This is a genomic window from Aeromonas rivipollensis (assembly GCF_010974825.1).
Taxonomy (GTDB): domain Bacteria; phylum Pseudomonadota; class Gammaproteobacteria; order Enterobacterales; family Aeromonadaceae; genus Aeromonas; species Aeromonas rivipollensis.
The window spans coordinates 1-174,730 of record NZ_JAAILA010000015.1 but is presented as its reverse complement, the minus strand read 5'-3'; the positions used below and the strand labels follow the sequence as shown (position 1 = coordinate 174,730).

Genomic DNA, 174,730 nt, shown 5'->3' with positions numbered 1-174,730 from the left:
TATTCGGAACAGCTATTTAGTGCATGAATATTTTCAGATGTGTAGCTATCACACACCTGCGACAATAATTTTAAAGTATTAGTTATAATTTCATGGGCGAGGTTGTTGTAAACTATGGAATGAGGCATCGATGATGTTACGGTGCCACACCTCCTTACATCTTTTCTGTTTCTTGGTTCTTTCTCTTCGGCTATGTTAGTGAAGCATCTGCTGCCTATGAAATACGCCCCCCCCCCAGTCCTCTCCAGATACTTTCAGATACAAATATCAAAAGTATCTGTGAATTCCTCTAATAGCGCCTCATTGAATTGGAATCATGGTCCTCACATGAGGCACAACAGCATCAATCTATGTAAATATACTTTTTGATAATCAAACATTCTTACTGCTGCTGTTAAAGTCAGCCTAAGATATAGGCTTCATCTACACATCAATCACCACCAGTAAGCCCCCTTAGAGCCTCAATAATATCTTGCATCCACAATAATTCTTGAATGTTTTATTTAAAACCGTAGAAATCGTTCATTGCACCAAGCACCTTCATGTTTCATTTTATTTTCTCCTTCTATATACTCACCACGCCAGTGACAGCAAAGTGTTCCGATACCCAATCCACCTAGCGTTAATAATCATCGTCTAACGTGGTATAACACTATGAGGTACAACTCTTTTATAAAGATCCAGCGAAAAACAATACTTTGCGTTGGACATAGAGGACAGCCCAAAGATGGTCGCCATCGTTGAGAACAAGCACGTGTTGATCAAATGCTTAAAATCCTAGTCGTGGATTTTGTGAAATATAATTTACTGTTGACCACCGTACTGTAAATTGCTTGATGACTACGAGGGCAGTGTTAAATTGGTGGATCTGTGATGTATTGACATCAATGTCATAGCTGCGCTTCAATTAACGAACCACATCAGAATGAAATGCCAACAACAAGTAGTTCGCTATGCGACTAAATGCCATGAATTTTACGCGAACAGCCCCTCTCCGATACGCCGTTAGGAATAACTCACATATAGTTAAATTGACCAGTTAACATGGTCATGGGCAAGCAAAAAATACTGGGTAAAGTTTTTCCCATTGATATAGATAAATGGGTGAGGCTTCCAAGTACCGTCTCGTTAGATCACAGTTATTTCCTTGTCTGTCCGATTGAAAAGTTTCTCAGATAGATATCATAAGGGGAGAGCAAACACATATCGCTGTGAGTATGCTTGGAAGCGTCATTGCGGCCTTCCAAGTTATCGGCCTGGGCATCGGGTGCCATTGAGTGACTGATGCTCACTGAGAGGGATTAATGAGCCAGTCGTACTACCAGCTTATCAACCACCTCCAACTATCTGTAAGCTGTATTTAGTTTGGCCAACTGCTGGCTGAGTACAATGCTTTGTTCTGTAGGGCGGTTGCTGGTCTCACGCAGGAGGTCTGCAAGCTCACAGCCAAACAGCTGGGCCAACTGTGCCAGGCGCACTACGGTCGGCACCACTTTTCCCCGCTCCATCCGGGAGACCGCTTCCATCCCGATATCCAGGTGCTCTGCGACTTGCTCCTGGGTCAGCCCCACTTGTTGGCGTTGCCGTCCAATCGCTTTACCTACGCTCTTGGCCAGTTCTTCAAAGTTGACGTCTGTCATAAGTCCTCCAGTCCGCACGTATGCTTGACCATGGACTCGTTGACATTAAGGGCGAAAATGGTTGATGCTCAACCAATTGGGTTGATGTTGTTTGAATATATAGATTGATATTTGAAAGGAGTGCTTTCTACACGACGTAAATTCCAGCCCACTTTCTTCAGTTGCGCTTGGCTAACTGCCAGCACGTTCGCTGACGTTACCTGTATTACCCCGCTTATCCGAGAGGCTTGCCTTGTCGGTCAGGCATCCTTTTGCCATTTTTATTAAGGAGAGATCATGAATCGCGCACTGCTTTATCCCTTACTGCTCGCCTGTGGCCTATTATTGAGCGCCTGTAATGCAGAGTCTGCCGATGGCCCAGAATTCACTCTGGAAGTGGAATACACTGCTATTGGGCGGCCTCAGATCGTCGTCACTTCGCTCAACGATCAAGTCACCATTCAGAAAGTACTGATCAATGGCGGCAAGAGTAAATGCCGAGTGATGCTGCGCAGTGACTTGATGGGGTCGGTGGGAGGAACCTATTTCCCACTCAAGCTCAATTACACCGAAAGCTGGCGGCTGGTCATGACCGAGCCGTGCCGATTGAGGGAGGTCACCCTTTTCACCAATCTGGGCAATGCCTCTTACACCATTGAATAATTCCTCTGGAGAGTGACATGACAGAAAAAATCAAGCTGGCACTGTGGTGCATATGGTTATCACTGCTTGCCTTACCGAGCTGGGCTGCGCCTGAATTCACTGTGCCAACGGTCACTAAACGGGTACCGGCCAATGTTGAGGGGACCCTCAATTTCGCCAGCATGCAGTTTTGGATAGAGACTTCGAAAGGGGATCGCATCATGCTGATGCCGCTGGATGAAGATGAGCCAACGCTCATCCCCAGAGTCAGCCAGCCGGTTGCACTGAACGGTTTTATGCTGACCTATTCAGATGGCAGTCGTTACTTCGAACCCTCCTTTGCACCTGCGACCGCTGCATCAAGTACCACGTCATTTACCATCGTGAAAAATGACGATTACAGTATCGCTATCCGGTATGGGGATGACGTGCTGCTGCGCACCGATGAATATGACGCTATCAAGCTCACACACCGATTGCCGCTGGCCAACGGGCAGGCGGTCTTGTTTGAGCTGCACAGTGGCGGGGTGGCATGCCCGGTGCTCTATCAGCTGGCGGTCGCCCAGACGGGTGCGTTGACCATGCTTTCACAACCCTTTGGTACCTGTAGCGATGAAGGCAAGCTGACCCCCGAACCCAACGGTTTCACCCTCGATCTGCCCGGCAATCCTCGTCAGCGCTGGGTATGGGATGCCAGCAGCTTGACGCTGCGCAAGCAATCCTGACCACCAGCCGCCACACATTCACCACCATCAGGGCACCTTCGGGTGCCCTCTTTTTTATGTCGCATTTTATTTAAGGAACGGTTCATGCCATTACCACAATCAGGGGACCACCTCGTTTCCCCCCGCACCGGTTACCAGCACCACGGTCTCTATCTGGAGGACCATCTGGTCATCCATTACCAAGGGGTCAGTGCAGGAATACATTCCGGTCAGATAGCTATCACCACGCTTGCCGAGTTTAGCCAAGGGCGGGGCTATCGCATCCAGCACCATAGCGCACGCGTCTATAACCGGGAGGAGAGCATGAACCGTGCCTATTCTCGCCTCGGGGAAGCGCACTACAGCACGCTCTTTAACAACTGCGAGCACTTTGTGCTCTGGTGCATCGAGGGCTTTCACTACAGCAAGCAGATTAACCAGCTCATTGCCACGGGGTGTATTGCACATCAGGCACTTCGCAGTGTGGCTCGGCAGCCTACCCTAGCGGCCCTGCCTAGCATGGCCACCAGCACGGTACTGAACCCGTCAGCGACAACCGCTGTGACCGCAGCAGTCAGTGCGTTGCTGGGGAGCTCGGCCACCTCGCTGGCGGCTCCCTTGGCTGCCACCTACGGCCTCTACCGCGCCTGGCGCTGGCTCAGGGATTGATGCGCCTCACTCTCAATACCAAAAGGACACACCATGATGACCATGCCATTTCACCAGGCAGGGATGGCCCTGCCTATTTCACCCGAGCTACCAGACTTGCTGCGCCAAATCGTGCGAGAACAACAGCTCGACCTCACCCACCTCTCGACCCTGACCTTCAACTTTCGCAGCCCCGGCTACAATGCCGAAACGGGTGGCATCCATCCGGTCGAGCTGCGGCTTATTCGGGGATTGCACGGCTGGGTCTTTGATTACATCACCGACTTCAGCTACCAGGGGCTGGGCCAAGATGCTGAGCTCTGCAAGGAGCTCGATTTTAACCTCTCCTGCGACGAGCACTATCTGCAGGGCTGGGGACCACTGCCCGGTGTGGAAGCGCGGGAACTGTTTGCCCTGTGGCAGAGCAATTTCATTAGCTACACCCGGTTGGGGTATTTCACCGTCACCGTCAACGGGGAGTAGAAGGTGTGTGATGACTAACGAACTGCTGCTCTCCCTCACCAATGCCGAGGACTGGCGCACCATGAGCCAGCCCGTGGATGAAATCTGTGTGGACTCCAAACGCCGCTGTTTCTGGCGCTGCCAAGCAGGACCTGTCCCGCTCTCTGAGCAGCCCCGTGTGCTGGGGCGCTTTCTGAGTGAACTGCAGCGTACCTGCATCCATCACGGCTATTGCGTGGAGAGTGACCCCTTACCGCAAGAGGAGGCGCAAGATGCCCAAACAACCGATAGCCGTTGAGCTTGAAGCGATTAACCGAGAGGGAGAAACGCAGGTGGTGCGTGACAGTGGCCTGACCGTACAGGGCTACAGCGTTTATCTGCGGGCCGTGGAGGCCAGCGGGCTGGCCCTGGCCACTTGGGTAGCTGACTACGACACCTTAGGTCCGTCCTACCAACTGGCAGAACGGCTGAGTGTGGCACTCGCTATCCCACTCGCTTTACTGGTCCCCGAATCGCTGATGCCGGTGAAGAGAGACCCACAGCTACAGCAGGCCCCACCACGACCAACTGAACTACCCTCAAATTGAACCAACAACCTCTCTGCATTTAGCCCCGACATGCCTCGCGCTGCCGGGGTCTTTCTTTTTCAGGAGACCCAACATGCGTTACCACAAACTCAAAGCCGGAGAATGCCCCGGCACTTATGTCGTCACCGAGCCGGTGACCGAGCAAGACCTGCTGCGCATCGCCAACCAGATTGCCCGCAAACGCCTGGCTAAAGGATCCGCCATCACCAGTACCACGGAGGCCGCCCAGCGACTACAAACCCTGCTGCAGGACCGGGAGCACGAAGTGTTTGGCGCCCTGTTCCTTGACTCCCAACACAGGGTGATTGCCTTTGAGGAGCTGTTTCGCGGCACTCTCGATAGCGCCAACATCTACCCACGGGAAGTGGTCAAGCGGGCCCTGATACTCAACTGTGGGGCCATCATCGCCGTACACAATCACCCAAGTGGTGACCCGGAACCCAGCTACTCAGACCGGGTCTTTACCCAGGCTCTCAAAGAGGCATTGGCGCTGGTGGATGTGCGACTGCTCGACCATCTGGTAGTTGGCGCTGAGGGTTTAGTCTCGCTGGCCGAGCGAGGCCTACTATGAACCAGACCCCAGGCAAAACCCACCTCACTGCCCTCGATATCCTCCTCGAGCTGCGCTGCTGGCTTGCAGACAACGTCGAGATGCAGGCAGAGCCCGCTATCGTCGCTAACCTGCCTAACGGTTATCAGCTCACCCAAGCCGACTGTGTCGAGGCCATTCATGCACTGTTGCATCAGTTGCGGCACTAATCAGGCCAAGAAGAGACAAGCACCATGCGATTACCTAACCCCTATACCCTTGAGGAAACGCTGGGCAAGTTGCGCCATGGCCTGGCAGCTACCTGCAACGAGGATGCGCTGGCGTTATTGGAGCAGGCCGTCACCAAGGCTCGTGATGACGGCCTTTATACCAAGCAGTTTGAAGAAACCTTGCTGCATGGCTCCACCATCGAGATACGCGAATGTCTTAGCTGCTTTGGTGACTACTTCGAGCGTTCCCGAGACGTACCGCCCTATTACCCGCATCACGATGCCGTCAACGGTATTGATTGTGCCCTCTACACCATCCTGTTCGAGACGGCTTATCCCAACGTGCAGCCAGAGGGGGATCGCTCACAACCACCGTGGCTGAGCCCTGTACAGACACGGGACCCCTCTGTGCCTAAACCCGGATCATCTGCCGTCGGGCGATCATGATGCTGCCCTCGTACACCGTGATCTCGAATGACATCTTCGCCGATCACCGAATGACCATAGATGATCGATCACGCCAGCCTCCCCGGATCATCGCACACGGATCATCACCACCAACACCATGATCCGGATATCCCGATACAACCCACAGGGCCACCTCACTGCAGGTGGCCTTTTTCATTTCAAGGAGTCATCCCCATGTCTGCTTTCATGATTGACCGCCAGGATTACCAGGCCTTTGCCGTGCAGTTGCACCGCTTTTGCAATGCCCCCATGCCACCGCACTACACCCTTGAGTTACTGCGATCCCTCTGGTGGCTGCCGCCTGCAGACACGACCAGCACCTGGACGTGGCGGGTAGACCGGCTGGTACGGCTGATGATGCTCGCCAATCGACGGGCGGTCTGGCATCGCTATCAGCTGAGACGTCAGGAACCACGCCAGCGTAGCTCTACCAAGCTGGGACCGTTTAAACCAGCGCACCGTTGCCATCAGGCGCCACTCACCGATGCCGAACTGGTAGCCCTCTACAAATTCACCTGCTGCGCCCTGTACCAATCGAGTGAATGGAGTGGGAGCCCTGAGCAGGCTCCTCGGCTTGTGAAGGTACTACAGCAGTTGCAACAGGCTCTCGCACAAGACGTGCTGACCCGGCTGTCACTGTGGGAGCAAGCACCCTGGGGAGAGATGTGATGGCCAGAACCGTCACTAACTCTCTTCTTCATCAGGAGCAATACCATGATCGAATTTACCGACAGCTTTAGCCAGGCCGCCGTGGCGGAGGCCATGTGCGCCCATTCAGGGCTTGCCAAGCTCATCAGTCAACAGTTGATGCTACCGGGCTTTGCCTATGCCCACGATGTGGAAGGGCGGCGTATTGGTGGCCCGCTGGTAGCGTCCAACCCGGTGCTGCACAAGACCACGCTATTTGTCAGTCCACGAGATATGCGTGAGCACCTGCCACGAGAGATTAACTTCGCCCGCTTTCGCTGTCCCTGTAATGCAGCTGGTCAGCCGGTAGGCGAGTGGCAACGGGGGATTGTCGGGGCCTACGTCAACCATGGCAGCAACGACGCGCCTGATTGGAGCAGCCATACATGACCACAACAACGTCCAGGGCATCTCCCATGGCGCCAGAGGACGCTATCGCCAGGCTCCGATCCCATATAGAGGAGTTCATCGCACTGGAGCTGACCGGCAAACTCTATGCACAACTAGCCAGCCTAGCGCGTACCGGCGTGCTGGAGCTGGATAAGTGGGACAGGGCAAATCTGGTTCTGCCCCGTACCGTGACCACCGCGCTGCTGGAGGCTGCTGCTGAGCGGGTGATTTGGCGCAGCCACCGCCGTCGCTATCAGCGAGATATCAACCGTCTCAAGCAATCGCTGTAGACAATCCCCCACAACTGCCCCCTAAACAGCCCCTCACTCCGAGGGGCTGTTTGCATTTTAAGGAATCCACCATGCATGACCTGCGTGATTACAAAACCCTGTCCGCTCGGCAGATAACAGCGGCGATAGGCCAGCTCAACCACAACACTGCGCCGAGGATAATGACCCATCTCACATTGCGAGCCGCCCAGCCGCATCCGCAAGGCAATAGCCGTAGCAGAGCCAAGGCCCTCAAGCTGTTGCGTCGGGTCAAGAAGGCTCACAAGGCAGGACGAATCCCGCTTGAGCTCACCGTGACCGGCTGCCGCATAGACCGGGGTAGCCATCAGGCAGACCGCTACTATTACGACCGGACACTGCTGGCTCAGGGCTGGCAGCAATACGACACCGAGGAGGATGCCTGGTATTTCGGCATCTGGATTAACACCGAGAAGCTGGAGACCTTTACCTATGCCGAGGGGGATACCCACCATGTGATTGCGCCGAACATCGAAGCCTTTCGCTCTGAATTGGCGCGACTCTACCAGCACCACCCGCAAGCCCCGGCGTTTATCAGCATTGACCCGGAAGCGGGCATTGTGACCCACCATTTTGAAACCAAGCCGGAGGTGTGAGATGGCCAAGCACATCACCATCAGAGTCCCCGGCAAACACCCGCAAACCGGTGAGCTCACCACCTTCGAGCAGAAGGGCCAGCGCATGGATATCGACATCGGCGGACAGGCCGTGCCTTTCCTCATTCACGGGAGGGGCATAGGAACGTCACTCACCCACATTCCGAGTGGCTACCGCATCGCGCTGCTCGGTGGTTGGCTCACTGCGCGTTACGCAATACCTGAGAATAAGCCCAGCAGAACAGCCTGTGCCCAGATGGCCATAGACCGACTGGTGGCCCAGTACGGCTCGCTGCATCTATTGGACCGGCTCAATTGCAAGCCGGTTATCAATCCGCTGTAACGTGACGCCCAGACAACAAGGAACGGCTCAATGACTAACCCCCTACCTGCAACAACGAACCCACTGGCAGGCCATCCGGTGATGCAAATGCTGGATGTCGCCATGAGCGCCATAGTTGGCGATTACGATGACGCAGACTTGGTGCCCGAATGGCAATGGGTCAAGCGTATGGCCTCCCATGAACATGTCGGCATGAAGGATGGCTCCGCCTACGAATATATGTTGAACCTGGCCTTGGAGCTCGATGCCTACCCGCCAACGCTACAGCCCTTGCTCGCAGCAGCAACGCAAGCCGGGGTGAACTACATCCTGTTTTACAACGACTAGCCACTGCGCCTGTCACTGCGGCCCGGCAGCTTTCTGCAGCCTCGGCACCAACAGACACAACCACCCAGCCCCACTCATCCACAAACAGCATAAAGGGCCAGCCCTCACAGGCTGGCTCTTTGCATCATTACTGGAGTCACCGAACATGACCCGTCTTATTACTAGGCTCGAGGTGCATCGCTATGCCCCCGAGCTTAACAAACTGCATCTGCGCAACCGCCAGACGTTACCAGCACCCGGCATCACCACCATTAGGCAAGCCAAAGCCCGCCTCTTTGGCCGCTGGCAGCCAGGGCATCAGGTGACCATCACCGTGAGCCATCCCGACTACATCAATCTATCCAGGCTCTACCGGGGACGACTGACCAACCTGACCGACCTCCCAGAGCATCTGACCAGATTGCGACAGCGCCACAACGTGCCTGGCACTATCATCGACATTCAAATGAGGTATCGCTAATCATGACCATGACAGCCACCCACACCCATGACCAACAACCTGCCGATCCAGACCAACCTACCCGCATTTTTGCGCAATGGGGCTTGCCCCATACCGTGACGCCCCGCTTTGGGGCTCGCCTTATCCAGGAGCACCACCGGCTGCACTTTCTGTCAGATCGAGCCTCATTGATTGGCGAATGGGCAGAAGAGGCAATAGACCGACTGGAAGCAGCCTTCCCGAGCATCATCAAGGAACTGGAGGCCAAATTGCTGACAGGCGAACTGGACGCCCGCCGTCAGCAACGCATCACCCTACAGCACGGCGGTTTCACCTGTGAAGCCGATACCCTGGGTAGCCATGGCTATGTCTATGTAGCGCTTTACCCAACCATCACTCTTTAGGCGGAAGGGGGAAGACTGGGCAAGCAGCCTTCCCACCAATTTTCGATGTTAATCAGACGGCGTCAGTTACCTGAATGTGGGTCATTTTTCCGGTATGATGCACATCATTTTCATTAGAAGTTCCGCCTCCTGGCTTGCGGGGCGACACACAGGAATCACAGTATGACAAGCATTCAACAACGCGCCGCCCTGCAACGTCAGATCTGGGCCATTGCCAACGAGGTTCGCGGTGCTGTCGATGGGTGGGATTTTAAGCAATATGTACTGGGAGCCCTGTTCTACCGCTTTATCAGCGAGAACTTTGCCAGCTACATCGAAGGCGGTGACGACAGCGTCAACTACGCAGAAATACCCGATAGCGTGATCACCCCGGAAATCAAAGAGGATGCCATCAAGACCAAGGGCTACTTTATCCGCCCCAGCGATCTCTTCGCCAACGTGGCCAAAAATGCCAATAGCAATGAAAGCCTCAATACCGATCTTGCGCATATCTTTGCCGACATTGAAGCGTCGGCTAGCGGTTACCCGTCAGAGCGAGACATCAAAGGGCTGTTCGCCGATTTCGATACGACCAGTAACCGCTTGGGTAACACGGTAAAAGATAAAAACGCCCGTTTGGCAGCAGTGCTTAATGGCGTAGCCAAGCTGGATCTCGGTGATTTTGAAGATAGTGATATCGATCTCTTCGGCGACGCCTACGAGTTCCTTATCTCTAACTATGCCGCCAACGCCGGTAAATCCGGTGGCGAGTTTTTCACCCCCCAGCATGTATCCAAGCTGATCGCCCAGCTCGCCATGCATGGCCAGAGTCGCGTCAACAAAATTTACGACCCGGCTTGCGGCTCCGGCTCGCTGCTCCTGCAAGCCAAGAAGCATTTCGACGCCCACATCATCGACGACGGCTTCTTCGGGCAAGAGCTCAACCACACCACTTACAACCTGGCGCGGATGAACATGTTCTTGCACAACATCAACTACGACAAGTTCAACATCCAGCTCGGCGATACGCTGCGCGAACCCCACTTTGGCGACGACAAGCCGTTCGATGCCATCGTCTCCAACCCACCCTATTCGGTAAAGTGGATAGGTTCGGACGACCCCACGCTGATCAACGATGACCGCTTTGCCCCGGCTGGCGTACTCGCCCCCAAATCCAAAGCCGATTTTGCCTTCGTGCTGCATGCGCTCAGCTACCTCTCCGCCAAAGGCCGCGCCGCCATCGTCTGCTTCCCCGGCATCTTCTACCGTGGCGGGGCCGAGCAAAAGATCCGGCAATATCTGGTGGACAACAACTATGTGGAAACGGTGGTCTCGCTGGCACCCAATCTGTTTTACGGCACCACCATCGCCGTGAACATTCTGGTATTGGCCAAAAACAAAAAAGAGACAACCATCCAGTTTATCGATGCTAGTGGTCCTGACTATTTCAAAAAAGAGACTAATAACAACGTGCTGCTGGACAGGCACATCGAGCAAATCATGGCGGTGTTCGACAGCAAGGCCAATGTCGATCACTTCGCCAAATCGGTGCCCCTCAAGCAGGTTGCCACCAACGATTACAACCTCTCCGTCAGCAGCTATGTCGAAGCGAAAGACAACCGTGAAGTGCTGGATATCAGCCAGCTCAATATCGAGCTGAAAACCACGGTTGCCAACATTGATAAACTGCGCAAAGAAATTGATACCATTGTTGCCAAAATCGAAGGGACGACGATTGAAGAAATACCGACCGAGGGCATGGAAAGCGAAGGAGAGGTAGCATGATGTTAGAGAATAAATTAAACATCACCAATCAGGTTGAACTTGCCAAAGCTGAGGAGAAAATCAGTAAGCAAAAAGCTAAGCAACTTTTCGACTCTGGCGACATTAACAAGGCTGGCGTAGGGACGTTTTCCGGGCTTAGCTTTATTCATGGCTATCTCTTCGGTGACATCTATCACTTCGCCGGGAATATTCGCGATGTCAACATTGCCAAGGGGAATTTTCGTTTTGCACCACTGATGTATTTGGACGTATCGCTAAAGCATATCGATGGCATGCCACAACGCACCTTTGATGAAGTCATCGAAAAATATGTCGAGATGAACATCGCCCACCCATTTCGCGAAGGCAATGGCCGTGCTACGCGTATCTGGCTAGACCTGATGCTCAAAGCAGCGCTTAAACAAGTCGTGGATTGGAACCTGGTAGATAAAGAAGAATACCTCTCTGCGATGCAGCGCAGCGTAGTGAAAGACCTGGAAATAAAGGCGCTGCTTAAACAAGCGCTCACCAGCCAGATTGATGACCGCGCCTTGTTCATGAAGGGTATTGATGTCAGCTATTACTACGAAGGTTATAGCGAATTCAAGACAGAGGAGCTGTAATCATGAGCCATGTTGACTTTATCGAAAAGTTGCTAAATGGTGTTAATGTTGAATGGCTTCCATTAGGGGATGTGACGAAATATGAGCAACCGACCAAATACCTAGTGGCGGCCAAAAATTACAATGCTCAATTTAAAACTCCCGTTCTGACAGCTGGGAAAACTTTTGTTCTTGGCTATACGGATGAAGTCGATGGAATTTATAAGGCTTCCGAAAATCCCGTAATCATCTTCGATGACTTCACGACCGCCCATAAATGGGTAGACTTTGATTTTAAGGCCAAGTCATCTGCGATGAAGATGATCACGTCAAGCAATGAAAGCAAAACGCTACTTAAATATATTTATTATTGGCTGAACACACTACCAAGTGAATTGGTTGATGGCGACCACAAACGCCAGTGGATCGGCAATTATGCATCAAAAATAATCCCTATCCCTTGCCCAGATAACCCCAAAAAATCGCTGAAAATACAAGCCGAAATCGTTCGTATACTGGACACCTTCACCGAGCTTACCAACGAGCTTACCAACGAGCTTACTGCACGTAAAAAGCAATACAACCACTATCGCGACCAGTTGTTGAGTTTTGAAGACGGAGAAGTGGAGTGGAAGACGTTGCCGGAAATGGCAATTGATTTTGGGCGCGGAAAATCCAAGCATCGTCCTAGAAATGATGAGCGGCTGTATGGAGGCGATGTTCCATTTATACAAACGGGCGATATTAGAAACGCGGCTCACATCATTATGGCGCATAGCCAAACGTATAGCGACTTTGGATTGCAGCAAAGCAAACTGTGGCCAAAGGGCACACTGTGCATTACAATTGCAGCAAATATCGCGGAAACATCCATATTGGGTTTTGATGCTTGCTTTCCCGACAGCGTAATCGGCTTTGTTGCTGACCCTGAAAAAACAACCTCTGCTTATGTTGAATACCTTCTTCAATCAACCAAACGCAAGCTTGAAGAAAAGGGGAGGGAAAAAAGCAGTGCGCAGAGTAATATAAATCTTGGCACCTTTGAAGCATTGAAGCTCCCCTTTCCACCACTTGCCGAGCAAGCCCGCATCGTCGCCATCCTCGACAAATTCGATGCCTTGACCACCTCCCTCACCGAGGGTCTGCCCCGCGAAATCGAACTGCGTCAAAAACAATACGCGTATTACCGCGATCTGTTGCTGAGCTTTCCCAAGCAGGAAGGGGTAGAGGTGTAACATGGGTAAGAGGCTGACCGACATCGCCCAGCAGTTAAAAGATACCAACAAGAAAGTGCAACTGATCTACGCCTTCAACGGTACGGGCAAAACGCGCCTGTCGCGAGAGTTCAAGCAACTGATTGCGCCGAAGGAGGAAGATGATAGTGCGCCATCGTCGGAGTTGGCCGACAAGAAGATTCTTTATTACAGCGCCTTCACTGAAGACTTGTTTTACTGGGACAACGACCTGGGGCAGGATGCAGAGCCGAAACTGAAAATCCAACCAAATGCTTTCACCAAATGGGTGCTCGAAGAGCAAGGCCAGGACCAGAGCATTATCACCACCTTTCAGCGTTACACGAGCGAGAAGTTGACGCCGCAGTTCAGTGCGGATTTTTCATCGGTTAGTTTTTCATTCGAGCGCGGAAATACTCGACAAGAACCCCATATCAAAATTTCCAAAGGTGAGGAAAGTAACTTTATCTGGAGTGTTTTCAATACCCTGCTGGAGCAGGTTATTTCCGAGCTAAACATCCCAGAGGTCACTGACCGCTCCACCCATGTTTTCAATAATTTGACCTACGTCTTTGTTGATGACCCCGTGAGCTCACTGGATGAGAACCACTTGATCGAGTTAGCAGTTAACGTGGCAGGGTTGATCAAATCAAGCCGGTCCGATCTTAAGTTCATCATCACCACACACAGCCCGCTGTTCTACAACGTCCTTCACAACGAACTAGAACTCAGCAAAAAAGGCAAAAATGAGGGCTGTTATCTCCTAGATCGCCATGAAGACGGCACATTCGACTTGACAGTGAAGCACGGTGACTCCAACAAGAGCTTTTCCTACCATCTGCACCTGAAGCAGGTCATTGAGCAGGCGATTGCGGACAACAGGGTTGAACGGTTTCATTTCACCTTGCTGCGAAACCTCTATGAGAAAACAGCCAGCTTTTTGGGTTACCCCAAATGGTCAGAACTCTTGCCGGATGATAAGCAACTTTATCTAAGCAGAATAATTAATTTCACAAGCCACAACACGCTATCGAACGAAGCCGTTGCAGAGCCAACGCAAGCTGAGAAAGCGATTGTCAAATTTTTGCTCGAGCATTTGAAGAGCAACTATGGCTACTGGCAGCAGGAGCACCAAAATGGCTGATTATAAAACCATCGCAGAATCCAACAAATTTATCGTGCTGGATAAATACACTAAGGAATGGTCGGTTGCTGAAAGCTATCAGAGCGAAAGTGATCTGGAGCACGAGCTAATTGAGGATCTTGCCAATCAAGGTTATGAGTTCCTGCCCACCCTGAATAACCCCACAAAAATGCTCGCCAATGTACGGGAACAGCTGCAAGCACTCAATAACGTAGCGTTTCTTGATGGCGAATGGCAGCGTTTTGTTGAGACCTTCCTCGATAAGCCCAGCGACAGCATCGTCGATAAAACCCGCAAGATCCACGATGACTATATCCATGACTTCGTTTTTGATGATGGTCGAATTAAAAACATATACCTGCTGGATAAGAAGAACATCGTCCGCAACAAGGTACAGGTGATCAAGCAGTTTGAACAAACCGGCAGCCTTGCCAATCGCTATGATGTGACGATCCTGGTGAACGGTCTGCCACTGGTACAGATCGAGCTTAAAAAACGTGGTGTGGCGATCCGCGAAGCCTTTAATCAGGTCCACCGCTACAGCAAAGAAAGCTTTAACAGTAAGCACTCTTTGTTCAAATATTTACAGCTGTTTGTCATCTCCAACGGCACCGATAGTCGCTATTTTGCCAATACCACAGCACGCAATAAAAATAGCTTCGACTTCACCATGAATTGGGCGAAGTCGGACAACGCGCTTATCAAGGATCTGAAGGACTTTACTGCAACCTTCTTTCAGAAACACACATTGCTCAATGTGCTGCTGCATTACTCGGTGTTCGACATCAGCAACACCTTGCTGGTGATGCGCCCTTACCAGATTGCCGCCACCGAGCGCATTCTGTGGAAGATCAACAGTGCATATCAGACAAAGAACTGGAGTAATACCGAAAGCGGCGGCTATATCTGGCACACTACAGGTTCAGGCAAAACCTTGACCAGTTTTAAGGCGGCGCGACTGGCCACCGAACTGGAGTTTATCGACAAGGTATTTTTCGTGGTGGACCGTAAAGATCTGGATTACCAGACCATGAGGGAGTACCAGCGCTTTTCACCCGATAGCGTCAATGGCTCAGACAGCACAGCGGGCCTGAAGCGCAATCTGGACAAGGATGACAACAAGATCGTCGTCACGACCATCCAGAAGCTCAACAACTTGATGAAGAGCGAGGCCGACTTGCCGATTTACGGCAAGCAGGTGGTCTTTATTTTCGATGAGTGCCATCGCAGCCAATTTGGTGAGGCACAGAAGAACATTAAGAAGAAATTCAAACGCTTCTATCAGTTTGGCTTCACCGGCACGCCCATCTTCCCGCAGAACGCGCTAGGCGCAGACACCACCGCCAGTGTGTTTGGCCGCGAGTTGCACTCTTATGTCATCACCGATGCCATTCGCGATGAAAAAGTACTCAAGTTCAAGGTGGACTACAACGATGTTCGCCCGCAGTTCAAAGCCATCGAAACAGAGAAGGATGAGAAGAAGCTGAGCGCAGCGGAAAACAAGCAGGCTTTGCTACATCCGGATCGCATTCGTGAGATCACCCAGTACATCCTGAACAACTTCCGGCAAAAGACCCATCGCCTGCAAGCGAACGCCAAAGGCTTTAATGCCATGTTTGCGGTGAGCAGCGTGGAGGCGGCCAAGCTCTACTACGAATCGTTTAAGGCGTTGCAGCAAAAGAGCAATAAGCCCCTTAAAGTTGCCACTATTTTCTCGTTTTCCGCCAATGAAGAGCAGGATGCAGTGGGTGACATTGAGGATGAGAGCTTTGATGTCTCTGCCATGAATAGCAGTGCCAAGGAGTTTTTAAACGCGGCCATCGCAGACTATAACGCGCTGTTTAAAACCAATTTCAGCGTGGACAGCAATGGTTTTCAGAACTATTACCGTGACTTGGCCAAACAGGTTAAGGCCAAGGAGATCGATCTGCTGATCGTGGTGGGCATGTTCCTGACCGGCTTTGATGCCCCCACGCTGAACACTCTGTTTGTAGACAAGAACCTGCGCTACCACGGACTGATGCAGGCTTACTCGCGCACCAATCGCATTTTTGACGCTACCAAAACCTTCGGCAATATCGTCACCTTCCGCGATCTGGAGCAGGCGACCATCGACGCCATCACCCTGTTCGGTGACAAGAACACCAAGAATGTGGTGTTGGAAAAGAGCTACAAGGAGTACATGGAAGGCTTTACCGATCTCGTAACCGGTCAAGCACGGCGCGGCTTTATGGATGTGGTCAGCGAGCTGGAGCAGCGCTTTCCTGATCCTGCGGCCATTGAGAAAGAGGCCGACAAAAAAGCGTTCGCGAAACTCTTTGGCGAGTATCTGCGCGTTGAGAACCTGCTACAAAACTATGACGAGTTTGCTAGCCTGAAGGCCCTGCAAAGCGTAGATATGAGCGATCCTGAAGCGGTCGAGGCGTTCAAAGCCGAACACTATCTGGATGATGCAAAGCTTGCCGAGTTGCAGACCATTCGCCTGCCAGCCGAACGCACGATCCAGGACTACCGTTCTACTTACAATGACATCCGAGATTGGCAGCGTCGGCAAAAATCAGCAGAGGAAAAAGACAAATCGACCATCGATTGGGATGACATCGTCTTTGAGGTGGATCTGCTCAAATCCCAGGAGATCAACCTCGATTACATACTTGAGCTGATCTATGAGCACAACAAGAAAACCAGAAGCAAAGCAGAGCTGGTAGACGAAGTGCGCCGACTGATCCGTGCAAGCCTTGGCAATCGAGCCAAGGAGAGCCTGCTGGTCGATTTTATCAATCAAACCGACTTGGACCAGATTGGTGATGCCGCAAGTGTCATCGAAGCTTTCTATGCGTTTGCTCAAGCTGAGCAACGACGAGAAGCCGATGAGCTGATCAGCTCTGAAAATCTGAATGTGGAAGCGGCAAAGCGCTATATCAGTACTTCGCTCAAGCGCGAATTCGCCAGCGAAAACGGCACCGAACTCAATTCACTGTTGCCCAAGATGAGCCCGCTAAACCCGCAATATCTGACCAAGAAACAGATCGTTTTCCAGAAGATCGCGGCGTTTATTGAGAAATTCAAAGGGGTGGGTGGTGACATTTAGTCAACAATATTCTACTCCATGCCCAAACAGATGGATTAGTGGAGTTGGTAAAAATGCAATCGTTTGAAATTTTGAGTGATGAAGAGTTCGATGAGTTGGAGGCGCTGCTTGAGCGCTACGGCAGTGAAAACAGCATTGCCTCAATGTCGATGCTCGATGGCTTTTTAACGGCGGTGGTCTCTGGCCCCCACCTCATTATGCCGAGCACCTGGCTCCACGCGATCTGGGGTGGTGAGCAGGATCAACCCGAGTGGCAAAGCGAAGCCGAACTGGAACGCTTTATCGACCTGGTGATGCGCCACAGCAACGACATTGCGACCACTCTGACCTATGCGGCAGAAGACTATTTCCCGGTGGCACCGGAGTTTGAACGACACGGTGAGTGGGTTCCGCTGATCCACGACTGGTGTGGTGGTTACCTGGGAGGTCTTGAACTGGAGCCATGGCCCACGCTACCGGCCCCGGAAGCTGCTGCACTATCGATGATCAGTGAACCGCTGGAGAAAATGCCTACATCGCTCGAAGCGATCAGCAATGAACATCTGCAAGAGCAAGCCAGCAAGGCTCGCTTTGCCGCTCGTATCCTGCATGCCCACTTTCTGGCACAACGTAGTGAACGCCCGGCACGACCTCAGCCGGTGGTGGCCCCCATCAAGATTGGCCGCAACGAGCCGTGTCCCTGTGGCAGCGGCAAGAAGTACAAACAGTGCTGTTTGCACTGACCAATAAAATAGATAGCAAGAGAGGGCCAATGGCCCTCTCTTGCTTTGGGTAACTTGAGGAAGTCGTGGCAATGACCTGTCCAATGGGGTGCTATCAAGGGGTAGGACAGCCAACACCTAATGGCATACTCACTGGCATACCAAAAATCATAGATACAAAAAAGCCCAACCGAATCAATCAGTTGGGCTATATAGATGGCGGAGGAGGTGGGATTTGAACCCACGGATGGTCGCCCATCGCCGGTTTTCAAGACCGGTGCATTCAGCCGCTCTGCCACCCCTCCGCAGCAGTGCGACGCATATTACCCATGACGATCCCCCTTGTAAATCCCCGCTCTGTTCGTTTGCCGATTTATTGGGCTAAATGGCCAACAAAACCCGCAGACTCGGCCCAAACCGTGCTTTTTCAACCGGATGGCTTGACTTGAAAACAGACTCACCCACTATAGTGGCCTCCACGATATTCCCAGCAAGATGGACATATGAGAATCAAACATGCCCTGTTCGCCGCCCTGACCGGCGCGACCCTGCTTGCGGCGCCGGTGCAGGCGAGCGAGCTGACCAAGAGCGACGTCGAGCAGATCGTGCGCGACTATCTGGTCAAGAATCCGGAAATACTGGTCGAGATGTCCAATGCCCTGCGCGCCAAGCAGGAGAGCCAGCAGGCCGAGAACGACAAGACGCTGATCGAGGCCCATGCCAAGCAGCTCTTCGCCAACCAGGATCCCGAGACCGGCAACCCCAAGGGCAGCCTGACCGTGGTGGAGTTCTTCGACTACAACTGCGGCTACTGCAAGCGGGCCCACCCCCTCATCCAGCAACTGCTCGCTGAAGACAAGGACATCCGCTACATCTACAAGCAGTTCCCCATACTGAGCGAGACCTCCTACTATGCCGCCCGCGCGGCGCTGGCGGTGAAGCTTGGCCAGCCCGACAAGTACCAGGCCTTCCACGACAAGCTCTATGCCCATCAGGGCCCGCTCTCCGACGAGGCCCAGGTGAAGCAGCTTGCGGAGGCGGCTGGCGTCAACTGGAGCAAGGTCGAGGCGAAGATCAAGGACGGCAGCATAGATCAGAACCTGGGTACCAACCGTGCCCTGGCCGAGGCCATGAGCATCTCCGGCACCCCGGCCTTCATCATCGGCGATCAGATCCTGCGCGGTGCCCCCCGCGATCTGGCGAGCCTGAAAGGCTTCATCAAGGACGTGCGAGCCGGCAAGAGCATTCAGTAACCCGCTCTTCGCTCGTAAAAAAAAACGCCCCGGCATCGAGATGCCGGGGCGTTTTGCCATTCAGGCTCCAGTCCCTCAGGCCTGATAGCCGTTGGGGTTGTTGCTTTGCCAGCGCCAGGTGTCCACCATCATCTGCTCGAGCCCGCGCTCCGCCTGCCAGCCCAGCTCGTCCCGGGCCAGAGTAGGCTCGGCCCAGCATTCGGCGATGTCGCCGGGGCGACGGGGCTTGATCTGGTAGGGAATGGGGCGACCACTTGCGGTTTCGAACGCCTTGACCATCTCCAGCACGGAGTAACCCTGACCTGTGCCCAGGTTGTAGGTGAAGACCCCGGTGTCGCTCCCGATGCGGGCCAGCGCCTTGAGGTGACCTATGGCGAGATCCACCACGTGGATGTAGTCGCGCACCCCGGTGCCGTCCGGCGTCGGGTAGTCGTTGCCAAAGACCCCCAGCTCCTTGAGCTTGCCGACACCGACCTGGCTGATGTAAGGCAGCAGATTGTTGGGAATGCCGTTGGGATCTTCGCCGATGAGGCCGCTCTCGTGGGCACCGACCGGGTTGAAGTAGCGCAGCAGCACTATGGCCCAGCGGGGATCGGATTGGGAGAGATCCCGCAGTATCTCCTCCACCATCAGCTTGGAGCGGCCGTAGGGGTTGGTGGCGCTGGTGGGGAAATCCTCCCGCAGGGGCACAGAGGCGGGATCGCCATAGACGGTGGCCGAGGAGCTGAACACCAGGCGGAACACGCCGGCCTTGGCCATCTCCTCGCACAGCACCAGGGTGCCGGTCACGTTGTTCTGGTAGTAGGTGAGCGGGATCTGGCTGGACTCCCCCACCGCCTTGAGGCCGGCGAAGTGGATCACAGACTCGATCTTGTGGGCGGCGAACAGCCGTTGCAGGCAGTCCCTGTCCAGGATGTCGCCCTCGACGAAGGTGACCGCCTTGCCGGTGATCCGCTCGACCCGCCTGAGGGATTCGGGGGAGGAGTTGGAGAGATTGTCCAGTACCACCACCTGCTGGCCGGCGCCCAGCAGCTCAACCAAGGTGTGGGAGCCGATATAACCGGCACCACCCGTGACCAGAATTGTCATTTTTTATCCCGTGCTTTGAGGAAACTGGAGCTGAGTCTACCCGCCCTGCCCGCGCGGGAAAAGCTCGGGATACCTATGACGCCCTCAGTAGTCGAGGCCGACATCCCCCCTGGCGGTGCAGGAGCAGGCCAGTGCGACGCCGCTCTCCAGATCCTGCGGGCTGAGAGTCACCACGCTCTGGCGCTCGATCTCGCCGGTCGTGGTGCAGCGGCAGGCCCCGCACACCCCGGCGCGGCAGGCGGCCATCATGGTCTCCCCCGCTCCCTCCAGCGCGGCCAGCAGGGTCTGACCCGGCAGTATCTTCACCTTCTTGCCGCTCTTTTTGAGGGTCAGCCAGAAATGGTCACCCCCGGCGGCAACTGGCGCTGCCTCAGGCAGACCGAACGACTCCTGATGCAGCTGCGCCGCCGGTAGCCCCAGCTCTGCCAGCATGGTGCTCACCGCCGCCATATAGGGGGCGGGCCCGCACAGGTAGACGTGGCGGCCGAGCAAGTCCGGCGCCAGTTCCTTCAGCATGGAGGGTGTGAGACGCCCCACCCAGGGATGAGCCGCCGGGGCCTCTTCCAGCACTCTCTCCGGCACTCTCTCCACTACTAGGGCATGGCGCAGCCCGGCATGAGCCTCGGCCAGCGCGGCCAATTCATCCGCGAAGATCACGTCCTGGGGCGAGCGGGCGCTGTGGATAAAGCGGATATCCGCATCGGGCCGTTTGGCCAGCTCGTCGCGCAGCATGGCCCACATGGGGGTGATGCCGGAGCCGGCGCTCAGCAGCAGCGGCCGCTCGCAAGGCAACGCGGTCAGATTGAAGTCGCCGAAGGGGCCGTCGGCCCGGATCTCGTCCCCCACCTGCAGGCTCTGGTGCAGATGGTGGGAGACAAGTCCCACGTCCTTGATGGTGACCTGCCAGCAGTCATCCTGCGGGCTGGAGGAGAGGGTGTAGGCGCGGCACAGGGGCTGGCCGTCTATCTCTGTGTGCAGGGTCATGCACTGGCCGGCCAGCACGGGGGGCAGCGTGCCCTCGGTGGCGACAAACTGCCAGCTGGTCACGTCGTGGGTATCCGCACGACGGCCAATGCAGCGCAGGGAAAGAGAGGTGGAGGTCATCGCAAGGCTCCTCTTTTATAAAAGGCATCTCAGTGAAAAAAGGCGAGCCGGGGGCTCGCCAAAGGCTTACAACATGGTGGGCCGCGCCCGGATCAGGCCGCCAGTATCTCGGCCAGATCCGCTTCGGCCGTAGTGGTTCCCTTGAGACCGGACTATGTCTCCAGCACCTTGATCAGGCCGCCAGTATCTCGGCCAGATCTGCTTCGGCCGTGGTGGTTCCCTTGAGACCGAACTGCTCCTCCAGCACCTTGAGCAGGGCCGGGGTGAGGAAGGCCGGGGCGGTCGGGCCGGTGCGAATGTCTTTCACCCCGAGTGCCAGCAGGGTGAGCAAAATGACGATGGCTTTTTGCTCGAACCAGGAGAGCACCAGGGTCAGCGGCAGATCGTTGACGCCGCACTCGAACGCCTCGGAGAGCGCCAGGGCGAGCTGGATGGCGGAGTAGGCGTCGTTGCACTGACCCACGTCCAGCAGACGGGGAATGCCGCCGATGTCGCCGAAATCGAGCTTGTTGAACTTGTACTTGCCGCAGCCCAGGGTGAGCAGCAGGCTGTCTTGGGGGGCGGCCTTGGCAAACTCGGTAAAGTAGGCGCGCTCGGCCTTGTCGCCGTCACAACCGCCCACCAGGAAGAAGTGGCTGATCTCGCCGGCCTTGACCTTGTCGATCACCGCGGGGGCGGCCTGCATCAGGGCGTTGCGGGCAAAGCCTATGGTGATGAAGTGCTCGAGCTCGGTGTGCTTGAAACCTTCCAGCGCCAGTGCCTTGGCCACCACGGCGGAGAAGTCCTCCCCTTCCAGATGGGTCACGCCCGGCCAGCCGACGATGGAGCGGGTGAAGATGCGATCGCTGTAGTCGCCCACGCTGGGATCTATGATGCAGTTGGAGGTCATCACCACGGCGCCGGGGAAGTTGGCAAACTCCTTCTGCTGGTTCTGCCAGGCGGAACCGTAGTTGCCCACCAGATGGGGGTACTGCTTGAAGAAGGGATAGGCCAGCGCCGGCAGCATCTCGCCGTGGGTGTAGACATTGATGCCGGTGCCCATGGTCTGCTCCAGGATCAGCTTGAGATCCACCATGTCGTGGCCTGAGACCAGGATGCACTTGCCCGGCACCGGGGTGACGCGAACCTGGGTCGGTTCCGGGTGGCCGAAGGCGCTGGTCTCGCCCAGATCCAGCATCTCCATGATTTTGAAGTTGAGCAGGCCGATCTCCATGGCACATTTGAACAGGGGATCCAGCTCGCTCGGATCGGTGCTGAGCCAGCTCATGATGCGATGGAATTCGGCCGCCACGGCGCTGTCTTGCTGACCCAGCACCCGGGCGTGCTCCATGTAGGCGGCGGCGCCCTTGAGGCCATAGAGGCAGAGCAGACGCAGCCCCATGATGTCTTCGTGCACCTCGCTCTTGCCGCGGTTGACCGCGGTCTGGGGCGCATGGGCCAGCTGTTCCAGCAGCTCAGCACCCGGCTCGAAGCCGGCGGCCTCGGGCAAACCGGTAACCTGCACCGCCAGCGCGGCCAGACGGCCGGCCAGTTGCTGACGATGAGCCAGCGCCTGGTTCACATAGCCGACGATGCGGGCGGAGTCGAAGTTGACGTTGGTGAGGGTGGCGAAGAAGGCCTTGGGCACGAAGGCATCGATCTCGTTGTCGATGACGCCGTGCTCGCGGGCGGCCAGCGCCCAGGCGCTGAGGCCCTGCAGCGCATAGATCAGCACATCCTGCAGATCCGAGGTCTCGGCCGTCTTGCCGCACATGCCCTGTGCGTAAGCGCAGCCGTTGCCTGCGGGGGTACGAATTGTCTGTTCACATTGCACACAAAACATCATGCCTCTCCTAATTGGACATTTCAGTTACTTGTTTTGTGGCGATTCTATTCCCCTCGCGAAAAACTTAATAGGCATTCAATTTGCCAATTAAGCTTTCATTGATGCAGATCAAAAACAAAAAAGCCGCCCAGACAGGGCGGCAAGCGGGTGGATAACATCAAAGACAATTCAGGATTGCAGCAACAAGGGATAAGGGAGCGGTCGGGCCGGCGCCACTCGTGGCATCCGGCCCTGCATGTCATCAGTCCAGGTAGGCCCGCAACATCCAGACCAGCTTTTCCTGCTGCTGCACATAGTCGGAAAGGATGGAGGCGGTGCCCTCGTCACCGGCTTCGGCAGCCTGCGCCAGGATGCGGCGCTGGGCTACCAGCAACTCGCGGAAGCTCTCCAGCAGGGATTCGACACAGGCGCGGCCGTCGTGCAACCCCTTCTGCTCCGGGATGGCGGAGACCTTGATGTAGTCGCTGAAGCTGTGCAGGGGCACCCCATCCAGGGTGAGGATGCGCTCGGCCAGGGCATCGACTTTCAGCAGCAGATCGTTGTAGATCTCTTCGAATTTCAGGTGCAGCTCGAAGAACTGGTTGCCGCGGATGTTCCAGTGGAAACCACGGACGTTCATGTAGAGGATCTGGTAGCTGGCCAGCAAGTTGTTCAGCTCGGCGGCCAGGGCTTGTGATTGAACGGTATCAAGACCAATGGGGCTCTTCATCATTCACCTCCAGGTGGTAAACATTATTGGGAACTGAGTCAGCATATCCCCGCACAGACTCAAAGGACAATTGCTTATACCTTGCCCATTGATAGCGACTGGCTATCGTCAGCGGGAAAAATACCAGCTTTCATCGCTCAATCCGCTCTATATAGAGGATCACCTCCCCCAGATGAATGCCGAACTTGCTGATCTCGGCGCGATTGATCAGGCGATCTTGATCCAGCAGATACATCCAGTCATCGAAGCTCACCCGCACCACCTCCCCGTCCGGCAGGGCCAGATCGAGTTGATAGCGCCAGTTCAGGGCAAAGCCTGCCGTCTTGCCCACCGCTTCCCCCACCACGTCCGAGGCGGTGCCACGCCAGTGCCCATCCGCCCCCTTGCTCAAAAACCAGGTGCGGGTCTGCTTTCGACCATCATCGAAATAGAACTGCTCGAACAGCTCCCCCTTACCCTCTCGCCAGCGCCCCTGCATCTCGACCCGAAAGCGACTGGTCACTTCGCCGCTACGGTCTATCACCAGGCCATGGGCCACCAGCTTGCCATTGAAGAAATGGGCGAGATCCCAGTTCGGGCCCTGCCCTCTGTAGTCATCGAGGCTGGTGCCACAACCAGCCAGCAGCAGAAGTGGCCACAGCAGCAACATGCGCCATGTGCGGTAGAGAGGCATGAGGGACTCCAGTGTCAGGGTTGGCCGCGCAGGCGGCGGGTAAGGGCGGGATCGCGACTGTTGTCGGCGAGCCAGATGGCCAGAAAGGCAGCGGAAAACTGCGGATCGGCAAGGGAACCCAGGGGCTTGTCCTGCCACCAGAAGTGACCTGCTCCCGCGCTGTCCACATAGAAGGTGAGTCTGTCCCCCGCCCCGACATCGGGCCAGAGGGCGGCGAGCCGGCCGAGCCAGCGCTGGCGATCCGTCTCGCTGCCGAGCCCGAGTCGCTGCCATTCGGCGGCGGTGGCGCTCAGCAGATCTTCCCGTTCTATGGCTCTGGCATAGGTCAGGGTGAGGGCCTGCGGATAGCGGCCAAGCTCGTAGCGGCCGCTCTCGCTGTAGAGGGTGGCGTCATAGAGCTTGAACCAGAGCCAATTCATCTCCCCCTGCCCGACCGGGCGCAGCTGTTGCCAGGGGGCGGCAGAGCCCTGCACGGCAGTGGCCACAAGCAGCGTCAGCGCCGCCAGCAAGGTGCTAGTTCCACCCCATGTGCCAATGGGCGGGATCTTCCAGTTCATGCCAGTCCATCTCCTGTTCCTGCAGGGTATTGATATCCTGCATCACCACGCTCGCCAGTTGACCTCGCGCATCCCGCTGGCACGCCACCACCAGGTAGAAGCGGTCGGCCAGCTCGTACTGGCTCTCCTTGGTCCATTTGGAAAACAACAAGGCGTCGGTCGAAAAGGTGTTCATCTCGGCTCACCCTCCAGCGTCACCGTTACCCACAGCAGTACGGGTAACCACCACATCCAGATCACCGCCAGCAGCGCCGTGCTGATCCAGATGCCCCAGGGTAAGTGTACGGCCCCCATGGCAGCCCCCGCCACATAGGAGCTGGCGCCCCCCACCATGCCAAAGAGCGCCTGCTGCCAGCGGGGCAAGGGCCTAAGCCAGCGCAGACCGTGGGAGAGGGTCAGGGCAAAACCGCACCAGAGCAGCAACAGCCAGAGGGGGAAGCCGGACGGAAACTGGAACAGACCGAGCCCCCAGAGCAGGATGTCGAGCAGACAACCTGCCAGGGCAACGGGAATGAGCCGCCAGTCTTGCCGGCGACGAGGAGAGAAGAGGAAGTGGAGCAACAACATCAGCAGCAGCGGGCCTGGTTGCTGCCATTTCACCGCCAGCAACCAGTAGAGGTTGAACCCCAGCAGGTGGGCCCACTGCCACATGGTCAGTGACTGCTCACTGGCAGATCACCGGACCAGCCGAGCGGGCCCGGCTTGGCCGCCTCCAGCTGCACCAGGCTGATGGCCCGCTCCCAGAAGCCCCCCTCGCAGTAGGCGAAATAGAAGTGCCACAGCCGGATGAAGTCCTGGCTGTAGCCGAGCCTTGGCAACTCCGGGGCCAGCGCCAGAAAGCGCTCGCACCAGTGGGCCAGGGTGCGGGCGTAGTGGTGGCCGTGATCGTGCAGCCGCACCAGCTGCATGTCGGTCTCCCGGGCGAGCAGCCCCGCCATCTGGGAGACGCTCGGCAGACAGCCGCCGGGGAAGATGTAGCGCTGGATGAAGTCGACACCGCGCACATACTGGGCGTGGCGCTGATCGGCTATGGTGATGGCCTGAATGAGCAGGCGGCCGCCGGGTCTGAGCAGGCGCGACAGCTGGCGGAAGTAGTCCGGCAGGAAGGCGTGCCCCACCGCCTCTATCATCTCGATGGAGACCAGCTTGTCGAAGCTCCCCTCCAGCTTGCGATAATCCTCCAGCAGCAGGGTGATGCGATCCTCCAGCCCCTCCCGGGCAATCCACTCTTTTGCGTAGTCATGCTGGGCCTGGGAGATGGTGGTGGTGGTCACCCGGCAGCCGTAGTGGCGGGCGGCATAGACAGCCAGGCCACCCCAGCCGGTGCCTATCTCCAGCAGGTGATCCTCAGGTCCCAGCTCGAGCCGCTCGCAGATGGTGCGCAGCTTGGCCTGCTGCCCCTGCTCCAGGGTGGCCTCGGCGCTCGGGTAGATGGCGCTCGAATACTGCATGTGGCTGTCGAGAAAACCCTGATAGAGGGTATTGCCGAGATCATAGTGAGCGGCGATGTTGGAGCGCGAGCCGGTCAGGGTATTGCGATTGAGCCAGTGGCGCACCTTGTTGAAGGGGAAGCTGAGCCAGCCGAGGCGCCGCTCCAGGGTGTCGAGCAGGGTCAGGTTGCGGGCCAGCAGCCGCACCAGGGCCACCGGATCCGGGCTGGTCCAGAGTCCCTCCACCCAGGTCTCACCGGCGGCAATGCTGCCCCCCAGCAACAGGCGGCGATAGAAGGCCGGATCCTGCACTATCACCTCGGCATGGAGATCTGTGCCCGCCACCCCGAAGCTGTGGCGCTCGTTGCCGTCCCGCAGCAGCAGTTGCCCCTGTTCGAGGCGTCCCAGCAGACTGAGCAGCAGTTGCCTGGCCCCCTTGTCGATGAAGGAGGCAGAGAGGGTTGATTGAGCAAGTTCCATTAGCGGCTCTCCGGATGGGTGAATATAGGTGTTCGTTTGATAAAAAGACGCAGGGCCTGCCAGTAGATACCGAGCAGCACCTTGAGGGTCATCCAGGGCCAGCGGGCCAGCAGGGCCGCCAGCCCCTGGCGCGACAGCGGCTCGCGGCGCAGCGCCAGGGTGGCGTCGAACAGCTTGGCCTCGCCTGATCTGGGATGACTCTCGATATGGATCAGCGTCTCCTGCGCCGGCGCCCGGATGCGCCAGTGGTAGCGCATGGCCAGCCCCATGAAGGGGGAGACGTGAAAGTCCTTGTCATGGGGCGCCAGGGCCGCCAGATCCAGCAGGTAGTAGTGGCGCTCGTTCCAGGGGGTGTTCGACACCTCCGCCAGCAGATAGCGCGCCTCCCCCTGCCGGTAGCAGAAGTAGAAGTTGACCGGGCTGAAGTAGAAGCCCAGGCAGCGCACGTTGCCGAGCAGCAGCACCCGACCGCCCGGCTCGGCACTGCCGCCAAGGGCGGTCACCTTGTCCCACACCGCCTGCTTGAGGGGCCCTTCGCTGCCACTCAGATAGTCGCTTCGACGAAAGGAGAGCAGCCCCACCCGCTCCACACCAAACCAGCGCCCCTGGCTGAGCCCAGGCAGTTCGTCCAGATCCAGCCCCAGCATGAAGAGGCCGTAAGAGAAGGCGTGGCTACGCGGCGCGAAGCGACGGTGGCGCACCGAGCCCTGCCAGATGGCGCTGATGGTGTCCATGGTGTCGCCGGCGGCCTTCACAGGCTGGCTCCGAAGCGACTGGCCACGTCCAGGGCGCTGCGCACCCCGTCCTCGTGAAAGCCGTTGTACCAGTAAGCGCCGCAGAAATGGGTGTGCTGCCGGCCGCAGATCTCGGCCCGCCGCTGCTGGGCGGCGATGGAGGCCTGATTGAAGACCGGATGATGATAGACGAAGCGGCGCAGCACCTTGCTCTCGTCCACCCGGCCCTTGGGATTGAGGCTGACGCAGAAGGGTTGCGGCGAGCTTATCCCCTGCAGGATGTTCATGTTGTAGCTCACCAGGGGGCGCGCCTCGTCGTCATCCCCAAGCAGATAGTTCCAGCTGGCCCAGGCCTTTGGCCGCGCAGGCAGGCAGCTCACATCGGTGTGCAACCAGACGTCGTTGGCCTGATAGGCCATGTCCCCGAGAATGGCCTGCTCCCCTTCGCTCGCATCCGTCAGCAGGGCCAGTGCCTGATCGCTGTGACAGGCGAGGATCACCTCGTCAAACTGCTCCTCCCCGTAGCCGCTTAGGACCTGTACCCCCTCGGCCGTGCGCCTTATCCCCTGCACCGGGCAGGCCAGCCGGATCCGCGGCAGCCAGCCTGCGGTGAGCGGGCCTATGTATTCCCGCGAGCCTCCCGGAATGACGTACCACTGGGGGCGGTTGGCCACATCGAGCAGGCCGTGGTTGGCAAAGAAACGCAGGAAGAAGCCCAGCGGAAAGGCGCGCATGTCCGCCAGGGTGGAGGACCAGATGGCCGCCCCCATGGGCAGTATGTAGTGACGGGCGAAGTAGTCGCTGAACTCCCCCAGTTGCAGGAAATCCCCCAGGGTAGGTTCGCTGCCACCGCCGTGGCGCCCAAGCTCCGCCAGCCAGGCGCGGGCCTCCCGGTTGAAGCGCAGTATCTCCGCGACGAAGCGGTAAAAGCGCGGGCTCAACAGGTTGCTGCGCTGGGCAAACAGGGTATCCAGGTTGTGGCCGTTGTACTCCAGCCCCTGGGGGCTCTTGACCGAGAAGCTCATTTCGGTGGGCTGACGCGCCACCCCGATCCGCTCCAGCAATTTCAGGAAATTCGGGTAGGTGCGATCGTTGAAGACGATAAAGCCGGTGTCGATGGCATAGCTGCGACCGGCCAGGCTGACATCCACTGTGGCGGTATGACCGCCGAGCAGGGGGGCCGCCTCGAACAAGGTGATGTCGTGCAGCTTGTGGAGCAGAAAACCTGCGCTGAGACCCGAGATCCCGGAACCTATGATGGCAATCTTTTTCTTCATGAAGGGGATCCTTTCGAGATGAGAGTGCGCCCCAGCCGCAGCCAGAGCCCGGTCGGCAATGCCCCCAGCAGGCGCAGCAGCCAGATGAAGCGACGGGGGAAGTGGATCTGGTGACGACCGGCGGCCAGCCCGCCCATGATGGCGCGGGAAGCCTCCTCCACCGTCACCAGACAGGGCATGGGAAAATCATTCTTCGCGGTGAGTGGCGTCTGCACGAAGCCCGGGCGGATCAGGGTTACCCCTATGCCCAGAGCCGCGAGATCCAGACGCAGGGTGGCGGCCAGATAGTCGAGGGCGGCCTTGGAGGCGCCATAGGCCTCGGCCCTTGGCAGGGGTAGCCAACTGACAGAGGAACTGACGATGGCGAGCCGTGACCCGGACGCCAACCGCGGCAGGAAGGCGGCCAGGGTGTGACCGGTGGCGACCAGGTTGGTCTCTATCACCCGGGCAAACAGCGCGCTATCAAATCCCTCGGCTACATCCATGTACTCGCAGTTGCCGGCGTTGAGGATCAGCAGATCCAGCGTGGGCAGGCCGGCGGCAACCTCTGCCATGGCGGCGCTGTCCCGTGCATCGAACTGCAGTGGGGTGATCCCCTCATGCGCCAATGCCTGCAACCGCTCGCCGTCGCGGCCACAGCCCCACACCTGCCAGCCAGCGCGCAGATAATCGAGTGCCAGCTGGCGACCTATGCCGGAGGTGGCCCCGGTGATCAGCACACGTCCGCTCATGCTCCCAGCCTCCCCTTGATGGCGCGCACCACGGGCCCGAGCAGCGGCAACTGCTCGTAGAGCATGGCGCCGAGATCGAAGTAGTCCCGGTGCAGGCAGACCTTGCCCCAGGCATCGAACTGCAGCCGGGTAGCCCCTTCCACCCGCACGGGTCGCCCGCCAGCGATCCTGGGATGGGCGAAGATCATGACCCAGCTGAGCCAGGCCTCATTGCCCTGCTGCTGCCGGCTGGTGATCTCGAAACGGCACTCCTTGAGCCGCCCGTAGAGGGAGGAGAAATAGCGGGTAAGCGCGGCCAGCCCCTCGATGCGGTGGGCCGGATCGATAAACACCACCTGATCGGCATAGATCTCCGGCAGGCGGTGCAACTGATGCTTGTCCAGTTGCAGATAGAGGACGATGAAATGGGCCAGCGCGTCGTTCATGTTATTTCTTCTCCAGGTCACGGAACATCTCGATGGCCCTCACCCGTGCAACGGCATGATCCACCATGGGCGCCGGGTAACACTGCCGCCCCTTGAGCCGCAACCAGTCGTGGGGCTGGTGCACATAGGTGGCAGGCAGATCGGCAAGCTCAGATACCCAGGTACGGATAAAGTCCCCTTGTGGATCAAATCGTTGCCCCTGAGTCGTGGGGTTGAACACCCGAAAATAGGGGGCCGCATCGGCGCCTGTGCCCGCCGCCCACTGCCAGCCGCCATTGTTGGCCGCCAGATCCCCGTCAATCAGCCGGCTCATGAAGTAATCCTCCCCGAGCCGCCAGTGGATATGCAGATCCTTGGTGAGGAAGCTCGCCACTATCATCCTCAGCCGGTTGTGCATCCAGCCGGTGGCGTTGAGGCAGCGCATGGCGGCGTCGACTATGGGGTAACCGGTACGCCCCTCGCACCAGGCGGCGAAGGCATCCGGATCCCAGCTCCAGGGCAGGGCCGCCGTCTCGGGCTTGAAGGGCCGGTTCATGGAGAGGCTTGGCACCAGCACCAGCAGGTGGCGATAGAACTCGCGCCAGATGAGCTCGTTCAGCCAGACGAAACCGGGCTGCGCCTTGGACTGGGGCCGGCCGCCGAGCCGCTGCTGCAAGGCCGCCACACACTGACGGGGGCTTATGATGCCCGCCGCCAGATAGGGAGAGAGAACGGAAGTGCCCGCCATAGCCGGAAAATCCCGGGTCTCGCCGTAGTCCAGCACCCCCTGATCCAGGAAGGCGTGCAGCCGCCGCAGGGCCTCGGCCTCCCCCACGGGCCAACGGGGATCCGGGGTCGTCTCCCCAAGCGCCTCATCGACAAAGCCCCGCTCGGCCAGCGGCTGCCAGGGCAACGGCTGGCCACGGGGCGCAGGGGCGCGGTGGATGACAAAACCATCCTCATCAAGGGCCTTGAGCCAGGCGCGACTGAAGGGGGTGAAGACCTTGAACATCTCCCTGGAACCGGTCAGCACCCGCCCCGGTGGCAGCACGCAACAGCCGTTGAACCAGTGGCAACTCACCTCCTGCTCTGCCAGCGCTGCGGTGACGGCACCATCCCGGCGCTGTTCGTCAAGCTCGATGGCCTGATTGGCGTAGAGCCGGGTGACGCCGAGCTCGCGGCAGAGGCTCGCAAGCGCGGCAGGCACCTCGGCAAAGGTCTCGACCCGCAGCAGATGAAGCTCTATGCCGAGGGCCGCCAGTTCGATGCCCAACGCATCCACCTGGGCCAGGATGAAGCGCTGACGTATGGGGGCCATCTTGTGCTGGCGCCACTGGGTCGGCGAGATGACAAAGAGGGCTGCTACCGGTTCCTCATCGGCGCCGGCATTGCCGCAGCAAGAGCGCAGCGCCGGGTTGTCGGCCAGGCGCAAGTCATTGCGAAACCAGACCAGCCTCATGATTTCTTGCTCCCGCGCCCGCTCAAGCCGCGCGCGGCAGGCTTGTCCGCCATCACCTCGGCCAGGGTCGCCCGCCAGCCGTGGGCGGCCAGCCACTCAGCGTCATAGAGTCGCCCCAGCTCGCCAAAGAGCCGGGTACCGGCAGGCCAGTCGGCGGCCAGCGCTGGCTTGCCAAGCCCGGCCCCCAGCAGCACCCGCCAGGGGGTGGCGGCCCGCCCCTCCAGCAGGGCGACGTGGCGCGGCTCCACCGCCCCCAGCAGTTGCACCTCATAGCCCTGACCTATCAGCTCGTAGGCCGCCCAGACCAGATCGAGCGAGCCAACCTGGCCCCAGCTCGCCAGGGTGACCGGCACGCCCTTCTCCTGCTCGATGAGGTGGCGGGCGAAGCGGGTGTGAAGCCAGCCCAGCCACACCTGTTGCAGCAGTTCGCCGTCCGGTCGCTCGCGCCACAGGCCCAGCAACCGCTCCACCAGCGGCTGCAGCACCCGGCTGCGCACCAGCTCGAAGGGGTAGCTCGCCAGCAGATCGTTAAGCTCAGCTTCTACCTTGCGCTGGTTGAAGGCGAGCAGGGCCTGACTGAACTGATCCAGGGTCTGTTGCCAGTGATCGCTCACCGGCTGGGACTGGGGCTCGCTCAGCAGCCCCTTGACCTGGCCTATGCTCACTCCCCGCTCCAGCCAGCTCAGGATCTCGCCTATCTGGCGGATATCCTGCTCGCTGTAGAGGCGGTGCCCCTTGTCGGTGCGAGCCGGTTGCACCAGCCCGTAGCGGCGCTGCCAGGCACGCAGGGTGACGGCATTGACCCCGGTGAGGCGGGAGACCTCGCGGATGGGGTAGATCCCCTCGTCAGGCAGAGGAGCAACTTCTTGCGGTAAATCAGACATGACAACGTCCATCAAACAGAGGTGTGAAGCACCCCGACGCAGGGCCTGCGCCGGGGCAACAAGCGAATTCAAAGCCCGTAACGCAGCTTGAGCGTATCGGGATGGGGTCTGGGTAGACCTGATCTGGCCATTCTCAAAGCCCGTAACGCAGCTTGAGCGTATCGGGATGGGGTTTGGGTAGACCTGAACCCACGTAATCAGCCCAATATTCAAAGCCCGTAGCGCAGCTTGAGCGTATCGGGATGGGGATTGAGATAGACCTGCTCCGCGAGATAGGTATTGGGGTATTCCCGCAGGTAGTGGCGGATCAGGGTGAGCGGTACCAGCAGCGGGAAGATGCCGGTGCGGTACTTGTCTATGGTGTCGGCAAGCTCCTGCTTCTGGGCCGGGGTCAGCACCCGCTTGAAATAGCCCTGCAGGTGCATCAGCACATTGGTGTGGCTGCGGCGGTTTGCCCGCAGGGTCAGCGCCGCCATCAGGCCCTTGATGTAGCTGTCGGCCACCTCCTGCAGGTTGGCCTTGCCGAGGTTGCCCAGCAGCTTGCCGAGGGTGCGGTAGTGGGTGGTGGCGTGTGAGAGCACCAGATACTTGTAGCGCGAATGAAAGCGAATGAGGGCGGCGGCGGTGATCCCGCTGGCACAGAGCTGCTGCCAGTCGTGATAGGCAAAGACCCGCAGCACGAAGTTCTCCCGCAGTATGGGGTCGCACAGGCGGCCATCCTCCTCTACCGGCAGCAAGGGGTTGGCCTCCATCAAGGCCTTGGCAAAGAGACCAATTCCCTCCTTGGCGCTCCCCTCGTTGTTGGCGCCATAGATGCGCACCCGCTCCATGCCGCAGCTGGGTGACTTGGCGCAGAGGATGTAGCCGGAGAGGAAGTCGAGCTGGCGGGCTTTTTGCTCACTGAAGGCGATCAGCTTGTCGGTGACGTCGAAGCTGCCGTTGCTCGCCTCGGCCCGCACCTCCCCATGGCGCTTGACCAGGCGGATGGCGGCGCGGGGGGCGCCGAGGCCGATGGCCATCTCGGGGCAGACGGGGTGATACTCGAAGTGAGCGCCAAGATCCCGTTCGCAGAAACTGGAGCGCTTGTGGCCCCCGTCGAACCGCACTTCCTGCCCCAGCAGACAGGCACTGATACCGACCTTGATCTTGTACATGATGACGCCCCTTGTATAAGCATTGAACCAGTTATAGCAGTTATACAAAGAAATGAAAGTTGTATAACTATTACGGACCGATACGACACTAGGGGGAAAACAGGATCACCGGAAAATAAAAAAGCCCATGACCGGGGTCATGGGCAAGATGGAGGTCACGACAGACAGGGAAATCAGAAGCTGTATTTCACACCCAGGCTGGTGATGGATCCTTTCTGCAGATCCCAGTTGCGATAGGTGTAATCGGCGGTGAGTGCCAGGTTCTGGCTCACCTTGTAGGCGGCACCCGCCTTGAAGTCGTGCATGTCGTCGGTCATGTTGGCGTAGCGATAGCCGGTGGAGAGCTCGACGGCGCCGATGTCGTAGCGCAGACCCACTTCACCGTAGAGGCTGCCGCTGCTCTTGCGGGTGATGTTGTCCCAGCCGCTGTCGTTCACGTTGGAGGCGAGCTCGCGCTCCATGCTGTAGCCCATCAGACCCGCTTCACCATACAGGTTCAGGCCGGTGCTGAGGGGAGTGAAGACCCCCATCCCCAGATTGGAGATGGCCATGCTGTCATTGCCGCTGTTGCGGGAGCTGTATTCGGAACCGAAACGGCCGTAGAAGTTGGAGCCGAAGCTCTTGGAGAGATCCAGGCTCAGACCACCGAAATCGCGGTTGTTGCTGTCCTTGCCACCGACGTAGTCGGACTTGGTGTGTGCCCAGGTGGCAGCACCCTTGGCGTAGCTGAACGCATCTTGCGCCAGGACAGAGGTGGAAGAGAGGCCGGCCAGAACCAGAACAGACAGTGCGAGCTTTTGCATTTTGTTGACTCCGATTGTTGAGTTAGGCGGAACCTAACTGGAATGGAGTCATTGTGACGGGCAAGGGGGGAGGTGCCGAGCGGCAAGCTGTTGCCAAACCATGTCAGATGTAAGCAGATATTGCTGGCGGTTACCGGAGCAACACTCCATGGGGGACGGGCCTGCCCGTCCCCGCCGCCATCCTAGCGGAATTCCACTTCGTCGATCTGCACCCGCACCAGCGGCTTGCCGGTCAGATTGGCCGGACGGGCCAGCTCGATGGCCCGGGACGGACGCTGCTCGCCCTTGCGCAGATAGGATTCCGGCAGACGGTTCTCCCCGACCCAGAAGCGCACCGGCTGGGTCGAGAGCTGCACGCCCTCGGCGCTGAACAGGGTCAGGCTGCCGTTGACCCGCACCACGTTGCGGCTGCCGGTGTTGCTCACCATGAATTGCAGGCGCAGCGGATCCTCGCCCTCCACCTGGTTCAGGGTCACAGTGATGCCGTCCCGGGTCGCCTGGGCGAGCAGGTCGGGATTGGCCAGGGCCTGCTCGGTCAGCACCGGCGCCGCCACGCTCGCCGTCACCGTCTTGCCGGGGCTCGCCTCGGCGGGCTTGACCAGCAGGTATTCCCAGGTGAAATCATCGTTGAGCTGCACCTGACGGCCATCGGCCAGGGTGACCTGGGTCAGGGGCGCGGCCTGGGCCAGCATGGGGGAGAGGCAGAGGGCAAGCAGCAGTCTGGACAAGGGTTTCATGGGCAGATGACTCGATAGGGATGCAGAGGGAGCAGTATAAAGAGTCGGGCTGCCCTTGCCTATGACCCGACTCACGTTACGGGCCAGGCCGGGATCAGATGACCAGCAGCTGGGGATCTTCCCCCGATACCATGTCCAGGGTCACCAGATCGAACTGGGCGCTCTGCAGCGCCTTCTGAATGCTCGGCTGCATGTCGAACACCAGGGCCCGCATGCGCTGGGGCACCCTGACCCTGGCCAGGGTGGTGACCCTGTCCGCCAGGGTATGGAAGAAGACCTGGGCTCCGTCCAGTCCCATGTCGAACAGCATCTGCTCGGCCATGTCGACCATGCGCAGGTGACGCCGGTCCAGGGATTCGATATCGGAGAAGCGCTGGCTCAGGCAAGCCTCTCCCCCCGCCCCCCACAGGGCCAGCTGGCGCTTGTGGAAGCCATAGCGAAAGTCCCGGTTGGTCATGCCCTGCTCGGCAAAGATCCAGAGGGTATTGGCCGGCACGCTGTCAAAACGCCGCAGATACTCCCGCATCTCCTCCGCCGAGGCCGACATCAGGATAGGGGGGCCGTCATCGTGTTCGAGCTGCTGACAGAGGTAGCGCACCGGATCCGTCACCTCGGCGAGGTGGCCGAGGTGCACGCTGAAGATCATCTCGTCGGTCTTGATCACCTGATGGTCGATGCCGTAGTGCTTGCAATAGCGCTTGGCCCGGGCCACCGCCTTGCGGCTGAGGGTCGGGTTGTCCAGGGTGATGGCCCGAAAGCGGACCCCGCTGGCCCGGCACAGATCCATGCTGTAGCAGGACTCCAGTCGGCCGGAGAAGGAGACAAGCAGTTCGCCGTAACCGGCCAGGGTATTGATGAGCCTCTGTTCCCTGGCCTGAAAAAGCTGATCGTATCCCCGATTCAGCGCGACTACATTGGCATCCATAACAACGGCTCCGGATGATGAATAGGATGTTATTTTGCGATGACAAAGCTGAATAGACACTTAAAGAATGGGGACAAAGTTGTTCTTTATTCGCTCAAGATGCAAATCAGATCCCTTTTATCCGGGCCCGGCGAAGGGCCCCATCCCCCTCAGGCGGGCAAGTATCCTTGCTCGACCAGCTGCCGACGGCATCCGGGGGCGTCGGTGAACACCATGCCCTGCAGGCCGAGCGCCCGGGCCGCCGCCACATTGGCCGGGCTGTCGTCGATGAAGAAGCACTCCCCAGCCTTGAGGTCGAATGACACCAGCAGATAGCGGTAGATGTCGGGCTCGGGCTTGAGCATCCGCACCCGGGCCGACACCACCTTGCCGCTGAAGAAGCGCCAGAACTCCTGCTGCTCCAGCCAGTCTATGCTGGCATGGCCCATGTTGGAGAGGGCGTAGAGCCGGTGACCGGCACTGTGCAGCGCCTCGATAAGCGCCACCATGGCGGGATCCGGCAATAAAGAAGCGGGCACCGCCTGCAAGATGGCGAGGTTCTGTGCCGCCGGCAAACCGGTGCGATCCTCTGCCTGGCGGGCCATGGCGTGCAGGGAGAGGGTGCCCCTGTCCACCTCCAGCCAGTCGGGGTGGTTGAACAGCAGCTCCGCCAGGGCCTCGGCGCCATCCGGTCCCCGCACCGAGCGCACTATGCCAACCGGGTCCCAGCTCACCACCACCCGTCCCAGATCGAAGATAATCGCCATCCTCTCGCCTCCCCTCTCATTGACCAGAAAAACGGGACCGGTGTGGCACTCATTTGGCCATGGATCCCGACCACCTACCCTGCCCCGTTCAACGCCCCCGGGCAAGTTTTACTTGCATCGGCGTGCCAAATCCCTTAATGGTTATGACGTTACCTTCAGGACAACATCATGCACACACCATTCTTCTTTGCTTTCTCGTTTATCCGGCCCTCATAAGGGAAGGCCCTGTCGTCGCATCAACAGAAAGCAAAGACGAATCGAGCCTCCCCCAGCGGAGGCTTTTTTTTGCAGCAACCACCACAGAAGATTTGGATAGGGAACCACAATGGCTACGCTCGACGAGATCAGACAAGACATCACCCAGTTGGATCAGGAGCTGCTCGCCCTACTGGCCAAGCGCAAGACCCTCAGCATCGAGGTTGCCCGCGCCAAGCAGGCCAATCCCCGTCCCATCCGCGACACCCAGCGGGAACAGGACCTGCTGGTTGCCCTGATCCAGAAGGGGCGTGCCCTCGGGCTGGATGCCCAGTACATCACCCGCATCTACCACACCATCATCGAAGATTCCGTGCTCTCCCAGCAGGCCTATCTGCAGAGCCTGCTCAACCCCCAGCAGCAGGAGCCCATGACCAGCGTCGCCTACCTGGGCCCGCGCGGCTCTTACTCCAGCCTGGCCGCCCGCAAGTACCTGGCGCGCTACAAGGATCAGGTGATAGAGGTGAACTGCCAGAACTTCCGCGAGGTGCTGGATACCGTGGAGTCGGGGCGCGCCGCCTTCGGGGTGCTGCCCATAGAGAACACCAGCTCGGGCTCCATCAACGAGGTGTATGACGTGATGCAGCACACCACCCTCTCCATCGTCGGTGAGCTGACCTACCCCATAGAGCACTGCATCCTCACCGCAGTGCCCACCGAGCTTGGCCGCATCAAGACCTTCTACGCCCACCCCCAGGTGTTCCAGCAGTGCTCCCACTATCTGAGCAAGCTGGAAGGGGCGCGCCACGAGATCTGCGACTCCTCCTCCAGCGCCATGATGAAGGTCAAAGAGCTGGGGAGCCCGGATGCGGCCGCCATCGGCAGCGCCGCCGGCGGTGAACTCTACGGCCTGGACGTGCTGGCCGAGCAGCTCGCCAACCAGAAGGAGAACTACAGCCGCTTCATCGTAGTGGCGCGCAAGCCCATAGACGTGGCGCCCCAGATCCCGGCCAAGACCACCCTCATCATGTCCACCTCCCAGAAGCCGGGTTCCCTGGTGGAGGCGCTGCTGGTGCTGCGCAGCCACGAGATCAACATGACCAAGCTGGAATCCCGTCCGGTGCAGGGCAACCCCTGGGAGGAGATGTTCTATCTGGATGTCTCCGCCAACCTGCAGACCCCGGCCATGCAGGCCGCCCTGCTGGAGCTGACCAAGATCACCCGCTACGTCAAGGTGCTGGGCTGCTACCCGAGCGAAGACGTCAAGCCGACCGCAGTGCCGCCGGTACTGATGGGCAGCTAAGCCACCCCGAACGGCAAGAGGCGAGCATCAGGCTCGCCTCTCTCTTTTCTGCCTCCCAACCCCCGCGGGAGGCGCCACAGCCACATTTACCGCCATCGGCCACCCCAGTCCCCCCGACTAATCGTTTGATAAAACTGAACGATATACTTCCATCATTCACTCTAATTATACGACTTAGGCCGCCAACCGGGCCCCAGACTCACGCTGACGGGGCGCCACCCCTGGTCTTGCCCCCAGCCGAGCCGGCCCCCGGACAACAAAAAGGCGAGCCCATGGCTCGCCTTTGTCTGTGCTGTGATGACCGCCGGGCTCATGCCGGCGTCCGCTCGGACCCGCCCTAGAACTGACCCGCCATCAGCTGGTTCAGGTGATAGAGGATGGAGTCCTGCTTCTGGCGCTAGAACTGACCTGCCATCAGCTGGTTCAGGTGATAGAGGTTGCGGGTATCGAGCTCCAGCTCGGTGGCATAGGTGTTGCCACGGGGATAGGTCGCCACCACACGAGCACCGCGCACCATGCCGGCCACAGACACATCCAGGGAGTTGGAGGTCTGGGTCAGGTCCTTGTAGCTGCTCTGGCCGCGCACCTGCTGGCCGTTGAGCTGCTCCGCCAGCTCTCGGTAGGCATCCATCTTGGACGCCCGGATCGCCTGCAGCATCTTCTCGGACTGGGAGGGGCCGGGCTGGATGTCGATCACCGCGTAGCCCACCGCCTTGAGCACAGGGAAGTCATCTGGCTTCTCGGCCACGTCATAGTTCACCACCCGGTTGCCGCTGCACGCCGTCAGCAAGAGGGCCATCATCAGGCCAAACACGATTCTCATGGCTGTCTACTCCTCAGGGGGTCAGGTTGACCAGATGGCCGGATGCGCTCTGGCCGCCCCGCATCAGATAACCCCGGTTGACCGATGCCCGGCCAAACGAGTTGCTGGCGCCGGACAGATATTGTTGCGGGATCAGGCTCTGGGCCGTGGTCTCCACCATCTTGGTACGCAGATCGATGATCCGGGCATTGACCAGGATCCCCTGCTGATTGCGGCTGAAGGTGCCGGTCAGGATCCGGGAGATGGGCAGGCGGGCGGAGAGATCCCGGTAGTTCCGGCTCATCACGAAGTCGCCACTGGGGGTCACTTGAATGCTGCCCGTGGTCTTGAAGTCCACCACTACCTCACCGCGCCGGTTCAGCTCGTAGATGAAGCTCTCCTCGATCTGCAGACCCATCCAGTTGGTGTCTTTCAGGGTGTCGAGATCGACGAAGGAGGCGACGGCGATGGGCTCGCTCAGGGTAGTGAGCGACTTGCGCTCCATCAGCTGATCCGTCATGCGGGCCACCAGCCAGTTGAGCTCCATCCCCTTGGCCGCCTGCCGGGGATCCCCTTGATCCCGGTTGATGGGGTCGGCCGAGCCGCAGCCGGCCAGCGCCAGCGCAACCGCCAGCGCCGTGATAATTCTGTTCATGGATACCTGTTCCTGTATCTACACCTGACTTGTTATCGGTCGCAGCGGCCAACACTTGAGACGGGAATGCGCGAAGGATCACCCGATGATCCGCCAGAGGGCCTTGGGCGGCGCCAATAAAGAGGCTGGGACCGGGAAATGCGGCGAGCCACGCACTCTTTCGCCGGAACAAGGCATGGATCTTGCTTTTATTTGCGCACCCGGTGCAAACCAGGCCAGTGTCCATGAAGCCGCTCACCCGTCCCCTGGGGCGCAAGAGGGGTTCATCTATTCAAGGTGTACGTTATGAAAGTTGTGCTGCTGTCAACCCTGTTGCTGGCCAGTCTGTCGGCCCGCGCCGAGCTCATAGAGGCCCAGGGCAGTGCCGCCATTCTGGGAGGCGACGAGGTCTATGCCCGCGAGCAGGCGACCCGGGATGCGCTGCGTCAGGCCCTGCTGGCCAGCGGCGCGTCCGTCTCCAGCATCCAGCGCCTGGAGAACGGCAGCCTGCGCTCGGAGCAGATCCAGATCCGCTCCGGCGGCGACATTCGCCAGTACCGCCTCAAGCGCGAGGAGGTGCGCAACGGCCGCATGTACATCACGCTGGTGGCCGACATCCAGGCCGAGCGCCAGATCTGCCAGACCCAGCACTACGCCAAGGATTTGACGCTGGTACGGTTGCGCATGCGCTACCCGGATCAGGCGAGCACGGGCGCCCTCGACGACATGCCGGCGGACCTCTCCCGCCGCCTGTTCGAGACCCTGGCGGCGGCACCCCAGGGGGTGGTCGCCCGCCAGTGGCTGGACGAGAACCTGCGCATAGACCCGCTCCACCTGCAGCAGGGGGATCGCAGCGCCCTCGAGGAGATCAAGGCCCTGAGCCTGCGCACCGACAGCCAGTATCTGGTGCTCGGCAGCATCGACGATCTCTCCCTCGAGCCCCAGGGCAACCAGCTGACCAGCTGGTATAAGGATCCGATCCGCAACTTCCGCATGCAGCTCTACCTGTTCGACGGCATCAACGGCAGCCTGCTCGGGCGCAAGGAGTATCAGGGCCGGGCCAACTGGACCTTCTCCAGGCGGGAGCTGGTGGGCAGCAACAGCGGCCAATTCTGGCAGTCCAGCTACGGCCAGGAGGTGAGCTACCAGTTGAAGGAAGCGGCCCAGGACATCATCGCCGAGCTCGCCTGCGCCCCCGTCACCGCCCGCATCGTCGCCCAGCACGAACGGGGCCCCCACATCAGCCTGGGCCGTCGCAACGGGGTCAAGCTCGGGGATCAGTTCCGGGTCCAGCACAGCGCCGACTTTATCGATCCCTACGGCAAGTCCAGGGTGATGCGCAACCCCGCCGACGGCCTGTTCGAGGTGGTGCAGGTGTTCGAGGATGGCGCCATCATCAGCAGTCAGAACAAATATTCGCCGTTTAATGTCCAAATCGGCGATCTGGCCGTATTGGAATAGGAATCAAGGGTTTAAAAGCACAATGCTTCTTGTATAATGCCCGCCACAAGGTTCCCGTAGCTCAGCAGGATAGAGCGGTCCCCTCCTAAGGGACAGGCCACTGGTTCGACTCCAGTCGGGAACGCCATACAAAACAAGGGGTTGGTATCGCAAGATGCCAACCCCTTGATCCTTTCTGGCCTTCTCCCGACCTTCGCCACCTGCATCCATGGCGGCTGCGTCACGCCCCCTCTTCAATATTTCCCTGCCACCAACAGTCCCAGTGAGCCCCACCAACCATGATCCCGATCATCCCTGGTGCTTGCCGTGTCCGGTGGCGGCGCGCCGTCATCTACGCTTGAAGTGCGCCGTTCAGGATGACGGCCACTCCTCATCCGTTTGAGAAACAAGAAGGACATCATGGCTAGCAAAAAAAAATCCAAAGCAGAACAGCCGGTACCGGTCGCCGAGCCCAAGCCCCTTGGCAACAAGGCATACGAGAAGGAGCTGCGTCGCCTGCACGTGGAGCTGGTGAAGCTGCAGCAATGGGTGGTGCACAAGGGGCTCAAGGTCTGCATCGTCTTCGAGGGGCGCGACGGTGCCGGCAAGGGGGGCACCATCAAGGCGATCACCGAGCGGGTCAGCCCCCGGGTATTCAGGGTCATAGCGCTGCCGGCCCCCACAGAGCGGGAGAAGAGCCAGCTCTACTTCCAGCGCTATATCCCCCACCTGCCGGCGGCGGGCGAGATCATCATCTTCGATCGCAGCTGGTACAACAGGGCCGGGGTGGAGCGCGTCATGGGCTTTTGCAGCCAGGAGGCGAGCGACAAATTCCTGGCAGGGGCCCCCATGGTGGAACAGGCCATGGTCGACTCTGGCATCATATTGCTGAAGTACTGGCTGGAGGTGACGCCGGAGGAGCAGGAGCGACGGCTGCGGGATCGCATCGACGATGGGCGCAAGATCTGGAAGCTCTCCCCCATGGACATCAAGTCCTTCGATCGCTGGGATGACTACACCCGGGCGCGGGATGCCATGTTCACCGCCACCGATACCGCCTGGGCCCCCTGGTTCCTGGCCCGCTCCGAGGACAAGAAGCGGGTGCGGCTCAACATCATCTCTCACCTGCTGAGCCACATCCCTTACGAGGAGCTGCCGGCCGAGCCGGTCAAACTGCCCAAGCGCAAGATTGGCAAGGTCAAGGCCTCGGAGCACCCGTTCAGGGTGATCCCGGAACTCTTCTGATCACCGTCAAGGGGGGGCCTCTGGCTCGCCCCTTGCCCTGCTCCCTCACTCCCTGCTCTGTTGATAGTGGCAAATCGCCGCCCTGGAATTGAACAGGGCGTTGGGGAACCTCTGGCTCGCCCCTTGCTCTGCTCTCTCATTCCCTGCTCTGCTGATACTGGCGGATGGCCGCCCTGACATTGAACAGGACATTGGGGAACCTCTGGCTCGCCCCTTGCTCTGCTCCCTCACACCTTGCTCTGCTGATACTGGCGGATCGCCGCCCTGGCATTGGGGGCCTCTGGCTCGTCCCCTTGCCCTGCTCCCTCACGCCTTGCTCTGCTGATACTGGCGGATGGCAGCCCTGGCATTGAACAGCATGCGGCTCTCCCCCAGCTGGTCGGCCAGCCCGCTGCGGCGCACATTCTCGAGCACCCCGGGATTGAGCCCGGCCAGCCAGAGGCTGACGCCCCGGGCGCGCGCCTGCTGCTCCCCCTCCATCAGCATCATCAGCGCCGAGTACTCCACGTCCTGCACCCGACTCATATCCAGCACCACCACCTCGGGCTGGTGAGTCTCGATCAGTTCGCGGATCCGGGCCGCCACATGCTGCACATTGATGAAGAACAGACGCCCCTCAGGCCGCAGAATAAGCAGGCCCGGGATCGTCTCGTCATCGGGATGGCGGGCGGCCAGCGGCCTCAGAACATCCTCCCCGGGCTTGCGGCCAATTACATAGACGGGCGGCTGCGCCGTCTGGCTGGCGAGTCCCAGCAGGGAGGCCAGGATGGCGACCACTATCCCCTCCAGGGTGCCAAACAGCAGCACCCCCAGACAGGCGATGGCGGCCCAGCGAAACTCCATCATGCGAATTTGCCCTATCTTGCGAAACTCCCCCGGCTGGATGAGCCCCACCGAATAGACGATGACCACCACCGCCAGGGTGGCGCTCGGCAGCCAGGAGAGCAGCGGGGCGAGGAAGATCATGGTGGCCAGCGCCATAGCGGCGGTGACGGCGGAGGCCCACTGACTCAGGCCCCCGACGGAGCGCACCACGGCGGTCTGGGAGGTGCCGCCTCCCGCTGGCATGCTGCCACAGAAGGCGCCCCCCAGGTTGGCCAGCCCGGTGGCTACCAGCTCGCGGTTCGGATTGATCTCGGGCTCTCCCTTGCCCACGAAGGCCCGCCCTGCGGCTATGGTCTCGGTGAAGCTCATCAGCGCTATGCCCGCCGCCCCCGGCAGCAGCTGCAACACCAGAGTCAGGTCCGGCATCGTCAGGGCGGGCAAGCCGGTGGGGATGCTGCCGACTATGGCGACACCCGCCTCGTTCAGGCCAAAACCCCACACCAGGGCTATGCCTATGCCCACCCCCAGCAAGGGGGCGGGGGAATGGGGGAAGCGCCACTCCATGAACACCAGCACCACCAGGGTGACGAGGGCGACCACCAGGGTCAGCCAGGAGCTCTGGGGCAGGGCCTGACCCAGGTGGTAGAGATCCAGGAAGAAGTTCTCCTTCTGGATGTGCACCCCGAACAGCTTGGGCAGCTGATCGAGGATGATCACCAGCCCTATGCCGCTCTTGAATCCCACCAGCACCGGCAGGGAGATGAAGTTGGCCACGAAGCCGAGCCGCAGCACCGCCGCCAGCATCAGCATGGCCCCCACCAGCAGGGTCAGGGTGGCGGTCACGGTGAGCAACCGACCGGGATCCCCATCCGGCACCACCAGCCCGAGCTGGGTCGCGGTCAGGATAGCCAGCGTGCTGGTGGAGCTGACGCTGAGCACTCGGGAGGAGCCCAGCAGGGCGTAGAGCAACATGGGCACCAAGGCGGTGTAGAGACCGACGGCCACCGGCAGACCGGCCACGCTGGCATAGGCCATGGCCTTGGGCAGCACGACGGCCGCGGCAGTGACACCGGCCAGCAGATCGGACAGGGAGCGCCTTGGCGCCAGCGCGGGTGATGACATCTTATCCTCCATGAACACAGGCCCCATGGGCCCTGATGCTGCACCGGCGCTCAGGAGACCGCTGCCAACCTATGACCATGGCCGCTCGCCTGGGCGTGCGGACCATGTCTCATCACACCATCAAGTGTACGCGCACCGCCTTGCGTCGGGCTGAATGCCTTGAGCGTCGCGACAGGGAAGGCCCGCAGACAGGGCCATCTCTCTTGGCCTGTTGGCAACCCCCTATACTTCAGCGACGTTGCGCCGCCGGCCTTCCCCATTTCCAAGAGGAGATCCCCCTTGTTGCGACTGCTCGTACTGCTGCTGATCTGCCTGGTGAGCCCGCTCCGGGCGCTGACACTGACCCCCCTGGTGGAGGGGCTCAACCATCCCTGGGGGCTGGCCCTGCTGCCGGGGGGCGGCTATCTGATTGGCGAGCGCCCGGGCCGCCTGCTGCGCATCGACGCCGGGGGCGAGCGCCATCTCATCTCGGGTCTGCCCCCCATCGCCAATCAGGGTCAGGGGGGCCTGCTCGATCTCGCATTGGACCACGAGGGCTGGCTCTACCTGAGCTACAGCGAACCCGGCGACGGCGGGGCCGGCACTGCCGTGGCCCGGGCTAGGCTGCAAAAGGACGCCCTCGTCGACTGGCAACTGCTGTTTCGCCAGCAGCCCAAGGTGGCCGGCGGCGCCCACTTCGGCTCCCGTCTGGTGCTGACCGAGGACGGCTATCTCTTCATCACCCTGGGGGATCGTTACAGCGAGCGGGCGCGGGCCCAGACGCTGGACAACCACCTCGGCAAGACGGTGCGCCTGCACAAGGATGGCCGGGTGCCCGCCGACAACCCCTTCGTCAAGACGGCGGGGGCCCTGCCGGAGATCTGGAGCCTGGGCCATCGCAACATGCAGGGCGCCGCCCTGCGCCCGGTTAGCCAGCAATTCTGGGCTCACGAGCACGGCCCCCAGGGCGGGGACGAGGTCAACCTCATACTGCCAGGGCACAACTACGGCTGGCCGGTCGTGACCTTCGGCGAGGAGTACGGGGGCGGCAAGATTGGCGTGGGCCAGAGCGCACCCGGCATGACGCCGCCGCTCTGGGTCTGGGTGCCCTCCATAGCTCCCTCGGGCATGACGTTTTATCAGGGCGCCCTGTTCAAGGAGTGGCAGGGAGATCTGCTGGTCGGTGCCCTGCGCGGTCAGGCCTTGCTGCGTCTTCGCCTCGCGGGGGACAAGATCATCTCGGAGGAGCGGCTGCTGACCGATCTGGGGGAGCGGATCCGTACCATACGGGAAGGCATGGATGGCGCCCTCTATCTGCTGACGGACTCAGGCAAGGGGCGCCTGCTCAAACTGACCCCATGACATTGAGGCCGGCCCTGGACCAGGCGCCGGCGAGGAGGAAGCATGAACATGAATCGAACCCTGCTGGTGCTCTGTGCCAGCCTCTGGTTGCTGGGCTGCAACACCATACACGGGGTGGGACGGGACATAGAGAAGGCGGGCGAGGTGATCCAGGGATCCGCCAACCTGACGAGCGAGCCTCAGGCCGGCAAAGAGTGACAACCGCAGGCTGGCACAGTCACTCGACGCCGGACGCCAGGCTGGCCAGCGGTGCCATGGTCACCCTGACCCCGTGCTGGGCCAGCGCCTCACGGGCGCTCTGTGGCAACTGCTCGTCGGTGATCACCTGATCGATCGCATCCCAGCCCACCACGTTGAAGGTGCCGACCTTGCCATATTTGGACGAGTCGCAGATGAGGATGCGGCTCGCCGCCGACTCCACCACGGCCCGCTTCACCGGCACCTTCTGCTCGCTCGGGGTCGAGATCCCCTGCCCGTCCCAGGAAGAGGCGGACAGGAAGGCAACGTCCAGGTGCAGGTTGCGCAGGAAGTGGGCTGTGGCCTCCCCGGCACAGGACTGGTTCTCGCGAATGACCTGACCCCCGGTGTGATAGAGGCGGCAGCGGCCGTGCTCGATGAGGTAGGCGCAGACCATGAAGTCGTTGGTCACTATCATCAGATCTTCCCGCAGCGCCAGCTCGCGGGCCAGCTCCAGGGAGGTGGTGCCGGCGTCCAGGTAGACTGTGCTGCCCTCGGCCACCTGGTCGGCGGCCAGCCGGGCTATGGCCAGCTTGGCCCCCTGCATCAGGCTGCGCTTGGTGGCGTGGGAGGGCTCGCTCTTGATCCGCTGGGAGAGACTGACCCCGCCCGAGACGGATAGCACCCGCCCCTGCTCCTCCAGTTTCTGGATGTCGCGTCTGATGGTCATGTGGGAGACCTGCAACCACTCGGTCAGCTCCACTATGCTGACCACGCCGCGCTCTGCCAGCAGTTGCAGGATACGTTGCTGTCGCTCTACGGGAATCATCTTGGCTCGCCCCTCGGGGAAAAGAGGCGCCATTCTACCCCAGTGATCTGGTAAAAAATGATAAATAACCTCGAAGGGGCTCACAAATCACATTTATTCACATGAAAGGCATCGAAAATTGATTCAAAAGAATCTCAACCTGCTTGAATAACAAAAATTAACACCACTTAAGTTATTTTTTGTGACACCTGCCTGATATTTCACCGCCACAAGCCTCTACTATCGGCTCATCAGTCGTTATCGAGGAATCACGAGATGAGCACTTCCTATCATGTCGCCGTCATCGGCCTTGGCGCCATGGGCATGGGCGCCGCCCGCTCCTGCCTGCGAGCCGGACTCACCACCTACGGCATAGATCTCAGCGAGCAGGCCCGCAACCAGCTGCAACAGGCCGGTGCCGCCGCCGTCATGGCCGATGCCCGCCCCCTGGCCGAGACCCTGGATGCCGTGCTGCTGCTGGTGGTCAACGCCACCCAGGTGCGCCGCATCCTGCTCGGCGAAGAGGGGTTGGCCCGCCACCTGAAACCGGGCACCGCCATCATGGTCTCCTCCACCATAGCGGCCGAGGAGGCGAGCGCCCTGGCCGCCGAGCTGGCACAGCTGGGGCTGCCGATGCTGGATGCCCCTGTCTCCGGTGGCGCCATCAAGGCCGACGCGGGGGAGATGACTGTGATGGCCGCAGGCGCAGACGCCGCCTTCGACAAGCTGGCCCCTGTGCTGGATGCGGTCGCTGGCAAGGTCTACCGCGTCGGCAACGAGCCGGGCCAGGGCAGCACGGTCAAGATCATCCACCAGCTGCTGGCCGGGGTGCACATAGCGGTCGCGGCCGAGGCCATGGCGCTCGCCAGCAAGGCCGGCGTGCCGCTGGATCTCATGTATGACGTGGTCACCCATGCCGCCGGCAACTCCTGGATGTTTGAAAACCGCATGCCCCGGGTACTGACCGGCGACTACCAGGCCCGCTCCGCGGTGGACATCTTCGTCAAGGATCTCACCCTGGTGGCGGACACCGCCAAGGCGCTGCGCTTCCCGCTGCCGCTCGCGAGCACCGCCCTCAACATGTTCCTCAGCGCCAGCAACGCGGGGCACGGCCAGGAAGATGACAGCGCCGTCATCAAGACGTTCTCCGGCATCACCCTACCGGGTCAGGAGGAGCGACTATGAAACTCGGTGTCATCGCAGACGACTTCACCGGCGCCACCGACATCGCCGGCTTCCTGGTGGAGAACGGTCTCTCCACCCTGCAACTCTCCGGTGTGCCGGAGCATGACGGCGATCTGCCCCAGGTCGACGCCGTGGTGATCAGCCTCAAGAGCCGCTCCTGCCCGGCGGGCGAAGCGGTGCGCGACTCCCTGGCGGCCCTGGCCTGGCTCCAGGCCCGCGGCTGCCCGCGCATCTACCAGAAGTACTGCTCCACCTTCGACAGCACGGCGGCAGGCAACATAGGCCCTGTCACCGACGCCCTGCTGGCGGCGCTTGGCCAGGACTTCACCCTGATCTGCCCGGCCCTGCCGGTCAACGGTCGCACCGTCTATCAGGGCAACCTCTTCGTGGGGGCCCTGCCGCTCGCCGAGTCCGGCATGCGACACCACCCCATCACCCCCATGCAGGACAGCAACCTGCTCAGGCTGATGGAGGGGCAGGGTTCGGGCCGCGCCGGTCTGGTGCCGTTTGCCACCATAGACAAGGGGGCCGCCGCCATTGCAGGGGCCTTTGAGCAGCTGGCAGAGGACGGCGTGCGCTACGCCGTGGTCGACACCCTGACCGAGCAGCACCTGCTTGACATCGCCACCGCCGCCCTCCACCTGCCCCTGGTGACCGGCGGCTCCGGCCTCGCCATCGGTCTGGCCCGCCAGCTTGGGAGCGGCGATCTGCAGGGTGCCCGCGAGGCGGGTTGGCCCAGAGGCTCGCGCGCCGTGGTGCTGTCGGGCTCCTGCTCCGAGATGACCAACCGCCAGGTGACCCGCTATCGCCAGCATGCCCCTGCCCTTGCGCTGGACGTGGCACGCTGCCTCGAGGATGCCGACTACCCGGCCGAGCTGGCCCAGTGGGTACTGGACCAGCCCCTCACCCCGGCGCCGCTGGTGTACGCCACCACCAGCCCGGGGGAGCTGGCCCGCATTCAGGAGAGCCACGGCCAGCAGGCGGCCAGCGACGCCGTGGAGCACTGCTTTGCCCGCCTCGCCCAGCGGCTGCAGGGCGCCGGGGTGGACGGCTTCATCATCGCCGGCGGCGAGACCTCCAGCCGGATCACCCAGGCCCTCGGGGTCAAGGCGTTCCACATAGGCCCGCAAATCGCCCCCGGTGTGCCCTGGGTGCGGGCCATAGACGCCCCCCTCTCCCTGGCGCTCAAGTCGGGGAACTTCGGGGATGAGGATTTCTTCGACAAGGCTCAGGAGTACTTCCATGACTGAACAGGCATTGCGCGACACCATGGTGATGCTGGGGGCCTCCCTCTTCCAGCGTGGCTATGCCACCGGGGGCGCCGGCAACCTCTCTGCCCTGCTGCCGGATGGCACCCTGATCGCCACCCCCACCGGCTCCTGCCTGGGGCGTCTGAGCGCCGACAGGCTCTCTCATGTCAACCTGCAGGGGGAGCACCTGGGGGGTGATCGCCCCTCCAAGGAGGTGGCCTTCCACCTCGCCATCTACCACAACAATCCAAACTGCCGGGCCGTGGTGCACCTGCACTGCACCCACCTGACCGCCCTCTCCTGCCTGGAGGGGCTGGATCCGGCCAACGTCATCCGCCCCTTCACCCCCTACTACGTGATGCGAGTCGGCCAGTTGCCGCTCATCCCCTACTACAAGCCGGGGGATGCCCGCATCGCCGAGGAGCTGGGGCGCCGCGCCCCCGAGGGCAACGCCTTCCTGCTGGCCAACCACGGCCCCGTGGTGACGGGCAAGGATCTGGTGGATGCGGTCAACAACATGGAGGAGCTGGAGGAGACGGCGCGCCTGGTGCTGATGCTCCATGGCCAGTCCATCCGCTACCTGAGCGAACCCGAAATTGATGAATTGAGGAGGATGAAACCATGAGCAAGTTTGCCGCCAATCTCACCATGCTGTTTACCGAGCTGCCGTTCCTGGAGCGCTTCGCCGCCGCCCGCGAGGCAGGCTTCGAGGCGGTGGAGTTCCTCTTCCCCTACGAGTGGCCGGCCGCCGAGCTGGGCCGCCGCTTGCGCGAGCACGGCCTCTCTCAGGCCCTGTTCAACATGCCGCCGGGCAACTGGGGGACGGGGGAGCGCGGCATGGCCGCCATCCCGGGGCGGGAAGCAGAGTTTCGCGCCCACTTGCCAAGCGTGCGTGACTACGCCCTGGCGCTCGGCTGCACCAAGGTGCACGCCATGAGCGGCATAGTCGACCCCGCTCATAGCCTGGCGACCCACCGCCAGACCCTGGTGGACAACATCCGCTTCGCCGCCGATTTTCTCGCCGCAGATGGCATCCGGGTATTGCTCGAGCCCCTCAACGATAGAGATGTGCCCGGCTACTTCCTGGCCCACCAGCTCGACGCCCTGGCCCTGGTACAGGAGATAGACAGGCCCAACGTGGGGGTGCAGCTCGACCTCTACCACGCCCAGATCATGGACGGGGATCTCACCCGCCTCATCGGCAAGCTGGGCCAGTCCATAGGCCACGTCCAGATAGCCTCGGTGCCGGATCGCCACGAGCCGGACGAGGGGGAGCTTGCCTATCCCCACCTGTTCAAGGTGCTGGCGCAGGCTGGCTACCACGACTGGATAGGCTGCGAATACAACCCCAGAGCCGGCACCCGGGAAGGGCTGGGCTGGCTCACACAACAATAACAACGACGACACCCTACACACATGAACGAGTCTGAGGATAACGAGATGCAGATCATCATCACCGGCGGCGGTGGCTTCCTGGGCCAGAAACTGGCCCGGGCCCTGCTGCAGAGCACACAACCCTTCACCGAGCTGCTGCTGGTGGACATACAACAGCCACAGGCCCCCATGGCGGACCCCAGGGTACGTTGCCTCCAGGCCGACCTCACCGAGGCCGGGGTCGCCGAGTCCCTGATCACAGAGCGGACCGCCGTGGTCTACCACCTGGCGGCCATCGTCAGCAGCCATGCGGAGCAGGACTTCGATCTCGGCTGGAAGGTCAACCTGGACACCACCCGCACCCTGCTGGAGGCCTGCCGCCACACCAGACCCGGCATCCGTTTCATCTTCACCAGCTCGCTGGCGGTCTACGGCGGCTCCCTGCCCGCCCTGGTAGACGACGGCACGGCGCTGACCCCGACCTCCTCCTATGGCGCCCAGAAGGCCATGGGGGAGCTCTTGGTCAACGACTACAGCCGCAAGGGCTATGTGGATGGTCTGGTGCTGCGCCTGCCCACCATCTGCGTGCGGCCGGGCAAACCGAACCGCGCCGCCTCGTCGTTCGTCAGCAGTATCATCCGCGAGCCGCTGCAGGGTGAGAACGCCATCTGCCCGGTGAGCCCGGATCTGCGCCTCTGGCTCTCGAGCCCCGCCACAGTAGTAGCGAACTTCCTGCTGGCCGCCAGGCTCCCCGCCACCGGCGACTGGCGCAGCGTCAACCTGCCCGGCATCAGCGTCACCGTCGGCGAGATGCTGGAGACCCTCGCCAAGGTCGGTGGTCAGGAGGCCCGGGATCGGGTGCAGTTTGCCGCCGATCCGGCCGTCGAGCGCATAGTCGCAAGCTGGCCGGGGCGCATCGACAACCAGCGCGCCAGCGCCCTCGGCTTCGTGGCAGACAGGACGTTTGCCGACATCATCGACAGTTTCATCACCCATGACATGCAGGAGGCATCATGAGCGACATCCCTACCCCCATCATCGGCCTTGTCATCGCCGTCTTCGTACTGGTATTCCTGGTGGTCCGCACCCGGGTGCACGCCCTGATCGCCATGCTGGCGGCGGCCTGCATCGCCGGCATCACTGGCGGCATGACCATAGACAAGACCCTCACCGTCATCACCCAGGGCTTTGGCTCCACCCTCGGCAGCATCGGCATCGTCATCGGCCTCGGGGTCATGATGGGCCGCCTGCTGGAGGTGTCGGGGGCCGCAGAGCAGATCGCCTACAGCTTCATCAAGTGGCTCGGCAAGCGCCGTGAAGAGTGGGCCCTGGCCATCACCGGCTACATCGTCAGCATCCCCATCTTCGTGGATTCCGCCTTCGTCATCCTCTATCCGGTGGCCAAGGCGCTGGCAAAAAGCGGCAAGCGCTCCATCCTGACACTGGGGGTCGCCCTGGCGGGAGGCCTGGTGGTGACCCACCACACGGTGCCGCCGACCCCGGGGCCCCTCGGCGTCGCCGGTCTGTTTGGCGTGGACATAGGCGCCATGCTGCTGATGGGTATGGCCCTGGCCATCCCCTGCGTGCTCGGCATCGTCTTCTACGCCCAGTGGCTCGACAAGAAGTACCCCGAGTTCGGCGCCAAGGCAGCCCAGACCCCGGATGAGCTGCAGTCCACCTACGAGCAGTACATCAAGGAGAAGGAGGGCAAGAGCCTGCCGAGCCTGACCCTGTCGCTGCTGCCGATCCTGGTGCCCATAGTGCTGATCTTCGTCAAGGCCATTTTCACCACTCTCGCCACCCTGGAGGGGATGGGCGGCCTGATGGAGAACCCCCTGGTGCAGGGCGTCAACTTCATCGGCACCCCCATCATAGCGCTCGCCATCAGCGTGCTGCTGGCGGTCTATACGCTAGTGCCGCACATGGACAGACAGGCCACTGCCGCCCGCCTCGAAGAGGGGCTGCAATCGGCCGGCATCATACTGCTGGTGACAGGGGCTGGCGGCGCTCTGGGTGCAGTGCTCCGTGACAGCGGCGCGGGCCAGCAGCTCGCCGAGCAGATAGCCCAGCTGCCCATCTCCCCCATACTGATCCCCTTCATCGTGGCGACCCTGGTGCGCCTCATCCAGGGCTCAGGCACTGTGGCCATGGTGACGGCGGCCTCCATCTCCGCCCCCATACTGGCGCAGATCCCCGGGGTCAACATGTTGCTGGCCGCCCAGGCTGCCACCATGGGGTCGCTCTTCTTCGGCTATTTCAACGACAGCCTGTTCTGGGTGGTCAACCGCATGATGGGGATCTCGGACGTCAAGCAGCAGATGATCGTCTGGTCCATCCCCACCACCATAGCCTGGGCCATCGGCGGCACCGGTGTCGCCCTGCTGAACCTGGTGTTCGGCTCCGGCGGCACCTGGTTCGACCCAGTGCTGCCGCTGCTGGTGCTGGCGCTCATCGTCTGGTACGTCAGGGGCCAGTCCCTGACCCCGGCGGCCAGCGTAGTGCCGAGCAGGGAGTCATAACGGCGGCACGGCAACGCTGTGTGACCAGGGCCAGTCTGCTAGACTGGCCCTCTTTTTTTATTCATCTTGCAAAGGAGTGTTGGATGTCTGCTTCTTCCTGGTGGGACAAGTCCACCGGTTTTGCGCTGCTCACCATCTTGCTGTGGGCCTCGCTCGCGGCCCTCACCTCCCGGATCACCAGCGTCTCGCCCCTGGTGCTGGTAGGGCTGGTGCTCTTCTTCTGCGGCGCGGGCACACTGCCGTTCTGGCGCCAGTGGCGGGCGAGGCCCGTCACCTGGCTGGTGACCATCACAGCCCTCTTGCTCTATCACCTGCTGCTGTTCATGAGCTTTCGCCATGCCCCCGTGCTGGAGGCGAACCTCATCAACTACCTCTGGCCCCTGTGCATCATCTTGTTCACCCCATTGCTGCTGCCGGGCCACCCCTTGCGCCTGCACCATCTGCTGGCCGGGGCCCTGGGCCTCGCCGGTTCAGTGCTGGTGATGGTGGACGGCAAGCTACAACTGCAGCAGGCCCATCTGCCGGGCTACCTGCTGGCGCTCGGCGCCGCCATCGTCTGGGGCGCCTATTCAGTGCTCTCCCGCCGCCTGCCCCCCGCCCCCGCCGTGGTCACGGCGGCCGCCTGCCTGCCCGCGGGGCTCCTGGCCCTGCTGCTCGCCTGGGGGCTGGAGGGGCCGCTGCCCCTCGCCCATATCCCCCAGGGGGACTGGCTGCTCATCGCCGGGCTGGCCCTCGGTCCCATGGGGGCCGCCTTCGTCACCTGGTATCTGGCGCTGCGGGACGGGGATCCGCGCCGCATCGGGGCCCTGGCCTACCTCACCCCCTTGCTGAGCACCCTGCTGCTGGTCTGGCTCAACGGTGAGCAGCTCACCCCGCGCCACCTGCTGGCGGGAGCACTCATCATGGGCGGTGCCCTGCTCGGTTTGCTGGTGAAGACGCCCGGGAGCCGCAAAGCGGCGCAACCGCTGTCATAAAAACGCCATCTCCCCTGCTTAAGCTCACGCCCATTGCGTGCTTCAAGCAGGACTCAGATGTGAAAATTGCCCATTATGCCTCCCTCTCCTCCCTGGTACTGCTGCTGGTGGCCGGCGTTCAGGCCGCCGCCCTGTTTCACGGCTGGCAGCAGTTCAATCGAGCCGAACAGGCCCAGCGCCAGCAGGAGCGCCTGCAACAACAACTGAGCGGCCCCCTGCAGGGGGCCCTTCGCGACTACCTTGGCAGCGGCGATCCCCTGCGCCTGGCCGAGGCCCAGGGTGTGCGTCAGCAGGCGCTCGCGCTGCTGGCGCAGCTGGACGGGCAGCAAGCCGGTCCGCTGCACGCCCGGCTCGAGCAGATGGGAGCGCGCATCGAGGGGGACTACCTGGCGGCGGGCAAGCTCTCCGGCAACAGCCAGTGGCTGCTGCAAAACGCCGAGAACGAGCTGACCACCCAGGCCCGGGCGCTGCTGCGTTACGGCCAGCAGGGGGCAGATCAGGATCCGGCCAGCGCCGAAGCCTATCGCCAGGGGGCAGCCGACATACTGGCGACCCTGCCCGCCCTCGCCCACCAGCGTCAGAACTACATGGAGCAGGCCAGCGCCAAGCGCCTCGAAGGATTGCAGTTCGAGCTCGCCGCCCTGCAAAAACAGGCGGACGCGCTGGCGGCCCTGCCGAGCCTGAATCTCTTCGAGGAGGCCGCCGCCGATGAGTTCACCCTGGGAGAGCCGGTGCGCAAGGAGCTGGGGGAGCAGCCCAAAGCCGAGCTGGTCTCACTGCTCAAACGCTATCCCCAGGAGCTGGAGAGCAGCCGCAAGGCGCTGCAACAGCAGCAGTTGGCACGCCAGATGGTGCAGCAGGACATCACGCAACTGCTGCAGGCCGGTGAGCAGCTGGGGGAGCGGCTCGCCGCCGCTCGCCAGACCATGAACCGGGAGCTCGCCACCATACTCGGCTCCCTGGCGCTCTGCCTGGTGGTGGTCGCCCTGCTGTTTGCCCTGGTGCAGCGGCGCTGGCTGGTCAGGCCCCTGCTGCGACTGCGGGCGGCCTTCCTGCAGCTCGATGCCACAGGGCAGGCGCAGTTGCTGGCAACGGGGCGCGAGCGCAACGAGCTGGCCGACATAGTCGCGAGCTACAACCGCCTGATCCAGCGCCTGCAGCAGGATCAGCAGCAGAAGGCGGGCCAGCTCTCCAGCGTCTCCTCCAGCCTGCAGGAGATGGTGGAGCAGGTGCAGGAGATCCATCACAGCACCCGCACCACAGAGCAGGCGGTGGATGAGAGCGACACCATGATGCAGGAGCTCAATCAGCTCGCCAGCGAGGTGCACCAGGTCGCCGCCGAGATAGCGGAGCACGCCCAGCACAACGAGCACTCCATGAGCCAGAGCGAGCTGCTGGTGGGGGGCATGCTGGCGGCCACCGCCCAGACCGGCCTCGCCATCGACGAGAGCAGCGGCGCCCTGGCCCAGCTGACCCGCTCGGTGGAGGATGTGACCGCCATCGTCGATGTCATCGGCCACATCTCCCAGCAGACCAACCTGCTGGCGCTCAACGCCGCCATCGAGGCGGCCCGCGCCGGTGAGCAGGGACGCGGCTTCGCAGTCGTGGCCGACGAGGTGCGCCACCTCTCCGCCGACACCCAGCGCTCCCTCGGCCAGATCACCGAGATCCTGGCCAGCCTCACCCAGGCGGGGGATCAGCTCGCCACAGTGCTGACCCGCATCACGACAGAAGCCGCCGGGCAGCGCCAGCAGGCCGAGCAGTTGCGCCAGACCACCCAGACGGTGCGGGAGATGGCGCGCAGCACCGCCGTCATCGCCCTGCAGGGGGCCGACAACGCCAGGAGCCAGGAGCACAGGCTGGCCAGCTTCGCCGCCCTCATCGGCCGCATCAGCCAGCACGCCCGCCAGGGCAGCCGCCTCTCGGTACAAGTGTCGGAGCACATCCACCACCAGGCCCAGCAGATCCCCCGGATCCTGAGCCAGGCCTGAGTCACCCGCCCCTCATCAGGCCCAGCGCCCTGTACACGCCGGGCCAACCCCTTCATATGCCCTCATTCAAGTCCGCCCCCGCGCTGCCCTGCCGGATGCGGTGACCCCCTGCCATGGAGTCGGCTCGACGCCGCTCGGCCAGAGGGCGCCGCCCCGGCAGGGCGGATATCTTTTTTTGTGACACAAAATTATATGTTGCCGTCGGGTTAACAAAGAAAGTTCTGCTTCCGCGCCAAGATCCCCCCAGCTAAACGGAAAAAACCACCTGAAAACGCTCTCATTACCGACATGAGCGGGCTGAGAGTGCCCACACCAAGAATCATGATTCTTTGCACTCGGTCATATTTTTGAAACTTGGCGGGAACTTCCGGTTGATATTTCGCACCGCGAACGTACTCTTGGTGGTGTCAGATCGCCAAGGATCGAGACCTAAAAAATAATGACTGTAAAGATGCAGATTGCCCTTCAGTGATGCGCCAAGGCGTCCGGGCAGACGGGCACAACACAGAACAGTTTCTTTTTGCCCTGCGGGGTGTTGATTGCAATGCCAATACCGAGCGGCGGGCCTCTGCCTGACTGCCGGAAAAAAAAGCTAAGTCCATAAAATCAGGAGCAATAACAAATGGAAAAAGTGATCTTCAAGCGCGCCTCTTTGAGTGCCGCCGTGGTTGCGGCGCTGCTCGCCCCCGGCATGGCATCCGCGGCTCAAGACATGATGAGCCCGGAATATGGCAAGTCCTATGAAGCCTTCATCGACGAAGGCAAGCTGACAGGCGGCCTGTTCTACTTCCAGCGTGAACGTGATCGCGTCCAGGCCGGTCCGGGTCAGGATGGCAAATACCACTCCAACCTGAGCCATGCCACCACCCAGGCAGCCCTGAACTACAACTCCGGTTATGCCTGGGGCATGGTCGGGCTGGATGTCGGCGGCTTTGGCGCCTATGACCTGGCCGTTGACGAGAGCAATGGGGTCAACGAAGAGAACGAATTCTCCTTCTGGGGCGACCAGTGGGGTTCAGGTGGTGACGGTGTTCCCGAGAATGGCTTCAGCCTCTCCACCGCAGCCCTGAAGCTCAAGTTCGGTGACTCTGTCACCGCCAAGGGTGGTTACACCCAGCTGTATGTACCCGGCATCATAGGCGTCAACTGGTCCTATCAACCCGGTACCTACCGTGGTGGCCAGATCGAGGGCAACTTCGGTGGCCTCTACCTGACCTACGCCATCGCCGATGAGTACAAGGCGCCCTGGTTCAAGAACACCGCCGGCTTCTCCAAGAGCAGCCCCTATGCCAGCGATCCCTTCACCGATGCGAACAAGATCGACTACATCCACGGTCTGGCAGCCCGTTACACCTTCGAGGACGGCACCGCCATCACAGGTGGCTTCGGTCAGGCCGAAGGCTACATGGACAGCTACCACTTCAAGCTGGCTCACAAGTTTGACGTGCTGGGTGGCCTGAACACCAGCTACCAGTTCTACGGTTCCGACACCGAGAACGAAGACTATGACGGTCTGGCATGGCAACAAGCCCTGACCGCAAGCTGGGCAGCCGGTCCCTACTCCTTCCGCCTGGAAGGTATGTACACCAAGGCCGAAGGGGATCTGGGCAACTACCTGCCCCGTCTGACCCGTGGCTACGGCAACTCCCAGGGTGCGAACGAGATCTGGTGGGATTCCCGCTCAGACTGGAACCACAACGAAGAGAAGGCCGTCTTCTTCGGTACCACTCGTACCCTGGATGATCTGGTCGGTGCTCCGGGCTGGGCCGCGGGTGTCTCCGGTGCCTACGGTTGGGATGCCAACAATGGCGACGGCACCCTGGAGCCGGGCAAAGAGTGGGCCGTCAACTTCGACGTCATGTACACGGTGCAGGATGGCAAGCTGAAGGGCACTCTGTTCAAGCTGCACTACACCGATTACAACAACGAGCAGGACGACAAGGGCAGCTGGTACTACCCGAACATGTTCAGCTCCGAGCATGACGTCAAGTTCCACATCATCATGCCGTTCACCATCATGTAATCAGGCATCTGTTCTGACCGAAAACCGGGCCACGTGGCCCGGTTTTGTTTTTGGTGGCGCTCGGGCTACCATGCCTACTTCGGCCCTGTGCTGGCCGCCAATCAGGATGATCTTCATGCCCCACCCCTTCGTGCTTATCACCGGCTGCTCCAGCGGCATCGGCCTCGCCGCCGCCAAGGCGCTCGGTGCCCACGGTTTCACCGTGATCGCCTCCGCCCGCAAGACCGAGGATGTCGCCCAGTTGCAACAGCAGGGCCTCTTGGCGGTGCAGCTGGATCTGGCGGACACCGCCAGCATAGAGCGGGGGGCGGCAGAGGCGCTGGCGCTGGCCGGGGGACGTCTGTACGGGCTCTTCAACAACGGCGCCTACGGCCAACCCGGCGCGCTGGAAGACTTGCCGACGGAGGCGCTCAAGGCGCAATTCAACACCAATCTGTTTGGCTGGCACCATCTCATTCGTCAGGTGCTGCCGGCCATGCTGGCCGTGGGCGAGGGGCGGATAGTGCAGAACAGCTCTGTGCTTGGCCTGGTGGCCATGAAGTATCGCGGCGCCTACAACGCCAGCAAGTTCGCACTGGAAGGCTACACCGACACCCTGCGCCTCGAGCTCGAGGGCAGCGGTGTGCACATCAGCCTGATAGAGCCAGGCCCCATCGACACCCGGTTTCGCGCCAATGCCCGTGACGCCTTCGTGCGCCACATAGATCCGGCCCAGAGCCGCCATCAGGGAGCCTATCGCCAGACCCTGACCCGGCTGGAGAAAGAGGGCTCCACCAGCGGCTTCACCCTGCCGAGCGAGGCCTGCATACCGCCGCTGCTGCACGCGCTGCAGAGCAAGCGTCCCAAGCACCGCTACCCAGTCACCCTGCCCACCAGGCTGTTCAGCATATTGCGCCGCCTGTTGCCGAGCCGCTGGCTTGACCGGATCCTCGGCAAGTCGGTGTGATCCACGGCGGTGACTGATCCCCGCCCGAGCGCCAGCATCTGATCAATAGTGCTGGCCCTTGCTGTCGTACCTGGAATTGACCGTCTGTACAGCAACTGTTTCAGCAAGGCTCTCCACTCACGCTCAATAGTGCTGGCCGTTGCTGTAGTAGGCGCTCTTGACGATGGGCAACACCTGCACCACCACATAGGTCTGCTCCCCCAACACCGCCTTGAGGTGGCGGGTGATGAGGGCAGCGGCGGCATCCTGCACCTCCTGCGGGCGCTCGAACCAGACCAGCTCCACGAAGGGGAAACCGGCCTCTCGCTCGCCGTTCCTCACCTGGATGCTGTCGACGCACTCCAGGGTGACGAACTCCGGCTTGCCGCCAGTCAGGGCGCAGAGATCCGCCAGCAGGGGCGTGCTTATCTGCTGCAGGGTGTCGACAGAAACTGCCCGAAAGCGAAGGTGGGGCATGGGAAACCTCTTGGCTGTGACAAATGAGGACTTATCATAGAGCACTCATCCCGCTCACATAAGGTGCCTCATGAGATTCCATCGCACGCTGCTTTCCTTACTGCTTTGGCTGCTGCTGCCGCTGAACGCCTTTGCCGATCCGGCCTTCTATCGCATCAGCAAGGGCAATGAGCAGCACTGGTTGCTGGGGTCCATCCATGCGGGCAAGCCCTCGCTCTACCCCCTGCCCGAACCCGTCGAGCGCGCCTGGCAGCAGAGTCGCGCCCTGGTGATGGAGGTCGACATGACCCACATCAGCCAGGCGCAGTGGCAGGAGATGGGGGCCATCACCCGGCTGGTGGATGGCAAGACCCTCAAGGATCACCTGCCCATGGATCTCTACCGACGCACCCTGATCGCCGCCGGCCAGAACGGCCTGACCGAGGCCATGCTGGCGCCGCTGCGCCCCTGGTTTGCCGCCATCACCCTGACCCAGGCGGCGCTGGAGCGTACCGGCTATCGCGGTGAATTCGGGGTGGATCAGCACTTCGCCAAGCGGGCAAACGACGGCGGCAAACCCATAGTCGGGCTGGAGACCCTGCTGGAGCAGCTCGGCTATCTGGCGAGCGTCGGTGACAACCAGACCCTGATGCTGGAGAGCACCCTGGATGAGCTGCCTGAGCTCGAGAAGGGGTTCGCCGAGGTCATGGCGGCCTGGCAGAACGGGGATCAGGCCACCCTGATCAATCTGCTCAAAGAGGAGATGGCGCCGCCCAAGCTGCAAGCCTGGCTGGAGCAGACCCTGCTGGCGGAACGCAACCGCAACTGGGTCAAGAAGTGGCCCGGCCTGCCAAACGAGAGCTTTATCGTGGTAGGGGCTCTGCACCTTTACGGCGAACAGGGCCTGCTCGCCCTGCTGGAGCAGCAGGGCTGGCGCATCACGTCGCTCACCGAACCCGCAGCGGCAGACTAAGTCCGCAGAGCGGTGCCCTGCCGCCAAGCGGGGCGCCGGGTGCGAGGCCGCTCACAGAATGGGTTGCCGATTAAATAACCACGAAGGGACTTGATCGAGATCATCTCATCCCACCCAAAGAGGTATCTATCATGCCTGTCATCGCGCAATGACAGGAGTGAACGAGATGGAATTCTGGATGAACCTGATGTTCGGCAACAGCGTGGGGCTGATGTCCATGCTGGTGATTATCGGCACCTTCCTGCTGATCAGCGCCTATGCGGTCTATTTCATCTACAAGGTGATGCACGCCGAGCCGCCGAAAGAGGGTCAATAACCCGACGGCGACACCAGGTGCGGGCCCCTGAGCCCGCCGCGCCCCCGCCATTCTAAGCACAGGCCAGGCCCGCTATAATGCCCCCTCATTCTCATGCGGGGAGCCTGCCGTGTCTCATAACGACGAACTCTCACTGTTCCTGCAGGAAGTGGCCGACGTGCGGCCGCTGCGCAGCGACCACATAACCCCTAGCGCGGGCAACAGCCTGCCGACCGAGGCGCAACTCGCGCGCCGGGAGGCCGCCACCGCCGAACGGCTCACCCTGGATCACCTCAGCATGGAGGCTGTCCCCATGCTGGATCCCCACGACATCGTCGGCTTCAAGCGCGACGGCGTGCAGGAGGGGGTCTACAAGAAGCTGCGGCTCGGCAAGTACGAGCTGCAAGGCTCCCTCGACCTGCACCACAAGACCATCAAGGAGGCGCGAACCGCCCTGGTGCAGTTCATTGGGGAGTGCGAGGTGCGGGACATCCGCTGCCTGCTGATCCTGCACGGCAAGGGGGAGCGCAGCACCCCGCGCGCCCTGCTCAAGAGCCATGTCAGCGCCTGGCTGCCGCAACTGCCTGCGGTGATGGCCATCCACAGCGCCGAGCGTCGCCACGGCGGCAGCGGCGCCCTCTATGTGCTGCTGCGAAAGAGCGAGCGCAAGAAGGCCGAGAACCGCGAACGTCACCAGAAGCGCCTCGGCTGACCGCCTGAGGGTGGCCCTAGCCCGCGGCACAGTGCTAGCATCGGGCTGCCCCGATCATGCCAGGTACGGGGTGCATACCATCAGGGACGATAACAAGGACAATCCCATGTCATACCAGAAACTCGAACAACATCAGCAACAACTGCACCGCCTCTCCCACCTGTCCGCCATCTGCGGCTGGGATCAGGCCGCCATGATGCCGGAGGGGGGCAACAAGGCCCGCGCCGAGGCGATGGCGGAGCTCGGCGTGCTGATCCACGGCAAGCGCACCGCCCCCGAGCTGGGCGACTGGATTGCCAAGGCCGAGAGCGAACCGCTGGACGCGATCCAGCGCGCCAACCTCGCGGAGATCAAGCGCCACTGGCAGGATGCGAGCCTGCTGCCAAGCGAGCTGGTGGAGGCGCTCTCCTTGGCCGGCAGCAAGTGCGAGCACGCCTGGCGCCGCCAGCGCAAGGAGAACGACTGGGCAGGCTTTGCCCCTAACCTCGAGGAGGTGGTGCGCCTTTCGCGGGAGGTGGCTAGCTTGCGCGCCGAGGCGCTCGGGGTGCGCCCCTATGACGCCATGCTGGCGCTGTACGAGCCCGGCATGACGAGCGAGAAACTGGATCAGATCTTCGGCGATCTGACGAGCTGGCTGCCCGGCCTCATCCAGCAGGTGAGCGAGCAGCAAAAACGCGACACCATTTTGATCCCGCAGGGTCCCTTCCCGGTCGCGACCCAGCAGGCGCTCGGCCAGGAGGTGATGGGGCTGCTCGGCTTTGATTTTGCCCACGGCCGGCTCGATGTGAGCAGCCACCCGTTCTGCGGCGGCGTGCCGACGGACGTGCGCATCACCACGCGCTACAACGAGGACGAATTCGTCTCCAGCCTGATGGGCATAGTCCACGAGACGGGCCACGCACGCTACGAGCAGGGCTTGCCGCGCCATCTGCTCGGTCAGCCGGTCGCCGAGGCGCGCTCCATGGGCATTCACGAGAGCCAGAGCCTGTTCTGCGAGATGCAGCTAGGCCATGCACCCGCGTTCCTTTCGCTGCTAGCGCCGCGCATCCGCGCGCACTTCGGCGAGCAGGCCGCACTCGCACCGGCGAACCTCGAGAAGCTGTACAACAGGGTCGAGCCCGGCTTTATCCGCGTCGATGCGGACGAGGTGACCTACCCGGCACACGTCATACTGCGCTACGAGCTGGAGCGCGATCTCATCGAGGGGCGCATCGAGGTCGCTGACATACCGGCGCAGTGGGACGCGAAGATGCAGCAGTGGCTCGGGCTGTCCACCAAGGGCAACTACCAGAATGGCTGCATGCAGGACATTCACTGGACGGACGGCTCGTTTGGCTACTTCCCGAGTTACACGCTCGGCGCCATGTACGCGGCGCAGCTGCGCTTCGCGCTCGAGCGAGAGCTCGGCGACATGGGCCAGCTCATCGAAGCGGGCCGCTTGCCGGAGATCTTTGACTGGCTCGGCCGCCACATCTGGTCCCAGGGCAGCCTGCACGGCACGGACGAGCTCATTCGCCGCGCGACCGGCGAGGCGCTCAATCCGCAGTGGCTGCGCAAGCACCTGGAACAACGCTACCTGAAATAGGCGCCTTCCCCGGGGCGCGGCCCAGCGCTGCGCCCTCTCATCCCCTCCCCAAGCGCCCGACTTTTTTTGCTATCCCTGTCCGTTTTTGGCTAGTCACTCCCCTCGCACCCGCTTAGTCTCTGGGTCATGCACACCCTCAGCCGAGTCATGTCATGAACACAGCGTCCCCCGTCTCATCGCCCCAGGACGAGATCATCCCCGGCCTCACCCGCGAGCAATGCCATGCCGCCCGGCTCGCACGAGACGCGCGTTTCGACGGCCGCTTCTTCACCGGCGTGCTGTCCACCGGCATCTATTGCCGCCCCATCTGCCCTGCGCGGGCGCCGCACGAGCACAACGTGCAATATTTTCGCTTCGCGGCGGCGGCGGAGCAGCACGGGCTGCGTCCCTGCCTGCGCTGTCGCCCCGAGCTGGCGCCGTCCCAGAGCGGGGATCTGCCGCCCCTGGTCGCCCAGGTGCTGGCGCGCATAGAGCGCGGTGAACTCGGGGAAAGCACCCTGGGCGCGCTCGCGGCGCAGGCCGGGATCACTGAGCGCACGTTGCGGCGCCAGTTCGAGCAACACCTCGGTGCCTCGCCAAAGCAGGTGGAGCAGACGCGCCGCCTGCTGCTTGCGAAGCGGCTGCTGACGGAGACGCATCTGCCCATCACGGATGTCGCGTTCGCGTCTGGCTTCGCGAGCATTCGCCGCTTCAACGACGCCTGGCAACAGGCCTACGGGCTGACGCCGGGCGCCTTGCGCAAACGGGAGGGCGCTGCGCCAGCCGAGACGCCGCAGACGAGCCTGCAATTGCACCTGCAATATCGCCCGCCATTCGATGCCCAGGCCATGCTCGCGTTCTACCGGCTGCGCGCCATTCCTGGGCTGGAACGGGTGGATGAGTACGGTTACGAGCGCCGCCACAGGGTAGGCGAGCAGGAGGGGCTAGTTCGCATCGAGCCCCTCGAGGGGGAGAGGCTCAGGCTGACGGTGCAGGATCTGCCGCCGAGTGCGCTGCCGGACATACTGTATCGCGTGCGCCGCATGTGGGATCTGGACGCGGACATGGGGCGCATCGGCGAGCTGCTCGGGCAGGATCCGCTGCTGGCGCGGATACAGGGGCGCTGGCCCGGGGTGCGGCTGCCTGGGGGCTGGGACGAATACGAGGTGATGTTGCGCGCCATCGTCGGCCAGCAAGTGTCGGTCAAGGGCGCCATCACCATCATGGGGCGCCTGGTGTCGCGCACCCTGGCGCAGTTCGGGGTAGCGCAGCTGCCCACGCCTGCCCAGCTGTGCGAGCTCGATCTGGACGGCATCGGCATGCCGGGCAGCCGCATCCGCACGCTGCAGGGGCTGGCCGCGGCGCTCGCGAGCGGCGCCCTCACCCTGGGCAGCGCGAGTGACGAGCAACTGCTCGCGCTGCCGGGCATAGGCCCCTGGACGGTTGCGTACTGGCGGCTGCGCTGCGGGCTGGACACGGACGCCTTTCCCGCCTCGGATCTCGTGCTGCAAAAGGCGCTCGGGGGCGGCGCCAAGCTGCCGGTGAAGGAGGTGGAGGCGCGAAGCGCCTCCTGGCAGCCGTGGCGCGCCTACGCCGCGAGCTGGCTGTGGCACGCCATGAGCGAGCAGCCCGCGCTGCTGACAGACCCGGCCCGGGAGCACCCAGACAACGAACCCAAGGAGACAACCCCATGATCCGCTACGATATTATGCCCACCCGCTGCGGCGATCTGCTGGTCGCCATCGATGAGCGCGGTCTGGTGCACGTGGACTTTGTGGCAGGGCTGCGGCCACTGCCCGACATGAGCGACTGGCGGCAGGACGGCGAGGCGCTCGCCCCCTTCCTCGCCGAGTTTCGAGACTATTTCGCGGGGCGGTTGCAACGATTCACCCTGCCGCTCGCGGCGCGGGGCACGGCGTTTCAGCAAGCGGTATGGCAGGCGCTGTGCGACATCCCCTATGGCGAGACCCGCAGCTACGGTGACATAGCCCGCGCCATCGGCAAGCCGAGTGCGAGCCGCGCCGTCGGGGCCGCGAACGGCCGCAACCCGCTGTCGATCATAGTGCCCTGCCATAGGGTGATCGGCCAAAGCGGCAGCCTGACCGGCTATGCGGGGGGCCTGCCCATCAAGCAGGCATTGCTGCACCTAGAGGGCGTCACCACCTAAAGCGCCACATCGGCCAGGCACCGCGGGCAGGCTGCCCACACCCTATGCTTGGAGAGGCGAGACCCTGACGGCCTCGCCCCATTGAACGGGTTGTTCAACTCGCAAAGGAGAGAGCAGATGAAATTCATGTATGCCGTCGTCCTCTCGCTATCGGCTCTGCTGCTGGTCACCGTCCCCGCCCGGGCCGAGTCGACCCTGGTGATGACCAAGGCCGATCTCAAGTGGAAGGACATGGGCAACGGCATCGCCGCCGCACCGGTCTCCGGTGACATGGCCAAGGGGGAGAGCAGGTTCTTCCTGAAATACCCGGCGGGGCTGGTGACGCCGAATCATCATCACGACGCGGATCACTATGTGACCCTGGTGTCGGGTGCCGTCACCCTGACGGTCGCAGGCAAGGAGTACCCCCTCGGCCCCGGCGATTACTTCGCCCTGACCGACAAGCAGCCCCATGTGGCCAAGGTGGAAGGCAGCGAGGAGGCGGTCTTCTTTATCCAGGCCGATGGCCCCTGGAATGTGGTGATGGAGAAATAAGCAGTGTGATCCCGGGCGGGGCCCCGTGGCCCCGCTTCAGGAGAAAGGACGACCCAGCCGGCTCAAACCTGGCCCCCTGGCCAGCATGGCCGCCGGGAGAAGGTCAAGGGCCAGAGGGGACGCGGTTGGTAGACGCGGCCCCAGAGGGGACGCGGTTGGTAGACGCGGCCCCAGAGGGGGCTGGCAGCCCTAGCGCCCCTTGCTCAGGGCCGTTTTCAGGGCAGGATTGAAGACCCGCTTGATGGAGCCGGGATTGGCCGCCAGCTTGGCCGCCGGACGGCGCGGGCGCCTGACCAGCTCGCCACCGCAGTTGGGGCAGGTCAGGTGCAGGTACTGATCGTTGCACTGGGCGCAGAAGGTGCACTCGAAGGAGCAGATATAGGCGACCGCAGTGTCGGCGGGCAGATCCTGGTCACAACATTCACAGTTGGGTCTGAGCTCAAGCATGGGCAAGATCCTGGAAGATAAGGGGAAATAGGAAAGGGCGCGGCTCAGTCGACGATAAAGAGCCGGGCGCCCTGTTCTGTGTAGGATCTATGGGGCTCGGCGTTGTCCGCCACCTGATAGCTCATGCCCGCGGTCAGGGTGAAGACGCGGCCATCCTGCAACTCGGTGTGCAGCTCCCCCTCGAGGCAGAGCAGCACGTGGCCCTTGCTGCACCAGTGATCCGCCAGATAGCCGGGGGAGTACTCCACCATCCGTACCCGCAGATCCCCAAACAGCTGGGTGTGCCAGCGGGCGACGCCGCGTTCCCCCTTGTGCTCGGTGGGCGCTATCTCGGCCCAGTTCGTGGTGCAAAACGGTAAGTCCTTGATTTCCATCGTAACTCCATTTGTCAAAACAAGAGGCATCACCGCAGCAGGGGCAATCAGCATCCGTCGCCCCCCCGCCATGCCGGCTGTAGGCTGGGATGCCCGGACAAGCTAGTCTCCCCATAGTGCCTCCCTGATACTGCCATCGAACCAAGCGCCATAACATACCTATCAAGCTGGTGTTACTAAGGCGGGAAGGAATTGGTTATTAGATAAGTGCTGGCTTGCGATTAATCAGGGCAGGTTTTCGAACATCCGAACAGGCTTCGCTATTCTAACTTTGAATTTTGTAAGTGGTGATGGAGACCTAAAACTTTTGACCTTACCGTTAACGGTAGCCCCTACAGTCCTTGTTCTAGAGGCAATATGGAAAATGCACCGCCCTCAATGCATTACCCGCACCGACAGACTGCTGGCTATATTTTACAATCCATCGATTGGCGTTGGCGCAATTACTCTTCCCCCTTAATCCCAACACTGTTATGTCTGCATCCATCGCACAAGATAGATAAAGAGTGACTGGGCCATCGAAATTAATTTTGATATGGAATAAAAACGTTGATATCGTTTAGTAAACCTTAGTCTTTATAAATTTAAACAATCTACGAAACTACTCCCTCCGACACCTCAATCGTCTAACGCATAAATAGATGATGTAGATGGGGGGTGTCCAAAGCAGGAGGGCTATAGGGAAAAAGAATGGGGAGGATAGCGAGGCTGCCGACAACTGCACAATCAATAGCACGAAGTTAAGAACAGCAGAAGCTACCCACGCACCATTAAAACCTTGGCAACGAGCACCGTAGAGAAGCGCATCGTAGAAATTGCAACCAGGGATACTGTAACCTCCGTATTCACTCGTCGTCGCAACCAAGATGCCTCCAAGTGCCCCTGTGAACAGAAATCCCGTATAACCGATAGCAACCCAGTATCTTACGGTTGTGAAAATCGATGAAGTGATGGACTGACTTTGAGGTGCGTACTCTGCCTCTGTGAGCTTGACGGTAGCCAGCAGGATGACGGCCGGAGTGACGATAGCCAACACAAGAATAAACAGTACTATCATTGCATACCTCCGCTACAGGTAAGGATTCTGGCTACCCCCCCCTTTGGATATAGAAATGGCCACATTTTTCATCTGACTTTATCGCCAAACAGGATCACTCGCAGAGAATGCAGCCACGAGGTCCTACACCGCACAGGATAGATAATGACTGGACCATTGAAGCCAATTTGGATATGTAATAACAAATTTAATCTCGCTTGGTAAATATTGGATTTCATAAACTCAGAGCCGCTGGTTTGATAAGCGAGGCGTAATCAGACGTTCGGAAAGAGAATTTTCAGACAGTTCAGTCGAAAACACTCTTCCCTGGAACACTGCACATTTACGCCCCCTCATCCCCAGCCCCTCCCCCATTTTTCAAAAGTAAGTGGGAAAAGGGAGTAGATACCACCGCTGGTAATGGATGGCACTATACAGATTGATCTCCTCTCCCCTAGTAAGGGAGCTAGGGTGAGAGGCCGCAAACGGATTACTTTTTCAAACTCCCCATCACCTGCATCTCGCAGCGCTTGCAGTCAAAGCGCAGGCGGAAACTGTCTTTACCCATCTTCAATTCCAGCGGTTCGGCCTTGAGGCCGGGCACCTCTTTCGGGCAGAGGTGCTGGCTGTAGCGAATACAGTGTTTGGTGATCATCAGCACCACCTCCCCCTGCTCCTTGTTCGCCTCATAGGCGGGGGCTATGCGCCCCACCCCGTGCTCGCGGAAGAACTGCTCGGCCGCACTGTTCAGCACGTTGCCGAGGTAGGAGAGCCGGTGCTGGGGATAGGTGGCGTCACGCAGAGGGATGCGCCGCTCGGGTCGCCGGTAGGCGGCCAGACGGGCCGCCTCCAGGGCGGCTATGCCGTCCCGGCGCAGGCCGTTGAGCATGGATGCGGCAATGAACAGGGGAGAAGTGAATACCAACTCAATCTGGCGTGCCACAAACAGGGTGTTACCCAGTTTGCCAAGCTGGTCCCGCGCCTGTTGCAGCGCCCGCGCCGGGTTGTCGGCCGGCTGCTTGTCGCAGGGGAGCGTGACGGAGGCGCCGATGCCCTGCTCGTCGGTGAGCACGAGCCGGACGCCTTGGTCGCATTCAGAGAGCCGCATATCGACCCGGATGCGGCGCTCCGCGCTCGGCTTCTCCAGCAACTTGCTGAATGCCTGATCGTGGTTGCGGAAGATCTCGGTGCCCACCTTGAGGCCAGGCATGCGCTCCGACAGCAGTAACTGCTTACCTTCCACCTTGTTGAGGCGCATCCCCACCAGTTCGCCCCCCGGCTTGAAGAAGCCGAGGCCATCGCCGTTGTTGAGGCTCACGGGTTTGCCGTCTATCTCTATGCCATCGCGGGTCACCTTGCTGACGCGGCCCAGGGGTTCACCCACATATTTCGGGCTCCTGGTGGAGTCTATCCCCGGCTGGCGGCCATGGAGGAAGTAGTCGGTGCTTCCCCGGTTGAAGCTCTTTTTGGGATCCGGTGTGAAACCGTAGCTGCAGCGACCGGCCGACGCCGCCACCAGATCGGGGCGGCGCTCCAGGATGGCGTCCAGCTTCTGGCGATACCAGGCGGTGACATTCTTGACGTAGTCCACCCCCTTGAGGCGCCCCTCAATCTTGAAGGAGCGGATGCCCGCGGCGATCAGCGCCTCCAGGTTCGTGCTCTGATCCATGTCCTTGAGGGACAACAGGTGGCTGTTCTCCACCAGCACCTCACCCCCTGGGGTCTGTAGGGAGCAGGGCAGCCGGCAGAGCTGGGCACACTCGCCACGGTTCGCGCTGCGCCCGGTGCGGGCGTGGCTGATGTTGCACTGGCCGCTGTAGGAGACGCACAGGGCACCGTGGATAAAGAATTCCAGCTGCACCTGGGTCTGGGCGCTGATGGCACGGATCTGCTCAAGGGACAATTCCCGGGCCAGCACCACCTGGGAGAAACCCACGTCCTGCAGAAACTTCACCTTTTCCGGCGTGCGGTTGTCGGTCTGGGTGCTGGCGTGCAACGCGATGGGGGGGAGGTCGAGCGCCAGCAGCCCCATATCCTGCACGATCAGCGCATCGGCCCCGGCCTCGTAGATCTGGTGGGTCAGGCGCCGGGCCTGCTCCAGCTCCTGGTCGTGCAGCAGGGTGTTGAAGGCGACGAACACCTGGGCGCCGAAGCGGTGGGCGTGGCGCGCCAGCGCTTCGATATCTTCGAGGGAGTTGCCTGCCGCACTGCGGGCACCGAAGGCGGGGCCGCCCATGTAGACGGCATCGGCACCGTGGTTGATGGCTTCGATGCCGTAGGCGAGGTTCTTGGCCGGAGCCAGCAGCTCGAGGCGGTTAGTCTGGGTGTGATCCTGCATGGGTCTGGTCTGAAGGCGGACGAGAAATGCCCGTCACTCTAGCGAGACCAGGCGCCCGCCGCCTTGATCCCGCTTAAGATCACCGCAGAATGCAGGATTGGATAGGCCGACATTCCTAAGCAGGAGATGCGGCTTTCGCCGGGCCGAGACAAGCCTATGTGGTCGCCCCTCATCCCCAACCCTTCTCCCGCAAGGGGAGAAGGGAGATTGCGCTGGCGACACTGGCACCAGACGCTGGTCTAGATCACCACTTTGAGCGCCAATCCCAGCAGCACCAGGCCGCTTATCTTGTCGATCACGAAGGACTTGGCCTTGAGCCAGGCCAGCCATGAACAGACCGCGGGAGAGCTCAGATCACCACCTTGAGCGCCAATCCCAGCAACACCAGGCCGCTTATCTTGTCGATCACGAAGGACTTGGCCTTGAGCCAGGCGAGCCATGGACAGACCGCGGGAGAGCTCAGATCACCACCTTGAGCGCCAATCCCAGCAACACCAGGCCGCTTATCTTGTCGATCACGAAGGACTTGGCCTTGAGCCAGGCCAGCACGGGCCCGCGGGAGAGCACCAGGGCCACCAGCACGTACCAGAGCGCGTCTATGCCGCCGGCGGTCAGCATCATGATGCTCCCCTCGCGCCAGCCGGTATCGGCGTGCACGAACTGGCTGAACAGGGCGATGAAGAAGATGGCGAGCTGGGGGTTCAAGAAGGCCACCATGAAGCCCTCGAACGCCCCCTGACGGCCACGGGCGCCGTGCACCGTCTCGTCGGCAGAGTCGCCACTGGCGGGCTTGGCCAAGAGCGCCTTGATCCCGAGCCAGGCGAGGAAGGCGGCACCGCCGTAGCGGATCAGATCAAACAGCAGCGGGGTCTGGGTGATCAGCACAGAGAGACCCAGCGCCGTGATGAGGGCGTAGATCCCCACCCCCAGGCCGTGGCCGAGCGCCGTGGCCACCCCGTGGCCCTGCCCCCCCTGCACCGTATTGCGGATGATCAGCGCCAGGCTGGGCCCCGGACTGATGGCCCCCATCACGCAAATGGCGGCGAGCGCCAGCCAACTCGTCATTTCCATACCCTTTCCTTCTCCCAAGCCGAATGTATCTCACTGTGATCAGGGTAGGAGGTGGCCAGCTATGCCAGAAATGAAAGTTATGAATAGAGCCCATAGCCAACGGCTATAGGCTGGCATAACCGACTACCCCTGGCTGAGGTGATCCGCCTTCAGATCCAGCTGTTTGCGGCTCTCCCCCAGGGTGCGCTGCAGGTGATCCCGCAGGAAGGGGTAGGCCAGCTCACGAAACCAGCGGTGGGCCGGATCCAGGTGGTGGCGCTGGTGCCACAGCAGATGATACTGCTGCACCCGGGTGGCGAAGGGCAGATCGCAAAAACTCAGGGCGTGCTCCCGGGAGAGCTGCCAGGCGATGTGGGCCGGGGTGGTCATCAGGCAGTCGGTGCGCAGCAGCACCTCCACCGCCGCCTGGAAGAAGGGCACCCGGGCAAACCAGCGGCGGGAGAGCCCCCGAGGGGCCAGCACCTGCTCCACCGGGCTGTCCTTGTCGCCGCCACCGCTCACCTGCAGATGGGGCCAGGCGAGATAGTCATCCAGGCTGGGCACCGTGCCCGAAAGCGGGTGGTGGCGCCCCATCAGCATCACCAGCCTGTCCTCCCCCTGGTGCAGCCCCCGGATCTGATCCGGCACCAGATCCGTGATGGTTGAGACCAGATCCAGCTCGGACTGCCACAGCTGCGGCAGCTGGCGCTTGTCCCACAGGCTGTACTCCAGCGCCGCCAGAGGGGCGGCTCTGGCCAGGGCCGCACAGATGTCGGGCAGTATGTGCTGGGCCACGTAGTCGGAGGAGGCGAGCCGGAACACCCGCTCGCAGCGCTCTGGGGCAAACTCGGGCGCCGCATAGAGCCGCTCCAGGGCACCGAGGGAGTCGGCAAGCGCCGCCGCCAGGCTCTCGGCCCGCGGGGTCAGCAGCCAGCGCTGCCCCTCCCGCACCAGCAGCTCGTCACCAAACTCGCTGCGAAGCTGGCCGAGCTGCTTGCTGATGGAGGGCTGGCTCAGGTGCAGCAGCTCCGCCGCCCGGCTGATGTTGCGGGTCTCCAGCAACACCTTGAGGGTGGGCAACAGGTTGAGATTCGCTTTGTGCACTGACAACACCTCGGGAAGGGAGAGCCTGGGTCGGGCTCTCATCTTAAGACATGGAGAAGCGGGAATTTAAGCAAAATCACCACCTTGTTCTCCCTGCGCCCCCTTGCGCTCCCCTCCCCGCGGGATGACACTGGAAAGCCTGTACGACATAATTGCGCACTTTTCCGCCCGCGGGCGATCTACAACAAGAAGCGATAACAAGATGAAATACGCCAATATCACCGGCTGGGGCAAATGCCTCCCCCCCGCAGTGCTGACCAACGATGACCTCAGCACCATCATGGATACCTCGGATGAGTGGATCTATCCGCGTACCGGCATCAAGGCCCGTCGGGTCTCCCACGTCAGCACCCAGGCGCTCGCCACCCTGGCCGCCCGCCGCGCCCTGGCCTGCGCCGGTCTGGAGGCCGGTGAACTCGATGGCATCATACTGGCCACCGCCACCCCGGGCACGCTAGTTCCCAATGGAGCCTCTGCCGTGCAGCAGGCCCTGGGCGCCCACAAGGCGGCGGTGTTCGACCTCAATGCCGCCTGTACCGGCTTCGTCTATGCGCTCTCGGTCGCCACCTCCCTGGTGCAGACCGGCATGATGCAGAAGGTGCTGGTGATAGGCGCCGAGCGTCTCATCCAGCTGCTGGACTGGGCCAAGCGCGACACTGCTGTGCTGTTTGGCGACGGCGCGGGCGCCGTGGTGATAGAGGCGAGCGAGCAGAAGAGCGGCCTGATTGCCAGCAAGCTCGGCTGTGACAGCGAGGCACGGGAGATACTGCACGTGCCGAACTTCGGGACGGATAGGGTGCGTTTCGCCGACATCGACGGCCTCTTCACCTTCAACTTCGAGGGGCAGGAGATCTTCAAGCGCGCCGTGCGCGGCATGGGCGAGGCCACAGGTGCCGTACTGGCCCAGGCCGGCATAGCCCCCGAGCAAGTCGACCTCATAGTCCCCCACCAGGCCAATGTGCGCATCATAGAGACCCTGGCCAAGCGCATGAACGCCCCCATGGAGAAGGTGATGGTCAACATAGAGCAGTACGGCAACACCTCGGCTGCGACTGTGCCCATCGCCCTGTGCGAGGCGCTGGAGCAGGGCCGGGTCAAGCCGGGCAGCTATCTGCTGACCGCCGCCTTCGGGGCCGGTCTGACCTGGGGCGCCGCCCTCATCAAATGGGGCCCTCGCGTCACCCCGCTCGGCCAATGCGACGAGGAGTTGCCCCCCTGCGAGCAGAGCGCCCTCGAGCTCATCGCCCACGCGGTTCAGGGCTGCCAGCAGGCACGCACCTCAGACGCCTGAGCCTCGCCACTGCCACCCTTTCCCGCATAAAAAAGAGGAGCCCATCGTGGCTCCTCTGTCCATGCCCTCCCTGCCGGCCCTCCAGGACATCGACATAAAAGTCATTGAAAAGCGTGAATTTTGAGCGAAACATATCAAAAAATAACCAGTTGACACTTTTTTGTCGTCAGAATGCGGCCAAGGGGTTCACAACCTTGCCGGATCTGGTAGTATGCGGCCTCGCACTTGGGGAGGGGTTCCCGAGCGGCCAAAGGGATCAGACTGTAAATCTGACGGCTCTGCCTTCGAAGGTTCGAATCCTTCTCCCTCCACCATTCAAGTGCGAACAATCAGGAAAATACCCCGTGGAGGGGTTCCCGAGCGGCCAAAGGGATCAGACTGTAAATCTGACGGCTCTGCCTTCGAAGGTTCGAATCCTTCTCCCTCCACCATCTTCCTGCATTGCGTGAAAGGCCTGTAAAAAGTAGTACCCCTGTGGAGGGGTTCCCGAGCGGCCAAAGGGATCAGACTGTAAATCTGACGGCTCTGCCTTCGAAGGTTCGAATCCTTCTCCCTCCACCATCATTCAGAAAACCCGGCCTGGCGCCGGGTTTTCGCATTTATGGCCAGTGGTCATTTGACACTGTCAGATCTGACAATTGCCCTGCCCCCGCTTTTTCGAAACAGTGAATGCCTCGAATCGCAAGGAGCGCCCTCACATGTTTGAAATCTGGGATGAAAGGGGCCGGGAGCAAGGGTTGACGCTGCCCGAGCTGCAACAACGGCTGCGCCATTATCAGGGTGACGTCATGGTGCGCTATCTCAACCGCCTCGGCCTGCCGACGACCCTGTTCCTGACCATCCATCAGGGCCAGGCCTACCAGCGCTTCAAGGCGGGCACACCGCCACTGGACTGGGAGTGGCTGGCCCAGGCCATGCACGCCGTTCCGAGCCAGCACACCCAGCAGGCCATGGCGGCCCGCTGAGGCAGCCTCAGGCACGAGGGAGAAGCCCCCTCAGCTCCTCGACTATACGTCCAAGCAGTGCCCTGAATTCCCTCAATTCGGCTTCGCACGCCCTCGCCCCCTGCTGGCGGATCTTCTCCTCCAGATGCCAGGCCTGCTGCGCCAGATCCTCGACCATCATCATGGAGATGGTGCCCGCCTGGCGATGCACCCAGTCTGCCAGCGCCTTGTCGTTCTCCTGCACCTGTGCCAGGGATTGCGCCAGCTCCTCGCAAAACTGGCCCAGCATCTGCGCTAAGGGCTCACCCGTCCCGAACAGGCGCTGCAACGCGGCCACATCAAGCAGGCCTGGGGACGGCAGCAGGTGCCATTTCATCAGCATGCCGCGCAGCCCCTCCAGCAGCACCGGCTTGCCCAGCACATCGTTCATCCCGGCGGCCAGACAGCGTTGCCCCTGCTCCGGCATCACATTGGCGGTCATGGCGATGATGGGAAGGGAGGCCAGGTCCCGGGTAGCGCGCACCCTGCGGGTAAAGTCGTAGCCGTCCATCACCGGCATCTGGCAGTCGCACAGGATGAGCTCATATGGCCGCTGCTCCAGCATGAGGAGCGCCTGCCCGCCATGCTCAGCCAGATCGCACCCCAGATCCAGCTGCCTGAGCTGACGCCGGATCAGGGTCTGGTTGAGGGGATTGTCTTCCACCACCAGCACCCGAGCCGGCAGCGGCAGGGAGGCCTCTGTCAGGGGCGAAGCCGCAGGCAAGGGTGCCACCTCGCCCAGGCCGAGCTGACGATGACAGACCTCCCGCACCGCCTGCCAGGTCAGGGGATTGCTGTTGAGCCAGTAGACTCCGTCTCGCCGCTGATAGCCCAGCACATTGCCAAGGGGGGCGATGCAGATGCCGTTGTGTGGCAGATCACGCGCCTCGCCGAAGATGAGATCGGCCCCTCCCAGTTCATTCCACGTCTGCACCCCCAGTGACAACAGGTGCTGGCGCAGGGTATGACGCAACCTGTCATCGTCCACGGCCAGGAAGGCCCGCAATCCGGCCAGGAGAGGATCACACTCCTTCTGCCGCTCGAGCCCCAGAGTGACGGAGAGGCCGATGAAGGTCCCCACCCCGGGGGCACTCTCCAGCCTGAGCGTCCCTTCCATCAACTCCGCCAGGGTGTGGCTGATGCTGAGCCCAAGCCCGGTGCCGCCATGGTTGCGGGTGGTGGCGCCGTCGGCCTGTTCAAACGCATTGAAGATACGGGCCTGCACCTCGGCGCTCATGCCGATGCCGGTGTCCTGCACCCCGAACAGCAGCCGCTGTTCACCGGCACTCTGCCACTCCTGGCTTATCGACAGCTCGATAAAACCACGCTCGGTGAACTTGACCGCATTGCTCACCAGATTGAACAAGACTTGCTTGAGCCTGAGAACATCCCCGTTGAAGCGCGCTCCCACCTCATCGTCCACCCGCAGATAGATCTGCAACCCCTTGCGCTCCACCTCGCTGCTGATCATGGTGAGCACATTGTCGGCCAGCTCCCGCAGCAGGAAGGAGGTGGGCGCCAGCTGCATCTTGCCTGCATCCAGCTTGGCGTAATCCAGCACATTGCCGATGAGCTGCAGCAGCCCCTCAGCCCCCTGGTTGATGATGGCGACCATCTGGCGCTGCTCGAGATCCAGCGGGGTAAAACTCAACTGCTCCGCCATGCCGAGGATGCCGTTCATGGGGGTGCGGATCTCGTGGCTCATGGTCGCCAGAAACTCGGCCTTCTTGCTGGCGGCCCGCTCCGCCAGCTCCTTGGCATGGGCGAGTGCCGCCTCCACCTCGCGGCGGCGCCTTATCTCCCGGTGCAGGCGCCAGTAGGCGATGCTGAGGATGAGGATGAAGAGCAGGACTCCGGCCCCTAGGGGGATCAGGGTGCGCAGCAGCTTCTGCCACGGGATACCTTCGCTGTAGTTCAAGGCCAGCCAGGTATTGCGGATCTGCTGTTTCTCCTTGTCGCTCATGCTCACCAGCACCCGGTTGATCAGCGGCAGCAGGGGGGCATAGGACTCCCGCACCGCCACCACCAGCTCGTCCCGAAACGGGGTGGGTGCGACTATGTGCAGGTTGTCGCCGAAGCGCTCATCAATCACCCGGGAGAGCACGGCCAGGTTGCCCACATAGGCATCCCCACGACCGGCGGCCACCATGGCCAACCCCTCCTCAGGGCCGGACACCACGGTGACGATGACATGGGGGATACGTGCCTTCAGCTCGCTCACCAGCATGCGATCGGTCACGATCAGCTGCTTGCCCGCCAGTTCGGCAAAGCCCCCTATGCTGTTGCTGCCACGGGCAGTGGCGATGACCACGGGGAAGGACGCAATAGGCCGGCTCACCTGCCAACCGGCGAGCCGCTGGCTGACGCGAAGGGGCAGCACTATCAGATCCACCTCCTGATGGATCTGCGCCTGCAACAGGGCCGAGCGGCTTGGGTCCGTTCGATGGCGATAGGCCAGACCCAGCTTCTCCTTGAACAGGCCGAGGTAGTCGTCGATGAGCCCGCTCACCCGCCCCTGACTGTCCAAAAATGAGAAAGGTGCCCAGCCCTCGAGCAGGCCGACTCTGAGCGGGGGCAGCTGAGCGAGCCACTCCCGCTCATCCGGTCGCAGCAAGAAGCCGCTATGGCCTTGAAAGCTCAGGCGGCTATCCCCCAGCCAGCGCCGTTCAAGCTCGGTGCGCTCCTCCACCGTCAGGGCCTGGATGGCGGTGTCGAGCCGCACCCCCAGACTGGGTTTATGCCTGCTGACTCCCAGATGGAGGCTCTCCATCAAGAGGGGGGACTGGGCCACCACGGCCAGCTCAGGGTGCTGCCCGATGAACTCGTTGGTGACATGCAGGTTGCCAATGTAGGCATCGGCCTTCCCCTCCAGCACGGCGCGCAGGGCCGAGCTCGAATCGGAAAACAGGATGCGGGAGACCGACGGATAGTGCAGCCGGATCAGCTTGTCCGTCAGAAACCCGATCTCGACGGCGATCCTGGCCTGACTCAGGCCGCTGACATCCCGAAACAGGGGGCTGTCGTGGCGCACCACCACCACGGTCGGGGATGAATAATAGGGTCGGCTGTAGGAGATACACTTGCGCTCGTCGGCGCGAAAGGCATCCAGCAAAATATCGACGTCACCGCGACAGCTCGCCTTATATAGATGACGCCAGTCCGTATAGGCTTTCCATTCGATGCGATAGTCAAGATTCTTGGCCAATAAGGCCATCAGCTCCACACTGAAGCCGCTGCCATTATTTCCATCCCATTGCTGAAATGGCCCCCAGCCACCTTTCAGCACACCCACTTTTATCACTTGCAAAGGGGGCTTGCTGGCGGCGATAGCAGAGTGGCAATATAGGACTAAATTAAATAGCAGTACTAAGGTGGCAAGTCTAAATAATATCGATGGGTAACACCTCACCCTGTCAGCAAGCTGGGGAACATGTTTCATTTTATTGCTCGGAAAAAATCGGCGCATAAAGTATTATATAATCCACATGTTTAACACCATGAATATTATTCATTGATTTATATGAGGCTCAATCATGTCTTTCAAAATCATTCTCGCCGATGATCATCCGTTGATACTGGCCGGGATCCGCAGCCTCATTACCCAGAGTCACATCGGTTGCGATATTGTTGCCGAGGCCCATCAGGTTTCTGAATTATTGAAAACATTGCAGCAACATAGCTGCGACCTGCTGATCACCGATTTCAGCATGCCGGGGGATGAACGCTGCGATGGTCTGGCCATGATCCAGCAATTGCGACGGGAATATCCCGAGCTGCCCATCATAGTGCTGACCCAGATACACAACGCCGGTATCTTGCAATCACTTGCCCAGTCGGGGGTGCGCGGCATCATTCTCAAGAAGGCCGTGCTCAATGAATTGACGGAGGCCATTCGCCAGATAAAGACAGGCCAGCACTATATAGGCAACTCGGTTAACGCCGTGCTGGCAGAGGCCGGGTTGCTGCACCAGCCCCCCGCGGTGCAGCTCACCCCCAGGGAGAACGAGGTAGTACGCCTGCTGGCCAGCGGCATGTCGGTCACCCAGGTGGCGGAGTACCTCAATCGCAGCGTCAAGACCATCAGCACCCAGAAAAAGAGCGCCATGCTGCGGCTCGGCCTGCAAAGCGACAGCGCCCTGTTTCACTATGCAAAAGAGATGGGACTGTAATAAGGGTTAATTGATGGCCACATCGATGATGATGGTGATATCACCTTTATAAGTGCTGCCAAAATATTTCATCATCTCTTGCACGGATTTCTTTTCCACGACGAATCTGAATGGCCTATTACTATCAGCCAATATTTTATGATATGCATACAGGTCTTTCTTTCCTGCATAGATAGGCCATTCCTGATTTCGGATGCCGGTGCCATATACCTTGACTGGTACTTTATGGCCATTCTTGTCGTTCTTTATCTGACAACCATCCCCCTGTGCATTCAGATATTGGCAGCTCAGGCTGGCATGATAAGGCACTGCGACCCAGAAGCGCGCCGGCAACACCGCATCCAGATAATCCGGGGTACGATAAATCCAGTGAAGCCATCCCCCCGGGGGCTGCAAGACGACGCGATTCCCGCCGGCCGGAAAATCAATCTTGATTTGATGGCGAACCTTGATGGTGAAATTCACGGTCAGCTGAGTGTCCGTATAAGTGCCAGCGCCGAAATCGAAGTCCAGGTTATGCCCCATGGATAATGTCAGCTTGCCGGTATAGGTGCCATTTTCCATCGCCAGTGGATTGGGGGCTTTCAATTTATACCCCAGGTAAATCGAACTGATATTGAGATCCTTGCCCACCGAGCCCATGTTTTGTCCATGGCAGCGGCCACCGGATGCGCTGGCGGACTCTTTGACGTTGCGATAGACGAACAGAGACGAGCTGTTCTTCCATGCACTGGCGTAAGCACAATCCCCTTTTTCCGAGATAGTGGTGTCTGCGGGCACCGAGCCCACATTCATCTCGGAGCCGACCGACGTCACGATAAATTTGAGGGTGTAGGAGGCTCCCCCGCCCTGCTTGACCAGGGTCACGTCACGGGCGCCCGGAAAACCGAGATAGTGCACTCCCTCCCGGCTGTCGCTGCTCTCCTTCACCTTTCGCTTGATATTGGCATCGAACCGAACGGCCTGGGGCGTCTCCACTGTGGCCGTGGTGCTGCACCAGAAGCCGGTCGCGTCCGGAAACTGGGTGCAGGGGGTGGTGTTGATGAACTTGGCTCCCCCCGCCTCATAGGTCGCCGGGTTATATTCCGCCGTCACATTCAGGGTGGCGCCCTGGGCGGCCCCCCCGATCAACAGGGCCAGCCACCAACCACAACGCCTCATCTCCATTCTCATCTTCGACTCCTGTTCGAGGGCCTATTGGCTGGCCCAAATTTCGGGGCTGCACACTAGATCACCCAGCAACAACAGATCCTGCTGACGCTCGGTACGGGCCGTATCCAGCGCCAGATCGCACTGCTGTGCACCATGGAATTCCACCTGCAAGCTGGGGTTTCGCTCGCTCATCTCCACCGCAAAGAAGCCATCGGCCTCGCTGACGGTACGTCCCGCGTGGTTGACCACCATGGCCCCCTTGAGCGGTGTCCCCTGCCCATTGAGCAGGCGACCTATCACTGTCACTGTCTTCATCACCCGCACCCTGTGATAGGCCACCCCCCCCTTGTTGAGGTGATAGGGCAGCAGGTTGGGGCGAATGGTCACCGACGGCGACTCGGCGCCCGCCATGTCCAGCTGTACTGCACCGCCGCGATAGGCGGTGACGGGCACCAGGTTGCGGCCGGGGCGCAGCACCACATTCCCTCCCTGATCGTCATAGGCGCGCAGGGCCAGCTCGGGAAGGTCGGACTCCAGATCCACTATCATGCCCGCCTCATACCCCTGGGGTTGACCGGTCAGGGTCAGACTGCCCTCATCGCCAAAGGCCAGGGTGCTGTCGAGGTTGAGTCCGCCACTCAAGGCCCGGTTGTAGGAAGAAGAGAGCAGGTGGGCGTCGCCACTGGCGAGTGCCCCCTGAAAGCGGGCATGGCCCGCCATCCCGACCCCATAGCTGTCTGTGGTCAGGTTGGCCCCGACGCTCTGCAAGGCGCCCCACTCCAGCCACTGCTGGTAACCGAGGGAGGCGTTGCGTTCCTGCCCGCCGGAGCGGGAGGTCCGGCTGCCAATGCCGATGGCAAGCTGGCTGCGCTCTCCCCCCAGGTTCATGCTCAGGGAGAGCATGCTTCCCCTGTCCCGCGCATTGTCGGTGCTGATACTGCCCGGGCGGTCGAACACCGTCAGGTTCCAGCTCACCCCCTGGCCGAGCAGCTCGCCGTTGTAACGCCAGCCCAGGTCGGCCCCCAGCCCCTGCCCCTCCCGGTGCGCCAGATAGAGGTTGGCGGAGTGATGCTCATCGAGTCGCTGCTGCAACGACAGGTTGCTCTGGGCAAGGTCACGCGCCTCCCCCTCCCGCAGCTCCTGATAGCGCTGCTGCTGATGACTGAGCACCAGGCTGCCATCCCCATAGTGATGCAGCGCCTGCAGATCGAAGCCGGTGCCCACCCCCTGGGTCGCCATCAGGTTGCCAAACAGCCGCCACTGGTTGCCCGGGCTCCAGTCCGCCGAGAGACCATGCTGCCAGCGCTGGTCAATGTACTGGCTGGACGCCCCCAGGATCACCGAGGGGGTGAGCAGGTGGTTGAGCATGACGCCGCCGCTCGTGCTCTCGGGGCGCTTCTCTTCCCGGTCGCTGAGCAGCCGGGTTTGCTGGCCCAGAAACAGGTTGAAGCGCCAGGCCTCCTCCGGGTTTTGCCAGTTGCCCGGCTTGTAGATCATCTCCCGCCGCCGCTCGGTCACCTGGCCATCTTCCAGCACCCGCAGCTCCACCTCGTAGATGCCGGTGGGCAGCACCCGGGTATCCAGGGCCTGCAGCCCAGAGCCCACCTGCTGGGAGTTGATGAGCAAGCCATCCTTGTAGATCTCGACCATGCCGGGCCGACTCGGGGTGACATAGAGCGGGACAGTGCTGGCCTTGCCCTGCTCCACCAGCAGGGTGTCCGAATCCCCCAGCATGACCCCGAGCACGGTCGGCGTGCCGCCGCCAAACTGGGCAGGCTGGCGCACCAGCCCCTGGGCATAGGGGGAGAAATAGCCCAGCCGGTAGAAGCGCCCCTCTCCCTCATGCTCGGCATAGAGCTGCTGCACATGGTGCTGGGCAGGCTGGCCGGAAAACTGGCTCAGCTCCCCTTCCAGCAAGGGGGTCCACTGGCCGAGGCTGCCCTGGGCCGTCAGGTTGTAGCGGCCGCTGCGCTGCTCTTCCTCCCCCAGGGTCAGGTTCAGTTGATGGCGCATCAGGGCGCCATAGCTGCCCGCGGCAGGCAACTGGTGGTAGCGGGCCTGCTGTGATCCGCTCTCCACCCGGGTGGTCAGCACCGAGAGCTGGGAATTCTCCAGGCTGTACTCCAGGGCCAGCACGCCATTGGCGCACTCGCCCTGGCACGGGCCCAGACGGTGAGGCACGGCCAGCACCTCGACCCAGCGCTGGCGTGTGCGCTCGTCCAGCTCACTCTCGTGGCCGTCGGTCAGGGTCAGCAGTTGTACGCTGGTGTCTTTGCCCAGCACTATCTCGCCCTCCCCCAGCAGTTGCCCATCCACCAGGATGCGCACCGCCAGCGGGACGTCGAAGAAGTGATCGGCAAAGCCATCAGGCAAGTCTTGGGCTTGTTGCAACACATCGAGGGGCTGGGTGGCACGACCCTCAGTCGCCCAGACAGGCTGGCCCAGCAGGGCCAGCGCCAGCAGGAAAGAGAAATAGGGCACGGGTCATCTCACTCTTGGCATCAGCGCAAACAAAAAAGGCTCCCCCGATACAGGGAGCCGAACTTAATCGCCGTCATTTGCTTAGGGCTTTTTGGGCGCTTCCGATTCAAACATCATGTTCACCACGCCCTGATAGTTGCCGGGCTGATAGCCGGCCACAGGGGCGTCGGCGGGGATCACTTCCAGTCCCAGCAACTTGCCGGTCTTGGCATCCTCTGCCTTCATCACCTCGACTGAGGTGGTCGACAGGGCGACACCACCCACCTTGATGGTCAGGGGAATGTTGTCGTTGCCGCTGGCCATCACGGCCGGGTTGGTCAGGTAGCCGGTGATGGCGCCTATGGTGCTCTTGGCATCCAGCTGCTTGCTCAGCGTGTCCAGCTTCTTGGTGTAGGGGTTGTAGGCCAGCTTCTGCGGCGTGCTCATCCAGTTATCGCCACCGGTCGGCTGCACATAGAAGGCCTCGCTCGGGATCTGGGCGGTCACTGTGACCTGATGTTCAATGCGTTCTGCCGCCATCAGATGGGCCGATACCAGCATCGCCAGGGGCGCAACAATCCATACTTTCATTACTCTCTCCTCGGTCATAAACAAGAAACATCAGTGTCCAATCACCATGTTTCTACTCTGGTCACCCTCAATCAGCGCAAAGCGATAGAGGTGATCTTTCTGTTTCACAAGTTGCTTCTTCATGCTCGGCAACAGATGAATTTTTCCTGGTGTTGAACAGTTTTTTGCACGTCCATCACACTCCTCGAAAAAGTCCAGCACTATGGTGGCATTGCCGTTATTAACGACTGTGGTCATGGTGTCGGTCTCTATCAATTTCGTATCAAAGCGGGTCTCTTTTGGCATGACGAAAATAATGGCGCCGAATCCGGTCAATATATTTACGCCGGCAGAGACTTGTTGCTGAGCATCAATACTCTGGTCATCCATATCGAATCCATCCTCTTTCCTGGGCAGCACGGGAATAAAGCGAACCCTGAAATAGCGCTCCTTGTCCCGCGCCCCCATATAGAGCAAGCGGGTAGCCTGCACCCCTTTGGCCGGGATGATCAGGCGCGACGGGCTGGCGATCAGGGCCCGGTTGCCTTCGGTCAGCTCCGCCGACTCACGGGGCTGGCCGGCGCCGTCATAGGTTATTTCGTGAATGGCTACCTTGACGAAGGCGGTGGTATCGCCCTGATTTCGGATCCGCTTCAAATAAGTTCCCTGCTGACCTGCCATATAGTCAAAAAGGGTGCCTATGCTGATTTCGGCCGATGCCGATACGTTGCCGCTGAGCATCAGCAACAAAATAAAAAATATGTTTCTCATATTTATTCCAGACTGAATTTATTCTTAAACAAGCTATTAATGAGCCGTTCGAATATCACTGGGGCCAGTTTATGCAGCATGCCGGGGGATGTTAATCGGAATAATCCTATATTGAATTTCAGGCGGCAGGCTCATTATCAGATAATTCCTACAGCTGCCGGGTGGCGGCACCCTGTATTATGCGCAGCCATCCATCGCCATCAGGTGAGAGCCATGTTTGCGTTCAAAGAAGAGTATCCGATGAGTGCCATGGCCACGATGGCCATGGCGGATGTCGCCGTTCCCTTTTACCAGCCGATCATAGGTCGGGACCGTCAGGTCAAGGGCTATGAGGCGCTGGCCAGGCGCTGGGATCCGGTGGCCCAGTGTTACAAAGGCATCGATTTTGCCTCCCTCAGCCAGGACGAATCCCTGCATCTGGATATCGTCATGCTCAGGGCCATCATGAGGGATCTGCCTGTCCTGGCGAAGGGGGGGCCCTATACGCTCTCCATCAACCTCAACCCGGCGCTCTCCAGCCCGACCTATCAGAACCTGTTGCTGCGGGTGCTGGTGCAGGCACGCAAGGTGGGGATCGACATCTGGTTCGAGGTGCTGGAATACGCCCGGCTGGAGAGCCAATACAGGGAACTGATAGAGGTGCTGCGCGCCCATGGCGCCCACATCGCCTGCGATGACTTCGGCTCCCGGGAGTGCAACTTTCAGCGCCTGATGGCCCTGCCCTACGAGGTAGTCAAGCTGGACCGCTCCCTGCTGCTGCAGGCGGCACGCACCTCACACGCCTTCAAGATGCTGGTGGGCCTGGTGGCCTACCTGCAGCGCCTCGGCATGGCCGTGGTGTGCGAGGGGGTGGAGACCCAGCTCCATGTCGAGATAGCGAACCGCCTCGGCTGCGACTATCAGCAGGGCTACGCCTACGCCATGCCCTCCCCCCTCTCCCGCTGGTCCTAGGCACCCGGGACCAGAGGGTCAGCCGGGGCTCCTCTTGCCCTCGCGCTTATTCAGAACGGCCAGGCCCCTACCACCACAGGGCCTGGCTGCACCTTCCTCTTCTTCAGGCTGTGAATGGACTCACACTTTGGCTCATTCAGAGCCCGTTTCAGATCAGCATCTCTATAATGGGCCCGCCTGGGCCTCTTCGGTGTCCTGGCATAACCTGTTGATGCTACGGAATATTACAATGAAAAATAGCCACAAGACCCTGCTCGCCGCTGCCATTTCCCTCGGATTGATGGCAGGCTGTCACAGCAACAATGACTCCAAGGCCCCAGATCCCATGGTTCGCTTCGCTACCTTCAACCTCTCCTTCGATCGCACCGCCCCCGGCATGCTCTCCGGCGAACTGGCCCTGGACCGCGCCGCCCAGGACGCCCTGCTGGCACGCTACCAGGAGGGCGACACCAGCCTCGGCAAGGCCGAGATAACCCAGGCCAAAAACGTGCAGCAGATCCGCAATATCGCCGAGATAGTGCAGCGCACCCGGCCGGATGTGTTCCTGCTGAACGAATTCGACAACGACGGCAAGGGCGAGAGCACAACGGATCTCAAGGCGTTCAACAACAACTACCTGGCCCATGCCCAGCACGACGAGGTGCAGGCCATCAGCTACCCGGTGCTGCAGAATTTTGCCACCAACACAGGGCTGATGAGCGGTCATGACCTCAACCTGGACGGCAAAGTGAGCCGCGGGCCGGACGACGCCTGGGGCTTTGGCAACTACCACGGCCAGTACGCCTTCGCGGTGATGTCGAAATATCCCATCGACACCAAACAGATCCGCACCTTCCAGCACTTCAAGTGGAAGGATATGCCGGGCGAAACCAACCCCGTCATCGACGACTGCAACAACCCCAGGGCCCCGATCCCGGCCGGCCGCCAGTGCGGCGAGCCCTGGTATGACGCCGCGGCCTGGGCGCAGTTCCCGCTCTCCTCCAAGAACCACGCGGACGTGCCGGTGCGCATCAAGCAGGGCAACAAGGAGCAGGTGATCCACTTCCTCATCTCCCACCCGACGCCCCCCATCTTCGGCAATGCGGCGCGCCACAACGTCAAGCACAACAGGGCCGAGGTCGCCTTCTGGCAGGACTATGTGGAGGCCGCCAGCTACATGGTGGACGATGGGGGCAAGGCCGGCGGTCTGCCGGCGGGTGCCCGCTTCGTCATCGCCGGGGATCTCAACGCCGATCCGCAAGCGGGTGACGGGGATCTCAGTGCCATCCAGAACCTGCACAACCATGTGCTGGTCAACCAGGCGGTCACCAATGGCGCCCTGATCCCGGTCAGCCAGGGGGGCCCCGAGTGCCTCGCCAGCCAGCCGGATCAGTGCAAGCGCAACAACAACAGGCCGACCCCGGAGCGCATCACCAGCAGCAGCGGCCTGCAGCTCGATCACCTGATCCCCTCCGCCAACCTCAATGCGGTGGCCTCGGGGGTGTTCTGGCCCGCCAGCTTCGAGCCCGGCTACCACCTGGTGTATGACGCCAAGCTCGGCATCGCCAAGGGAGTGAGCTCGGATCACCGCCTGGTGTGGGTGGACTTCGAACTGGACCAGTGATCCAAGGGATCCACTCAATGAAAAGCGGGGCCATGATGGCCCCGCTTTTTTTGCAGCTGGCGCTACACCAGCTTCTCTACCCGGGCCGGCAGCCCCTGGCGCGCCGAGGAGCCGATGGCCCAGTCCACCAGGGGATAACGGCCGTGGCGGCTGGGATCCAGCACCGCCAGATCGTTGAGGTTCACCCCTGCGCCGCGCAGGGCGCTGGCCGCCACCCGCTGGCCGTCTATCCAGTGCTCCCGCGCCCCCAGCTCCTTGTGACCGAAGCCGTGCTCGATGGCGATGGCATCCGCCTGCACCCCGGCCACGCACTCGGCAAGCCCGATCACGCTGCCATTGGGGGTGCTGACCCGCACCCTGTCCCCGCTCACTATGCCAAGGCGGGCCGCCGTCTGGGCGTTGAGCCGCACCCCGTTGCTGGGGTGCACCTGGCGCAGACGATCCGAGCTTATGCTCATGGAGCTCATGGTGTGGGACTTGTAGCTGGTGAGCAGCAGGGGCCACTGGGCGGGCTTGAACGCCTCGCTCAGCGGCGTGCCGTCGGCGAGCTGGGCCCGGAAGAAGCGCGGGGTGCCGCTCAGGAACTGGCCGCTCTGGCTGTGACGGCGGCTGCCCACCGCCGGGTTCCACAGCATCAGCGGCTTGGGCCAGCGCTTGCTCGGCTGCCCCGACTCATCGCGCCCCTTGGCCACCGGTTCGAAGCGCCCGCCCCGGGCAAAGAGGTAGGCGGCGCGGCTCGCCTCCTCGGCGCTCAGTGTGGCGTTGAGGGTCGGCATAATGCGCTCCACCCCGGACCAGGCGAGATCTTCTGGCCCAATGGCGGGTACGGGCTCACCCAGATAGGCGACGTTGGCCGCACCATAGAGGGAGAAGTCCGCCGCCTTGTGAAGACCGTACAGCTTGCCATCCGCCCCTTTCAGGGCCCCCTCGCCAAAGCCCGGCAACCCCAGACGTTTCGCCACCGCGATGAGGAAGGACTCCATGCAGACGGGATCCCCCGAGACCGTCTTGGCGACGCGAGGCTCCACCACGGGCCAGCGGCCGGTGGAGACCTTGGTCATGACCCCGTGCCAGGCGGTGGCCCAGCCCCAGGACTCGTAGGTCAGGGTGTCAGGCACTATGTAGTCCGACAGCGCCGAGGATTCGTTGATGAAGCTGTCGATGCTGACAAAGAGCGGCAGCACCTTGGGGTCCTTGAGCTGTTCACCTATGGCCTGGTGCAGCCCCGCCTGACCGTAGAGGGGGTTGCCCATGTGGTTGATCCAGGCCTTGGCACGGTAGGGATAACCGCTCACCGCCGCGGTCAGGTGCTCGCCGAGCAGGGGGCCCGAGATGGGGAACCAGGGCTCGTGAGCCGGATAGGGGTTCTGCCCCGCCTCTTTCTTGCGGCGATATTCGGAGGTCTTCTCGTAGGGGAACTTGGAGCGGGACAGGAAGACGCCGGCGGGTTTCACCATGCCGGGGAAACTCGCCAGATCGTAGCGCGGCCCTGCGCCGAAGGGGTCAAACTTGCCGCCGCTCGCCACGGCGCCGCCCTTGGCGTTGAGGTTTCCTATCATGGCGTTGAGCATCATGATGGCCCAGGCCGTGTAGAAGCCGTTGGCGCTCATGGTGCCGCCGTGGGTGATCACCGCCGCCCGGGTGCCGTGGCTGGTGAACTCCCGGGCAAGGGCCTCGATGTCGGCCACCGGCACGGCGCACTCGGCACTGTATTGCTCGAGGGAGTGCTCCCGGCTCGCCTCGGCCAGCAGCTGGAAGCTGCTCTTGACCGCCAGCTCCCCACCCGGGGTCGAAATGCTGCGCGCCACCCAGAGTCGGGCCCGCTCGCAACGGCCGGCCGGTGTCGGCTCGTCACTCCCCTCTTCGACCACCAGCATGGCATCCCCCTCGCCATAGGCCTCGCCCTCAAAGGGCAGCCCCAGATCGCTGGCGTGCAACATCTGGCCGAAGCGGGGGTGCGACTCGTCGCAGACCACCAGATGGCTGGCGTTGCTGAAACCGCGATAGCCGGCCCGCTCGGCGGCCTCGGCATTGGGGGCCGCCAGGAAGGGTTCGGCGTAGCGCTCGTTGTCGATGATCCAGCGCAGCATGGCCATGGCCAGGGCCGAGTCGGTGGCGGGCCTGATGGGCAGCCAGCGGTTGGCGGGGGCAGACGGCAGGTTCACCGTGTTCGGCAGGCTCGGGGCCACCACCACATAGGAGAAGGGCTTACCCTGCCGTGCCCGCCCCGCCGCCAGCTGGCGGGACTGGCGTTTGAAGGGGTTGCCGGACTGCTGGGGGGAGGTACCCATAAACAGCAGGAAGTCGCTCTCGTCCCAGTCGGGCTTGAGGTGGGCATTCTTCTCCAGATCGTCCAGCAGGGCGCCGGCCCCGACCCGGAACGACAGGCCGCAGTAGGCGCCGTGGTTGGCGAAGTTGCGGGTGCCGAAGCCGTTGAAGGTGAAACGCTTGATGAAGGCATCGCGCCCCTCGTCCGAAGCGTTGCTCACCAGCAGCTGGTTCGCCCTGGGGCCATATTCCGGGTTCACGGGATCGAGCGGCTCGGCCAGGTTGCGGATGGCTCTGAGCCCTTCAACCTGGCCCTCCCCGAACAGATCGCCCCCCTCCACCACCTCCTCGATCAGCTGTTCGAAGGGGATGCTCTGCCAGCGGCCGCTGCCGCGCGGGCCGACCCGCTTGAGGCAGCGGGTGACCCTGTGCGGGCTGTCGAGCTGCTCCAGCATGGCGTTGCCCCTGGCGCAGGCGGTGGAGCGGCCATCCAGGCCCCCCTCCTGATAACCGCTGGTAGCGATCAGCGCCTGCTTGACCGGCGTCTTGAAGTCGATGTGGTGCAGGGCGGAGAGCGGGTGATAGGGGTTACCCAGGATACGCACTATCTTGTCGCTCTCGTTGTCGATGCGGGCCCGCACCCCGCACAGGGTCCAGCAGCCGAGGCACATGGTGTTGGCGAGGCGCTGGTCCGGGTTGGGGTGAAGTTCCCCTCCCTCATCGACCCTGTACTCCACCGCCAGGGAGTTGCCGTGGATGGGATCCCGGGTCGGCTTGCCCGAGCTGCCGGTGGCCACCCCGCTCACCACCTGTTTGAGGGTATCGCTGTAACCGGCCACGAACAGCCCCGTGCCCCCGGCGATGGCGGCCCCTTTGAGAAACTTGCGTTTGCTGTGATCCATCAGATTGCCTCGCGAGCGCAATGGGTGGTGGATGCCTGGGTGGCAGATGACGTTGTGGCGGATGGCAGAGCAGGGGCGCGCACCAGCTCGGAGAGCGCCACCAGCAGGGCCAGCAGCAGGCCGAAGGTGCCGAGGATGCCGAGCATCCCGGCCGGCCCCCAGGCTATCTGGTAGACATAGACGCCGGCCCCGTATTTCGGCGCCAACTGCCCCTGAATGAGCACCAGCCAGCGCAGGCCCCACACCAGGTGCAGTGCCAGCAGCCCCAGGCCCCAGGTTTGCAGGCGGGGGGAGAATCGGTGCCCCGCCAGCAGCAGGCCGAGCAGGCCCAGGGTCAGCAGCAGCCAGTGGGCCGCCAGCCGCCAGCTCGGATCCAGCCGATAGAGGGCACTCGCCTCAGCCGCCGAGGCACCGCCAAACAGGGCCCAGCCCAGCAGGGAGAAGGCGAGCAGCGCCAGGGTCGGGCGGATCTGGCGCAGCAGCCCAGCCTCCGTGCCCTGCTGCCAGCCGGTCAGCAGGCGGTTGAGCAGCAGCAGGGCGCTCTGGGCCGCCAGCAGGGCGCTCAACGCCAGCAGCCAGGGCAACCAGGGGGTATGCCAGAGCGGCCGCGCCGCTACCACCATGGTCTCGAGCCCGGTGTAGAGGGCTATGCTGAGCCCGCTCAAAGCCGCCATCAAAGCCAACGGCTTGAGCCAACGCTCGCCGGACCAGCTCCCCAGGCAGAGCAGCCGCGCCAGGGCGGCGACCCTGTCCCGCTCCTCCCCACGTCTGGCCAGGTTGGGCCTTATCAGCAGCCAGCCCAGCAGCATGGATAGCAGGCTGAACAGCGGCAGCAGGTAGGCGCCATACCACATGATGGAGGTGAAGCGGGTCTGGGCGTAGAAGTGCCAGGCCCGGGCCGGCTGGTGCAGATCCGCGGTCAGGGCGATGGGCGCCACCACCCCTGCCCCCATCATCAGCACGGCGGCCAGGGTCTGCAGCCGCCGATCCGACGCCTTGCGCCACAGATCGGCCGCGCCCAGCCAGAGGGCCCCATAGGCGAGGCCGATGAGGAAGAAATATTGCACCGCCCAGGGCAGCCAGGTGATGGGTTGATCCGGGGCCAGCAGTTCGTTAATGGTCATGGGCTATCTCCTTGCCGTCGTCGCCAAGCAGGGTGCGCTGCGCCGGATGGCCGTCGATCTTGCTGACGAAGGCCTCATCCATGCCCAGATAGAAGACCCGCGGCTGGGTATGGGCCTCTGGCTTGAGCACCTTGAGGGCGGACTCATATTCCCGCAGCAACCGGCTGATCTGGCTCTTGGGATCGTTCAAGTCCCCTATGATGCGCGCCTCGCCGACGCAGCTCTCCACGCAGGCGGGCAAGAGCCCCGCCTCCAGCCGGTGGGCGCAGAAGGTGCACTTGTCGGCGGTGTTGGTCTCATGGTTGATGAAGCGGGCGTCATAGGGGCAGGCCTGCACGCAGTAGCCGCAGGCGACGCACCAGTCGTTGTTGACCACCACTATGCCGTCATCGCGCTGGAAGGTGGCGCCCGTGGGGCAGACGTCGAGGCAGGCGGGCTCGGCGCAGTGGTTGCAGAGCCTGGGCAACATCAAGAGGGAGGCGGGGGCATCGAGTGCCGCCAGGTCGCTCACCTCGTACTGGCTGACAGTGGTGCGAAACTGGCCGAGAGGGGGCTGGTTCTCTATGGTGCAGGCCACTGTGCAGGCCTGACAACCGACGCAGCGGCGCAAGTCGATCAGCATGCCGTAGCGCTTGCGGCCATCCCCCCGGCTGATGGCCGCCCGCCCATTGCGGGGCACGGGGACGGATTGGGCCTGAGTCACGGGGATCAGGGCCGCCCCTGCGGTGAGGGCGGCGATCCCGGATAACAATCGGCGCTTGCTGAGCTCCATGGCGTCTTTCCTTCTGCTGAGCTGGCTTCCCCCAAGAGGGGGGTTGGGCTGATTGTCCGCAACGCAGCAAGTCGCCTCTATTGTGGTTTTCCACATACCGGGAGCCGGGTTGATCCAGCGCAATAAAACCGGCCCCATAACCGCCAAACTGTGACCAAAGCCCCATTCGCCGCCCCATCACGGCGCCAGGGCGGCCCAGCGCACCGTCCCGGTGATAGACTGGCTTCCCCCCCCATCAGCCGCCCAAGGAGAGCGCCCTGTTCCGTCACACCCCCTCATCGCTCGCCCGCCAGCCCCTGCTGGCCCTGTTGCTCTGGATCTGGGTCGCCCCTGCCCTGGCCGGGCCTGTGCCCCCACCGAGCGAGCCGGTGCGGGCCTTGGCCGAGCCGGTCCGAATAGGGGTGCTGGCGACCCGTGGCCCGGCGCTTGCGCAGGCCCAGTGGCAGCCGCTGATGGGCTGGCTGGATGAGCGCGTGCCAGAGCGGCGCTTCGCGCTGGTGCCCCTGGAGCTCGATGCCCTGGCCGAGGCCGTCGCGCAAAGCAGGCTCGACTTTGTCATCACCAATCCGGGCCAGTCGGTCAGCCTGGCGCGCCAGTATCCGCTGGCCTGGCTCGCCACCCTCAAGAGCCCGGCGGGGGGTGACAACCTCGCCATAGGCGCCGCCCTGGTGGTGCGCGCCCATGCCCCCTACCGGCACTGGCAGGATCTCGAGGGGCGGCCGGTCGCCGCCGTGTCGGAAAACGCCTTCGGTGGCTACCTCGCCTACCGCTTCGAGGCGGACGAGCAGGGGGTCAGGCTGGAGCGCTTCTTCTCCGCCGTGCGCTTCACCGGCTTCCCCCTCGATCGGCTCATCGAGCAGCTGGCGGCAGGGGACGTCGCCGCCGCCATAGTGCCCGTGTGCCAGCTGGAGCGCATGGTGCGGGAGGGCAAGGTCGCCGACTCGGATTTTCGGGTGCTGGACAACCAGGCGCCGGCGGGCTTTGGCTGCCAGAGCTCGACCCGGCTCTACCCGAACTGGGCCTTCGCCCAGACGGATCAGACCTCCCCTGCGCTTGCTCTGGCGGTGACGCGAGCCCTGTTCGACCTGCCAGCAGACAGCGAGGCGGCCATGGCCGCCGATTCGGCGGGCTGGACAGTGCCCACCAGCCAGCTTGGCATCGACCGCCTGCTCAAGGCGCTGGATCGCCACCCCCTGCAGGGCCCCTGGTGGCAATCGGCCTGGCACTGGCTGCGCCAGCATCAGCAGTGGGGCTGGGGCGCCCTGGCGCTGGTGCTGCTGCTCGGCGGTCACCACCTGCTGCTGCAATACCTGTTCAACCGCAGCCAGCGCCGACTGCTCGCCACCCGCCAGCAACTCGAGGAGAAGGGGCGCCAGCTCGAGCAGGCCAGGCGCCTCGCCGAACTCGGCGAACTCGGCGCCAACATGGCCCACGAGATCAACCAGCCCCTCTCCGCCATCGCCAACTACAGCCAGGGTGCCCTGCTGCGCCTCGCGAGGCAGGGGCAGGATCCGGCCACGACCGCATCACAGGAGCCCCTGCGCCAGGCCCTGGAGCAGATTGGCCTGCAGGTCCAGCGCATCACCCAGACAGTCAACCGGCTGAGAGCCCGGCTGCAAAAGCGCCCGCGCCAAGCCGAGCCCACGGACCTGGTCGCCCTGGTGGAAGGCCTGCAACCCCTGCTCGGTCAGATGCTGGCCCCCCTCGGCATCACCTTCACCCTGCGCTGGCAGGGGCAGCCGCGCCTGCTCCCCCTGGATGGCATAGGGGTGGAGCAGTTGCTGATGAACCTCATCAAGAATGGCGCCGAGAGCGCGGCCCGAACGGACGGCCCAGCGGCGCAAAGGGCTGAGCCGGGCCGGGTCGAGCTGCTTGTCTGCTTCGAGGCGGCGCTCTTGATCCTGGAGATCCGCGACAACGGCCCCGGCCTGAGGATGCCAGAGGCCTGGCTGCAGCAGGCGTTTCACAGCGACAAGGACGACGGCATGGGGCTGGGGCTCGCCATCTGCCGGGACGTGGTCGAGTGTCATCGCGGCCAGCTCGCCTTGATCAACCTGAGCCCCCATGGCTGCCTGGCCCGGGTGATCCTGCCCGCCCCTCAGCAGCGGCTTGAGGCCGCTCCCCATCCCAACCCAAGGAACTGACATGCAGTCCGTTGACCGCCCTCCCCTCTATCTGGTCGATGACGATCAGGCCGTGCTCGACTCCCTGCGCTTCATGCTGGAGAGCTGCGATCTGGCGCTCACCTGCTTTGACGATGGCGAACGCTTCCTCGCCGAGGTGGCGCTCCACCAACCCGCCTGCCTGATCCTGGATTGCCGCATGCCGGGGCTGTCGGGCCCCGAGGTGCAGCAGCGGCTGAAGGCGGCCCAGAGCCCCATCGCCATACTGTTTCTCACCGGCCACGGGGAGGTGCCCCTGGCGGTGGAGTCCCTCAAGCAGGGGGCGGTGGATTTCTTGCAAAAGCCGGTGCAGCTGGCCCCTCTGCTCGCCGCCATAGCGCGGGCCGAGCAGGCAACCCTGGCCGCGACGGCGCGCCTTGCCCATCAGCACGCCTTCGAGCGGCTCACCCCCCGCGAGCACCAGCTGTTGCAGCTCATCGCCCAGGGCCACAAGAACCAGCAGATAGCGAGCACGCTCTGCATCTCGGTGCGCACCGTAGAGGTGTGCCGCGCCAGCCTGATGAGGCGGCTCGAGGTCGATTCCCTGGCCGAGCTGATGCTGCGCTATGCGGCGGTCAATGGGCGGCCCTGAATCGCTCACGCCATGGGCAAACCCCAGCCCCGGGGCATAAAACGTGGCGAGATCACACACTTGGCGCCGCCTTGGGGGTAGAGTAGCCCCTTCCCTTTATCAGGGCCGACCTAGGTCCTGCGCATTATTTCGAGGAGACATCATGGAACTGCTTCTGCTTAGCAATGGCAAAACCACCGAACACCCGGGCCTGCTCGGCTGGGCCCGCGACCGGGTGCAGACCCTGCTCGCCCGCAAACAGGTCAAGCGCATCCTGCTCATCCCCTATGCGGTGATCCGCAGCGACTGGGATGCCCGCGCCCAGGATCTCGCCGAGAGCCTGGGAGTGGAGACCATCAGCATCCACCAGTTCGACGATCCCGTGGCGGCCATCAACCAGGCAGACGCCATCTTTATCAGCGGCGGCAACACCTGGCGCCTGAACCAGCTGCTGCACGAATACGGTCTGGTGGTGCCCATACAGCGCGCCGTGCGCGAACGGGGCGTGCCCTATGTGGGCTGGAGCGCAGGTTGCAACGTGGCGACCCCGAGCATCCGCACCACCAACGACATGCCGGTGTGCAGCGCAGCCGTGCTGCCGGCGCTGGGACTGTTCCCGCTGCAGATCAATCCCCACTATCTGGACGCCAGCATCAGCGGCCACATGGGGGAGACCCGGGACGAGCGGCTCGCCGAGTTCTGCGCCATCAACCCGAGCGAATCCGTGGTGGCCCTGCGCGAGGCCAGCCTGTTGCAGATCAGCGGTGAGAGCAACGGCGAGACCGTCGAGTACTGGAGCGTGCGCGGCGAAGGCTTCAAGATCTTCAAGCACGGCGAGACGACCCAGGAGTATGAGGACGCCGCTCCCCTGGCCGCCCTCACCCCCTTCATCCCCAAGATCTGAGTCAGGGGCGCAGCAAACGAAAGAGGGATGGCCAAGGCCATCCCTCTTTCGTTTGCCCGCTCGCGCCGGGTTGAGGTCCCGCAAGGGCCCTCACTCCAGGATCGCCAGCGCCTCCTTGCCGCCGCCACGCTTGGGGGCCTTTAGCAGCAACACCAGCGGAATGGCGCACAGGCTGACCCACATCATCAGGCGGAAGTCCTGCAGATAGGCGAGCAGGCTGGCCTGGCGAGTCACCTCGCCGTTGAGCATGGCGAGCCCCTTGGGGGTGACCAGCGCCGCCGTCCCCATCCCCTGCTGCAGACCGGCATTGAAGGGAGTGATGTAGGAGGCGAACACCTCGTGGTTCATCTGGGTGCGCTGGGCCAGGTAGGTGATGACCACAGAGATGCCGATGCTGCTGCCGATGTTGCGCACCAGGCTAAACAGCGCCGTGCCCTCGTTGCGATAGCGCGGCGCCAGGGTCGCGAAGGTGATGGTGGAGAGCGGCACGAAGATGAAGCCAAGCCCCAACCCCTGGACTATGCCGGTGCGCACTATGTCCCAGCTGCTGATGTCGGTGTTGAACAGCGTCATCTCCCACATGGAGAAGCTGGTAAGCAGCAACCCCAGCAGGATCAGGATGCGCACGTCCACCCGGCCCGACAGCCTGCCCACCAGCATCATGGCGAACATGGTGCCGACCCCGCGCGGTGCCAGCAGATAGCCGACGTCGATCACCGGGTAGCCCATCAGTCCCTGCATGAAGGGGGGCAAGAGCGTCATGGTCGCCAGCAAGATGATGCCGACGATGAAGATGAACACCAGACCGACGCTGAAGTTGCGATCCTTGAACAGGGCCGGCTCTATGTAGGGATGGGGGTGGGTGAAGATGTGCACCACGAAGAGATAGAAGGCCATCACCATCATGACGGTCTCGATCACTATCTCCCGGCTGGCGAACCAGTTCTGGGATTCCCCCCTGTCCAGCGCCATCTGCAGCGCCCCTATCCCCAGGCTCAGCAGGGCAAAGCCCAGCAGATCGAAGCGGCGGCTGGCATCGAGCTTGGTCTCTTCGATGAAGGCGGCGAGCCCGAACCAGGCCAGCAGGCCGAACGGCAGGTTGATGTAGAACACCCAGCGCCAGTTGTAGTACTCGGTGAGCCAGCCCCCCAGCGACGGCCCGAGGATGGGGCCCACCATGACACCTATGCCCCACATCGCCATGGCGGAGCCGTGCTTCTCGGGAGGATAGGTATCGAGCAGCACCGCCTGGGAGAGGGGCACCAGGCTGGCGCCGAAGATCCCCTGCAGCAGCCGGAACAGCACTATCTGATCCAGGCTCTGGGCCGCGCCGCACAGCATGGAGGCGACGGTAAAGCCCGCCACCGACCACATAAACAGTCTTTTCCGACCAATTCTTGCCGAGATAAAGCCGGTCAGCGGCATGAAGATGGCGGCCGCCACTATGTAGGAGGTGAGCACCCAGGAGATCTGATCCTGGGTCGCACCCATGGCCCCCTGCATATGGGGCAGGGCCACGTTGGCTATGGTGGTGTCCAGCGCCTGCATTATGGTGGCCAGCATCACCGACAGTGTGATGAAGGTGCGGCGGGAGACCTGGTCTGTGCCCCCCGTATCTGTTGTCGTCATATCAACCTCGACCTGACAAGCCGGGCAGAGTGCGCTGGTGGCCGGTATCGATTTCGGCGGTGGCACTCAGGCCGGCGCGCAGGGTGGGCAGATCCGCCCCGTCCTCCAGCTTGATCCGCACCGCGACGCGCTGGGCTATCTTGACCCAGTTGCCGGTGGCGTTCTGGGCCGGGATCACCGAGAACTCGGAGCCGGTGGCCGGGCTCAGGCTCTCCACCACACCGTGCCAGCGGGCGTCCGGGTAGGTGTCCACGCTGATGTCGACCTGCTGGCCCGGCTGCACATGGGTCAGCTCTGTCTCGGTGAAGTTCGCCTCCACCCAGGGGTTGTCCGTTTCCACCAGCATCATGGCTGTCATGCCCACCAGGCTGTACTGGCCGGGCTTGGGCAGCTGGCTGGCGATGCCGTTGGCGGGGGCATAGATGGTGGTGCGGGCCAGATCCAGCTTGGCCTTGGCCAGACCGGCGGCGGCTTCCTGATAGGCGGGCTGCTGCTCCACCGGCAGGTTCACGTCACCGTTCAGGGAGGCTTCGATCTTCTTGAGCCCCTCCTCCAGCGCCACCTGCTGCTGGGCTGTCTGTATGGTGAGCTGGCGGGCGTCATCGTAGTTGGCGGTGGAGGTGAAGTGCTTGGCCACCAGATCCGCCTGGCGACGCTCCTCCTTCAGGGCATAGGCATGGCGCGTACGGGCCACATCTATCTCCGCCTGCTGACCGCGATAGCTGGTCTGCAGCGCCACCAGATCGGTGCGCACCTTGGCGAGTTCGGCCTCGGCCTTGGTCACGGCGACCCGGAAGGACTCGGGGTCCAGCTCGAACAGCGGCTGACCGGCCTTGACCTGCTGGTTTTCGGCGACGAACACCTTGGCCACCCGGCCCAGCACCTCGGTACTGATGGGCACCTTGTCCGCCTTCACATAGGCATTGTCGGTCTCCACATAGCGTCCGCCGTGGAGGTAAATGGCGCCCGCCCCGACCAGGACCAGTGCCGGTACCACCACCAGCAGCAGCAGGCGGGTACGGCGCCGGTTCATCTTGGGACGGGGGGAGGAGGGTGAGTCAGTGGTCATAAAATCGCTCCGCTGTGTGTTGCGTCAAAGTGAGAAATCAGGGATGAGAGAGGTTGGCGCGCAGTATCTTGAGGGAGTGACAGAGCGCATCCGTCGCCTCCTCCCCCAGCTCGCCGATGGCACGCTGATGCACCAGATCGGACGCCTGCTTGATCATCGCCAGATAGGGGGTTGCGGCCTCGGTCAGGTAGAGCTGATAGGCCCGGCGGTCGCCGGGATCGCTGCGCCGCTCCACCAGGCCGTTCTCGGCCAGCTGATCCAGCTGGCGGGCCAGGGTGATGGGCTGGATATCCAGGCCGTCGGCCAGCTCCACCTGACGGATCCCCTCGCGGCGCGCTATGTGCACCAGGGCGCGGGCCTGGGCCAGGGTCAGACAGCTGCCTTCCAGCTGCTGCTGGAACTGACGGCGCATCAGACGCTGTACGTCGCCGATCAGGAATCCGAGGGAGTCGGGTTGTTTGTTCATAGCATGCAACCTATATAGTAAGCTTTGCTTATTATAAGCCATGAACCGACATATGCAAACTGGCCCCGGCCGCCGTTTGGGTTCATGCTGGGGACCACCACCTCAACGGCAGGAGAAACATCATGGATATCAGGATGGAGCGGGACAGTCTGGGGGAGATAGCCGTCCCGGCGGACAGACTGTGGGGCGCCCAGACCCAGCGCTCCCTGCACCACTTCAACATCTCGGGGGAGCGCCAGCCCATGGAGATCATCCATGCCCTCGCCCGCATCAAGTCCGCCTGCGCCAGGGTGAACCACGCCCTGGGGCTGCTGCCCGCCCGCAAGGCCCAGGCCATCATGGCCGCCGCCGACGAGGTGCTGTGCGGCCTGCACGACGCCGAGTTTCCCCTGATGGTGTGGCAGACCGGCTCAGGCACCCAGACCAACATGAACCTCAACGAGGTGCTGGCGAACCGGGCCAGCGAACTGCTTGGCGGCGCGCGGGGGGAGGCGCGGCTGGTGCATCCCAACGACGAGGTGAACAAGAGCCAGTCCAGCAACGATGTCTTCCCGAGCGCCATGAACCTGGCGGCCGTCACCGCCATCACCGGCCAGCTGCTGCCGGCTCTCATCACCCTCAAAGAGACCCTGGCCAGCAAGGCCGCCGCCTTCGACGACATCATCAAGATTGGCCGCACCCATCTGCAGGACGCCACCCCCCTCACCCTGGGTCAGGAGATCTCCGGCTGGGTCGCCCAGCTCGCTCAGGGGGAGCGCCACCTCGCTGCCGCCCTGCCCCATCTGTGTGAGCTGGCCCTCGGCGGCACCGCGGTCGGCACCGGTCTCAACTGCCCGCCCGGCTTTGCCGAGGCGGTGGCCAAAACCCTCGCCGAGCAGACCGGCCTGCCCCTGGTGAGCGCCCCCAACAAGTTCGAGGCCCTGGCGGCAAGCGATGCCCAGGTCCATGCCCATGGCGCCCTCAAGACACTCGCGGCTTCTCTCATGAAGATCGCCAACGACGTGCGCTGGCTGGCGAGCGGCCCCCGCAGCGGGCTCGGGGAGCTCAGCATCCCGGAGAACGAACCCGGCTCCTCCATCATGCCGGGCAAGGTCAACCCGACCCAGAGCGAGGCGCTCACCATGCTCTGCGCCCAGGTGATGGGCAACGACGTGGCCATCAACATCGGCGGCGCCAGCGGCAACTTCGAGCTCAACGTGTTCAGGCCCATGATCGCCCATAACTTCCTGCAGAGCGTGCGCCTCTTGGCGGACGGCATGCAGAGCTTCCACGATCACTGCGCCGTCGGCATAGCGGCGAACCGGGCGCGCATCGACGAGCTGCTGGCCCGCTCCCTGATGCTGGTGACGGCGCTCAACCCCCACATCGGCTATGACAAGGCCGCCGAGATCGCCAAACTGGCCCACCACCAGGGGCTGACTTTGCGGGAGGCCGCCATCGCCTCCGGCCACCTCAGCGCCCAGCAGTTCGATGCCTGGGTGGTGCCCGCCGACATGGTAGGACGGCAGCCATAGGCCAACTCAGTCCCCGGGAGTCAGATGCCGGTGCCTACCCAGATGGTGGGACCAGGTAAATGGAGGCGGTTAAAAACAGAAAGGGCGCCATGGCGCCCTTTTCATTAGCAAAGCCGTCTCAGCTCTTGCTCTGGCAGTTGAACATCCAGCGGGTGCCGAACTTGTCGACCAGAGAACCGAAATAGTCGCCCCAGAACATCTCCTGCAGCGCCATCTCCACCTGGCCGCCCTCCCCCAGGGCCGCAAACAGCCGGTCGGTCTCGGCCCGGCTGTCCGGCTCCAGGTTGAGGTAGCTGTTGTTGCCCTGCACCAGGGTGAATCCCATGCTGGCGGGGGCGTCCGTGCCCATCAGCACATGGCCGCCGAGGATGGCCAGCTCCACATGCATCACCAGATCGCCATCTTCCTGTGACAGGGGCGGCTGACCCGGGCAGCCGGGGGACTCCTTGAATCTGTGGATGGGGCCGTTGAACTCGCCGCCGAACACCTCGCGGTAGAAGAGGAAGGCCGCCTCCGTCTCCCGGGCAAAATTGAGATAGGTACTGACACGCGCCATGATTAGCTCCTTGGTCATTGATAGCGGATTTCGAGGCCAGCTATCAGCATAGAAGAGCCAACGCCACCCCTGTCGTTCACTACACCAGTGAGTCCTAAGTGGTGGTTTCCCTCGTTTCCCCATGAGTACCTGGCTGATATTTCATGAAAAAAGAGCAACCCGACCCCGCCGAGGGTTGCACCTCATTACCCATCCCGAAAACATGTATACAACCCATTAATATTTCGGTGAAAACCTGTATCGAGTCCTATTCATAGGCTCAATCCACCGAGTCATTTGCCATAGGAAAATTCAACAATGTAGCCAGGACATTAAAATTTCTTGCTTGAAGGTTGCACCTGGTTGCGCCATTCTCGGCAAAATTTAACCGTCCGGTAATATTGTTACCTTCTAGACACAGGAAGTCCCATGGCCACTACCACCCTCGGCGTTAAACTCGATGAAGCGACCCGCGACCGTCTCAAGCAGGCCGCCCAGACCCTGGATCGCACCCCCCACTGGCTGATCAAGCAGGCGATCTTCACCTATCTGGAGCAGCTGGAGCGTGGCCTGACCCCGCCCGAGCAGTCCGGTCTGGCCGCTGCCGCCGGGGAAGAGGCTATCGAGACCCTGACCGAGCAGGGGATCCAGGTCTTCCTCGAGTTTGCCGAGAGCATCTTGCCGCAGTCGGTGCTGCGCGCCGCCATCACCTCCGCCTATCGCCGCCCCGAGACCGAGGCCGTGCCCATGCTGCTGGAGCAGGCACGCCTGCCCAAGGAGAAGGCCGAGGCCACCCAGAAGCTGGCCCTCGGCATCGCCGAGAAGCTGCGCAACCAGAAGAGCGCCAGCGGCCGTCAGGGCCTGGTGCAGGGTCTGCTGCAGGAGTTCTCCCTCTCCTCCCAGGAAGGGGTAGCCCTGATGTGTCTGGCGGAGGCGCTGCTGCGCATCCCCGACAAAGCGACCCGCGATGCCCTGATCCGCGACAAGATAAGCGGTGGCAACTGGAGCCAGCATCTGGGCCAGAGTGCCTCCCTGTTCGTCAACGCCGCCTCCTGGGGCCTGCTCATCACCGGCAAGCTGGTGGCCACCCACAACGAGGCTGGCCTCAACAGCTCCCTCAAGGGGCTGATCGGCAAGGGCGGCGAGCCGCTGATCCGCAAGGGTGTGGACATGGCGATGCGCCTGATGGGGGAGCAGTTCGTCACCGGCGAGACCATAGCCGAGGCGCTGGCGAACGCGGGCAACATGGAAAACAGGGGCTTCCGCTACTCCTACGACATGCTGGGGGAAGCGGCCCTGACCGAGGAGGATGCCAAGCGCTATCTCGCCTCCTACGAGCAGGCCATCCACGCCATCGGCAAGGCCTCCCACGGCCGCGGCATCTATGAGGGCCCGGGCATCTCCATCAAGCTCTCCGCCCTGCACCCGCGCTACAGCCGCGCCCAGTACGATCGCGTCATGGAAGAGCTCTACCCCACCCTGCTGGGCCTGACCCAGCTCGCCAGGCAGTACGACATCGGCATCAACATAGACGCCGAGGAGGCCGATCGGCTGGAGATCTCCCTCGACCTGCTGGAGAAGCTCTGCTTCGACCCGTCCCTTGCGGACTGGAACGGCATCGGCTTCGTCATCCAGGCCTATCAGAAGCGCTGCCCCTATGTGATCGACTATGTGATCGACCTCGCCAAGCGCAGCCGTCACCGCCTGATGATCCGGCTGGTGAAGGGCGCCTACTGGGACAGCGAGATCAAGCGCGCCCAGCAGGATGGCCTGGAGGGTTACCCCGTCTATACCCGCAAGCCCTACACCGATGTCTCCTATCTCGCCTGCGCCCGCAAGCTGCTGGCGGTGCCCGAGTCCATCTATCCCCAGTTCGCCACCCACAACGCCCATTCCCTGTCGGCCATCTACCAGCTGGCGGGGCAGAACTACTACCCGGGCCAGTACGAGTTCCAGTGCCTGCACGGCATGGGTGAGCCGCTCTACGAACAGGTGGTCGGCAAGGTCGCCGACGGCAAGCTCGGTCGCCCCTGCCGCATCTATGCGCCGGTCGGCAGCCACGAGACCCTGCTCGCCTACCTGGTGCGCCGCCTGCTGGAGAACGGGGCCAACACCTCCTTCGTCAACCGCATCGCGGACAACAGCATCTCCCTGCAGGATCTGGTGCAGGATCCGGTACAGCAGATCGAGCAGATGGCCGCCCGTGAAGGCAGCCTGGGTCTGCCCCACCCGCGCATTCCCCTGCCCCGTGAGCTGTACGGTGAAGCCCGCCCGAACTCCGCCGGGCTGGATCTCGCCAACGAGCACAGACTTGGGTCGCTGTCCGCCGCCCTGCTCGCCAGCACCAACACCGTCTATCAGGCCCTGCCCATGTTGGGTAATGAACAGCCGGGCTGCGACACCGAGGCACCGACCCAGTTCCAGCACGTCGTCAACCCGGCGGATCACCGCGACGTCGTCGGTCAGGTGAGCGAAGCCACGGTAGAGCTGGTGGACCAGGCCCTCGCCTGTGCTCTCTCCAGCGGCCAGATCTGGCAATCGACCCCGCCGGCCGAACGTGCCGCCGTGCTGGAGCGCGCCGCCGATCTGATGGAATCCGAGCTGCAACCCCTGATGGGCCTGCTGGTGCGCGAATCCGGCAAGACCTTCGCCAACGCCATCGCCGAGGTGCGCGAGGCGGTGGACTTCCTGCGCTACTACGCCGCCCAGGCGCGCAACCACTTCGCCAACGAGAGCCACAGACCGCTCGGCCCCGTGGTCTGCATCAGCCCCTGGAACTTCCCGCTGGCCATCTTCAGCGGCCAGGTCTGCGCGGCGCTCGCCGCCGGCAATACGGTGCTGGCGAAACCGGCGGAGCAGACCCCCCTCATCGCCGCCCAGGCGGTGCGCATCCTGCGTGAGGCGGGCGTCCCCGCCGGTGCGGTGCAACTGCTGCCGGGCCGCGGTGAAACCGTGGGCGCAGCCCTTATCGCGGACGAGCGGGTCCGTGGCGTCATGTTCACCGGCTCCACCGAAGTGGCGGGCATCATCTCCCGCAACCTGGCCGGTCGCCTCGACGCCCAGGGCCGCACCATACCGCTCATCGCCGAGACCGGCGGCCAGAACGCCATGATCGTCGACTCCTCCGCCCTCACCGAACAGGTGGTGATGGACGTCATCTCCTCGGCATTCGACAGCGCCGGCCAGCGCTGCTCCGCCCTGCGGGTGCTGTGCGTGCAGGACGATGTGGCCGAGCGGGTGATCCGCATGCTCAAGGGCGCCATGGCCGAGTACAAGGTCGGCAGCCCCGAGCACCTCTCCACCGACATAGGCCCTGTCATCGACGCCGAGGCCAAGGCCAACATAGAGCGCCACATCAAGGCCATGGGGGACAAGGGTCGCCGGGTGCACCAGATTGCCCGCACCCAAGAGGGCGCCTGCAACCGCGGCACCTTCGTGCTGCCGACCCTGATCGAACTCGACAGCCTGGATGAGCTGGGCCCAGAGGTGTTCGGCCCCGTGCTGCACCTGGTGCGCTACCCCCGCGCCAAGCTCGGCGAGCTGCTCGCGCAGATCAATGACAGCGGCTACGGCCTGACCCTGGGGGTCCATACCCGCATCGACGAGACCATAGCCCAGGTGGTCAACACCGCCAAAGTCGGCAACCTCTACGTCAACCGCAACATAGTGGGCGCCGTGGTCGGGGTGCAGCCGTTCGGCGGCGAAGGCCTCTCCGGCACAGGTCCCAAGGCGGGCGGCCCGCTCTACATGTACCGTCTGCTTGGGGCGCGCCCTCAGGAGGCGGTGACCAGCCAGCTTCGCCAGGAGCAGGGGGCAACCCCGCAAGCCGAGGCCGCCAAACCGGCACTGCAGGCATTGCGTAGCTGGGCAGCCAAGCAGGCCCCGGCACTGGTGGCCCTGTGCGATCGCTACGGCGAGCTGGCGCTGAGCGGCCTGACCCAACTGCTGGTCGGCCCCACCGGCGAGCGCAACAGCTACAGCCTGCTACCCCGGGAGCGGGTGCTCTGTCTGGCCGCCGACGATCAAGAAGCCAGGGCGGATCTGCTGGCCCAGCTGGCGGCCTGTCTGGCGGTCGGGACGCAAGTGCTGTGGCAGGACAATGCCCAGAACCGCACCCTGCTGGCCAGCCTGCCCAGCGAGGTACAGGCGCGTATCCAGCTGGTGGCGGACTGGGCCAACAGCGAGGTTGGCTTCGATGCACTGCTGCACCACGGCGACTCGGATCAGCTGCGGGAAGTGGCCAAGCTGGCCGCCGCCCGTGCTGGCGCCATCGTCGGCGTGCACGGCCTGCACCGTGGCGAGACCGACATCCCCCTGGAGCGCCTGCTGATCGAGCACGCCCTCTCGGTCAACACCGCCGCCGCCGGTGGCAACGCCAGCCTCATGACCATAGGCTAAGCGCCACATAGTGACAGAGACCCAGGCCCCGCAGACGCGGGGCTTTTTATGATCCTTCGCCGATCAAAAAGGCCGCTCGCGATATCACGCGAGCGGCCTTTTCATTGATTAATCCCTCTCCCAGCAGAGAGAAAACTGTGGTCGTCACTCCCTTCTCCCCTCGCGGGAGAAGGGTTGGGGATGAGGGGGGTTAAACGTACTCCATAAACACCCGAGAAGTGAGCTTGGTGATCAGCTCATAAGGAATGGTGCCTATCTCCTCGGCGACCCGCTCCACCGGCAGGCCCTCGCCCCAGAGCACGGCCTCGTCGCCGGCCTTGTCGGTGGCACCAGGGCCCAGATCCACAGTCGTCATGTCCATGGAGACCCGGCCCACCAGCGGCACTATGCGGCCATTGACCAGCACAGAGGTGCCGTTGGGCGCCATGCGGGGATAGCCATCGCCGTAACCGATGGCGATGACGCCGAGCCGGGTATCCCGGGTCGACACCCAGTTGGCGCCGTAACCCACAGGCTCCCCCGCCTTGTGATCCCGCACCGCGATGAGCTGGGTCTTGAGGGTCATCACCGGCTTGAGGTCGTAATCCGCCGCCACAGTGTTCGGGAAGGGGGAGACGCCGTAGAGGATGACGCCGGGGCGCACCCAGTCGCAGTGGGAGTCCGGCCAGGCCAGGATGCCCGCCGAGTTCGCCATGGCGCGCTCGCCTTTGAGCGGTGCGGTCAGGCGGCTGAAGAGATCGATCTGCTCGCGGGTGGTGGATTGCTCCAGCTCATCGGAGCGGCTGAAGTGGGTCATGATGTTGAACGGCTGTACCACGTTCTTGCAGCGGGCCAGCCGCTCGATAAAGGCGGGCATCTCCTCGGCCCGCACCCCGAGCCGGTGCATGCCGGTGTCGAGCTTGAGCCAGGCCACCACGGGAGCCGGCAGCTCGGCCTGCTCCAAGGCCTCGAGCTGCTCCCAGGTGTGCACCGCGGTCTGCAGGTTGTTGGCCGCCAGCACCGGCAGATCGGCGCTCGAGAAGAAGCCTTCCAGCAGTACTATGGGTTTGACCACGGCGCAGGAGCGCAGCATCAGCGCCTCCTCGATGCGGGCCACCGCATAGGCGTCCGCATCCACCAGGGTGCGGGCCACCGGCAGCAGGCCATGGCCATAGGCGTTGGCCTTGACCACGGCGATAATCTTGCAGGAAGGGGCGTGGCGCTTGACCACGGCGAGGTTGTGGCGCAGGGCCGAGGTATCGATTTGGGCAATAGCCGCTTTCATCTGTTTTCCCTTACGAGGGCATGATGGCGCACGCGCGCCAGGCACCGAGTGGTGTCATCCCTTGATAGTCATCGTCTAAGGCCGGACCGGCAGAATTGTCGAACCGGGAAAACAAGCCCTGACGGTCGGCCACTATCTGAGTTGGCTATCGGTCAGGGCAGTTGTAGTGATGGCTACGCAGCCCTCACCTTGGGTTTACATCAATAGTCATCATCAAACGCCGGGCCGGCATAGTTGTCGAACCGGGAGAACTGACCCTGGAAGGTGAGCCGCACCCGGCCTATGGGGCCGTTACGCTGTTTGCCGATGATGATCTCGGCAATCCCCTTGTCGGGACTGTCGTCGTGATACACCTCGTCGCGGTAGATGAACATGATCAAATCCGCGTCCTGCTCGATGGAGCCTGATTCACGAAGGTCCGAGTTGACCGGCCGCTTGTCGGCCCGCTGCTCCAGGCTTCGGTTCAGCTGGGAGAGCGCCACCACAGGGCATTGCAGCTCCTTCGCCAAGGCCTTGAGGGAGCGGGAGATTTCACCGATCTCCAGGGTTCGGTTGTCGGACAGCGCCGGCACCCGCATCAGCTGCAGGTAGTCGATCATGATCATGGAGAGACCACCATGCTCGCGGGCGATGCGACGGGCACGGGAGCGCACGTCGGTCGGGGTCAGGCCGGAGGCGTCATCTATGTACATCTTGCCCTTCTCGAGCAGCAGCCCCATGGTGGAGGAGAGGCGCGCCCAATCTTCGTCGTCGAGCTGGCCGGTCCGCACCTTGGTCTGGTCGATGCGCCCGACCGAGGCGAGCATACGCATGATGATCTGCTCGGAGGGCATCTCCAGAGAGAAGATGAGCACCGGCTTGTCGGCGGTGAGGGCCGCGTGCTCGCACAGGTTCATGGCAAAGGTGGTCTTGCCCATGGAGGGACGGGCGGCGACTATGATGAGGTCCGAGCGTTGCAGACCGGCGGTCATCTTGTCGAGATCGCCATAACCGCTGGAGACGCCGGTCACCCCGTTGTGAGGGGTCTTGAACAGCTCCTCAATCTTGTCGACCGTCTGCTCCAGAATGAGCTTCAGGGGCTGCGGGCCCTCGTTGGCGCTGGAGCGCTGCTCGGCAATCTGGAACACCTTGCTCTCGGCAAGATCCAGCAGATCGCCTGAGGTACGGCCCTGGGGCTCGTAACCCGCTTCGACTATCTCGTTGGCGACCGAGATCATCTCCCGAACCACGGCCCGCTCACGCACTATCTCGGCGTAGGCATTGATGTTGGCGGCGCTCGGGGTGTTCTTGGCGATCTCCACCAGATAGGCGAAGCCACCGGACTCTTCCAACTGCTCGGAGCGTTCCAGCTCCTCCTGCAAGGTGATGAGATCGATGGGGTTGCCCGCGTTGGAGAGGCGGGTCATGGCCTGGAAGATCAGGCGGTGGGGACGGCTGTAGAAATCCTTGTCGATTACCCGCTCGGCCACCCGATCCCAGGCCTCGTTATCCAGCATCAGGCCGCCCAGTACGGACTGCTCGGCCTCAAAAGAGTGGGGGGGAACTTTCAGCTGTTGTGTCTTGGCGTCTTTTTTCGCCGTCACTTGCTCTGCCATACACATAAAAACCGCAGCGGGAAGGGGACGGGAATTTTACAAAAGAAACCCCGCCATCGCGAGCGCTAATGCGCGCTATTCACCTCATCCGTTGGCCAGCCTCCTCCCAGGTGGCCGGCTCATCGGGTCTTGGGGACCTCCTTGCCCCTCACAGCACGAGGAAGGGCCAGACCAGGGTCTGATCCTTCGCCTTGGATTTGAGCTTGTTGCGCAGTCTGCGCACCGAACGACTCGGTCGTCTGTTTCTCATGGGCATCCTCCTTGGCGCCCCCGGGAGGGGCAATCTGTTCATGAATAATTCATGCCAGACATGTTAATCATACCCGCAAGCTGCAACACAAAAAGGGACCGGCAGCCTGCCATGCGCCTCGCTGAGCTTGCACAAGCAGAGCATGCCCCCACCTACATGAGAGTGAAAGAGTCAAAATGAAAAAGATGCTGACCCTGTTTGCCGTGATCCTGGCCATTGGCCTTGGGGCACCCATAGCCGAGGCCAAGAAATTTGGTGGCGGCAAATCCTTTGGCAAGAGCTACAAGACGGCACCGGCCCAACCGGCTCCGGCTGCAGCTCCCGTGAATGGCAAGAACCCGACCCTGGCTGCGGCGCCCAAGAAGAGCGGCATGATGGGTGGCCTGCTGGGCGGCCTGCTGGCCGGTGGCCTGTTCGCCTACCTGCTGGGCAGCGGCGCCTTCGAAGGCCTGCAGGGCATGGACTTCCTGCTGATCGCCCTGCTGGCGCTCGGTGCCGTGTTCCTAATCCGCGCCCTGCGCAAGAACAAGGCGGCTGCGACCCCACCACAGGCGGCCTATGCGGGCTATCAGCCACCGTCGGCGCCGCAGCAGTTCGAGCAGAGCAACGGCGCCCCGCAGGCGACCGGCTTTGCCGACAGCGACGTCCCCTTCCGCCTGCCGCCAGGCTTTGACATGAACGGTTTCCTGTCCGGTGCCCGCGATCACTATCGCACCCTGCAAGAGGCCTGGAACAAGAACGATCTGGAGAAGGTACGCGAGTACGTGAGCCCGGAGCTGTTCCAGCACCTCCAGGCCGAGCGCGCCGAACTGACCGGCGAGCAGCATACCGAAGTGATGTATGTGGACACCCAGCTGGTGCGTGCCGACTACGGCAGCGACTGGGCCCAGGTCAGCGTGCGCTTCAGCGGTCGCTACATGGACCGTCAGGAGCAGGTCGAGGAGGACATCAAGGAGGTGTGGCACCTCGAGCGCAACCTGGCCAAGGACAATGCCCCTTGGCACATCGTCGGTATCGAGCAGCTCTAAGCACGCCCGTCCGGCAAGCATGATAAAGGCGACCTCAGGGTCGCCTTTTTATTGCCATCACACTCATTACAGCTGGCCATTGAATATTCCCCCCTCCCTGTGAGGGGCCGAGAATAATCGCCTTCAGCCCATGCTGATGACCTTGAAAATAAAAAAGAGAGGCAGCCATGGCTGCCTCTCTTTTGTTATTGGCCCAAGGCCGCTCTATTATTTGCAGCCATCAGTCGAGGCGGAATTAACATAGCTGACCTCGCCGGCCGGCTGATAATCGGCCACCTGTATGGTCTTCTTCGCCGCGATATAATCCTTCAACACCCCGGCATCCACCAGACCGGCGTTGATGGTGTTGATCTTCGGATAGCCGTCGCCACCGGCCGCGCTGAAGCTCGGGATGGAGAAGCTGTAGCTGGCCGCAGGATCGAAGGCCTTGCCGCCCACGCTGGTGATGGTCACGCTCTTGGCCTGGCAGTCCACCGCCATGTTGATGCCACCAAACTGGGCATAGCCGCCGGTGTTGACTGTCTTGGTCGCCACCAGGCCCAGATAGGTTGCCAGCTCGCCGCCGCTCATGGTCGCCTTGTTGACCGTGTTGCCGAACGGATGCACTGTCAGCACGTCGCGATAGCTGATGTCGCCAGCCGCGATGGAGGCACGCACGCCGCCTGAGTTGACGATGCCAAAGTCGGTGCTCAGCTTCTCGGCGGTGGCCGTGGTGATGAGGCGACCCAGGTTGGTCTGCTTGTTGCGCACGTTGGCACGCTCGCCGTCCAGCACGCCGTCGGTGGAACCTATCACTACGCCCAGCTCCTGCTGACCCTTCTCCTGATAGGTGAGCAGGGTGTTGTAGAGATCTGGATCCTTGGTGATCTCTTCCTGAATGAAGGCACCGCCAGCGTCTTTCAGATTGACCGGGATGAGATCGTACTGGGTCAGGGTCAGCTTGCCATTCTGGTAGTCAAACTGGGCGCGGCCCACATACTTGCCCCACTCGTGGGCCTGCATGATCCAGGTGCCATTCTGCTGATCCGGCAAGCAATCGTCACCCGGCTTGAAGTCGGCGTACTTGTCCGCCGTGCCCGGCTCCATGCAGACCGGGTTCTGGGAGTGACCACCTATGATGGCGTCCAGGGTGCCGGCCGGCAGCGCGCGCGCCATCTCCACATCCCCCGGGGCATTGCTGCCGTGCTGGCCATTCTCGTAGTGACCCATGTGGGTGATGGCCAGGACCAGGTTCGCCTCTTTGCTATCGCGGATCTGCTTGCCGAGCTTGGCCGCTTCCGTGGTCGGATCGCGGAACTCCAGGGTCTGGACGTTGTTGGGATCCACCAGCTGGGCGGTGTCTTCCGTGGTCAGGCCCAGCACGGCGACCTTGAGGCCGTTCTCCAGCTTGAACACCTTGTAGGGGTCGAAGTAGCGCTTGCCGCTGGCCTTGTCGTAGATGTTGGCGGAGATCATGGGGAACTTGGCCCACTCACGCTGTTTCTCGAGGATGCTCAGGGGGTTGTCGAACTCGTGGTTGCCCACCGCCATGGCATCGTAGCGGATGCTGTTCATGGCCATGAAGTCCGGCTCCGCATCCTGCAGATCCGACTCCGGCACCCCTGTGTTCACGTCGCCACCGGAGAGCACCAGCACCTCGCTGCCCGCCGCCTTGGCCTCCCCACGCAGGCGTTCGACCAGGGTCTTCTGGGCTGCCATGCCATATTCACCCTTGTCGTTGTGCCAGAAACGACCGTGGGTATCATTGGTGTGCAAAATGGTCAGCTTGCAGACATTTTCGGTACAGGGAGCGACACTTTCATTTTGTGAGGTATTACAGCCACTCAGCGCGGCGAGCACGGCCAGCGCGACAGTTCCTTTGACAAATTTATAATTCATTTCCATATCACCTTGTTATTTTGTTATTGGACGACCCAAGCCATTAGGTCGGGCGCTAATATAACAAACAACATGTGACGCTTTTTCATCGGTGACTCACAAATTCCGCCAAATGTGATCACCAGCGCAACCTGTCTCCTCATATTTCCATCACTAGCCAATCTCCTGCCGCCTGATTTCCCCCGCAGGGATGGCAGCCTGCCGGAAACAGTTATGGCATACTTCCCGCCAATCGATGCCAAGGAGAGCCGTGAATGGCAAAGTACGACAAGATTTCCCCCGAGACCCAGCAGGAGGCGATGAAGGTAGCCCGCGCCAACCAGAAACCGGGGCAGACCAAGGAGCAGACCCAGCTGATCGCCCAGGGGATCCAGAAGGGCATAGACGAATACAAGAAACAGATGAAGGCGCGGGCCCGGGAGGCGAGCCGCCAGAAGAAGCAGCAAGCCAGGACGAAGCAGCCACAGCAGGGCGAGCAGGAGGAAGAGGCCCAGGAGATAGAGCTTGTCGAGATCAGCCGCCAGCACCCGTTGCCATGGGTATTGCTGGTGCTGAGCTGGCTGGCATTTGGCTGTGCCTGGATCTGGCTGCGCTGATCCCTTGCCTGGCAAACCTTTGCCCTGGGATCGGCCTCACAGCCCGGGGCCGGTGCGCTGGTCATCCCTAGCCCCGGCTGCTTACACTCTTCCCCCCGTTGTCTGGAGACCCCCATCATGAATCCGGCCCCCCTCTATCTGCTGGCCCCCCTTGTCCTCTTTATCGTGACCCTGGTGCTCTATCGCATCTCGCCCCTGCGAGCGGTCGCCGCCGGCAACGCCCGCTGGTTTATCCTGCCCGCCTTCACCCTCTTCATCCTGCTGATCATCATCAACGGGGCGGCAGACCCTAGCCTGCGCAGTCCCGGCTTTCACTGGCTGATGCCGGGGCTTGGCTTCGCGCTCTGCCTGTTCCCGGCGCTGCCCAAGGCGCTGGTGCCGCGCCTGGCCATCAAGGAAGGAGCCTTCGCCGCCCTGGGCCTGATGCTGATGAGCCTGGCCATGGTCTATTGATTTCGATTGCACGGGCTTTTTCATGACCTGAGGGGCGCCCTGTGACGGGCGCCCCTTGTACAAACAATGGGCGATAGGCATCTTGGTGAGAGGGTAACCAGCCAGGAGGCCAGATGGACAATCCGCCCGATTTCATGGCGCAGTGGGATTATCAGGATCCCGCCGCCACTGCCCTGCGTTTTCACGCGCTTCTTCCTGCGGCGCGCGCCGCCGCCGACCTGCAACTCGAGCTTGAGCTGCTGACCCAACTGGCCCGCACCCACTCCCTGCAGCGCCAGTTTGCACAGGCGCACCAACTGCTCGACGAGATAGAGCCCCGCCTCACCGACGCCACCCCGCGAGCACGGCTGCGCACCTTGCTGGAACGGGGGCGGACGTTCAACTCGGCCGGCGACAAGGCAAGCGCCAGGACGCTGTTCGAGCAGGGGTGGCAACTCGGGCTCAAGCTGGGGGAGACAGGGCTCGCCATAGACGCGGCCCACATGGTGGCCATCGCCGCCCCGCTGGAGGAGCAGAGCCGCTGGCATCAACTGGCGATGACCCTGGCCGAGCGCAGTGCCGACGATAAGGTGCGCGGCTGGCTGCCCAGCCTCTACAACAATCAGGGCTGGACCCTGTTTGAGCTGGGTCGCTTTGAGGAGGCCAGGGCCTGCCAGCAGAAGTGCCTGGCCTGGCACCAGCAACACAGCAATCAGAACAAGGCCTTTATCGCCCGCTGGAGCCTGGCACGGCTGAGCCGGGCGCAGGGATTGCACGAACAGGCGATGGCCGAGCTGAGCCAGCTGAAGGCCGACATGGCCGAGGCCAGCGCGCCGGAAGATGGCTACCTGTTCGAGGAGCTGGGGGAGAACGGCCTTATGCTGGACGATCCGGCCGCCCCCGAATACTTCGCCCGCGCCTGGTTCCTGCTCTCGCGGGATGGCTGGCTGCAGGCCAACGAGGCGGAGCGGCTGGCCAGGCTCAAGCGCCTCGCCAAGCTCTGACGGCGCGCCACAAAAAGAGCGGGTGGCTCACGCCGCCCGTCACTCAGGCCAGACCCCTTCACGACTCTGTCTATTGCGATAGATAAAGGAAGGGCTGAGCCCAGCCCTACTTAGGCCTCAAGCCAGGCTCGCCTCTTCCCAACCCTGCTTCTTGCGGTAAATGAGGGAGTGAAGGGTTGATCTCCAACCTCGCGGCCTTAAGCCCTAAGCCCTAAGCCCTAAGCCCTAAGCCAGGCTCGCCTCCTCCCAGCCCTGCTTCTTGCGATAAATGGTCGAGGGGCTGATCTCCAGCAGCGCCGCAGCCTTGGGGATGTTGCCGTCACAGCTGGCGATGGCCTGCTCTATGGCCTCCTTCTCCACCAGCCAGAGCGGGCGCACCGGCAGCGGAGTCGACATGGGCTCGGCCAGGATCTCGGGGGTTTCCTCGGCAGGGGCAGGCACCGCGAGAGCACGGCCGCCGTTGAGCGGCGGCGGCAGTATCTCCTTGCTCACCAGCTCGCGATCGTTGAGCACCACTATGTTGCGCACCACGTTCTGCAGCTCGCGCACGTTGCCGGGCCAGGGGTAATCGAGCAGCACCCGCACAGCGTCTGCATCGAAATCCTTGAAGCGTTTGTGCTCCTCCTTGGCATATCGCAGCAGGAGATCGCGGGCCAGCAGCAGTATGTCTTCGCCGCGCTCTCGCAGGGGCGGCAGGGAGAGCGGTATCACATGCAGGCGGTAGTAGAGATCCTCGCGAAAACGCCCCGCTTTGACCTCCACCAGGGGATCCCGATTGGTGGCGCAGACGAAACGCACGTCCACCGTCTCCACCTTGCCGCTGCCGACCCGCTGCAGGGTGCCGGTCTGGATGAAGCGCAGCAGCTTGCTTTGCAGGTCGAGATCCATCTCGCAGATCTCGTCGAGGAAGAGGGTGCCGCCGTCCGCCAGGCTGGCCGCCCCCTTGCGATCCCCCTGGGCACCGGTAAAGGATCCCTTCACATGGCCGAAGATCTCGCTCTCCATCAGATCGTGGGGAATGGCGGCGCAGTTGAGCGCGATGAAGGGCTGATCCCGGCGCGGGCTGCACTGATGGATCGCCTCGGCACAGACCTCCTTGCCGGTGCCGCTCTCCCCCGTGATGAAGACGGTCGCCTTGCTCGGCGCCGCGCTCTCTATGATGCGATAGACAGCCTGCATCGCCATGGAGGCGCCGATGAAGCCCGCAAAGGAGCTGCGCTCGAAGTTCTCCCTGTATTGGGCCACCAGCGAGCTGAGCTGCTGATGCTTGAAGGCGTTGCGGGCGGTGGCGCACAGCCGCTTGCCGTCGAACGGCTTGGTCAGGAAATCGAAGGCACCGCAGCGCATCGCCTCCACCGCCACGTCCACCGAGCCGTGGGCGGTGATCACCACCACCGAGCAGGGCAGTTGCTGCTCGGTGATCTGCTGCAATATGGCCATGCCGGACATGTCGGGCAGTTCGAGGTCGAGCAGCACCACGGGGGGCGGGCTGGCCAGCAACTGCGCCAGTGCCTGCTGGCCGCAATCGGCCAGCAGCACCTCATAGCCATCCTGAACCAGGTACTGCTCATAGACGACGGCCAGACTGCGGGTATCTTCCACCAGCAGGACACGGGGTTTGCTTTCAGCCACGAGATCCATCCTTGCGATTGATTTTGTTGTCTATTCTGGGGGCTAGCCGCCACACACTCAAGACGGGTCCCTGCTTTCTCCGGCCGATCCTGGCGCGACACAAGTAAAAACGGCTCCCTGGGGAGCCGTTTTTATCGCATTGACTGCTTATTTCTTCGCATCGGCGCCATCGGCAGCCGGCTTTTCGATGGCCAGCAGCTCGACGTCAAATACCAGCACGGCATTGGCCGGGATGGAGCCTGCACCGTGCTCGCCATAGGCCAGCTTGGACGGCAGGAAGAACTTGAACTTGGAACCGACCGGCATCAGCTGCACGCCTTCGGTCCAGCCCGGGATCACCTGGTTGAGCGGGAAGGTAGCCGGCTCGCCGCGATCGACGGAGCTGTCGAACTTGGTGCCATCGGTCAGGGTACCGGTGTAGTGTACCTTGACGATGTCGGTGGCCTTGGGCTTGGCGCCGTCACCCAGCTTCTCGACCTGATACTGCAGGCCGGATTCGGTGCTCTTCACGCCCTCTTTCTTGGCGTTGGCGGCCAGGTACTCTTCACCCTTCTTCAGGTTGTCCACCGCATCCTTGTCAGCCTTGGCCTTGGTCAGCTCGTTGATCTTGGCGTCGTATTCCTGCAGGACCTTCTGGATCTCCTCGTCAGTCATGCTGGCTTCCTTGCCCAGACCGTCGGTCACACCCTTGAGGATGACGCTGTTGTCCAGCTTGATGCCGAGCTCCTGCTGACGTTCCAGGGTATTGGCGATATAACGACCCATGGAGAGGCCGATCGCATAGCCGGATTGCTCTTCAAAGCTCTTGGCTGCTGCCTTGGGGGCCTCTGCCGGCTTGCTGGCTTCTGCCTTGACCTCTGCGGTATTGGCAGCAGGCTTCTCATCTTTTTGGCAAGCAGTCAGACTCACGGCAACGGCCGCAGCCAACAGGGACACCTTCAGAAAATTGTTCATCAGTTTCTCCAAAACTCTAAATACCGCTCTCGGTTCCTTCGTGAAATGAGAGGTTTATCGTGATAAGCGCCTTATACTAACGCCGTGATCGCAGGTAACGAAAGCATGAGACAGGAAAAATGATCAAAAGTGCCATTTATCTCATCGGTATCTGCCTGATGCTGACAGGGTGCGAACAGAGCTCACTTCCCGGCCAGCAGATCCGCCTCGCCAACCAGGGCTTGCTGAGTGCAGATCTCGCGAGCTCCGGCAAGCAGGCCATAGTCTCCAGCCTGGGCCAGGGCACTGTGGTGTGGGATCTGGAACAGGGCAAGGAGCGCTGGCGCTGGCGCCAGAGCGAGGACCAGGAAGAGTTCGTCACCCTCACCCGCTTCTCCCCGGGCGACAGCCACGCCATCACGGCCACCCAGCGCACCTTTGCCATCTGGCGCCTGCAAGATGGTCGCTCCCAAGGCTACTATTCACTTCCTGAATCCAGCCTGAGGGATGCGGCACTCTCGGCCGATGGCCGTCTGGTGCTGATCGGCCGCGAAGATGGCAAGGCGGAGCTGGTGGATACCCGCACCGGGCGCAGGCTGCAGTTCCTCGGCCATACCGAGCAGGTCAATACGGTGGATCTCTCCCCCAATGGTCGCTACGCCCTCACCGGCGGCAACGACTACAGCGCCTATCTGTGGGATACCCGCAGCGGCCAGGTAGTGTGGCGTTTCAATCATGGTGGCCGGGTGGTGATGGCGAGGCTGGATCCGGCGGGGCGCTTCGCCTTCACCGCCGACAGCCGTCAGGCCAGCATCTGGGATCTCAAGACTGGCAAGGAGGTGAGCCGGCTGCAGTTCGATCACCGCTTCGAGGTCTACACCAGCGCCCGGTTCGTCAAGGGTGGCGACTGGCTCGTCACCGGCGCCCCCTCCCGCCAGCTCTCCCTGTGGCGGGTGAGCGATGGCAGCCTGCTGCAAAGCTGGCGCGTCTCTCCCCATCCCAAGGTGAAACCACCGAGCGCTGTGGTCTATGGCGTGGCTTTGCGCGACAATGGCCACCTCGTCAGCGCCAGCTCCAGTGGCCTGGCCGAAATCTGGACTATCAAGTAAGGACCAAAAGGCCCATGAGTCAGCAAGTTAACGATCGTCTCGAGACCCTGGAAAGCCGTCTCGCCTATGCCGAATACACGGTGGAGCAGCTCAACGAAGAGGTGACCACCCAGGGCCGTGAACTCGATCGGCTCAAGCATCAGATCCAGCTGCTGGTGGACAAGCTGCAGAGCGTGCAGCCGAGCCAGATCGCCAGCATGGCCGAAGAGACGCCCCCACCGCACTACTGAGTGCGCCGCCATAAAAAAACCCGCACGCAGCGGGTTTTTTCATCTTGCCAGTCGGCAGATCAGTGCTGATGGCCCTTGCCACCGCAACCACCGCCGCCACAGCAACCGCCGTGACCTTGCTCGTCGCCGTGGTCATGACCGTGATCGTGGCCGTGACCGTGACCGCCGCAGCAACCGCCGTGGTCATGGTCGTGATCGTGATCGTGACCGTGGTCATGGCCATGGCCATGATCGTGACCGCAGCCACCGGCACCGTGCACGTGGCCGTGAGCCAGCTCTTCAGCAGTGGCGGCACGCACGTCCTTGATCTCGACCTTGAAGCCCAGGGTCACACCGGCCAGCGGATGGTTGCCATCCACCTTGATGAACTCTTCGGAGACTTCGATGACGGTCACCGGACGGTGGCCATCGTCGGTCTCGGCCACAAAAGTATCCCCTTCAGACACTTCCATGCCATCGAACAGCTCGCCGGGCACTTCTTGCACCAGGTTCTCGTCATACTCGCCATAGGCTTGGCTCGGCGTCAGGGTGACGTCGAACGCCTCGCCCACGCTGCGGCCTTCCAGCTCGGCTTCGAGGCCGGAGACCAGATAACGGGTACCGTGCAGATACACCAGAGGCTCTTTACCGACAGTGGTGTCGATGACTTCACCGTGTTCGTCGGTGACCGTGTATTCCAGCGTAACCACGCTCAGGGGAGCTACTTTCATGTCAGGGATCCTGCGGATAGAAAAAAACGGGCCCAGAATACCTTAAAAAGGTGGCCAAGCATATGATCTGCCCCGCTCCGCCATGCTGAAAAAGTCAGCAGTCCAGAACGAGCCTTGTCCCACCCCGGGTATTACCAAGAGGCCCAACACTCGGGGCTAAGCACGCTGATTGCCCGTTTGGCCTCGCGGATAGCCTTGTCAACCTCGGCCATCCGGCTCTCTCTTACTCGGGGCGGAACACCCCTATGACCTGTTCGGCCTCCCGGGTCGCCTTGTCCACCTCGGCCTGGGTCTGCACCTGGGTATCCCCGCAGTCGACACAGGTCACCTTCTCGACTCCATGCTCCATATACAGCATCATGGTGTCCATCTTGCCGCACGCCGGGCAAACCGCACCGGCAATGAAGCGCTTTTTACGTCTGGTTTCCATTTGTGTTACCTCCAGGCAGCATCATATCAGGGTTTTTACATGCATCACGCCATCGAATATCAGCATTTTTCTACTCCTTGCCTGCAGGTCGGCCCCCGCAAACGCTCCCCTCTGGGTCAGCTGCTGCGCGTCACCCGGGGTGTGGCACTGCTGAGACTCGGCTCCCATGAGCTGTTGCTGACGGCGGGCAGCCACTTCTGGCTGTGCGCCGATGCCCTCGCCGCCTTCACTCCCCTGGCGGGTTGTCAGCATGATCGGCTGACCTGCTCGGTGCGGGTGGCGCAACCGGCCCAGGCAGGCTGGTTGCAACCCACCCCGCTGATGGACGCCCTGCTGGACAGCCTGGCCAACTGGTCGAGGCCCCGTGACTGGCAGGAGGCCTATGGCCACCGTCTGCGGGTCATCGGGGACGAGTTGCAGGCGTGCACCATCCTGGCGCAGGCGGATCAGCCGCTGCAAGGTGCCTGGCGCGCCCTGGCCAGTCAGTCTGAAGGCAGCGCCGCAGCCTGGCAGGCTTGCCTCGCCGAGCGGGGCATCGAGGATCCCGCCCTGGCGGCCGATGCGCTCGGTGCCCAGTGGCAGCTGCTGCAGGGGGTACGCCTGCTCAGAAGTGGCAGCAAGCCGGCCCAGGTGGTGGCAAAGCTCGGTTACCGGGATGAACAGGCTTTGGCGCAGGCGTGCCAGTGCTGGCTCGGGCTGACGCTGGAGGCGGTGGCCTCTGCCCAGTGAGCCGGACGCGAAAATAAATGGTGGTGACAGGGTCCAGTTTTGCGGCTCGCGGTCGCTAATAACAAAGGAGTCATCCTTGTCACCATCCTCTATGCTGAACACCAGATTGACCGTCACCGATTAGATCAACAGGACATCCGCCATGACGAGCAAGGCCAACCAATCCCAGGGCATGTTGCTGTTTCACCTCTCTGCCAGGCAATCCTTCGCCATCGGCACCCTCAAGGTGAAGGAGATAGTCCCCTACACCCAGCTCACCGCCCTGCCCCATTCGCACCCGACCGTGCTCGGGGCGGCCAGCATGCGGGGCACCACCATCCCCGTGATCGACATGGCGATGGCGGTGGGCTATCGCCCGATCAGCCGGGAGGAGATGCCCAACTGCTTCATCATCATCACGGATTGCCGCCGCACCCTGGTGGGCTTCTTGGTGCGGGGCATCGACAAGATCACCGAGTGCAACTGGCGTGACATAGAGCCGCCGCCCCCTTCCCTCGGTCAGAACGTCTTCGTCACCGGGGTGACCAAGGTGGGCGAGCAGCTGATCCAGCTGCTGGACGTGGAGTTGATCCTGTCCCGGGTCTATCCGGACGATCCCAGCCACCTCTACCCCGTGCTGACCGATGTGCAGCGCGAACGGCTCAAGCCGATGCGGATCCTGCTGGTGGACGACTCCTCCGTCGCCCGCCGCCAGCTGATGGCGGCCCTCGATTACATCAACATTCCCTACGAGGTGTGCACCAACGGGCGCGATGCCCTCAGCCTGATGCAGGCCAGGGTCGCTCAGGGCAGCCGGATAGACATACTGGTGAGCGACATAGAGATGCCGGGGCTGGACGGTTACGAGCTGGCCTTCGAGGTGCAGAGCGACCCCAGGCTGGCGGAGGCTTACATCATACTGCACACCTCCCTCTCCAGCGAGATCAGCGTGGAGCGGGCCCATCAGGTCGGTGCTCACGAGGCGCTGACCAAGTTTGAAGCCAACGAGCTGATCCAGGCCATGCTGCGCGGCGCCGAACACCACGACCGCCTGCCCGCCTGATACCGCGGCGGGCCATGGGCTCGCCGCCCCTTTCCTCTTCTGCTGCCCCGAGTCGTTGCATGCTGACAGAAAGCCACTTCCACGCCCCCTGGTGGGCCCGCAATGCCCACCTGCAGACCATATTGCCGAAGTGGCTGCGCCGCTCGCCGGCCCGCTTCATCCCGGAACGGTTCGAACTCGCGGATGGGGACTTCGTCGACCTCGCCTGGAGCGGGGCCATCAGCCAGGATGAGCGGCCGCTGCTGGTGCTGTTTCACGGTCTGGAGGGCAGCATTCACTCCCACTATGCCAAGGGACTGTTTGCCCATCTGCAGCGGCAGGGGAACGACGCCGTGCTGATGCATTTTCGGGGATGCAGCGGCGAGCCGAACCGGCTGCTGCGGGCCTATCACTCCGGTGCCATCGAGGATGCAGAGGCGCTGATCGCCGAGCTGGGTCGCCGTTTTCCCGGCAAGCCGCTGGTCGCCATCGGCTACTCCCTGGGGGGCAACATGCTGGTCAATCTGCTGGCGCGGGGCTGTCCGGATGAACTGACTGCCGCCGTGGTGATCTCGGCGCCGCTGCAACTGGCAAGCTGCGCCGACAGGGTCAATCAGGGGTTCTCACGGGTGTATCAGAGTTACTTGCTGCGCACCATGAGGGCCAATCTGCTGCGCAAGATCCGCCAACAAGCCGCAGCTCGCTGGCAACCGGAGCAGGTGAGCCGCATCGCTACCCTGCGCGACTTCGACGAACAGGTCACGGCCCCGCTCCATGGCTTCGACAGCGCCGATCACTACTATCAGACCTGCTCCGGCCTTGATCTCCTGGCCCGCATCACCATCCCGACCCTGATCATCCACGCCGCCGACGATCCCTTCATGACAGGGGCCGTGATCCCCAGACCGGAACAACTCTCACCCATGGTGCGCTACGAGCTGAGCCGCCGTGGTGGCCACGTGGGCTTCCTGCACGGTACCCCCTGGCGACCCCGCTTCTGGCTGGAGGAGCGCATCAGCCAGTGGCTGCGGGAACAGACTCAGGATGCCCGGCGGTAGCAGTTGCGCCCTGCCCCCTTGGCTTCATAGAGGGCGCCATCCACCCGCTCGAGCAGCATGACCAGGCTCTCCCCCTGACGCCACTGGGCGATCCCCTGGCTCAGGGTGAGATGGGGATCCACCTCTGAGGCTGCGTGAGGCAGCGCCCGGGCGGCCAGGGTAGTGCGGATCCGCTGTGCGACCCGCTCGCCGGCGGCCAGGTCCGTCTCCTGCAGCAACACCACGAACTCCTCCCCGCCGTAACGGGCCACCAGATCGCCGGGTTCCCGCACGCTCTCCTCCAGGCACTCTGCCACCAGGATCAGGCACTCATCCCCCGCCTGATGGCCGTAGTGGTCGTTGTATCGCTTGAAGAAATCCACATCCAGCAGGATCACAGTGAAGGGGGTCTCCAGCGTCGTGCCCTGTGCGATGGCGTTTTTGCAGACCTGATCGAAGTGTCGGCGGTTGGCGAGCCCGGTCAAAGGATCCCTGTGGGCCATGGCATTCATCTTGCGCGCCAGCATCAGGTTGTCATATTCGCGCGACACCGCCAGCTCGAACCAGCCGTTGAGCATCCGCCGCCCCGTCTCCAGGATGATCAACAAGCCACCGGCCGCCAGCCAGTGCACAGTGACGGACGGCACCATCACCCAGTGCTCCTCAAACAGCAGGAAGATCAGGGGCGGAGCACTCAGGCTGTAGAAGACGCGCCACTCGTAATAGAAGGCGATCAGGGCCGTCAGCAGCAACAGGCTGACCATGTTGAATGCCAGGCTGAACCCCCCTCTGAGCTCTATGGTGGCAATGGCATAGGCCGTCATCGCCCAGGCCAGTCCCCATAACATGGCGCAGCCCCAGAGCCAGGGCTGCCATCTCTGTGTTCCCTGGCGAGAGAACCAGCGCCAGCCCAGGGGCGGCAGCACGCTCGCCAGCAGCACCAGGGCAATCTGATACTCATAGCGCCAGGGCAGCCCATCGATCGCCACCAGCCGGGCATCCTGATAGAGATAGAAGCGCGCCAGCAGATAGAGGATCGCCAGCTGGTTGATGACCCAGAACCAGCGCAGCCCTGCGCTCAGGGCACGCCGACGCGTATCATTAAGGTGCTGGTCGAACTGACTGGTGGGGCGGCGCTGTTCAGCTGATGCCATGGGAACCCTCGCTCAGGTCCAGATAAACTCCTTGCGCTTGCCGGTCAGACACCGACAATATCCGTATCGCTATGACTGAAGATGAAATCATGATTATCCCTTGGCAAGAACTGGATCCAGATACCCTCAACAACCTGCTCGAGCATTTCGTCCTGCAAGAAGGCACCGAATACGGCGAACAGGATGTCAGCCTGGCCTACAAGGTTGAAGAGGTCAGACAACAATTACTACAAGGTAGTGCCGTGCTCGTCTACAGCGAGTTGCACGAGAGTGTCAACGTCGTGCCCAAGACGCATTTGAGCAATGCGCCGGGCGACGACTTTCCGGCAGAATGACACAAGAGAAGGAACGCAGGCTGAACAACGTCCGGCACGGGCCCCGCCAAGCACGGCGGTGCGGCGCTCAGTTCAGGGGGGAAGAGGGGCGGCTCGCCCGATGAGGCTGGCGTTTCAAATCGGCTTATTTTTTGCCTCTGTCGCCGACTTTCGCGGCGCCGATGGAGACCAGCCGCCGAGGGGCATGGGGGCTCATGATGGCGCCCACGCAGCAAGGCTGCACTTGACCGCACTTTGAACCTGCCTTTATAACGGAACTCCCAAGGAAGAGAGAATTCTATGTCGGCCAAGCATCCCATCATTGCGGTTACCGGTTCGTCCGGTGCCGGCACCTCCACCTCCACCAACGCCTTCCGCTCCATGTTCCATCAGCTCGGATACAAGGCGGCCGTGGTCGAGGGGGACAGTTTTCACCGCTATACCCGGCCCGAGATGGACGTGGCGATCCGCAAGGCGCGCGAGCAAGGGCGCCATATCAGCTACTTCGGCCCCGAGGCCAACGACTTCGGCCTGCTGGAATCCTTTTTCCAGGAGTACGGTCAGAGCGGCAGCGGCCAGTACAGACGCTACCTGCACAGCTTCGACGAGGCAGTCCCCTTCAACCAGATGCCGGGCACCTTCACCCCCTGGCAGGGGTTGCCGGGGGAGACGGACCTGCTGTTCTACGAAGGTCTGCATGGCGGCGTGGTGACCGGCGAACACAATGTGGCCCGTCACGTGGACTTTCTCATCGGCGTGGTGCCCATCGTCAACCTGGAGTGGATCCAGAAGCTCATTCGCGACACCTCGGAGCGCGGGCATTCGCGCGAGGCGGTGACCGACTCCATAGTCCGCTCCATGGATGACTACATCAACTTCATCACCCCTCAGTTCTCCCGCACCCACATCAACTTTCAGCGGGTGCCGACGGTGGACACCTCCAACCCCTTCAGTGCCAAGGTGATACCCAGCCTGGACGAGAGTATGCTGGTGATCCGGTTTCGGGGCATCAAGCAGGTGGACTTCCCCTACCTGCTGTCGATGATAGACGGGGCCTTCATGTCCAGGATGAATACCATAGTGGTGCCGGGGGGCAAGATGGGTTTCGCGATGGAGCTGATCCTGCGCCCCCTGATCCAGCAACTGTTAGAAACCGGCAAGATCACCTGAGCCAAGGAGCTTATGATGCGCGGTGCACTTCTCTCATTCACACTGGCAGCTCTGCTGGGCGGTTGCAGCACAGGCCCCGCCGCCCCCACGGTCGAGACGGGCACCATGGTGGTCCGTCCGGCAGAAAACTGGGCCTACGGGGCGACGCCACGCTATGCGCTGGCGGAGCAGTTCCAGTACGCAGGCAACAGCGCCGCGCCCTGGCTGGAGCCGGTGCAGCAGGCCGTCACCCAGGCGCTCGATGGCAAGGGCTGGCGCAGCGTGCCCCTCGATGAGGCCGACGTCTGGGTCGCCATCGGGGTAGCGGGCAGCCAGGACATGAGCGATGGGGAGATATTCTCCCGCATCGGCATGACCCCTGGCCTCAATGCCGCCGCCGATGCCCGCAAGGGCACCCTGGCCATACTGCTGATCGACAGGCGCACCCAGCAAAGCGTCTGGAGCAGCGCCATCCAGCTCGCCAGCGACGTGCCCGTCGCCGAGGACGAGCGCAGCCAGCTGAGCCAGCAGCTCGCCGCTCAACTCCTGGACTCCCTGCCCGCTCAATGAGCGCCCCATAACACAACGGCCTGCTTCAAGCAGGCCGTTGTGGATACACGCCGTTGCACGGCATGACGATTACTTCAGTTCGCAGGTCAGCAGAGTCACGCCGTTCTTGACCAGAGTGGCCTGTTTTTCCTGGTGGGAGAAGGTGGTCACCCCATCGGAATAGCTGGCGGTCTCTTTGGGTGACTCGATGCGACCCAGCTTGTGATAGACCCCGGCATAAGGGAACTGCACCATGTCGGCCTGGGCATCATAGGTGATGGCCAACAACTCTTCCCCGCACTGATACTGGCTGTATTGATACTGGGTGGGCTGCGGCATGCTGCAGGCAGCCAGCCCGAACAGGGGAAGCAACATCATTATCTTTTTCATCGCACTTTCCTTATGTCATGGCGTTATCGACGGGACAAACTACAACTATCAAGCTTCAACGATTTGATAACTATGGGTAATTTCTACCGCTTTTTCCAACATCAGGGAAACGGAACAATACTTCTCCATCGACAAGTCGACCGCGCGGGCAACCTGTTTCTCGGCCAGCCCCTTGCCGGTCACGACGAACTTGAGGTGGATCTTCTCGAACACCCGGGGCACTGAGTCAGCACGGGCCCCTTCCAGCTCCACATGACAGGCGGTCACGCTCTGGCGCGCCTTCTCCAGAATGGAGACCACATCGATGGAGCTGCAGCCACCGACAGCCAGCAGGATCATCTCCATCGGGCTGGCACCTTCGCCCGGGTTGGCGCCGTCCAGCGTCACCTGATGACCGGACTCGCTCTCGCCCACAAACTTCATGCCTTCCACCCAGCTGACCTTGGCTTTCATCTCACATTTCCTCTCAATGACGACGGTTCTGACGCCCATAGCATACCTCAAGCAGGGGTCGAGTGGCACATGCCCCGTCACGTTGCGCCACTCCCGGTTTCATGACCGCCGAGTCCCGGCGCCGCGACTTGTTCCGAAACCGCGGCAGACCCTGAAGGAAATAGATCGAAATCAACATATCTCCCCCCCTTCTTGCCTAGAATGGCCCGGACGGCGCAGCAGATCGATGCACACAGATGGACACCAAAGTCCCAAAGCCTTGTCAGCACAGACAAAGGCTCTTATTCTACTGCGACCAAAGACTAAGGAATGGCAAGCTTGGCAACTTGCCTGGACGCACAGTCCATAAAAATGACACTACAGAGGAAGTCTCATGATCATTGGCAAACCGCAAAGCGATCCCACCCTCGAGTGGTTCTTGTCGCATTGCCACATTCATAAGTATCCCGCCAAGAGCACCCTTATTCACGCCGGTGAAAAAGCGGAAACCCTCTACTACATCGTCAAGGGTACAGTCGCCGTCCTGATCAAGGATGACGAGGGCAAGGAGATGATCCTCTCCTACCTGAATCAGGGGGATTTCCTGGGCGAGATGGGGATGTTCGAAGAGAACGAGAATCCGGAGCGTTCCGCCTGGGTACGTGCCAAAGGCGCCTGTGAAGTCGCCGAGATCTCCTACAAGAAGTTCCGCCAGCTGATCCAGGTCAACCCGGACATCCTGTTGCGCCTCTCCGGCCAGATGGCCAAGCGCCTGCAGCACACCAGCCAGAAGGTCGGCAACCTCGCCTTCCTGGACGTGACCGGCCGGATTGCCCAGACCCTGCTGAACCTGGCCAAGCAGCCGGACGCCATGACCCACCCGGATGGCATGCAGATCAAGATCACCCGCCAGGAGATAGGCCAGATCGTCGGCTGCTCTCGCGAAACCGTCGGCCGCATCCTCAAGATGCTGGAAGAGCAGGAGCTCATCTCGGCCCACGGCAAGACCATAGTGGTGTTTGGCACCCGCTGACCGGGTTCCCCGACGGCTCAGCACAGGGCCGTTGGATAAAAAAGGCTGCCACGGCAGCCTTTTCTGATCTCCTCCCCTATAATCCCGCACGCCCTTCCCCGGCTTCAACCAAGCGAGTGTGTATGCAACTTCAATGTCCCCTGTGCCGCAGCCCCCTGCATCTTCATGAAGCCTCCCGCGGGGTCTATTGCGACAACAAGCACCATTTCGATCCGGCCCCGGAAGGTTATCTGGATCTCATCCCGGGCAAGAAGGATCCCAAGGACAGCGACAGCCGTGCCCTGCTGCGCGCCAAGCGCCGCTTCCTGGAGCAGGGACACCAGCTGCCCCTGGTAGAGGCCATGGCGACCCTGCTGGCTCCGCTCGGCGAGCGCGAGCTGATCCATCTCGGCTGTGGTGAGGGGTACTACTGCCGCGCCCTGGCAGAGCGCCTGCCGGGCTGGCAATTTGGCGGCCTCGATCTGGCCAAGAACGCCATCTTCGCCGCCAACAAGGCGCAACCCGACGGCCATTTCGTCATCGCCGATCCGGCCAAGGCGCCGCTGCTGGCCGGCTCAGCCCAGGTGCTGCTGGTCAACGACCTCAAGATCAAGACAGAGCTGCTGGTCAGCCTGCTGACCCCGGGCGGCTACCTGCTTCACCTGCAACCCGGCCCGCGCCACCAGTGGCAGCTGAGGGTCAGCCTCAACCCGGTGAGCATGGAGCACCCCCTCAGCTGGCCAGCCCTGGCCGGGCTAGTCCCCGTTGAGCGGCAACGCTGCCAGTTCTCCATGACCATGGATCAGAGTCTGCGCGCCCATGTGCTGGAAACCAGCCGTCTCGGCTGGCGTGCTGGCGGTGAACAGCGTCACGCCTTCACCCAGCAGGGGCCGGACGAGCTTGAACAGGATCTGCTGCTGAGCCTGTGGCAAAAACCGCTCTGAATCCCATGAAAAAAGGCCCGTACGGGCCTTTTTTTTATTTGGCGTCTCCGCCAATGGCAATACGTTCTCTCACGGCAATGAAGGAGCGACCCCCTTACTCGAGCGGGCGCCCGTTGACGGTGAAGGAGAGATCCACTTCCGGCGCCGAGATGGACCTCTGATCCAGGGTCCCGGCGGCGCAGATCACGGCAGCACCCCGTGGCTCGCTGGCCGTGGGCACATTGACATGGAACTTGTTCATCAGGTTGGCATTGAGCCGGTGATTGGCCAGCCGGAAGTGCAGCAAGCCCTCCCGAGTCTCCACCTGCAGCTGGCAATCTCCCACCCCGATCCGCTCGCCGTCATCCCCATAGCTGAAGCCGTAAGCGCCGTGCAGGGCCGGATAGAGGTAGCTCGGCAAGAGCCCGCGAGGATCGTAGTAGCCCACCAGGGTCGTCACCGGCACCCCGAATGCCTGTGGCTTGCGCGATACCCGTGCATCCGCCACCGGCCCTTCGTTCCAGCGGCTGCCGTCCGAGGTGTAGCTCTTCTTGAAACCGCGGGAGAGGGTGATCTGCTGACCGTTGATGAAGAGAGTGCTGTTGTAGCCGGCACCGTGCTCCAGGGTCAGGATACGCCCCGCATTCCCGGCAGCAGCAGGGGGCACCTGGATGTTGCGCGTCCAGTTGCCGTCCCACATGGCTACCTTGACCAGATCATACTCCGCCAGCAGGGCCGCCAGCTTCGCCTCGCTCAGATCCTTGATGGGCGCGCTGATCTGCTCCAGCCGCTCGACCCTGTGCTGGTAGGGCACCATGGTGGTGGTGGCGGCATCCCACTTGCGAAATCCGGTCGGGGAAGCGGCATCGAACACCGCCTTGCTCTCGAGGAAACGCTGGATGATGGCGGCCGAGTTCGGGGTGTAGAGGGTAAAGCGGTTGAAGCCGGAGAAGGGCGATCCACCCGCCATGGCATCAAAACCGAACGAGTGCCCCTCGAAAGGCGGCTGGCACTGGCCGTCGAGGCAGGCGCTCTGGCCGCTGCGGGCGACGCCGAAGTTGGGAATGAAGCGATTGCGATCCCCATCCCAGCCCCAGCTCGAATTGACCGCCTCGGCGCTGCGGTGCACCGAGCCCTGGAAGCCGCCGACATAGTGGCCCAGGCCATAGTTGTGGCCCACCTCGTGGCTGAATTCGTTGCCCAGAGAGGCATCGAGCGTGACTATGCCGCCTCCGCCCGAGCCACCGTGCACCTGCACGCCGTTGGCGTACTTGCCGCGGCTGTTATGGGCCGCCAGCTGGGCCACCACATAGGGATGGCTGCTCTCCCCCTCACCGGCCGTGCTGTTGATACCGTAGTTCGCATTGTCTATCCCGTGGGAGATCAACTCCTTGCCGATGCGCTGGCGCATGGTGCCCTCGTGCCAGCCGCCCTGGCCGGGATCGAAGTCGGTGAGCAGGGTGCCGTTTGGCAGCATCACCTCCGGCAGCGACAGGGGAGCATACTGGCTGACAATCAGCCGGCTGGTCGGCACCGTCTGGAAATACTCGCGATGGGCTTCGGGATCCCTGGCGAAGGCAAACTGATCTCGGGGAGTAGTCAGCATGCCAAGGTCTATGGTGTGGATGAGCAGCTCGCTCGGGGCACCGACCTGCAAGTCCGTCAGCTCACCGCCGAGGCTTCCCTGATTGAACTGCAGGCTCAGGCCTGGCCGGATCCAGTCGGCGGGCAGCACGGCGCTCCAGGCATCGACTGCATAGCGGATGCCGTTGTTCTCGAGCTCCCCTTCACGGATCCACTGGCCGCCCACGAACTTGAATTGCAGCGTCTGACCGCGGGAGAGGGTCACCTGGCGGCCGCTGTAGCGCACCGTCGAGGTGTAACCGGCATTGGAACTTGCACGCACCATCTTGCCTTCCAGGGCGGCCCCCTCTGGCAGATAGATATCCCTGACCCATCGGCCATCGGCGGTCTTCACCTCCACCAGGGCATGCTGCCCCAGGCGCTCCTGCAGCAAGGTCGCAGTGGCATCACCCAGCCGGGCCAACTCGGCACTGCTGTTGATGACATTGGTGGTCCCCGCCGCCGGGGTGAAGTCGACCCCCTCTTCCGGCGAACCATCGAGGTAATAGGCCGTCTTCGGCAACTGCTCGGGCGGGTTGAGGCTGAGCGTCCCTAGGGTCTGTCCGGCGCCATCTCGCGCCGTCACCGTCATAGGCACGCCGGTCTCGGCTTGCAAGGGCCTGACCAGCAGCAGGCTCTTGCGCAGGGCGGTCAGCCTGGGCTGGCTGTCCCCTTCTGCGGCATGGGCCGGCAGGATCTGGCTCTGGGCGAATTGAACCTGCGCCGCCAAGGATCCTTGCAGATCGTTGGTCGGTGGCTGGGTATTGAAGGGCAAGGAGGTGGGAGCCTGAACGGCAGCCAACAGAGGGCCGCTCGCCAGGGCGGCCATGATGAGGCTGGCTAACTGTGTTTTTTTCATTGTTATGGTTCTCATTGTGATGGGCATGTCCACATGCCCTGTTGCAGGAAGCGTGACAGCATGGACGCCGGCTGCCGGGTCCTGCACCCGGCGAATTCGGTTCAGCTTGCCCTGCGGCGCCATGACCGCAGACTGACACCGGCGTGGATAAAGGAGTGGGGCCCAGGCCCCACTCCCGCAGACAATCAGTGACAGGTGGCAACCCCCTGATCGGCCCAGACGTCGGCGGTACCGGGCTCGTTACCCTTGGTCCAGTAGCGGGCCTGCCACTTGCGACCCTTGTGGTTGGCAAGCTCACCGGCGCTATAGGCCACAGCGGCATGCCAGCCAAGCTGCACCTGGCTCACCAGCTTCCACTGATCGGCGCTCTGGCTTGGCTCGTTGCCCCGGGTCCAGTACTTGGCCTGCCACACCAGTTGCTTGTGGCTCACCTTGTCATTGGTGTTGTAGACGGTGCCGGCGCTCCAGGCTGGCCAGTAGGCCGCATCCGGATCGCTTGTCTCGCAGCCGCCACCCGAGCTGGGCGGCCTGACGGTCAGACGGGTGCCGGCGCTGGCGTCCAGCGCCCCGTCGGTCACCATCAAGGTCAAGTCATAGAGGGTGTCGCTGGCGACGTTCGGGCCTGTCACCACCAGGGTCTTGCTGTTCTGGCCGCTGGCACTGAGACCGGCCGGAACAGTCCATTGGTAGCTGAGTGCATCCCCATCGGGATCTGTGGCGCTGGCGGTGATGCTCACCTGTTTGCCCGCCTGTACCGAGGCGGGAGCCAGTGCCGCCAGCACGGGTGGCTGGTTGGGCGGTGGTGCCTGGTGGGTCACCACCATGCTGTCCACACCTGCCAGCCCCTGCTCATCGGTGACGGTCAGCTCGAACGCCAGCTGGGTATCCTGAGCGACTGTGCCCAGACTCAGCCTGGCTCGTGTCTGATCCGCATCCCTCAGGGAGGCCTGCGGACCGCCGACCTGGCGCCATTGATAACGCAGGGCACCGTTCTCCGGATCCCGGGAAGCGGAGCCGTCGAGCACCAGCTCGGCTGGTCCCCTGGCACTGAGATCACTGCCCGCATTGACCAGGGGGGGCTGATTGACGGCGGGTGGCGGCAGCTCTGGCTCGCCGCTCACCTCGCTCACACCGGCATCACCGGCCGCGATTCTGGCCTCTATGGTGTGGTGCATGGTGCGCCACTGGTCAGCGAAGAAAACCCCCTCGAACCGTCCCGCCGTCATCAGGTTGCTGGCCCGGTAAGGCTCCTCATCCCCTGTGTGCCACAGCCCCAGATTGTGACCCAGCTCATGGGTCAAGGTCAGCGACTGCCCATGGACGGTGAGGTTGCCGGGACAGGCGTATCGATAACCGACGCGCGGCGCACCGTCGGTGACCCCCATACCGATGGAGGAAGCACTCCCCATGTAACTGCACGCCTTGGCGTCATTCTTGTAGCCGCGCACTACATAGAGGTTGGAGAAGACCTGATCCGCATTCGGGATCCAGCCCTCATTCAACGGAGCCTCCATCTCCGAGCGATCGGGTTCGTTAGCCTGACCATTGCCATTCTTGTCCCATTCGTGCACCAGCACGCCGTGATCCACCCAGTTGACCCGAATGTTGTAGGGGGCCAGGCGGCGGCTCATGTCCGCCATTATGATGGCACCGTCGTCCCACAGGTGGCTCTTGCGCTCACCAGGGAAGGCGATGTAGCTATAGGAGAGGCTGATCGCCTTGGGGGAGGTGATAAACAGCCGCACCTGCTCCACCAGCCGACCGTCTGCCAGGATCTCGAGCCAGGTCTCTCCTTCTGTCAGCCCCTGCAGTTGCAGCCGATCCTGGATCTCGCCCTGCACCAGTTGCAGGCTCGCCAGCGCGGGGTTGGCGATGCGATAGCTCAGCGCGACCTGCTGGTTCGGCACCTTGCCGATCAGCAGCGCCTCCGGCACGCCCTGGCTGCTGAGCAGCTTCTGCTTCATGGCTGAGTCTAAGCCCGGGTCGAAAGCCAGCTTGTTGGCTGGATCGGGCAACACCTGGGCATAGGGGTTCGCCTCATGCACCTGCCGCCCCTCAGCAGCCAGCCAGAGCTCCCCCTCCTCGTTGGCACGAAAGCCCTGTTCGCTCGGACCGGAAACATAGGTCAGACGGAACTCATAGTCTTGATCCGCCCGCACCTTGATGGGGGCGGTCGGGGTCAACACCTTGCCCGAGCCGAGCAAAACGCTGCCCTCGTAGGCGGGTTCGCCGCTCTCCTTGTCGGTGAGGCGCAGGCTGAACTGGCGGTTGTTACCGCCCCAGAGCCCCTCCTGCACCCTGAACAGGGTGATCTCCAGTTCATCCCCGCTCAGGGGGTGCTCGGTTGAGGTGATACGGATCGTTCGGCTCAGGCTCTGACCGGGACGCAGTTTCAGCAGGCCATTGCCGACAGGGGCCTCCTGCCAGAGGATGCTCAGCGGTTGAATCAGACTCGGCACGGCCACGGCGGGATCATAGACGGTGACAGGCAACGAGAAGGTCGTGGTGCGAAAACCCCACCCCATATAGCCCACCCTTTTGGGTAAACCATTATCGCTAACCTCGAACTTCGCCAGATAGCTGCCGACCTGCTGGGTGTTCACGCTGCCTACCTGTTTGATACGGCCGCTGAGATCCCCGTCGTTCTCGTCCCAGGCCGTCATCTGGGGGGCGAAGGTCGCTCCGAGCGGCAGTTGCAGGGCGAAGTTGTTGACCCAGGCCTGCTGGTTGTAGAGGCGTGGCGGCGTCTGATCCTTGCGCCACTCCCCGGTGACGGTGTTGTACTCTGCCATGGCACCGGTACCCACGGCCAGCAGGGCGAGCACGCCCCCCTGCACCGCCAGATATCCCTTGTTCTTCTTCATCTGCATTCCGTGATTTCCCTATTATTGGCGCCTGCCAAGGTGGCAGGCGCGTCGTTGTTATTGCGTTGACATGAACACAGAGTTCAATCCCCTCCTCTGCCGCCACTGGCGGCGATCACCTTGACCGGGGGCGTGAGCGGACGGGTTGAGCCCGGTGATGGCGAACCGGGTCTCACCCCAGCCGAGGTCGGATTTGCCGGGAGAGGCGACATAAAGGAAGGAGGCGCCAACCAAGGTGGTCGACAATACAGAGGGGTGGACTTTGCATGGCGAATAATCCTTTTCGTTATTAGTCAATACGATAAGGACAAGGCAACCAGCAGATGGGCAGGGTCTTCCCTTGGCAGAAGATCGATACAACCTGTGGCGGCCCCGCTGTCCTAGATCATGGATCCTTAGACCGGAAGCTTTGCGTCCCGGCCTTTCGACCGGTTTGCCCTTATACACAAATTAATCAGTAGTGCGTCGCGATTATTCTCCATAGGCGCAGTCACTGCAAATGGCAGAGCGGGATCTTGACTGGGTGTTCTATCAAGAAATGCCCCTGAAGGCAGGGTTAAGCTCGGCGTGAGAGCGGATGTCAACCATCCAACTCACTCTCTTGAAAGCGATTTCAAGATGAAAATATTTTTTCAACTTTAGGGGGATGATTAATTTCTTAGAAAAGGCTGACGCTGATGGCCATGGCTGGCGGTTGATCCGCCCCGAGCTGAGGTCAGCCCGCCAAGCGCCACAGGAGAAAGGAATGGGGCCCAGGCCCCATTCCTTATGACCATCAGTTGCAGCTGGCAGCCCCCTGATCTACCCAGACGGCGGCCTTGCCGGGCTCATCGCCCTTGGTCCAGTACTGGGCCTTCCACTTGCGTCCGTTGTGGTTGGTGAGATCCCCGGCGTTGTAGGCCACAGCGGCATTCCAGCCGAGCTGCACCTGGCTCACCAGCTTCCACTGATCGGCGCTCTGGCTTGGCTCGTTGCCCTGGGTCCAGTACTTGGCCTGCCACACCAGTTGCTGGTGGCTCACCTTGTCATTGGTGTTGTAGACGGTGCCGGCACTCCAGGCTGGCCAGTTGGCCGCATCCGGATCGGTTGCCTCGCAGCCGCCACCTGTACTCGCTGGCTTGACGGTCAGGCGGGTGCCGGCGCTGGCGTCCAGTGCCCCGTCAGTCACCATCAGGGTCAGGTCATAGACAGTGTCGCTGGTGACGCTCGGGCCTGTGACCACCAGGGTGGCGCTGTCCTGGCCGGTGGCGGTGAGACCCGCTGGCAGGCTCCACTGATAGCTCAGGGCATCACCGTTCGGATCGGACGCCGTGGCCTTGATGGTCACCTGCTTGCCGGACTCGACGGTCGCACTGGCCGGTACGCTAACCACGGGGGGCAGGTTCGGCTGCGGCGCCTTGTTGGTCACCACCACCTGATCCTTTGCCGAGAGCCCTTGATCGTCGGTCACCGTCAGCTCGAACACCAAATTGATGTCGGTTGTGGCGGCATCCAGCACTACCCGGGCCTTGGCCTGGGTGGCATCGAGCAAGCCAGCCTGCGGACCCGAGACCTGCTTCCAGCTGTAGGTCAGCACGCCGCTTTCCGGATCGTGGGAGGCGGCGCCGTTGAGGGTCACCTCGGCCGGGCCTGTGACGCTCAAATCGCTGCCTGCATTGGCCACAGGCGGCTTGTTGACCGGCGGCAGTGTGCCCTCGCCGTGGCCCAGCCCCTCGTGCATGGCGTTGAGGATGTCGCCGTTGTCCGCATCTATCTCCCAGGCGAACAGGCCACCGAGCTGGTTCGCCAGCACGTACTGCCCCTTGGCCTTGACCGAGCGATCGTTGTCAAAGCTGATGAGATCGCCGCTGCTGGCCTTGAACACATAAGGGGCCTCGGCCGACTCGTCATAGCCCTGCTCCCAGCCTGCACCCATGCGGTTGTTGACGATGTCGCGGTAATCCACCACGCCGTTTTCCCAGGTGCCGCTGACCGGCCCGGTGGCGGTACCTGTGAAGGGATTGCCGGCCTGGTAGTTCTTCACTCCGGTCCAGCCACGGCCATACATGGCCGCTCCCACCACTATCTTGCCCGGTGTCACCCCCTGACCCAGCAGCGCCTTGACGCCCTTGTCGGTGGTGTACTTGGTAGCCGGATCCCAACTGGAGGCAAAGAGGTTGGTCTGATGGGCCAGATTCGTCAGGTCGAAGGCGCCGCTGAAGTCGTAGCTCATCAGGAAGATGTGGTCCATGTACTGCTGGGCCACCTGATAATCGACCTTGGCAATCTTGTCACCGCCGGCGCTGATGGCCGAAGTGAGCTCATACTGGCGGCCGGTCTCGGCTTCCAGCTCGTCGAGCATGGCCCGCAGCTCCTTCATCAGCACCACATAGGTGGCGCCATCGCTCGGGCCGCCCAGGCTGGGGTTGGCCCCCTGACCGCCTGGGAACTCCCAGTCGATGTCCACCCCGTCGAAGAATTTCCAGGTCTGCAGGAACTCTTTGACCGAGGCGACGAAGGTGTCGCGCTTGGTCTTGTCCCCCAGGAAGTAGAAGGGATCGGAGAGGGTCCATCCCCCGACCGACGGCAGGATCTTGAGGTCCGGATGGGCTTGCTTGAGGGCCATCAGGTTGCCGAAGTTGCCCTTGTAGGGTTCATCCCAGGCGCTGAGGTTACCCTGGGACATCTGAACAGCCGCCCAGGGATCGTGGATGGAGACCTTGAAGTCCTCACGACCGGCACAGGAGCGCTGCAGCGCCTCGAAGCTGCCAGAGATCTCTTTGAGGCTGTCGTTGATGCCGTTGCCGCCGCAGATGGGGGTGAAGCCGTAGAGGATATGGGTCAGGTTCTGGGCCGGGATCTTGTCCACGGTGAACTTGCGGCCATAGACGCCCCACTCCACGTAATAGGCCCCCACCACCTTGCCGGACTTGTTGGCGTAAGGCTTGTTGTTCTCCTTGAGGGGCGCATTGAGCGGCGCCAGGTGGCTGCCGTCGGTATCGGCGACCATCAGCTCCTTCTTGTCGGAAAGGGTGCAGCCGTCGGCGTTGCACAGGGCGACCTGCATCTGGTAGCGGCCCCCCTTGGTCACCTTGAAGTTGGCGGTACCCGCGGCGGAAGCCGGGCCTGACCATACCTCCTGGCCATCGAGCAGCACCTTGGCGGTCTGGCCGACGTCACCGGACCAGAGATTCCAGGTCACGCTGACGGGGGCACCATCCTTGTGGACTGTCACCAGCTGGTTGTAGGCAGAGGCGGCCTGATTGACTTCGACGATGGCGAACTTGGTGGGGCCCGTACCTATGGTGGGTTTGCCCGGGGCAGCGGCGAAGGCGGAGGTAGCGCAGAGTCCCCCGACCAGGAGCGCCAGCAGGGAAAGTTTTGGACTTAACATATTTGAACTTCCTTATTTCGTTATTGGAATTAACAACGAAAAAGGCAACGCAACCTGCCAGGTAACGCAGACATCATCGCCACCATGGCTTGGCCCATGGACGATACAACCTGTGGTGACCCCGCTATCCTAGGTACTTTGACCCTTAGACCGGAGGCTTTGCGTCCCGGACTTTCGTCCGGTTTGCCTTTTTGCACAACTTGATTTGCGACAAAAATAATCGCCGAATGACTATAGATGAGCCTTCGGGCACCACCACCTGGCAGAAATGACATCGATGGACGGCGATTCATACAAGTTGCCGCCATGTTGCACGAATATGGTGACATTGGTGGCGATAAACTGCTTAAAAACCAGATCCACCATCTGCATTCCACGTACTGATTCTGTGAACTGCCTCACTCTATTGGCAGCAGCAGGCTGTTCATCAATGCCCGCAGCTTGAGGGGTTTGACCGGCTTGCTGACGTAGCCAAATCCGTGCTCGCGGATCTGGTTCTGCAGCTCGCTCTTGCGATCCGCGCTGATGATGATGCCGCCTATACCGTTACCATGGGCCAGCCGGATCATGTGCAGCGCCTGCAGCCCCGTCTTGCCGTCATCCAGGTGGTAGTCGGAGAGCACCAGCCGGGGCAGGAAGCCAGCCCCTATGATCTCCTCTGCCTGCTCCAGGCTCTGGGCGCAGCGCACCTCGCAGCCCCAGCGTCCCAGCAGGGAGGCCATGGCGATGAGGATCTCCTCCTCGTTGTCGATACAGAGGATCCTGACCCCTTCCAGCTGGCTGTCCCGCACGGCGGGCGCCGCCACCGGACTCGGCATCACGGGCCGGGTCGCGAGGTTGAGGGTGATGGCAAACACGGAACCCGCCCCGGGCCAGCTGCGCAGGGAGAGCTGATGGCCAAGCACCTGGGAGATGCCGCGGGCGATGGCGAGCCCGAGGCCAAGCCCCTGCTCCCTGGCGGTGCGGGAGTGATCGAGGCGGGAGAACTCGTCAAAGATCGCCTCCTGCTTGTCCAGCGGTATGCCGGGGCCATTGTCCCACACCTCGATACGCACCTTGTCCCCCAGTCGGCGGCAGCCGAGCAGCACCCGCCCGCCCGGGTTGTAGCGAAACGCATTGGTGAGGAAGTTCTGCAACACCCGGCGCAGCAGGCGCACGTCGCTGTAGACGGCGAGGCGGTTCTCCACCACGGAGAACTGGATCTCCCCCGCCTGGGCCAGCACCCCGAACTCCGCCTTAAGGTTGCCCAGCACGTCGCTCAGGGCGAAGTCGAGCTTCCTGGCCTTGAACTTGCCCGCCTCGAGCCGCGAGATGTCCAGCAGATCCGTGATGAGATCCTCGGTCGCCCCCAGGGCATCGTCGATGTGGCGGGCGATGCGGACCTGCTCCGCCGCCTGCTCTCCCCCCTGCGGCAGCATCTCCAGCAGGGACGAGGTAAACAGCTTGGCCGCGTTGAGCGGCTGGGTCAGATCGTGGCTCACCGCCGCCAGGAAGCGGCTCTTGGAGTGGTTAGCCCGCTCCACCTGCTGGTTGACCAGCAGCAGCTGGCGGTTGAGCTCGGAGAGTTCGTGGGTACGCTCGGCCACCCGCGCCTCCAGGTGCTCGTTCGCTTCGCGCAGCACCCGCTCCGCCGCCCGGAAGGGGGTGATGTCGGTGAAGGTCATCACGAAGCCCCCCGCCGGCATGGGATTGCCCTGCATCTCGATCACCCGGCCGTCCGGTCGCTCCCGCGCCGAGACATGGGGGCTGCCCCGCTTCATGAAGGCGACCCGGCGCGCCACCTGGGCCTCTATGTCTCCCGGACCGCAGAGCCCCTGCTCGGCGTTGTAGCGGATGATCTCCTCGATGGAGCGCCCCACCTGGATAAGCCCGTGCGGATAATGGAACAGCTCTATGTAGCGCCGGTTCCAGGCCACCAGCTTGAGCTCCCTGTCCACCACCGAGATCCCCTGCCCCATGTGCTCTATGGCTCCCTGCAGCAGGCCGCGGTTGAAGCGGAACACGTCCGAGGCCTCGTCCACTATGGTGGCTATCTCCTCCAGCTGCATGTTGCGCCCCTGCAGGGCAGAGGCCAGCACCAGCCGGGCGGACGAGGTGCCAAACACCCCGGCCAGCAACCGCTCGGTATGGGCAATCAGATCGGCCGACGCCTGCATCTGGGGCGCCAGGGTGCCGCCGTGCTCGCCGGCGAAGCGACCGAAGGCGCGCTTGACCCGGCTCGAGCCGACGAAGCGGGCCGCCAGCATCTCCAGCTCCTTGACCGAGACCCGCGCCTGGTAGAGCGCCGTGGTGTCCCGGCTCGGCTTGCCGACGAAGTTGGCGGCCTGCAGCCGCTCGCTCACCGCCGCCCGTGACAGCAAGGAGCCCGCCACGTAGCCGAGCAGGTTGAGCAACAGGCTCAGGAAGATGCACCAGGCCCCCAGGCTCAGCTCGCGAAAGGCGGGCCAGTCGGGGGGCGCCAGCAGCGCCTCCAGGGGTGAGCCCGCCAGCAGGCCGCTTTCGGCCAGCAGGGTGAGGAACCAGAGGCTGACCCCCAGCGCCAGCCCGAGGTAGACCCCCTTGCGATTGCCGTGCCGCCAGTAGAGGCCGAGCAGCAGGGCCGGTGCGAACTGGGCCACGGCGCCGAACGACAGGTAGCCGATGCGCGACAGGCTGGTGAGATCCCCGAGCCAGAGATAGAGCACCCAGGCCGCCAGCAGGATCAGCAAAATGGCGCCCCGGCGCACCTGCAGCAGCAGCCGCATCAGGCGCTCGTCCCGCCCCTGCTGCCAGAAGCGGCGCAGCAGCACCGGCAGCACCAGATCGTTGCTGACCATGATGGCCAGGGCTATGGTGCAGACGATCACCATGCCGGTGGCCGCCGAGGTGCCGCCGAGAAACGCCAGCATCGCCATGCCGTCGAAGCCGAGCGACATGGGCAGGCTGATGACATAGGTATCCGAGGCCATGTCGGCCCCCACCCACTGCTTGCCCGCCAGCGCCAGCGGCCAGATGAAGAGCCCCATCAGGAACAGGTAGAGCGGGAACAGCCAGCGCGCCCAGTGCAGATCCTGGCCCTGATTGTTCTCCACCACAGTCACGTGGAACTGGCGCGGCAGGCAGATGACGGCGCACATGGCCACCAGGGTATAGATGGCGAGCTCCAGCAGGCTGCCTGGCGACACCGCCACCACCGCATCGAGAAAGTCGGTGGCCACCAGGGTGCGAGCCTCGCTCGGCCTGGCGATGATGAGCCAGAGCGCGAAGCCCCCCACCGCCATGAAGGCGAGCAGCTTGACCACGGATTCGAAGGCGATGGCCACCACCATGCCGCGATGGTGCTCGGTGGCATCCAGGTTGCGGGTGCCGAACAGTATGCTGAACAACGCCAGCAACAGGGCGACGCCGAGAGCCAGCTCGGCCGTGTTGCCCGTGGGCCCCGCCGGCACCGAGTTGGCCATCAGCAGATCCAGCCCTGTGACTATGGCCTTGAGCTGCAGCACCAGGTAGGGAAGTATCCCCATGACGGCGATCAGGCTGATCACCATGGCCAGGCGCTGGGACTTGCCATAGCGGGCGGCGATGAAGTCGGCGATGGAGGTGATGTGCTCGCGCTTGGCCACCAGGATGAGGCGGGCCAGCAGGCGCCAGCCAAACAGGAACACCAGCATGGGGCCAAGATAAATGGGCACCGGCGACCAGGGGGATTCGCTGGCCTGGCCCACTGTGCCGAAGAAGGTCCAGGAGGTGCAATAGACGGCGAGCGACAGGCTGTAGAGCAGGGGCTGGCCCTTGAGCCGGCGGCGCTTGCTCTTGTCCGCCACGTAGGCGATGAGGAACAGCAAGCCCAGATAGGCGAGCGACAACCCGATCAGCAGCCATCCTTGGTGCATCTACATTCTTCCCTTGTTCAGATGTGTTGAGCGCCACGCCGGCTCAGCGTGCCGACGGGCAACCGTCATTAAGTGTGCCCGCTCAGGCGGCGGCGCCCTCATGCTCCCCGCGCAACCGCAGGACGAAGACCGGCAGCACCACCAGCACCATGATGAAGAAGATGCCCCCACCGAGCGGCTCGAACAGCACACCGCAGATCGCCATCAGGGCCGCCACCGTCATGCCGAGGCCGAGCGCCGCATAGAGCGCCTGGGTGGGGATCTGCTGCTCGGCGGGCAGTTGCCGGGTCATAAAGCGCACGGCGCCGAGGTGGCTGATGCAGAAGGTGACCCCGTGCAGCAGCTGACCCAGCACCAGCACCGCCAGCTCGGTGGAGGCGCCGAGCAACACCCAGCGCACCACGCAGCCGACGGCCCCCACCAGAAACAGGGTCTGGGCCCCGAAGCGGTGGAAGAAGCGCTTGTCCGCGGCAAACACGGCGATCTCCGCCACCACCCCCAGGGCCCACAGGTAGCCGATCAGGGTGCCGCTGTAGCCTGCTCCCTTCCAGTACATGGCGCTGAAGCCGTAGTAGGCGGCATGACTGCCCTGCAACAGGGCGGTGATGAGCAGGAAGCGGCGCACCGGCGCCGACTTGAGGGTGACGAGCAGGGAGGCCCGGGCCCGCTCCCCCTTGAGCTCCTGGGGCAGCGGCCGCAGCGGCAGCACGCTCAGCGCCAGCATGGCCAGCAGTCCCGCCACCATGGTGTGCAGCACCCAGTCGCTGCCGAAGTTGCTCACCAGGGCGCCGACCAGGGTGGAGGCGACGATAAAGGCGAAGGAGCCGCACAGCCTCACCTTGCCATAGTCGAGGTGCGTCTGCACCACCATGCGGGTGGCAAGCGCCTCCCCCATGGGCATCAGGGTCGGGTAGATGAAGTTCGCCACCAGGGTCAGCAGCACCAGCCACCAGAGACTGTGGCTGAGGTAGAAGCCCAGAAACGCCAGCAGGCTCAGCAGGCAGAGCAGCCGGGTGACGGGCAGCAACTGACCGGCCCCCTTGACCCGTCCCATCACCATCAGGTTGCCGGCAAAGCGGATGGCCATGCCGACTCCCAGCAGCAGGCCTATCTGCTCGGCGCTCACCCCTTTGCCCTCGAGCCACAGGGACCAGAACGGCAGATAGGCGCCGTAGACGAAGTAGAAGGCGCCAAAGAACAGGGCTAACCAGGAGAAGGCGGGCATAGGGGCTCGGCAGCGGGACAAGGGGCACAAATGATAACCGATTTTGGCGCAGGGATCCCCAGGGGCAAGAGGGGATAAAAACGATAAATATCAATAAAGTTGAACCTTTGTCACATCCCCCTGTCTATTGGTTAACACCGCTTCCTGATGAGTGTTGCAATCCTTACACCCGCCCCTGGCGGGTTTCTTTTGGGGGCCGGTTTATACCGCCAGAAACAGAGAAGGGGCCCTGGGGCCCCTTCATCATCATCGTCATTGGCAAATATCAGAACACGTACTTGACCCTTGCGCTCAGGTTGCGGCCCGGCTCGGTCTGGTTGCTGGTGTCCGTGGTGGCGGAGAGACCCGTGATGCTCTCGTAGCTGACGTACTCCTTGTCAAACAGGTTGAACACGCCGACGTTGAGCTGCAGATCCTGCATCGGCTTGAACTGGGCGTAGATATCCACCACGCCCCAGCCGGCGCTCTTGATGTTGTCGTTGCCTCTGGCGTCCTTGCCCACCTTGTCCATGTCGTCGGCAAAGCGCAGTGCTGTGTTAATGTTCCAGTTCGGCTGTTCCAGACGCACACCCAGGCTGCCGTTGAACGGGCTCAGGCTGTTGATGTAGTTGCCGTCGCCATCCTTGCCCTCTATGTAGGCCAGGTTGCCCCAGACGTTCACCAGCTCGTTCAGCCAGTAGTCCGCCTTGACCTCAGCCCCTTTGGTGGTCGCCTTGTCCAGGTTCTGGTACTGATAGATGGCGGTGCGCCCTTCGGTCCCCACGGCCGTCAGCTCGATGAAGTCATCAAACTGGTTGTAGAAGGTCGCCACTTCATAGCTGAAACCGCCACTGCTGCCGCGCACCCCCAGATCGATGCCGTCGCTGCTCTCGGGCTTGAGGTTAGGGTTCGGCTCGATGCGATAGCCGTAGGCCTGATGGTTCAGGGTGGAGAAGGCATTGTCATACATGGGCGCCTTGAAGCCGTGGCTGTACTGGGCGAACAGGTTGGCCGCCTCGTGTGCCTTGAACACCAGCCCCAGCTTGGGCGAGAACTCCCCTTCGGAGATCTTCTGCATGTTCTCGCCGGTGTAGGCGGGATCCTGGTCCGGGGTCATCTTGTAGTAGTCGTAACGGGCGCCCGGGGTCAGCACCCAGCGCTCGCCAAACTTGATCTCGTCAAAGGCCCAGAGCGCGCTGCGCTCGCTGGTGGTGGAGGGGAAGCTCAGCTCGCTGTAACCGACGAAGTCACCCGGAGTGGTCGGCCCCTTGAAGCGGGTACGCTCGTTGTCGGTGTGCTCATACTCGACACCCCAGGCCAGACGCTGGTTGGCGAGCGCCTTGCTGAACTTCACCTGGGCTCCCAGGCTCTCCTGCTCGAAGCCGTTGTGATCCAGGGAGTTCTTGGTCACATAGGGGTTGCCCGGATTGACCGGATACTTGGAGGAGGCGTACTGATCCAGGGTCTGCTTGGTACGGGTGTAGTAAATCTTGCTGTCCACCCGATCCGCCCAGGGGGCGTTCAGGGCGAGGCCGTGATCCAGCACCAGGGAGAGGTTGTCGGTCTCCTTGTCGGTGATCGGCTGCTTGAAGATGGAGCCCACCTTGGTCAGGTCGACGGCATCCGGATCCTGCCCTTCGGTGAAGTAGTCGACGGTCAGCTTCAGGAACTGATCATCGCTGACATTCCACTTGCTCTTGAACAGCACGGCCTGGCTGAGAATGTCGAACTCGTCCTTGTCACCGTCATAGTTCTGGGTCACACCGCCATCACGCCAGGTGTAGCGCAGCAGATTCTCGAACTCGCCGGTGCGCAGGGCACCGGTGAAGCCGGCCATCTTCTGGTGGCTGCTGGAGGCATAGCCAGTGGTGGCATCCAGATAGCTGTCCCTGCCCTTGAGGAAGTCGCCGGCATCCTTGGTGGTGATGGCGATGACGCCACCCAGCGCATCCGAGCCGTAAGCGGCGGAGGCCGGCCCCTTGGCCACCTCGACCTGCTTGATCATGTCGGTATCGAAATAGGTCTGGCCCACACCGCCGTTCTTGTAGGCATCGTTCTGGCGCACTCCATCCTGCACTACCTTGACCCGGTTCTCGCTCATGCCACGGATGGTGAAGGTCTGGGCATCCCCCGCCCCGCCCTGCACGCTCACACCCGGCTCGTAGCGGAACAAGTCGGCGACGTTGCTGACGACCTGCTCTTCGATCTGTTCGGCGGTGATGACGGCGATGGGACCTGAGACATCTTCCAGCTTCTGCTCCATCCTGGAGCCGCTGACGACCATGACTTCATCGGCTTTCTTGTCTGCGGCAAAGGCCGGGGAAACGAGGCCGGCCGCCACGGCGAGGGCAATTAGTGAGGGGGTGTTGTTGTGCGCCACTGCAAAGTCCTTATTGAGAATTATTATCAACCGTGGGCATATTACTCAGCTCGCGATAAAGATCAATAATAAAGTGAATCATTCTCATTTCACTTTGTCTCAGTTAGGTTTTACACTGGCCCCCTCTTTTTTCCTGCTCGCCATGCTGCCATCGTATGGCACAGCGCCTCGTCCACTGTGAGATTGCCATGACTCGACGACTGCCCCTGCTCGCCCTGCCCCTGTTGCTGGCCGCCTGCGCCACCCCGCCGCAGAGCGAGGCGCCCCGGACCCTCTATCACTACCAACTCAGCGAAGGGCAGAGCGAGCAGCCACTCAGCCTGGCGCAGGCGCTGGAGCGGGTGGCTGACGCCGACATAGTGCTGGTGGGCGAACTGCATACCCACCCGGCCGTGCACCTGTTGCAGGCGAACCTGCTGGCGGGTCTGGCCGAGACATCCCGGACCGATGGTCGGGCTCTGGTGCTCTCCATGGAGCAGTTCAGCCGCGCCGATCAAGCCGTGCTGGATGCCTATCTGGCCGGGCGCATCGGTGAGTCCACGCTGATCCGCGAGGGCCACGCCTGGCCCAACTACCCGAGCGACTATCGCCCCCTGGTGGAGTTCGCCAAGGCGCAGCGCCTGAGCGTCATCGCCGCCAACGCCCCCAAGCCGCTGGTCAGCTGTGTCGGCCAGGAGGGCCCCGAGTGGCTCGACAAGCTGCCGGCCAGCCGCCGCAGCCAGCTCGCCCGCGAGCTCACGCTCAGCGATGATCCCTACCGCCAGAAATTTATGGCCTCGATGCACCATGGGGACGCCGACGGCAACGCCCGCCGCTTCGCCGCCCAGACCAGCTGGGACGACACCATGGCCGAGAGCATGGTCGATTATCTCAAACAGCACCCCGGCCGGCGCATCATGCACATCGCCGGCAACTTCCACGTGGAGGGGGGGCTCGGGATCGCGAGCCGCATCGCCAGCCGCAACCCGGCGCTCAAGGTGGCGCTCATAGTGCCGGAGACAGGATCGCAACCGGATGACAAGGTTCCCGCCGGGCGCAGCGCCGAGATCAGGGTCAAGATCTCTCCCCTGCCGGAACGCTGGCTAAATGCCGATGAAATGAAGCAAGATATGGGGGCGCTGCATCAATCCCGCAGCCGTGACTGCAGCCAATGGCTGCAACCCTAATCTTTCAGGATACGGCGGGTAAAATATGGATGTGTTACTGATCATCGATGTGCAGCAAGGGGTCATGAAAGCGACCCATCACCAGCAACCACAAGTACTGGCCAACATCAACCGGGCCGCGGCCCATGTCAGACAGCATCATGGCCGGGTCATCTACATCCAGCATGACGACCTGCCAGGCGACGAGCTGGAGCCCGGTAGCCCGGGCTGGCAACTTCACCCGGGTCTGCAACCCGCCAAGGGGGATAGCCGGGTACGCAAGACGGCGTGCGACAGCTTCCTCGAGACCGAGTTGGCCTTCCTGTTGGCCGAGCAGGCCGTCGACAGGCTGATCCTCTGTGGCAGCAACACCGATTTTTGCGTCGATACCACGGTACGCAGTGCCGCGGCTCATGGCTTTGAGGTGCTGGTGTTGAACGATGGTCACACCACCGCCGATCGTCCCCACCTGAGCGCGGCCCAGATCATCGAGCACCACAACTGGATGTGGCAGCACCTCAGCCTGCCAGAGGGCAGAAGCGTGACCCTGCTCACCACGGATCAGCTGCTCGAGGCGGCTCAGCCTGCGCTGGCGTGCTAAGCTGCCCGCCTTGAAGTGATCACCTGATTGGAGTCTTGCGTGCGTCTATTGTCTGCCGTTGCCCTTGTGCTGTTGTTACCGGCGATCACGGCCTGCTCCGGATTACCGGGGGTGGCACCGGATGGCCCTGCGCCCCTGTTTCGCACCCATATCAACGAAGAGGGGAGCAAGCGCTTCACCTTCGAGGCCGCCCCGTTCGAGGAGCTGCCGAGCCGGTTGCAGGACGATGACAGCCAGCTCAGCCGCAACAGCAAGAGCCTGCTGGAGCGCCGCGAGGCCCTGCAGGACGAGCAGCTGACCGAGACCCTGGCAGAGCGCAAGTATTGCCACAGTGGCTACATAGTCCTCAGCCAGACCTCCTGGAAGATCCGGGGCGAGTGCAACGAGACCGCCACCCAGGCCGATCGGCTCGGCTTCCCGAATCTGGCCTCCTGGCAAGACTGAGTCAGCACGGTTCAAACCCATAAAAAAAACGGGCAGCCCAGGCTGCCCGTTTTGCATCTCGTGAGTCCAGCATCAGACCGGTGCGTCGGTCTCGCTGGTCAGCTCGGCGCCGTTGTCGACGCGCTTGTGGCCTTCCACCAGGTGTACGAAGTCCACCAGCTCGTCGCCGGAGACCCGGAACGCCTGGCCGAAGCCCTTGACGAACAGCCCCTGCTCGGGCTTGAGGCGGAACAGCACGAAGTCCTTGAGGTTGGACAACCCCTTGACGATCTCGCCGAAGCGCCCCTCCAGGGCCGCAATCGCCTGGCTCCAGCGCTCGTCATCCCGCGCCACCACCTCGGCCACCGCATCGAAGGTCAGACGCTTGCGGGCGAACAGCTCGCGGGCACCAGTCTCGTCCTCGATCAGCATCAGCGATACCTTGGGCACCTGTTGCAGGTTGCGGGCATGGCGGGCGATCTCGGAGATCAGCACATAGTAACCGTCCTCCTGCAGCACGAAGGGGGCGTAGCTGGCATTGGGGTTGCCTTCGCCATCCACGGTCGCGAGCTGCAGGGTACGGCAACCGTCACGAAACTCGCGGATCTCCGGTTGCAGACGGTTCTGCAGACGCTCCTGACGTTCACTCATGCTTTCACTTCCTCTTGATACTGGTGGCGCAGGGCCTTGAAACGCTCCACCTGGTCAGGCAGCAGCTGACGCTGCTCGTCACGCCCCAGGTAGATCTTGAAAATGCAGCGGCCGCTGTGGCCGAAGAACTGGAAGGAGTGCCCCTCCTTGCCCATGAACAGCTTGCTGACCAGGGCAATGCCGACCACGTTGTCGAGCTTGAGGTGGCCGTGCATCTCCCCGTCCCGACCCATCAGGTTATAGTAACCGCGGGCCGTCTTGCCCTTGGGGAAGGGGGCCTTCACCTCGAAGATGGAGCCGTCGGACTCCACTATTGTGGTCACCTGGCCCCAGCTGGCCAGATCCGCCAGCAGGGCCTCGGCCTGATCGCTCGGCACCAGCGTCATCAGCTCGGCGGGCAGGTGGCGCACCACCTCCCATTCGCTGACGGCCAGCTCGGTGGCAATGCTGGAAGGATGGGCGCTGGGATCTTGTTCCAGCAGCGCATGAATGCGTTGTGCAATGCTCATCGGTTCTCCCTGGATGATCTGGCGATGGTGCTCAGTCTCGCGGCGGATACTGTAATAAAGCGGCCCCCTTAACGCAATTGATAATCGCTTTCATTATCAGTGCATTTTTTTCACCGGCTTGATATTCTCGGCGGCAATCCCACTCTCATACACCCTTCGGAGGTTCGCATGGGCCGTCGTTTTGCCCTCGCACTCAGCCTGCTCGGCTGTTCAGCCCTTTCCCTGCCTGCTGTCGCGCAGGAACGTATCGTCAGCATAGGCCCGGCCACCACAGAACTCATTATGGCCCTGGGGGGCGAGCAGAGCCTGATTGCCACCGACGTCAGCAGCCCTGAACCCAAGGGGCTGCCGAGAGTCGGCTACCACCGTGCCCTGGCCGCCGAAGGGATACTGAGTCTGGCCCCGACCCGACTGGTCGGCAGCGACGAGATGGGGCCGCCACCGGCCCTGGAACAGCTGCGCCGGGCTGGCGTCGAGGTGACAGTGCTGCCGACGGCCCCCACCCTGGCCAACCTCAACGAGCGGATCGACGCCCTGGCCAGCTTGCTGGGCAATCAAGCCGCCGGCACCAGGCTGAAGGCCGAGATCGCCGTCCAGAGCGACCAGCTGGCGGCCCAGGCGAAACAGAACAAACCCCTCAAGGTCGCCTTCCTGCTGCTGCACAAGGGCCAGCCCACCAGCATAGCCGGTGGCAATACCACCGCCAGCGCCCTGGTGACCCTGGCCGGCGGCGTCAACCCGGTCGCCCGCTTGCACGACTACAAGCCCGTCTCCACCGAATCCCTGATCGAACTGCAGCCGGATCTGGTGCTGGTGAGCGGCCGTGACTGGCAACAATACCAGAGCGTCGACAGCGTGCTGGCCCAGGTGCCGGCCCTGGCCGCCACGCCGGCAGGCAAGAGCAGGGCCATCCACGCCATCGACGGTCATGCCCTGCAAGGGGGGCTCAGCCTGAGATCCTTGCAGCAGGCCAACCAGATAGCCCAGTGGATCAAGCAGGGTTCATGATGCGTCTGCCGCTGCCCTGGCTGCTCGCGCTCACCGGCTGCACGCTCGCCCTGCTGCTGGTCGGCTCCCTCGCCACCGGCCCCATGTCGCTCTCCTTGGCCGAGAGCCTGCAAGCCCTGTTTGCCGGCAAAGAGAGCGGGATAGAGGCACACAAGCTGCTGATAGTGCAGGAGATCCGCCTGCCACGTACCCTGCTGTGCATCGCCGTGGGGGGCATTCTCGGCCTCTGTGGCGCCGTGATGCAGGGGCTGTTTCGCAACCCCCTGGCTGACCCCGGCATCATAGGGGTCTCCGGCGGCGCGGCGCTCGGTGCCGCCCTGGCCATAGTGCTGCTTGCCCCCCTCGGCCAGCAGTTGCAGAGCCTGCTCGGCCTCGGTCTGCTGCCCCTGCTCGCCTTCCTCGGCGGGGCGCTCACCACCACGCTTGTGTATTTGCTGGGCACCCGTGAGGGGGGCACCTCGGTCACCGTCATGCTGCTGGCGGGCGTCGCCATCACGGCCCTGTCAGGGGCCGTGATAGGGCTGCTCACCTACCTGGCGGACGATCAGATGCTGCGCAACCTGAGCCTGTGGCAGATGGGCTCCCTGGCCGCCGGCAAGCCGGTGGATGTGGGGCTGGCGCTGGCGACCCTGGCCGCCCTGCTGTGGCTCTTCATGCGCGATGCCAACCCCCTCAACGCCCTGTTGCTGGGGGAGGGTGAGGCCCGGCATCTGGGGGTGAATGTGCAATGCCTCAAGCGGCGCCTGATCCTGCTCACCGCAGCCGGTGTCGGCGTCGCGGTGGCGGTGGCCGGCATGATCGGCTTCGTCGGTCTGGTGGTGCCCCACCTGGTGCGGCTGCTGGCCGGCCCCAATCACGTCAGGCTGCTGCCGCTCTCGGCCCTGCTCGGCGCCGCCCTGCTGCTGGGGGCCGACATGCTGGCCCGCACCCTGCTGGCGCCGGCCGAGCTGCCGGTGGGCATCATCACGGCCCTGCTGGGTGCCCCCTTCTTCATCTGGCTCTTGGTCAAGAGTCGCCGGACGCTGTAACAGGAGAACGCCATCTTGCCCGGATCCCCCTCCCCCCTGCTCACTTGCCAGAGCATCAGCCTCACCCGGGGCAATCGCCTCATCCTGGACAGCCTGGATCTCGACCTGCATGGGGGCAGCCTGACCGCCCTGCTCGGCCCGAACGGGGCGGGCAAGAGCTCGCTGCTCAAGTGCCTGACCGGCGAGCTGGCCTATGACGGCACCATCTCCCTGTTCGGTCGCAAGCGGCAAGAGTGGGCCGGCGATGCCCTGGCCCACAGAGTCGGGGTATTGCCCCAGAGCTCGTCCTTGAGCTTCCCCTTCCTGTGCGAGGAGGTGGTGGCCATGGGGCGGCTGCCCCACAGCGAGCCCGTCAGCCGCCGCGACCAGATAGTGCGGGCCGCCATGATCCATGCCGGGGTCGAGCACCTGGCCGGCCGCCTCTATCCCGGCCTCTCCGGAGGGGAGCGCCAGCGGGTGCAGTTCGCCCGGGTACTGGCCCAGATCTGGCAGGAGCCGTCACCGGGACGGCTGTCGGATCCCGAGCAGCCGCGGCTGCTGCTGCTCGACGAGCCCACCTCGGCCCTCGATCTCAAGTACCAGCATCAGCTGCTCACCATGGCCCGCGCCCTGGCCGCCCGCAACACCGCAGTGCTGGTGGTGCTGCACGACCTCAACCTGGCGGCGCGCTACGCCGATCGGCTGGTGATGCTGGAGCAGGGCAGGCTGATGGCGGACGGCTCCCCGGCAGAGGTGCTCACCCCCGAACTGATCGCCCGCCTCTACGATTATCCCGCCCAGGTGATCCACCACCCCGAGACGGGGCAACCCATGGTGGTGTGATGGCGGGCGCATCGCCCTCCCAATCCACGACTACCCCGTCCAAGACATCCACCACCCCGAGACGGGGCAGCCCATGGTGGTGTGATGGCGGGCGTATCGCCCTCCCTTTCCACGACTACCCCGTCCAAGCCATCCATCACCCCGAGACGGGACAGCCCATGGTGGTGTGAGCCGTTCAGCCATCGTCCCGACACGGAGCAACCCATGGTGGTGCAATTAGCTAATGAGAAGAAACAAACAGAGCGCCCTTGGGCGCTCTGTTTGTTTGCAAAGTGAAGGGCTACTCAGGCGATCTGGTAGCGGCCCGGCTTGTGATTGAGTGTCAATACCAGGTTACAGATGATGGCCGCCACCACGGAGAGCGCCAGCAGCCAGGGGGAGACCACGAAGAAGGAGGCGATGACGATGGCGCAATCCAGCCCCATTTGCAGCTTGCCAGCACGGATGCCGAACTTGTCCTGAATAAACAGCGCCAGGATATTGAAACCGCCCAGGCTCGCCTTGTGGCGGAACATGATGAGCAGCCCCATGCCGATCAGGGTGCCGCCGATCAGGGCCGCATAGACGGGCTCTATCTTGCCTATCTGCAGCACGGCGTTGAGGTGATCCGTCATGAAGGAGACGGTCGCCACGGCGGCGAAGGTGTTGAGGGTGAAGCGCGGCCCCATCCTGAGCCAGGCCAGGGCATAGAAGGGCAGGTTCATGGCGAAGAAGAGCAGACCGAAGCTCAGGCCAGTGACCTGCTGCAGCAGCAGCGCCAGCCCGGCAGTGCCGCCGGTGAGCAGACCGACCTGATGAAACAGGAAGATGCCGAGGGAAACGAAGCTTGCCGCGGTCAGCAGGGCGAGCACATCCTCATAGAGCGGATGAGCCGAACGGGGGGTGTTGTCCATAACCTTATGTCCAGTAGCGAAGTGAAAAGAGTGTCTGAGGCCCGGTGACGGGCGCGAGCCCCGTGAGTCGGGACTTCGTTATGGTCACAGTGTCCATTTTGAGTGACCCGGATCACAAGTACGGGATCGAATGCGCCGAAATGGTGCGCGTCAGCGCCGCGTTACAACCATTGCACCAAAATATGTCACGACCTCCCCCTCTCAAGCTGAAGCCAGCCTGAAGCGCGCCTGAAAAACCCGGGCTATCTCGCTGCCAGCAGGCGGGAATCGTTCTAAAATGAACCCCTTGCCACAGGCTGCGGAGCGACAGCAGATGAGAGTCAGCGTATTCGGAATAGGTTATGTGGGGCTGGTTCAGGCCGCCGTGCTCGCCGAGATGGGCCACAGGGTAACCTGCGTGGACGTGGACGCCGCCAAGGTCGAGCGCCTCAAAGAGGGCATGATCCCCATCTTCGAGCCCGGTCTCGCCCCCCTGGTGCAGGCCAACCATCAGGCCGGTCGCCTGCACTTCACCACGGATGTGGCCGAGGGGGTGGCGTTCGCCGAGCTCATCTTCATCGCGGTCGGCACCCCGCCGGATGAAGACGGCTCGGCCGATCTGCAGCACGTGCTGGCGGTGGCCGGCACCATAGGGCGGCTGATGCAGGGCGGCAAGGTGGTGGTCAACAAGAGCACAGTGCCGGTCGGCACCGCCAACCGGGTGCACCAGCATATCGCCGCCATCCTGCGCGATCGCGGGGTCGACTTGCCCCTTGAGGTGGTCTCCAACCCGGAGTTTCTCAAGGAGGGGGCCGCGGTGGCCGACTGCCTGCGGCCGGATCGCATCATCATAGGCACAGACTCGGCCCACGCCCTCTCCCTGCTCGAAGAGCTCTATGCCCCCTTCAACCGCAATCGGGATCGCATCATACAGATGGACGCCCGCAGCGCCGAGCTGACCAAGTACGCCGCCAACGCCATGCTGGCCACCAAGATCTCCTTCATGAACGAGATGGCCACCCTGGCGGAGAAGCTCGGGGCCGACATCGAAGCCGTGCGCAAGGGCATAGGCGCCGACCCCCGCATCGGCCATCACTTCATCTATCCCGGCTGCGGCTATGGCGGCTCCTGCTTCCCCAAGGACGTCAAGGCGCTGATCCACACCGCGGGCGAGATTGGCTGTGATGCCCCTTTACTCCACGCGGTGGAGCGGGTCAACGACGGCCAGAAACACAAGCTCATGGCCCGCCTGCGGCAGCACTTCGGTGCCGATCTGACAGGGCGGACCTTCGCCCTCTGGGGGCTGGCCTTCAAGCCCAATACCGACGACATGCGCGAAGCCCCGAGCCGGGTGCTGATGGAGGCGATCTGGGCCGCCGGTGGCAAGGTGCAGGCGTTCGATCCCGAGGCCATGAGCGAGGCCCAGCGCCTCTATGGCCTGCGGGACGATCTGACCCTGTGTGGTACCCAGGAGGCCGCCCTCAAGGGGGCCGACGCCCTGCTCATCTGCACCGAGTGGCAGCAGTTCCGCGCACCGGACTTCGAGCTGGTGCGGCAGACCCTGAAGCAGGCCGTCATCATCGATGGCCGCAACCTCTATGACCCGGCCCGCCTGCGCCAGCGCGGCTTCACCTACTACGCCATAGGCCGGGGCGACAGCCTGGCCGCGGGGCTGCGCGAGGAGCAACAACAATGAAATATCTGGTCACCGGCGCCGCCGGCTTCATCGGCTTCCATGTGGCGCAGCGGCTCTGCCGCGACGGCCATCAGGTGGTTGGCCTGGACAACCTCAACGACTACTACGAGGTCAGCCTGAAGGAGGCGCGGCTGGCACTGCTGCTGCCACTGCCCGGTTTTCGCTTCGAGCGGATGGACCTCGCCGATCGCGCAACCATGGCGGCGCTCTTTGCCCGCGAGCGGTTCGATCGGGTGATCCACCTGGGGGCCCAGGCCGGGGTGCGCTATTCGCTGGACAACCCCTTCGCCTACGCCGACAGCAACCTCAACGGCACCCTCACCGTGCTGGAGGGGTGCCGCCATCACGGGGTGCAGCACCTGGTCTACGCCTCCTCCAGCTCGGTTTATGGCCTCAACGAGCAGATGCCGTTCAAGACCTCGGACGGGGTGGATCACCCCGTCTCCCTCTATGCCGCGAGCAAGAAGGCCAACGAATTGATGGCCCACTCCTACTCCCACCTCTATGGGCTGCCCACCACGGGCTTGCGCTTCTTCACCGTCTACGGCCCCTGGGGGCGACCGGACATGGCGCTGTTCAAGTTCGTGCGCGCCATCCTGAGCGGTGAGCCCATCGACATCTACAACCAGGGCCAGCTCAGCCGGGACTTCACCCATATCGACGACATAGTGGAGGGGGTGATCCGGGTCGCGGACAGGCCCCCGCAAGGCGACCCGACCTGGCAGGGGGCGGCCGACGCCAGCCCGGCCCCCTACCGCCTCTTCAACATCGGCCATGGCAGCCCGGTACGACTCATGGATTTCGTGGAGGCCATAGAGGCGGCGCTCGGCAAGCGAGCCATCCGAAACCTGTTGCCGATGCAGGCCGGGGACGTGCAGGCGACCTGGGCCGACACCCAGGCGCTGTTCGATGCCACCGGCTACAGAGCCGGAGTCGGGCTTGAGGAGGGGGTTGCCAGCTTCGTCGACTGGTACAGGGCCTACTACGGGGTCTGACCCCATAGCCCGAGATGAAAAGGGGCTGCCACTGGCAGCCCCTTTTGCCGGGTCCCGGCCTCAGGGACCCGGGGTATAGCGAAAGGGTTCTAACCTCGGAGTCAGCCCCTGGCATGCAGGCTTGAGGGCCTCAGCCCCCGCCAGCAGCCAGTCGGTGCGATGGCGGTTGCCGAGGTTTTCCATCTTCTCGGGCTCGAAACACAGCACCATCAGATCCGCGCTGCCCAGCACATGGCGCTTGGGCGCGGCCGCCACCCAGGCCGCCGCCTCGCGAGCCTGCTCCCCATCCCCCAGCAGGTAGGGGTAATGTTGCACGGGTTGCCGAGCGAACAGCAGGTGCTGTTCCTTGAAACCGGCAAGCAGCAGTTCCTCCCCCGCTGGCACCTTCTGGGCCGCCAGCGCCATCACCCCCTGCGGCGTGCGCATGTCGTTGAGGCGCACGCAGATCCAGCAGGAGTAGAGCAGCCAACCCACCGCCAGCGAACAGAGGATGGCGCTGAGCGGCGCCCGGCGCAGCAGCACATTGACCAGCAGCAGCGCCGCCCCCAGCACCAGCAGAGGCAGCCAGGGGGCCGGTCCCAGATCCCCCAACCGGTTCGCCAGCTTGTCGCTGACGGCCAGGGCACCGGCGCCACCCACGCAGACGATCCCCAGCAGCCAGCCGAGCCCCCCCAGCAGACGCCCGGGCCAGACCCGCGCCAGCAGTGTCCCCATGTAGGGAGCAGTCAGCAGGGCCAGTGCCGGCGTGCCCGGCGTGACATAGACGCCGCGTTTGCCCGGCGACAGGGAGAAGAAGAGCACCACCAGCACCAGATAACCGAGCAGCAATATGACGCGCTTGTCCTGGCCCTGGATCCCCTTGCGCCACGCCAGCACCAGCCAGGGCAGCAGCAGGGAGAGAGGCAGCCAGAACGGCGGGATCACCGAGCTGAGGTAGTACCAGAAGGGTTTGACGTGATGCCAGGCATTCGCATAGCGGGTCACCGTCTGGCGCAGCAGTATGTTGTCTCTATAGGCCTGCAGCACTGTGCCCCCGCTCTGGGCCACGGCGCTCAGCATGGGCACCAGCCACAGGCCGATGGCCAGCAGCATGAAGAGCGGCCCCGCCAGCGCCTTCAAACAGTCGGCAGGGGAGGCGACACGGATCCTGTCTCTGTGGGTCCAGACAGCCGGGATCAGGATCAGCAGGGCCAGCAGCCCCACCCCCTTGGTGATGATGCCGAGCCCGGCGGCAAACCAGCCGAGCCAGTACCAGCGCCAGCCTCCCCCGCAGAGCAGGAAGCGCATGAAACCGTAGACCCCTAGCGTGATGAAGAAGGTCACCAGAGCGTCGATCTGAGCCGTCTTCGCCTGCAGAGTGAACTGGACGGTGAACAGCAGCAGCAGCCCGGCCATGAAGCCTGTCGCCGGGTTCCACAGGCGGCGGCCCAGGTCCCACACCAACACTATGGTCAGCAGACCCGCCAGCAGGGAGGGCAGCAAAAACGCCACCTTGATGGAGCCGGTCAGCAAATACCCTATCGCTATGCCCCACATAAACAGGGGGGGCTTGTCCGGGTAGATCTCGCCGCCGCGCATGGGGAAGAGCCATTGGCCGCTCTCCACCATCTCCTTGGCGATCAGGGCGAAGCGCGGCTCGTCGGCGGGCCAGGGATCCCGCAGCCCGAGGCCGGCACCCAGCACTATCAGGGCGATCAGCAGCAGCCAGCCGAGGGAGCGCTGATTGAGCAGGAAGCGGTCATTTACCATGGCGGACCTCATTGATATCGACGAGCTTGCCACGTCTCCAGCCTTGGAGCGGGATGACCAGAGGAAAGCGGCTGATCAGGACATGCTCATTTGCCATGGTGGATCTCGTTGTCATCGACGAGCTTGTCCCGCTTCCAACCCCGGTGCTGGATATCCAGGTAGAGGCTGTAGAGGGCGGTGAAGGTGGGGAAGAGATTCTGCAGCACGCCGACGGAGTCCTGCTTGGGGGAGAAGACGAAATAGCTCAGAGTCATCAGGCTGCCGAGCACGCTCATGTACCAGAACATCCGGGGTATGACGGGTTTGCCGGCCCGCTTGGAGGCCAGGAACTGCACCAGCCAGCGGCCGCCGAACATCAGCGCCCCGGTGTAGCCGATGAGCTTCCAGCCGGTGACATGCAGGCCGGTCCAGTCGAACCAGGTCAGCTCCATGGAGAGCAGGGCATCGATCATATCAGCCACTCCAACGGCATCGAGAGCAGAGAGTCGATCACTCGAGTGTCTCCCTGACTTCGACCACCTTGGAGCGGCGTTGCAGCCAGCAGACACCGACCACGTCCACCAGCCCGACCCAGAGCCGGTTCCAGACCCCGTATTTGGAGACACCCGCCTGCCGTGGCCTGTGGTTGACCGGCCAGGGGGACATGCGCCCGCCCTGGGCCTGGATCAGAGCCGGAATGTAACGGTGCATATGGTTGAAACCGGGCAGGCGCAGATACCAGTCGCGCCTCACCACCTTGAGACCGCAGCCGGTATCCGGGATGCCGTCGCGCAGCAGCAGATCGCGAAAACCGTTGGCCAGCCTGGAGGAGAGTCGCTTGACCCAATCATCGCGGCGGTTGACCCGGTGTCCGATAAGTCCCACTTGCGCGGGATCCTGCGCGAAGCGGCGCTTGGCCTCCTCCAGCATGGCGGGAATGTCGGCCGGATCGTTCTGGCCGTCACCATCCAGCACCACCAGCCAGTCGCCGCGACCGTGGCGCACGCCACTGAGCACCGCCATGCTCTGACCGACGGCCCTGGCATGGCGGATCACGCGCAGCCCGGCATAACGCCTCTTCAGATCGCACAGGATGGCGTAGCTGTCATCCTCGCTGCCATCGTCCACATAGATCAGCTCGTAGCTGTATTTCCCCGCCAGCGCGGCATCTATCTCGCCGATGAGGGGGGCCAGATTGTCCCGCTCATCCTTGGCGGGCACCACGACAGAGACATCGATTGAATCAAGCATATGAAGTTCCCGACCATGACGAGGAACGCAGTCGCCTCGACCGCCTTCCTCATTAACATTCTCTCGACAAGCGGACTAACATCATGCAAATACAATGCGCTAGACAGCAAGTGCGGCAGTTTATTGCCCCAAAAGTAATAAATCTATCAATTTGAGTTGTGCCGCGATCAGAGGGCCAGGTCGCACAACCCCCAGGCTCCCCTTCACACTCACCAAGAGCGCCTTTTTTTCTCTGCCAAAAGTTCCAGACCGATTTCATCTCTGATGGCCTGACACATAACCAGATGTTCCATCCCCTGGCTGGCGTCCCCCCCATATCGGGCCTATATCTTGCGGATACGAAATTCGAGGTATCCATCATGCAGAGACTCTGCACCTGGGGCTGGGGAGTCCTGCTACTGCTTGCCACTTACACCCATGCCGACGCCTTTCGTCAGGCCCCCAAGGCGATGAGTGCCTTGCGCCAGGGCGCCGCCATGGAACAGAGCAACCCGCGGCGAGCCATAGCCCACTACTGCACCGCGGCCAGCATGGGTAACCCGGAGGCCTACTATCGCATCGGCCGCCTGCTGGCTCGCGGGCCCCAGGGGATCCGCAGCCCCCGCCACGCCAACGCCTACCTCGCCATGGCCATGCGCCTTGGCAATCAGCAAGCGGCTCGTTACTACAACGAGCGGGTGGGCAATGCCCCCCTGGGCACCTGCGGTATCGGCGGGGGCGGAGGAGGCGCACCCTGGGTACGCCCCAGCACCCCCTTCGATCAGGATAGCTATCTGGCCCGGCAATCCCTCACCAAACAGAAGCTGGCCGTCATGATCCGCCAGGCCGCCCACCGTCACCAGGTCGATCCCCAGCTGGCGCTCGCCATCGCCATCGCCGAGTCCAATCTCAACAGCACAGCCGTCTCCCCCAAGCAGGCACAAGGGGTCATGCAGCTCATTCCCGAGACCCAGGTGCGCTTCGGCGTGACCCGCCCCTTCGATGCCCAGCAGAACATCCGCGGCGCCATGATCTACCTGAAGTGGCTGGAGAAGCAGTTTGGCCCCGACTGGGTCAGGATCAGCGCCGCCTACAACGCCGGCGAACAGGCCGTGATCCGCCATGGCGGCGTACCGCCCTACCAGGAGACCCAGGAGTATGTGCAGCGGGTGCTCTACTACTCGGGGCAGGACCCGGCCAAGAGCACCAGGCAGCCCCGCTGACCCCACGGCTTTTCAAGGTCAGCTGATGAATCCTATCGAGCCAGAGTTAAGGAAGTCTTAAGCCAGCTCGACCCGGAACCTTGATCGACCACCTGCCAGATGCCTGCCTCTTTTCCTCCCTCTGCCGGAGGGGTTCCCTGCACCACATGCCCCCGGTTGTCCACTTTGCCGCCCTCTTCCCATTGGTTTACAATCGACGGGTTTTTTGGAACCGGGTCGGCCCCTGCCGACCAGGCCCCACCACGACGTCAGTTTGTTAATGCAAAGACATTAAGCTGCTGAAAAGGAAGAGAATTAGCCAATGGCTCAATTTATTTACACCATGAACAGGGTCGGCAAGGTAGTGCCGCCCAAGCGTCATATCCTCAAGAACATCTCCCTCTCCTTCTTCCCGGGTGCCAAGATCGGTGTGCTGGGTCTGAACGGCGCCGGTAAATCCACCCTGCTGCGCATCATGGCGGGAATAGACACCGAGATCGAAGGGGAAGCCCGTCCGCAACCCGGCATCAAGATCGGCTACCTGCCCCAGGAGCCGAAGCTGGATCCGGAGCAGACAGTCCGCGAGGCGGTGGAAGAGGCGGTCGGCGAGGTGAAACGCGCCATGGCTCGCCTGGATGAGGTCTATGCGGCCTATGCCGACCCGGATGCGGATTTTGACAAGCTGGCCCGCGAACAGGGCGAGCTGGAAGCCATCATAGCCGCCCAGGGTGGTCACAACATGGAGAACCAGCTGGAGCGCGCGGCCGACGCCCTGCGCCTGCCGGCCTGGGATGCCCAGATCAAGCACCTCTCCGGGGGTGAGCGCCGCCGGGTAGCCCTGTGCCGTCTGCTGCTGGAAAAGCCGGACATGCTGCTGCTGGACGAACCGACCAACCACCTGGATGCGGAATCCGTGGCCTGGCTGGAGCGCTTCCTGCACGACTACGAGGGCACAGTCGTCGCCATCACCCACGATCGCTACTTCCTCGACAACGTGGCGGGCTGGATCCTGGAGCTGGACCGCGGCGAGGGTATCCCCTGGGAAGGCAACTACTCCTCCTGGCTGGAGCAGAAGGACGCCCGTCTGGCTCAGGAAGCCAGCTCGGAAGCGGCCCGTCGCAAGTCCATCGAGAAGGAACTGGAGTGGGTGCGTCAGAACCCGAAAGGCCGTCAGGCCAAGTCCAAGGCCCGTATGGCTCGCTTCGAGGAGCTCAACACCAACGACTACCAGAAACGCAACGAGACCAACGAGCTGTTCATTCCGCCCGGACCCCGTCTCGGCGACAAGGTGGTCGAGGTGGCGAACCTCTGCAAGTCCTACGGTGACAGGCAGCTGATCGACGATCTCTCCTTCGCCATTCCGAAGGGGGCCATAGTCGGCATCATAGGTCCGAACGGCGCCGGTAAATCCACCCTGTTCCGCATGATGTCGGGCCAGGAGCAGCCGGACTCCGGCACCATCACCCTGGGTGATACCGTAGTGCTGGCCTCCGTGGATCAGTTCCGCGACAGCATGAACGACAAGAAGACGGTGTTCGAAGAGGTCGCCGACGGTCAGGACATACTGCGCATCGGCAACTACGAGTTCCCGAGCCGTGCCTACATTGGTCGCTTCAACTTCAAGGGCGCCGATCAGCAGAAGCGGGTAGGCGAGCTGTCCGGTGGCGAGCGCGGCCGTCTGCACCTGGCCAAGCTGTTGCAGACCGGCGGCAACGTGCTGCTGCTGGATGAACCGACCAACGATCTGGACATCGAAACCCTGCGCGCCCTCGAGAACGCCCTGCTGGAGTTCCCGGGTTGTGCCATGGTCATCTCCCACGATCGCTGGTTCCTCGACCGTATCGCCACCCACATCCTGGACTACCAGGACGAGGGCAAGATTGCCTTCTTCGAGGGCAACTTCACCGAATACGAAGAGTGGAAGAAGAAGACCTATGGTGCCGATGCCGTCCAACCGCACCGTGCCAAGTACAAACGCATTACCAAGTAATTGCGTCTGGCGATGGAGTGAGGCGGACCAACCGCACCGCTCCAGATAGACAAGCGCATCGCCCCATCGGGGTGATTGCAACGTCACAAGGGGAGCCCGGGCTCCCCTTTCTCTTGCCTTTTCGCTTACAATCTTCCCGCTTCCCCCTACCGGCACTCACCGATGACCCAGACCAGCGCCCCCCCGAAGAGACTCACCATCCAGATCCGGATCGAACCCGGCTGCCTGGGCCCGGATGGCAAGCGCCACATCGATACCTTCTGCGCTGCGGCCGGCCGGATCTTTGCCGCCATCGAACCCGAACGGGTGAGCTGGGTGCTGCTCCCGCGTCATGACAAGCAGTTGCCCGAACAGGAGTTTTTCATTGAGGGGCGCAAGCTGAGCGAAGAGCAGGCCAGCCTGCTGCTGCAGCGCATGGGGCTGACGCTCGCCACCTTGCAGGAGCACAGCGACGCCGTGCTGGCCCAGCTGGTGGAGCGCTACCTCAAGAGCCTCTGAGGGTCGCCATCGCGGCACAAGCCTCTATCGAACCTTGTTTTTACCTCTCGATGGGCAAACGTTTGAATTTTTACTCTATTCATTGATCCGCCTCGCAGATCCGGGGTTTGTAAACGTCGCGGCCTGTGTAAAAATGTGCGCGCTGTCACGGTATCAGGACGAGTCTGGTCACTCAGTCGCCAGCAACAGGGCCATTTACCCCGCATGGATGGGATTGGCCGCTCGCCTGCTGCTTATTTCACGTCACCCATTGGAATCCAACATGAATCAACAACACCAAGCTGCCAGCCAGGTCGCCGGGCAAGGATTGCTCGAGCGCCTGTTTGCCCTGAAAGGCCATGGCACTACGGCCCGCACCGAGGTCATCGCCGGCATCACCACCTTCCTGACCATGGTCTACATAGTGTTCGTCAACCCGCAGATCCTCTCTGCGGCGGGCATGGACACCCAGGCAGTGTTCGTCACTACCTGCCTCATCGCCGGCATCGGCAGCATTCTCATGGGGTTGCTGGCGAACCTGCCCATCGCCCTGGCCCCCGCCATGGGACTGAATGCCTTCTTCGCCTTCGTGGTGGTGGCTGGCATGGGCTACTCCTGGCAGATCGGCATGGGCACCATCTTCTGGGGTGCCCTAGGATTGCTGATCCTCACCCTGCTGCGGGTGCGCTACTGGCTGATTGCCAACATCCCGCTCACCCTGCGGGTCGGCATCACAGCCGGCATAGGCCTGCTCATCGCCCTGCTCGGCCTGCACAACGCCGGCATAGTGGTAGCGAGCCCCGCCACCATGGTGACAGTGGGCGACCTCACCTCACTGCCCTGCCTGCTGGGGCTGCTCGGCTTCTTCCTGATCTGCATCTTCTCCGCCCGCGGCGTGCACTCCGCCGTGCTGATCGCCATAGTGGTCACCACCACCCTGGGCTGGCTGTTCGGCGACGTGACTTTCAAGGGCTTCGTCTCTGTGCCGCCGAGCATCACCCCCGTCTTCGGTCAGCTGGACCTGATGGGGTCGCTGGACATCAGCCTCGCGGGGATCATCTTCTCCTTCATGCTGGTCAACCTGTTCGACTCTTCCGGCACCCTGATCGGCGTCACCAACCGCGCCAAGCTGGCGGATGACAAGGGCCACTTCCCGCGCATGAAGCAGGCGCTGCTGGTGGACAGCGTCAGCTCGGTCGGCGGCGCCTTTATGGGCACCTCCTCCGTGACGGCGTATATCGAGAGCAGCTCGGGCGTCGCCGTCGGCGGCCGTACCGGCCTGACCGCCATAGTGGTCGGCGTGCTGTTCCTGCTGGCGATCTTCTTCTCCCCGGTCGCCGCCATGGTGCCGGCGTACGCCGCTGCGGGGGCCCTCATCTACGTGGGCGTGCTGATGTGCTCCGAGCTGACCCGGGTCAAGTGGGAAGACCTGACCGAAGCGGTTCCGGCCTTCATGACAGCGGTGATGATGCCGTTCAGCTTCTCCATCACAGAAGGGATAGCCGTGGGCTTCATCTCCTACTGCGTGATGAAGGCGGGCACCGGCCGCTGGCGCGAGATCAACCCTTGCGTGCTGGTAGTGGCCCTGCTGTTCGTGCTCAAGTTCGTCTGGGTCGACAGCCACTAACCCCGGCTTGCGCAAACAAAAATGCCCGTCATCGACGGGCATTTTTTATGGCTGGCAAAGGGCCAGGTTCAACGGATGCCGCGGGCCTCGCGGATCCACTCCCAGGCCTGCTGGATCTCCTGGGTCTTCTCCTTGGCCATCTCCATCATCTCGGGCGGCAACCCCTTGGCGGCCAGCTTGTCCGGGTGATGCTTGCTCATCTCCTTGCGATAGGCGCGCTTGATCTCCTGATCGCTGTCGCTCTCGCTCACCCCCAGCAGCTGGTAGGCATCCTTGAGGCGATCCTGGGAGGGGGCCTCCTGCCGGTATTGCTGCCCTTGTCCACTCTGCTGCTGGCGGTGGAAGAAGTTCATCTGCGCCTCGGCCATCGCCAGGATCCGCCCTAGCTCTATACGGCTGAAGCCGAGCTCGTCCGCTATGGTCTGCAGGATGGCGCGCTCGTTGGCCTCCACCTTGCCATCGGCAAAGGCGGCCTGCAGCTGCACCTCGAGGAAGAAACGCAAGATGTCACGCTGCCCCAGACTGGCACGGCGGAATTCCGCCAGGGTTTCGCGCAGCGGGAAATCGCTCTCCTTGCCCTGGCGGAACGACTCCTGGGCCCGCACCCGCTGCTCGCCGGAGAGACGCATCCTGTCCATCAGGCTGGAGGCGACCCGGATCTCGTGCTCGGTGACCTGACCGCTCGCCTTGGCGATGTGGCCCATGACGGCGAAGGTGGCGTGGAAGAAGACCGCCTGCTGCTGCTGGCTGGGGGCACGCTGGAACGCCCCCCTAATGCCCATGCCCCGATCGAAGCGGTGGCCGATCCAGAGGCCAAGCAGGGCACCGAAGATGTTGCCGAGCAGAAAACCGAAGAAGGCGCCAAGCACCTTACCCCAAATACGCATGGTTCAAGACCTCGTGATGTTAATGAGTGCCGGCAAGCAGCTGGTCATCCAGCTCGCGCAGCCGATCGACGGTGCCTATGTCACGCCATTCGCCGGTCAGCAGGCTGCCACCGACCCGGCCTTGCGCCATCCAGTCGCGCAGCAGGGGTGCCAGCTTGCGGGCACCGCAAGGCAGGGAGACAAAAGCCGCCGGGTGATAGAGGCCGACGCCGCTGAAGGTCAGGGCCGGCGCATCCAGCACCCGGCCGCCTTGCAGGGAGAAATCCCCCTGAGGGTGCTGGGGTGGATTGGGCACCAGCCAGAGATGGGCCAGGTCATCCGCCAGCAACTGATTCACCAGAGCGCCATAATCCCCGTCAATCCAGGTATCGCCGTTGATCACCAGAAAGGGTTCTGGGCCCAGCAGGGGCAATGCCTGCACTATGCCGCCCGCGGTCTCGAGGGCGCTCTCCTCCGCCGACCACAGGATCTCGACCCCGAACTGGCGGCCATCGCCGAGCGCCTCCACCAGCTTGTGGCCGAGCCAGGCGTGGTTGATCACAAGCTGGGTCACCCCGGCCGCCTTGAGCTTCTCGATGTGGTGGACGATGAGGGGCTTGCCCCCCACCGCCAGCAGCGGCTTGGGCAGCAGGTCGGTGAGCGGGCGCATCCGCTCCCCACGACCCGCGGCCAGGATCATCGCCTTCATGAGGCCACCCCGGTGCGTGCCAGACCGGGCAGCACCACCCGCTGCAACCAGTCGCCGAAGCGAGCCAGCACCGGATGCTCGGCACCATGGGTGTGGCAGACATCCACCACATAGCCCAAGGTGCGGGGGATGTCCTTGAGGTAGCCAGACTTGCCGTCGCGATGGTAGAGACGGGTGAAGAGGCCGGCCGCCTTCAGGTGGCGCTGCATGCCGGTCAGGTCGGCGTGACGACGGAAGCTGGCATAATCGAGCCCGCCTAGCAGACCCGCCCGGCTCAGGGTGTCGAAGCCATGGCCCATGCCCTGCTCGATCACTTCATCGGGCCAACGCACGTAACAGTCTTTCAGCAGGGAGACCAGATCGTAGCTCAGCGGCCCCATGACCATGTCCTGGAAGTCGATGACGGCAAGCCGGCTGTCGTCCGGCGTATCGCCGCCACACACCATCAGATTGCGGCTGTGGAAGTCTCTGTGCATCACCCCCTGGGGCTGGGCCAGGTTGTTCTCTGTGAGGCAGGCGAACATCTCGTCCAGCAGTTGCTGTTCGGTCTCGTCGAGACTCAGGTTCAGGTGATGACCCAGCAGCCACTCGGGGAAGATGGCATTCTCGCGCGCCATGAAGGCCTCGTCGAAGGGCTCGAGCGCCAGCCCGACCGCTCCCAGCCGAGGCAGCAGCCCTATGGCCTTGCCATACCAGGCCAGCACGTTGCCATCGTTCAGGCAGCCGATAAGCTGGGTATCGCCAAGGTCACTGACCGCCAGCAGGCCCTGCTCGTAGTCCACCGCCCTGACCTCGGGAGCCAGCAGCCCCACGGCGTGCAGGGCGGCCGCATTGCGAACGAATTCATGATTTTTTTCGGTTTTCGGATTAGCATCCACCCACACCAGGCCACCACCACGGAAGTAGCGGCGGAAACTGGCGTCACCGGAGATCAGGGTCAACTGGAGGTTGGCATCACCGGTAATCCGGCGTGCCCATTGCAATAGCAGGGAAGTGCGATCGTGCATGAGTCGGGAACCAAATTGGAAAGCAGCACTTGGCTGTTAGCCCTGGCCGCAATAATGCTTTATCATTGCCGGCTAACATAAAGCAATGACATGCAATGTCAACTCGATGGATCCTGACATAAAATGCATGCCCTGAATCAACCGTTTTTACTACGGATTGCGCGAGCCCTTCACATGACAAAATGGACACTGGGGTCTTCTTATCCCATCGCCCTGACCATCAGCCTTGTTCCTGCCCTGAGTCCGCTCACGGTCCAGGCGGCGCCCCTCAACGCGCCACCGGCCACCGGGATCCTCAACAGCCTCTGCTATGACTATGTCCCCAAGGTCGAGAAGCCCAGCGCGAGTCAGGACGCCAATGCCCAGCCCGTCGAAGTGGATGCCGATCGCCTGGAGGCCAAGCAGGGCGGTACCGCCGTCTATGAAGGTGACGTCAAGGTGCGTCAGGGCGTGCGCAAATTTGACTCCGACTACGCCCAGCTGGATCAGAAGAGCCGGGATGTCATCGCCATCGGCAACATCTATTACAACGATGGCCAGATTACTGTCACCAGCGACAAGACCCTCAAATCCAACCTGGACACCAAGAACTCCGAGCTGGAAGAGGGCAAGTATCAGGTGCATGGGTCACCGGTGCGCGGCTTTGCCGAGAAAGTCACCATGACCAACAACAACCAGAACATCACCCTGGAGGGCGCCCAGTACACCACCTGCCCACCGGGTCAGGAAGCCTGGACCCTGAAAGCCGGCAGCATAGACATCGATCAGTCCGAGGTGTTCGGGGAAGCCTGGAACGCCAGCCTCTGGCTCTATGACTATCCGGTCTTCTATTTCCCCTATATCAACTTCCCCATCAAGGATGAGCGCAAGACGGGCCTGCTCTACCCGGGCTATACCCAAAGCTCCAAGAACGGCATGGACATCACCCAGCCGTTCTACTGGAACATAGCCCCCAACTACGACTCGACCATCACCTCCCGCTTCATGGACAGACGGGGCCTGATGGAGCAGGTCGAGTTCCGCTACATGCCGGATCCGGCCCACGTGGGCAGTTTCTATTTCGAAAACCTGGCGGATGACAAGCAGTACGACGAGACGGACAGCCTCAACGACTACCTGTCCGACGGGCATCGCTATCTGCTCAACGCCCGCCACACCTCCATGTTCATGGACAACGCCCTGCGAGTGTCGGTGGACTACACCAAGGTGCGGGATCGGGACTACAACTACTTCAACGACTTCTCCCCCAGCGTGGGCACCCAGGTCGACAACCAGTTGCAGCAGTCCCTCACGGCCGGCTACTTCCAGCAGAACTGGAACCTCAATGCCGAGGTGCGCACCTACCAAATTCTGCTGGCCAGCGCCCAGCAGCCCCACGAGCTGATGCCGCGCATCAACCACAACTACTACCAGCAGGGCAGCTGGTACGATCTGGCCTGGAGCACAGAGCTGACCAACTTTGGCTACAACAACGACCAGGCAGTCCAGCAGAACCAGGGAGAGGCCTATACCGGCACCCGTGTCTACACGGCGCCCACCCTGACCATACCGCTCATCGACGAAGCCGGCTACTTCCTCGACAGCCAGTACAAGCTGATGTACACCCGTTACGATCAGACGGTGCCGGATGACATGAGCAGCACCTTCACCAACAGGTTCACTCCGCAAGGTGGGGGGGATGTCACCCTGGAAGAGGGCATCATCACCCGGGTTCTGCCCTCGTTTCGCCTCAAGGGCGGCATGACCTTCGAGCGCAACCAGCAATGGTTCGGCGAAGGGGCCAGCCAGACCCTGGAGCCTGAGTTCCAGTACCTCTATGTGCCCTACAAGGATCAGGACAACATAGGTGTCTACGACTCCACCACCATGCGCCAGGACTACTACAGCCTGTTCAGCGACCGTCGCTTCGCCGGCCTGGATCGCATCAGCGACTCCAACCGGCTCTCGGTCGGCGTCACCACCCGCATCTATGATCCGGCCGGCGATGAACGAATTCGGCTGGCCGTTGCCCAAGCCTTCGACTTCGTGGCCCCCAGGGTCAAGCTCTACTCCAGCGACGCGCTGAGCACCAATACCCGCTCCCCGCTCTCGTTCGAGGGGGACGCCAAGATCAACGAACAGTGGTATGCCCATGCGGGGGCGCAATATGACCTGGAGCAGCGTCAGATAAGCTCCTCCAACAGCGCCCTGGAGTACCGCCACGAGAAGCTGATCAGCCAGTTGAGCCACCGCTTCGTGCGGGACGCCAACTACGACCTGGATCGCAAGGGCGAGGTGACGGATCTCAACCAGATCGGCCTGCTGTTGACCACACCGCTCAACGATCAGTGGCACCTCTATGGCGGCTACTATCAGGAGCTCGACCAGAACGTCAAAGTTGACCGCAAGGTGGGTCTGAAATATGACTCCTGCTGCTGGAGCATCAACTTCAACCTGGAGTGGGTCAATACGCCGGACAACGTGAACCTGGCCCCGACGTCCGAGCGCAGCCTCGGCATTCAATTTGAAATGAAAGGATTGGGTAGCGTGGGTACCGGCTCCAAGGGCACCTCCCTTGACACCGAAGCACTGCCTTACATTCGTCCGTTTAACCTGCGAGACCAATAACGGGTCTGGCAAACGCCTTGAGAGATGGATATGAAGAAGACGTTGATTTCCCTGCTGACCGCAGGCCTGTTTGGAGTCATGAGCCAGGGCGCCCTCGCCGCTCCCGAGCTGGTGGACAAGGTGCTTGCCGTGGTCAACAAGGACGTGGTGCTGGCCAGTCAGCAGGAAGCCCTGGTGCAGAAGGTGAAGGCCTCCGCCCAGGAGAGCGGCCAATCCCTGCCCGATGACGTCACCCTGCGCAAGCAGGCGCTGGATCGTCTGATCCAGGAGAGCCTGCAGCTGCAACTGGCGGATCGCCAGGGGCTCAAGATCAGTGACACCCAGCTGGAGCAGGCCATCCAGAGCATAGCCGCCGACAACAAGATGAACCTGGAGCAGCTCCGTGCCCAGCTCGAGCGGGAAGGGCTGACCTATGCCCAGTACCGGGAAGAGGTGCGCCGCGAGATCCTGATGAACGAGGTGCGCCGCAGCCAGGTTCGTCGCCGCATCAACATCTCCGAGCAGGAGGTGAAGCAGGTGGTCGAGGCGCTGAGCAAGCAGGGTCAGCAACAGACCGAATACCACGTCGGCCACATCCAGGTTGCCCTGCCTGACAACCCGAGCGCCGAGCAGCTCAACGCCGCCAAGGCCAAGATAGAGCGCATCCTTGCCGCCCTGAAGGAAGGGGCAGATTTCCGCAAGCTGGCCATCGCAGAGAGTAACGGTCCCAAGGCCCTGGAAGGGGGTGACTGGGGCTGGATGAGCCCGCAGGAGATGCCCACCCTGATGTCAGAGGCGGTACAGGGCGCCAGCAAGGGTGACATAGTCGGGCCGCTGCGCTCGGGCGCCGGTCTGCACATCGTCAAGATCTTCGACACCAAGGGTCAGCAGCAAGTGATGCAGACCGAGGTGAAGGCCCGCCACATCCTGATCAAGCCCTCCATCATACTGAGCGAAGATAAGGCCAAGGGGACCCTGGACGGCATTCTGCACGACATCAAGAGCGGCAAGGCCAGTTTCGCCAGCATGGCGGAGAAGTACTCCGAAGACCCGGGCTCTGCGGTGCAGGGTGGCGAACTGGGCTGGTCCGATCCCGGCGTCTATGTGCCTGAGTTCCGCGACATGGTCAACCGCCTGCAACCGGGCCAGATCAGCGAGCCCTTCCGCACCAGCCACGGCTGGCACATAGTGCAGCTGGAAGATCGCCGCAGCCAGGATGCCACCGGCAAGGCCCAGGAGCAGCGCGCCTATCAGCTCATCTTCAACCGCCGCTTCACCGAAGAGTCCCAGGCCTGGCTGGATGAGCTGCGCGACGAAGCCTACATCCAGATTGAACCCAATTAATGGGCGAGCAGATGAACAGCCATCGTCTTGCCATCACCCCGGGTGAGCCCGCCGGCATAGGCCCGGACCTGGTGCTGCAGATAGCCCAGCGGGACTGGCCGCACCAGCTGGTGGTGATCGCCGACCCGGCGCTGCTGCGCGAGCGCGCCGCCCTGCTGGGGCTGCCCATAGAGCTGGAACCCTATGATGCCGCTGCCCCCGTGAGGGGTCAGCGGGCGGGAACCCTGACGGTGTGTCCCATCCCTCTCGGCGCCCCCGTGGTGCCGGGCGAGCTCGACGAGGGCAATGGCGCCTATGTGCTGGCCACCCTCCAGCGTGCCTGCGACGGCAACCTCAGCGGCGAATTCGCCGCCGTGGTGACAGGTCCGGTGCACAAGGGGATCATCAATCAGGCGGGCGTCTCGTTCAGCGGCCACACCGAATTCTTCGCCCAGCAGTCAGACACCGCCGACGTGGTGATGCTGCTGGCCACCGAAGGGCTGCGGGTAGCGCTGGCGACGACCCACATTCCGCTGGCCTACGTGGCCATGGCCATCACCCAGGAGCGCCTTGCCAAGGTGATCCGCATCCTGGATGCGGATCTCAAGGGCAAGTTCGGCATAGCACACCCCAAAATTTATGTCTGCGGCCTCAACCCCCATGCCGGGGAAGGGGGCCATCTCGGCCGTGAAGAGATCGACGTGATCGAACCCGCCCTGGCCAGTCTGCGCCAGGAAGGGATAGATCTGGTCGGCCCCTTGCCGGCCGATACCCTGTTCCAGGAGAAATACCTCAAGGATGCGGATGCGGTACTCGCCATGTACCACGACCAGGGGCTGCCGGTGCTCAAATACAAGGGCTTTGGCAACTCGGTCAACATCACCCTCGGACTTCCTTTCATCCGTACTTCGGTGGATCACGGCACAGCGCTGGATCTGGCAGGCAAGGGCCTGGCAGACTCGGGCAGCCTGATCACCGCGATTAACCACGCCATCCAGATGGTAGAGAAAAAAAGATATGAGCAGTAAGGTGCAGAGCAACAAGGTGCACATGGGCCACACGGCCCGTAAGCGTTTCGGTCAGAACTTCTTGCACGACCGTTATGTGATCGATCAGATAGTCGCCGCCATCAACCCGCAGCCGGGTCAGAACCTGGTGGAAATCGGCCCGGGTCTGGCGGCACTGACCGAACCGGTCGCCTCCCAGATGGACAAGATGACTGTGGTCGAGCTTGACCGGGATCTGGCGGCTCGCCTGCGCGAGCACCCGACCCTCAAGGACAAGCTGACGGTGATCGAGGCCGACGCCATGCGCTTCGACTTCGGCACCCTGATGGGGGAAGGCAAACCGCCCCTGCGCATCTTCGGCAACCTGCCCTACAACATCTCCACCCCGCTTATCTTCCACCTGTGCGAGTTCGCCGACCGGGTGGAGGACATGCACTTCATGCTGCAAAAGGAAGTGGTATTGCGGATGTGCGCAGGCCCGGGCAGCAAGGCCTATGGCCGCCTGAGCGTCATGGTCCAGTACTACTGCCAGGTGATCCCTGTGCTGGAAGTGGGCCCGGGAGCATTCAAGCCGGCCCCCAAGGTGGACTCCGCCGTGGTGCGACTGGTGCCACACAAGAACCCGACCATAGTCGCGAAGGATCTGCGCTGCCTGAGCCGCGTCTGCACCGAGGGCTTCGGCCAGCGTCGCAAGACCATCCGCAACAGCTTCTCCAACTTCATCACCGACGCTCAGCTGACCGAGCTTGGCATAGATGGCAACCTGCGCCCGGAGAACCTCTCCCTCGAGCAGTTCGTCATGATAGCCAACTGGCTGGCCGATCAGCAGCAGGCCTGATCCCATGGCATCCCCCCGGATAGTGGTTCGCCCGCACCCCAGCTATGTGGCTGGCACCGAGGATCCTTACCATTTTCTCTATCTCATCGAGATAGAGAATCTGGGGCCGGGCAAGGTGCAACTGCTGCACCGGCGCTGGCTCATCACCGACGCCAATGGCAAGATGCTGGAAGTGGAAGGTCCAGGGGTCGTGGGCGAGCAGCCCTTCATCGCCCCCGGCGAGACCTTCAGCTATCAGAGTGGCGTACCGCTGGCCACCCCCTTCGGCGTGATGGAAGGCAGTTACACCCTGCAAGACGAATCGGGGCAGCAGTTTGAGGCCCCCATAGCCCCTTTCACACTGGCCATTCCCAACATTATCAACTGAGGTTTCATGGCGAATTGTTTCGTCGGTGATATCCAGGGCTGCTACGACGATCTGCGCCGTCTGCTGGATCTTGCCGAATTCGACCCCGACAACGACACCCTCTGGCTGTGCGGCGACCTGGTCGCCCGCGGACCGGACTCTCTCAACACCCTGCGCTTCGTCAAGTCACTGGGAAGCCGCGCCGTGACCGTGCTCGGCAACCACGATCTGCACCTGCTGGCGGTGGCTCATGGGGTCGCCCCCCTCAAGAAGAAAGACAAGCTGCAGGCCCTGATGGAGGCCCCGGATCGGGACGAGCTGCTGGAGTGGCTGCGCCACCGTCCCCTGCTGGCGGAGCACCCGGACCTACCCATCATGATGGTCCATGCCGGTCTCTCTCCGGCCTGGGATGCCCACACGGCACGCAGCTGCGCCCGCGAGGTGGAGACGCTGCTACGCGGCGATCAGTACAGCTGGCTGCTGCACAACATGTATGGCGATCAGCCCGATACCTGGGACGAAAATCTGCTGGGGATAGAGCGCTACCGCTACATCATCAACACCTTCACCCGGATGCGCTTCTGCTACTTCGATGGCCGACTCGACTTCAAGTGCAAGAAGGGACCCACGGAGTCCACCCCTGGCCTGCGCCCCTGGTTCGAGCAGCGGGAGCACCACGTGGACGATCCCATACTGGTGTTCGGCCACTGGGCGGCGCTGATGGGCGCCACCGGCAAGGACGACATCAAGGGGCTGGATACCGGCTGCGTCTGGGGCAACAGCCTCACCCTCTGGCGCTACGAAGACGATGCCCTGATAGCGACCCCCTGCCCCGCTTACGCCAAATAAGCCGTCGGTGCAGCCGCCCAGCCAACACCGAGTTAGGCGATAGACGGACAATAAAACGGGCCCGGCATTGCCGGGCCCGTTCCTTATGGGGTGAGGTAGCGGCTTACAGCTTGCGCCCCAGCCGTTTCTCGACCTGGCGCCGCTCCCAGTCGGGCCCGAACAGCTTGAACGGCTGGAACAGGTTGATGGCGTGGGACATCAGGCCCAGCCCCCAGCCCAGCATGGGCCACCAGGCCCAGATATAGTCCGGGTTGCTCAGGTAGTTGATGACAAACAGCCCCCCTATCACCAGCACATAGCTGATGAGGTGGCCATAGAAGCCTTTGAGCCCCTCGACGAACTTCATCGCCTCCCGCTCATCCCTGGCCACATGCACTGTCCCCTGACTATCTGTCTCGTTCCCTTTCATCTCGCTCTCCTGCAGTTGAGTCACATCTAGCTCAAAGACGGAGGCCAGGGCCTTGAGGGATTCCAGTCCAGGTTGCTGGCCCTGCTCGATCCGCTGTATGGTGCGGACACTCAAGCCAGTCAGGGTCGCCAACTGATCCTGGGACCAACCCCGTTGCAATCTCAACTTCCTGACGATCATCTCGAACTCCTTGTGGTGACTGACAGGGCCAGCATAGGGCCGGTGAGGCCAGAGGTGACACGACAGAGGGCCGACATCCATCTGACTATTCTTTAAAATCAATCAGTTGTAACTAGCTGTTGGATTGGTACCTATGCCCGGGCGCACAGACAAGCGCGCCCGGTCAGGCCTTCACAGGCTCCGCATCAGCTCGGCGGCGATCTCGAAGGAGCGCAACCTGGCCTGATGATCGACGATGGGACCGTTGAACATCAGCTCGTCGGCCCCGGTTTCGGCCAGCAAGGCCTTGAGGCCGTGACGCACCTGCTCCGGATCCCCCACCAGGGAACGAGCCAGGGTCTGCTCCATCGCCATCAGCTCCCGGGGCGACCACTCCTCTCCCAGGCTCTGCACCGGCAGCGGCAGCTTGCCCGCATCCCCCCGATAGAGACGCAGGAACTGCTGCTGGAGCGTGGTGAACAGGAAGCGGGCCTCCCGGGTTGTGTCGGCGGCGATCACATTGATGCAGACCACCGCATAAGGCTTGGGCCAGCGCGCGGAAGGGCGGAACTGGGTACGGTAGATCTCGAGTGCCTGCAACAGCAGGCCGGGGGCAAAGTGGGAGGCAAAGCCGAATGGCAACCCCATGGCGGCCGCCAGCTGGGCACTGTAGAGGCTGGAACCCAACAGCCAGATCGGCACGTGCAGCCCCTGACCGGGCACCGCCTGCACGGCGCCGACCTCGTCACCGAAGTAGCCCATCAGCTCGCGCACGTCCGCCGGAAAGTCATCCACCTCGCCGCTGCGCTGGCGGCGCAGCGCCTGCATGGTGCGCTGATCCGTGCCGGGCGCGCGACCGAGGCCGAGATCGATGCGATCCGGATAGAGAGAGGCCAGCGTGCCGAACTGCTCGGCGATAACCAGAGGGGAGTGGTTCGGCAGCATGATGCCACCGGCCCCCAGCCGCAGTGTGCTGGTGGCACCGGCCAGATGGCCGATGAGCACCGAGGTAGCGGCACTGGCGATCCCCGGCATGTTGTGGTGCTCCGCCAGCCAGTAGCGGTGGTAGCCCCAGCGCTCGGCATGGCGGGCCAGATCCTGCGAATGACGAAACGACTCGGCCGGCTGGCTTCCTTCGGGGACGGGCACCAGATCCAGGACGGAATAGGGGATGGCAGACATGGGACACTCCATTGATTCACAGGCGATTCACCAGTGGAGCAATGTAGCACGAGATATCTGAATGAATCACCTGACCAGGCTGTCGGGACCCGCGCCATGCAGCTCGCGGCAAGGGGAACGCCGGAAGATAACGGTTCCTCTTCTGGCCCCACCTCCTATGCTTTTTGTCATCTTGCGAGCACACTGTTGGCAGATCATCGCGGGAAGCGCCCCTAGGACAAGGATAGGTCCATGACAAAAGCAAGCCTCGGCAGCAAGCCCTTTTACGTGCACATTGCCACCCTCTTCATACTGCTGTTCTCCGTGCTGGGGGGCGCCCTCATCATGCTGCAGTTCCAGCAGGGCCTGCAGCAGGGGCTGGAGCACGAACGGCAAAACTTCCAGCAGTACAGGGAACAGCTGGCGCTCGCCATCAAGCTGAACCAGCGCCCGGCCCGCATGTCCCTGAGCCTGCTGCGCAGTGGCCAGCTGGCCGCCATGACCAGCCTGGAGTCCCGCCTCGGCTACCTGCCCCAGCTGGCCGAGGTGCTGGCCAACAGCGCCAGCTATGGCGCCATCTATGCCGGTTACGAGAACGGCGACTTCTTCCTGGTACGCAAGCTGACCGAGCGGGCCAGGGGGGTGCTGGACAACCCCCCTCCCGGAAGCCACCTGCTGGTGCAGAGTCTGACTGAGGGCCGGGGAGAGTTTCTCTATTTCAACCAGCGCCTGCGGCTGCTGGAGCGGCGGCCCATGCCGGACTACCAGTTCGATCCCCGCGATCGCGGCTGGTACAAGGAGGCCCGCTGGGGCACGGGCATCATAGTGACCCACCCCTATCTCTTCTTCACCACCAAGGAGCCGGGCATGACGCTGGCGGTGGAGAGCGACGATCGCCGGGCGGTGATAGGGCTGGATGCCGGCGTGGAGGGGCTCTCCTCCCTCATCGGCGAGCTGCCCCTGCCGAGCCACTGCCAGCTGGTGCTGTTCGACGAGTTCGGTACCCTGCTGGCGACGGATCCCAAGCGGCTGCCCAGCTTCGAACAGCTGAGTCGCCTGCCCATGCTGTCGGCGCTCAAGCACCCCATACTGGCCAAGCTGCAGCAGGAGATGGCATCCAGGCCCACCCTGCTGCACGCGCCGACCGAGCTGACCCTGGCCGCCGAGGATGGCAGCGACTGGCTGGTCAACCTCTCCTCCCTCGACGAGGGTTCCCCCTTCTACCTGGCCCTGCTGGTACCGGCGGACGAGCTCACCGCGCCGGCCCGCCACGATGCCCTGCGCAACCTGGCCTGGGCCCTGGCCGGTCTACTGCTGCTGCTACCCGTCATCTGGCTGGTGGCGAGGCGCACCGCCGCCCCCTTGCTGGCACTGACGCAAGAGGCCGAGCGGATCCAGCACTTCGACTTCGGCGAGAGCGAGCGGCCAGACTCGGCGATCCGCGAGATAGACGATCTCGCCCGCGCCATGTCCAGCATGCGGTTGACCCTGGGCAACTTCATGAGCATGGGTCTGGCGCTGGCGGCGGAGCACCGCTTCGATTCCCTGCTCAGCCGCATACTGCACGAGACGGTGGCGGCGGCCCAGGCGGAGGGCGGCTGCCTCTATCTGGCCCAGGACAAGCAGATGAAGGCGGTTCAGGCCATCTGGCAACGGCAGCCCCTGGATTGTGAGCGGGTGCACTGGCAGGAGTCCCTGCTCGGCGGCCTCTATCATTCCGAGCGGCTCAGCCTGCCCCTCGATGCCGAACAGTGGTCGCACTACCTCGTCGACTGGGGCCCCTTCCCCGGCCCCCGCCAGCTGCTGGCCGAACCCCTCTACAACCACCGCCAGGAGTTGATCGGCTGCCTGTTGCTGATCCTGCCGGACTGCGCACCACGGGAGCTGGCGTCACGCATCAGTCTCATCGAGGCGCTGGCGGGCATGTCCGCCTCCGCCATCGAGAATCAGCGCCTGCTGGAGGAGCAAAAGCAGTTGCTGGAGGCCTTCATCGAGCTCATCGCCGGCGCCATCGACGCCAAGAGCCCCTACACCGGAGGCCACTGCCAGCGCGTGCCCGAGCTGACCCGCATGCTGACGGAGGCGGCCTGCGCCCAGCATCAGGGCCCCTTTGGCGACTTCACCCTCAACGACGAGGAGTGGGAAGCCATCCATATCGCGAGCTGGCTGCACGACTGCGGCAAGGTCACCACACCTGAGTTCGTGGTGGACAAGGCCACCAAGCTGGAGACCATCTACGACAGGATCCACGAGATCCGCACCCGCTTCGAGGTGCTCAAGCGCGACGCCCATATAGAGGCGCTGGCGGCCCGATTACCGGCCCCCGAGCAACAGGCAGCCCTCGAGGCCGTAACCCCGCTCTGGCAGATGCTGGATCAGGAATTCGCCTTCGTCGCCGAGTGCAATCTGGGGGGCGAGTGGATGGCACCGGAAAAACTGGCACGGCTCGATGCCATCGCCAGCCGCACCTGGCTGCGAACCCTGGATGATCGCCTCGGCGTCAGCCCGGAGGAGCTCAGACGCCATCCCGGGGAGGCGGCTCCGCTGCCCTGCCGCGAGCCGCTGCTGGCCGACAAGCCGGTCCACCTCATTCCCCGCCCCGCCCACGACAACCTGGCCAGGCACAATCCCTGGGGCTTCAAGGTCAGGGTCCCCACCCATCTCTACAACCGGGGGGAGCATTACAACCTCGCCATCGTTCGTGGCACCCTCACCGAGGAGGAGCGCTACAAGATCAACGATCACATCATCCAGACCATCCGCATGCTGGAGCGGCTCCCCTTCCCCCGTCACCTGCGCAAGGTGCCGGAGATAGCGGGGGGCCATCACGAGCGGATGGATGGCACCGGCTACCCGCGCCAGCTGCTGGGTGAACAGATGAGCATTCCCGCCCGCATCATGGCCATCGCCGACATCTTCGAGGCCCTGACCGCAAGCGATCGCCCCTACAAGTCGGGCAAGACGGTCTCCCAGTCGCTGACCATAATGCTGCGCATGGTGCAGGAGCGGCACATAGATGGGGCGCTCTTCGAGCTCTTCGTCGACAGCGGTGTCTGGCGGGACTATGCCCTGCGCTTCCTCGCCCCCGAGCAACTGGACGAGGCAGCCTGTCAGGCCCTGCTGGCGGAGCCGCGCTAGCCGCTATTCCCGAGCGCCCATAAAAAAAGGCGCTG

159 protein-coding genes, 5 tRNA genes, 1 pseudogene, 2 riboswitches and 1 other annotated feature are annotated in these 174,730 nt (G+C 62.4%); of the genes and pseudogenes, 93 read left to right on the top strand and 72 right to left on the bottom strand.

From position 1 onward, the window contains the following. Positions 1-1,343: 1,343 nt before the first annotated feature. Entirely contained in the window at positions 1,344-1,640 is a 297-nt protein-coding gene (locus G4923_RS12150) for a helix-turn-helix domain-containing protein (RefSeq protein WP_163137197.1), read from the bottom strand. Between the two features lie 276 nt (positions 1,641-1,916). Between G4923_RS12150 and G4923_RS12145 the strand changes: the two genes are divergently transcribed. The 23 genes from G4923_RS12145 (at position 1,917) to G4923_RS12035 (ending at position 17,917) form a co-directional block, all read left to right on the top strand. Beyond that, positions 1,917-2,282, top strand: coding sequence for a hypothetical protein (locus G4923_RS12145; RefSeq protein WP_163137196.1), 366 nt, complete (start codon positions 1,917-1,919; stop codon positions 2,280-2,282). A gap of 17 nt (positions 2,283-2,299) precedes the next feature. Then, positions 2,300-2,986 carry a hypothetical protein gene (locus tag G4923_RS12140; protein ID WP_234690473.1) on the top strand — a complete coding sequence of 229 codons (687 nt, stop codon included), beginning with the start codon at positions 2,300-2,302 and terminating at the stop codon, positions 2,984-2,986. A gap of 84 nt (positions 2,987-3,070) precedes the next feature. Beyond that, the gene (locus G4923_RS12135; protein ID WP_163137195.1) at positions 3,071-3,634 is read left to right on the top strand and encodes a lecithin retinol acyltransferase family protein; all 564 of its coding nucleotides are present in this window, start codon (positions 3,071-3,073) and stop codon (positions 3,632-3,634) included. A gap of 36 nt (positions 3,635-3,670) precedes the next feature. Beyond that, entirely contained in the window at positions 3,671-4,096 is a 426-nt protein-coding gene (locus G4923_RS12130; RefSeq protein WP_205597102.1) for a DUF2787 family protein, read from the top strand. Positions 4,097-4,106: 10 nt separating this feature from the next. After that, positions 4,107-4,373 (top strand): hypothetical protein, encoded by a 267-nt coding sequence (locus G4923_RS12125; protein WP_234690472.1) that lies wholly within the window; start codon positions 4,107-4,109, stop codon positions 4,371-4,373. Further along, positions 4,348-4,662, top strand: a complete 315-nt coding sequence (locus tag G4923_RS12120) for a hypothetical protein (protein WP_163137193.1) — start codon at positions 4,348-4,350, stop codon at positions 4,660-4,662. Before G4923_RS12125 ends, G4923_RS12120 begins: the two co-directional genes overlap by 26 nt. Positions 4,663-4,735: 73 nt before the next feature. Beyond that, positions 4,736-5,233: a RadC family protein gene (gene radC, locus G4923_RS12115; protein WP_163137192.1), complete on the top strand. Its 498-nt coding sequence runs from the start codon at positions 4,736-4,738 to the stop codon at positions 5,231-5,233. Then, positions 5,230-5,421: a hypothetical protein gene (locus G4923_RS12110; protein ID WP_163137191.1), complete on the top strand. Its 192-nt coding sequence runs from the start codon at positions 5,230-5,232 to the stop codon at positions 5,419-5,421. Before radC ends, G4923_RS12110 begins: the two co-directional genes overlap by 4 nt. Positions 5,422-5,445: 24 nt before the next feature. Next, entirely contained in the window at positions 5,446-5,868 is a 423-nt protein-coding gene (locus G4923_RS12105) for a hypothetical protein (protein ID WP_240455311.1), read from the top strand. Between the two features lie 195 nt (positions 5,869-6,063). After that, entirely contained in the window at positions 6,064-6,558 is a 495-nt protein-coding gene (locus G4923_RS12100) for a hypothetical protein (protein WP_163137190.1), read from the top strand. Positions 6,559-6,603: 45 nt separating this feature from the next. Next, positions 6,604-6,966, top strand: coding sequence for a hypothetical protein (locus tag G4923_RS12095; protein WP_163137189.1), 363 nt, complete (start codon positions 6,604-6,606; stop codon positions 6,964-6,966). Continuing rightward, on the top strand, positions 6,963-7,256 hold the full coding sequence (locus tag G4923_RS12090; RefSeq protein ID WP_240455309.1) for a hypothetical protein: 294 nt from the start codon (positions 6,963-6,965) through the stop codon (positions 7,254-7,256). The genes G4923_RS12095 and G4923_RS12090 overlap by 4 nt, the downstream gene beginning before the upstream one ends. A gap of 71 nt (positions 7,257-7,327) precedes the next feature. Next, positions 7,328-7,870 (top strand): hypothetical protein, encoded by a 543-nt coding sequence (locus G4923_RS12085; RefSeq protein WP_163137188.1) that lies wholly within the window; start codon positions 7,328-7,330, stop codon positions 7,868-7,870. A gap of 1 nt (position 7,871) precedes the next feature. Then, positions 7,872-8,213, top strand: a complete 342-nt coding sequence (locus G4923_RS12080) for a hypothetical protein (RefSeq protein WP_163137187.1) — start codon at positions 7,872-7,874, stop codon at positions 8,211-8,213. 30 nt (positions 8,214-8,243) lie between these two features. After that, positions 8,244-8,540, top strand: coding sequence for a hypothetical protein (locus G4923_RS12075; RefSeq protein WP_163137186.1), 297 nt, complete (start codon positions 8,244-8,246; stop codon positions 8,538-8,540). Positions 8,541-8,685: 145 nt separating this feature from the next. Further along, the gene (locus tag G4923_RS12070; RefSeq protein ID WP_163137185.1) at positions 8,686-9,000 is read left to right on the top strand and encodes a hypothetical protein; all 315 of its coding nucleotides are present in this window, start codon (positions 8,686-8,688) and stop codon (positions 8,998-9,000) included. 2 nt (positions 9,001-9,002) lie between these two features. Next, entirely contained in the window at positions 9,003-9,383 is a 381-nt protein-coding gene (locus G4923_RS12065; protein ID WP_163137184.1) for a type IV toxin-antitoxin system YeeU family antitoxin, read from the top strand. Positions 9,384-9,545: 162 nt separating this feature from the next. Next, positions 9,546-11,147 carry a type I restriction-modification system subunit M gene (locus G4923_RS12060; protein ID WP_163137183.1) on the top strand — a complete coding sequence of 534 codons (1,602 nt, stop codon included), beginning with the start codon at positions 9,546-9,548 and terminating at the stop codon, positions 11,145-11,147. Continuing rightward, a complete protein-coding gene (gene fic, locus G4923_RS12055; protein ID WP_163137182.1) occupies positions 11,144-11,749 on the top strand; it encodes a protein adenylyltransferase Fic in 606 nt (201 codons plus the stop codon). Before G4923_RS12060 ends, fic begins: the two co-directional genes overlap by 4 nt. Positions 11,750-11,751: 2 nt before the next feature. Continuing rightward, on the top strand, positions 11,752-12,963 hold the full coding sequence (locus G4923_RS12050) for a restriction endonuclease subunit S (protein WP_163137181.1): 1,212 nt from the start codon (positions 11,752-11,754) through the stop codon (positions 12,961-12,963). Position 12,964: 1 nt separating this feature from the next. Further along, the gene (locus G4923_RS12045) at positions 12,965-14,104 is read left to right on the top strand and encodes an AAA family ATPase (protein WP_163137180.1); all 1,140 of its coding nucleotides are present in this window, start codon (positions 12,965-12,967) and stop codon (positions 14,102-14,104) included. Then, the gene (locus G4923_RS12040; protein ID WP_163137179.1) at positions 14,097-17,195 is read left to right on the top strand and encodes a type I restriction endonuclease subunit R; all 3,099 of its coding nucleotides are present in this window, start codon (positions 14,097-14,099) and stop codon (positions 17,193-17,195) included. Before G4923_RS12045 ends, G4923_RS12040 begins: the two co-directional genes overlap by 8 nt. 53 nt (positions 17,196-17,248) lie before the next feature. Beyond that, positions 17,249-17,917 (top strand): UPF0149 family protein, encoded by a 669-nt coding sequence (locus tag G4923_RS12035; RefSeq protein ID WP_163137178.1) that lies wholly within the window; start codon positions 17,249-17,251, stop codon positions 17,915-17,917. A 196-nt stretch (positions 17,918-18,113) separates the two neighbouring features. Here the strand turns inward: G4923_RS12035 and G4923_RS12030 are convergent. Continuing rightward, positions 18,114-18,201, bottom strand: a tRNA-Ser gene (locus G4923_RS12030). Between the two features lie 198 nt (positions 18,202-18,399). Here G4923_RS12030 and G4923_RS12025 point away from each other — a divergent pair. Then, a complete protein-coding gene (locus G4923_RS12025) occupies positions 18,400-19,149 on the top strand; it encodes a DsbA family protein (RefSeq protein WP_106886032.1) in 750 nt (249 codons plus the stop codon). Positions 19,150-19,224: 75 nt separating this feature from the next. Here the strand turns inward: G4923_RS12025 and galE are convergent, their stop codons facing one another. From galE to G4923_RS11925, 20 genes are all read right to left on the bottom strand, one after another. Then, positions 19,225-20,238 carry a UDP-glucose 4-epimerase GalE gene (gene galE, locus G4923_RS12020; RefSeq protein WP_163137177.1) on the bottom strand — a complete coding sequence of 338 codons (1,014 nt, stop codon included), beginning with the start codon at positions 20,236-20,238 and terminating at the stop codon, positions 19,225-19,227. Between the two features lie 84 nt (positions 20,239-20,322). Next, on the bottom strand, positions 20,323-21,342 hold the full coding sequence (locus G4923_RS12015) for an FAD-binding oxidoreductase (protein WP_163137176.1): 1,020 nt from the start codon (positions 21,340-21,342) through the stop codon (positions 20,323-20,325). Between the two features lie 172 nt (positions 21,343-21,514). Further along, the gene (gene hcp, locus G4923_RS12010; RefSeq protein ID WP_163137175.1) at positions 21,515-23,164 is read right to left on the bottom strand and encodes a hydroxylamine reductase; all 1,650 of its coding nucleotides are present in this window, start codon (positions 23,162-23,164) and stop codon (positions 21,515-21,517) included. A gap of 244 nt (positions 23,165-23,408) precedes the next feature. After that, positions 23,409-23,876, bottom strand: coding sequence for a Dps family protein (locus tag G4923_RS12005; RefSeq protein ID WP_106886029.1), 468 nt, complete (start codon positions 23,874-23,876; stop codon positions 23,409-23,411). Positions 23,877-24,006: 130 nt separating this feature from the next. Next, complete coding sequence (locus G4923_RS12000; RefSeq protein ID WP_163137174.1) at positions 24,007-24,549, bottom strand: DUF3833 domain-containing protein; 543 nt, start codon at positions 24,547-24,549, stop codon at positions 24,007-24,009. 14 nt (positions 24,550-24,563) lie between these two features. After that, a complete protein-coding gene (locus tag G4923_RS11995; protein ID WP_163137173.1) occupies positions 24,564-25,106 on the bottom strand; it encodes a chalcone isomerase family protein in 543 nt (180 codons plus the stop codon). Continuing rightward, positions 25,063-25,281, bottom strand: coding sequence for a TIGR02450 family Trp-rich protein (locus G4923_RS11990; RefSeq protein ID WP_025327995.1), 219 nt, complete (start codon positions 25,279-25,281; stop codon positions 25,063-25,065). The genes G4923_RS11995 and G4923_RS11990 overlap by 44 nt, the downstream gene beginning before the upstream one ends. Next, positions 25,278-25,757, bottom strand: a complete 480-nt coding sequence (locus G4923_RS11985; RefSeq protein ID WP_139745398.1) for a DUF2878 domain-containing protein — start codon at positions 25,755-25,757, stop codon at positions 25,278-25,280. Before G4923_RS11985 ends, G4923_RS11990 begins: the two co-directional genes overlap by 4 nt. A 2-nt stretch (positions 25,758-25,759) precedes the next feature. After that, positions 25,760-27,016, bottom strand: coding sequence for an SAM-dependent methyltransferase (locus tag G4923_RS11980; protein WP_163137172.1), 1,257 nt, complete (start codon positions 27,014-27,016; stop codon positions 25,760-25,762). Then, on the bottom strand, positions 27,016-27,750 hold the full coding sequence (locus G4923_RS11975; RefSeq protein ID WP_163137202.1) for a DUF1365 domain-containing protein: 735 nt from the start codon (positions 27,748-27,750) through the stop codon (positions 27,016-27,018). The genes G4923_RS11980 and G4923_RS11975 overlap by 1 nt, the downstream gene beginning before the upstream one ends. A 17-nt stretch (positions 27,751-27,767) precedes the next feature. Next, the gene (locus G4923_RS11970) at positions 27,768-29,027 is read right to left on the bottom strand and encodes an NAD(P)/FAD-dependent oxidoreductase (protein ID WP_106886024.1); all 1,260 of its coding nucleotides are present in this window, start codon (positions 29,025-29,027) and stop codon (positions 27,768-27,770) included. Next, entirely contained in the window at positions 29,024-29,758 is a 735-nt protein-coding gene (locus G4923_RS11965; protein WP_163137171.1) for an SDR family NAD(P)-dependent oxidoreductase, read from the bottom strand. The genes G4923_RS11970 and G4923_RS11965 overlap by 4 nt, the downstream gene beginning before the upstream one ends. Continuing rightward, the gene (locus G4923_RS11960) at positions 29,755-30,183 is read right to left on the bottom strand and encodes a nuclear transport factor 2 family protein (protein ID WP_106886022.1); all 429 of its coding nucleotides are present in this window, start codon (positions 30,181-30,183) and stop codon (positions 29,755-29,757) included. Before G4923_RS11960 ends, G4923_RS11965 begins: the two co-directional genes overlap by 4 nt. 1 nt (position 30,184) lies before the next feature. Next, positions 30,185-31,621 carry a deoxyribodipyrimidine photo-lyase gene (gene phrB / locus G4923_RS11955; RefSeq protein WP_163137170.1) on the bottom strand — a complete coding sequence of 479 codons (1,437 nt, stop codon included), beginning with the start codon at positions 31,619-31,621 and terminating at the stop codon, positions 30,185-30,187. Further along, positions 31,618-32,505 carry a MerR family transcriptional regulator gene (locus G4923_RS11950; RefSeq protein ID WP_163137169.1) on the bottom strand — a complete coding sequence of 296 codons (888 nt, stop codon included), beginning with the start codon at positions 32,503-32,505 and terminating at the stop codon, positions 31,618-31,620. Before G4923_RS11950 ends, phrB begins: the two co-directional genes overlap by 4 nt. 209 nt (positions 32,506-32,714) lie before the next feature. Next, a complete protein-coding gene (locus G4923_RS11945) occupies positions 32,715-33,659 on the bottom strand; it encodes a YbgA family protein (protein WP_106886019.1) in 945 nt (314 codons plus the stop codon). Positions 33,660-33,832: 173 nt separating this feature from the next. After that, positions 33,833-34,462, bottom strand: coding sequence for an autotransporter (locus G4923_RS11940; protein ID WP_106886018.1), 630 nt, complete (start codon positions 34,460-34,462; stop codon positions 33,833-33,835). A 182-nt stretch (positions 34,463-34,644) separates the two neighbouring features. Further along, complete coding sequence (locus G4923_RS11935) at positions 34,645-35,199, bottom strand: DUF3157 family protein (RefSeq protein ID WP_106886017.1); 555 nt, start codon at positions 35,197-35,199, stop codon at positions 34,645-34,647. A gap of 94 nt (positions 35,200-35,293) precedes the next feature. Then, positions 35,294-36,124, bottom strand: coding sequence for an adenine nucleotide alpha hydrolase family protein (locus G4923_RS11930; protein WP_163137168.1), 831 nt, complete (start codon positions 36,122-36,124; stop codon positions 35,294-35,296). Positions 36,125-36,273: 149 nt separating this feature from the next. After that, entirely contained in the window at positions 36,274-36,870 is a 597-nt protein-coding gene (locus G4923_RS11925; protein WP_163137167.1) for an HAD family hydrolase, read from the bottom strand. A gap of 164 nt (positions 36,871-37,034) precedes the next feature. Further along, positions 37,035-37,157: a sequence feature (Phe leader region), on the top strand. A 38-nt stretch (positions 37,158-37,195) separates the two neighbouring features. On the opposite strand from G4923_RS11925, the gene pheA reads away from it, so the two are divergent. Continuing rightward, positions 37,196-38,368, top strand: coding sequence for a prephenate dehydratase (pheA, locus tag G4923_RS11920; protein WP_111909878.1), 1,173 nt, complete (start codon positions 37,196-37,198; stop codon positions 38,366-38,368). Positions 38,369-38,765: 397 nt separating this feature from the next. Here the strand turns inward: pheA and G4923_RS11915 are convergent, their stop codons facing one another. Then, positions 38,766-39,191, bottom strand: a complete 426-nt coding sequence (locus G4923_RS11915; protein ID WP_163137166.1) for an LPP20 family lipoprotein — start codon at positions 39,189-39,191, stop codon at positions 38,766-38,768. 13 nt (positions 39,192-39,204) lie between these two features. Then, entirely contained in the window at positions 39,205-39,825 is a 621-nt protein-coding gene (locus G4923_RS11910) for a FlgO family outer membrane protein (RefSeq protein ID WP_106886012.1), read from the bottom strand. A gap of 285 nt (positions 39,826-40,110) precedes the next feature. On the opposite strand from G4923_RS11910, the gene G4923_RS11905 reads away from it, so the two are divergent. The 3 genes from G4923_RS11905 (at position 40,111) to ppk2 (ending at position 42,489) form a co-directional block, all read left to right on the top strand. Beyond that, a complete protein-coding gene (locus G4923_RS11905; protein ID WP_163137165.1) occupies positions 40,111-41,265 on the top strand; it encodes a flagellar assembly protein FlgT in 1,155 nt (384 codons plus the stop codon). A 50-nt stretch (positions 41,266-41,315) separates the two neighbouring features. Continuing rightward, positions 41,316-41,392, top strand: a tRNA-Arg gene (locus tag G4923_RS11900). A gap of 272 nt (positions 41,393-41,664) precedes the next feature. Next, positions 41,665-42,489: a polyphosphate kinase 2 gene (gene ppk2, locus G4923_RS11895; RefSeq protein WP_106887873.1), complete on the top strand. Its 825-nt coding sequence runs from the start codon at positions 41,665-41,667 to the stop codon at positions 42,487-42,489. 306 nt (positions 42,490-42,795) lie between these two features. Here ppk2 and G4923_RS11890 read toward each other — a convergent pair whose 3' ends face one another. Further along, positions 42,796-44,436: a SulP family inorganic anion transporter gene (locus tag G4923_RS11890; protein ID WP_163137164.1), complete on the bottom strand. Its 1,641-nt coding sequence runs from the start codon at positions 44,434-44,436 to the stop codon at positions 42,796-42,798. 279 nt (positions 44,437-44,715) lie between these two features. Here G4923_RS11890 and G4923_RS11885 point away from each other — a divergent pair, with 279 nt between their 5' ends. After that, the gene (locus tag G4923_RS11885) at positions 44,716-45,777 is read left to right on the top strand and encodes a PQQ-dependent sugar dehydrogenase (RefSeq protein ID WP_163137163.1); all 1,062 of its coding nucleotides are present in this window, start codon (positions 44,716-44,718) and stop codon (positions 45,775-45,777) included. A 42-nt stretch (positions 45,778-45,819) separates the two neighbouring features. After that, the gene (locus tag G4923_RS11880; protein ID WP_106886007.1) at positions 45,820-45,975 is read left to right on the top strand and encodes an entericidin A/B family lipoprotein; all 156 of its coding nucleotides are present in this window, start codon (positions 45,820-45,822) and stop codon (positions 45,973-45,975) included. Positions 45,976-45,994: 19 nt separating this feature from the next. Here the strand turns inward: G4923_RS11880 and G4923_RS11875 are convergent, their stop codons facing one another. Next, complete coding sequence (locus G4923_RS11875) at positions 45,995-46,783, bottom strand: DeoR/GlpR family DNA-binding transcription regulator (protein ID WP_106886006.1); 789 nt, start codon at positions 46,781-46,783, stop codon at positions 45,995-45,997. Between the two features lie 255 nt (positions 46,784-47,038). Between G4923_RS11875 and ltnD the strand changes: the two genes are divergently transcribed. From ltnD to G4923_RS11825, 10 genes are all read left to right on the top strand, one after another. Continuing rightward, positions 47,039-47,947, top strand: a complete 909-nt coding sequence (gene ltnD / locus G4923_RS11870) for an L-threonate dehydrogenase (protein WP_163137162.1) — start codon at positions 47,039-47,041, stop codon at positions 47,945-47,947. Next, a complete protein-coding gene (otnK, locus tag G4923_RS11865; protein WP_163137161.1) occupies positions 47,944-49,197 on the top strand; it encodes a 3-oxo-tetronate kinase in 1,254 nt (417 codons plus the stop codon). The genes ltnD and otnK overlap by 4 nt, the downstream gene beginning before the upstream one ends. Next, a complete protein-coding gene (gene otnC, locus G4923_RS11860; protein ID WP_163137160.1) occupies positions 49,190-49,822 on the top strand; it encodes a 3-oxo-tetronate 4-phosphate decarboxylase in 633 nt (210 codons plus the stop codon). The genes otnK and otnC overlap by 8 nt, the downstream gene beginning before the upstream one ends. Continuing rightward, positions 49,819-50,592 (top strand): 2-oxo-tetronate isomerase, encoded by a 774-nt coding sequence (gene otnI / locus G4923_RS11855; RefSeq protein ID WP_163137159.1) that lies wholly within the window; start codon positions 49,819-49,821, stop codon positions 50,590-50,592. The genes otnC and otnI overlap by 4 nt, the downstream gene beginning before the upstream one ends. Positions 50,593-50,637: 45 nt before the next feature. Next, complete coding sequence (gene denD / locus G4923_RS11850) at positions 50,638-51,588, top strand: D-erythronate dehydrogenase (RefSeq protein WP_163137158.1); 951 nt, start codon at positions 50,638-50,640, stop codon at positions 51,586-51,588. Next, positions 51,585-53,090 (top strand): GntP family permease, encoded by a 1,506-nt coding sequence (locus G4923_RS11845; RefSeq protein ID WP_106886001.1) that lies wholly within the window; start codon positions 51,585-51,587, stop codon positions 53,088-53,090. The genes denD and G4923_RS11845 overlap by 4 nt, the downstream gene beginning before the upstream one ends. Before the next feature lie 83 nt (positions 53,091-53,173). Beyond that, positions 53,174-54,064: a DMT family transporter gene (locus G4923_RS11840; RefSeq protein WP_111909866.1), complete on the top strand. Its 891-nt coding sequence runs from the start codon at positions 53,174-53,176 to the stop codon at positions 54,062-54,064. Between the two features lie 59 nt (positions 54,065-54,123). After that, entirely contained in the window at positions 54,124-56,055 is a 1,932-nt protein-coding gene (locus G4923_RS11835; RefSeq protein WP_163137157.1) for a methyl-accepting chemotaxis protein, read from the top strand. 622 nt (positions 56,056-56,677) lie between these two features. After that, entirely contained in the window at positions 56,678-58,078 is a 1,401-nt protein-coding gene (locus G4923_RS11830) for an OprD family outer membrane porin (protein ID WP_106885999.1), read from the top strand. 115 nt (positions 58,079-58,193) lie between these two features. Then, entirely contained in the window at positions 58,194-59,024 is an 831-nt protein-coding gene (locus G4923_RS11825) for an SDR family oxidoreductase (protein WP_163137156.1), read from the top strand. A gap of 123 nt (positions 59,025-59,147) precedes the next feature. Here G4923_RS11825 and G4923_RS11820 read toward each other — a convergent pair whose 3' ends face one another. Next, complete coding sequence (locus tag G4923_RS11820) at positions 59,148-59,480, bottom strand: DUF1904 family protein (RefSeq protein WP_163137155.1); 333 nt, start codon at positions 59,478-59,480, stop codon at positions 59,148-59,150. Between the two features lie 70 nt (positions 59,481-59,550). On the opposite strand from G4923_RS11820, the gene G4923_RS11815 reads away from it, so the two are divergent. The 7 genes from G4923_RS11815 to G4923_RS11785 all read left to right on the top strand — a co-directional run bounded on the left by G4923_RS11815 (position 59,551) and on the right by G4923_RS11785 (position 65,704). Next, complete coding sequence (locus tag G4923_RS11815) at positions 59,551-60,432, top strand: TraB/GumN family protein (RefSeq protein ID WP_163137154.1); 882 nt, start codon at positions 59,551-59,553, stop codon at positions 60,430-60,432. A 166-nt stretch (positions 60,433-60,598) separates the two neighbouring features. Continuing rightward, positions 60,599-60,748, top strand: a complete 150-nt coding sequence (locus G4923_RS11810; protein WP_081805766.1) for a DUF3149 domain-containing protein — start codon at positions 60,599-60,601, stop codon at positions 60,746-60,748. Between the two features lie 109 nt (positions 60,749-60,857). Beyond that, entirely contained in the window at positions 60,858-61,439 is a 582-nt protein-coding gene (smrA, locus tag G4923_RS11805; protein ID WP_163137153.1) for a DNA endonuclease SmrA, read from the top strand. Between the two features lie 106 nt (positions 61,440-61,545). After that, positions 61,546-63,024 (top strand): carboxypeptidase M32, encoded by a 1,479-nt coding sequence (locus G4923_RS11800; protein WP_163137152.1) that lies wholly within the window; start codon positions 61,546-61,548, stop codon positions 63,022-63,024. A 152-nt stretch (positions 63,025-63,176) separates the two neighbouring features. Then, entirely contained in the window at positions 63,177-64,697 is a 1,521-nt protein-coding gene (locus G4923_RS11795; protein WP_163137151.1) for a DNA-3-methyladenine glycosylase 2 family protein, read from the top strand. Beyond that, a complete protein-coding gene (locus tag G4923_RS11790) occupies positions 64,694-65,170 on the top strand; it encodes a methylated-DNA--[protein]-cysteine S-methyltransferase (RefSeq protein ID WP_163137150.1) in 477 nt (158 codons plus the stop codon). The genes G4923_RS11795 and G4923_RS11790 overlap by 4 nt, the downstream gene beginning before the upstream one ends. Positions 65,171-65,287: 117 nt before the next feature. Continuing rightward, positions 65,288-65,704 carry a cupin domain-containing protein gene (locus G4923_RS11785; RefSeq protein ID WP_163137149.1) on the top strand — a complete coding sequence of 139 codons (417 nt, stop codon included), beginning with the start codon at positions 65,288-65,290 and terminating at the stop codon, positions 65,702-65,704. 189 nt (positions 65,705-65,893) lie between these two features. Here the strand turns inward: G4923_RS11785 and G4923_RS11780 are convergent, their stop codons facing one another. The 6 genes and pseudogenes from G4923_RS11780 to G4923_RS11750 form a co-directional block, all read right to left on the bottom strand. Then, positions 65,894-66,151 carry a DUF1272 domain-containing protein gene (locus G4923_RS11780; RefSeq protein ID WP_163137148.1) on the bottom strand — a complete coding sequence of 86 codons (258 nt, stop codon included), beginning with the start codon at positions 66,149-66,151 and terminating at the stop codon, positions 65,894-65,896. A gap of 44 nt (positions 66,152-66,195) precedes the next feature. Continuing rightward, complete coding sequence (locus G4923_RS11775; protein WP_163137147.1) at positions 66,196-66,525, bottom strand: DHCW motif cupin fold protein; 330 nt, start codon at positions 66,523-66,525, stop codon at positions 66,196-66,198. Positions 66,526-68,051: 1,526 nt separating this feature from the next. Further along, entirely contained in the window at positions 68,052-69,899 is a 1,848-nt protein-coding gene (locus G4923_RS11770) for a peptidase U32 family protein (RefSeq protein WP_163137146.1), read from the bottom strand. A 349-nt stretch (positions 69,900-70,248) separates the two neighbouring features. Next, positions 70,249-70,341 (bottom strand): annotated as a pseudogene (locus tag G4923_RS21495) (LysE family translocator); the annotation flags it as partial. Positions 70,342-70,358: 17 nt separating this feature from the next. Then, entirely contained in the window at positions 70,359-70,970 is a 612-nt protein-coding gene (locus G4923_RS11755; protein WP_163137145.1) for a LysE family translocator, read from the bottom strand. 123 nt (positions 70,971-71,093) lie between these two features. Beyond that, positions 71,094-72,053, bottom strand: coding sequence for a LysR substrate-binding domain-containing protein (locus tag G4923_RS11750; protein ID WP_163137144.1), 960 nt, complete (start codon positions 72,051-72,053; stop codon positions 71,094-71,096). Positions 72,054-72,255: 202 nt separating this feature from the next. Between G4923_RS11750 and G4923_RS11745 the strand changes: the two genes are divergently transcribed. The 5 genes from G4923_RS11745 (at position 72,256) to G4923_RS11725 (ending at position 74,309) form a co-directional block, all read left to right on the top strand. Continuing rightward, the gene (locus tag G4923_RS11745) at positions 72,256-73,344 is read left to right on the top strand and encodes a ketoacyl-ACP synthase III (protein WP_163137143.1); all 1,089 of its coding nucleotides are present in this window, start codon (positions 72,256-72,258) and stop codon (positions 73,342-73,344) included. 229 nt (positions 73,345-73,573) lie between these two features. Beyond that, a tRNA-Tyr gene (locus G4923_RS11740) sits at positions 73,574-73,658 on the top strand. Between the two features lie 32 nt (positions 73,659-73,690). Then, positions 73,691-73,775: transfer RNA gene (locus G4923_RS11735), tRNA-Tyr, on the top strand. A 45-nt stretch (positions 73,776-73,820) separates the two neighbouring features. Continuing rightward, positions 73,821-73,905, top strand: a tRNA-Tyr gene (locus G4923_RS11730). 137 nt (positions 73,906-74,042) lie between these two features. Beyond that, positions 74,043-74,309: a hypothetical protein gene (locus tag G4923_RS11725; protein ID WP_163137142.1), complete on the top strand. Its 267-nt coding sequence runs from the start codon at positions 74,043-74,045 to the stop codon at positions 74,307-74,309. 7 nt (positions 74,310-74,316) lie between these two features. Here the strand turns inward: G4923_RS11725 and G4923_RS11720 are convergent, their stop codons facing one another. Then, positions 74,317-77,766: a transporter substrate-binding domain-containing protein gene (locus G4923_RS11720; RefSeq protein WP_163137141.1), complete on the bottom strand. Its 3,450-nt coding sequence runs from the start codon at positions 77,764-77,766 to the stop codon at positions 74,317-74,319. A 94-nt stretch (positions 77,767-77,860) separates the two neighbouring features. Here G4923_RS11720 and G4923_RS11715 point away from each other — a divergent pair, with 94 nt between their 5' ends. Continuing rightward, on the top strand, positions 77,861-78,496 hold the full coding sequence (locus G4923_RS11715; protein WP_111909849.1) for a response regulator: 636 nt from the start codon (positions 77,861-77,863) through the stop codon (positions 78,494-78,496). Between the two features lie 6 nt (positions 78,497-78,502). Here G4923_RS11715 and G4923_RS11710 read toward each other — a convergent pair whose 3' ends face one another. From G4923_RS11710 to G4923_RS11695, 4 genes are all read right to left on the bottom strand, one after another. Further along, on the bottom strand, positions 78,503-79,669 hold the full coding sequence (locus G4923_RS11710) for a hypothetical protein (protein ID WP_163137140.1): 1,167 nt from the start codon (positions 79,667-79,669) through the stop codon (positions 78,503-78,505). Between the two features lie 21 nt (positions 79,670-79,690). Beyond that, positions 79,691-82,129, bottom strand: a complete 2,439-nt coding sequence (locus G4923_RS11705) for a CS1-pili formation C-terminal domain-containing protein (RefSeq protein WP_163137139.1) — start codon at positions 82,127-82,129, stop codon at positions 79,691-79,693. 81 nt (positions 82,130-82,210) lie between these two features. Beyond that, entirely contained in the window at positions 82,211-82,699 is a 489-nt protein-coding gene (locus G4923_RS11700) for a CS1 type fimbrial major subunit (RefSeq protein WP_111909846.1), read from the bottom strand. 30 nt (positions 82,700-82,729) lie between these two features. Next, positions 82,730-83,449, bottom strand: a complete 720-nt coding sequence (locus tag G4923_RS11695) for a hypothetical protein (protein WP_163137138.1) — start codon at positions 83,447-83,449, stop codon at positions 82,730-82,732. Positions 83,450-83,662: 213 nt separating this feature from the next. On the opposite strand from G4923_RS11695, the gene G4923_RS11690 reads away from it, so the two are divergent. Together G4923_RS11690 and G4923_RS11685 are read left to right on the top strand one after the other, a co-directional pair. Beyond that, positions 83,663-84,400 carry an EAL domain-containing protein gene (locus tag G4923_RS11690; RefSeq protein ID WP_139745230.1) on the top strand — a complete coding sequence of 246 codons (738 nt, stop codon included), beginning with the start codon at positions 83,663-83,665 and terminating at the stop codon, positions 84,398-84,400. Between the two features lie 229 nt (positions 84,401-84,629). After that, positions 84,630-86,003, top strand: a complete 1,374-nt coding sequence (locus G4923_RS11685; protein WP_163137137.1) for an endonuclease/exonuclease/phosphatase family protein — start codon at positions 84,630-84,632, stop codon at positions 86,001-86,003. Positions 86,004-86,065: 62 nt separating this feature from the next. Here the strand turns inward: G4923_RS11685 and G4923_RS11680 are convergent, their stop codons facing one another. Genes G4923_RS11680 through dsrO form a run of 3 tightly spaced genes read right to left on the bottom strand, consistent with a single transcriptional unit; the run spans position 86,066 to position 91,069 of the window. After that, complete coding sequence (locus G4923_RS11680) at positions 86,066-89,173, bottom strand: tetrathionate reductase subunit A (RefSeq protein ID WP_163137136.1); 3,108 nt, start codon at positions 89,171-89,173, stop codon at positions 86,066-86,068. Then, on the bottom strand, positions 89,173-90,297 hold the full coding sequence (gene nrfD, locus G4923_RS11675) for an NrfD/PsrC family molybdoenzyme membrane anchor subunit (RefSeq protein ID WP_163137135.1): 1,125 nt from the start codon (positions 90,295-90,297) through the stop codon (positions 89,173-89,175). Before nrfD ends, G4923_RS11680 begins: the two co-directional genes overlap by 1 nt. Further along, the gene (gene dsrO / locus G4923_RS11670) at positions 90,287-91,069 is read right to left on the bottom strand and encodes a sulfate reduction electron transfer complex DsrMKJOP subunit DsrO (protein WP_163137134.1); all 783 of its coding nucleotides are present in this window, start codon (positions 91,067-91,069) and stop codon (positions 90,287-90,289) included. The genes nrfD and dsrO overlap by 11 nt, the downstream gene beginning before the upstream one ends. A gap of 308 nt (positions 91,070-91,377) precedes the next feature. Here dsrO and G4923_RS11665 point away from each other — a divergent pair, with 308 nt between their 5' ends. The 3 genes from G4923_RS11665 (at position 91,378) to pepE (ending at position 94,706) form a co-directional block, all read left to right on the top strand. Next, entirely contained in the window at positions 91,378-93,213 is a 1,836-nt protein-coding gene (locus G4923_RS11665; protein WP_240455308.1) for a sensor histidine kinase, read from the top strand. A gap of 1 nt (position 93,214) precedes the next feature. Continuing rightward, positions 93,215-93,823, top strand: a complete 609-nt coding sequence (locus G4923_RS11660; protein ID WP_163137133.1) for a response regulator transcription factor — start codon at positions 93,215-93,217, stop codon at positions 93,821-93,823. Between the two features lie 142 nt (positions 93,824-93,965). Beyond that, entirely contained in the window at positions 93,966-94,706 is a 741-nt protein-coding gene (gene pepE / locus G4923_RS11655; RefSeq protein ID WP_106885977.1) for a dipeptidase PepE, read from the top strand. 90 nt (positions 94,707-94,796) lie between these two features. Here the strand turns inward: pepE and G4923_RS11650 are convergent, their stop codons facing one another. The 3 genes from G4923_RS11650 to G4923_RS11640 are packed head-to-tail and all read right to left on the bottom strand — an operon-like array spanning position 94,797 to position 97,870. Continuing rightward, complete coding sequence (locus tag G4923_RS11650; protein WP_163137132.1) at positions 94,797-96,335, bottom strand: DHA2 family efflux MFS transporter permease subunit; 1,539 nt, start codon at positions 96,333-96,335, stop codon at positions 94,797-94,799. Position 96,336: 1 nt separating this feature from the next. Next, positions 96,337-97,404, bottom strand: coding sequence for an HlyD family secretion protein (locus tag G4923_RS11645; protein WP_139745949.1), 1,068 nt, complete (start codon positions 97,402-97,404; stop codon positions 96,337-96,339). Positions 97,405-97,441: 37 nt separating this feature from the next. Beyond that, positions 97,442-97,870 carry a MarR family winged helix-turn-helix transcriptional regulator gene (locus G4923_RS11640; protein ID WP_106885974.1) on the bottom strand — a complete coding sequence of 143 codons (429 nt, stop codon included), beginning with the start codon at positions 97,868-97,870 and terminating at the stop codon, positions 97,442-97,444. 122 nt (positions 97,871-97,992) lie between these two features. Here G4923_RS11640 and fumC point away from each other — a divergent pair, with 122 nt between their 5' ends. Beyond that, positions 97,993-99,384: a class II fumarate hydratase gene (gene fumC / locus G4923_RS11635; protein ID WP_163137131.1), complete on the top strand. Its 1,392-nt coding sequence runs from the start codon at positions 97,993-97,995 to the stop codon at positions 99,382-99,384. A gap of 118 nt (positions 99,385-99,502) precedes the next feature. Here the strand turns inward: fumC and G4923_RS11630 are convergent, their stop codons facing one another. Continuing rightward, entirely contained in the window at positions 99,503-99,940 is a 438-nt protein-coding gene (locus tag G4923_RS11630) for a VOC family protein (protein ID WP_111909834.1), read from the bottom strand. 408 nt (positions 99,941-100,348) lie between these two features. On the opposite strand from G4923_RS11630, the gene putA reads away from it, so the two are divergent. Then, the gene (gene putA, locus G4923_RS11625; protein WP_163137130.1) at positions 100,349-104,317 is read left to right on the top strand and encodes a trifunctional transcriptional regulator/proline dehydrogenase/L-glutamate gamma-semialdehyde dehydrogenase; all 3,969 of its coding nucleotides are present in this window, start codon (positions 100,349-100,351) and stop codon (positions 104,315-104,317) included. Between the two features lie 190 nt (positions 104,318-104,507). On the opposite strand, the gene alr is transcribed toward putA, so the two are convergent. Then, positions 104,508-105,581, bottom strand: coding sequence for an alanine racemase (gene alr / locus G4923_RS11620; protein ID WP_163137129.1), 1,074 nt, complete (start codon positions 105,579-105,581; stop codon positions 104,508-104,510). A gap of 200 nt (positions 105,582-105,781) precedes the next feature. Further along, positions 105,782-107,176 carry a replicative DNA helicase gene (gene dnaB / locus G4923_RS11615; protein ID WP_005330482.1) on the bottom strand — a complete coding sequence of 465 codons (1,395 nt, stop codon included), beginning with the start codon at positions 107,174-107,176 and terminating at the stop codon, positions 105,782-105,784. Between the two features lie 426 nt (positions 107,177-107,602). On the opposite strand from dnaB, the gene G4923_RS11610 reads away from it, so the two are divergent. Further along, positions 107,603-108,454 (top strand): Tim44 domain-containing protein, encoded by an 852-nt coding sequence (locus G4923_RS11610; protein WP_163137128.1) that lies wholly within the window; start codon positions 107,603-107,605, stop codon positions 108,452-108,454. A 207-nt stretch (positions 108,455-108,661) separates the two neighbouring features. Here the strand turns inward: G4923_RS11610 and ushA are convergent, their stop codons facing one another. Continuing rightward, positions 108,662-110,332 (bottom strand): bifunctional UDP-sugar hydrolase/5'-nucleotidase UshA, encoded by a 1,671-nt coding sequence (gene ushA, locus G4923_RS11605; RefSeq protein WP_163137127.1) that lies wholly within the window; start codon positions 110,330-110,332, stop codon positions 108,662-108,664. 254 nt (positions 110,333-110,586) lie between these two features. Here ushA and G4923_RS11600 point away from each other — a divergent pair, with 254 nt between their 5' ends. From G4923_RS11600 to G4923_RS11590, 3 genes are all read left to right on the top strand, one after another. After that, the gene (locus G4923_RS11600; protein ID WP_163137126.1) at positions 110,587-110,928 is read left to right on the top strand and encodes a DUF2956 domain-containing protein; all 342 of its coding nucleotides are present in this window, start codon (positions 110,587-110,589) and stop codon (positions 110,926-110,928) included. Positions 110,929-111,045: 117 nt separating this feature from the next. Continuing rightward, positions 111,046-111,381: a hypothetical protein gene (locus tag G4923_RS11595; RefSeq protein WP_025328067.1), complete on the top strand. Its 336-nt coding sequence runs from the start codon at positions 111,046-111,048 to the stop codon at positions 111,379-111,381. Between the two features lie 113 nt (positions 111,382-111,494). Then, a complete protein-coding gene (locus G4923_RS11590) occupies positions 111,495-112,364 on the top strand; it encodes a tetratricopeptide repeat protein (RefSeq protein WP_163137125.1) in 870 nt (289 codons plus the stop codon). 225 nt (positions 112,365-112,589) lie between these two features. Here the strand turns inward: G4923_RS11590 and G4923_RS11585 are convergent, their stop codons facing one another. Beyond that, complete coding sequence (locus G4923_RS11585) at positions 112,590-113,996, bottom strand: sigma 54-interacting transcriptional regulator (RefSeq protein ID WP_163137124.1); 1,407 nt, start codon at positions 113,994-113,996, stop codon at positions 112,590-112,592. Positions 113,997-114,143: 147 nt separating this feature from the next. Continuing rightward, positions 114,144-114,950, bottom strand: coding sequence for an FKBP-type peptidyl-prolyl cis-trans isomerase (gene fkpA / locus G4923_RS11580; RefSeq protein WP_111909827.1), 807 nt, complete (start codon positions 114,948-114,950; stop codon positions 114,144-114,146). A gap of 119 nt (positions 114,951-115,069) precedes the next feature. Here fkpA and G4923_RS11575 point away from each other — a divergent pair, with 119 nt between their 5' ends. Further along, positions 115,070-116,038: a WD40 repeat domain-containing protein gene (locus tag G4923_RS11575; protein WP_111909826.1), complete on the top strand. Its 969-nt coding sequence runs from the start codon at positions 115,070-115,072 to the stop codon at positions 116,036-116,038. A 14-nt stretch (positions 116,039-116,052) separates the two neighbouring features. After that, complete coding sequence (locus G4923_RS11570; protein WP_005330500.1) at positions 116,053-116,268, top strand: SlyX family protein; 216 nt, start codon at positions 116,053-116,055, stop codon at positions 116,266-116,268. Positions 116,269-116,327: 59 nt separating this feature from the next. Here the strand turns inward: G4923_RS11570 and G4923_RS11565 are convergent, their stop codons facing one another. Then, complete coding sequence (locus G4923_RS11565; protein WP_163137123.1) at positions 116,328-116,978, bottom strand: FKBP-type peptidyl-prolyl cis-trans isomerase; 651 nt, start codon at positions 116,976-116,978, stop codon at positions 116,328-116,330. 223 nt (positions 116,979-117,201) lie between these two features. Continuing rightward, on the bottom strand, positions 117,202-117,408 hold the full coding sequence (locus G4923_RS11560) for a YheV family putative zinc ribbon protein (RefSeq protein WP_033130616.1): 207 nt from the start codon (positions 117,406-117,408) through the stop codon (positions 117,202-117,204). Positions 117,409-117,447: 39 nt separating this feature from the next. Here G4923_RS11560 and G4923_RS11555 point away from each other — a divergent pair, with 39 nt between their 5' ends. From G4923_RS11555 to G4923_RS11545, 3 genes are all read left to right on the top strand, one after another. Further along, the gene (locus G4923_RS11555; protein ID WP_163137122.1) at positions 117,448-118,137 is read left to right on the top strand and encodes a hypothetical protein; all 690 of its coding nucleotides are present in this window, start codon (positions 117,448-117,450) and stop codon (positions 118,135-118,137) included. Positions 118,138-118,279: 142 nt separating this feature from the next. Then, entirely contained in the window at positions 118,280-119,179 is a 900-nt protein-coding gene (locus tag G4923_RS11550) for a chemotaxis protein CheV (protein ID WP_025328075.1), read from the top strand. Positions 119,180-119,238: 59 nt separating this feature from the next. After that, entirely contained in the window at positions 119,239-120,216 is a 978-nt protein-coding gene (locus tag G4923_RS11545) for a hydrolase (protein WP_163137121.1), read from the top strand. Here the strand turns inward: G4923_RS11545 and G4923_RS11540 are convergent. Beyond that, positions 120,198-121,349: a GGDEF domain-containing protein gene (locus G4923_RS11540; RefSeq protein ID WP_106885959.1), complete on the bottom strand. Its 1,152-nt coding sequence runs from the start codon at positions 121,347-121,349 to the stop codon at positions 120,198-120,200. The genes G4923_RS11545 and G4923_RS11540 overlap by 19 nt on opposite strands. Positions 121,350-121,438: 89 nt before the next feature. On the opposite strand from G4923_RS11540, the gene G4923_RS11535 reads away from it, so the two are divergent. The 3 genes from G4923_RS11535 (at position 121,439) to G4923_RS11525 (ending at position 123,382) form a co-directional block, all read left to right on the top strand. Next, positions 121,439-121,684 carry a YheU family protein gene (locus G4923_RS11535; RefSeq protein ID WP_163137200.1) on the top strand — a complete coding sequence of 82 codons (246 nt, stop codon included), beginning with the start codon at positions 121,439-121,441 and terminating at the stop codon, positions 121,682-121,684. A 279-nt stretch (positions 121,685-121,963) separates the two neighbouring features. Then, a complete protein-coding gene (locus tag G4923_RS11530) occupies positions 121,964-122,833 on the top strand; it encodes a phosphoribulokinase (RefSeq protein ID WP_106885957.1) in 870 nt (289 codons plus the stop codon). Between the two features lie 15 nt (positions 122,834-122,848). Continuing rightward, complete coding sequence (locus G4923_RS11525; RefSeq protein ID WP_106885956.1) at positions 122,849-123,382, top strand: DUF4136 domain-containing protein; 534 nt, start codon at positions 122,849-122,851, stop codon at positions 123,380-123,382. Between the two features lie 69 nt (positions 123,383-123,451). On the opposite strand, the gene G4923_RS11520 is transcribed toward G4923_RS11525, so the two are convergent. After that, positions 123,452-123,751 carry a hypothetical protein gene (locus G4923_RS11520; RefSeq protein WP_025328080.1) on the bottom strand — a complete coding sequence of 100 codons (300 nt, stop codon included), beginning with the start codon at positions 123,749-123,751 and terminating at the stop codon, positions 123,452-123,454. A 48-nt stretch (positions 123,752-123,799) separates the two neighbouring features. Further along, positions 123,800-124,204 carry an OsmC family protein gene (locus G4923_RS11515; protein WP_106885955.1) on the bottom strand — a complete coding sequence of 135 codons (405 nt, stop codon included), beginning with the start codon at positions 124,202-124,204 and terminating at the stop codon, positions 123,800-123,802. A 373-nt stretch (positions 124,205-124,577) separates the two neighbouring features. Here G4923_RS11515 and crp point away from each other — a divergent pair, with 373 nt between their 5' ends. Together crp and G4923_RS11505 are read left to right on the top strand one after the other, a co-directional pair. After that, positions 124,578-125,216, top strand: a complete 639-nt coding sequence (gene crp, locus G4923_RS11510; RefSeq protein ID WP_025328082.1) for a cAMP-activated global transcriptional regulator CRP — start codon at positions 124,578-124,580, stop codon at positions 125,214-125,216. A gap of 122 nt (positions 125,217-125,338) precedes the next feature. Beyond that, positions 125,339-126,139, top strand: a complete 801-nt coding sequence (locus tag G4923_RS11505) for a putative RNA methyltransferase (RefSeq protein WP_106885954.1) — start codon at positions 125,339-125,341, stop codon at positions 126,137-126,139. A gap of 94 nt (positions 126,140-126,233) precedes the next feature. Here the strand turns inward: G4923_RS11505 and G4923_RS11500 are convergent, their stop codons facing one another. From G4923_RS11500 to G4923_RS11475, 6 genes are all read right to left on the bottom strand, one after another. After that, on the bottom strand, positions 126,234-128,600 hold the full coding sequence (locus tag G4923_RS11500) for a M66 family metalloprotease (RefSeq protein ID WP_276208951.1): 2,367 nt from the start codon (positions 128,598-128,600) through the stop codon (positions 126,234-126,236). A gap of 185 nt (positions 128,601-128,785) precedes the next feature. Next, positions 128,786-131,464, bottom strand: a complete 2,679-nt coding sequence (locus G4923_RS11495) for a PKD domain-containing protein (protein ID WP_163137120.1) — start codon at positions 131,462-131,464, stop codon at positions 128,786-128,788. 362 nt (positions 131,465-131,826) lie between these two features. Next, a riboswitch (cyclic di-GMP riboswitch) is annotated at positions 131,827-131,912 on the bottom strand. 327 nt (positions 131,913-132,239) lie between these two features. Continuing rightward, on the bottom strand, positions 132,240-134,837 hold the full coding sequence (locus tag G4923_RS11490) for a glycosyl hydrolase family 18 protein (RefSeq protein ID WP_163137119.1): 2,598 nt from the start codon (positions 134,835-134,837) through the stop codon (positions 132,240-132,242). 111 nt (positions 134,838-134,948) lie between these two features. Further along, a riboswitch (cyclic di-GMP riboswitch) is annotated at positions 134,949-135,035 on the bottom strand. A 200-nt stretch (positions 135,036-135,235) separates the two neighbouring features. Beyond that, positions 135,236-138,709, bottom strand: a complete 3,474-nt coding sequence (locus tag G4923_RS11485) for a hybrid sensor histidine kinase/response regulator (RefSeq protein WP_163137118.1) — start codon at positions 138,707-138,709, stop codon at positions 135,236-135,238. A gap of 82 nt (positions 138,710-138,791) precedes the next feature. Beyond that, positions 138,792-139,934, bottom strand: coding sequence for a 3-phenylpropionate MFS transporter (locus G4923_RS11480; RefSeq protein WP_163137117.1), 1,143 nt, complete (start codon positions 139,932-139,934; stop codon positions 138,792-138,794). A 265-nt stretch (positions 139,935-140,199) separates the two neighbouring features. Beyond that, positions 140,200-142,293 carry a TonB-dependent hemoglobin/transferrin/lactoferrin family receptor gene (locus G4923_RS11475; protein WP_163137116.1) on the bottom strand — a complete coding sequence of 698 codons (2,094 nt, stop codon included), beginning with the start codon at positions 142,291-142,293 and terminating at the stop codon, positions 140,200-140,202. Positions 142,294-142,481: 188 nt separating this feature from the next. On the opposite strand from G4923_RS11475, the gene G4923_RS11470 reads away from it, so the two are divergent. The 3 genes from G4923_RS11470 to G4923_RS11460 are packed head-to-tail and all read left to right on the top strand — an operon-like array spanning position 142,482 to position 144,483. Continuing rightward, positions 142,482-143,459 carry a ChaN family lipoprotein gene (locus G4923_RS11470; protein ID WP_163137115.1) on the top strand — a complete coding sequence of 326 codons (978 nt, stop codon included), beginning with the start codon at positions 142,482-142,484 and terminating at the stop codon, positions 143,457-143,459. Positions 143,460-143,484: 25 nt separating this feature from the next. Next, positions 143,485-144,039, top strand: a complete 555-nt coding sequence (locus G4923_RS11465; protein WP_163137114.1) for a cysteine hydrolase family protein — start codon at positions 143,485-143,487, stop codon at positions 144,037-144,039. Between the two features lie 39 nt (positions 144,040-144,078). Continuing rightward, positions 144,079-144,483, top strand: coding sequence for a hypothetical protein (locus G4923_RS11460; protein WP_163137113.1), 405 nt, complete (start codon positions 144,079-144,081; stop codon positions 144,481-144,483). 72 nt (positions 144,484-144,555) lie between these two features. Here the strand turns inward: G4923_RS11460 and hutZ are convergent, their stop codons facing one another. Together hutZ and hutX are read right to left on the bottom strand one after the other, a co-directional pair. After that, on the bottom strand, positions 144,556-145,113 hold the full coding sequence (hutZ, locus tag G4923_RS11455) for a heme utilization protein HutZ (RefSeq protein WP_163137112.1): 558 nt from the start codon (positions 145,111-145,113) through the stop codon (positions 144,556-144,558). Next, entirely contained in the window at positions 145,110-145,622 is a 513-nt protein-coding gene (gene hutX / locus G4923_RS11450; RefSeq protein ID WP_005329147.1) for a heme utilization cystosolic carrier protein HutX, read from the bottom strand. Before hutX ends, hutZ begins: the two co-directional genes overlap by 4 nt. 168 nt (positions 145,623-145,790) lie before the next feature. Between hutX and G4923_RS11445 the strand changes: the two genes are divergently transcribed. Genes G4923_RS11445 through G4923_RS11435 form a run of 3 tightly spaced genes read left to right on the top strand, consistent with a single transcriptional unit; the run spans position 145,791 to position 148,480 of the window. Further along, positions 145,791-146,630, top strand: a complete 840-nt coding sequence (locus G4923_RS11445; protein ID WP_163137111.1) for a heme/hemin ABC transporter substrate-binding protein — start codon at positions 145,791-145,793, stop codon at positions 146,628-146,630. Then, positions 146,627-147,658, top strand: coding sequence for a FecCD family ABC transporter permease (locus tag G4923_RS11440; protein ID WP_162627414.1), 1,032 nt, complete (start codon positions 146,627-146,629; stop codon positions 147,656-147,658). Before G4923_RS11445 ends, G4923_RS11440 begins: the two co-directional genes overlap by 4 nt. Before the next feature lie 15 nt (positions 147,659-147,673). Then, positions 147,674-148,480, top strand: coding sequence for a heme ABC transporter ATP-binding protein (locus G4923_RS11435; protein ID WP_163137110.1), 807 nt, complete (start codon positions 147,674-147,676; stop codon positions 148,478-148,480). A 284-nt stretch (positions 148,481-148,764) separates the two neighbouring features. Here G4923_RS11435 and G4923_RS11430 read toward each other — a convergent pair whose 3' ends face one another. Next, the gene (locus G4923_RS11430; protein WP_163137109.1) at positions 148,765-149,373 is read right to left on the bottom strand and encodes a YitT family protein; all 609 of its coding nucleotides are present in this window, start codon (positions 149,371-149,373) and stop codon (positions 148,765-148,767) included. Between the two features lie 313 nt (positions 149,374-149,686). Here G4923_RS11430 and G4923_RS11425 point away from each other — a divergent pair, with 313 nt between their 5' ends. Both G4923_RS11425 and G4923_RS11420 read left to right on the top strand, forming a co-directional pair. Continuing rightward, a complete protein-coding gene (locus tag G4923_RS11425; protein WP_163137108.1) occupies positions 149,687-151,048 on the top strand; it encodes a UDP-glucose dehydrogenase family protein in 1,362 nt (453 codons plus the stop codon). Continuing rightward, complete coding sequence (locus G4923_RS11420; protein ID WP_163137107.1) at positions 151,045-152,043, top strand: NAD-dependent epimerase; 999 nt, start codon at positions 151,045-151,047, stop codon at positions 152,041-152,043. Before G4923_RS11425 ends, G4923_RS11420 begins: the two co-directional genes overlap by 4 nt. Positions 152,044-152,103: 60 nt before the next feature. Here G4923_RS11420 and G4923_RS11415 read toward each other — a convergent pair whose 3' ends face one another. From G4923_RS11415 to G4923_RS11405, 3 genes are all read right to left on the bottom strand, one after another. Next, a complete protein-coding gene (locus tag G4923_RS11415) occupies positions 152,104-153,792 on the bottom strand; it encodes an ArnT family glycosyltransferase (protein WP_240455307.1) in 1,689 nt (562 codons plus the stop codon). A gap of 86 nt (positions 153,793-153,878) precedes the next feature. After that, the gene (locus G4923_RS11410; RefSeq protein WP_106885941.1) at positions 153,879-154,244 is read right to left on the bottom strand and encodes a lipid-A-disaccharide synthase N-terminal domain-containing protein; all 366 of its coding nucleotides are present in this window, start codon (positions 154,242-154,244) and stop codon (positions 153,879-153,881) included. 37 nt (positions 154,245-154,281) lie between these two features. Further along, on the bottom strand, positions 154,282-155,022 hold the full coding sequence (locus tag G4923_RS11405; RefSeq protein WP_139745141.1) for a glycosyltransferase family 2 protein: 741 nt from the start codon (positions 155,020-155,022) through the stop codon (positions 154,282-154,284). 359 nt (positions 155,023-155,381) lie between these two features. Here G4923_RS11405 and G4923_RS11400 point away from each other — a divergent pair, with 359 nt between their 5' ends. The 4 genes from G4923_RS11400 to G4923_RS11385 all read left to right on the top strand — a co-directional run bounded on the left by G4923_RS11400 (position 155,382) and on the right by G4923_RS11385 (position 160,297). After that, the gene (locus G4923_RS11400; RefSeq protein ID WP_240455306.1) at positions 155,382-156,224 is read left to right on the top strand and encodes a lytic transglycosylase domain-containing protein; all 843 of its coding nucleotides are present in this window, start codon (positions 155,382-155,384) and stop codon (positions 156,222-156,224) included. Between the two features lie 301 nt (positions 156,225-156,525). After that, the gene (gene ettA, locus G4923_RS11395) at positions 156,526-158,193 is read left to right on the top strand and encodes an energy-dependent translational throttle protein EttA (protein WP_106885939.1); all 1,668 of its coding nucleotides are present in this window, start codon (positions 156,526-156,528) and stop codon (positions 158,191-158,193) included. A 162-nt stretch (positions 158,194-158,355) separates the two neighbouring features. Continuing rightward, positions 158,356-158,691 (top strand): hypothetical protein, encoded by a 336-nt coding sequence (locus G4923_RS11390; protein WP_106885938.1) that lies wholly within the window; start codon positions 158,356-158,358, stop codon positions 158,689-158,691. Between the two features lie 262 nt (positions 158,692-158,953). Next, entirely contained in the window at positions 158,954-160,297 is a 1,344-nt protein-coding gene (locus G4923_RS11385; protein WP_163137105.1) for an NCS2 family permease, read from the top strand. 68 nt (positions 160,298-160,365) lie between these two features. Here G4923_RS11385 and djlA read toward each other — a convergent pair whose 3' ends face one another. The 3 genes from djlA to G4923_RS11370 are packed head-to-tail and all read right to left on the bottom strand — an operon-like array spanning position 160,366 to position 162,879. Then, positions 160,366-161,184 carry a co-chaperone DjlA gene (djlA, locus tag G4923_RS11380; RefSeq protein ID WP_163137104.1) on the bottom strand — a complete coding sequence of 273 codons (819 nt, stop codon included), beginning with the start codon at positions 161,182-161,184 and terminating at the stop codon, positions 160,366-160,368. Positions 161,185-161,203: 19 nt separating this feature from the next. Further along, a complete protein-coding gene (gene murU, locus G4923_RS11375) occupies positions 161,204-161,872 on the bottom strand; it encodes an N-acetylmuramate alpha-1-phosphate uridylyltransferase MurU (protein WP_163137103.1) in 669 nt (222 codons plus the stop codon). After that, a complete protein-coding gene (locus G4923_RS11370) occupies positions 161,869-162,879 on the bottom strand; it encodes an aminoglycoside phosphotransferase family protein (protein ID WP_163137102.1) in 1,011 nt (336 codons plus the stop codon). The genes murU and G4923_RS11370 overlap by 4 nt, the downstream gene beginning before the upstream one ends. 174 nt (positions 162,880-163,053) lie before the next feature. On the opposite strand from G4923_RS11370, the gene lptD reads away from it, so the two are divergent. From lptD to G4923_RS11340, 6 genes are read left to right on the top strand one after another with little or no spacing between them, the layout of a single operon-like run. Continuing rightward, positions 163,054-165,486 carry an LPS assembly protein LptD gene (gene lptD, locus G4923_RS11365; protein WP_106885933.1) on the top strand — a complete coding sequence of 811 codons (2,433 nt, stop codon included), beginning with the start codon at positions 163,054-163,056 and terminating at the stop codon, positions 165,484-165,486. A gap of 30 nt (positions 165,487-165,516) precedes the next feature. Beyond that, complete coding sequence (gene surA, locus G4923_RS11360) at positions 165,517-166,809, top strand: peptidylprolyl isomerase SurA (RefSeq protein ID WP_163137101.1); 1,293 nt, start codon at positions 165,517-165,519, stop codon at positions 166,807-166,809. A gap of 11 nt (positions 166,810-166,820) precedes the next feature. Next, entirely contained in the window at positions 166,821-167,816 is a 996-nt protein-coding gene (pdxA, locus tag G4923_RS11355; protein ID WP_163137100.1) for a 4-hydroxythreonine-4-phosphate dehydrogenase PdxA, read from the top strand. Next, the gene (rsmA, locus tag G4923_RS11350; protein WP_043130439.1) at positions 167,806-168,633 is read left to right on the top strand and encodes a 16S rRNA (adenine(1518)-N(6)/adenine(1519)-N(6))-dimethyltransferase RsmA; all 828 of its coding nucleotides are present in this window, start codon (positions 167,806-167,808) and stop codon (positions 168,631-168,633) included. The genes pdxA and rsmA overlap by 11 nt, the downstream gene beginning before the upstream one ends. Before the next feature lie 4 nt (positions 168,634-168,637). Further along, positions 168,638-169,000, top strand: coding sequence for a Co2+/Mg2+ efflux protein ApaG (gene apaG, locus G4923_RS11345; RefSeq protein WP_163137099.1), 363 nt, complete (start codon positions 168,638-168,640; stop codon positions 168,998-169,000). A gap of 6 nt (positions 169,001-169,006) precedes the next feature. Further along, positions 169,007-169,828 carry a symmetrical bis(5'-nucleosyl)-tetraphosphatase gene (locus tag G4923_RS11340; protein WP_163137098.1) on the top strand — a complete coding sequence of 274 codons (822 nt, stop codon included), beginning with the start codon at positions 169,007-169,009 and terminating at the stop codon, positions 169,826-169,828. Positions 169,829-169,931: 103 nt separating this feature from the next. On the opposite strand, the gene G4923_RS11335 is transcribed toward G4923_RS11340, so the two are convergent. Together G4923_RS11335 and G4923_RS11330 are read right to left on the bottom strand one after the other, a co-directional pair. Beyond that, positions 169,932-170,417, bottom strand: coding sequence for a 2TM domain-containing protein (locus tag G4923_RS11335; RefSeq protein ID WP_025328116.1), 486 nt, complete (start codon positions 170,415-170,417; stop codon positions 169,932-169,934). A gap of 171 nt (positions 170,418-170,588) precedes the next feature. After that, a complete protein-coding gene (locus G4923_RS11330) occupies positions 170,589-171,578 on the bottom strand; it encodes a luciferase-like monooxygenase (RefSeq protein WP_163137097.1) in 990 nt (329 codons plus the stop codon). 231 nt (positions 171,579-171,809) lie between these two features. Here G4923_RS11330 and G4923_RS11325 point away from each other — a divergent pair, with 231 nt between their 5' ends. After that, positions 171,810-174,695, top strand: a complete 2,886-nt coding sequence (locus G4923_RS11325) for an HD domain-containing phosphohydrolase (RefSeq protein ID WP_111913712.1) — start codon at positions 171,810-171,812, stop codon at positions 174,693-174,695. The last annotated feature ends 35 nt before the right edge of the window (positions 174,696-174,730 follow it).

Bases quoted from the DNA above. Each gene is read 5' to 3' on its own strand.
- G4923_RS12150 (WP_163137197.1), bottom strand. From the start codon at position 1,640: ATGACAGACGTCAACTTTGAAGAACTGGCCAAGAGCGTAGGTAAAGCG.
- G4923_RS12145 (WP_163137196.1), top strand. From the start codon at position 1,917: ATGAATCGCGCACTGCTTTATCCCTTACTGCTCGCCTGTGGCCTATTA.
- G4923_RS12140 (WP_234690473.1), top strand. From the start codon at position 2,300: ATGACAGAAAAAATCAAGCTGGCACTGTGGTGCATATGGTTATCACTG.
- G4923_RS12135 (WP_163137195.1), top strand. From the start codon at position 3,071: ATGCCATTACCACAATCAGGGGACCACCTCGTTTCCCCCCGCACCGGT.
- G4923_RS12130 (WP_205597102.1), top strand. From the start codon at position 3,671: ATGACCATGCCATTTCACCAGGCAGGGATGGCCCTGCCTATTTCACCC.
- G4923_RS12125 (WP_234690472.1), top strand. From the start codon at position 4,107: ATGACTAACGAACTGCTGCTCTCCCTCACCAATGCCGAGGACTGGCGC.
- G4923_RS12120 (WP_163137193.1), top strand. From the start codon at position 4,348: ATGCCCAAACAACCGATAGCCGTTGAGCTTGAAGCGATTAACCGAGAG.
- radC (WP_163137192.1), top strand. From the start codon at position 4,736: ATGCGTTACCACAAACTCAAAGCCGGAGAATGCCCCGGCACTTATGTC.
- G4923_RS12110 (WP_163137191.1), top strand. From the start codon at position 5,230: ATGAACCAGACCCCAGGCAAAACCCACCTCACTGCCCTCGATATCCTC.
- G4923_RS12105 (WP_240455311.1), top strand. From the start codon at position 5,446: ATGCGATTACCTAACCCCTATACCCTTGAGGAAACGCTGGGCAAGTTG.
- G4923_RS12100 (WP_163137190.1), top strand. From the start codon at position 6,064: ATGTCTGCTTTCATGATTGACCGCCAGGATTACCAGGCCTTTGCCGTG.
- G4923_RS12095 (WP_163137189.1), top strand. From the start codon at position 6,604: ATGATCGAATTTACCGACAGCTTTAGCCAGGCCGCCGTGGCGGAGGCC.
- G4923_RS12090 (WP_240455309.1), top strand. From the start codon at position 6,963: ATGACCACAACAACGTCCAGGGCATCTCCCATGGCGCCAGAGGACGCT.
- G4923_RS12085 (WP_163137188.1), top strand. From the start codon at position 7,328: ATGCATGACCTGCGTGATTACAAAACCCTGTCCGCTCGGCAGATAACA.
- G4923_RS12080 (WP_163137187.1), top strand. From the start codon at position 7,872: ATGGCCAAGCACATCACCATCAGAGTCCCCGGCAAACACCCGCAAACC.
- G4923_RS12075 (WP_163137186.1), top strand. From the start codon at position 8,244: ATGACTAACCCCCTACCTGCAACAACGAACCCACTGGCAGGCCATCCG.
- G4923_RS12070 (WP_163137185.1), top strand. From the start codon at position 8,686: ATGACCCGTCTTATTACTAGGCTCGAGGTGCATCGCTATGCCCCCGAG.
- G4923_RS12065 (WP_163137184.1), top strand. From the start codon at position 9,003: ATGACCATGACAGCCACCCACACCCATGACCAACAACCTGCCGATCCA.
- G4923_RS12060 (WP_163137183.1), top strand. From the start codon at position 9,546: ATGACAAGCATTCAACAACGCGCCGCCCTGCAACGTCAGATCTGGGCC.
- fic (WP_163137182.1), top strand. From the start codon at position 11,144: ATGATGTTAGAGAATAAATTAAACATCACCAATCAGGTTGAACTTGCC.
- G4923_RS12050 (WP_163137181.1), top strand. From the start codon at position 11,752: ATGAGCCATGTTGACTTTATCGAAAAGTTGCTAAATGGTGTTAATGTT.
- G4923_RS12045 (WP_163137180.1), top strand. From the start codon at position 12,965: ATGGGTAAGAGGCTGACCGACATCGCCCAGCAGTTAAAAGATACCAAC.
- G4923_RS12040 (WP_163137179.1), top strand. From the start codon at position 14,097: ATGGCTGATTATAAAACCATCGCAGAATCCAACAAATTTATCGTGCTG.
- G4923_RS12035 (WP_163137178.1), top strand. From the start codon at position 17,249: ATGCAATCGTTTGAAATTTTGAGTGATGAAGAGTTCGATGAGTTGGAG.
- G4923_RS12025 (WP_106886032.1), top strand. From the start codon at position 18,400: ATGAGAATCAAACATGCCCTGTTCGCCGCCCTGACCGGCGCGACCCTG.
- galE (WP_163137177.1), bottom strand. From the start codon at position 20,238: ATGACAATTCTGGTCACGGGTGGTGCCGGTTATATCGGCTCCCACACC.
- G4923_RS12015 (WP_163137176.1), bottom strand. From the start codon at position 21,342: ATGACCTCCACCTCTCTTTCCCTGCGCTGCATTGGCCGTCGTGCGGAT.
- hcp (WP_163137175.1), bottom strand. From the start codon at position 23,164: ATGTTTTGTGTGCAATGTGAACAGACAATTCGTACCCCCGCAGGCAAC.
- G4923_RS12005 (WP_106886029.1), bottom strand. From the start codon at position 23,876: ATGAAGAGCCCCATTGGTCTTGATACCGTTCAATCACAAGCCCTGGCC.
- G4923_RS12000 (WP_163137174.1), bottom strand. From the start codon at position 24,549: ATGCCTCTCTACCGCACATGGCGCATGTTGCTGCTGTGGCCACTTCTG.
- G4923_RS11995 (WP_163137173.1), bottom strand. From the start codon at position 25,106: ATGAACTGGAAGATCCCGCCCATTGGCACATGGGGTGGAACTAGCACC.
- G4923_RS11990 (WP_025327995.1), bottom strand. From the start codon at position 25,281: ATGAACACCTTTTCGACCGACGCCTTGTTGTTTTCCAAATGGACCAAG.
- G4923_RS11985 (WP_139745398.1), bottom strand. From the start codon at position 25,757: ATGTGGCAGTGGGCCCACCTGCTGGGGTTCAACCTCTACTGGTTGCTG.
- G4923_RS11980 (WP_163137172.1), bottom strand. From the start codon at position 27,016: ATGGAACTTGCTCAATCAACCCTCTCTGCCTCCTTCATCGACAAGGGG.
- G4923_RS11975 (WP_163137202.1), bottom strand. From the start codon at position 27,750: ATGGACACCATCAGCGCCATCTGGCAGGGCTCGGTGCGCCACCGTCGC.
- G4923_RS11970 (WP_106886024.1), bottom strand. From the start codon at position 29,027: ATGAAGAAAAAGATTGCCATCATAGGTTCCGGGATCTCGGGTCTCAGC.
- G4923_RS11965 (WP_163137171.1), bottom strand. From the start codon at position 29,758: ATGAGCGGACGTGTGCTGATCACCGGGGCCACCTCCGGCATAGGTCGC.
- G4923_RS11960 (WP_106886022.1), bottom strand. From the start codon at position 30,183: ATGAACGACGCGCTGGCCCATTTCATCGTCCTCTATCTGCAACTGGAC.
- phrB (WP_163137170.1), bottom strand. From the start codon at position 31,621: ATGAGGCTGGTCTGGTTTCGCAATGACTTGCGCCTGGCCGACAACCCG.
- G4923_RS11950 (WP_163137169.1), bottom strand. From the start codon at position 32,505: ATGTCTGATTTACCGCAAGAAGTTGCTCCTCTGCCTGACGAGGGGATC.
- G4923_RS11945 (WP_106886019.1), bottom strand. From the start codon at position 33,659: ATGTACAAGATCAAGGTCGGTATCAGTGCCTGTCTGCTGGGGCAGGAA.
- G4923_RS11940 (WP_106886018.1), bottom strand. From the start codon at position 34,462: ATGCAAAAGCTCGCACTGTCTGTTCTGGTTCTGGCCGGCCTCTCTTCC.
- G4923_RS11935 (WP_106886017.1), bottom strand. From the start codon at position 35,199: ATGAAACCCTTGTCCAGACTGCTGCTTGCCCTCTGCCTCTCCCCCATG.
- G4923_RS11930 (WP_163137168.1), bottom strand. From the start codon at position 36,124: ATGGATGCCAATGTAGTCGCGCTGAATCGGGGATACGATCAGCTTTTT.
- G4923_RS11925 (WP_163137167.1), bottom strand. From the start codon at position 36,870: ATGGCGATTATCTTCGATCTGGGACGGGTGGTGGTGAGCTGGGACCCG.
- pheA (WP_111909878.1), top strand. From the start codon at position 37,196: ATGGCTACGCTCGACGAGATCAGACAAGACATCACCCAGTTGGATCAG.
- G4923_RS11915 (WP_163137166.1), bottom strand. From the start codon at position 39,191: ATGAGAATCGTGTTTGGCCTGATGATGGCCCTCTTGCTGACGGCGTGC.
- G4923_RS11910 (WP_106886012.1), bottom strand. From the start codon at position 39,825: ATGAACAGAATTATCACGGCGCTGGCGGTTGCGCTGGCGCTGGCCGGC.
- G4923_RS11905 (WP_163137165.1), top strand. From the start codon at position 40,111: ATGAAAGTTGTGCTGCTGTCAACCCTGTTGCTGGCCAGTCTGTCGGCC.
- ppk2 (WP_106887873.1), top strand. From the start codon at position 41,665: ATGGCTAGCAAAAAAAAATCCAAAGCAGAACAGCCGGTACCGGTCGCC.
- G4923_RS11890 (WP_163137164.1), bottom strand. From the start codon at position 44,436: ATGTCATCACCCGCGCTGGCGCCAAGGCGCTCCCTGTCCGATCTGCTG.
- G4923_RS11880 (WP_106886007.1), top strand. From the start codon at position 45,820: ATGAACATGAATCGAACCCTGCTGGTGCTCTGTGCCAGCCTCTGGTTG.
- G4923_RS11875 (WP_106886006.1), bottom strand. From the start codon at position 46,783: ATGATTCCCGTAGAGCGACAGCAACGTATCCTGCAACTGCTGGCAGAG.
- ltnD (WP_163137162.1), top strand. From the start codon at position 47,039: ATGAGCACTTCCTATCATGTCGCCGTCATCGGCCTTGGCGCCATGGGC.
- otnK (WP_163137161.1), top strand. From the start codon at position 47,944: ATGAAACTCGGTGTCATCGCAGACGACTTCACCGGCGCCACCGACATC.
- otnC (WP_163137160.1), top strand. From the start codon at position 49,190: ATGACTGAACAGGCATTGCGCGACACCATGGTGATGCTGGGGGCCTCC.
- otnI (WP_163137159.1), top strand. From the start codon at position 49,819: ATGAGCAAGTTTGCCGCCAATCTCACCATGCTGTTTACCGAGCTGCCG.
- denD (WP_163137158.1), top strand. From the start codon at position 50,638: ATGCAGATCATCATCACCGGCGGCGGTGGCTTCCTGGGCCAGAAACTG.
- G4923_RS11845 (WP_106886001.1), top strand. From the start codon at position 51,585: ATGAGCGACATCCCTACCCCCATCATCGGCCTTGTCATCGCCGTCTTC.
- G4923_RS11840 (WP_111909866.1), top strand. From the start codon at position 53,174: ATGTCTGCTTCTTCCTGGTGGGACAAGTCCACCGGTTTTGCGCTGCTC.
- G4923_RS11830 (WP_106885999.1), top strand. From the start codon at position 56,678: ATGGAAAAAGTGATCTTCAAGCGCGCCTCTTTGAGTGCCGCCGTGGTT.
- G4923_RS11825 (WP_163137156.1), top strand. From the start codon at position 58,194: ATGCCCCACCCCTTCGTGCTTATCACCGGCTGCTCCAGCGGCATCGGC.
- G4923_RS11820 (WP_163137155.1), bottom strand. From the start codon at position 59,480: ATGCCCCACCTTCGCTTTCGGGCAGTTTCTGTCGACACCCTGCAGCAG.
- G4923_RS11815 (WP_163137154.1), top strand. From the start codon at position 59,551: ATGAGATTCCATCGCACGCTGCTTTCCTTACTGCTTTGGCTGCTGCTG.
- G4923_RS11810 (WP_081805766.1), top strand. From the start codon at position 60,599: ATGGAATTCTGGATGAACCTGATGTTCGGCAACAGCGTGGGGCTGATG.
- G4923_RS11800 (WP_163137152.1), top strand. From the start codon at position 61,546: ATGTCATACCAGAAACTCGAACAACATCAGCAACAACTGCACCGCCTC.
- G4923_RS11795 (WP_163137151.1), top strand. From the start codon at position 63,177: ATGAACACAGCGTCCCCCGTCTCATCGCCCCAGGACGAGATCATCCCC.
- G4923_RS11790 (WP_163137150.1), top strand. From the start codon at position 64,694: ATGATCCGCTACGATATTATGCCCACCCGCTGCGGCGATCTGCTGGTC.
- G4923_RS11785 (WP_163137149.1), top strand. From the start codon at position 65,288: ATGAAATTCATGTATGCCGTCGTCCTCTCGCTATCGGCTCTGCTGCTG.
- G4923_RS11780 (WP_163137148.1), bottom strand. From the start codon at position 66,151: ATGCTTGAGCTCAGACCCAACTGTGAATGTTGTGACCAGGATCTGCCC.
- G4923_RS11775 (WP_163137147.1), bottom strand. From the start codon at position 66,525: ATGGAAATCAAGGACTTACCGTTTTGCACCACGAACTGGGCCGAGATA.
- G4923_RS11770 (WP_163137146.1), bottom strand. From the start codon at position 69,899: ATGCAGGATCACACCCAGACTAACCGCCTCGAGCTGCTGGCTCCGGCC.
- G4923_RS11755 (WP_163137145.1), bottom strand. From the start codon at position 70,970: ATGGAAATGACGAGTTGGCTGGCGCTCGCCGCCATTTGCGTGATGGGG.
- G4923_RS11745 (WP_163137143.1), top strand. From the start codon at position 72,256: ATGAAATACGCCAATATCACCGGCTGGGGCAAATGCCTCCCCCCCGCA.
- G4923_RS11725 (WP_163137142.1), top strand. From the start codon at position 74,043: ATGTTTGAAATCTGGGATGAAAGGGGCCGGGAGCAAGGGTTGACGCTG.
- G4923_RS11720 (WP_163137141.1), bottom strand. From the start codon at position 77,766: ATGAAACATGTTCCCCAGCTTGCTGACAGGGTGAGGTGTTACCCATCG.
- G4923_RS11715 (WP_111909849.1), top strand. From the start codon at position 77,861: ATGTCTTTCAAAATCATTCTCGCCGATGATCATCCGTTGATACTGGCC.
- G4923_RS11710 (WP_163137140.1), bottom strand. From the start codon at position 79,669: ATGAGAATGGAGATGAGGCGTTGTGGTTGGTGGCTGGCCCTGTTGATC.
- G4923_RS11700 (WP_111909846.1), bottom strand. From the start codon at position 82,699: ATGAAAGTATGGATTGTTGCGCCCCTGGCGATGCTGGTATCGGCCCAT.
- G4923_RS11695 (WP_163137138.1), bottom strand. From the start codon at position 83,449: ATGAGAAACATATTTTTTATTTTGTTGCTGATGCTCAGCGGCAACGTA.
- G4923_RS11690 (WP_139745230.1), top strand. From the start codon at position 83,663: ATGTTTGCGTTCAAAGAAGAGTATCCGATGAGTGCCATGGCCACGATG.
- G4923_RS11685 (WP_163137137.1), top strand. From the start codon at position 84,630: ATGAAAAATAGCCACAAGACCCTGCTCGCCGCTGCCATTTCCCTCGGA.
- G4923_RS11680 (WP_163137136.1), bottom strand. From the start codon at position 89,173: ATGGATCACAGCAAACGCAAGTTTCTCAAAGGGGCCGCCATCGCCGGG.
- nrfD (WP_163137135.1), bottom strand. From the start codon at position 90,297: ATGACCATTAACGAACTGCTGGCCCCGGATCAACCCATCACCTGGCTG.
- dsrO (WP_163137134.1), bottom strand. From the start codon at position 91,069: ATGGAGCTCAGCAAGCGCCGATTGTTATCCGGGATCGCCGCCCTCACC.
- G4923_RS11660 (WP_163137133.1), top strand. From the start codon at position 93,215: ATGCAGTCCGTTGACCGCCCTCCCCTCTATCTGGTCGATGACGATCAG.
- pepE (WP_106885977.1), top strand. From the start codon at position 93,966: ATGGAACTGCTTCTGCTTAGCAATGGCAAAACCACCGAACACCCGGGC.
- G4923_RS11650 (WP_163137132.1), bottom strand. From the start codon at position 96,335: ATGACGACAACAGATACGGGGGGCACAGACCAGGTCTCCCGCCGCACC.
- G4923_RS11645 (WP_139745949.1), bottom strand. From the start codon at position 97,404: ATGACCACTGACTCACCCTCCTCCCCCCGTCCCAAGATGAACCGGCGC.
- G4923_RS11640 (WP_106885974.1), bottom strand. From the start codon at position 97,870: ATGAACAAACAACCCGACTCCCTCGGATTCCTGATCGGCGACGTACAG.
- fumC (WP_163137131.1), top strand. From the start codon at position 97,993: ATGGATATCAGGATGGAGCGGGACAGTCTGGGGGAGATAGCCGTCCCG.
- G4923_RS11630 (WP_111909834.1), bottom strand. From the start codon at position 99,940: ATGGCGCGTGTCAGTACCTATCTCAATTTTGCCCGGGAGACGGAGGCG.
- putA (WP_163137130.1), top strand. From the start codon at position 100,349: ATGGCCACTACCACCCTCGGCGTTAAACTCGATGAAGCGACCCGCGAC.
- alr (WP_163137129.1), bottom strand. From the start codon at position 105,581: ATGAAAGCGGCTATTGCCCAAATCGATACCTCGGCCCTGCGCCACAAC.
- dnaB (WP_005330482.1), bottom strand. From the start codon at position 107,176: ATGGCAGAGCAAGTGACGGCGAAAAAAGACGCCAAGACACAACAGCTG.
- G4923_RS11610 (WP_163137128.1), top strand. From the start codon at position 107,603: ATGAAAAAGATGCTGACCCTGTTTGCCGTGATCCTGGCCATTGGCCTT.
- ushA (WP_163137127.1), bottom strand. From the start codon at position 110,332: ATGAATTATAAATTTGTCAAAGGAACTGTCGCGCTGGCCGTGCTCGCC.
- G4923_RS11600 (WP_163137126.1), top strand. From the start codon at position 110,587: ATGGCAAAGTACGACAAGATTTCCCCCGAGACCCAGCAGGAGGCGATG.
- G4923_RS11595 (WP_025328067.1), top strand. From the start codon at position 111,046: ATGAATCCGGCCCCCCTCTATCTGCTGGCCCCCCTTGTCCTCTTTATC.
- G4923_RS11590 (WP_163137125.1), top strand. From the start codon at position 111,495: ATGGACAATCCGCCCGATTTCATGGCGCAGTGGGATTATCAGGATCCC.
- fkpA (WP_111909827.1), bottom strand. From the start codon at position 114,950: ATGAACAATTTTCTGAAGGTGTCCCTGTTGGCTGCGGCCGTTGCCGTG.
- G4923_RS11575 (WP_111909826.1), top strand. From the start codon at position 115,070: ATGATCAAAAGTGCCATTTATCTCATCGGTATCTGCCTGATGCTGACA.
- G4923_RS11570 (WP_005330500.1), top strand. From the start codon at position 116,053: ATGAGTCAGCAAGTTAACGATCGTCTCGAGACCCTGGAAAGCCGTCTC.
- G4923_RS11565 (WP_163137123.1), bottom strand. From the start codon at position 116,978: ATGAAAGTAGCTCCCCTGAGCGTGGTTACGCTGGAATACACGGTCACC.
- G4923_RS11560 (WP_033130616.1), bottom strand. From the start codon at position 117,408: ATGGAAACCAGACGTAAAAAGCGCTTCATTGCCGGTGCGGTTTGCCCG.
- G4923_RS11555 (WP_163137122.1), top strand. From the start codon at position 117,448: ATGCATCACGCCATCGAATATCAGCATTTTTCTACTCCTTGCCTGCAG.
- G4923_RS11550 (WP_025328075.1), top strand. From the start codon at position 118,280: ATGACGAGCAAGGCCAACCAATCCCAGGGCATGTTGCTGTTTCACCTC.
- G4923_RS11545 (WP_163137121.1), top strand. From the start codon at position 119,239: ATGCTGACAGAAAGCCACTTCCACGCCCCCTGGTGGGCCCGCAATGCC.
- G4923_RS11540 (WP_106885959.1), bottom strand. From the start codon at position 121,349: ATGGCATCAGCTGAACAGCGCCGCCCCACCAGTCAGTTCGACCAGCAC.
- G4923_RS11535 (WP_163137200.1), top strand. From the start codon at position 121,439: ATGATTATCCCTTGGCAAGAACTGGATCCAGATACCCTCAACAACCTG.
- G4923_RS11530 (WP_106885957.1), top strand. From the start codon at position 121,964: ATGTCGGCCAAGCATCCCATCATTGCGGTTACCGGTTCGTCCGGTGCC.
- G4923_RS11525 (WP_106885956.1), top strand. From the start codon at position 122,849: ATGCGCGGTGCACTTCTCTCATTCACACTGGCAGCTCTGCTGGGCGGT.
- G4923_RS11520 (WP_025328080.1), bottom strand. From the start codon at position 123,751: ATGAAAAAGATAATGATGTTGCTTCCCCTGTTCGGGCTGGCTGCCTGC.
- G4923_RS11515 (WP_106885955.1), bottom strand. From the start codon at position 124,204: ATGAAAGCCAAGGTCAGCTGGGTGGAAGGCATGAAGTTTGTGGGCGAG.
- crp (WP_025328082.1), top strand. From the start codon at position 124,578: ATGATCATTGGCAAACCGCAAAGCGATCCCACCCTCGAGTGGTTCTTG.
- G4923_RS11505 (WP_106885954.1), top strand. From the start codon at position 125,339: ATGCAACTTCAATGTCCCCTGTGCCGCAGCCCCCTGCATCTTCATGAA.
- G4923_RS11500 (WP_276208951.1), bottom strand. From the start codon at position 128,600: ATGAAAAAAACACAGTTAGCCAGCCTCATCATGGCCGCCCTGGCGAGC.
- G4923_RS11495 (WP_163137120.1), bottom strand. From the start codon at position 131,464: ATGAAGAAGAACAAGGGATATCTGGCGGTGCAGGGGGGCGTGCTCGCC.
- G4923_RS11490 (WP_163137119.1), bottom strand. From the start codon at position 134,837: ATGTTAAGTCCAAAACTTTCCCTGCTGGCGCTCCTGGTCGGGGGACTC.
- G4923_RS11485 (WP_163137118.1), bottom strand. From the start codon at position 138,709: ATGCACCAAGGATGGCTGCTGATCGGGTTGTCGCTCGCCTATCTGGGC.
- G4923_RS11480 (WP_163137117.1), bottom strand. From the start codon at position 139,934: ATGCCCGCCTTCTCCTGGTTAGCCCTGTTCTTTGGCGCCTTCTACTTC.
- G4923_RS11470 (WP_163137115.1), top strand. From the start codon at position 142,482: ATGACTCGACGACTGCCCCTGCTCGCCCTGCCCCTGTTGCTGGCCGCC.
- G4923_RS11465 (WP_163137114.1), top strand. From the start codon at position 143,485: ATGGATGTGTTACTGATCATCGATGTGCAGCAAGGGGTCATGAAAGCG.
- hutZ (WP_163137112.1), bottom strand. From the start codon at position 145,113: ATGAGTGAACGTCAGGAGCGTCTGCAGAACCGTCTGCAACCGGAGATC.
- hutX (WP_005329147.1), bottom strand. From the start codon at position 145,622: ATGAGCATTGCACAACGCATTCATGCGCTGCTGGAACAAGATCCCAGC.
- G4923_RS11445 (WP_163137111.1), top strand. From the start codon at position 145,791: ATGGGCCGTCGTTTTGCCCTCGCACTCAGCCTGCTCGGCTGTTCAGCC.
- G4923_RS11440 (WP_162627414.1), top strand. From the start codon at position 146,627: ATGATGCGTCTGCCGCTGCCCTGGCTGCTCGCGCTCACCGGCTGCACG.
- G4923_RS11430 (WP_163137109.1), bottom strand. From the start codon at position 149,373: ATGGACAACACCCCCCGTTCGGCTCATCCGCTCTATGAGGATGTGCTC.
- G4923_RS11425 (WP_163137108.1), top strand. From the start codon at position 149,687: ATGAGAGTCAGCGTATTCGGAATAGGTTATGTGGGGCTGGTTCAGGCC.
- G4923_RS11420 (WP_163137107.1), top strand. From the start codon at position 151,045: ATGAAATATCTGGTCACCGGCGCCGCCGGCTTCATCGGCTTCCATGTG.
- G4923_RS11415 (WP_240455307.1), bottom strand. From the start codon at position 153,792: ATGGTAAATGACCGCTTCCTGCTCAATCAGCGCTCCCTCGGCTGGCTG.
- G4923_RS11410 (WP_106885941.1), bottom strand. From the start codon at position 154,244: ATGATCGATGCCCTGCTCTCCATGGAGCTGACCTGGTTCGACTGGACC.
- G4923_RS11405 (WP_139745141.1), bottom strand. From the start codon at position 155,022: ATGCTTGATTCAATCGATGTCTCTGTCGTGGTGCCCGCCAAGGATGAG.
- G4923_RS11400 (WP_240455306.1), top strand. From the start codon at position 155,382: ATGCAGAGACTCTGCACCTGGGGCTGGGGAGTCCTGCTACTGCTTGCC.
- ettA (WP_106885939.1), top strand. From the start codon at position 156,526: ATGGCTCAATTTATTTACACCATGAACAGGGTCGGCAAGGTAGTGCCG.
- G4923_RS11390 (WP_106885938.1), top strand. From the start codon at position 158,356: ATGACCCAGACCAGCGCCCCCCCGAAGAGACTCACCATCCAGATCCGG.
- G4923_RS11385 (WP_163137105.1), top strand. From the start codon at position 158,954: ATGAATCAACAACACCAAGCTGCCAGCCAGGTCGCCGGGCAAGGATTG.
- djlA (WP_163137104.1), bottom strand. From the start codon at position 161,184: ATGCGTATTTGGGGTAAGGTGCTTGGCGCCTTCTTCGGTTTTCTGCTC.
- murU (WP_163137103.1), bottom strand. From the start codon at position 161,872: ATGAAGGCGATGATCCTGGCCGCGGGTCGTGGGGAGCGGATGCGCCCG.
- G4923_RS11370 (WP_163137102.1), bottom strand. From the start codon at position 162,879: ATGCACGATCGCACTTCCCTGCTATTGCAATGGGCACGCCGGATTACC.
- lptD (WP_106885933.1), top strand. From the start codon at position 163,054: ATGACAAAATGGACACTGGGGTCTTCTTATCCCATCGCCCTGACCATC.
- surA (WP_163137101.1), top strand. From the start codon at position 165,517: ATGAAGAAGACGTTGATTTCCCTGCTGACCGCAGGCCTGTTTGGAGTC.
- pdxA (WP_163137100.1), top strand. From the start codon at position 166,821: ATGAACAGCCATCGTCTTGCCATCACCCCGGGTGAGCCCGCCGGCATA.
- rsmA (WP_043130439.1), top strand. From the start codon at position 167,806: ATGAGCAGTAAGGTGCAGAGCAACAAGGTGCACATGGGCCACACGGCC.
- apaG (WP_163137099.1), top strand. From the start codon at position 168,638: ATGGCATCCCCCCGGATAGTGGTTCGCCCGCACCCCAGCTATGTGGCT.
- G4923_RS11340 (WP_163137098.1), top strand. From the start codon at position 169,007: ATGGCGAATTGTTTCGTCGGTGATATCCAGGGCTGCTACGACGATCTG.
- G4923_RS11335 (WP_025328116.1), bottom strand. From the start codon at position 170,417: ATGATCGTCAGGAAGTTGAGATTGCAACGGGGTTGGTCCCAGGATCAG.
- G4923_RS11330 (WP_163137097.1), bottom strand. From the start codon at position 171,578: ATGTCTGCCATCCCCTATTCCGTCCTGGATCTGGTGCCCGTCCCCGAA.
- G4923_RS11325 (WP_111913712.1), top strand. From the start codon at position 171,810: ATGACAAAAGCAAGCCTCGGCAGCAAGCCCTTTTACGTGCACATTGCC.